The organism is Frateuria edaphi, from assembly GCF_021117405.1.
In the GTDB taxonomy this organism is placed as follows: Bacteria; Pseudomonadota; Gammaproteobacteria; order Xanthomonadales; family Rhodanobacteraceae; genus Frateuria_A; species Frateuria_A edaphi.
Genome location: NZ_CP088251.1, coordinates 1,521,811 through 1,751,151 on the forward strand (window position 1 = coordinate 1,521,811; position 229,341 = coordinate 1,751,151).

Sequence of the window (229,341 nt, forward strand, 5' to 3'; positions counted from 1 at the left end):
TGCTGCAGGCGCTGTGCGCCGGCGAGGTGAGCTGGCGCCAGCTCGAAGAGATCAAGAAGGCCGGTGCGCGCGAGATGTTCGTGCTGCCGGTGGAAAGGATGCTGGCATGAAGCGGCTGGCGTGGAATGCGTTGGACGAACAGGGGCGCGCCGCGGCCCTGGCGCGGCCGGTGCAGGCGCGCAGCGACGAGCTGCGCGACGGTGTCGCAGGGATTATCGAAGCCGTGCGCGGGCAGGGCGATGCGGCGCTGCTGCGCTTCACCGCTCGGTACGACCGCTGCACGCTCCAGCGGTTGGAGGTCGAGCCGTCCGAGTTCGACGAGGCCGAGGCGGCGCTCGATCCGGCGTTGAAGGCGGCGATAGGCGAGGCGGCCGCGCGCATCGAGGCGTTCCATCGCGCCGCCGCACCTCGACCGGTGGCGATGGAAACCGCGCCAGGTGTGCGCGTCGAACGCGTGTTGCGGGCAATCGGCCGCGTCGGGCTTTACGTGCCGGCCGGCACCGCGCCGTTGCCGTCCACGGCGTTGATGCTGGGCGTGCCGGCGCGCATCGCCGGCTGCGCCGAGGTTGTCTTGTGTTCCCCGGCGCGCGCGGATGGTCGTTGCGATCCGGCCGTTCTCCATGTGGCGCGCGTCATCGGTGCGCATCGGGTGTTCAAGCTCGGCGGCGCGCAGGCGATTGCCGCGATGGCGTACGGCACGGCAAGCGTGCCCCGTTGCGACAAGCTGTTCGGGCCGGGCAACGCGTGGGTCACCGAGGCCAAAGTGCAGGTTTCGACCGATCCGCAGGGCGCGGCGATCGACATGCCGGCCGGTCCGTCGGAAGTGCTGGTGGTGGCCGATGCGCAGGCCGAGCCCGCCTTCGTGGCGGCAGATCTGTTGTCCCAGGCCGAACACGGACCGGATTCGCAGGTAGTGCTGGTAAGCCCGTCGGCCGGCTTGCTGGATGCCGTGGCGGCCGAAGTCGAGCGCCAGTGCGCGGCTTTGCCGCGAGCAGATGTCGCGCGCCGGGCGCTGGCGAACAGCCGGTTGATCGAGGTCGACTCGCTGGAGCAGGCGATCGAGGTGAGCAACCGCTACGCGCCGGAACATTTGATCCTGCAGGTCATCGAGCCGCGTGCCTGGCTGGCGCGGGTGGAGAGTGCCGGCTCGGTGTTCCTGGGCGCATGGACGCCCGAATCGGTCGGCGATTATTCGAGCGGCAGCAACCACGTGCTGCCGACCTACGGTTATGCGCGCAGCCACAGTGGCGTGTCGGTGGCCAGTTTCCAGAAGCAGATCAGCGTGCAGGAGCTGAGTCCGGAAGGGCTGCGGGTGATCGGTCCGTGCACCGCCACGCTGGCCGCCGCCGAGCAGTTGGAGGCGCACCGCCGCGCGGTGACGCTGCGGCTGGCGGCGCTCGATGCGGAGGTATCCATCGCATGAGCGTGCTGGAACTCGCGCGCGCGGAGATCCGCGCGCTGGTGCCGTATTCCTCCGCGCGCATGGAGGCAACAGGTGGTGCGTTGATGCTCAACGCGAATGAATCGGCGTGGGCGCCGTTCGGCGATGCCGGACTGGATTGCCATCGCTACCCGGACCCGCAGCCGGCGGCGCTGGTCGAACGGCTGGCCGGACTGTATGGCGCAAGACCCGATCAGGTACTGGTCGGTCGGGGCAGCGACGAGGCAATCGACCTGCTGGTGCGCGCGTTCTGCCGCGCCGGCGAAGACGCGATCCTGGTGCAGCCGCCGACCTTCGGGATGTATGCGGTCTGCGCGCGCGTGCAGGACGCCGCGGTGGTCGAAGTGCCGCTGTCGGCGGATTTCACACTCGATGTCCACGCGCTGCTGGCGGCAGTGACGCCGGCGGTCAAGCTGGTCTTTGTCTGTGCACCGAACAATCCGACCGGGGCGGGTGTGTCCCTGGAGTCGGTCGAAGAACTGGCGCGACGACTGGCCGGGCGTGCGCTGCTGGTGGTGGACGAGGCTTACGTGGAGTTCGCCGGCAGCGCCAGCGCCGCAACGTTGCTCGATCGCTACGAGCACTTGGCCGTGCTGCGCACGCTGTCCAAGGCGTGGGCGCTGGCCGGTGCGCGTATCGGTTGTCTGCTGGCCAATCCCGATGTGGTGGCCTTGTTGCGACGCATCCTGCCGCCCTATCCGCTTCCGCGCCCTTGCGTGGCCGCGGCGCTGGACGCGTTGTCGTCGGCGGGGCAGGCGACGGCGCGTGAACGCATTGGTGTGGTGCGCGCCGAACGTACGCGGATGGCGGCCGCGCTGGCAGCGATGCCGGGTGTGCGCGCCGTGCTTCCGTCGCAGGCGAATTTCCTTGCCGTGCGTTTCGGGGACGCGGGCAGTGCGTACCGGCGGCTGTCAGGTGCCGGGATCGTGGTACGTGACGTGCGGCGTTACCCGGGGCTGGACGATGCCCTGCGCATCACGGTCGGTACGCCGGAGGAAAACAGCCGGGTGCTGGCCGTGCTCGGGGGTGAGGCGTGAGCGCTGCCCGTTGCGAGGGATCCTCTGCACGGCGCCCTGTCGGGCGAGGCATGGCCGTGGTGCCCGGGGCGCGCTCCGGCGGGAGAGCCGTATGAGCCGGAAAATCCTTTTCGTCGATCGCGACGGCTGCCTTATCGTCGAACCACCGGACGAGCAAATCGACAGCTACGCTAAGCTCGATCTGCTGCCGGGCGTGATCGGCGCATTGCAGCGTTGCGTCGCGGCCGGCTACGAGCTGGTGATGGTGACCAACCAGGACGGCCTGGGTACCGCCAGCTTCCCCGAGGAGGCGTTTCGCGGGCCGCAGGAGCTGTTGCTGCGCGTCCTCGCTTCGCAGGGCATCGTGTTCGGCGAGGTTCTCGTCGATCGCAGCTTCCCGCACGAAGGGCTGGATACACGCAAACCCGGGATTGGCCTCCTGCGCCATTACCTCGCCGACGACGCTTGGAGCCGTGCCGCATCCGCGGTGATCGGCGACCGCGAGAGCGACATGCAGCTTGCCGCCAATCTGGGCGTGCGTGGATTGCGGGTCGGTCCGTCAGGCTTTGGCTGGGAGGAAATCGCGCATCGCCTGCTGGACGCGCCGCGTGTCGGGGCGGTGCATCGGCGGACGCGCGAGACGTCCATCGAGGTAGGCGTGGATCTGGATCGCCCGGCTGAACCACAGGTACGCACCGGCCTGGGCTTCTTCGACCACATGCTCGAACAGATCGGCAAGCACGGCGGCTTCGCGCTCACGCTCACCTGCGTGGGCGATACGCAAGTGGACGAGCACCACACGGTGGAGGACTGCGCGCTGGCGCTGGGCCAAGCGCTGCGACAGGCACTCGGCGACAAGCGTGGGATCGGCCGCTACGGTTTCACTTTGCCGATGGATGAATCGCTCGCCAGTGCAGCGCTCGATCTCTCCGGACGGCCCTGTTTCGTGTTCGAGGGCAGCTTCCCGCGCGAACGGGTCGGCGATTTGCCGACCGAACTGGTGGCGCATTTCTTCCGCTCGCTGTGCGAGACGCTGGGCGCCAACCTGCACCTGTCGGTACGGGGCGACAACGCGCACCACATGGTCGAGGCCTGCTTCAAGGTCGTCGCCCGTGCGCTGCGCCAGGCCCTGCGGAGGGAGGGCAGCGAACTGCCCAGTACCAAGGGGGCTCTGTGAGTACCGCAATCGCTACGTCCGCCCGCACCCTGACGGAACAGCCCTTGGGCGCCGCCAGCCCGCCCGTCGTGCTGGTCGACGCCGGCGGCACCAACATCGGCTCCGTGCGTTATGCCCTGCAGCGACTGGGCGTAGAAGCGCCGCTGACCTCCGATCCAGCGACGATCCGCGCAGCCGGCAAGGTGATCCTTCCCGGCGTCGGTGCAGCGGGTCCGGCGATGGCGCGATTGCGTGCGCTGGGTCTGGTCGACGTGCTGCGCGGGCTCAGCCAGCCGGTGCTTGGCGTGTGCCTGGGCATGCAGCTCCTTTGCTCGCGCTCGGAAGAGGGTGAGGTGGATTGCCTGGACGTCATCCCGGTCGCGGTGCGGCGGCTTCGGGCCGCGCCGGGGCTGAGGGTGCCGCACATGGGTTGGAACCGGCTGCATGCGTGCGCCAGTCATCCCTTGCTCGAGGGCGTGCCCGCCGACGCGCAGGCCTATTTCGTGCACAGCTATGCGGTGCCGGCAGGCGATTACACGCTTGCATCAACCCACCACGGCGCGGTGTTCTCGGCCGTGGTGGCGCGCGGCAATTTCTTCGGCATGCAGTTCCATCCGGAACGCTCGGCTGCAGTGGGCGCTCGCCTGTTGCGCAATTTCCTGGACCTATGAAAGCTGAAATCCTCCCCGCCATCGATTTGCGCGAAGGCCGCGTCGTCCGACTCGCGCAAGGCGACTACGCCCGCCAGAAGACTTACCCCGATGACCCCGTTGCGCTGGCTTCCGGTTACGCGGCGGCCGGTGCGCGCTGGCTGCATGTGGTCGACCTCGACGGGGCGAAGTCGGGCGGATTCGCCAACCTGCCTGTGATCGAAGCCTTGGCACGCACCGGTCTGCGAGTACAGGCCGGTGGCGGCGTGCGCGGCATCGCCGACGTGCATCGGCTGCTGGACGCGGGCGTGGAGCGGGTAGTGGTCGGCAGCGTGGCGATCCGTGATCCGGAACGGGTAGTCGACTGGCTGCGGCGTCACGGTGCGGATCGCTTCACGATCGCGCTGGATACACGCTGGCAGGAGGATCGCTGGACGTTGCCGAGCGCCGGCTGGACCCAGGCCGAGGCGCGCACGCTCGATGACCTGGCGCCATGGTTCGCGGCGCGTGGCGCCCGCCACCTGCTGTGCACCGACATCGACCGGGATGGCATGTTGGCGGGCCCCAACCTGACGCTGTACCGCCACCTGTCGGACATTGCCCCGGCGCTTGCCGTGCAGGCGTCCGGTGGCGTGCGTTCGATCGACGACATCCGCGATGCGCGAGTGGCCGGCGCGAGCAGCGTGATTCTTGGGCGAGGACTGCTGGAAGGCTGCTTCGGGTTGGCGGAGGCGATGGCTGCATGAGTCGTTCCTTCGCAAAGGGCGGCAGGGCGCCGCGACGGTCACGCGGGAGGTCTCCGTGCTGAGCCGTCGCATCATTCCCTGCCTGGATGTGCGCGACGGTCAGGTCGTCAAGGGCGTGCGCTTTCGCGACCACGCGGTGGTCGGCGGCATCGTCGAGCTGGCGCTGCGGTATCGCGACGCGGGGGCGGACGAGCTGGTGTTCTACGACATCACTGCCAGCCCGGAGGGGCGCGCCGTCGACAGAGCCTGGGTCGAACGGGTGGCGCGGGAGATCGATATCCCCTTTTGCGTGGCCGGCGGCATCCGCAGCGTCGATGAGGCGCGCGCGGTGCTGCACGCCGGGGCGGACAAGGTATCGATCAATTCGCCGGCGCTGGAGCGGCCATCCCTGATTGCCGACCTGGCCGCGGCGTTCGGTGTGCAGTGCGTCGTCGTCGGCATCGATTCGCTTCGCGATGCCGATGGGCAGTGGCGTGTGCGCCAGTACACCGGCGATCCGTCGCGCACGCAGGCGCTGCCGCGGCGCACGCTGGACTGGATCGTGGAGGCGCAGCGCCTGGGCGCCGGCGAGATCGTGCTCAATTGCATGGGCAGCGACGGCGTGCGTGGTGGCTACGATCTGGCGCAACTGGCCGAGGCGCGCGCGGTCTGTGGGGTGCCGCTCGTCGCCTCCGGCGGTGCCGGCACAGCCGAGCATTTTCGCGAGGTGTTCGCCCAGGCCGATGTAGATGGCGCGCTGGCGGCCAGTGTGTTCCATTCCGGCGCGATCGAGGTGTCGGCATTGAAGCAGTGGCTTTCCGGGCAGGGCATTGCGGTGCGCGTGACGACGGAAACCGGAGGTGTGCGATGACCGAGGCGCTCGACTTCGCCAAGGGCGGCGGCCTGGTGCCCGCGATCGTGCAGCATTGGCTGACCGGCCAAGTGCTGATGCTGGGCTATATGGATGCCGAAGCGCTGGCGGCCACACAAGCGAGCGGCCTGGTGACCTTCCACAGCCGCAGCAAGGGGCGCCTGTGGACCAAGGGCGAGAGTTCGGGGAACGTGCTCCGGATGAGGAGCCTGCATGTCGACTGCGACGCGGATACGCTGCTGGTGCTCGCCGAGCCGGCCGGGCCGACCTGCCATCGCGGCACGTCCAGCTGCTTCGACGGAGCACGGCTCCCCTTGGGCTTTCTCGCCGAACTCGATGCGCTGGTCGCCCGGCGGGCGGTCGAGCGGCCCGCCGGCAGCTACACCACGCAACTGTTCGAGGGCGGCATTCGCCGCATCGCCCAGAAGGTTGGCGAGGAAGGCGTGGAGACAGCACTTGCCGCCGTCGCGCAGGACGATGCGGAGTTTCTAGGCGAAGCTGCCGACCTGCTGTTCCACCTCACGGTGGCCCTGCATGCGCGTGGACTGGGACTCTCGCACGTCGCTGCCCTGCTGGCAGATCGGCATGCGCAGCAGTCGGTGAAGTGATCGGCACCACCTTGCAAGAGCGCACCCTGTGCGCAACCGTCATGCATGCATCTGCCCAGGCGCCCACCGTTATCGGTCGCGCAGGGGTGTGCTCCTACGGGGGCTCAGTGATGGGCAGCCAGCGGAGCGGATTGCCGTGGTTGCTGGAAGGGCACGGCCGGGCCCGGATTCAGGCCCTGGCGCCATCGCGCCAGCTGCTCGGCGATGCCTTTGCCGATCGCCATCTGCGGCTCGGAAGGCAGCAGTCGCTCCTGTCGCTCCCACTTCGTGATCTCGCCTTTTGCCTGCGCGAAGGCGGCGATGAAGTCGGGCGTGTGGTTCAGCGCATCGATCAGCCATGCGCGGCCGAAGTAGGTTGCCGCCGAATCGTTGCCACAGCCGAACGAACTGCGGTCGCTGCGCGCAGCGGTGAGTACCAGGGTGCCCTCGCCCTGCAGCGACGGGATGAAGCCGCCGGAGTAGCAGGCGTTGACCACCACCACCTTCCACTTGAATGGGCGTGCCGCGAGGATCGCGCCAAGGTCCTGCGCGCCGATCTGGTCCAGCGGCAGCGGGTCCATGTCCACGAGCAGGGTATGGTCTTCGCTGCCGTGAGTGGAAAGGTAGAGGAGCAGGACGTCCTGTCGTAGGTCCATGGCGTCGGCCAGTCCATCGAGGGCGCTTTCCAGGTTGCTCCAGGTGGCCAGCGGCCGGGTGGATAGCGTGTCCGGGGAGTTCTCGAGCACGAGCGCGTGCGCCGTGGCGCCGAACCGCCGGGTAAACAGGCGCGCGGCGTACTCTGCTTCGTTGTGGAAGACGTCCTCGCTGCCGTCGCCGGCGAAGGCGAGCAGGTAGAGATTTGGCCTGCCCGGGACGCGTGGACCGAGCCGGGCGAGCGCGGCATCCAGCAGCTGCGGTTGGGTGTAGAGCACCTGCTCGGGCGTCGGTGCCTGTTCCGGCCAGTCATCCTGCGGCAACGCCGGGGCTTCGGCGTCGTCGAGCGGCGGCTGCGTGGCGACCCGGGCGATCGCCGGCACGCGCGATGCCTGGCCGGCCGGGTGGTGAGGGAGCCAGCCCTGGGCCAGCAGCATCGCCAGAATGCCGGCGGCAAATGCGAGCAGGGCGATCAGGCTTGCGCGCATTGCAGGTCTCAGGGTTCGATGGCGTCGAAATCCGCGTAGGCGCGATGGCGCGGCTCGGACGGCATCGCCTGTGGTGCACGGACGAGCCAGCCGGTCTGCATGCCGGCGGTGCCTGCGGCATCCAGTTCCTCGACGATGTCGGACAGGAACAGGATGTGCTCCGGGCGTTCGCCGATCGCTTCGGCGATCTTCGCGTACGAGTCGGATTCGCGCTTGGGGCCGGTTTCGGTGTCGAAATAGCCGGCGAACAGCGGCGTCAGGTCCCCCGCGTCGCTGTAGCGGAAGAACAATCGCTGCGCCGGTACCGAACCGGAGGAATAGACGTACAGGTGCAGGCCGTCGGCGCGCCAGCCATGCAGGCGTGCGGATACTTCGGGATAGACGTGCGCGCGGTATTCGCCAGCCTCGTAGCCTTCCTTCCAGATCATCCCCTGCAGCGCCTTGAGCGCGGTGGATTTGCGGTCCTGGTCGATCCAGCCCAGCAACAGCTCGATGATTTCCTGGCGGCTGGCCTCGATGATGCCCGCTTCCTTGGCCGCCTCGTGCAGCCAGTGCTGCACTTCGGGCCGGTCGGCGTGCGTTTCGACGAAGGCCGGCAGGCGCTTGCGGGCGTACGGAAACAGCACGTCCTTGACGAAATCGATCGAACTGGTGGTGCCTTCGATGTCGGTGACGATGGCGCGGATGGTGGTCATGGGCGGCACGTGTCCGGAAAGACGGCAAGGATAGCCGAGCTCCCGCATGGCGGGCTTCAACCCACGGGAGCCTCGCTGCGAATCCACGGCGGGCTGACGCCCGCTTCGCGAGGCTAGCGCGAGCCCGGATCCATCCGCGGGAAGCGTTCGGCGATGTCGGTGCCGGTGAAGTTGGCGACCCAGCCGTCTTTGTTGGTGAACAGACGGATGGCGACGAAGTAGGGCGATTCGCTCATGTCGAACCAGTGTGGCGTGCCGTCAGGTACGCCGATCAGGTCGCCTGCCTCGCACAGCACGTCGTACACCTTGCCTGCGAGGTGCAGGGTGAACTGGCCGCTGCCGGCGACAAAGAAGCGCACCTCGTCTTCGCTGTGGGTGTGTTCGCTGAGGAATTTCTTTCGCAGCGCCGCGCGGTCCGGGTGATCAGGCGCCAGGCTTATGACGTCGACCGACTGGTAGCCCTCTTCGCGCATCAGGCGGTCGATGTCATCGCGGTAGGCGGCGACGACTTCTTCCTGACTGGCCCCCGGAGCAATGGGCGCATTGGCCTCCCACTGCTCGAAGCGCACGCCGACCTGGCCGAGCTCGCGGGCGATCTCGGCCGGTGCGGTATGCACGGAAACCGGCGTGGACGGCTGGGTGTCCTCGAAGATGCGCAGGCGGCTCATGCGGACAGTCTCCTCAGGTCGAGTTCGCAGCCGAGCAGGAATTCGAGCGCCTCGAGATGACGGCGCGCCTCGGCCATGTCGGCGCCCCAGGTGTAGATACCGTGGCCGTCGATCAGGTAGGCATGCAGCGGCTTGCCGGCATCCAGCCAGGCGTCGATGCGCTCGACCAGCTCGGGCATGTGCTGCGTGTTGGGGAAGACCGGGATCTCCAGCACGCTATCGTGCGTGGTGTAGCCGGTGATCGCCTTCTGCAGTTCCCAGCCTTCCAGCCGCACCGCGCCCTCGCGGGCGAACAGCCGCGAGGCCACGCTCTGCGTGCGCGAATGGGTATGCAGGACTACCTGCGCCTGGGGCAGGCGACGGTAGGCCTGCGTGTGAAGCTCGGTTTCGGCGCTGGGGCGCGCGCGCGTGCCGACCGCATGGCCGGCCATGTCGACCAGCATGATGTCCTCGCGCCCCAGGCGACCCTTGTCGCGGCCGGAGATGGTGATGGCAACCACCTCCTCGTTCACGCGCATGGAGAAATTGCTGCTGGTCGCCGGCGTCCAGCCCAGTGACGCGAGCTCGCGCGCGGCCTCGGCGACGGCGTCCGCGCAAAGCGCGAAACGGGATGGATCGACGGAAGAGGGCAATTCCTGCATGGGTATTTGGACGTCCAAACGGTGCGCGACTATAACACGCCGGCCTGTGCGACCAACGGCAAATGCGAGTCGTTCTCGCAAGTCAGGTGGAATTGACGTTCGCGGCGTACCATCGCGACAGGCTGCCGCGTCCGCGGTGGCGGAAACAACGGAGGTTCAACTATGTCGCAAGAAAAAGACATCGAATCGCGTCGACGCTTCCTGAAGGTCGCGGCCGGCACGGCGGCGGCCGCCGCGGTGGTCGGTGGCATGCCACGCTTCGCGCGCGCCGCTGATCTGCCGCATGTGGCCGAGTCCGATCCGACGGCGAAGGCGCTCGATTATGTCGAGGACGCCAGCAAGTCGAAGAACCCGAAGCATACGGCGGGCGCCGTGTGTTCGAATTGTCAGTTCTTCACTGACCCGACCGCCAAGGCTTACGGCCCTTGCCAGTTGTTCCCCGGCAAGGCGGTGAACGCCAAGGGCTGGTGCGTCTCGCACACTACCAGGAAGGCCTGAGCACGCACACACGCGTTCGATGCGCGAGGCGCACTGAAAGATTTGCGTGTGTGGAGATTGGCCGAATGGCCGGTCTGAAAAATGCTGCCCAGACGCGTCAGGCTGAGGAGCTGACCCGCCTGACGCGCCGGGCGGCGATCCGGGGCCCACTGCCAAGTGATCAACCCTCGGAGCACGGATGATACTCCCGTGAGGGGCGGTTCGGGCGATCGGTGCCGGATTTTTTCTCGGAAAACTTCCGTTAAAGCCTTCTTTATCAAAGACTTAGGAAGAAAAATTGTTTGCGGTCCACAACTCGGGCAGTTGTAATAATTTTGTTAAATGTTGCGTCCGCCTGCGAACGTCGTTCAACGGTCGGGTTCGTGAATCCGTCGGGACGCGCCGCGATCGATGCGACGCGAGTGCAGGACCTCACGCACGGGGGCGCAGGAAGGACAGAAGCCGCCCTTGCGACGGGGGACGGTACTTACCGCCACTTAGTTGGCGGCTGAGCTCGATGCCTTGCGCAACTGACTGTGCCGACGGCCGTAGGCGAAGTAGATGACCATGCCGATCACCGTCCAGATGCCCAGCATCAGCCACTGATACCAGTTCTCCCAGTACAGCAGCATCAGGCAGCTCAGCACGCCCAGCGTGCAGACCACTGGCGCCCACGGCACGCGGAACGTGCGCGGCAGTTCCGGCTGGGTATGGCGCAGGATCAGCACGCCCGCGCAGACCGCAACGAACGCGATCAGCGTGCCCATCGAGACCAGGTCACCCAGGATGTCGAGCGGGAATACCGCGGCCAGCGCGGCGATGCCCAGGCCGGTGATCACCGTGTTGATGTGCGGCGTGCGGTAGCGCGGATGGATCTTCGCGAATACCGGCGGCAACAAGCCGTCGCGGCCCATGATCATGAAGATGCGCGGCTGCGCGATGATCATTACCAGTACCACGGATGACAGGCCGATCAACGCGCCGACCTCGACCAGCCAGCGCAGCCATTCCAGTTCGGCATGCGCCTTGACCGCCGTGACCACCGGCTCGGCCGTGCCCAGCAGCTTGAATGGCAGCAGGCCGGTGATCACCGCTGCCATGCCCACGTAGAGCACGGTGCAGATGGCAAGCGAGGCGATCGTGGCGATCGGGAGGTCGCGCTGCGGGTTTTTCGCTTCCTGTGCCGCGGTCGAGGTGGCCTCGAAGCCGATGTAGGCGAAGAACACCAGGGTGGACGCCCGCATGATGCCTGACCAGCCGTAGGTTTCCGGCCCTTCGTTAGCCGGGATGAACGGGTGCCACAGCTCCGGATTCACGTAGCGCCAGCCGGCGACGATCACCACCACGATCAGGCCGACCTTGAGCAGCACCATGGCGACGTTGGCGCCGCTGGATTCGCGGATGCCCACGTAGCAAAGCCAGGTCAGCGCCAGCACGATCGCGACCGCGGGCAGGTTGAACAAGGCGCCGGTTCTCACCAGATGTCCGCCCGTGTAGGCAAGGGGCGCGGTCGTGAGCGCGGCGGGCAGGTGGATGCCGACATGGTCGAGCAGGCTGACGAAATACCCCGTCCAGCTGACCGCGACCGCCGAGGCCGATACGCCGTACTCGAGCACCATGTTCCAGCCGATAAACCAGGCGACCAGTTCGCCCAGCGTTGCGTAGGCATAGGAATAGGAGCTGCCCGACATCGGGATCAGCGTGGCGAATTCCGCATAGCACAGCGCGGTAAAGCTGCAGCACACTGCAGCGATGACGAAGGCGAGGATCACCGCCGGGCCGGCGTGCTCGGCCGCGGCCTGCCCCGTGATCACGAAGATGCCGCCGCCGATCACCGCGCCGATGCCCAGCGCGGTCAGCCCCCAGGGGCCCAGCGTGCGGCGAAGGCCGGGACCGTGCGAGTCGTCGACGTCGGAGAAATCGGTCTTGCGGGCGAGCAGTTGCTTCAGCATGGGCATTCCGGACATGAAACCGGCACGGTTTTCACCGTGCCGGCAGGGTTTCACTGGAGAGGCGACGCCAACGTCAGACCGGTTCGGTGCCGTTGGCCAAATGGCTCTTGCGGTACCCGTAGAGGTAGTACACGACCAGACCCACAGCCGCCCAGCCGAAGAACACGTACATGGTCACCTTCGACAGATTCAGGAAAAGCAGCAGGCAGCCCAGGACGGCGAGAGGGCAGACGATCCAGGCAAACGGGGTGCGGAACGACCGCGGACGATGAGGCTGCTTGACGCGCAGGATAAGCACGCCCAGCGCCACCATCATGAACGCGAACAGCGTGCCGGAATTGGTCACGTCCGCCAGCGCGCCCACCGGGAACATCGCGCCGAACAGAGACACGAAGACGCCGGTGATCATCGTGATCACGTGAGGCGTGTGGTAGCGCGGGTGGATCTTCGCCAGCGAGCTCGGCAGCAGGCCATCGCGGGCCATGGTGAAGAAGATGCGGGTCTGGCCGTAGGTCATCGTCAGGATGACCGAGGGCAACGCGAGGCTGGCCGCCGCGCCGATGAAGTTGCCCCACCACGGATGGTCGAGCAGCCGCACCGCATGGGCCAGCGCTTCCTTGCTGCAAACAAGCGCCTGGGACGCCTGGCACGCAGCGGCCATGGCGGGGGTGCCCGGCTGGATCGCGGACCCGTCCGGGGCGACCACCGGCTGCGCGCCGACGGAGCCGATAGCGCCATAGCTCACCAGCAGGTAGTAGACCGTACATACGCCGAGTGCGCCGAGCAGGCCGATCGGGATGTTGCGGTTGGGATTCTTGGTTTCCTCGGCCGCCGTGGAGATGGCATCGAATCCGACGTAGGCGAAGAAGATCGAAGCCGCGGCGCCAAGCACGCCGATGCCGCCCATCGGGCTGCCCCAGCCGTTGGGCGTGAAGGGCTGGAAGTTGGCGTCCTGGACGCGCGGCAGCGCAATGATGATGAAGACCGTCAGGGCGATCACTTTGATCAGCACGAGCACGGCATTGACCTTGGCCGATTTGCTGGTGCCCACGACGAGCAGGGCGGTGATGACCAGGCCGATCAGGCAGGCAAAAAGGTTGAAGCCGCCGCCATCCAGCGGACCGACGCGGAGGAACATCGGCAACCCGAGCCCGCGGCTGGCCAGGAGCCCGTTGAAATAGCCGGCCCAGCCCACGCACACGGTGCTGGCGGCAATCGTGTACTCCAGTACGAGCGCCCAGCCCACGACCCAGGCGAGCCCTTCGCCCATCACGCCATAGGTATAGGTGTAGGCCGATCCGGCGACCGGCACCATGGAGGCAAGCTCTGCGTAGGCAAGCGCGGCCAGGCCGCAGACGACGGCGGCGATGATGAAGGAAATCATCATGCCGGGGCCGGCTTTCTGGCCCGCTTCAGCGGTGAGCACGAAAATGCCGGTGCCGATGATCGCGCCAATGCCCAGCATGGTGAGCTGGAACGGACCGAGCTGGCGGACGAGGGATTTCTTTTCGGCGGTAGCGAGAATCTGGTCGAGCGGCTTGACGCGCTTAAACAGCATAGCGTTCCCCATGAAAGACGGCGTGCTCCCCGACCCTTGCGTTAGCCACGCGTTGAGCCGATGTGACGGGCAACCTTAGCCGAGCGTGACTGGGGGTACAAGCGCCACGAGACATGCGTGGACGCCGTTAGAATCGCCGTTTGACCACCGCCCGAACCATCATGCCCGAAACATCGACCTGCCGGCTTGGCGACGCGCTGCACCGACATGGACTGGCCTGTCCGGATGACCCGTGTGTGAGCGGGTTCCTGCAGTTCCTGGCCAGCGCGGATGAGGTATTCGAGCGCTCGCACCCGCCCGGGCATTTCACCGGTTCGGCCTGGCTGGTGAGCGCCGATGGCGAGCGCGTGCTGTTGACGCATCACCGCAAGCTCGGCCGCTGGTTGCAACTGGGCGGCCATGCCGAGGGTGATCGCGACCTCGCGCGTGTCGCATTGCGCGAGGCGGAGGAGGAATCCGGTCTGGGCAACCTCGTCGTGGAACCGGAGATCTTCGATCTGGATCGCCACCTGATTCCCGCTCGTGGCGAGGTACCGGCGCATTGGCACTTCGACGTGCGCTACGTCGTGCGCGCGACAGGCAGCGAAGCGTTTGCCGTCAGTGAGGAGTCTCTGGATCTGGCCTGGCGATCCATCCGGACCATCGCACAGGACCCGCAGGCGGACGCATCGTTGCGGCGCATGGCGCAGCGATGGCTCGCCCGCTAGAAGCCACCATGGAAGATCAGGCCGATTCGTAGCGCGCAGGTGCCGGATTGAGATGTCCGCAGGCGTCGCAGGTGCGGGCATCGCGCGACCCATAGAAGCGATCGAACACCGGCGGGAAGTCCTGCTCGATGCTCTGCAGGGTGAAATATTCCTCGTACAGCTTGTGGTTGCAGCGTTCGCAGAACCACAGCAGGCCATCCTGCTCCCCGGTGACGCGCCGGCGTTCGATCACCAGGCCGACCGACTCGGGCATGCGCTGCGGCGAATGCGGCACGCGCGGCGGCAGGTAAAACACTTCGCCCGCGCGAATGGGGATGTCGCGCGCGACACCTTCGTCCTGCACCTTGAGCACCATCTCGCCCTCGAGCTGGTAGAAGAATTCGGGGCCTTCGTCGTGATGGTAGTCGGTGCGAGCGTTCGGGCCGCCGACGATCATGACGATGAAGTCGCCGTCCACGATGCATTTGTTGCCGACGGGCGGCTTGAGCAGGTGGCGGTGTTCGTCGATCCAGCGTTGCAGGTCGATGGGCGGAAGCAGGGCCATGGCTGAGCTCGGCGTGTGGAAAAGCCTACCTTAGCGCCGGAGAGCGGGGCGCGCGCGATGGCTATCCGGTGACGTTCGGACGGGAGCGAAAAGCTGGCGTCTGAAGCTGCCCTTCGCAATGGCCGCGCCCATGTCGCCGGCGCGGCACAGGACTGGCATGCCTTGCATGCATGCTGGCCGTGGCGCCTGCCAGCGAGCGGTCAGACCTCCAGCGTGGCCAGGTCGCCCTTTTCTTCCAGCCAGCTCTTGCGGTCGCCGGCGCGTTTCTTGGCCAGCAGCATGTCCATCAGCCTGGCCGTGCCTTCGCTGTCGTCCACGGTCAGCTGCACGAGGCGGCGCGTGTCCGGATGGATGGTCGATTCGCGCAGCTGCGCCGGGTTCATCTCACCCAGGCCCTTGAAGCGGGTGACCGAGACCGCGCCCTTCATTTTCTCGCGCTCGATCTTCTGCAGCATCGACTGTTTCTCGGCCTCATCCAGGCAGTAGAAGACCTGCTTGCCCACGTCCACGCGGAACAGCGGAGGCATCGCCACGAACACGTGCCCCTCGCGCACCAGCGAGGGGAAGTGACGCAGGAACAACGCCGAGAGCAAGGTGGCGATGTGCAGGCCGTCGGAGTCGGCATCGGCCAAAACGACCACCTTGCCGTAACGCAACCCGGAGAGGTCGTCCTTGCCTGGGTCGCAGCCGATGGCCACGGCGAGGTTGTGCACCTCCTCGGAGGCGAGCACGGAGGTGGATTCGACCTCCCAGGTGTTCAGGATCTTGCCGCGCAACGGCAGGATTGCCTGGAACTCCTTGTCGCGTGCCTGCTTGGCGCTGCCACCGGCCGAATCGCCCTCCACCAGGAAAAGCTCGGTGCGGGTGAGGTCGGTGGCGGTGCAGTCGGCCAGCTTGCCGGGCAGGGCGGGGCCCTGGGTGATCTTCTTGCGCACCACCTGCTTGGCCGCCTTGAGGCGCGCACTGGCGCGCTCGATCGCCAGTTGGGCGATCCTTTCGCCCAGGTCCACGTGCTGGTTGAGCCACAGGCTGAAGGCATCGTGCACCACGCCCTCGCATAGTGCCGCGGCGTTGCGCGAGGACAGCCGTTCCTTGGTCTGGCCGGCGAACTGCGGATCCTGCAGCTTGGCCGAGAGCACGAAGGCCAGGCGTTCCCACACGTCCTCGGGCGCCAGCTTGACGCCGCGCGGCAGCAGGTTGCGGATGTCGCAGAACTCGCGGATGGCGTTGGTCAGGCCACTGCGCAGGCCGTTGACGTGGGTGCCGCCCTGCGCGGTGGGGATCAGGTTGACGTAGCTCTCCTGCACCAGCTCGCCTTCGGGCAGCCAGGTGAGGGCGACATCCAGGCCTTCGGTGTCGCGGGCGACGTGGTGGACGAACAGGTCGGCCGGGATCGCCTCGGCGCCATCGAGCTCGCCGCGCAGGTAATCGCGCAAGCCATCCTCGTAGTACCACTCACTCGTTTCCCCGCTGGCTTCGTCGACCAGCTTCACGCTCAGGCCGGCGCAGAGCACCGCCTTGGCGCGCAGCAGATGCTTGAGCTTCGGCAGCGAGATTTTCGGCGAATCGAAATACTTCGGATCGGCCCAGAAGCGCACGGTGGTGCCGGTCTTCCGCTTGGGCACCGAACCGATGACTTCCAGTTCGCTGACGCGGTCGCCATGCTCGAAGGCCATGCGGTATTCGTTGCCGTCGCGGCGGATGGTTACCTCGACCCGCTGCGACAGCGCGTTGACTACCGACACGCCCACGCCGTGCAGGCCGCCGGAGAAGTTGTAGTTCTTGCCGCTGAACTTTCCGCCGGCATGCAGGCGGGTGAGGATCAGCTCCACGCCCGGCACGCCTTCCTCCGGATGGATGTCCACCGGCATGCCGCGGCCGTCGTCGCTGACCTCGACGGAACCGTCAGCGCGCAGTACCACTTCGATGGCCTTGGCGTGCCCCGCCAGCGCCTCGTCCACCGAGTTGTCGATGACTTCCTGCGCCAGATGGTTCGGGCGGGAGGTGTCGGTGTACATGCCCGGGCGGCGTTTGACGGGATCGAGGCCGGAAAGGACTTCGATGTCGGCGGCGTTGTAGCGACTGCTCATGCGTGGGGTCGGTCAGGGGACGGAAACGTTGCAGGATGGCGAGAGGCGGGCGGGGTGGTCAAGCGGGCTTGCCGCGAAGTGCGCGGCCATCCGTCTTCTGCGCCCTCCCCCCGTTGCGGGCGAGGGCGCGATAGGAGGCACCGGAGCGGTGGTGTACTTGCCCCATTCATCGGCGACGGAAGCGCTCCTGGCGGAATCACAACGGTGCGCAATGCCGCTCCAGCCACGCCAGGTCCGCATCCTCCAGCAGCGGCGCCAGCGCCGCCCGCACGGTGGCGTGATAGTCATCCAGCCAGGCGCGTTCTTCAGGATTGAGCAGGCCCGGTTCCAGTGCGCGGCGATCGAACGGGCACAGTGTTAGCGTTTCGAAAGCGTAGAACTCGCCGAACTCGGTCTGGTCCGCCTGCACCACCACCGCCAGGTTCTCGTGCCGGATGCCGTGGCGCGCGGGCTTGTAGAGGCCTGGCTCGATCGAGGTGATCATCCCCGGTTCCAGCGGCACCAGCGCGCCGTTGGGCGAGGGCGGTCGGATGGAATGCGGGCCTTCGTGCACGTTGAGGAAGTAGCCCACGCCGTGGCCCGTGCCGTGTCCATAGTCCAGGCCGCTGGCCCACAGCGGTGCACGCGCCAGCGCATCGAGCTGCGGGCCACTGGCGCCCTTGGGAAAGCGCGCGCGGGAAAGCGCGATCAGTCCCTTCATCACCAGCGTGGCGTCGCGGCGCTGCTCCGCGGAGGTTTCGCCCAGCGCCAGCACACGCGTGATGTCGGTGGTGCCGCCCAGGTACTGGCCGCCCGAGTCGACCAGCAGCAGGCCCTTGCGCTGCAAGGTGCTGTGCGCCTCGGGCGTGGCGCGATAGTGCGGCAGGGCGCCATTGGCCTGGTAACCGGCGATGGTGGCGAAACTTTCGCCGACGAAATCGGGTTGTGCCGAGCGCTCTTCGCGCAGAAGCACGTCGACGTCCAGCTCGGTCTGGGTCATGCCCGCGGCCAGGCGCTCTTCCAGCCGACGGAAGGCGCGTACCAACGCGGCGCCATCGCGGCGCATCACCTCGCGGATGTGTTCGAGCTCGGCTTCGGTCTTGCGGGCCTTGAGGGCTGTCGACGGGTTGGGCGCCTCCACGCGGTCGGCCGCCGGTCCGATAGCTTCGGCCACAGTGCAGACGACCCGCGCCGGATCAAGCAGCAGGCGTGCGCCTTTGCCCAGCTCGGCCAGGGCATCGGTGACGGTGGCGTAGTCGGCGATGCGCACATTGTCGGCCTTGAGTGCGGCCACCAGCGCATCGGACAGCTTGCCGCGGTCGACGAACAGCGTGGCCGGTCCGTCCGTTTCGACCAGCAGATGGCCCAGAAATACCGGGTTGCATTCCACATCGCTGCCGCGCAGGTTGGTCAGCCAGGCTATGTCGTCAAGGCTGGAGACCAGGTGGTGCGTAGCCTGCTGGCGGCGCAGGCTGGCGCGCAGGCGCTCCAGCTTTTCCGCGCGGGTGCTGCCAGGGTAGCCGGGCGGGTGCTCGAACACCGGCGCCTTGGGCAGGACGGGGCGGTCGGTCCAGATCTCGCCGGGCAGGTCCAGGTCGGTGCGAACGTGTGCGCCGGCCTCGTCCAGCAGGCCCTCGACCTGCTTGCGGGCGGCGACGGACAGACTGTCCCCGGCCACCGCCAGCATGTCGCCGCCTTTCAGGTGCTGCTGCAGCCACTGCAGGTGTTCGGGGGCGTGCGAGACCTTCTGCTTCTTGAGCGCCACGCCCGTGCCGGCCAGTTGCTGTTCGGCCTGGGAGAAATAGCGCGAATCGGTCCACAGGTCGGCCGTGTCGACGGTGACCACCAGCGTGCCGGCCGAGCCGGTGAAGCCGGAAAGCCACTCCCGCGCGGCCCAGTGGGCGGGCAGGTATTCGGACAGGTGGGGATCGGCGGAAGGGATCAGGCAGGCGGCGACGCCGTGCTTCTGCATGGCCTGGCGCAGGGCGACCAGGCGGGAGGGGATGGGGTTGGTCATTCGCCCATGCTATCGCCTTCCATCCTCGATCGGTCACGCCTACCTAGGCGTGCGGCGCCGGGGTGGAAAACGCTCCCGGGGCTTTTTCGGGGGCGCCTTCGACTTGGGCGCGGCGCGCCTGCGCCGGGCGAACGATGTGGGGTTATGAGGGACCCGCACCGTGGTTCCACGCCGCCGGAGAGGCCCAAGCGTGAACCGCACCACCGGAATGTCTCGCCGCCGGGCCCGTCACCCGCTAAAATGCCGAATTTCCAGCACGGCTGCATTCCATGACCCCCCTGATTTTCGTCACCGGCGGTGTGGTGTCCTCGCTCGGCAAGGGCATCGCGGCGGCGTCGCTTGCGTCCATCCTCGAGGCGCGCGGGCTCTCGGTCACCTTGATGAAGCTCGATCCCTACATCAATGTGGATCCGGGCACCATGAGTCCGTTCCAGCACGGCGAGGTCTACGTCACCGACGACGGCGCCGAGACCGACCTGGACCTGGGTCACTACGAGCGCTACGTCCACACGCGCCTGACCGGCAAGAACTCGATTACCACCGGCAAGATCTACGAGAGCGTGATCCGCAAGGAACGCCGTGGCGACTACCTGGGCGCCACCGTGCAGGTGATCCCGCACATCACCGACGAGATCAAGCACTGCGTGCACGAGGCCACCCGTGGCTTCGACGTGGCGCTGGTGGAGATCGGCGGTACGGTGGGCGACATCGAGTCGCTGCCATTCCTGGAGGCGATCCGCCAGTTGCGCATCGAGCACGGGCCGGAAAAGTGCCTGTTCATGCACCTGACCCTGGTCCCGTTCATCAAGGCCGCCGGCGAGATCAAGACCAAGCCGACCCAGCATTCGGTCAAGGAGCTGCGCTCGATCGGCATCCAGCCTGACATCCTGCTGTGCCGCTGCGAGGAGCCGCTGCCGGATAGCGAACGGCGAAAGATCGCCCTGTTCACCAACGTTCCCGAGAACGCGGTGATCAGCGCGATCGACGTGGACGTGATCTACAAGACCCCGTTGTGGCTGCACAGCCAGGGGCTGGACGACATCGTGGTGCGGCGGCTGGGGCTCGACGCCAAGCCGGCCGACCTTTCCAGCTGGCGCCGCACCGTCGAGGCGGTCGAGCACCCGAAGGACGAGGTCACCATCGCGATCGTCGGCAAGTACGTCGAACATAAGGACGCCTACAAGTCGCTCGGCGAAGCGCTGCGCCATGGCGGCATCAAGCAGCAGACCCGGGTCAACCTGGACTGGATCGATTCGGAACAGGTCGAGGCCGAGGGCGCGCAGAAGGTGCTGGGCAAGGCCGACGCCATCCTGGTGCCGGGCGGCTTCGGCAAACGCGGCTTCGAGGGCAAGGTGCTGTCGGCCAGGTACGCCCGCGAAAACGGCGTGCCGTACTTCGGCATCTGCTACGGCATGCATGCGGCGGTGGTGGACTTCGCTCGCAACGTGGCGGGCCTGAAGGATGCCGATTCGAGCGAGAACGATCGCAACACCGCCAACCCGGTGATCGCGCTGATTACCGAATGGACCACCGCCGCCGGCGAGACCGAGCAGCGCAGCGAACACTCGGACCTGGGCGGCACGATGCGCCTGGGCTCGCAGGAGGCGCGCCTGAAGACCGGCACGCTCGCGCGCGAGACCTACGGCCAGGAAGTGGTGCGCGAGCGCCATCGCCACCGCTACGAATTCAACAACCGCTACCGGCAGGATTTCGAGGATCTGGGCCTGGTGGTGTCCGGCAAGTCCATGGACGACCTGCTGGTCGAGATCGTCGAACTCCCCCAGCAGAAGCACCCGTGGTTCCTGGCCTGCCAGGCGCATCCGGAGTTCACCTCCACGCCGCGCGACGGCCATCCGCTGTTCATCGGCTTCGTCGAGGCGGCGCGCGAGTACAAGGCGATGCGCGAGGGAGAGAAGCTGGCGAGCGCGCAGGCGAGGGCATGATGGCCTTGTCCCACGTGCCTCGTTCCAGATGAACGGTGTGGCGCCCGACAGAGCGCGGGCGTCATTCCCGCGAAAGCGGGAACCCACTTTGCTCTTGGTTATTCCTTTGGAGATGGACTCCCGCTTTCGCGGGAATGACGTCCCGAGGGGTAGCGGCTCGCCGGCCAGGCGATGCACCGACAGGAAATACCTATGAAGCTCTGCGGTTTCGAAATCGGTCTCAACCAGCCCCTGTTCCTAATCGCCGGCCCCTGCGTGGTCGAGTCCGAGCAACTGCAGGTGGACACCGCCGGCAAGCTCAAGGAAATCACCGGCCGGCTGGGCGTGAACTTCATCTTCAAGTCCAGTTTCGACAAGGCCAATCGTTCTTCGGGCCAGAGCTTCCGCGGCCCGGGGCTTGAGGAAGGCCTGCGTGTACTGTCCGAGGTCAAGCGCCAGCTCGGCGTGCCGCTTCTCACCGACGTGCACGAGTACACGCCGATGAACGAAGTGGCCGCGGTGGTCGACGTCCTGCAGACCCCCGCCTTCCTGTGCCGCCAGACCGACTTCATCCAGAACGTGGCGCGCGCCGGCAAGCCGGTGAACATCAAGAAGGGCCAGTTCCTGGCGCCGTGGGACATGAAGCACGTGGTCGCCAAGGCCAAGGCCGTGGGCAACGACGACATCATGGTGTGCGAGCGCGGCGCGAGCTTCGGCTACAACAACCTGGTCTCGGACATGCGTTCGCTGAGCGTGATGCGTGAGACGGATTGCCCGGTGGTCTTCGACGCCACGCATTCGGTGCAGTTGCCCGGCGGCCAGGGCGCGAGCTCGGGTGGCCAGCGCGAGTTCGTGCCGGTACTGGCGCGCGCGGCGGTCGCGGTCGGCGTGGCCGGCCTGTTCGCCGAGACGCATCCGGACCCGAGCAAGGCGCTCTCCGACGGCCCCAATGCCTGGCCGCTGGACAAGATGGAGGCGTTGCTGGAAACCCTTATGGAACTGGACGCCGCGACCAAGCGTCACGGCTTTCTCGAAAACACACTCTGACCGGGGGACGAGCATGTCCACGGAAGACTCGCTGGTCCGGCTGTTGACGGAAATCCGCGACGTCCAGCGCGAGCACCTGGAGCTTTACCGGAAGAACAGCGAGACGGCGATCGCCAAGCAGAACCAGGCACTGGACGTGACCCGGCGCTTCCAGAGGTTCTACCGGTTGGTGGTCGCTGTGCTGTTCGCTGGTATCACGGCTTTGCTGTTTTGGTTTTCCAAGTACATCGATTAGGGACATCACCCAATGACGACTCAGATCACCCGCATCCACGCCCGTGAAATCCTCGACTCGCGCGGCAACCCCACGCTGGAAGCCGAAGTCACCCTGGACGGGGGCGCGTTCGGCCGGGCCGCGGTGCCCAGCGGCGCCTCGACCGGTTCGCGCGAGGCGGTCGAGCTGCGCGACGGCGACAAGGCGCGCTACGGCGGCAAGGGCGTGACCAAGGCGGTCGCCAACGTCAATGGCGCGATCGCCACTGCGCTGAAGGGTTTCGACGCGGCCGACCAGAAGGGCCTCGACGACAAGCTGATCGCACTGGACGGTACGCCGAACAAGGGCAAGCTGGGTGCCAACGCGCTGCTGGGCGTCTCCATGGCTGCGGCGCACGCGGTGGCCGCCTCCCGCGGCGAACCGTTGTGGAAGTACCTCTCGCATGGCAAGCCTGGCAGCCTGCCGGTGCCGATGATGAACATCATCAACGGCGGCGCACATGCGGACAACAATGTCGACGTGCAGGAGTTCATGGTGCTGCCGGTGGGCGTGCCGAACTTCGCCGAGGCGCTGCGCGCCGGCGCGGAAATCTTCCACGCGCTCAAGGCCGTGCTCAAGGGCAAGGGCCTCAACACCGCGGTCGGCGACGAGGGCGGCTTCGCGCCGAACCTGCGCTCCAACATCGAGGCGCTGGACACCATCCTGGAGGCGGTCGGCAAGGCCGGCTACAAGGTCGGCAGCGAGATCCTGCTGGGCCTGGACGTGGCCAGCTCCGAGTTCTTCAAGAACGGCAAGTACGACCTGGAAGGCGAGGGCAAGGCCTACGCGCCGGAGCAGTTCGTCGATCTGCTGGCCGGGTGGGCGAAGCAGTATCCCATCGTCACCATCGAGGACGGCATGGCCGAGGGCGACTGGGACGGCTGGAAGCTGCTCACCGACAGGATCGGCAAGGAAGTGCAGCTGGTCGGCGACGACCTGTTCGTCACCAACCCGTCGATCTTCCGCGAGGGCATCGAGAAGCACATCGCCAATGCGATCCTGATCAAGGTCAACCAGATCGGCACGCTGTCCGAGACGCTCGAAGCCATCGCCATGGCCGACGCGGCGAAGTATGCCGCCGTGGTCTCCCATCGTTCGGGCGAGACCGAGGACACGACCATCTCGGACATCGCCGTCGCGACCACCGCGACCCAGATCAAGACCGGCTCGCTATGCCGCACCGACCGCGTGGCCAAGTACAACCAGCTGCTGCGCATCGAGGAGGCTCTGGGCAGTGCTGCCCGCTACGCCGGTCGCGACGCATTCCCCAACCTCGCCCGCCTGCCGGGCTGACGCGGAGTCTGCAACGTCCATGCTGCGCTGGATCGCCCTGGTCTTGCTCGTGATCCTGATCGGTCTGCAGCTCAAACTGTGGACCGGCAGCGGCGGCATGCACGAAGTACAGACGCTGCGCGCCGCCGTGCAGAAGCAGACCGGCGAGAACGACAAGCTGCTCCAGCGCAACCAGGCGCTGGCGGCCGACGTCAGCGACCTCAAGCATGGCGAGCAGGCGGTCGAGGCGCGCGCCCGCGCGGAGCTGGGCCTGATCAAGCCCGGCGAGACCTTCTACCAGGTGGTCGAACGACCGGCCGGCAGCGCCAGTGCGCCACCGGCCAGCGACGGCGGCGGGCACTGACATGGCCCCGCTGTGGTGCGTGATACCGGCCGCCGGACGCGGCACCCGGGTCGGCGGCGATTGCCCCAAGCAGTACCTGCCGTTGGCGGGGCGCGCACTGATCCTGCACACGCTGGAGCGGTTGGCGGCGCACCCGTGCATCGCCGGTTTGATGATCTCCTTGGCGGCCGACGACGGGCACTGGCCCGGCATCGACAACCTGGGTGGCAAGCCGGTACTCACGACGATCGGTGGTGGCGAGCGCGCCGACTCGGTACTGGCAGGCTTGCGCGCGCTGCCAACCGAAGTCGCCCAGCAGGATTTCGTGCTGGTGCATGACGCGGCGCGTCCCTGCATTCGCGCCGCCGACATCGAACGCTTGGTCGACCACGCCTCCGCGGGCGACGGTGGCCTGCTCGGTGCGCCGCTGAGGGATACCCTCAAGCGCGCGGACGAGAGCCAGCGCAGCATCTCTACCGAGCCACGAGAACAGCGCTGGCGCGCCTTCACGCCGCAGATGTTCCGACGCGGGCAGCTTGTGGCGGCACTGGAAGCGGCCACCCGCGCGGGCGTTGTGGTGAGCGACGAGGCGATGGCGATGGAGCGGGCAGGCTACGCGCCGCGGCTGGTGGAAGGCGCGGAGGACAACATCAAGGTGACCACGGCCGCGGATTTCGCGCTGGCCGAGTTCCTGCTGACGAGGACGGCGCGATGCGGATAGGGCAGGGTTTCGACGTGCACGCATTCGGCGATGGCGATGTCGTCGTGCTCGGCGGCGTGCGCGTCCCGCACCGTCGGGGCGTGGTCGCCCATTCGGATGGGGACGTGGTGATCCACGCTTTGTGCGATGCCATTTTCGGCGCCCTGGCGCTGGGCGACATCGGCAGGCATTTCCCGCCCTCGGACGATCGCTGGCGCGATGCGGACAGTCGCCAGTTCCTGCGGCACGCAGCCCTCCTGATGTCGCAGCACAACTACAGGCTCGGCAATGCCGACATCACGGTGATCTGCGAAACGCCAAAGGTCGGGCCACACGCCGAGGCGATGCGCGCCAACCTTGCCGAAGACCTCGCCTGCGAGGTCGCCCGCATCAGTATCAAGGCCACTACCACTGAAAGGCTCGGTTTCACGGGCCGTGGCGAAGGCATCGCGGCGCAAGCCTGCGTGCTGCTGGAGCGCGCGTGAGCGAGGCCGAAGCCCGCGGCGCCAACCGGCTGCACGAGCAGCTGGAAGCCATCACCGAGCTGCTGGCGCGGCTGGTCGAGGATCCGACGCCCGAGCACCAGGCCGAATTGCAGCAGCGGCTCGATGAACTGCACCCGGCGGACATCGCCTTCGTGCTGGAATCGCTGCCGCTGGATGAGCGCCTGGCCGTCTGGCAGCGGGTGAAAGCCGACCGCGACGGCGAAATCCTGCTGGAAGTCTCCGATGCGGTTCGCGAATCGCTGATCGCGGACATGGACCAACGCGAGATCCTCGCCGCGGTGGAGCCGCTGGATGCGGATGAACTGGCCGACCTGGTCGAGGATCTGCCGACCGAGGTGCTGCCCGAGCTGATGGCCAGCCTCGACGCGCAGCAGCGCGAGCGGGTGCAGTCGGCGCTGTCCTGGGAAGAGGACCAGATCGGCTCGCTGATGGACTTCGAGATGGTCACGATCCGCGAGGATGTGAGCCTGGAGACCGTGCTGCGCTACCTGCGCCGGTTCGACGAGCTGCCCGCGCAGACCGACAAGCTGTTCGTGATCAATCACGACAACCTGCTCACCGGCGTGCTGCCTGTGCATTGGCTGCTGGTCAATCCGCCCGAGAAGATGGTCAGCGAGGTGATGGCGCCGGACGTCAACACCTTCCACCCCGCCGACGACGCTTACGAGGTGGCGCAGGCATTCGAGCGCTACGACCTGGTGACTGCGCCGGTCGTGGACGACGGTGGCCGGCTGATCGGGCGCATCACCGTCGACGCGATGGTCGACGTGATCCGCGAGGAAAGCGAGAGCGACGCCCTGAACCGCGTCGGTCTGCGCGAGGAGGAGGATATCTTCGCCTCGGTGTGGGCCAGCTTGCGCAACCGCTGGTCGTGGCTGGCGATCAATCTGGTCACCGCCTTCATCGCCTCGCGCGTGATCGGGCTGTTCGAAGGCGCGATCGAGAAGCTGGTGGCACTGGCCACGCTGATGCCGATCGTGGCCGGCATCGGCGGCAACTCGGGCAACCAGACCATCACCATGATCGTGCGCGCGCTGGCGCTCAACCAGATCACGCCCGACAGCGCCAAGCGGCTGTGGCGCAAGGAACTGGCCGTGTCGCTTTTCAACGGCCTGGTCTGGGGCGGGGTGATCGGCGTGGTGGCCTGGCTGCTCTACGAGAACATCGCCCTTGGCGTGGTGATGACCGCGGCCATGACGCTCAATCTGCTGCTTGCCGCGTTCTGCGGCGTCGGCATCCCGATGCTGATGATGAAGTTCGGTCGCGACCCGGCGCTGGGATCGAGCGTGCTGATCACGGCGATGACCGACAGCGGTGGCTTTTTCATCTTCCTCGGGCTCGCTTCGCTCTTTCTCATGTAGCGGCCCTTGCAGCAGCCTATCTGCTGTGGACCCGCAAGCATCGCCCACAAGTGACTCCGGCAGAGCCGGAAGAGCCCATCGATCAAAGGACCGCAGTGCACGAACTTCCCTACGCCCACGGCATGCCACCGCTCACCGCCCGCCTGCGTGCGGCGCCGGAGGATTTCCTCGTCGAGGAAATCCTTGGCTATGACGCGGAGGGTTCCGGCGAGCATGCGCTGCTATGGGTGGAGAAACGCGGCGCAAACACCGATTGGGTGGCCAAGGAATTGGCGCGTTTCGCCGGCGTGCCTCCGGTGGCCGTGGGTTTCGCGGGCCTGAAGGACCGTCATGCGGTGACCCGGCAGGCCTTCACCGTGCAGCTCGCGGGCAAGCCTGACCCCGACTGGTCGGCCTTTCCGCACGCAGAAGTCAAAGTGCTGGCCGCCACCCGGCACAATCGCAAACTCAAGCGCGGCGCGTTGCGCGGCAACCGCTTCGTGCTGGTATTGCGTGAGGTGCAGGGCGATCGCACGGCCGCTGAAAAAGTGCTGGCCGCCATCGCCGCCCGCGGCGTGCCCAACTACTTTGGCGAGCAACGCTTCGGTCGCGAGGGCGGCAACGTGGCGCAGGCGCGGGCGATGTTCGCCGGTCGCCGCGTGGACCGGGACAAGCGCAGCTTCCTGCTTTCGGCGGCACGCTCGCACATTTTCAATGGCGTGCTTGCGGCGCGGGTGGAACAGGGCACGTGGGACACGCCTATCGAGGGCGAGATATGGTCGCTCGCCGGCTCGCGCTCGTGGTTCGGGCCGGAGCCCTTTGATGCCGCGCTGGCAGGGCGCCTGGCCAGCGGCGATATCCACCCGTCAGGCCCGCTCTGGGGCCAGGGCGAACCGCCGACCGCCGCTGACGCCGGCGCCCTGGAGCGCGAGGTTGCCGCGCGCGACAGCGACCTGGCGGAAGGCCTGGCGACGGCCCGCATGGACCAGGAACGGCGCCCCTTGCGCCTGATTCCCCGCCAGCTGTCCTGGCGCTGGCTGGGCGAGGATGCTCTGGAACTGGCTTTCGAGTTGCCTGCCGGCGCCTACGCCACCGTCGTGGTGCGCGAACTGGCGCAGGCCTGAGGCGGAGTGATCCCCGGTCGCGATGCAGGTGCGCCCCTGCGCGCGGCACCGCGGTCGCGCACAGGTGCGCCCCTGCGGGGATCAGGCGTTTCTCAGCAGGACGACGACGGCACCGGTGCCGCCTTGGGCAGGTTTGGCCGAAGCGAACGCCACCACGTCGTCGCGCCGGCGCAGCAGGCGGTCGGTGAGCACCTTGAGCACCGGCCCGGCAGCCTTCGAGCGCAGGCCCTTGCCGTGCACGATGCGCACACAGCGCAGGCCATGCTGGCGGGCTTCGGCAAGGAAGCTGGCGATGCTGGCCTGTGCGGCGGCGGCATTCATGTGGTGCAGGTCCAGTTCGTCCTGGATGCTGAACTGCCCTCGCTTGAGCTGGCGCAGCAGGCGCGGCGGATAGCCCTCGCGCAGGTAGCTGAGCTCCTCACCGATTTCCATCAGTGCGGGATCGAAGGCCAGCTCCAGCAATTCGCCAGGCACGGCGGCCTCGTCCGCTTCGAACATGTGCGCGCGCGGCTCTGGCCGGGGCGCGGGCGGCGGAGGCGCATCCACGCGGATCTCGCGCACCGGCCCGATCGCATCGCGGAACAGGCGGATGTCGTCTTCGTCGGGTTCGGCGGGGACACGGCGCTTCTTCATGAGGTCATGCTAGAGACTTGCACGCGATTCCGGCAAACACTCCCTGTCTGTCGCTGGAGCCACGGGGTGTCATATCGCACGGCCGTGAAAGAGGGGGCCCGCTCCGGTAGACTCCAGAGGATTCGGAGCGCGCCTTCGGGGCCGCGTTCGTGCATCTGTCGACGGAACATCATGCGAGTCCTGGTAAGCAACGACGACGGCGTGGACGCCCCCGGCATCCGCGTATTGGCCGACTGTCTGGCAGCGGTGGGGCAGGTTACGGTGGTGGCGCCTGATCGCGACCGTTCCGGCGCCAGCAACTCGCTCACCCTGGATGCGCCGATCCGTGCGTTGAAGATGGATGATGGACGCTACCGCGTGGCCGGCACGCCGACTGATTGCGTACACCTGGCGCTGGCCGGCCTGCTCGATCACGAGCCGGACATCGTGGTGTCAGGCATCAACAACTCCGCCAACCTTGGTGACGACGTCATCTATTCGGGCACCGTGTCGGCGGCGATGGAAGGCCGTTTCCTCGGCCTGCCTGCGATCGCCGTGTCGCTGGCCAGCCGTGATCACAAGGGCGAGCACTACGACTCGGCCGCGCAGGCCGTGCTTATCCTGATGCGGCGCCTACTGGTCGACCCGTTGCCGGCGGACACCATCCTCAACGTCAACGTGCCTGACCGGCCCTGGCACGAAATCCAGGGTTTCGAGGTCACGCGGCTGGGCAAACGGCACCGCTCCGCACCTTGCATCGCGCAGACCGATCCGCGCGGCAAGCCAATCTGGTGGATCGGTCCTTCCGGTGGCGCCGAAGACGATGGTCCCGGAACCGACTTCGATGCGGTGCGCCGCGGCTACGTTTCGGTGACGCCGATCCACGTGGACCTCACCCGTTACCAGGCGTTGGAGAAGATCAGCGGCTGGATGCAGGCGATGACCGAGGCCATGGACGAGAAGGCGGCCTGACGATGACGATGAACATCCATCCGCTGCCGCCGTCAGCGTTCAAAGGCGAGGGAATGACCTCCCAACGCGCGCGCGACCGCCTCGCCGCCACACTCAAGGAAGGCGGCATTCGCGACCCGCGCGTGATCGAGGTGATCCGCAACACGCCGCGCCATCACTTCATCGACCAGGCGCTGCACTCGCGCGCCTACGAGAACACCGCGTTGCCGATCGGCCACGGCCAGACCATCTCGCAGCCGTGGGTGGTCGCGCGCATGACCGAGGCGTTGCTGGAACATTTCAACGGCGGCGTGCCGCAGAAGGTGCTGGAGATCGGAACCGGCTCGGGTTACCAGGCGGTCGTATTGGCGGCGCTGGTTGGGCAGGTGTTCACCGTCGAACGCATCGAGGAATTGCTGCGCCAGGCGCGCCGGCGCTTCCGTCAGCTGGGCCTGGCCAACGTTCGCTCGCGCCACGACGACGGCAAGCTGGGCTGGCCGGACCAGGCGCCCTTCGACGCGATCATCCTCACTGCCGCAGGGGACGCGATCCCCAGCCAGGTGCTCGACCAGCTTTCGCCCGAAGGCGTGCTGGTCGCTCCGGTCGGTTCGCCCAGCAGCCAGATGCTGTTACGCATCCGCGGCAACGGGCAGGGCGACTTCATCCAAGAAGAACTCGGTGCGGTCAGTTTCGTGCCGCTGCTCGGCGGCATCGGCTGATGCCACTCCTCCGGCGACAAGGAATCCACTAGATGCGTCTGTTTGGAGCGCTCTACTCGCGTGCGCTGACCTGGGCACGCGACCCGCGGGCTGTGTACTACCTCTGCGGGCTGAGCTTCGTCGAAGCTTTCATCTTTCCGATCATGCCGGAGGTGATGCTTGCGCCGATGATGCTGGGCAAGCGGCAGAAGGCATTCTTCTACGCCAACGTCAGCCTGCTGTTTTCGCTGCTCGGCTCGCTGGTGGGCTACGCGCTGGGCCATTGGGCGTTCCAGGCGCTGCAGCCGCTGCTGGCCTCGCTGCACTTGCTCGAGCCGATCGAACAGGGTGTGGCCAACCTGCGCGCGCAGATGAACCAGCATTGGCTGGGCCTGCTGCTGGTGCTGGCATTGGCCGCGCTGCAGCCGGTGGTGCCGATGAAGTTCGTCACCTGGGCGTCGGGCATCGTGGGCGTGCCGGTGATTCCGTTCCTGCTTTGCATGGCGGTCGGGCGCGGCAAGCGCGTGTGGCTGCTGGCGCTCTTGATCCGCCTGTTCGGCGAGCGCGCCGAGCGGGTGTTGCACAAGCACATCGAGCGCATCGGCTGGGCGGCGATCGTCGTGTTGGCGCTGCTGCTGGTGTGGTGGATCTGGCTGCATTGAGCGGCGTGGCGCTTTTCGTGAAATCGGTGTGTCGGCTGGGTATGCTGGCGACATGACGAAATGGACGCGCTTCGCGGCGGCATGCTCGGCCGCGCTTCTCCTTGCCGCCTGTGGCCGGTCGGTGGTGGTCCAGCCCAATCGCGGCGCCACGACCCCGCGCACGCCGGTCGCACCGACTCGGGCGGCCTCGGACAGGGACAGCTACCGGGTGATGCGGGGAGACACGCTTTACTCGATCGCCTTCCGCCATGGGGTGGATTTCCGCGACCTGGCCGGTTGGAACGGGATCGCGTCGCCGTACACGATCTGGCCGGGCCAGGTGCTACGGCTTTCGCCCGCCAGGGATCGAGTTGCGGGCACGCGACGCCCGGTCACCTCCGCTCCCACGCGCATGCCGGCGCCGGTGGCCAAGCCGGTTCCCACACCCTCCCATCCGAGCGCGAGCGTAGCCGCGCCGGCTCCGGCGGCCGCCGTTCCTGCGCCGCCGGTCGTGCCGGCCTCCAAGGGAGCGACCCGCACGGCGAGCGGGGTCAACTGGCGCTGGCCGGCCGATGGCATGCTGATCAAGAAGTTCCAGGGCGGGGATGCCATCCCGGGCATCGAGCTGGCCGGCAAGGCAGGCGATCCGGTGCGCGCCGCCGCCGATGGCGTGGTCGTCTACAGCGGCAACGGGCTAGTTGGTTACGGCGAGCTGATCATCATCAAGCACAACGACGACTTCCTGTCGGCATACGGCCACAACCGCAAGCGGCTGGTGAAGGAAGGCCAACGGGTGAGCGCTGGGCAGCTGATCGCGGAAATGGGTTCGACCGGGGCGTCGCGGGACGAGTTGCAGTTCCAGATTCGGCGGGATGGGAATCCGGTCGACCCGCTTGACTATCTGCCGGCGAGGTAACTGTTGGTGGGCTGAAGCCCACCTGCAATGTGCGGCTTCGCAGGGCGGGCTTCAGCCCGCCGATTTGGTCCCTGGCAGGATGAACGCAGCGACCACGCGCCGCCCCTCGCCAGCCAGCAGGTCGTAGGTGCGTGCCGCCGCGGCGTTGTCCATCACCTCGATGCCGATTCCCTTGCGCAGGAATCCGGCCATGAACGCGGCCGACGGAAATCGCTGCCGATTGCCGGTGCCAAGGAGCACTACCTCAGGCTGGAGATCGCGTACGGCTTCGCCGGCGCTTTCGTCCAGTGACATGACATCGTCTATCGGCCAGGTCTCGACCACCCGATCCGGTGCCAGCAGGAAACTCGCATCCAGCTCCCGGTCCATCACCGTGATCGACCGCTCGCTCACGCGGCGAATGAACAGGTAACCCTCGGGGCGCTCGAGCGAAAGGTCCATCAGCGGGGCAGGGCGAGCTTGGGCTCGTCCTCGTTGCGGCGGAACAAAGTGACGGTATGGCCGATCTGCTGCACGCTTTCGGCGCCGGTGCCTTCGGTGAGGAAGACGATCTGCGCCTCGCGCTCTTCCTTGTCCCCGCCGGAGAGCTTCACCTTGACCAGCTCGTGATGGCTGAGCGCCAGATCCAGTTCCTTGACCACGGCCGGTGTCGCCCCCTTGGCCCCGAGCAGGATCACCGGGTGCAGGTCGTGGGCGAGGCTGCGCAGGTAGCGGCGCTGGGAAGGGGAGATCGGCATGCGGGAAGCGTCCACAGTTCGCGGTCGGGGGGCCGTAAAGGGTATCATGCGGGCGTCTTCCCCCATCGGTGCCCCTGCCGCATGTCCCGCAGCAAAAGCAGCTCCCGATGGCTCCGGGAGCACTTCGACGACGTCTACGTGAAGAAGGCGCAAGCCGAAGGGCTGCGCTCGCGCGCGGTATTCAAGCTGGAGGAGCTGATCGACCGCGACCGCCTGCTCAAGCCGGGCATGCGCGTGGTCGACCTGGGCGCGGCGCCGGGAGGCTGGTCCCAGCTCGTGCGCCAGCGCCTGGGCGACAACGGCACGGTGATTGCGCTGGACATCCTGCCGATGCAAGGCATTGCCGGAGTCGATTTCATCGAGGGCGACTTCCGCGAGGAAACGGTGTTGCGCCAACTGGAAGAACGCCTGGGCGGCCAGCCGCTCGATCTTGTACTGTCGGACATGGCCCCCAATATGAGTGGCGTGGCGCTGGCCGACCAGATCCGCGCGATGGACCTGGCCGAACTGGCGCTGGATTTCTCCCGGCAGTGGCTCAAGCCGGGCGGCGCGTTCCTGATCAAGCTGTTCCAGGGCGCCGGCTTCGATGACTACCTGCGCAACTTGCGCGCGCAGTTCGCGCGCGTAACCATGCGTAAACCCAAGGCTTCGCGCGCGCGTTCGCGCGAGGTTTATGCGCTCGCCACCGGCAAGAAGGCCGTCGGCGGGCAAACGGACGAGACCCGCGCATGAACGAAATGGCGAAAAACCTGTTGCTCTGGCTGATCATAGCGGTGGTCCTGCTGACGGTCTTCCAGAGCTTCAATCCGCACGGCGGCTCCTCTTCCGACCTGCCGTACTCGAGCTTCGTGCAGAGCGTGGACAGCGGCAATGTCGCCAGCGCCACGATCAGCGCCGACAACCCCGCCACCATCACCGGCAAGCTGAAAGACGGCAGCGCCTTCCGCACCGTCGCGCCCGTGCTCGGCTTTTCCACCAATGGGGTGGTCAAGCAGATGCAGGACAAGAACGTGGTTGTGACCCAGGAGCCGTCGAACAACGGCTTCTCGCTGCTGGGCCTGCTGGTCAACTGGCTGCCGATCATCCTGATCGTGGGCGTGTTCATCTGGTTCATGCGCCAGATGCAGGCCGGTGCCGGCGGACGCGGGGCGATGAGCTTCGGTCGTTCGCGCGCCAAGTTGCAGGGCGAGGACCAGGTCAAGGTCAATTTCAGCGACGTAGCCGGTTGCGATGAAGCCAAGGAGGAAGTTGGCGAACTGGTCGAGTTCCTGCGCGATCCGGGCAAGTTCCAGAAGCTGGGCGGCAAGATTCCGCGCGGCGTGCTGATGGTCGGTCCGCCGGGCACCGGCAAGACGCTGCTGGCGAAGGCCATTGCCGGCGAGGCCAAGGTGCCGTTCTTCTCGATTTCCGGTTCGGACTTCGTCGAGATGTTCGTCGGCGTGGGCGCCAGCCGCGTGCGCGACATGTTCGAGCAGGCCAAGAAGCATGCGCCGTGCATCATCTTCATCGACGAGATCGATGCGGTCGGCCGTCATCGTGGCGCGGGCCTGGGCGGCGGCCACGACGAGCGCGAGCAGACCCTGAACCAGTTGCTGGTCGAGATGGACGGCTTCGAGGGCACCGAGGGCATCATCGTCATCGCTGCTACCAACCGCCCCGATGTGCTCGATCCGGCGCTGCTACGCCCGGGTCGCTTCGACCGCCAGGTGGTGGTTGGCCTGCCGGACGTGAAGGGCCGCGAGCAGATCCTGAAGGTGCACCTGCGCAAGGTGCCGACCGCCAGCGACGTCAACCCGATGGTGATCGCGCGCGGCACGCCAGGCTTCTCCGGCGCGGACTTGGCAAATCTGGTCAACGAGGCGGCCCTGTTCGCCGCGCGCGAGAACGCGCGCGAAGTGCGCATGAGCCATCTGGACAAGGCTCGCGACAAGATCCTGATGGGCACCGAGCGCCGCTCGATGGCCATGAGCGAGGACGAGAAGCGCCTGACTGCCTTCCACGAGGCCGGCCACGCCATTGTCGGTCGCCTGGTGCCCGAGCATGACCCGGTCTACAAGGTCACCATCATCCCGCGCGGTCGCGCGTTGGGCGTGACCATGTACCTGCCGGAGGCGGACAAGTACTCGATCAATCGGGTGGCGATCGAATCGCAGCTCTGCTCGCTCTACGGTGGTCGCGTGGCAGAAGAGCTGATCTTCGGCGCCGACAAGGTCACCACCGGCGCTTCCAACGACATCGAGCGGGCCACCAAGATGGCGCGCAACATGGTTACCAAATGGGGTCTTTCCGACGAGCTCGGCCCGGTCACCTACGGCGAGGACGAGGACGAAGTGTTCCTCGGGCGCTCGGTCACGCAACACAAGAACGTTTCCAACGAGACCGCGCGGCGCATCGACGAAGTCGTGCGCGATATCCTCGATCGCGCCTACGCACGCAGCAAGCGGCTGCTGACCGACAACCTGGACAAGCTCCATGTGATGGCTGACGCGCTGCTGCAGTACGAGACCATCGACGCACGCCAGATCGACGACATCATGGCCGGCCGCGAGCCGGGTGAGCCCGCCGATTGGTCCAAGCCGACCTCCGGTGGCCCGGTGCCGCCGAACCTGCCGCCGCGCGGCGACGCCGGCTCGCCCAAGCTCGGTGACCCGGCCACGCAGCCACACGGCTGACGGCAATCGCTTCCTGTCCTGCGTGGCAGGGGCGGGGGTGTTTCTGGCGCGCGAGCCCGCTCAGTTTGGACGTCCAAACACTTGCGGGCTGGCGAGAGGCGAGAAATCCTCGCGTCGATGAACGCGAAGATTTTTTGAAAAAGGTGTTGACGCAACCGCGCCGAATCTGAATAATTCCGCTTCTTGCTTCGGCACCCACCGCTTCGGCGGCAGTGCCACGGCGAACCAGTTTTAATGCGCGCCCGTAGCTCAGTTGGATAGAGTACCAGGCTACGAACTTGGTGGTCGGGAGTTCGAATCTCTCCGGGCGCGCCACTTGTACCGCAGGTCATGTTTCGATATGACCTGTCCATCGGCGCCGAAGGCACGGATGGGACCGGAAAGGAATCTCCGGTGCGCTGGATACGGATTGACGAGGTGAAGCGTCGCCCGTAGCATTCGAGGGCTTCGGTACGCGAAAAGCGTTCCACGGATCTGCTACGGGGTATAGCTCAGTCTGGTAGAGCGCCAGCTTTGGGAGCTGGATGTCGGGGGTTCGAATCCCTCTGCCCCGACCAGCAGGCGTTATGCTTTCGACATGCGCCTGTAGCTCAACCGGATAGAGCATCGGCCTTCTAAGCCGACGGTTGCAGGTTCGATTCCTGTCGGGCGCGCCAGCTTCCTTAGAGTTTTATGGTGGGCGTAGCTCAGCTGGTTAGAGTCCCGGATTGTGATTCCGGATGTCGTGGGTTCGAATCCCATCGCTCACCCCAATTTGAAAGTTTCACGGGCCGTTAGCTCAGCTGGTAGAGCAGTTGACTCTTAATCAATTGGTCGTAGGTTCGAATCCTACACGGCCCACCAATACAAGACAGGCGCTCGGGAAACCGGGCGCCTGTTTTCTTTTGAGCGCTGCTTCGTCTCGCCTGGCGAGAGGACCGGTGGGCTCTCTATCGAACGCTTCGCTATGGCAACAGGCCAGGTCTTGACCCTTGCCCCAACCCTCGCGTCCCGGCGGTGAAGACGGCGGATCTTGCCCTATGGGCGGGCGCCATCATCCAAGGCCGCGCTTGTGCTGCCCCGCCGCGCAACCGTAAAATGCCCCGCTTTGGCGCAAGGGAATCATCGACTTAGCGGGGCGGGGCGCTTGGGCCGATTTCCGTTCGGAATCCGCCGCTCCCAGTCCGCGGGGCGCGACGCGAAAGTGGCGGAACTGGTAGACGCACCAGATTTAGGTTCTGGCGGGTAACCCCCGTGAGGGTTCGAGTCCCTCCTTTCGCACCATTCCCTTTCAATTTATGCAAGGCCGGCCCGCACGCCGGCCCATCACGAGAGTCACCAGGAGTCGTCATGCAGTTTTCGGTTGAGAACGTCGGCAAGCTCGAGCGCAAGCTCACGGTGCGGTTCCCGGCGGACCAGTTGGAGTCGCAGGTCAGTGCGCGCATCGCAGAGATGGGCCGCACGGTGCGCCTGAAGGGTTTCCGCCCGGGCAAGGTGCCGGCGACCGTGATCCAGCAGCGTTTCGGCTCGCAGGTACGTGGCGAAGTGCTGTCCGACCTGATCGGCAGCACGCTGCGCGAGGCCTTCGAGAAGGAGAACCTGCGTCCGGTTGCCAACCCTTCGATCGACACCACGGGCAAGCCGGAGAACGGCGAGATCGCCTACACCGCCACCTTCGAGGTGATGCCGGAATTCCCCGAGATCGATGTTGCCGCGCTGGAAGTCAGCCGCCCGGTCGCCGAAGTGACGGACGGCGACATCGAGAAGATGATCGAAACCCTGCGCCTGCAGCGCCGCAGTTTCGACGAGGTCGAACGCGCCTCGGCCGAGGGCGACTTCGTGATGTTCGAGTATGCCGCCACCGCGGGCGACTACCGCTTCCCGGCCGAGGGCCTGGAGCGCGCCGGCAGCGTGCTCGGTTCGGGCACGCTGTTCAAGGCGCTGGATGAGGCGCTCACCGGCCGCACGGCAGGCGATGAGTTCGAGAGCGAAATCGCCTTCCCGGAAGACTTCGGCAATCCCCAGCTCGCCGGCAAGACCACCCAGGTCAGCTTCAAGATCATCAAGGTGCAGGCGCCGCAGCTGCCCGAGGTGAATGAGGAGTTCGCCCAGTTGTTCGGCATTGCCGACGGCAACCTGGACACCTTCCGCAAGGAAGTCCGCGCCAACCTCGAGCGTGAGCTCAAGGCCACCCTTATGGGCCGCCTGAAGGCCGAGGTGGCCGAAAAGCTGGCCGACGCCCATGGGGGCCTCGACGTCCCGCACCTGATGGTGCAGGCCGAGGCGCGCAACCTCGCCGCCGGTAGCGTGCCGCGCGGTCAGCAGCCGCCGCCGCAGCTCGTCGAGGCGGCCGTGCCGATGGCCCGCAAGCGCGTGATCGCCGGTCTCCTGATGGGTGAGATCGCCCGCAAGCAGGAGCTGAAGATCGATCGCAAGCGCGTGGCCGAGCAGTTGGCCGCCATCGCCTCGACCTACGAGGAACCGGAGAAGGTCGTTGAACTCTACAACGCCGACCCCCAATTGATGTCTGGGCTGCAGAACCGCGTGATGGAAGACCAGGTAGCCGAGTGGGTGGCGGAACATGCCAAGACCACCGAAAAGCACCTGGGCTTCGACGAAGTGATGCGCCCGGCCGGCGCCTGAGCGACACTGCCAGGCACCATCATCAGGCCCGCCTGAAGGCGGGCCTCATCCGGAGAACAAGCACGCATGGCCATGGCCCCGATCCAGAACCTCAACTTGGTGCCGATCGTCGTCGAGCAGACCGCTCGCGGTGAGCGGTCCTATGACATTTACTCGCGCCTGCTGAAGGAACGAGTGATCTTCCTGGTCGGCGAGGTCAACGACCAGGTCGCCAACGTGCTGATCGCGCAGATGCTGTTCCTGGAGTCGGAGAATCCGGACAAGGACATCCACCTGTACATCAACAGCCCCGGTGGCGCGGTCACTGCGGGCCTGGCGATCTATGACACCATGCAGTTCATCAAGCCCGACGTCAGCACCATGTGCATCGGCCAAGCGTGCAGCGCTGGCTCGCTGCTGTTGATGGCTGGCGCCAAGGGCAAGCGCTTCTCGCTGCCCAACTCGCGCATCATGATCCACCAGCCCTCCGGCGGTGCCCAGGGCCAGGCGACCGACATCGAGATCCAGGCACGCGAGATCCTGTACATCCGCCAGCGCCTGAACCAGCTCTACGTCGACCACACCGGTCAGCCGTTGGAGAAGATCGAGCGCGACATGGAGCGCGACCGTTTCATGAATCCGGTGGAGGCCAGGGATTACGGCCTGATCGACCAGGTGCTCGACCGCCGCGGCGTCGAAACCGTCAAGTCTGCCTGACTTCAGTCCGCCTTATTCTGGCCGATTAGATCGCCAGGAAGCATGCTCCGCGCAGGCGCAAGCAGGCGCGGAGCCCTGTGCTATTCTGGCGCTGCAACCGAAACACAGCAGGACCTGATATGAGCGACGAGCGGCAGGGCCGTTCCAACGACAGCGGCAAGATTCTCTACTGCTCCTTCTGCGGCAAGAGCCAGCATGAAGTGCGCAAGCTGATCGCGGGTCCATCCGTGTTCATCTGCGACGAGTGCGTGGAGCTCTGCAACGACATCATCCGCGAGGAGTTGGAGGAGAAGGCCGCCTCCGGGCGCAGCCATCTGCCCAAGCCCCGCGAGATCATGGAAACCCTCGACCAGTACGTGGTCGGCCAGACCCGCGCCAAGAAGGCGCTGGCAGTGGCCGTGTACAACCACTACAAGCGCATGGAATCGCGCCAGAAGAGCGACGAGGTCGAGCTCGGCAAGTCCAACATCCTCCTGATCGGCCCGACCGGCTCGGGCAAGACGCTGCTGGCCGAAACGCTGGCGCGCCTGCTCAATGTGCCGTTCACCATCGCCGACGCCACCACGCTGACCGAAGCGGGCTACGTGGGCGAGGATGTCGAGAACATCATCCAGAAGCTCCTGCAGAAGTGCGACTACGACGTCGACAAGGCGCAGTCGGGCATCGTTTACATCGACGAGATCGACAAGATTTCGCGCAAGAGCGAGAACCCGTCGATTACCCGCGACGTTTCCGGTGAAGGCGTGCAGCAGGCGCTGCTCAAGCTGATCGAGGGCACGCTGGCGTCGGTGCCGCCACAGGGTGGACGCAAGCATCCGCAGCAGGAATTCCTGCAGGTGGACACCAAGAACATCCTGTTCATCTGCGGTGGTGCGTTCGCGGGCCTCGAAAAACTGATCCAGCAGCGTTCGGAGACCACCGGCATCGGCTTCTCGGCCGAGGTCCGCTCGAAGGAGCGTACCGAGAACCTGGGCAAAGTGCTGGCCGAAGTCGAGCCGTCCGATCTGGTCAAGTTCGGTCTGATCCCGGAATTCGTCGGCCGCTTGCCGGTCGTGGCGACGTTGGACGAACTGGACGAGCCGGCGCTAGTGAAGATCCTCACCGAGCCGAAGAACGCGGTCACCAAACAGTTCCGCCGCCTGTTCGAAATGGAAGGCGTGGAGCTTGAGTTCCGCCCGGAGGCGTTGCAGGCGATCGCCAAGAAGGCGCTCAAGCGCAAGACCGGCGCGCGCGGCCTGCGCACCATCCTTGAGCAGGTGTTGCTGGACACCATGTACGAGCTGCCGTCGCTGGAGCACGTCAGCAAGGTGGTGGTGGATGACGCTGTGATCGAAGGCCAGGCGGAGCCCTACCTGATCTATCGCGGCAATCTGCAGCAGCAGCGCGTGGCGGGTGAGGGCGGCGACGCCGCCTGACCGACGCGAAGCGTCAAAAAACAGCGGCCCCGGCAATTGCCGGGGCCGTTTGTTTTTTGGCGGCAGGCACACAGGCGCCTGCTCAGGCTGGATTGCGCAGGACGCGTTGAGCCGTGGTTCTCACCGAGTCCGGCGCGTGCTGCGTAGCCTTGGCCTGGAAACTGCAAGATCGCATGACAGCCGCTCCGGAAGGTCGAGTTGACTTGACGGCGGCGCGGGTCGACTCCACTTGACCTGTCGGAGGCCTCGGCGCAGTGTCGAGGTAAACCTTACAAACCCTCGGGGATTTTTCGATGGCAAAACACGCCTCCGTTACCGCTACCGGCGCCACGCTCGACGCACTCCCGGTGCTGCCGCTGCGCGACGTGGTGGTCTACCCCCACATGGTCATCCCGCTTTTCGTCGGACGCGACAAGTCCATGCGCGCGCTCGAGCACGCGATGGAAGGCGAGCGGCAGATCCTGCTGGTGGCGCAGAAGAGCCCCGACATCGACGACCCTGCGTCCGACGACCTGCACGAGGTCGGCACCCTCGCCGGCGTGCTGCAATTGCTCAAGCTGCCCGATGGCACGGTCAAGGTGCTGGTCGAGGGCCAGGCACGCGTTTCCATCGAGGAGTACCGCAACGAGAGCGGCATGTTGATGGCCCGCTCGCGCGTGATCGAGCCGGTCTACAGTGCCAAGGAGCGCGAGCTCGACGTCATCTCGCGCACGCTGGTCTCGCTGTTCGAGCAGTTGGTCAAACAGAGCCGCAAGCTGCCGCCGGAGGTGCTCGCCACGCTATCGGGCATCGACGATCCCTCGCGCCTGGCCGATTCGATCGCAGCGCACCTGACGGTGCGCATGTCCGAAAAGCAGAAAGTGCTGGAAACGGCCGACGTCGGCCAGCGACTGGAGCTTTTGATCGGCCTGGTCGATGGCGAGATGGACCTGCAGCAGGTCGAAAAGCGCATCCGCGGCCGCGTCAAATCGCAGATGGAAAAGAGCCAGCGCGAGTACTACCTCAACGAGCAGATGAAGGCGATCCAGAAGGAACTGGGCGAAGGCGAGGAAGGCGTCAACGAGCTGGAAGAACTCCAGCGGAAGATCGAGGATGCCGGCATGCCCAAGCCGGTGCTGGCCAAGGCCAAGCAGGAGCTGTCAAAGCTCAAGCAGATGTCGCCGATGTCGGCAGAAGCCACGGTGGTGCGCAACTACCTCGACTGGCTGACCGGCGTACCGTGGAAGAAGAAGACCAAGGTGCGCAAGGACCTCGCCGTCGCGCAGGAAGTGCTCGATGCCGATCACTTCGGTCTGGAAAAGGTCAAGGACCGCATCCTCGAATACCTGGCCGTCCAGCAGCGCGTGAACACCATGAAGGGTCCGATCCTGTGCCTGGTCGGCCCGCCCGGTGTGGGCAAGACCTCGCTCGGCCAGTCGATCGCCAAGGCGACCAACCGCAAGTTCGTCCGCATGAGCCTGGGCGGCGTGCGCGACGAGGCCGAGATCCGCGGCCACCGGCGCACCTACATCGGCTCGATGCCGGGGCGCATCGTGCAGAACCTCAACAAGGTCGCCACGCGCAATCCGCTGTTCGTACTGGACGAGATCGACAAGATGTCGATGGACTTCCGCGGCGATCCCTCGTCGGCGCTGCTCGAGGTACTCGACCCGGAACAGAACCACGCTTTCAACGATCACTACCTGGAAGTCGACCTGGACCTCTCCGAGGTGATGTGGATCGCCACCGCCAACTCGCTCAACATTCCCGGCCCGCTGCTGGACCGCATGGAAGTCATCCGCGTGCCCGGCTACACCGAGGATGAGAAGCTTGCGATCGCACAGCGCTACCTGTTGCCCAAGCAGCTGAAGGCCAACGGCCTGAAGCCGGAGGAGCTGAGCATCGTCTCCGAGGCCGTGCGCGACATCGTTCGCTACTACACGCGCGAGTCCGGCGTACGCAATCTGGAGCGCGAGATCGCCAAGATCTGCCGCAAGGTGGTCAAGGAACTCACCCTCGGCCAGGTCAAGCAGGCCAAGGCCAAGCCGGCCGCGAAGGCCGCGACCAAGACGAAGAAGAAGCCGGGTGCAACGCAAGTGACCGTCACGCCCGAGAACATCGAACATTACCTGGGCGTGCGCCGCTTCGACTTCGGTCGTGCCGAGCAGGAGAACGAGGTCGGCCTGGTGACCGGCCTGGCGTGGACATCCGTTGGCGGCGACCTGCTCAGCATCGAAGCCTCAGTGGTCCAGGGCAAGGGTAGGCTGGTGCACACCGGCCAGCTCGGCGACGTCATGAAGGAATCGATCCAGGCGGCCATGTCGGTCGTACGAGCCCGCGCGGACCAGCTTGGCATCGACCCGGACTTCTACCAGAACCTGGACGTGCACATCCATGTGCCCGAGGGCGCGACACCCAAGGACGGCCCGAGCGCAGGCATTGCGATGTGCACCGCGCTGGTCTCGGTATTGACCAAGGTGCCGGTGCGTTCGGAAGTGGCGATGACCGGCGAGATCACGCTGCGCGGCCGCGTCCTGCCGATCGGCGGCCTCAAGGAGAAATTGCTGGCCGCACACCGCGGCGGGATCACCACGGTGATCATTCCCGAGGAGAACAAGAAGGACCTTGCAGACATTCCAGCCAACGTCACCTCTTCGCTGGACATCCACGCGGTGCGCTGGATCGACGAAGTGCTCGGCATCGCGCTCGAGCAACCGCTGCGTCCGGCCAAGCCGGCGGTAGAGAGCGCGGGCGAGGAACATGCGCCGGTCGAGCCGGCGACTGAGGAAACGGCTGAGAACCGTACTCGCGCACACTGATACGCAAGGTTTTTTCCCCAAGGCCGCCCGTCCCCGGGCGGCCTTTTTTTCATGTTCACGGAGCGCCTTTCGGGAGGCTTCCGGCCGTAGCCGTTCCGGCCGCCATTTGCAAGTGGTCCGGGTTGGCGATGAACCGCCGGAACCGTTGGTATTGCTTGTGTTGCGGACCGCCGTGAGGCGCTGGTATAAAGACGACACCGCAGTCAAAGCGCCGTGCATTTGGCGTAGCGATGCGGGGTTGCGGGGGATGCCGGTCATGCCATTTTATGGCGGCGTTCCCCGTCCCAGACCGATCACGCGGGCAGCAAACCGTTTAAGGGAGTGTCTCAATGAATAAAACCGATCTGATCAATGCCGTCGCCGAAAAGGCCGAGCTGACCAAGGCCGACGCCGGCCGTGCCCTCGAAGCGTTCTTCGAGACGGTGCAGAAGGCGCTGAAGAAGGGCGACGATGTGTCGGTCGTCGGCTTCGGCACGTTCACCGTGCGCAAGCGCGCCGCTCGCACCGGTCGCAACCCGCGCACCAACGAGACGATCAAGATCAAGGCTTCCAAGGTGCCGGCGTTCAAGGCTGGCAAGACGCTCAAGGATGCCCTAAACTGAGCGGCTAGTTCGCTCGGTTTCGGGTGCTTAGCTCAGCGGTAGAGCGTCGCCCTTACAAGGCGAGGGTCGTAGGTTCGATCCCTACAGCACCCACCAGAATCGCGGAGTGGTAGTTCAGTCGGTTAGAATGCTGGCCTGTCACGCCGGAGGTCGCGGGTTCGAGTCCCGTCCACTCCGCCAGTAGTTCCAAGGGCGCCCGCGTGGCGCCCTTGTCGTTTATGCTTTGCCGCTTGCAAAGCTTTCGAATCGCGGGAATCCATATGCTGCAGTCGTTGAGAGACAAGATGCACGGCTGGCCGTCCATCGTCGTGCTGGGCGTGGCGGTGTTCGCCATGTCCTTCTTCGGCATCGAGGGCTATTTCACTGCCAACACCGAGACCTTCGTGGCCAAGGTCGGAAAGCAGGAGATCAGCCAGCAGGATTTCCAGAACCGCATGAACCAGCTGCGCCAGCAGGCCAGCGAGCAGATGGGCGACCAGTTCGATCCGAGCGTCTACGAGCAGCCGGAAACGAAGGAGCGCGTGCTCGATGCCATGGTCGACCAGCAGTTGCTGCTCAAGGCCAACGACGATCTGGGACTTCGTGTTTCCGATGGCGCGGTGCGCGATGCCATCGCGGCGATCCCCGCCTTCCAGGTAAACGGGCAGTTCGATGCGGCCACCTACCAGGCCGTGCTTGCCGCCCAGCGGAAGTCGCCGGCGATGTTCGAGGACGAGGTGCGCTCCTCGATGGCGATCAGCCTGGTGCCGGATGCACTTACGGCCAGCACCATCGTCACCGGGGATGAGGTCGACCGTTTCCTGAAGCTGCGCCTGCAGCGCCGCGACGTGCGCTACGCGATGCTGCCGCGCCCGGCGCTTACCGACAGCAAGGTCACCGATGCCCAGGTCCAGGCCTATTACAAGCAGCACCAGGCCGAATTCATGGCGCCCGAACAGGTAGCCATTCGCTACGTCGAGGTGAGTGCAGCTGGCCTCAAGGCGGACAACCCGCCGACCGAGGACGACCTGCGCAAGCGCTACGAGGACGAGAAGCAGCGTTTCGTGCAGCCGGAGCAGCGCCTGGTTTCGCACATCCTGATCGACGTCCCCAAGAACGCCACGCCGCAGCAGCAGAAGGCCGCGCTGGCCAAGGCCGAGCAGATCGCCGCCGAGGCGACCCCGCAGAACTTCGCCAAGCTGGCCGAGAAGGACTCGACCGACCTGGGCTCCAGGCGCCAGGGTGGCGACCTGGGCTGGCTGGAGCAGGGTGTCACGAACAAGGCCTTCGACGAAGCGCTGTTTTCGCTGCAGAAGGGCCAGATTTCCAAGCCGGTGCTGTCGGACGAGGGCTACCACGTGATCTGGCTGCGCGACGTTCGCAGTGGCCAGGCCAAGCCGTTCGAGGAGGTACGCGGCCAACTCGAGCAAGAGGCCGTCGCCGCGGAGCGCGAACGCAAGTACAACGACGTGGCCGGCAAGCTGGCCGACAAGACCTACCAGAACCCGACCTCGCTGGAGCCCGCGGCGCAGGCACTGGACCTGCCGGTCAAGAGCACCGGCCTGTTCACCCGCGAGGGTGACAAAAGCGGCATCGCCGCCGACCCCAAGGTGGCCAAGGCGGCGTTTTCTGACGACGTGCTGGTGCAGGGCAACAACTCCGGCCTGATCGACCTGGGCAATGACCACTCGCTGGTGATTCACGTCGACAAGCACGTTCCCGCGGCGGTGAAGCCGCTGGCCGAAGTGCGCGATGCCATCGAAAAGGACATCCTCGACGAGCGCACCGCCGCGGCGGCCAAGCAGCGTGCCGATGGCCTGTTGGCGCGCCTGCAGAAGGGCGAGCCGATGGACGTCGTGGCCGCTTCGGCAGGGGCCGCCGTCCAGAACGTGCCGGAGGCGCTGCGCGTGCAGGAAGGCCTGCCCGAGCAATTGCGCGACGAGGCCTTCCTGTTGCCGCATCCGAAGGATGGCAAGCCGCAGTTCGCCGCGGTGGCCCTGCCTGAGGGCGCTTACGCGCTGCTCGCGGTGGACAAGGTGCAGGACGGCGACCTGTCGAAGGTGACGCCCGAACAGCGCAAGATGCTGCGCCAGAGCATGATGGCCGCGTACGGCAACGTGGCCACCGAAGGTTTCATCGACGCCCTGAAGGCGAAGACCGAGATCAAGATCGCCAAGGACCGGATGTAGGCGCCGGCCACCGTTGCAAACCAGAGAGGCGGCCTGCGGGCCGCCTCTTTGCTTTTGGCCTTTGCCGCCTGGGAGGGTGCCCACGGCGTGGGAGAGGGCAGATCGCGTTGTCCTGTCGCTGGCGGCATCGCTGCAGGTGCGAGGCGGATTGCCCATGTTCCGATCGAAAAAAAAGGCGGCCCGGGAAGGCCGCCTTGTTCGTTTGCCATCCGGGCCGGTGTCAGATACCGGTCATGCCCAGGATGTTGTAGCCGGCGTCCACGTAGGTGATCTCGCCCGTCACACCCGAAGCCAGGTCCGAGCACAGGAACGCGCCGACGTTGCCGACCTCGTCGATGGTCACACTGCGGCGCAGCGGCGCATTCTCGTCCACATGGTCGAGCATCTTGCGGAAATTGGAGATGCCCGCGGCGGCCAGGGTCTTGATCGGACCCGCCGAAATCGCATTGACGCGCGTGCCCTCCGGGCCCAGGTTGAACGCCAGGTAGCGTACGTTAGCTTCGAGACTTGCCTTCGCCAGACCCATCACGTTGTAGTTGTTGAGCGCGCGTTCGGCGCCGAGGTAGGTCAACGTGAGGATGGCGCCACCGCGGCCGGCCATCATCGGACGCGCGGCCTTGGCCAGCGCGGCCAGGCTGTAGCTGGAGATGTCGTGCGCAATGGTGAAGTTCTCGCGCGTGAGGTTGTCCAGGTACTGGCCCTGCAGCGCCTCGCGCGGCGCGAAGCCGACCGAGTGCACCAGGATGTCGAAGCCGTCCCAGTGCTTGCCCAGCTCCCCAAACATCTGTTCGATCTGGCCGTCCTGGGCGACGTCGCAGGGCAGCACGATGTTGGAGCCGAACGCATTGGCGGCTTCGTCGACGCGGTCCTTCAGCCGCTCGTTCTGATAGGTGAAGGCCAGTTGCGCGCCTTCACGATGCATCGCGTTGGCAATGCCCCAGGCGATCGAGCGCTGGCTGGCGATGCCGACGATCAGGGCACGCTTGCCGTGCAGGAATCCCATGCGTCCTCCAAGAAGTTGATGGCGCGCCAGACGGCGCAGCCGGGTGATTTTAGCAGCGTGCCGGCTCCCATAGGTCCACCGCAGGTGGCGTGATCGGTCGCAACCGGCCGCGGCGGTTCTTGTCTCTTTCCCCACATGGCGTAGACCAGGGCCGGGATAGGGTGGCCGCATGCGCCTGCCGTCCAGCACGCCACCTTCCCCAGGGAAACCCATGAGCGTGTCCGCCTTGCGGCTTTGGAATGCCATTGCAGCGGTCGCTGCCGCACCGCTTTTGCTGGCGATCGTCGAGATTTTCCACCCGCATCCCCACGATCTGTTCGATCTGGACGTGCAACGGTGGATGTTCGTTCACTACGCGCAGATCCCGCTGTTCCCGCTTGCCGCGCTGTCGATGGCGCTGCTGGTGCGCGACCGCACCGATTGGGCGGCGCGATTGTGCAAGGCCGGCATGTTCGTCTTCGCAGTGGCCTTCACCTCGTTCGACACGGCGGCCGGGCTGGCGATCGGCCTGCTGGTCAAGGGAGCGGTGGCGTCCGGTCATCCCGAATCGTGGCGCGACATGATCGATGCGTTGTGGTTCGACCCCGTACTCGGGGGCAAAGGCTTCACCGATGCGCCGCTGATGGGCCTGATCGGCCGACTGTCGCTGTCGTTCGGCGCGGTGGCCGGCGCGATTTCCCTCAAGCGGGCGGGACACGGCTGGCTGCCTGTGCTGCTGCTGGCCGTCGCCAGCTTCGGCATCAACGTGTTCAAGTCGCATTCCTGGCCGGGCGGACCACTTACCTTCGGTGGCATGGCACTGGCGGCCGGTTGGATCCGCTGGGAAAGCCTGCGCTGGCAGGCGCGTGCGGTGGCGTCGGTGCAGGAGGGGGCGGACGCCTCCGTCGGCAGGGTCGCGGGGGCCAGATCCCGCGTCGGCGTGCCCTGAGGGCGACCCTCGCGGCTCTCTCCTCCCAGGCCTTCCCCGGACGTTCCTGACCCGGCGCAGCGTCCGCTGACCTGTATCAATGCAAAGTCCCGCCATCGCGCGCATCGTGACTCCGTTGCGACGCGGTAACACCGGGCCGGCCAACATCATGCGGCCGCCGTCGATGACTGGCGCGCATCCGCCACATCCGCGAGGAGCCCGCCATGAACAAGCCCGTCAAACGCACGCCGTCCACGGACACCACCGGCTTGCGCCAGGTCGCCGAGCGCAGGATCGACGACGAACTGGCGCAGAGCTTCCCGGCCAGCGATCCGCCCAGCTGGACCCTTGGCGCCGCGAATCCGGACGACGCCGGCGACACCGACAGGAGGACACCGTGACGCAACTGCTATACCCCGAATCCACTGCCGCGCTCGCGCGCAAGCGCAGGGAACTCGCACCGGAACCCTCGCAGGCTTTCAAGGCTTTCAGCGCGGCGGTCTTCGCCGAGGGCGCGTTGCCGGCGCAGACCAAGCAGCTGATCGCGGTGGCGGTGGCACACGTCACCCAATGCCCCTATTGCATCAAGGGCCACACCGCCGAGGCGCTCAAGCATGGTGCCAGCGAGCAACAGATCATGGAGGCCATCTGGGTAGCCGCCGAGATGCGCGCCGGCGGCGCCTACGCGCATTCCGCGCTGGCGCTGGACGCCATGCAGCAGCACGCGCATCCGGGCGGGGGTGCCTGACTGCCATGGCGACGCGGTTCGAAGGCGTCTCGGCCAACGTGCTCGATGCGGTGGGCGGCACGCCCCTGATCGAGATCGAAGGCATCTACGCCAAGCTCGAGTTTCTCAATCCGTCCGGCTCGATCAAGGCGCGTATCGCCAAGTACATGATCGAGCGGGCCGAGCAGGAAGGCCTGCTCAAGCCTGGCGACACCATCGTCGAGGCGACCAGCGGCAATACCGGCAACGCCTTGTCGATGGTCGCCGCGGTCAAGGGCTACCGCATGCTGGTGGTGATGCCCGAGGGCCTGTCCAGCGAGCGCGTGGCGATTTCGCGTGCCTATGGTGCCGATGTGTTGTTCTGCGGCAACTTCCACGTGGACCAGGCGCTGCAGCGGGCGCGGGAGTTGGGGCGGCAACCGGGGTTCTTCTTCCCCGGCCAGTTCGAGTCCGAGTGGAACGTGGAGGAGAACCGGCTGATCCTCGGGCCGGAAATCCTTTCCCAATTGCCATCAGGGCGGTTGCCCGACGCGCTGGTGCTGGGCGTAGGTACCGGCGGCACGCTGGTCGGCGTCGGCCAGGCCTTCCGTGAGGCCAACCCGCGGGTGCGTCTGTTCGCGATGGAACCCAGCGAGTCGCGAACCATCCTTTGCGGCGAAATCGCCGCGCACACCATCGAAGGCATCTCCGACGGATTCATTCCCGGCATCTTCCAGCGCAACGCCGGCCTGGTGAACGACGTGCTCAGCGTGTCCAGCGAGGATGCCGTGGCCGCGATGCGCCACCTGGCCCGCCACCACGGCCTGCTGTGTGGTCCCAGCTCGGGCGCGCACCTGCTGGCGGCCAAGCGGGTGCGAGAGCGTTTCCCGGAGGTCACGACGGTGGTGACCGCCTTTTGCGACGAGGGCGAAAAGTACCTGCACGATTACTTCATGCCGGGGCAGGAAGCGGCGTCGACGACACCGCAGTTCGGATGAGTTTCGCAGGCCGCAACGGTTGTAGGCGCCGCGCCGAATAGCGACCGGCGTCGCTGGTAGCGGGGATAAAACAGCGCGCGCGGGGTGCGCTCCTGCGGCCGCGCGAGCCGTTGCACTGGGTGCGGTCAATCCCCATGTTGTGCGGCTGGCCCCAAGGAGCAACCACCGTGCCCGACCTCTCCGCTTTCCCGATCACCGCGCGCTGGCCGGCACGTCATCCGGACCGCATCCAGCTCTATTCGCTCAACACGCCCAACGGCGTGAAGGCGTCGATCATGCTGGAGGAGACCGGGCTGGCGTACGAGCCGCACTTGGTCGACATCATGCGCGACGAGAACAAGACGCCGGAGTTTCTCTCGCTCAACCCGAACGGCAAGATCCCCGCGATCATCGATCCGGACGGGCCGGGCGGCGAGCCGATCGGGCTGTTCGAGTCCGGTGCGATCCTGCTCTATCTTGCGGAGAAGACGGGCATGTTCCTGTCCGCCGATCCGGCGTTGCGCTGGGAGACCATCCAATGGGTGTTTTTCCAGATGGCGGCGATCGGGCCCATGTTCGGACAGGTCGGTTTCTTCCATAAATTCGCCGGGCGCGAGTATGAGGACAAGCGTCCGCTCGAGCGCTACGTCGTCGAATCGCGGCGGCTGCTCGGCGTGCTGGAAGCGCGCCTGGACGAGCGACCGTGGTTGATGGGCGAGGACTACAGCATCGCCGACATCGCCACGCTGGGCTGGGTGCGCAATTTGGTCGGGTTCTACGAGGCGCGCGACCTGGTGCATTTCGACGAATTGTCGAACGTGCCTGCGTGGCTGGAGCGAGGGCTGGCCCGTCCGGCCGTGGAGCGCGGCCTGCAGATCCCCAGCCGCGGCTAGTTTCCGATGTGCGCTTTGGCGTGAGCCGGTTTCGGCACGGCAGTTTCCGTGCGGGCCGGTTCCGTGCGGGCCGGTTCTGCCCGGGCCGGGTTCACTCGGGTCCGGTCCAGTCGCGCATGTTCCAGCAGTGTGGTCGCCGCCGGAGACCACAAGGTCCAGTTGTGGTGTCCCGGCAGCTCGAAGGCGTGGCCCGGCGGCAGCTGCGCGGCCAGCAGGCCGATGCGGTCGCGAAAGCGTTCCTTGTCGCCGTAGGCCACCCATATCGATCCGGCCCGCCCGGGATCGCCGGACCAGCTCTGGATGTAGCGCCACAGTTCGCGCTGGTAGGTTTGCGCCGTGAATCGCTGCGGTGGTCCCGGTTGCCAGCGATCCAGACCGCCCGCGGCGCGGATCTCGCGATAGAGCGGCTTGTCGCCGAGGTAGGGCGAGATCAACAGCATGCCGTCGATCTCGCCCGGATACGCCCGGTCGTACATCAGCGCGCCCAGCCCGCCGAGCGAGATGCCAGCCAGCCAGACCTGGTCGTAGTGCCGCACGCGGGCCGGGAGAAGGACCTCCTCATGCAGGCGCTCGGCCGCGCGCCCCTCGCGATAGAAGGGCATGGTGAGGCCGGTCAGGATGACGTCGGCGTCGGGCCACTGCTCATGGATCGTCTGCGCGATGCCGCGCTTGCCCAGCGACTGGAGGTCGTCGCCGCGTCCGGGCAGCATCACGACCAGCCGGTGCGGCGGTTGCGCAGCAGGTACCCATCGGGTCGGAATCGGACGGGTGATGTCCCCGCCCGCGCTGCAGGCGGCCAGCAACAGGGCGACCAGGGGACCCAACAGGGACGACGGATGCAGGCGCATGGAAGGATGTCCAATGAGCGGCAAGGCACCAGCGTGCGCCGGCGGAGATGAAGGGCGCGCCCTGACGGGAAACGATCCTCCTGGAGTCCTGTACGTGACAGAAGCCTCGGTGGATGCTTTGCCTTGCCTTGGTCGCCGCCGCGAGGTCCGCGCTACCGGCGCCTGATCAGCGGTTCGCGGACGCAGCGATTTCGCGCAACGCCTGTTCGAACACCTCCGGCGGCTGCCCGCCAGGGATCAGGTGCGTGCCGTTGACGATCGTGGCCGGTACCGAGCGGATGCCGCGCTGCTGGAAGAAGCGCTCCTGCGCACGCACCTCGTCGGCATAGGCGCCGCTTTCCAGGATGCCGCGGGCCTCGTCGCGATTCAGACCCGCCTCGCCGGCCAGGCGCACCAGCACCTCGTGCGATGCGACGTCCTCGCCGTCGGTGAAGTAGGCGCGCAGCAGTGCCTTCTTGAGCGCCAGGTGGTGGCCTTGCAGCTCGGCCCAGTGCAACAGGCGATGGGCATCGAAGGTGTTGTGGACGCGGCTGCCCACGCCCATGTTGAACGCGAAACCCACCGCCGCCGCCCGCTCGCGGATCACCGCCCGGTTGGATTCCACCTGCGTCATGTCGATGCCGTACTTGCGCATCAGATGCTCGGTGGCATCTTCGCCCTCCGCCGGCAACTGCGGGTTGAGTTCGAACGGCTGCAGGTGGATGTCCGCCTGCACCGTGCCGTCCAGGCGCTGGAGGGCCTGCTCGAGCGACGCGAGGCCGACGGCGCACCAGGGGCAGGAAACGTCCGAGACGAAGTCGATGCGGAGCGGGGTGGGAGCGGTCATGGCGGTTCCAGCGGTGGCGTGGAAGTTACATGGAGCCCGCCGTGGTCATGTCAACCGCCGCGGGTTCGTACCAATGCCGCGTCAGAGGACGTTCTTGCCCTCGCCCGGGTGGTAGACCTGCTCGGTATGGCCTTTGAGCTGCTCGGGCCAGTAGTACACCTCGCGCAGGTTGCCGGTGGTGTAGCGCTCGGCCTCATCGTTGAAGTGCGGCGACTCGGGATGCCCGCTCTCGCCGCCGGCGGTGATCGCCCGTGCGCTGACCTTGGGGCCGAACTCCACCACGGCCACGAAGCTGTTGCCGCTGGTGCCGTAGTAGCGCTTGGTGCCAGGCCAGCGGTGCGCGCCGAAGGAGGCCAGCGAACCCCAGCGCGAGGAGGTGAAGGGCACCGGAATGCTCGGCTTGCTGTCGTCGAATGGCTGCACGAGGTCGCCGTTGATGCGCTGGAAACGGTTGATCTCGCCCCAGGGAACGCCCCAGTGGCCGAAGTCTTTTTCCAGCCGGTCGACCGCCTCCACCAGCGCGCCAAGGCGCGCCTTCGAGCCGGCCTTCTCGGCCATGGCATCGTAGATCGACAGCCCCTCGGCGGTGTCGGCCTTGCTCACTTCATCCCACAACGTGTCGCCCCATAACACCGCCAGCGAGGTCGGCATCGAGGCAATGCCCCAGCGATAGTCCCAGTGGCGCAGCAGGGCGATCGGGCCTGCCAGCTTCTTCTTCAGCGGATCGCTCGCCGGCAGTGCGTCGTAGTCGGCGACCAGGATCGGGATCTGCCGCGCGAACGCCGGCAGGTAGGAGTCGAACGCGGCCGTGATCAGCGAGGCGCGAGTGAAGTCGTCCTTCCCGGAAAGCACCCGGATGGCGTGCAGGCCTCGCGGGTTCTCGCCGAAGGTGTCCATGTACCGCGGGAAGTCGTCCTTCTTCGGGCTGTCCTTGCCGGCGGCGGAGTAGGGCCAGTTGTTGGTGTTGTAGGCCCAGCCGTTGGCCGGGTTGACCACGCGCGGCGCCTGGTCCAGCGGCGTGAGGCCGTGCCAGTCGGTGGCCGGGTTGGAGCCGTCGACAGGCTTGGTGTAGTCGAAACGGTCGTCGCGCCGGGGAATGAACTGCGGGTGCAGATAGGCGATCTCGCCCTTGTCGTCGGCGAACAGCGTGTTGTTGGACGAGTTGGCCTTGAGCTCGGCCACCTTCATGTAGCTGGCGTAGTCGTGCGCCTTGGTGCGCAACCAGCTCTGCTCCAGCGCGGGAATCGGCCGGTTCATCAGCGCCATGGCGATCCATTTGCCGCCCGCCTCGCGCACGATCGGGCCGTGATGGGTGAAGTATGCGGTGAAGCTGCGTTTGGCCATCGAGCCGTCCGCGGCGCGGTAGGGCACGGTGATCTCGCGCTCGGTGACGGGACGGAGTTCCTTGCCGTAGCGGTAATACCGCTTGCCGTCCTTGCGCACGATGGTTTCGGCGAACTCGTCCACCACGTCGGCGCCGGTGGAGGTGTGCATCCAGCCGATGTGGTGGTTGAAGCCCTGGTAGACGAAGAATTGGCCCCAGGTCACCGCGCCATAGGCGTCCAGTCCCGCATCGGAAGCCATCTGCAATTCGGAGCGGAAGAAGAACGAGGTGTGCGGATTGATCAGCAGCAGCGCGTGATCGTCGGCGGTGAGCTTCGGGGCGATGGCAATGCCGTTGGAGCCGGTCGGTTCGACCCAGCTCGGATGCGCCTGGGTCATGGCCACCGGTGCCGGCGCATCGTCGGGCTTCCCGTAGAACGCCTGCAGTTGCTCGAGGGAAACCCGCTCGATGTCACCGCCGATGCTGCCCTCGGTGAAACTCAGCGCCATCCACGGTTCGTAGTGGGTGATCACCCGCGGGTGCGCGTCCGGATGGGTGGCCAGGTAATAGTTGAGGCCGTCGGCCCACGCGTTCATCAGCTGCTTGAGCCAATCGGGACTTTGCGCGTAGAGCTTCTTCAGCTCGACCGGGTCGATGAAGAGCTTCTGGCGCAAGTCCGACCAGATCGCCTTTTCGCCTTCGGCCTCGGCCAGTCGCCCCATGGAGTTGAGGTAATTGGTCTCGACGCGGTTGAAGTCGTCCTCGGCCTGCGCGTAGACCATGCCGAACACGGCATCGGCGTCGGTCTTGCCGTGTACGTGGGCGATACCCCAGTCGTCGCGGGTGATCGTCACGGCCTGGGCTTCCTGTTTCCAGCGTGTCTGCTCACCCGAATCGGCATGCGCGGTGCCGATCAGGCCAAGCGCAAGCAACGTGGCCAGCGGCAGGGCGCGCAGCGCGTGATGGAGCGTCGGGCGGACCGGCGTGGACGAAATGGTGGCAGGCATCAGGGGCTCCCTTGCGTGGCTGGGCCGGGGGGACCGCGAGCAACCGGGTCCGCCGGACGTCGCCGGCAACCATAGCAGGCACGGTCGCCGTACGAATCCGATGACCGGTCGGCCATCACGAATCGGGGCCCTCCGCTCTTGACGCCTACCAAGCTGCTGCGGCAGGTTCGGGCGATCCTTCCCCACTGGCGACTGCCTTGTCCTTCATCCGCTCCGGGCGCGTGCCCCTGTTTCGCGTGAGCTGTCTCCTCCCGCTGGCCGTGCTGCTGGCCGCCTGCGGCCCCGTACGCAACCCGATGGCGCACTGGGTGCCCTCGCCCAACTACGACCAGCGCCGACCGGTGGCGATCGTCATCCACTTCACCGACCAGGGTTCGGTGCAGGAGAGCCTGCACACCTTGCGCACGGCCAACAGCGGCGGGCCGGTAAGCGCGCACTACCTGATCGGCAGCGATGGCGGGATCTACCAGCTGGTCGCCGACGACAAGCGCGCCTGGCAGGCCGGACCGGGGCGCTGGGGCACCATCACCGACCTCAACTCGGCCTCGATCGGCATCGAACTGGACAACAACGGGCATTCGCCCTTCGCCCCGGCGCAGATCGACAGCCTGCTGCGCCTGCTGGCCGACCTCACCACGCGCTTGCACATCCCGCCCACGCAGATCATCGGTCACGAAGACCTCGCGCCTGGCCGCAAGGACGACCCCGGCCCGCTGTTTCCCTGGCAGCGCCTGGCCGAGGCGGGCTTCGGCCTGTGGCCGCAAGGGCCGCTGATCGACCCGCCGCCTGGCTTCGATCCGTGGATGGCGCTGGCACTGGTGGGCTATCCGCTGGACGATCGTCCGGCGGCGGTGCGCTCGTTCCACCATCATTTCCGGGGCATGGACGGCGATACGCTGGATGCGCAGGACCTGCGCGTGCTTTACGCGCTGTCGTGCCAACTCACCGGGACAAAGGAACGGGTGCCGGTCTCGGCCCGCTAGGCCGCTTGTTCCCTTGAAAGGCTGGCTTGGCGCGGGTGTCGAAATCCGGCCGGCCCGTTCGTCGGAATGACGCAGGCCCACTCATTCCCGACGAGGAAATGCCCATGCAAGTCCAGCCCTACCTGTTTTTCGATGGCCGCTGCGAAGAAGCCGTGGCGTTCTACCGCGATTCGCTCGGCGCGCAGGTGATCGCGCTGATGCACTACGCAGACGCGCCGCCGGGCGACGCTGGCTGCCCCGGCGGCCAGATGCCGCCCGCGGACAAGGTGATGCACGCCGCGCTGCAGATCGGCCAGACCGTGGTCATGGCCTCGGACGGTTTCGCCAACGGACGCCCGGAGTTCAAGGGTGTGTCGCTTTCCATCGCCGCCGACGACGACGCGCAGGCGCGCAAGCTGTTCGACGCGCTGGCCGCCGGCGGCCAGGTGCAGCAGCCACTGGGCCCCAGCTTCTTCGCCTCCAGCTTCGGCATGGTGGTCGACCGGTTCGGCGTGTCCTGGATGGTGGTGGCCGGCGTGCAGGGTTGATCCCGGGGACGGCACCGTCGCCCCCGCTGCAGCGCACTGCCGCGAGGTCCGCGATCGAAACCCGGTGCCGCCGGACAGGGCAGGGCACGGCGCCGGATCGCCTTTTCGCAGACGACACAATCCACGCTTCCGTTCCTGCCGCGTGGTGATGCCGCCGAGCATCAGCGGCGCCGTCCCGACGCGGTCGGCCAGCGGCCTCGGACCAGCTGGCTGATCGCCGGACCGTCGGCAATCAACGGCGCGCCCAGCAGGCCGCCGCGGCCGCCGCGGCCGCCGTCGATGGTGGCGATGGCCGGTATCGCCGGTGTGGTCCAGGGGCGCCAGCGCGTGGGGCCCAGCCAGCACACGCCACGGGGCCCGAGCGCGTCCGAGCCGTTGACGCGCCGTTGGCGGCACAGGTGCCGGAATCGGCCGGCCGCAGGACACGCGGCGGAAATCGCGCCGGGTCGGGCGGGCGCCCGCTCGAGAATGTTTCGTGAGGCGCGCGAGGGTGGACGCCCGCGTAATCCACAGGATCACGGCATGGCCCCATCGAACAGCGACGCGCGCGCCGCCGCGCCGGCAGGCAGGCTGCGCCGGTGGTTGCGCCAGGACATCGAGCGGCCTCTGGACGAGCTGGCAGGCGGCCGCGCGCGGCTGAAAGTGATCGTGTTGCTGGCCTGCGTGTTGTCGCTGGATGCCGCCGACAAGGCGACCGTGGGCGCGGTGGCCGCGCCGATGAAGTCGGCGCTGGATATCGGGAATCTCCAGATCGGCTGGCTGGTGACCGCCTCGACCGCGATCGCCGCCGTGGTGACGCTGCCATTCGGCGCACTGGTCGACCGCGTGCCGCGCGTGCGCCTGTTGGCGATCACGCTGGTGGTGTGGTCGGCGGCCATGCTGTTGAGCGGCCTGGCGGGTTCCTATTCGATGCTGTTGCTGAGCCGCCTGGCGCTGGGCGTGGTCGCCTCGGCCGCCTCGCCTGCAGTGACCTCGCTGACCGGCGATTTCTTCCGGCCCGGGGAGCGCGGGCGCATCTTCGGCTACGTGCTCGCGGGCGAACTTCTGGGCGTGGCGCTCGGCTTCCTCGTCTGCGGCAACGTCGCCGCCTGGTGGTCCTGGCGCGCGGCGTTCTTCGTGCTGGCCGGGCTAGGTTTCGTGCTGGCAGTGGTGCTGTGGCGTTGCCTGCCCGAACCCTCGCGCGGCGGGCAAAGCCGCATCCCCGTCGGCGCCCGCCGCGTGCCCGTCGAGGACGAACCCGGCCAGGCATCGACCGGCAGTGCGGCGGGCAGCGGTTCGCTGCGGCGGGTGATCCGCTGGCGGGGCGTGCGTCCCCGCCATGCGCTGATGACGATGAACCCGGCGTCCGCCTCGCTCTGGCGCGCGGTGCGCTACGTATTGGCGGTGCCGACCTGCCGCACGCTGATCGTCGCCTCGGCGCTGGGCTACTTCTACTTCACCGGGCTGCGCACCTTCGCCATCGTGTTCATGCGCGGGCGTTTCGAACTCGGCCAGTCGGTGGCCAGCAGCCTGGCGGTGCTGCTCGGTCTGGGCGCCATCGTCGGCGTGCTGCTGGCCGGGCGCCTGGGCGACCGGCTGATCGATCGCGGTCGCCTGACCGGGCGGGTACTGGTGGCGGCCGGAGCCTACCTGCTGGCGACGGCCGCCTTCCTGCCTGGCCTGCTGATCGGCTCGTTGTGGCTGGCCGCGCCATTCTTCTTCCTCGCAGCGGCGGGCATTGGTGGCGCCAACCCCGCCGTGGACGCCGCGCGCCTGGACGTGATGCCCTCGGCGCTGTGGGGGCGGGCCGAAGGCGTGCGGGCGACCTTCCGCTTTGCGCTGGAAGCGGTCGCGCCGCCGTTGTTCGGTTACGTGTCGGCCCGGTTTGCCGGCCACGTGCAGGCCGGCAATGCGGCGGGGCTGGACCTCGCCTTCCTGGCGATGCTGGCGCCGCTCGCTGCCGCGGGCCTGCTGCTCCTTGTGCGCACCACCCGTACCTACGCGCGCGACGTGGCCTCGGCGCTTGCCGCCGAGCAGCGCACCCGCCATTGATCCCGGACATCCACCCAAGCACACCGTCTTGACGCAAGCGCCGGCGTTCGGCGCGAAGATCGGGATATGGCAATGTTGATTCCTTCTCGGGCGTGAACGGCCCCACACGGGCGCGTGCGCATTCGCCATTCATGAGACGACCGATTGAAACCATGGATTTCCCCGGCGCGCTGCGAACCGGGGGAGCGGGTGCCCGTGCCTGGGCGACCTGGATCGAACGCTTCGCAGCACACCCCGAGAGGAGCAACGCAATGAATAATCGTTTTGAACGCACCGGTCCCCTGACCGAAATTTCCAGCTATCCGCAGTGGGCGCAGGACATGGTAGGCGCCTGCGAGGAGACCAAGCAGAGCGTCATCCGCCACGAGCTGTGGGACCTGATGCGAGAGGTCAAGCTCGGCCGGCAGGGCACCCGCGACTTCATGGCAGGCATCTGGCCGGTGATCGAGCGCTTCCCCGCCTACATGGCGCGCAACCTGCTCAAGACCCAGTACGGGCGCAGTCCCGGCGACAACATGGCCAGGCGCTGGCTGGTGCGCAACATCCGCGTGGAGCAGAACCACGCCGACCACTGGCTCAACTGGTCCGAGGGTGCCGGCGTGCCGCGCTGGGACGTGCTCTACGGCGAGCGCGCGCAGGGCACCCAGGTCCTGGCCGACTGGTGCGAGGAGGTCAGCGAGCATGACAGCCTGGCCGCCGGCATCGTGGCGACCAACTATGCGGTCGAAGGCGCCACCGGCGAGTGGTCGCAGCTGATCTACGACAGCGCCACCTATGCCCAGAGCATGCCTTCGGACAAGCGCGTGCAGAGCCTGCGCTGGTTGCAGTTGCACGCCGCCTATGACGACACCCACCCCTGGGAGGCGCTGGAGATCGTCTGTACCCTCAAGGGAACGGCCCCGGCTGCCGATGAAGTGGACCACCTGACCGAGTGCGTCAAGCGCAGTTACGTCGGCATGCGGATCCTTGCCGATCGCTGCATCGGCCGGGCGCGCGTTTACGGAACCGTGAACGAGGCAGCGGCTTGATGGCGCATGAAAGTTGAACAATCACCCGTAGAATTGCGCGGGTCAGCCACAGGATAAGGGACCAGATGCCTGCTGCCGTGCCCAGCTTGTCCTCACTGCCCCGGCGTCTGTTGCCGTTGGCATGGGGACTTGCGGCCGTCATCGGCTTGATTCTGGCCTTTACCTGGGGTGCGTTGCAGGTCCAGGTTGCTCTCGCCGGGTTCCTCAACGGCGAGAGCATCTGGTCGAAAGCGCAGAAACAGTCGGTCATCGACCTGCGCAACTATGCCGCCAGTGGCAGTCCGGCGGACCTTGCCGCCTACCGCCGCAACTACGACATCCTGCGCATCGATCGCTGGACGCGCGACGTGGTGGCCACCGGCGACTATGACCGCGCCGCCGTGGCCGACGCGCTGGTGCGGGTCAACACCATGCAGTCCGCCGTGCCCGGCGTGATCTTCATGCTCGACCATTTCGCCTCCGGGCCCTACATGAAGGAGGCGCTCGCGGCGTGGCGGTCGGTCGATCGCCAGGTTGCCGAACTGGACACGATCGCCCACGAATTGCAGGCGGCCCACGCGCGCGGCGCGATGGATCCGGCCAGCATCGCGCGCCAGCAGGCGCGCATCCGCGCGCTGAACGATTACATCGAACCCCGCGCCAAGGTGTTTTCGCAGGAAGTGGCCCACGGTGCGGTGTGGATGGGCCGGGTGCTGTACTCGACCATCTTCGGGGCCACCTGCCTGGCGACGTTGCTGTGGCTGTGGATGGCCAGGCGCGTGCTGGCCAACATGCGCGGCACCGAAGAGCGCTACCGGCTGCTGTTCGATCGGGCACCGGACGCGATCGTCATGGTGGACGAGCAGGGCGGCTGCATCCTGGATGCCAACCACAAGGCGGCCGAATGGACCGGGCGTGGGCAACAGGAACTCCTGGGCATGCCCTTCGCCGCGCTGTTCGAGCGTGGACAGCCGCACGGGGAGGGCATCACCCAGGGCGCGTTGCGCGGCGGCGGAGAATCCTCCCGGCCGGTGGAAACCCAGAGCAGCCTGGTGCGCTGGGGCGAACGCCAGGTGCGCCAGGCGATCGTCCGCGACATTTCCGAACGCATCAGCCTGGAGCAGGAGCGGCGCATTGCCGCCGAGGCGCTGGCCAGCATTGCCGAGGGCGTGATCATCGCCGATGCCGCGCGCCGGGTACTCTCGGTCAACGCGGCGCACGTAGCCATTACGGGGCTGTCGCTGCAGGAGATGCTGGGCCGCCGCTTCGACGAAACCCGCCGTCTGCCCGACGACAGTCCGCTGCCGCCGTCGGTATGGGAAACCCTGGAAGGGGGCGGCAACTGGCTCGGCGAGGTGCACAGCCAGCGTGCCGATGGCAGCGTCTATCCCGAGCTGCTCAGCATCAGCGTGATCCGCGACATGGACGAACGCGTGCAGCACTACGTCGCGGTGTTCACCAATATCAGCACCACCAAGGCCAACCAGCGCCGGCTGGAGCACCTTGCCACCCATGACCCGTTGACCGGGCTGGCCAACCGCGCCGAGTTCGAGCGCCAATGCGCGCTCGCGCTCAACACGGCCGACCGCGAGCACGGCGCGGTGGCGGTGCTGTTCATCGACCTGGACGCCTTCAAGGTCGTCAACGACAGCTACAGCCACGCCATCGGCGACCGCCTGCTGGTGCACGTGGCCGAGCGCATCAGCCGCGACCTGGGCGAACACGACGTCGCCGGGCGCATCGGCGGCGACGAGTTCACCGTGCTGATCGGCAAACTGGTTTCGCGCGAACAGGCCAGCACGCTGGCGCAACGGCTGCTGGCCGTGCTGGGCGAACCGATGAAGGTGGGCGAGTACGAAGTGGCGCTGAGCGCCAGTATCGGCATCGCCGGCTATCCGCTCGACGGCAGCGATCCGGTCACCCTGATCGCCAACGCCGACGCCGCCATGTACGCGGCCAAGACGCAGGAACGCAACACCTACCGTTTCTACTCGCCGATGATGCAGGCCGATGCGCGCAAGCGCCTGGCGCTGGCGGCGGAATTGCGCCAGGCGCTGGCGCGTGGCGAGTTCCGGCTGGTCTACCAGCCGAGCGTGGATCTGCGCAACGGCAAAGTGGTCGCGGTCGAGGCGCTGCTGCGCTGGCGTCATCCGGCACGCGGCGACGTGTCGCCGGCCGAATTCATCCCGATGGCCGAGAAGCTGGGCCTGATCCGCCACGTCGACGATTGGGTGCTGCAGGCCGTGGCCCGGCAGATGCGCCAATGGGATGCGGAGGGCATGCCGCCGATCCGCGTCGCGGTGAATATTTCCGCCGGCTCTTATGGTGCGCCGCATTTCGTCGAGGACGTGCGTCGCTGGCTGGTCGCCGAGCAGGTCGCGCCGCAGCGCCTGCTGCTGGAGATCACCGAGGGCGCGATCCTGCGCCTGGGCGACGAGATGGAGCGCACCATGAACGCGCTGCATGCGTTGGGCGTGGGCGTGGCGATCGACGACTTCGGTACCGGCTATTCCTCGATGGCCTATCTGAAATTGCCGGCGATCGCCTTCCTCAAGATCGACAAGAGCTTCGTCGACGGATTGCCGGGCAGTTCACACGACGCGGCCATCGTCGAGGCGATGCTGGCCCTGTCCAAGCGGCTGGGTCTGTGCGCCATTGCCGAAGGCATCGAGACCGAGGCGCAGCACGAGTTCCTGCTGCGCGCCGGTTGCACCGAAGGCCAGGGCTACCTCTATGCGCGCGCGCTGGAGGTGCAGGAGATCGAGCGTATGCTGCGCCCCGGCCACCGCCCTGGTTCGGCCAAGCTGCGGCTCGTGCCCCCCGCGCACTGATTGTGCGTTCCCGTAGGTGGGCTTCAGCCCACCGGCTCCGATGCACGTAAGAGCGGTGGGCCGAAGCCCACCCTGGGGCATCGGTGAGCGGCGCCATGGCCGCCGGCGATCACCCGTCAGCGCAGGCGCACTTGGACCATCTGCTGCTGCGGCCGGTAGAGCGTCGGCAGCCATTGCTTCAGGTGCGCCACCTTGGGCGCGTCGTTGAAGACGATGTAGGTGTTGTCCGGATGCTGCGCGGCAAAATTCTGGTGGTAGCCCTCGGCCGCGTAGAACGCTTTCAGCGGCACGACCTGGGTGACGATCGGCGCAGCGAAGGCATGCGCCGCGGTGAGCTGGGCGATGTAGGCATCGGCCACCCGTTGCTGCTGGGGCGTGGCGTAGAAAACCACCGAGCGGTACTGGTTGCCCACGTCCGGTCCCTGGCGGTCGAGTTGGGTGGGATCGTGCGCGACCGAGAAGAACACCTTCAGCAGCTGCCCGTAGCTGACCTTGGCCGGGTCGTAGATCACCTTGACCGATTCGGCATGTCCGGTATCGCCGTCGCTGACCTGCTCGTAAGTGGCGGTGTCGGCGGCCCCGCCGCTGTAACCGGACCAGGCCTCGCGCACGCCGCGAACGTGGTCGAACACCGCCTCGACACCCCAGAAACAGCCGCCTGCAAACACCGCGATCTGCTCGCCGGGTCGGGACGGTGCGGGATCCAGGCGTGGATCGGGTAGATGAGCGGCATCGGCCGATGCCGAACCGGGAACGCTGCAGCCGGCCAGCATGGCGCCGGCCAGGGAGATCAGGGCAATCCATCGAGCTGGCATGGCAACACCTCGCAACGGGTCAGGGGAAGCTACGGATGCATGCCGGGAACGGATGCGCGTGGCTTACCGGTTGTTCGCTGGAGGGGGCGCCGTGGTTACAGGTTGTGCCCGTGAAGCGTCGCCCACGAGTGGGCCCCTGCACGGAGGTCCTCAGGACACGTGTATTTCCACGTCGCCCAGGCTCACGGTCTGCCCCGCGTGGATCTTGCAGGTCTTGCGCAGTTCCTGCTGTCCATCTACATGGACCTGACCACTGGCCACCAGCATCTTGCCGGCGCCGCCGCTGTCGCATAGCCCCACGAGTTTCAGCAGCTGGTTGAGCTCGACGTGGTCCCGGTCGAGCTGAAAGGTAAGCGTTTGCATGGATGGCGTGCGACTGGCTGGGGCGGGCAGTGTAATGGGGAGCGCACGCGACGAGGGCGCCGCGATCGCGACGCCCTCGTATGGAGCCAGGCTCGACGCCTCAGTGGTAGTAGCTGCTGATGCGGTTGGTGAACGTGGTATCGGCGAAGTCCGGCCAGTTGTCCTGATCGAAACCCGGTGCGTCCTTCAGGCGTTCCTTGGGAACATCAAGCACCAGGCAATGGTTCTCGGTGTCCAGGCGCATCGCGTTCCACGGCACCGCGAACAACTTGTTGCCCATGCCCAAGACGCCGCCGAAGGTCAGCACGGCGTACTGGATGGTGCCGCTGGCGGTGTCGATCATGAGGTCCTTGATCTCGCCCAGATCCTCGCCGGAGGCGTTGCGAACGTTCTCGCCACTGAGCGTGCTCGAGGCGAGCACGGGGCCGGTGCCCATGCCTGCGCGGGTAGTGTTGGTCGAGTTCATGCCGGTCGATTGAATGGTCATGGGGGACCTCCTGGGCAGTGGGGGAAATCGTCGTCGTTGCGACAGTTTCCAGCCTGCCTCAAGCGCCGTGACGCGAGGGGCAAGCGACTGTAAACATCCTCTCAGGCCACTCTTCAGCGCGCGTCGACACGTGCCTGCAAAGCCATGGCGGCCGCGGGGTTGCGTTCCTTGGCGCTGCTGATGAAGAAGATGAACACTTCCCGCAGTGCAGCGTCTGGTTGCAACGAACCGGCGTGCGGCAGCTCGGTCAGGTCCTTGCCCTGCGCCCAGCCGCGTGCGTGTTCGGCCCATGTGTCCAGCGCCGAGGCAGGATAGCCGTCCGGCTCATCGGCGGCGCTGCGCATCAGCCGCGCGTAGACGAAATCGCCGGTGAGGTCGGCGAACGAGGGGTAGCGCGTCGCATCCGTGAACACGGTGGGCACGCCATGCGCACGGGCGAGCTCGACATAGCGTTCGCAGGCAAAGCTGCGGTGGCGCACCTCCAGCACGTGGCGCAGCGGCCGGCCGTCGAGTTCGCGGGGCAGCGCGTCGAGGAAGCCGGCGATGTCGTCCTCGTCGAACGGCCGCGAGGGGCCAAGCTGCCAGTTGATCGGCCCGAGGCGATCGCCCATTTCCGCGATGCCGCCGTACACGAACGCCTCGATGCCTTTGCCGGCCCCGGCGAGCTTTTTGCTTTCGACCACGTAACGCGGCGCCTTGAGCGCGAACACGAAGCCTTCGGGCGTCTCAGCCGCCCACTTTGCGTAGGTGGCCGGCTTCTGCGCGCCGTAGAACGTGCCGTTGATCTCGATCGCGCGGAGCTGGCGGCTGGCGTATTCCAGCTCGCGCCGCTGCACCAGCCCCGCAGGGTAGAAGTTGTTGCGCCAGGGCGCGAAGGTCCAGCCGCCAATGCCGACGCGGATGGGCCCAGCGGGCGATGCGGTGCGGGACGGTGTCATGGGGTGCTCCTTCGGCGGACGCCCATCCTGGCATGCCACCGTGGCCAGGCATGTGAGCGTCGTGACTTGCGGCACGCGCAGGTGTTCATGGGCCGGCGTATCTGTGCGGGGCTTCCTCCCCCGCGCTACAAGGATCGAGCATGTCCCGTGTGACCGGTAGTGTGCTGGCCGCCTTCCTCGTCTGTGGCCTGGTTCCGTTTCCGCTTCGAGCCGCATCGTCGCAGCCACCCGAAATTTTCGCCCCGGGCATCATTTCCGGTCCGGCCGCCGAAGACTCGGCGGCGTTTGCGCCCGACGGGCAAACCGTTTTCTTCGATCGCATCCGCTGGCCCAACGCCGCGATCCTGGTGTCGCACCGGACCGCGACGGGCTGGTCGACGCCCGAGGTCGCACCGTTTTCCGGCCGCTGGCTGGACCACGATCCGGCGATGTCGCCGGACGGCTCGTTCCTGGTCTTCACCTCCAACCGTCCCGATCGACCGGGCGGCAAGGCGCTGGATGCAGTGATGGCCAACGGCAAGGTCGCGCCGGGTTCCGGCGGGCATCTGTGGCGGGTCGACCGGAAGGGCAATGGCTGGGGCGAGCCGGTGCGCTTGCCCGATGCGGTCAACGCCAGCAGCCGGACCTACGCGCCGAGCGTGGTCGCGGACGGCAGCGTGTATTTCCAGGCGCCGGGCGCGGACGGCGATTTCCGGCTCTATCGGTCGCAGTACCGAGGCGGGAATTACCAGGCCCCGGTGGAGGTGCGGTTGGGTGACGAGGCAGCGCACAAGCTCGACCCGGCCGTCGCGCCGGACGAATCGTTCATCGTGTTCGACGCCAACTACGCCAACTACGCCGACAAGGATCAGCCCGACCGGCTCCAGATCGCCTTCCGCGAAGGCGACCATTGGGGCACGCCGGTCGACCTGGGCAACGAGGTGAACAAGGGCTCGCCCTGGGGTTCGCACCTGGGGCCGGACCACCGCACGCTGTATTTCTCCAGCACGCGCGGCGTACCCGTGCATTACCCGCGCAGCGAGGCACAGGGCCACCGCGACGTGGCGCGCATGGATGCCTGGGACAACGGCCTGGACAACCTCTGGTCGATCTCCCTGGCGCCCTGGATCGAAGCCCATGCCCACGACGTCGAGCGGACGCGGCAGGCTGGCATCGTGCCGGTTTTGCCGCGATAGTGGGGCGTTCTCAAAGCGGAGCCCGTTCGATGACCCAGCCTGTTCTTTCCACCCGCCTGGCGGTCGCCTGCGCCCTGTTGATCGCGACCACCGGAGCGCTGGCGCAGACGCCGGCGCAGCGGCCGCTGCCGCCACCGGTGTCCACCGGCGACACCGCGCGACCGATGCTGCCTGCGCAACTGGCCGACTTCGGTGCCTACGTGGACAGCGCGCGCAAGACCTTCGACGTGCCGGGCATTGCCGTGGCCATCGTCAAGGACGGCCACGTCGTGATGGAGCAGGGCTTTGGCCTGCGCGAGCTGGGCAAGACCGACAAGGTGGATGCGAACACGCTATTCGCGATCGCCTCCAACACCAAGGCCTTCACCGCCGCCGCGCTGCAGCAGCTGGCCGAGCAGGGCAAGCTGGACATGGATGACCGGGTGATCGAACACCTTCCGTGGTTCCGCATGTCCGATGCCTACGTCACGCACGAGATGCGCATCCGTGACCTGCTGGCGCATCGCAGCGGTCTGTCGCTGGGTGCCGGCGACCTGCTGTACTGGCCGCCGACCAACTACACGACGAAGGACGTCGTCGAGCGCCTGGCCAAGGTGCCGATCAAGAACGGCTTCCGCGCCGGCTACGCCTACGACAACATCCTGTTCGCGGTGGCCACGCTGGTGATCGAGCAGGCCTCCGGCCAGAGCTACGCCGACTACGTGCGCGACCACATTTTCAAGCCGGTCGGCATGGACCAGTCGCTGATCGACAAGACCTACCTCATGTCCGGCATGGACGTGGCCACCGGCCATGCCAAGGCCGACTTCAAAGATCTGAAGCCCGTGCCGCCGATGGCCTGGCTCAACGACCCGGGCGCCGGCGGCATCTATTCCAGCGTGCACGACCTGGCCAAGTGGATGAACGTGCAGCTTGCCGGGGGCGAGCTGCCCACGACGGGCGCCGACGGCAAGCCCAAGCGGCTGTTCTCGGAGGACAGCCAGCGCCAGATGTGGTCGATGCTCACGCCGATCGAGATCCACAAGGCGCAGGTGCCCGAGCTCGCCTCGCTGACGCCCAACTTCTTCGGTTACGGCGAGAGCTGGTTCCTGTCCGACTACCAGGGCAGAAAGCTGGTCTGGCACACCGGTGGCTGGCCGGGCATGGTCTCGCGCGTGACGCTGGTGCCTGAGCTCAAGCTGGGCGTGGTGGTGCTGACCAACGCCGAGTCGGGTGCGGCCTTCAATGCGGTGACCTATCGCGTGCTCGACGCTTACCTCAACGCTGGCAAGAAGACCGACTGGGTAGCCGTCTACGACAAGGCGGTGAAAAAAGCACAGGCCAAGGCCGACGACAGCATGGCCAAGCACGAGGCCGCGCGCGACAAGGACAGCAAGCCGTCGTTGCCGTTGGCCGATTACGCCGGCACCTACCGCGATCCGTGGTACGGCGACGTCATCGTCAGTCGCGAGGGCGGCAAGCTGCGCATGCGCTTCAGCCACACGCCGCAGCTGGTCGGCACGATGACGCCCTGGCAGCACGACACCTTCACCGTGCGCTGGGACGACCGCACGCTCAACGCCGATGCCTTCGTGACCTTCGCGCTGGACGAGGACGGTCACGTGCGCGAGGCACGCATGGAACCGATCTCGCCGCTGACCGATTTCAGCTTCGACTTCCAGGACTTGCGCCTGGCGCCGGTGGCGAAGGACGGCAAGGGATCGGACGATTGACCTCCAGGGGCCGGGCAACCGGCCCCTGTCTTTGGTTCACCGCGGACCCGTTTTGCAGGAGCGTCCCTCGGGCGCGACCGCCAAGCCTGGAAGCGCCGTGATGATTTGGCATTCCGGTCGCGACCAAGGGCGCTCCTGCAAGGGGATCGCGCATTTTCCCGTTAACCTGCGACGGATCGCCTTTTCGGAGCGCTTGCCATGTCGAACCCCATCCGCGGCGCACTGGCGCTGCTGTTCACCGGCCTGCTTGCATCCGGCGCCTGCGCGCGCGAGGCGGCACCGGTCACCCACCAGTTCTTCCAGGTCAACCTGCCGGCGTCGGCGGGCAAGCCGACGACCGGGCGGTTGCTGTTGTTCGCCACCGAGGCGAAAGCCGCCAGGGCCGCCGCCAAGGACGGCAAGGTCACCGAAGTGGAGAGCAGCCCGTTCGCGCCAAAGGACACCGCTGTCGCCGCGCGCGAGGTCGAACGCCTGGCGCCCGGTGGCGGAGTGCTGCTGGACGCGGACGACCAGGCCTTTCCGTCGGCGTTTTCGAAGCTGCCGCCGGGCGACTACCTCGTGCAGGCCGTGCTGGATACCCAGCACGACTACAACTACCACGGGCGCAACGGTGGCGATCTGGTGAGTCCGGTGATGGAAGTCCACCTGCCCAGCGCTGCAGCGCCGGCGCTGGCGCTCACCGGAACCCTGCCCGCGCCCGCGCTGTGGGATCTCCCCACGCGCTACATGAGCGAGACGACGAAGAAGCACCTGGCGCAGGCACGCGAGCAGGTGCAGCCGATCGATTTCGTCAGCCCGGCGCTGAGTGCGTTCTGGGGGCGGTCGATCCACATGCGTGGCTGGGTAGTGCTGCCGCCGGGTTACGACACGTCGGGCAAGACCACGTACCCGACCGTGTTCCAGACCCACGGCTACGGCGGCGACCTGCACACGCAGGCCGGTACCGCGGCGATGGTGTTCGGCGCGATGGCCGAGAAGCAGCTGCCGCCGATGATCTGGGTGGTACTGGACGAATCCAGTGCGACGGGCACCCACGAGTTCGCCGACTCGGTCAACAACGGCCCGTGGGGCCAGGCGCTGACCACCGAGCTGATCCCGTCACTGGAAGGCAGATACCGCATGGATGCGCGCCCCTCGGGCCGCTTCCTCACCGGCCATTCCTCCGGCGGCTGGGCCACGTTGTGGCTGCAGACGCGCTATCCGAAGGTGTTCGGCGGCACCTGGTCGACTTCGCCCGATCCGAGCGACTTCCACGACTTCACCGGCGTCGACCTGTACGCCCCGCATGCCAACGTCTACCACCGCGCCGACGGCGCCGCGTACCCGCTGGTGCGCGACGAGGGCAAGGTGCTGGCCACCTACGAGACCTTCGCGAGGCTGGAGCGCGTGCTGGGCCCCTACGGCGGCCAGATGGCCTCGTTCGAATGGGTGTTCTCGCCGCGCGGCACGGATGGCCGCCCGGTGCCGATGTTCGATCGCGACACCGGCGCGGTGGACCCGGCGGTGGTTGACTACTGGAGCGAGCACTACGACATCGCACGTCGCCTGAAGGCGCACTGGCCCGAGCTCAAGGGCGACCTGGACGGCAAGATCCACCTGGTCGTCGGCACCGCGGACACGTTCTACCTCGATGGCGCCGCGCACAGGCTCAAGGCCGTGCTCGACGGCCTGGGCGCGAAGTCGGACTTCCACTTCCTGCCCGGTCGCACGCACATGGACCTTTACACCCAAGGCAAGGACCACCAGGGCCTGCTCAAGCAGATGGCCTGGGAGATGTACGCCGTGGCGCGGCCGCAGTCCGAGCTCAAGCGCGTCGCCGTGAATCCATAGCTGGCGCGATCTGCTCCCTCTCCCGTCCGGGGAGAGGGAGCTGGGATTTATCCCGCCCAGGGGTCGTAGCTGCCGAACCACCACAGGTGGCCTTCCGGGTCTCGGCAGCCATAGCCGGCCCCGCCGTAATTCTTCTCCGCATACTCGTCCACGATCTCGGCACCGGCCGCCACGCCCGCCCAATCGACGCGCGCAAGCCCATGCACCCTGGCCACCACGGCGCGGAAGCGCAGCAGCCGCGCGTACTCCTTCGGACCGTAACCGACCTGCCGACGGAACAGCAGCGCCAGCCGCCGCTCGGATACCCCGACCTCTCGCACCAGCCAGCCGATGCGTACCGCCTGCGGCGTCCGCTCAAGCCAGGCCAGCGCGTGGGCGACGCAGGACTCGAGCCGTGACAGGCGCATGCGCCCCTGCAGCCATCGTTCCAGTATGGCCAAACGGTCACTTGCATCGGCCGTTTCCAGCAGGCGCTGGCGCAGTGCGGTCGCATCGCTACCGAACAGGCCGGCCAGGTCGACGTCGCAACCGGCGATCGCGCCCATGTCCTCGCCGGTAAATGCACCGGCGCCGCCCGGGCGGAACACCACGCCCATCACGCGCACCTGCTCGGCGGTATCGATGATCTGGCTGTACAACTGCGGGCCACCCAGCACGCTGCCCGCGGAAGCCAGACAGCGGCGTTCGGCGTCGTCCGTGTAGACGCGCGTCTGGTCCTCGTGGAGGTTGATGATCAGCTGCGCGCCGGGCTGCGGCAGCACCCGCTCGAATTGGTGTGCGGCGGGCGGCATGTCCCAGTCCCACAGCTTTTCAACCAGGACGTCCAGCGGCGGGGCAGGCAGGCGCTGGTGGAATGCCATGACCGCCGCCCCCGCTCAGCCCGTTTCGCCCGGGTCGGGCAGGCGGTGGATGCGCATGTCTTGCGGTCGGATGAGCGACAAGCCCTCGCTGCGCAGCTGCTCCAGGATCGCCAGCAGCAGCTCGCTGCGCACGCCGCCGACTTCGCGGGGGCTGGGCACGTAGCCGGTGGCGACGAAGTGTATGCCCTGCGCGTCCACGTGCTCCAGCTGCACGCTGGTCGCGGGCGTGTCGAGGATCGTCGGATGGCCGAGGAACGCGTCCAGGATGATCTGGCGCGCGCGCCTGGCATTGGTGTCCAGGGGCATCGGCAACTTGATCTGCACGCGCCCCTGCGCATTGGCGAGGGTCACGTTGCGCACGTTCTGCGTGATCAGCTGCGAGTTGGGCACGATGACCGTCGAGCGGTCCCACATCTGGATCTCGGTGGCGCGCACGTTGATGCGGCGGATGTCGCCCTCGACGTCGGCCAGGCTCACCCAGTCGCCGACCTTCACCGGCCGCTCGGCCAGCAGGATCAGGCCGGAGATGAAGTTCTGCACGATCGCCTGCAGGCCAAAGCCGATACCCACGGACAGCGCGCTGGCGATCCAGGCGATGCTCTGCAGGCTCACGTTGAGCGCGGCCAGCGCCAGCGCGAACACCAGCACGCCGCCAACGTAGCCGAGCAGGGTCACCACCGAGTTCTGCATGCCCGGTTCGAGCGTGGTCTTGGGCAGCAGCTGGTCGCCTAGCCATCGCTTGAGCACGCGCACCGCAATCAACCCCAGGACGAACACCGCCAGTGCCTCGAACACCGTGCTGGGGTCGATGGTGAGCTGGCCCAGGGTGAGGTTGCCGAAGCGCTGGCCCATCCGCGCGGCGAGCTCTTGCGGGTCGGTACCGAAGGGCGCCAGCAGCGCACCGATGGCCAGCAGCAGGATCAGTACGCGGCTGATGCCCGAGAGCACGGTGGCAGCCTGTTCCAGCGTGCGGGGTGGCAGCCCGAAGGCCGCCTGCAGCCGCTGTCCGCTGCGGCCGTTCGGGGCGAGCAGGGTGGCGATCAGGTCGTGCACCAGGTGCAACAGCAGGTAGAGCGAGCCGATCAGCACGCCGATCCACAGCATCTGCGTCGCCAGGAAGAACGCCAGCGCGATGTAGCCCAGCGCCACGGCGATCCAGCTCAGCATCACGCCCAGCGCAGCCGCTCCGGCAAGCAGTCCGACCCACAGCGGTCGCTGCGCCGGTGCAGTGCCGGAGGCGAGCAGGGCGCGCCGGGCCTGGCCCAGCCGCAGCAGGGCGGCGCCGACCAGGCCGCTGACCACCAGCGCGATCACGCCACGCGTGGCCACGGTCGCCGGGAGGCTGGCGCCGATCGTGCTGTTGATCCGTTCGACCACGCTCAGCAGCAGGGTCGCGGCGGCCAGCAGGCCGGGGAACAGGCGCAACCGGCGGGCCGCGGCGTTGGACAGCGTCGGCAGGCGCCAGGATGGATGTCGTACCGCGAGCAGCGCCCGCCCGAGTCCGGCGACAAAGGCCGCGAAGCTCACGCGCCGCACCAGCGAAAGGGCCAGTTCATCCAGACCCGGGTCGAGCGTGTCGTTCCAGTCCAGCCCCAGCCGTACCAGCTGGGCGGCCAGTCCGAACACCAGAACGGCGCCGAGCGCGATGCCGAACGCGGTGGCGCTGCGGCGCAGGTGGCTGTCGGGCATCACGCGAGCGGCAAGAAAGATCAGGAAGCGCTCGAGCAGGAGCCAGCCGGTGACGAGCAACAGCAGTGCTGCGCTCAGGCAGAACAGGAGCGGCAGGCGGTTGGGCGGTTGCCAGGCGTCCTGCCATGCATCGGCGACGTGCGCCCTGAGTCGCTTCAGTCGCGCCAGGTCGTCCGGCAGCGAGCGCGCAGGCTCGGACCAGAACGCGCCGCTCAACGGCGTCGCGGTGCGCGAGGCGAGCTGCGCCTGGAACTGGTCGCGGCGCAGGCCGGACACCTGGGCGGCCAGTTGCATGCCTTCCTCGCCCAGCAGCTGCGCCTGCTTGATCTGCGCATCCAGACTCGTCTTGGACTTGTCCAGCTGCCGGCGCTGCGCGGCCACCTCGGCCGCTTCGGGTGGCGCACCCTTGGCGGGGGTGGGACCGAGCACGGCCAGCCGCGCATCGAGGCTGGCCATCTGCGGCGCCAGCGTCGCGGCCAGTTGCTCGGCCTGGTCCTGCACGGACAGCGCGGTGGTGCGCAGAGCGGCCAACGCGCGGTCGTCCGGCTTCTTCTTGAGTTCGGACTTGATCGAATCGAGCTGGTCGCGCAGGGCATCCAGCGCCTGCGCCGGCGAGACCGCGGGCGTCGTGGCGCTGGCCGGGGTGTCCTGCGCATGGAGCGCGGGAAGGGCGGTCAACAGCAGGCAGAGCAGGAGACGTCGGAGAAGAGGCATCCGGCCATGATCCGGTGGCGTCCGCAGGCGGTCAATCGGAAGCCGCGCGGCCGCGGTTGCGTCGAATGCACATCCAACGAAGCCTTGCCCGTCGTTTCACGCTGCGCTGCGCAGCATGCCCCTCCCAACCAGCACAGGGTGGCATCGCATGGCGGCAAAGGCAGGTTCGAAACGCGCGGGCGATCCGGGCCAAAAGGTGATCGGCATCGGCGGGCGAGCGCGTCGGGGGGCGGACGGCCGGCATCTGCCGCCGGGCGAGGGCGCGCCTCGCGCCACGCTCCCGACGATGCATGCGTCGGCGCGTCGGCGCAGCGTGGCGTCCGATGCCAGGAGACCGCGCAAGAACAAGCAGACGCGCCTGCTTGGCGGGCGCCTGGCCGCGGCGATTCGTACCGCGCGTTTGCGCGCCGGGCGGGCGGCCGAGGAGTTCGGGTTGAGGCGTTAGTTGTTCGCTTCGGCGCGCTTGGGCGAGGCTTCCCCCACCCGCGCGTGACACATTTCCCGGCGAGCGAGGGCTCGATGACCCGCCGCGCGGCTCGATCCGTTCCCCGGAGTGGGGAGAAAGCCCGAAGGGCCCATGGGAAGCGTTGCGCGGAACCGCCGATAACGCCTCAAATCGGCCGCAAGCCGGTATACGAACGACCGCTTCAGGCTCTAGAGTGCGCGCCGCGGCTCCAGGCCGCGCTCCCCGGACCCCACCCGATGCAGACCCGCGCCGAACCCGTCGCCGCCGCCTTGCCCGCGGAGCCGCGCACCGCCTTTGCCGTGCTCGGCGCCATCAGCTTCTCGCACCTGCTCAACGACATGATCCAGTCGCTGATCGTGGCGATCTATCCGATCCTCAAGAGCGGTTTCGCGCTGAGCTTCGGCCAGGTCGGCCTGATCACGCTGACCTACCAGCTCACCGCCTCGCTGCTGCAGCCGCTGGTGGGCGTGGCGAGTGACCGGCGGCCGATGCCGTATTCGCTGCCGGTAGGCATGGGCTTCACCCTGTGCGGCCTGTTGTTGCTCGCCGTGGCGCCCAACTTCCCCATGCTGCTCGCCGCCGCCGCCCTCGTGGGTACCGGCTCGTCCGTGTTTCATCCGGAAGCCTCGCGGGTGGCGCGGATGGCTTCGGGTGGCCGGCACGGGCTGGCACAATCGTTGTTCCAGGTCGGCGGCAACACCGGCTCCTCGCTGGGGCCGTTGCTGGCGGCCTGGGTCATCGTGCCCCACGGGCGCGGCAGCGTGGCCTGGTTCTCGCTGGCGGCACTGCTGGCCATTGTCGTGCTGCTGCGCGTGAGTGGCTGGTACCGCGTCCACCATGCCAGCCGGAATGGCAGTCGCCGGCACCATGCGCTGGTGCTGCCTTCGCGCAATCGCGTGGTGCTCTCGCTGCTGATCCTGGGCTTGCTGATCTTCTCCAAGTACTTCTACCTGGCGAGCCTTTCCAGCTATTACACCTTCTACCTGATCCACCGTTTCGGCGTGTCGGTGCAGAGCGCGCAGACGCACCTGTTCGTGTTCCTTGCTGCGGTAGCCGCCGGCTCGCTGATCGGCGGCCCGGTGGGCGACCGCATCGGGCGCAAGTCGGTGATCTGGATCTCGATCCTGGGCGTGGCGCCGTTCTCGCTGCTGCTGCCGCACGCGAGCCTGTTCTGGACGGGGGTACTCAGCGTGGTGATCGGACTGGTGCTGTCCTCGGCGTTCTCGGCGATCCTGGTCTATGCGCAGGAACTGCTGCCCGGGCGCGTGGGCATGGTTTCGGGACTGTTCTTCGGGTTCGCCTTCGGCATGGGCGGCATCGGCGCGGCGGTGCTGGGCCAGCTGGCCGACGTGCACGGCATCGAGTACGTCTACCGCCTGTGCGCGTTCCTGCCACTGATGGGCCTGATCACCGTGTTCCTGCCGGAGCTGGACCGGCCGAAGCCGCGGGACACGCAGCGCGGAGGTCTTCCGGCGCGCTAGGATGATGGCATCCGCGCACCGCGCGAACATAAGAACGAGGGAATCCATGCGCTCCAGCAACCCGGTACTGCGCGAGAACACCTTCCAGGGCCTGTTCGCCGAAGGCGATCGCATGACGCTGAACGGCACCGTGGCCAAGACCGGCCTGCTGCTCCTGCTGGCGGTGGTCACCGGTGGCTGGACCTGGCACCGCTTCGACACTCTGGTGGCGGCGGGCGACGTCGCCGCGGCCTTCGCGGCCATCGCGCCCTTCATGTGGGGCGGGTTGATCGTCGGCTTCGTGCTGGCACTTGCCAGCACCTTCCTGCGCCAGTGGTCGGGCATCACCGCGCCACTTTACGCGATCGCCGAGGGCTTCGCGCTCGGCGGCATCTCGGCCTTCATGGAGCTGCGCTATCCCGGCATCGTGCTGCAGGCGGTGATGCTGACCGCGGGCGTGCTGGCGGTGATGCTGGTGCTCTACCGCACGCGGGTGATCAAGGTCACCGACCGGTTCCGCACGGGCGTGGTCGCGGCGACCGGTGCGATCGTGCTGCTCTACCTGGTGGACATCGGGCTGCGCGCGTTCACCAGCATCCAGGTGCCTTTCATCCACGAATCGGGCCTGCTGGGCATCGGCTTCAGCCTGCTGGTGGTCGGCCTGGCGGCGCTCAACCTGACGCTGGACTTCGACCTGATCGAGCGCGGCACGCAGGCGGGCGCGCCCAAGTACATGGAGTGGTACGGCGCGTTTGCGCTGATGGTGACCCTGGTGTGGCTGTACCTGGAGATCCTGCGGTTGCTGTCCAAGGCGCGCCGGTAAACGTGCGCCATAGGCAACAAAAAGGCCACGCATTGCGTGGCCTTTTGTTTTCCGTGGAAGACCGCCTCAAACGACGACAGGCTCTGGCTCCAGCCGTACGCCGAATGTCGCCTCGACACCCGCGATGACTTTCTGCGCCAGTGTCCAGAGTTCGGCGCCGCTGGCGTGGCCGTGGTTGACCAGCACCAGGGCGTGGCGGTTGGAGATCCCGGCGTCGCCGTCGCGGCAACCCTTGAAGCCCGCCGCTTCGATCAACCAGGCGGCGGAGAGCTTCCAGCGACCGTCGCTGCCGGGCCAGGCGACCAGTTCCGAATGCTCGTGCTTGAGCGATTCGCCCAGCGCGGCCTCGACGACCGGATTCTTGAAGAAGCTGCCAGCATTTCCGATCACGGCGGGGTCGGGCAGCTTGCGGGTGCGCAGGTGCACCACCGCTTCGGCCACGTGGAACGGCGCGGGCTTGTCCACGCCCATGCGGGCCAACTCCTCGCGGATGCCGGCGTAGTCGAGCCGCAGGGCGTGCGCGCGCCGCAAAGCGAAGCGCACGGCGGTGACGATGTAGCGGCCGGGCTCGCGCTTGAACAGCGAATTGCGGTAGGCGAAGGCACAGGAGGCGTTGTCGAGCGAGACGACACGGCGCTCGTCGAGGTCCCAGGCCTCCACGCTCTCGATGAACTCGGCAACCTCGGTGCCGTAGGCGCCGATGTTCTGGATCGGCGCGGCGCCGACCGTGCCCGGGATCAGGATGAGGTTTTCCAGGCCTGCGAAACCCTGGCCCAGCGTCCACCGCACGAAGTCGTCCCAGCGCTCGCCGGCGGCGACCGCGATGCGCGCGACCTCGCCGTCCTGTTCGACCTGCACGCCGCGGGTGGCCATGGCGATGACCGTGCCGTCGAAATCCTTAGTGAGCAGCAGGTTGCTGCCTTCGCCCAGCACCAGCAGCGGGCCGTTTCGCACGGCCGGGAAATCCAGCAGTTCGGGCAGCTTGGCGGCGTCGCGGACCTCGGCCAGCAGCCGCGCGTGAGCTGCCACGCGCAGCGTGTTGCGCGTGACCAGCGGCGCGTTCTCGATCAGCGTGTAGCCGCCCATGTCGACGCGCTCAGCCGGCATGGAATGCTCCATGCTGGCGACGGATTTCATCGACACACTCGGCGACCAGGCGCGGACCGCGGTAGATCAGTCCCGAGTAGACCTGCACGAGATTTGCGCCGGCCTCGAGCTTCTCCACCGCGTCGCTGCCATCGAGGATGCCGCCGACGCCGACGATCGGCACGCCCGGGCCCAGCCGGGCCCGCATGCCGCGCAGCACTTCGGTCGAGCGGGCAAACAGCGGCTTGCCGGAGAGGCCACCCGCCTCCTGCCCGTGCGGATCGCCCGCCACCGCGCTGTGGTCGATCGTGGTGTTGGTGCAGATCACGCCGTCGATGCCGGCGGTGCGCAGTACTTCGGCCATGCCGTCGAGTTCGGCCTCGGCGAGATCGGGCGCGATCTTCAGGAGCATCGGCTTGCGCGCGCCGGACTGGCTGCCCAATCGCTCCTGCGCCTCGCGCAGCGTCTCGATGAAGCGCCGCAGCGTGGCCTCTTCCTGCAGGTCGCGCAGGCCCTGCGTGTTGGGCGAGGAAATATTGACCGTGATGTAGGTGGCGTGGCGGTACACGCGTTCGAGGCAAAACAGGTAGTCGTCGACCGCGCGTTCGTTGGGCGTGTCCTTGTTCTTGCCGATGTTGATGCCCAGCACGCCCCGGTAGCTGGACGCCTCCACGTTGCGCACCAGCGCATCGACGCCTTCGTTGTTGAACCCCAGCCGGTTGATGATCGCCTCGTGGGCGGGCAGCCGGAACATGCGTGGTTTCGGATTGCCCGGCTGCGGTCGCGGCGTGACCGTGCCGACCTCGAGGAAGCCGAAACCCAGCGCTCCCAGCTCGTCGATATGCGCGGCATTCTTGTCCAGCCCCGCCGCCAGTCCCACCGGATTGGGGAAACGGACGCCGAACGCGGTGACCGGCAGGTCTTCCGGTGCGTTGGCGACGAAGCGGCCAAGGTTGCTGCGGTGGGCCACGCCCAGCGCGTACAGGGTGAGACGGTGCGCGGTCTCGGCATCGAGCGCGAACAGCAGCGGGCGGACGTGGTCGTACATGGCTTATCCGTTGAGGCCCTGGCCACCGTCCACGCACAACGTCTGGCCGGTGATCCAGGAGGCGTAGGGGGAGGCGAGGAACAGGGCGGCGTGGGCGATTTCTTCCGGCGCGCCGAAGCGGCCGAACGGGATCTTCGCGAGCGTGGCCTGGTAGGTCTCGGGTTCTTCGTGGCGTCGACGGTCCCACAAGCCGTCCGGGAACTTGATGGAACCCGGGGCGATGGCGTTGACGCGGATGCGCTTCCCGGCCAGGGCCAGCGCCTGCGAGGTGGTGTACTGGCTGAGCGCCGCCTTCACCGCCGCGTAGGGCGCACCGTTGCGCCGCGGATGGAAGGCGGCGATGGAGCTGGTGTGGAGGATCGAGGCGTGCGGCGAGGCTTCCAGGTGGAGAAGGGCGGCGCGCGAGGTGCGCACGGCGGCCATCAGGTCGACTTCGAAGCCGCGGACCCAGCTGTCGTCGTCGTCGCTGAAACCGTAGCCGCTGGCGTTGTTGACCAGCACGTCGATGCCACCCAGCGTTTCGGCAGCACCGGCGACGTAGGTGGTGATGTCTTGCGCGTCGGAAAGGTCGCAGCGGGCCGCGTGCGTGGCGTGGCCAAAGGCGGCCAGCTCCTGCCGCGTCGCTTCCAGCGCCTGCTCGCCGCGGGCACAGATCGACACCGCCGCGCCGGCCTGGGCAAAACCCAGCGCGATGCTGCGGCCGATGCCCTTGCTGCCGCCGGCGACCAGCACGCGGTAGCCGGTGAAGTCGAAGGCACTGTCGCGCATGTCAGTGGAAGAGCGAGGCGCCGAAGCCGATCGACAGGCCCAGCACGATCGCGGCGATGGCAAACAGCAGCACGATGAAGCCGAAAGCCAACTGCACGTAGCCGAGCACCAGGCCGACGACCGCCAGGCCGTCGCCTTCGATCTGGCCCTGCGAGCGGCGGATCTCGCCACGCGCGAGGTGGCCGCAGACGACCGCCACGATCGCGCCGACCAGCGGCAGCACGCACCAGGAGGCGATGCCGGAAACCAGGCTCACCACGGCCATGGCGCTGGTGGTGCGTTGGACGGGAGGCAGTGCGTTCATGGCGTCGGTCCTCGCTGTTGTGCCGGCTTGACGGTAAGACCGCCGGCGTTTTCCCGCAAAAGCGGGAATCCATTGTGCTCTGGAACCCAAAGTAGCGAAGGTGGATTCCCGCTTTCGCGGGGATGACATCCGTTCCCGGGCCCGGCCCGCTGGTGGGCGAAGGTTGCTGTCAAACCTTTTCCCCCCGGCAGGGCCAGGGGGAAGGTGACCTTTTACACCGTGAACTTGATGCCCTGCGCCAGCGGCAACGCGTCGGAGTAGTTGATGGTGTTGGTCTGGCGACGCATGTAGGCCTTCCATGCATCGGAGCCCGATTCGCGACCGCCGCCGGTTTCCTTCTCGCCGCCGAAGGCGCCGCCGATCTCGGCGCCGGAGGTACCGATGTTGACGTTGGCGATGCCGCAATCCGAGCCGGCCGACGACAGGAACTGTTCGCCCGCGCGCAGGTTGTTGGTGAAGATCGCCGAGGACAGGCCCTGCGGCACGTCGTTCTGCATCTCGATGGCCTCGTCGAGCGTCTTGAACGGCATCACGTAGAGGATCGGCGCGAAGGTCTCGGTCTGCACCACCTCGTCGGAATTCTTCACCCCGGTGATGATGGTCGGCAGCACGAAGTTGCCCTTGCGGTCGGTCAGCGCTGCACCGCCGGTACGCACGGTACCGCCGGCGGCCTTGGCCTTCTCGATCGCGGCCAGGTAACCCTGCACGGCTTCGGGGCTGTTGAGCGGTCCCATCAGCGTGGTGGCTTGGGTCGGGTCGCCGATCTTGCCCTCGACCTGCTTGTACGCGCCGACCAGCGTGTCCAGCACGTTGTCGAAGATCGCCTCGTGCACGAACAGGCGGCGCGTGGTCGTGCAGCGCTGGCCGGCAGTGCCGACGGCGCCGAACACGATGCCCGGGATCGCCAGCTTCAGGTCCGCGCTCTCGTCCAGGATGATCGCGTTGTTGCCGCCGAGCTCAAGCAGCGAACGGCCCAGGCGGCGCGCCACGCGCTCGCCGACCATGCGGCCGACCTTGGTCGAACCGGTGAAGCTGATCAGCGGGATGCGCTTGTCGTCGACGAACGCCTGCGACAGCTCGGTGCCGGCGTCGTTGAACAGGAAGAAGATGTCCGGGAAGCCGCCGGCCTTCAGCGCCTCGTTGCAGATCTTCATCGTGGCGACCGCCGAGAGCGGGGTCTTGGGCGAGGGCTTCCAGATGCAGACGTCGCCGCAGATGGCAGCCAGCATGGCGTTCCAGGCCCACACGGCGACCGGGAAGTTGAACGCGCTGATGATGCCGACCAGGCCCAGCGGCTGGTACTGCTCGTACATGCGGTGGCCGGGGCGCTCCGAATGCATGGTGTAGCCGTGCAGCATGCGGCTCTGGCCGACCGCGAAGTCGGCGATGTCGATCATTTCCTGCACTTCGCCGTCGCCCTCGGGCTTGATCTTGCCCATCTCCAGGGCGACCAGCGAACCCAGCGCATCCTTGTGCTTGCGCAGCGCCTCGCCACACAGGCGAACGGCCTCGCCACGCTGCGGCGCCGGCGTGGTGCGCCAGACCTTGAAGGCATCCTGCGCGCGCTTGACGATGGTCTCGTAGTCGGCCGCGCTGGAGGCGTGCACGCTGGCGATCACCTCGCCCGTGGCCGGATTCAGCGGCTTGAGCGTGCCGGCGTCGGTTGTCTTGGCCCATTCGCCATTGCCGAGGTAGGTGCCGGACTGCGAATCGCCCAGGCCGAGCGCCTTGAGAATATCGTGGGACATGCGTGACTCCTTGTGGTCGGGCGACGTGGGGGCGCCGGACTATTGCGAAACGGCCATTCTAGCAGGGTGGGTCCGGGGGCTCCCTTGGGCGGATTCGCTGTAGCAGCGCGCGCGTGCGCGACTGCCGTGCGTCCCGGTCGCGCCCCGGTTCGCTCCTACAAAAGCGAGGCGGTGTGTCCGGGCCTCCGCGGGTTGGAGTTCCGATCACGGGAATCGCGCCGCACGGCCATCCATGCCAGAATCCGCGCCTCGCCCCCGTAGCTCAGTTGGATAGAGCGTCCCCCTCCTAAGGGGAAGGTCGTACGTTCGAATCGTATCGGGGGCGCCATTCCAAGGCCGGCATCGCCGGCCTTTTTTTTCGCGTCCGAAACGGGCCATGACGCCCGCGCCCAAGTCCCGTAGAAACGCACCTGGTGGGGCGATGCCTTGCTCCGGTGTCGCCAGAAAGGGCATCGCCCGCCGGTTGGCTCCCTCAAACCATCGCTGATGAACTTTTTTCGTGGATGCCCGCACACGGTCGACCCTAATCAACAAAGCCTAGGCGGAGCCGGTGTTATATCGGGACTTCCATTGCGGCTTTTGCCGCGCTCCCGGGAGAAAGCCCTTGGCTCGCCTGTCGCGTTCCGGCCCGCTGCTGTTCGTCACTGGCGTCGTCTTCATGCTCCCGGGCCTGGCGCTCGCCGCCGGTGGCATCTGGTTGATCGCGCTCGGCGGCTCCTGGTATTACCTGCTCGCCGGATTGGCCCTGGTGGCGACCGGCGTGCTGGTGGTGCTGGGGCGCACGCTGGCGTTGTGGCTGTACGCGCTGGTGCTGCTGGCAAGCACGGTATGGGCCGTGATCGAGGTAAGGCTGGACTGGTGGCAACTGCTGCCCCGGCTGGACGTGTGGTTCGCCCTGGCGCTGTGGTTGTGGTTGCCGTTCGTCAACCGTCGATTGGGTCCCGTCGACGCGGCACACCGCGCGGTGCCGGACGGCTCGCTGCGTGGCGGACGCTGGGCGCTAGGCATGACCGTGGCGCTCGCGCTGATGGTCGGGGTGATCTCGCTGTTCCGTTCCCCGCACGACCATCCGGGCGAGATCGCCGCCGCCCGCATGAACGCCACCGGCAGCGCGCCGGCGCCGCTCGCCAAACCGGGCGACTGGACGGCCTATGGGCACTCCGGCTACGGCGACCGCTACTCGCCTGCCTCGCAGGTGACGCCGCAGAACGTCGACAAGCTGCAGGTGGCCTGGACGTTCCACACCGGCGATTTTCCCGGCCCGGGCGATCCGCAGGAGATCGCCAACGAGGTCACGCCCCTCAAAGCCAACGGCATGCTGTACCTGTGCACGCCGCATGACATCGTGATCGCGCTGGATCCCGACACGGGCCACGAGATCTGGCGCTTCGACCCGAAGATCGATCGCCACGCGAAGGGTTACCAGCACATGATCTGCCGGGGCGTGGCCTACTACGACTCCGGCGCCTATGCCGCGCAGGCCGCGGCGATGGGGCTGGCCGCGGACCCGAAAGTGGCGGCCGCGGCATCGGCTCCCACGCCGCCGGGCGCGGTCGCACCCACCGCGATCAAGGTCGATACCTGCCCACGGCGCATCTTCGTCCCCACCGCGGATGCCACCATCGTGGCGGTCAATGCCGACAACGGGCAGCCCTGCCGCGATTTCGGCGTCGAAGGCGTCATCCACCTGTACAACGACCAGCCCGTCAAGAAACCGGGCTTCCTCAACCCGACCTCGCCGCCGACCGTGACGCGGCATGTACTCATTGCCAGCGCCAGCGTCACCGACAACGCATCGACCAACGAGCCTTCCGGCGTGATCCGCGGCTACGACATCGATACCGGCCGCCTGTTGTGGAATTTCGATCCGTCGGAGCCGCGCCAGACCAACCCGTTGCCGCCAGGCCAGACCTACATCCGCAATTCGCCCAATGCGTGGAGCGTGTTCAGCGTCGATGAGAAGCTGGGGCTGGTGTACCTGCCGACGGGCAACCAGACGCCCGATATCTGGGGCGGCCGCCGCGACCCCAATGCCGAGAAATACAGCAGCGCGATCGTGGCGCTGGACATCGCCACCGGGAAGGCGCGCTGGGCCTACCAGACCGTGCACCACGACCTGTGGGACATGGACGTTGGCGGCCAGCCTACGCTGGTCGATCTGGATCTGCCCCAAGGCAAGGTGCCCGCGCTGGTTGCCTCGACCAAGCGCGGCGACATCTACGTGCTGGACCGGCGCGACGGGCACCTGCTGGTGCCCGCGCCCGAGCGCCCGGTGCCGCAGGGGGCCGCCCGGGGCGACCATGTCGCGCCGACCCAGCCGTTCTCGGCGCTCACCTTCATGCCCGAGCGCAAGCTGCGCGAAGCGGACATGTGGGGCACCACGCCCTTCGACCAGCTGGTTTGCCGCATCACCTTCCGCAAATACCGCTACGAGGGCATCTTCACGCCACCGTCGGTGCAGGGATCGCTGATCTATCCCGGCAACTACGGCATCTTCGATTGGGGCGGCATCGCGGTCGACCCGGTGCGCCAGGTGGCGATCCTCAATCCGAGCTACATGGCCTTCGTGTCGAGGCTCGTCCCGCGCGAGAAGGCGCAGGCGGTGCAGGCCGGAGGCAGCGAGCAGGGCCTGCAGCCGATGAAAGGCACGCCCTTCGCGGTCGACCTGCATCCCTTGCTGTCGCCTGTTGGCGTGCCGTGCCAGGCGCCGCCGTGGGGTTACCTGGCGGCGGTGGACCTCACCACCATGAAGAAGGTCTGGATGCACAGGAACGGCACCATCGAAGACCAGGCGCCGTTCGGCATCCCGCTGCCGCTGGGCGTACCGAGCCTGGGCGGGCCGATGGTGACGGCGGGTGGCGTGGCGTTCCTGAGCGGAACGCTGGACTCCTACCTGCGCGCCTACGATGTGCGCACCGGAAAGAAACTATGGCAGGCGCGCCTGCCGGCCGGCGGCCAGGCGACGCCGATGACCTATGTGTCCGAGCGCACGGGACGGCAGTACGTGGTGGTGATGGCCGGCGGTCACCGGTCGCTGGGAACGAAGATCGGCGATTCGCTGATCGCCTACGCGCTGCCGAAGTGAGATTTCCCGCCCAGGCGCGCCTTGTGCGCGACCCCCGCATGGGCGGTCGCGCACGGGGTTTTCGTCAGCCAGGCATGTCCTCCAGCTCCATGCCCTTGGTCTCGCGTACCGCGAACACCACGAACAGCAGCGAGATCAGTGCGAACGCGGCATACAGACCGTAGGCGAAGCTCAGTCCGATCTCGGCCAGAGCAGGGAAGGTCGAGGTGATCAGGAAGTTCGCCAACCACTGCGCCGCGGCCGCCACCGCCAGCGCGACGGCGCGGATGCGGTTGGGGAACATCTCGCCCAGCAGCACCCACACCATCGGGCCCCAGCTCAGGCCGAAGAACACCACGTAGGCGTTGGCCGCGACCAGCGCAACCATGTTCCATGGCGCCGGGAGGGTCAGGTTCGCACCGGCACCGATCGACTGCGAGAAGCACCAGGCCATCAACGCCAGGGTGACCGTCATGCCTGCCGAGCCGATCGCCAGCAGCGGCTTGCGGCCGACCTTGTCGACCAGCGCGATGGCGACCAGCGTCACCAGCACGTTGACGATCGAGGTGATCACCGTGATCGAAAACGAATCGGCCTCGCTGAAGCCGACCGAATGCCACAGCGCCGAGGAGTAATAGAAGATCACGTTGATGCCGACGAACTGCTGGAACACTGACAGCAGGATGCCGACCCACACCACGGGCAGGAGCCCGAAGCTCGCGCCGCGAAGGTCGCGAACGCGCGGGCGGTATTCCATCTTCAGGCTGCGCTCGATCTCGCCCAGCTTGTAGTCCAGCGCAGTGTCGCTGCGCATCGCCAGCACCCGGCGCAGTACTTCGCGCGCTTCGGCGATGCGCCCGCGGGCGACCAGGTGGCGCGGCGACTCGGGCACGCCCAGCACCAGTGCGCCGTAGACCAGCGCCGGCACGACCGCTACCAGGAACATCCAGCGCCAGGCCTCCAGCCCGAACCAGAGTTTCGCCGAGGCGCCGCCGGCGGTGGCGGCAAGCCATGCATCGCTCAGCAACGCGGCGAAGATGCCCAGCACGATCGCCAGCTGCTGCAGCGAACCGAGCCGTCCGCGTACGTGCGCCGGCGACACTTCCGCGATGTACGTCGGCGCGATCACCGAAGCCATGCCCACACCGATGCCGCCGACCACGCGCCACAGGATCAGGTCCCACATCCCGGTGACCAGTCCCGAGCCAATCGCGCTGGCCGCCAGCAGCAGGGCGGCCACCTGCATGGCACGCACGCGGCCCAGGCGGTCGGCCAGCGTGCCGGCATACCATGCACCGGCCGCCGAGCCGAGCAGGGCACAGGACACGGCCAGGCCGATCCGTCCCGCGTCCAGCTGGAAGCCGCCGCGGATCGCCTCCACCGCTCCGTTGATGACGGCTGTGTCGAACCCGAAGAGAAAGCCACCCAGCGCCGCTGCGGCGGCGATCAGGACGATGCGTGCCGTCGCACGTTGTTCCAGTGCCAGGTCGACTGGCGTCTGCTGCGTACTCATCCGTTCTTCCCCCGAAGGTCCCCAGGACGACAATGGTGCGAGTCTGGCTGCTGCCGCGGTCGCCGTCCGGCTGAATACGTATGCATGGCGAGCCGGCACGCCGCGGCCGCCCGATGGTAATGTTGTCCGAGTCGGCCGTACCAGAGGTTTCCGCAGCAGTGAGCAAGGCCAAAGCGACGTCGATCGACATCGCCCACCTGGCGGGGGTTTCCCAGGCGACGGTTTCGCGCGCCCTGCGCGGCAGCCCGCTGGTCAGCGAGGAAACCCGCGAGCGCATTCGCGCCGCCGCCGAACAGTTGCGCTACAAGGTCGACAAGAACGCCTCGAACCTGCGCCTGCAGCATTCGGGCACGTTGGCGTTGCTGTTGTTCGAGGACCCGACCACCGACGGCTCGAACATCAACCCGTTCTTCCTCTCGATGCTGGGGTCGATCACCCGCGCCTGCGCCCAGCAGGGCTACGACCTGCTGATTTCGTTCCAGCAGTTCTCCACCGACTGGCATGCCGACTACGCCGACAGCAAGAAAGCCGACGGCATCATCCTGCTCGGCTACGGCGACTACCTCGCCTACCGCGCGCGGCTGGAAAAGCTGGTGGCGATCGGTACCCGCTTCGTGCGCTGGGGCGCGGTGCAGTCGGACCAGCCGGGCGTTTCGGTCGGCTGCGACAACTTCAGCGGCGGCGAGGCGGTGGCGCGGCACTTCATCGGGCAGGGTTGCCGACGGATTGCGTTCCTGGGCGATGCCTCAAGCCACTATCCCGAATTTTTCGAGCGCTACCGCGGCTATGCCCGGGCCTTGCAGCAGGCGGGGCTGGAGGTCGACGAGAGCTTGCAGGTGGACGCCGAAAGCACGCAGCTGTGCGGGCACACGGCCATGTCCGAACTCATCGCCCGGGGCGTGGCGTTCGACGCGGTGTTCGCCGCCAGCGACCTGATCGCCTTTGGCGCCATGAGCGCCCTGGTCGAGCACGGCTACAAGGTGCCGGCGGACGTGCCCGTGGCCGGCTTCGACGACATCCCGATGGCGCGCTTCGCCAGCCCGCCGCTCACCACCGTGCTGCAGGACACGCGCAGTGCCGGCGAAGTGCTGGTGGAAAACCTGCTGAAGATGATCCGCGGGGAGCCGACCGAAAGCGTGATGCTGCCGGTAAAGCTGATGGTGCGGCAGTCGAGCGTGCGGCCGTAAGCGTGGTTTCTGCCCACTCTCCCTGCCGCGGCGGCGGCTGGTGTGAGGGCCAGGGTCCGCGGGAAATCAGGGCCGCGCCGAAACCGGAAAGGCCCAGCGCAGAAACACCGGCAGCATCTTCGCCCACGAGGCTTGCTGGTGGTGCCCGCCCCGCAGCAGGAAGACGGTCACGTCGGCATCGGCACCCACCGTCGAATAGCCGAGCTGGCGCAGGCCACCGCGCTGCACGCCGTCGCCCTGGTAGCCATCCACCAGGTCGTTGAGGTCGTCGATCACGTCGATCACGCCGTCATGGTCGCGATCGTTGGTCTCCTCGGCCGTTCCCGCGGCGAACCAGAACTTCAACCCTTCGCGCTTCGGTCCCCGATCCACCATCGCCTGCGCCAGCCGGCTGCGCTGCACCGCTGCCGCGTCGCCGCGATCGCCGGCCAGCCAGAACGAGGGCGACATGGCGCCAACCTTGCCGAACACATCCGGATACTCCCAGCCCAGGTTGAACGCGTTGAGTGCGCCGAGCGACCAGCCCATCACCGTGCGCTGCCCGACAGCGGCGCGCGTGCGGTAGTGCGCATCGATGTAGGGCACCAGCGATGTGGCGACCCAGGCCGAGTAGTCCGCGGCCTTCAGGCCGATTGCACCGATCCGCGATCCGCCGACCACGCTCTGGCCGCGCTGGCGGTCGGAAAGCCCGTAGCCACTGGCGCGGTCGTGCAGCATGTCGATGGCGACGACGATGACCGGTTCGATGGCCTTCTCGCGATACAGCGAGGCCAGCGTAGCCTCGAGTCCCACCGCCTGCATGTCCTGGCCGTCGTTGGCGTAGAGCACCGGGTAGCGTGCGGTCGAATGGGCATAGCCCGGCGGGAGATACACCGTGACCTGAATGCGCTCGGGCGCGAAGGCCGGGGCATCCAGTGCGAGCTTCTGCCCCTGCGCATGCACGGCGCAGGGAAGCAGCAGCACGGCCAACCACCAAACCCACCCTACGAAACGCTCAGTCATGCGCGTGGCCCTTGTCGCTCATCAGGCGGGTGAGTTCGGCGACGAGGTCGGCGCGGGTGGCTGGCGCGTCGAGCAGATAGACCGCCACGTCGTGCGGCCCGACGCTCGCATCCAGCGCACCGTCCGACACGTCGATCGCCGCACCGCCCAGCGCCGCCTGCCAGCGACCCGGCTGCAGGTATTTCGTCACGTGGAACCGCGCGGCCTTGTCGCCCTTGTTGAGCAGCACCAGCGCGATCTGGTGCGCGCCTGCCTTCTGGTACACGCGATAGAACGCCGCCTGGTCGCCGCCCATGTGCTCGACCAGCATCAATCCGCGCTGCAATGCCGGCGTGCGCGCGCGCAGGTTGGCAATGCGCTTGAGCTGTCGATAGATCGGGCTCTTGCCGGCAGCATCGATGCGCCCCTGGCCGTAATAGTTGCGGTTGCCCTGGTGCTCGGCGCGGCCGCGCTCGAAGCCGGTCTCCGAGCCGTAGTACACGGCCGGGATGCCGCGCGTGGTGAACAGCCAGTTGTTGGCGTCGATGAAGCCACGGTCGCTGGCGTCCATGCGCGCCATGTCGTGGTTGTCGTAGAAGGTCACCAGCTCGTATGGGTTTTCGTACGGCCCGTTGGTCAGGTAAAGCTTCGACTGCAGCTGCGCGTAATCGCTGCCGGGGTGCTCGAACACGGCCTTGATCGCCGCTTGCTGGGGAAAGTCGAGCAGGCTGATACCACCGTTCTCGGGCCAGGTGTATTTGCCGATGTTGTCCGGGCTGTAGTCGAACGCCTCGCCGTACATGAAGAAGCCAGGATGCTTCGCGCGGATGCGCGCCGAGAACTGTTTCCAGAAGCTGGTCGACATGTGGCTGATGGTGTCGATGCGGAAAGCGTCCGCCCCCTGGCCGATCCACTTCAGATACGCGCCCGTGAAGTAATCCAGCACCGCCGGGTCGGACTCGTCGTTGTTGGACAGCTGCGCCAGGTCTTCGTATGCGTGGTAGAAGCGGTGCAGCGGGTTGTGGCGCGGATCGAGCTGCCACGGCGGCAGGTTCTGCTCGTCGGCAACCAGCTTGCCGTGTTCGTCGAAGATCTGCCCGAACTGCGGCTGGCGCACCGGCATGGTGAACGCGGGCGAGCCGTGGTTGAGCACGATGTCCTGCACCACCTTCAGCCCCGCCTTGTGCATGCCGGCGGTGAACTGCGCGAAGTCCAGGTCCTTGCTCGGCAGGTGTTCGTCGAGCTTGTAGAAGTTGGTGCCCCAGTAGCCGTGGAAGCCGGTCTTGCCGCGGTCGGAGAACTTCGAGCCCCAGTAGACCGGGTCGCCGCCGGTGAAGGCCTGATCGGGATTGTCCACGATTGGCGTGATCCACACGGCGCCGAAGCCCATGCCGCGGATGTAGCCGGCGTTGTCCAGCACACCCCTGAAATCGCCACCGAGGTAGCCAATGTTCGCGCTCTGGCCCCTGGGCGCGCCGGACACCGGGATGTCGAAGGTGGGGTGGACGCCGCCCTGGTCGCGGTAGTCGTTGGTCCGGTCGCCGTCGACGAAACGATCGGTCATCACGAAGTAGATCGCGTCGGATGCGAACGGCGCGGCCGTGCCATAGAACTCCGGCTGCGGCGTGGCGGCCTGGGCCAGGCCGACGACCAGCGTGAGGACCGGACCGATGGATGCGTATATGACTTTCATGTGTCTGAAGCCCTGTGCAAAGGATTCAATCCTGCGGGCGCCCGCTGGCGGGCGATGCACTTGAGGGCATCGCCCGAACGTGGGCACCTACAGCGGCGAGGCGACGGGTTGCGGTGCAGCTTCGGGCTCGCGCACGCGCAGCGTGCAGAGGCCGGCGACGATCAGGCTGGCGCCGCCCAGCGCCAGCGCCCAGATCGGCTGGCCGTGGAAGAAGGTCTTCAGCAGCAGGCCGAGCACGCTGGCGGCCAGCAGCTGCGGGATGACGATGAAGAAATTGAAGATGCCCATGTACACGCCCATCTTCGCCGCAGGCAGGTTGTCCGACAGCAGCGCATAGGGCAGCGACAGGATCGAGGCCCAGGCGAAGCCCACGCCGATCATCGCGACGACGAGCCAGCGTGCGTCATGCAGCACCACGAACGACAGCAGCCCGGCGCCGCCCAGGCACAGGTTCACCAAGTGGCTGATGCGCAAGCCCCAGCGGCGCACCATCCACGGGATCAGCAGGGCCGCCGGGACGGTCACGCCGTTGTAGACGGCAAACAGGACGCCGGCCCAGTTCGCGCCTTCGTTGTAGGCCGCGCTGGTCGTGTCGGTGCTGCCGAAGAAACTCTGCGCGACGCCCTGGGTGGTGTAGATCCACATCGCGAACAGCGCGAACCAGGAGAAAAACTGCACCCACGCCAACCGGCGCATCGGCGCGGGCATCGCATACAGGTCGCTCATCACCTGCTGGGCCATGCCGTGGCCGCGGGTGAAGGCGACCCAGACGAACAGCAGGCCGAACACGGCCAGGCCAGCGCCCAAGAGGTAAAGCTCCTTCTCCAACCCGAAGTGCGCAATGGCCAACAGCAGCGCGACGCCCAGCGCCAGCAACAACGCGCCGAAGCGCCACGCGCCGGAAGTATCGGCCGGCGTTTCGGTGGGGGCCTCGTCGGCCTGCTCACGGAGCTGCTGCGGCGGGTATTCCGGGCTGGTGACGATCGTCCACAGCACCGCGCCGAGCAGCACCACGCCGCCGGCATAGAAGGCGTACTTCACCGTGTCGGGGACGCCGCCGGCGGGGGCGACGTTGGCCACGCCCAGCTTCGCCAGCAGCCAAGGCAGGGCGGAGGCGACCACTGCGCCCACGCCTATGAAGAAGCTCTGCATGGCATAGCCGAGCGGGCGCTGGCGCGGCGGCAGCTGGTCGCCGACGAAGGCGCGGAACGGCTCCATCGACACATTGATCGAGGCATCCATGATCCACAGCAGGCCGGCGGCGATCCAGAGGGAAGGCGCGTTGGGCATCCACAACAGCGCCAGCGTGGTCAGCACCGCGCCGACCAGGAAGTAGGGCCGGCGCCGGCCCAGCCGGTTCCAGGTGTGGTCGGACAGGTGGCCGACGATCGGCTGCACGATCAGGCCGGTCAGCGGCGCGGCCACCCACAAGATCGGGATGTCGGCCACGTCCGCGCCCAGCGTCTGGAAGATGCGGCTGGCGTTGGCGTTCTGCAGGGCGAAGCCGAACTGGATCCCCAGGAAGCCGAAACACATGTTCCAGATCTGCCAGAAGGACAGGGTGGGTTTGTTGCTCATCCGGGGCTTCCGTCAGCAAAGGTTTTCTGCAGGAGCGCACCCCGTGCGCGACCGGCAGCACGGCTACCGCGCACGGGGTGCGCTCCTACGAGGATTCATGGTCAAAGCGGAGCGATCAGCAGGTCGCCGACATCGGCTTCGTTGAGCGGACCTGACGCACCGCCTTCACCGCCGGTGTAGTGCGCGTTGTGGCGCAGGTAGCTCATGTTGAAGCCGCCCTCGAGGCTGAAACGGCAGCTTGCGCCGGCCTTCGCGCTGAACTCGCCCCAGGTGGAATGCTGGCGGCCGTCGCTGTGCGGCATCACCAGCGGCAGGCGCTGCGGCGCGCCGTCGCCGCAATCGACCAACAGCCATTTCACCGCCGCGGTGATGCCGGTGTTGATCGGGCCGTGCGGGTTGGCGTAGTCCAGCAGGGCGCGGTACCGGCCGCTCGCCGGCGCCGTCCAGTGGCGCGGCCACGCGCCGACGACGTGCGCGCGATCGCCAGGGCAGGCCTCGGGGCTGGGCAGCGATTCGATGCCATGGGTGTCCACCCGGGTCACGCGGATGCATTGCAGCGAGGTGTTGCGCGCGAGCGTCGTGCTGCCGTCGATTTCGCCATGGCGGCGGCCGTTGACGTAGAGCACGCCCTTGCCCGGGCTGCGTACCCGCCAGTGGTCGCCATCCGCCTCGACGGTGGGCGCCGCCGGCGTGGCGGGCGCGTACAGCGGTGCGTCGGTACGCAAGGGGCGCTCGGGAACCTTGATCGCCTTGAGCATCACCACGGTGTGGCGACCGTCCTGCTGCGTCGAGCCGGCCACCAGCAGGTTGCCATCAAGCGCAGCCGGCCGGCGCAGGGTGATGCGGCGGTCGTGCAGTTGCAGGTCGATGTGGTCGGCCTCGCCGAACAGCATGGGAACGAGCGACACGGGCAATTTGGGTTCCACGCGACCGTCGTCGGTCAGTCCGAACACCCCCTCGATCGCCACGTCCAGGAAACCGGCCACCGACCACAACTGGCGCGGCGAATTGACGACCGGGCCGCTCAGCGGGCCATCGTCGACGTGGACGCCCTGGGTCGCGAGCTCGTAGTTTTCCATGTTGGAACCGGCGAGCGCCGCGCCACGGATGACCGAGCGGATTTCGTGTGCAATGCGCAGCGGATCGTCGACCGCCCGCGCCGCACGCAGCGCATAGGCGCTGACGAAGGGCCAGATCGCGCGGTTGTGGTAGATCGGCTGGTCGGCGCGCTCGGGCCAGATCACCGGGCTGCCCGAGGGCCAGGTCGGGTAGTTGGCCAGCGCCTGGCGTGCGCGCGCCGGATCGGCCACGCCGCTGGTGATCGCCAGCGACAGGCCGAGCAGGTCGTAGGCCTCCACCGGAAGGCCGTCGCCACCGAGGTAGCTCATGTAGAGGCCGCGGTCGCCGCGCCAGAAATGCGTGTTGATCGCAGTCTTCAGCGCCCCGGCCTGGGCGCGGTAGTCGGCCGCGTGCGGGTCGCCATGCCGATCGGCAAGGTCGGCCGCCAGCTCGAGCGCCTGGTAGTGCAGGACATTGGTGGAAAGCGCGAAAGACTGGGCGATGAACACCACGTTGTCCGCCGTCCAGACGGGATAGGTCTGCTCGCGCCAGTCCAGAAAGGACGTTTCGCCGCGATAGAGCCCGAGCGCCGGGTCGAAGGCGTACTGCCGGTCCTGCGCCAGCGTGTCGCCCAGCGCCTGCCGCACCCGGGTGGCGAAGCCGGCGTCATCCAGCAGGTGTTTCGCGCCAAGGAACCACACGATGCGGTCGGTGCTGATCGGCCAGCTGCCGCCCGAGCCGGTGTCCTGCATCACGTACAGCCCTTGCGGCGCCGACGGCGCGCGCACCTCGGACAGCTTGAACTCCAGTCCGTTGCGCGAGCGTGCGGGATCGAAGCGCCACAACCCCAGGTCGATCGCGTACGAGAGATCGCGCGTCCACACGTAGGGCCATTTCTCGCCCGTCTCGAAGCACACGCAGGGGATCGGCTGGCCGTGGTCGAAGGCACCGTCGCGGATGGCCTCCACCGAGTCCCGCTTGAGGTCGTCCTGGGCCATTGCGTAAAGGCCGTCGAACAGGCTGCTGCCGGTGGCGGCCTCGAGCGGGGGCGCGGGAATCACGCGCTGGCCGGTCGGCCATCCGAGCACGTAGCTACCCTTGTCGCTTTTCTGCATCGACACGTGCACGCCGTGCCAGTCGAAACCGTCGCGCCATGCGGATTCGGGGACGTTCGGGGCGGCTGCCATCGAGGCCATCAGCAAAAGGCTCAGCATGGTGTTCGAGGCTCCCGGCAGGCGTGGGGTTGCTTCGGCGCCACTCCGTTGGAGAGAGCGCCCCGGTGAAAGGGCCGTGTGAACACGGCCCGTCCAGCGATACGTCGCTTACTTCACCACGTCAAGCGTGACGGTCTGGCCCTTGCCGGAAGCCACGCGTACCCAGGTTACCGGGCCGAAGCGGTCTTCGCCCACGGCCCAGCCGTCGTCTGCGGAGGCGCGCAGGGCGTCGGCGCTGGCGAACGCCTCCAGCGCGCGACCGTTGCTGCGCACGGCATGCGCCGGTTTGCCGTGGAACTTCAGCAGCCAGGACTTCAGGACAGGCTGGTAGCTGCCCTGGGGCGATGCGATGGCGAAGGCCACGCTGTCCCCGTGCGCCTCCAGCTGCATCGACTGCAGGAAATATTCGCCCTGCTCGTAGCCGTAGGTCTTGCCGTCGTCGTCGTAGTAGTCGAAGCCGGTCGCATGGTCGGCGGGAAACAATTCCACCGTCAGCTCGGTGAGCGGCTGCTGACCCACGTAATCCATCACCGGGGCGACCGGAATGATGGCGCCTTCGCGGATGTAGAGCGGGATGTCGCTCCAGTGTGTGGCATCGGCCCGGTGCTCGATGGTCTGGCCGCCGGCGTAGTGCCTTCCGCTGAACCAGTCGATCCATTCGCCGGCGGGCAGGTAAACCGGCTTGGTCGTCTGGCCCTGATCGACAACGGGCGATACCAGCAGGCTGTCGCCGAACAGCCAGGCGTCGACGTCGTTGCGCAGGTTGGCGTCGGTCGGCCAGTCGAACATCAGCGGGCGGACCAGGCCGACGCCGGTGGCGCGGCGCTGGTGCTCGTAGCTGTAGATGTAGGGAATCAGCGACTGGCGCAGGCGGATCGCGTCGGTTGCAGCTTTCTCCGCGACCGGGCCGTACACCCACGGCTGGCGTTTCTGGTTGAAATCGCCATGCACGCGGAAGACCGGCGTGAACGCGCCGAACTGGATCCATCGTGCGTAGTTTTCCGGCGACGGCGGACCCTTCTTGAAGCCGCCGCCGTCCATGCCCCACTGCATCGCACCGACGTTGATGGCGCTCAGCATGCGCTGGCGCTGCCCGGCCATGCTTTCGAATCCGGTGAGGATGTCACCCGACCAGAGGCCGTAGGCGTAGCGCTGGGCGCCCAGGTAGAAATTGCGGTTGAGCGACCAGACGCGCAGGTCGGAGATCGCGCGCTGTCCGTCGTAGAGCGCGCGTTGCATGTCCATGTGCTGCAGGTCGACGGCGACGTCATCGGCCTCGTCGTTCCACCAGCCGACCATGCCGGTCTCGAACGAATGCTTGAGCGCCTTGTTGAAGAACCAGGCACGCGCGGCAGGGTCGGCGAAATCGATCTCGCGCACGGTCTGGTGCGAGAAGTAGTCCGGCGCCGGATCGCTCTGTGCCAGCCAGTAGCCGTGCTCGCTGGCTTCGCGGCCCTCTATGGTGTCCACATGAATGCGCGGCTTCATGATGCCGGTCAGGTGCACGCCCTGGGCGTCGAGCAGCGTCTTGAGCTTGCCGCTGTCGCCGTCGGGGAACTTGTGCTCGTTCCAGCGGAACTCGCCGTAGTTGTCCTCGCCCCAGGCCTTCCAGTCGAAGTCGAGGGTGAAGTTGTCCAGCGGGATGTGGCGTTCGCGGTAGCCCTCGACGATGTCGAGCAGTTCCTTCTGGTCGATGCCCCACTGGCTGTTGGTGAAGCCCATCGCCCATTTTGGGAACAACGGGCTGCGGCCGCTGACCTGCGCCAGTGCGCCGAAGATCGCGTGCGGCCCGCCGACGAAAACGTAGTAGTCCAGTCCGCCATCGAACATGCGCGCGTCGATGCGGGTGTCGCCCAACGCGATCTGCCCGCCGACGCCGTCGATCAGCACGCCATAGCCGGCAGTGGTCCACACGAACGGCGCGCCGGCATGGCCCTGCTCGCCGGCGGTGACCGGGCGGTAGCCATCACGCAGCAGGCCTGCGGTGGCAGCCTCGGTGGCATCGAAGCCGCCGATGCCGTACATCGGCTCGCCCTTGGCGTGGATCAGACTCAGGCGTCCGTGGCCCAGCGAGGGCAGGGCGAACTGGCGCAGCAGGGGCGCCTGGCCCGGCACGCCGATGCGCAGCTCGCCGTGTTCCTTGTCCCACACCGCTTCCAGTTGGGCCGACTGCAGCCGCGCGCCAGCGGCATCCTGGGAGATGTCCGCGCTGGGCCGGGCCGAAGCGTGCAGCGCGGGATCGATGACGATCGTCGGCGTCGCCGCGTGGCCGGCCTTGCGCATCTGCACGTGCAGCGTGCCGGGGGCGGTCAGTTCGACGCGAACCGTGTCGGCACCGAGCGGAATATCGAAGCCCGGCGCGGCCGGCGCGATGGAAGCGGGCCTGGCCAGCGCAGCGTGCGCCCGGGCCTGGGAAAGCGATGCAGCAGCGGAAGATGGGGACACCAGCAATACTCCGACAACAAACAACGTGATCGGCCCCATCGACGCGCGCTTGAGCTTTGTGAAAAGCGCGTGCAGGCGACCGGGGCCGGGCCCATAGTAGGGGCCATTACGCACGTCGCGACACCCGGTTGCATACGTATTCATCTGTGACATGGCGCGGTTTTCCGATGGTGCGGTGCACGATCCGGACGTGCGGGCGGCGGGCGTAAAAACGGACTCATCCGTACTGCGGTGCCGGGTGATTTCACACTCCGTGGACGTCGGCCGGCGCGGGCGGACACGGCGCCTCACTGCAGCACCACTGATGCGTAGGCCGGCAATCGCAATTGTCCGGAGTCGATGCGAGCGTCCGGCATGCTGGCCAGGCGCACCCGGCTGAATCGCGCGAGCGTGCCGGCCAGTTTCAGTGTCTGCGGTTCACGGGAAAGGTTGTGTACGACCAGCACGTCAGTGCCGGCGTGAGCGAGTTCCCAGGTCGCGAGGTGGGGATTGGACACGGCCGGGACGCTCAGGACGCCCTCGCGGAGCGCAGGCACCTCCTGGCGCCAGCCGATCAGCATGCGGTAGCGGGCGAGCAGGGAATGCGCATCGTCCTGCTGGGCCTCGACCGATACGCCGGGGCCATCGCCGGCACTGAAGCGCTTCCAGCGGCTCTCGCCGGCAGCGCGCGGGTCACGATGCCAGCGCATCGGTTCGCGCAGGTCAGGGTCGGGCTTGGTGCCGCGCATGCCAAGCTCCTCGCCGTAGTAGACGAAGGGTTCGCCGGGCAGGGTGAGTAGCATCGCGGCGGCCATGCGCATGTGCTGTGGGTTGCCGGCGAGCTGGCTCATCACCCGCTCCTGGTCATGGTTCGACAGGAACGGGGCATCCTGCCCGGCCGGGATGGCGGCCGCCACGCGCTGGAGCAGGGCGGACAACGCTCCGGAGCGCTCGTCCCGCGCGCAGGCGACGAGGCGGCCGGCAAGCGGGAAATCGAACACCGCATCCAGCGGACCGAACCAGGGGCCGAGCTCGCCCGGCTGCTCCCGCGTGACCTCGCCAATCAGGTAGACGTCCGGATCGGCTTCCTTCATCGCCCGGTGGAAAGACGACCACCATTGAAGGTTCTTGCGCAGCACGGCCGGGTCGTCCGCCTGCGTCGCGAAGTCGTAATAGACGTGCTGTGCCGCATCGAGGCGAAAGCCGTCGACGCCCTGCGCCAGCCAGTAACGGCCCACGTCGTCGATTGCCTCGCGCACGGCGGGCGTGTCGAAGTCGAGGTCCGGCATGGCGCCGGTGAAGGTGCCCAGGTAATGCTGCTTGCCCAGCGCATGCCAGGCCGGGCCGCCGGTGGCGCTGGTCGCCTGCAGCGCGGTGCGCGGCCCGGCCCAGGTATACCAGGCGTGGTGCGGATTGGCCGGATCGCGGGCCGCGAGGAACCATGGATGCCGGTCGCTGGTGTGGTTGACCACCAGGTCCATGATGACGCGGATCCCGCGCGCGTGGGCCGCATCGAGCAGCCGATGGAAATCGGCCAGCGTTCCGTATTCGGGATTGATCGCGCGGTAATCGGTCACGTCGTAGCCGTGGTAACTGGGCGACGGGTTGATCGGCATCAGCCAGATACCGTCGACGCCCAGCGACTTGAGGTAGTCAAGCTTGGCGGTGACGCCATTGAGGTCACCCACGCCGTCGCCGTCGGTGTCGTACCAGGCGCGCACGAAAATCTCGTACCACACGCCGCTGCGCGCGGCCGGCTGCGCCACCTTCTCCGGGGGCGCGGCGGCCTGGAGGTCGCCGATACCGCAGAGGAGGGCCAGGCAGGCGGTCGCGAGGCGGATCGGGATTCGATTCGGCTTCATGCAGGCTTCCCGTAGGCAAAAAAAAGGACCCGCCAGGTCGCGCGGGTCCGGGGAGAATGACGCGCCGGGCGGGCGGGGAGGTGCATGCCCGGCGCGAGGCTTACAGCGCGTAGGTGAAGCCGACCAGATACTGCCGGCCGAACCACTGCAGCGTGCCCGTCTGCGCCTCGTTGCCGAAGTAGGTGCGGGTCGGTTCGTCGGTCAGGTTGTTCACCTGGAACAGTACGCTCAGGCCGTTCTTGAACGCATAGGAGGCCTGGTAGTCGACCACCGTCTCCGGCGCGTAGTAGACGATCTGCGTGTCGACGGCCATCTGGTTGGACACGAACGCGCTGCGATGGCGGACCGACAGGCGGGTGTCGAAGCCCTGGTAGCCATAGAACAGCGTGCCGTTGATCACGCGCGGCGAAAGGCCGGGCAGGCCCATCTTCTGCGGTGCGCCGCCGAGGGTCGAGGTCGAGGTGACCTGGCTCTGCGAGTACGAATAGCTGCCCGTGAAGCCCAGGCCCGACCAGGCGCCTGGCAGGAAGTTGAACACGCGCGAGTAGGAAAGCTCCACGCCACGCACGAAGCCGCCCTTGTCGTTGTTCACGGCCGTCTGGTACTGGCCGTTCTCGTACGGCAGGCCCGTCGCCGGGTTGATCGGCACCTGGATGCCGTTGCCCGCGAAGTCGTACGGGTTGATCGTGTAGTCCTCGATGAACGAGTCGATGTGCTTGAAGAACAGCGCCGCGGCGAACGCGCCGCTCGAGTCGGGCGAGTAGTGCTCGAACGAGAGGTCGTACTGCTTGGCGTAGAACGGATCGAGGAACGGGCTGGTGTTGCCCCACATGTTGTAGGTGTTGCCGTCGATCCACGAACCCGAGCCGGTCAGCAGCTTGTTGAGCGGCGGACGGGACATCACCTTGGCCGCCGCGAAACGCAACTGGTTGGACTCGTCGAAATGCCAGTTGAGATTCAGCGAGGGCAGGTAGTCGGTGTAGGACTTGCCGCGGCGCACGTGGATGTAGTCGGTGCTCGTGACGCCCAGTTCGTCGGTGATCGGCTCGCCCTGGCCGCTGCCGATCTGCTGCAGGCCGTTGGAGTACTGCGAGGTGTGCACCACGCGCACGCCGACGTTGCCGGTGAGGTTGTGGTTGGCGACGTTGGTGTCGATGTCGGCCATCACGTAGCCGGAGGAGACGTGCTCGTCGACCTCCGCGCTCTGGATCATCGTCCAGTTCGCATTCCAGTTCTTGGTCGGCGTCGGCGTGATGCCATTGGCGGCAAGCACCGCCAGCGTGTCGATCGACAGGAAGCACGGGAACGAGGAGAGATTGCCCTCGAAGCAGACCTTGTGCGCGTTGGACGGATCGAGCGCCAGCGGCGGCTGCCCGGCCGGGTACTGGCCAAAGTCGTTGCCGTACTCGAACGCGCTGCGGTCGGCGTTGTAGGTACGGCGCGAATAGCGCACGCCCATTTCCAGCGCTGACAGGAAACTGTTGTCCACGAAGTCGTAACGCACGTCGGTGCGGAACGCCTTGCTCTCGTCATCGTAGACGTACGGGTACACGCCCACCTTGCCCAGGCCCATGCGGGACAGGTCGGTGTAGTCGTGGTTGAAGCCGACCGTGCCGGGCTGCATGCCGTTCAATTGGTAGTCGACCACTTCATCGTTGGCCGCCACCGGGTTGGTCGCACTCATGTCGTTGTAGAGCAGGCCCCAGGACACGCCGTTGTTGAAGTCGCTCTTGGCGTGCGAGTAGGAGACGTCCGAACTGATCGTCCAGCCGCCGAGCATCCACTTTGCGTTCAGGCCGCCGGACAGCACGCTGTTCTTGAGCGAGTTGTCGTCGTTGGTGGTCTGCACGACGAAGTAGGGATTGGCCGGATCCTGGGTGATGGTTCCGCCGGTCACCGCGCCGTTGGGCAGGATCACTGGGTTGGTGATGATGCCGTTGTTGAGCGTCTTGACGCGGAAGCCGTGGCCTTCGCTGGTGGTGTCGAACTTCGAATAGAAGCCGTCCGCCTTCAGCTCGAAGCTGTCGCTCGGGCGCCACTGGAGCACGGCCATGTAGCCGTTGCGGCGGAGCATGCCGCCGTTCTGCTGCAGCTCGAAGCCCTCGCTTGTGTACTCGTTGGTGCCGTCGCCGTTGACGTCCTTGGTGCCGTTGAAGGCCAGGCCGTTGAACTGGTCGGCCACGTGCGGCTGGTAGAGCGAGGCGAGGCCGGCGGCCAGGCCCAGCGTGTCGTGCAGGAACTTGCCCTGGAACGAAGCGCTCACGCGATAGCCGCGGGCATTGGCGCCCTCGGTCTCGCTGGCGCGGTCGTTGTAGCTGCCACGCACGTTGAGCACGCCGGAGTATTGCTTGGCGTTGTCCAGCGGGTTGGAGGTCTGCATCTCCACCGTGCCGGCGACGCCGCCTTCGATCAGCGAGGCCTTGGGCGACTTGTAGATCGCCGCCTGGCTGATCAGCTCCGACGGGTACTGGTCGAACTGGGTCACGCGGCTGCCGCTGGTGGCGGCCTGTTCGCGGCCATCGAGCGTGGTCTCGACGAAATCGCCGGACAGGCCGCGGATGTTGATCGCGCTCGATTCGCCGTCGATGCGTTCGGCGGCCACGCCGGGCAGGCGGGTCAGGGCATCGGAAATCGAAACGTCGGGCAAGCCGCCGATGTCCGCGGCAGTCACGACTTCCTTGATGGTATCGGCATCGCGCTTGACGTCGATGGAGGTTTCCACGCTCTTGCGGAAGCCCGTGACGGTGACACCCGTCAGTTCGGTGGCCTGCACTTTGGCTTTCTTCTGCCTGGCCTTCTGCGTGCTGGTGCTATCGGTCGATGGCGTAGCCTGGTCGCCCGTGTCCTGCACGCCAGCCGCATGGGCGGCAGTGGCCGCGCACAGCGCCGATGCCAGCGCAAAGGCAAGCACATTGCGTTTGAGTATCACCGTTTTCTCCCCCGGACTTCGTTTGTTCTGTTGGCATCTGTACCGATGCGTGTGTGGCCTGGGCCGGTGCTTGCCTGGCAAGCCGGCGCGATGGGCATGGTAGGTCGCCCCCTGAAGAGCGCACAGCCGTATGCATACGTATTCATTGTTGTGCTTTGCATCGAAAACCCTGGCGGCGCGGCGTTTCTCGCGGCCTCTGCCAAGCGGCTGCTTTCGTTGGACAGCAATGGTCGAGCCGGCTCATGCAAGCCTCGGCGGAAGCCATTGCTGCGATGCGATGGCAGGCAGGCATGAATACGTATGCACGTTCGCCGGTGGCCGCGCGGGGAGCCGTTAAGCTGCCCGCCACGCTGCGGCGCGCGCCCTTGCGCGGTGCGGGAAAGGAACAGGGACCGGTAATGAGTGATGCACCCTGGTGGCGCGGCGCCGTCACCTACCAGATCTATCCGCGCAGTTTCCTGGATACCAACGGCGACGGCGTAGGCGATCTGCCGGGGATCATCGAAAAGCTCGACTACGTGGCGAGCCTGGGTGTCGACGCGATCTGGATCTCGCCGTTCTTCAAGTCGCCGATGGCCGACTACGGCTACGACATCGCCGACTATTGCGACGTCGATCCGCTGTTCGGGCAACTGGAGGATTTCGACCGGCTGCTGGCCAAGGCGCACGGCCTGGGCATCCGGGTAATGATCGACCAGGTGCTCAGCCACACCTCCGTCGACCACGCCTGGTTCCAGGAAAGCCGGGCCAGCCGCGACAACCCCAAGGCCGACTGGTACGTCTGGGCGGACGCGAAGGACGACGGCTCGCCACCGAACAACTGGCTGTCGATCTTCGGCGGCGTCGCCTGGCAGTGGGAGCCGCGGCGCGGGCAGTATTTTCTGCACAACTTCCTGGCCTCGCAGCCGGACCTCAATTTCCACAACCCGGCGGTGCGTGCGGCGATCCTCGACTGCGTACGTTTCTGGCTGGAGCGTGGCGTCGATGGCCTGCGCCTGGATGCGATCAACTTCTGCTTCCACGACGCGCAACTGCGCGACAACCCGCCCAAGCCGAAGGACCAGCGCGTCGGCCGCGGCTTCAGCCCGGACAACCCCTACGCCTTCCAGTACCACTGGTACAACAACACGCAGCCGGAAAACCTGGCCTTCCTGGCCGAGCTGCGCGCACTGCTCGACCAGTACCCCGGCACGGTGGCGCTGGGCGAGATTTCTTCCGAGGACTCGCTGGCGACAATGGCCGAATACACCGGGGCCGGTCGCCTGCACATGGGCTACAGCTTCGAGTTGCTTACCGACGATTTCAGCGCCGCGCATATCCGCGGCACGGTGCAGCAACTGGAAGCCCAGATGCGGGAAGGCTGGCCGTGCTGGGCCATTTCCAACCACGACGTGGAGCGGGTGCTCAGCCGCTGGGGCAGGGCACAGCCGACCGCGCTGCTGGCCAACCTGTTCACCGCGATCGTCTGCTCGTTGCGCGGGTCGGTGTGCGTCTACCAGGGCGAGGAACTGGGCCTGACCGAGGCGCAGGTTCCGTTCGAATCGCTCAAGGACCCGTACGGCATCGCGTTCTGGCCGCAGTTCAAGGGCCGCGACGGGTGTCGCACGCCGATGCCCTGGAACGACGAAGCGCACGCCGGCTTCAGCGGTGGCGAACCCTGGCTGCCGGTGCCGGACGAACATCGTGCGCTGGCCGTGGCGCGACAGGAAACCGACCTCGCCTCGGCGTTGCACGGCTTCCGTCGCATCCTCCGCTGGCGTCGCGGACAGCCTGCGTTGCGCTGGGGCGACATCGTCTTCCTCGACGCGCCCGAGCCCGTGCTTGCCTTCACGCGCAGCCACGAGGGCGAGACTGTGCTTGTCGCCTTCAACCTCGGCGCGACCGCGCTCGAAGCGGAGCTGGTGCTCGACGGCAGCTGGCAGGCCATCGACGGTCACGGGCTTCCGGAAGGCAGCTTCGCCTCCGGGCGGCTGCGGTTGCCCGCACACGGGGTGGTGTTCGCGCGCGCCGCCTGAGCCGCGCTTGCGGGGGATCACGCGACAGTGAGCGGCCGGTGCGTAGATTCGCGATTGTTTCCTCCAACAGGAGCCACCGCATGCCCAATCCCAAGCCCACCGCCCAGCATCGGCACGGCACCGGCGACCGCAACGACGCCGACGTCGCCCGGATGGACCACAAGCTGCAGGAAAAACGCGACGCCAAGGAAACGCGCGACGCCGCGGAGGCCGACCGGGAAGCCAAACGCGAGGAAGGTTTCGACCGTTCGTAGTTGCCGCCGCAAAAAAGAAAGCCCCGGGGGCCTGCGCCGCCGGGGCTTTCGTCTGGAACGGATTGGTGGAGTGGAGGAGGATCGAACTCCCGACCTTCGCATTGCGAACGCGACGCTCTCCCAGCTGAGCTACCACCCCACGCGAGCCGCGCATGTTAGCAGCGTCGCGTGGCGTTCGCCAAGAGGCTCCGGTGCGTCAGTCCGGCAACAACCCCGTCAGCGGCCCGTGCAGCACCTCGCGGCGCCAGCCTTCGAGGAAATCGGGCCATTCGCGCGTGGCGAGGTATTCCTCGAGCACCTTGCGCGGGCACAGCAGTCCGGCGGGGAGGTCGAGTTCGCCGGCCAGGCGATCGACGGTGTCCTTCATCGCGGCGAGCGACTTCTTGGCCGCGCCCATCACGGGCATGGGAATCGCGGCGGTCGTCGCCAGTTCCTGCGCATCAAGGGCGGGTTTGATCAGTTCGAACAGTTCGGCTCGTTGGGGCGAACGCAGCGCCCGCTGGCCGCGGGCGCGCTGGTCCAGTTCGGCAAGGCTGGACGGCGGGTGCTGAGCGAAACCGAGTGCCAGCGCATCCTCCAGCAGCCACGAGCGTGGACGGTCGAGCGTGCGTGCGCTGCGATCGCGCCATAGCAGGATGCGACGCAACAGTGCCTGCTGTTCGCGCGACCATTCCGCGGCGGCGCGGAAGCTGCGCTGCGGCTGAGGGTCGCCCTCGTGTGCGTTGGCGCGGCGCTTCAGTCGCTCGCAATCTTCCGCGTGCCATTGTGCGCGGCCACGCTCGACGAGCCGTGCCGCGAGGTGTGCATGGACCGGTTCCAGGTAGACCACATCCAGGGTGGCATACAACCGTTGCGACTCGGTGAGCGGGCGTTGCAGCCAGTCCGAGCGGGTTTCGCCCTTGTCCAGCTCCACGCCGACCAGTTCGGCAACCAATGCGCGGTAACTCATCCCCAGCCCCATGCCGACGAAGGCGGCCGCGATCTGGGTGTCGAACAGCGTGCCGGGGCCTTCGGGCAGCAGCGGGGCAAGGGCTTCCAGGTCCTCGCCGGCGCTGTGCATGACCGTTACCGTCGGCCCCGTGACCAGGCGCGGCTGCAGCGCATCGCCGATATCGAAGGCCCGCGGGTCGACCAGCGCGTAGCGGCCGTTCCAACCCAATTGCAGTAATGCAAGCTGGGGGTGGAACGTGTTGCGGCGCATGAACTCGGTGTCGACACCCAATGCCGCGTCGGCCGGCAGTTCGGCCAGCCACGCGTCCAGCGTGTCGCGGCTATCGATCCATGTGGCGGCGGCCGCGATGGGCACGGACATGCGGAAGATTCCTCGGTGTCGGGTTCGGCGGGCGTCCGGGGCGCGCGACGCGCATTGCCCTGTCATCGGCCCTGCCATAAGGTGAGCGGCGCACGATAACAGCCTTGGGACCTTCATGCCGAGCAACGAAACCGTCCGCCTCCAGCGCACTCTCGGTGGCGCACTGGGCGTGCTCGTGCTCGGCGCGGCGCTGGTCTACCACTTCTTTCCGCGGGTCTTCCACGTGGACCCCGCCACGATGACGACCCGCCGGCCGGCCTCGATGGGCGTTGCCCCGCCTGCCGGGCAGCGTGCGTCGCGCACGCCGCTGGACGCAGAAGCCGATGCTGGCCCACCACTTACGCTGGCCCCGGCCGCGGTGATCGCGTCGAGGATGAACAAGGGCAACCAGCATCTTCCCGAACAGCTCAGCGCCGACACGCCGGAGGTGCAGGCATTGCTTGCGCGCGCCGACAAGGCCATGCAGGGCGGGCGGCTGGTCGGCGGCGAGGACAGCGCCGCCGCGTTTTACGCGCAGGCGTTGAAGGACAAGCCCGACAGCCGGGCCGCCGCACAGGGCCTCAACCAGGTGCGGGCGCAGGTGGTTGCACAGATCGGCCAGGACATCGCGGTCGGCGATGCCGACTCGGCCCAGGACCTGCTGGAGGGCCTGCGCGGTCTGCCCAACACGGCTGGCGACGTGGCCCAGTTGGAGCAGGGACTGAAGACGCTGGCCAAGGTTCGGCCCATGCTCGCCCAGGCAGCCTCGCTGCTTCAACAGGGCAAGGTTGACCAGCCACAGGGTGACAGCGCACTGGACGTTTACCGCCAGGTGCAGGCGCTCGATCCGCAGAACGCGATGGCGGAGCAAGGCATCTTCCAGGTGCAGCGGGCCGTGCTTGACCGTGCCCTCGCGGCTGTGGCGCAGAACGATTTCGCTGCTGCCGACCGGGCGCTGGCGGAAGCGGAAACCATCCGCCCCGGAGCGCAGCAACTGAGGGACGTGCGCAACCGCGTCGAGGGCATCCGTCGCCAGCGCGCCAGCGGGCTGTTGGCGCAGGCGCGCTCGGCGCTGGACGCCGGCAATCTTGACCTGGCACAGCGGCTTGCTGGCCAGGCACAGGCCCTGCAGCCGGACCTGAAGGGCATTGACGCGTTCCAGCAACAGCTCACCAACGCCCGGCTGTACGCCAGCTACAAGCCGGGGCAGGTGTTCAGCGATCGGTTCGTGGACCTGCCGGGTCATACGCCGGCGATGGTGGTGGTTCCTACTGGCAGCTTCCGTATGGGCGCGCCGGACGGGGAAGAGGACCATTCGGACGCGGAAACGCCCATGCATCAGGTCGCGCTGGACAAGGGTTTTGCGATGGCGCGTGCCGAGGTCACGGTCGGCCAGTTCCGCGAGTTCGTGCGGGCCAGCGGCTACCAGCCCGACTCGGTCAGGCTGGGGGGCGCCAGCGTGTACGACGAGCGCAGCGGCGTCCTGCGAGACGACTCGCATGCCACCTGGCAGGATGATTACGCCGGCCGCCCGGCCTCGGACGATCTGCCGGTAGTCAACGTGTCCTGGCGCGATGCCAGGGCCTACGCTGCCTGGCTCGGTGAACGCACTGGCAAGCGCTACCGCCTGCCGAGCGAGGCCGAGTTCGAGTACGCGCTGCGTGGCGGTACCCAGACCCGCTTCTGGTGGGGCCGACAGGCGCCTACGCGCAGGGTGGAGAACCTCACCGGCAGCGGCGACCGGTCACCCAGCGGTCGGCGCTGGAGCAACGCCTTTCCCAGCTACCGCGATGGTTACTGGGGCCCGGCGCCGGGGGCGAGCTTCGTGGCGAACCCGTTCGGCCTGTACGACATCGATGGCAACGTTTCCGAATGGGTCGCCGACTGCTGGCACGACAATTACGTGCGCGCGCCCGTCGACGGCAGCGCCTGGCTCAATCCTGGCTGCAGCGTGCACGTCGTGCGGGGCGGTTCGTGGGGCAGTTCGCCCGACCAGGTCCGCTCGGCCTACCGGCAGGGCGCGGACGGCAGCGTGCGCAGCGGACGCGTGGGTTTCCGCGTCGTTCGCGAACTGTAGACACGCGCCTGAAGAGGATGCCCCAACGGCCGGAGCGCGGGCCTGCAAGGGGCGCGCGAAACGACCTACCCAAGCCATGCGACATCTGCAAGACTGCATATCCGGCCAGCGGTTGCGCGCTGCTCGCCGGATGCCCGGCAGGCGGAGCCTTCCGGGGGGAGGGCGCAATGAATCCGGAAACCGTACGCTTGTTCGTGCCGTTCAGCGGTGAGGCTCCCTGGATCGTGAAGGGGGACGCCTCCCGTGTGGGAACCTATCCCACGCGCGCCGAGGCGATCTCGGCGGCCGTGCGGGTGCGTGCCAAGCTGGCGCGCGCCTGGGGTCTCCAGCATCCGCCGGTGCGCGTGCAGGAGAGCGACGGCAGCTGGCATGAACTGGCCGATCCGGACTCCACGACTCTGTTGCAATAGGTAGCCCAATGGAAAAGACGTCCGGCCCCTGGCGGATTCTGCTGGTCGAAGACGAGATGCTGGTGGCCATGTTGCTGGAAGACATGCTTTCCGAGGCCGGCCACACCATCATCGGGCCGATGGCGCGCATCGAACAGGCGGTGGAAGCCGCTCGCAGGGAAGCGATCGATCTGGCGATCCTGGACGTGAACGTCGGGGGCGACGAGGTGTACCCCGTCGCGGAGGCCCTGGCGGCCCGCGAGATCCCCTTCGCCTTCGCCACCGGCTATGGCGCCCATGGCTTGCGCGAACCCTGGCAGGAACGCCCCACCCTGCAGAAGCCATTCCACCGAAACGACCTGTTCCGGATGGTGGCCGAGCTCGCATCGTCCTATTCTTGCTAGGCCTTCGATCTCGTCGCCGCCATACGTGGAAGCAACGGAGCCTTGCTTCGGTTAGGATCGGGACTGGCCGGATTCATCGCGATTTCACGCGGAATTCGGTTGATTTATACGGATGAACGCTCTGAGCAGGTGGGGCTCGGGATGCCGGGGGAAGGGAAGATGCCACGGGAACTATGGAAGCGCGCCTGGATGCGCCAGGTCGCCGTAGCCGCCGCCTACGCGCTTGCATATAGCGCAGCGCATCACCTGTCCTTCTCCCACTGGGCAGTGTTTGCCGGCGTCCGACTCAGCGCGTTGCTGTTCGTTCCGTATCGCTACTGGCCCGCGCTCGCCGTCGGCGAGGGAGCGGCGCTGGTCGGCAACGCCGTGGATTGCGCAAGCGTATACGGCTGGCTGTGGGGCAGCACGTACATGGTGCCGCCGATGCTGTTCGCCATGCCGGTCGCGCGCTGGTGCCGGGAACGCCGGCGTCTTTTCCCCACGCCATCCACGACGAATACCAACGTCCTGCTGCTGACGATCTTCCTGGTCGCCCTTATCGGAACGACCGTGAACATGGCCACGTATTCGATGATGCGCGGCGTGGAGGTCGATCATTTCGAGGTCAAGATGCTGGTGGTCGCCGGCTGGTACTTCGTGGGCAACTACATGGGCATGCTCGCCCTCGTGCCCGTTGTCTTGCTTGTGCGCGAGGCATTGGCCACCAGCGATGGAGCCGGGCTTTGGACACGCTTTTCGGAAAGCCTTCTGGTCATGGACACGGCGTGCTTGCTGCTTCCGTCGCTGGCATTGCTGGTCTGGCTGGCATCGAGTGTCCCAGGCGAGGCCGGGGAAGAAGCCAGGGTCGCGATGTTCCTGCCCGTGGCGTGGCTCTCGCTGCGACATGGTTGGCGCGGAGCTGCCGTAGGTGGGACCGTAGCCAGTATCGCGGTCGTGCTTTCGATGCCGGCAGTCGAAGATAGCGACACGCTGCACGCGCAGGTGTTCGTTGCCTTTACTACCACCACCATGCTGATGCTCGGCGGGCGCATTGCAGCGCTACACGAAAGAGAGGATCGCAAGCTGACAGACGCCCGCATGGCGTTTGCGGTGGCCCAGCGCAACATTTCCCTGGGTGAATTGCAGCTGCGGCAAACCTCCCACGCCCTCGAGCAGATGAGCGGTCTCATCCAGGCTTCCTATGCCCAGCTGCTTGGCAGGCTGCGTTGTCTGCTGCCCGGGACCGACGAGCGCAGCTACTGTCGGCAAGCGGCGATCACGCAGCATCAGATGTACCGGCTCGCTGATTCGCTGTATCCCTTGGCCTGGCAGGAGCGAGGTTTGCGGGCCGCGCTGCGCGAGGGAGCGATGCCGCGCGCGCTGGACGAGGCGGGCATCGCCTATTGGTGCAACATCAGGGGCGCCGAACTCGACGAGTTGTCCAACGGTCTGCGCATCGCGCTTTACCGGCTGGCGTGCGAGGCCGTAACCCTCGCCTGTTCAAAGCGAAACGTCAGCCGCATCAGCTTGCAGCTGCGATGCGGGTCCTTTGGAGGACGTCGCTGGGCGGTACTCTGCGTGGATTCCCTGGTCGACTACGCCCAGCTAGGCAAGGTGCGTTGGGACGATCTGTTTCCCGCACTGGGGGGCAGTGGCCTCGGCTTGGGAGCCATCAAGGACAGGGCGATCATCTTCGAGGGAAGGGCGCGGGAACGAGCGTTGGGGGGCGGCCAGCGCGTCAGCGTCATACTCTACGATCCTGACATTTCATAAAACAAAAAAAACCGCCTTTCGAGGCGGTTTTTTTTTCTGTCAATTCAGGTGGCCATTGCATTCGGCCGGATTATCGCACGGGGACACAAGGCTGGTCGTCGTAAGCGGTGATACCGAGAAACGCGTGGTCCCATCGCTCATCGGTACGGCGTCGAGCTGGATATCGCCATCCTTGTACACGGTTTCGGTGTAGGAGGTCAGCGGTACCGCCGTGGTGTCCGCAGCCAACGATTGCTGTGGCGTGGAAACACGCTGGGCATCGCGCCCCATGGGAAGAACCAGGAACTGGCCGCCGGCGGTGCCGAATGCGACACGAACATTACCGCTGGTGTCGTTGACCTGTATGTAGTGAATTCCGTTATTGGCGAATACATATACATGCCAATGCTCATTTGCGCTTACATCCTGTGCATTGGGCCAAGCCTGTCCCAGACCTTCATTGAGGGGCGCTGCCGACACGGCGGTGCCCGCAATCCCCATGGCGATCAGGCTCGCACAAATGGCGCGACGAAACGAAGATTTGCTCATGACAATTTTCCCCTAGTTGATTGCTCACTGATTGAGCTTCGCCACTCTATCAGCAGCAAAAGTGATCTTTTTGAGAAGTCGCGAGTGCTAATGCAAACCTGTGCGGCGGTTGTCGCGGTGGTGGACCGCGGGTTTCCAATTGCAGCGTCCGGCACGTCGACTGATGGATGACCGTTTTCTCGCAATGCCGGACAAAAAAAAGCCCGCGCGTGGCGGGCTCTTTCGATACGGATCTTGTGGTACCGGTGATAGGACTCGAACCTACACTCTGTCGCCAGAAGCGGATTTTGAGTCCGCCGCGTCTACCATTCCGCCACACCGGCACAAGAAGGGGGATTATGCCCGGCTCAGTGCACCGGGTCGAGTCCCAGTTGGCGCTCGCAGCGCTCGTAGCCGTGATCCTCGGGCAGTGGCCGGAAGATCGCGCAGCGGGTCATGTTGCCCGCATAGATGTGCAGGCTGACCGCGATGGCGTCTTCGCTGGGGTTGCGGATCGTGTGGTATTCGTGCGGCGGGATCAGGCTGCCCGCCGATCCTGGACCAGCCTGGATCGAACCGACAGGCTGGAAGCGGCAATGGCCGTTCTCGTCGGCGAGTCGCTCGTATTGCACCACCTCCAGCGCGCCGCTCCAGACGCCCTCGACGCACCACATGCCGCAGTGGTCGTGGATCGGCGTCCCCTGTCCGGGGCCCCAGGTCATCGCCACGACGCAGTAGCCGTGTTTCTCGCTGCGGTAGAGCTCACGTCGGGCGTAGCGGCCTTCGGCGGTCTCGAACACGCAATCGGGCAGCTTGACTGCACCGGTGCGCATCAGCTTGCACAGGCCGTTGCGCAGGGTGTCGGTGACGGCAAAGGTGGTTTCCATGCCGACGGCATGATCGATCGCATCGATCAGTTCGCGGCAGCCGGGAAATTCCGTAGTGAGCATGGGGATTCTCGCGGTGCGACTTCACGCGGAGTTTAGCGCACGACTGTTAGCCAGCCGAGACGGACTCGTCAGGGATTCACACACGGGCGAGGAAGCCACCGATGGCGCGGCTGTAGTTGGGAATGTCCACGAGGAAGGCGTCGTGGCCCTGCGGCGAGTCCAGCGCCACGAATTCCACCTGGGCGCCGGCGGCCGAAAGCCCGGTGGCGATCTGTTCCTGCTGTTCGAGCGGAAACAGGATGTCGGTGCTGACGCCGATCACAAGCGCGCGCTCGATCCGGATGCGCTTGAGGCCTTCCATGATGTCGCCACCACCGTACTCGCCGATGTCGAACCAGTCGCTGGCGCGCGACAGATAGAGGTAGGAGTTGGGATCGAAGCTGCGCACGAAGCGTTGCGCGTGGCCCTGCAGGTAGGACTCGACCTGGAACTCGAAACCGAACGGCTCCTCCTCGCGCTTTTCCGGATCCAGCCGGATGCGCGCGAATCGGCCGTTCCATTCCATCGCGGATCGGTAGGTGATCACGCCCAGCTTACGCGCGATGCTCATGCCCATCTCGGGATAGCGGCCACCGTCGCTGTCATGGATGTCGTAGTCACCGCCGTTCCACTGCGGATCGAGCCGGATCGCCTCGCGTTGCAGCGAGCGGATGGCGATGGCGAAGGGTTGCGCCTGCGGCGCGGTGTCCACGCTGATGTGCGCGCGCACGCTATCCGGGTGCAGGACCATATAGGCCAGCGCGCCCATCCCGCCCATCGAACAGCCGATGAGGCAGGCCAGCTGTTCGATGCCGAGGCCGTTGCGCACCAGATCGAAGGCGGCGTTGGCGACATCCTCCAGCGCCAGCTCCGGGAAGCGCAGACGGTAGGGCTCGCCGGTGGCCGGGTCGATCGAAGCCGGGCAGGTCGAGCCCTTGTCGCTGCCCAGCGAGTTCACGCAGATCACGAACCATCGATCGGTGTCGATCGCCTTGCCCGGACCGAGCATCTCCTCCCACCAGCCGGGCGTCGGGTCGTCTGCGTTGGAGGCGGCGTGCGCACTGGGCGAGAGACCGGTGAGGATCAGCACGGCGTTGTCGCGGTTCTGCCTCAGCTGACCCCAGGTTTCGTACGCGACCCGCGCCCCCTGCAACTGGCCGCCGCGCTTCATCGCGAATGGCGAGGGCAGGGCATGGTGGCGACGGGCGTCGGGCGCGTGCGTGGTCATGGGTGGACCTTGTCGATGACGATCCGGATCGGCCCGGTCTGATCCACCGCCACCACGCCGGCATCCCCCTCCAGGTCGCCGGCCTGGGCGATGGCCTGGCCGCTGGCGCTGATTCGCGCGCCGACGAGCACCTTGTCCGCCGAGGAGAGCTTCAGCTGCGGCGCCATCGCCATGGCGTCGGTCAGCGTGACCGTGGTTGGCAACTGCGAAGCCTCCAGCCGTGCCACGGCAAGCGGCATCGGTGGTCCCCGTTCGGCGCGCGCGTAGACGAAAAGCGCGGCGCCGGGCTTGAGCTTGTCGCGCAACGCGGGGGCAAGCTGCACCTTCACCGTGAGGCGGGGGCCTTCGACGTTGGTGGCGGAGGCCGGTTTCCCGCCGGCACGCGCTTCGGCCACGGCGATCTGCTCGGTCACCGCCTTGGCCACGTTGGAGCCCGGCTCCAACAATGGTTGCAGGCGGCGCCAGGTGGCGGCCGAGGCGGCGTAATCCTCGTGCTGGAACTGGCTGATGCCGAGCAGCCAAAGACCGCGCTGGTTGGCTGGATCGGACTGCACCGCCTGCTTGAGCAGATCGAGGGCACGGCCCTCGATGCGGTGGTCGTCGCGAACCATCGAATCGGCCTCGGCCCATCCGACCATCGCCGCGCCATTCTTCGGATCCAGGCGCAGCGCCTGGTCGTAGGCTTCGCGCGCTTGCGCGTTCTGGTGAAGGGCCGCCTCGGTCTGTGCCAGCAACATCCAGCCCTGCAGGTCACCCGGCTGCTGCTTGAGATGGTCGCGCAGCTCGGTGACAGCCTGGTCGATGTCCATCGACGGCTGTGCCGCAACGCCGTCGAGTGCCACCGGCGTTCCCACCAGCAGATAGATCCCGCCAGCGGCCAGGGGCACGACGAAGGCGACCGCCAGCACCACTGCGAACAGGCCGCCAGGGCGGCCCTGGCGCCGACCGTGCCGCACCAGTGGCCAGAGCAGCAGCGCGAGCGCCGCCGCGATCATCGCGGCAGCGATCAGGTAGAACGCGAGCTTCACCAATCGTCCCCTTGTTCGATCGTGGCGTTGTCGACCAGCCGGCTGTCGATGCGTGTGGCGCGGCCGCGCTTGCGGATGGTCATCAGTACGACCGCGCCACCCATCAGCAGGAACAACGCGGGACCGAACCAGAGCAGCCAGGTGGACGGCTTGACCGGCGGGTCGTACAGCACGAAGTCGGAGTACCGGTCGACCAGGTATTGCTTGATCTGGTCATCCGTCTTGCCCTGCTGCATCAGGCCGAACACCTCATGGCGCAGATCGCGCGCCAGGTCGGCGTTGGAGTCGGCGAGGTTCTCGTTCTGGCAGACCAGGCAGCGCAGCTGGCGCGTCAGGTTCTGGAATCGGATTTCCTGGGCGTGATCCTTGAAGGGCAGCGGGTCGATCGCCTGGGCGTTGGCCATGCCCGAGAACGCGATGAACAGCGCGAAGAGCAACTGCAGGAGCGCCCCCGGGCGCGGCCCGCATGCCGCGCGCCCGCGCCCAAGGGCACTCCGGCAGGGAAGCAGGACGCTCATGGCGCCTCCTGCTTGAGCTGCGCGATCAGCGGCTTGAGCTCGCGCTCGATCACTTCGGGCGTGAACGGCCCGATGTGCTTGTAGCGGATCGTACCCCTGGCATCGATCAGGAAGCTTTCCGGCGCGCCGTACACGCCAAAGTCGATAGCGGTGCGGCCGGGCTGGTCGGCGATCACCATGTCGTACGGATTGCCGTGCTGGGCAAGCCAGGCCTTGGCATCCTCGGGCGCGTCCTTGTAATCGTAACCGACCAATGGAACCCCCAGAGTGCGGCCTTCGGCCATGAGCACCGGATGCTCCTCGCCGCAGGCGATGCACCAGCTGGCGAACACGTTGACCAGGTAAGGCTTGCCCAGCATCGAGGCCTTGCTGACCGTCCTGGCCGGGTCGTCCAGCAACGGCAGAACGAACTCGGGCGCCGGCTTGCCGATCAGTGGCGATGGCACCTCGCGCGGGTCATGCCGGGTGTTCCACCAGATGCCGAAACCAAACAGACCCACCAGCATCAGGAAGCCGATCAGCGGCAGCGAACGGCTCATGCACGTGATTCCTCGACCGGGAGGACGGGCTCGGCCGGAACCTTGGCGGCCGAGCGTCTGGCCCGGAAGCGCTTGTCCGCGCCGGCCACGAAACCGCCCAGCATCATGAACAGGCCACCTGCCCAGATCCAGCGCACGAACGGCTTGGCGTAGAGCCGCAGCGCCCAGGCGCCTTCGAGCTTGTTCGGATCCATTGGCTCGCCGAGGGCCACATAGAGATCGCGGGTGACGCCCGGGTCGATCGCCGATTCGGTCTGCACCTGACCGCGCGGATAGGTACGCTTCTGCGGGTGCATGACGTCGATCGTCTTGCCGTCACGCATCACCGTGACCGTGCCTTGCTCGGCATGCCAGTTGGGACCGCGGGTGGCGTCCACGCCATCGAAGCGGAACGTGTAGGCGCCCACGGTCTGCGTATCGCCCGGCGCCATGCGCACGTCGCGGGTGACGCTCAGGGACTCGGACAGCAGCACGCCGACAAGGAACACGCCCAGGCCGAAATGCGCCAGCAGCATGCCGGCCATCTCGGCGGGGTAGCGCCGCCCGCGCGGCATCTCGCGCCAGCGCTTGTAGACGTAAAGCAGCGTTCCGACGCCGCACCACACCGCCGCTGCCACGCCGGCGATCGCCTTCGCCTGGCCCTGCACGAAGAACGCGGCCACGATCGCGCACGCGACCGCGGCGATCGTCACCCGCAGCAGCACGCTCTTGAGCGGGCCGGCCTCGCTCTTGCCCCAGCGCAGGAACGGACCGAACGGCAACAACAGGACCACCGGCAGCATCAGCAGCGGGAACAGGAAGCCGAAGTAGGGCGGGCCGACCGATATCTTGCCCAGGTGCAGCGCGTCCCCGATCAGCGGGAACAGCGTGCCCAGCAGCACCATGGCAGCGGCCACGGTGAACATCAGGTTGGCGATCAGGATCACCGTCTCCCGCGAGAGCAACGCGAACGACTTGCCGCCGGCGACTTTCGGCGCACGCACCGCGTACAGCAGCAGCGAACCGCCGATCACGATCGCCAGGAAGGCCAGGATGTACAGGCCGCGGCGCGGGTCGGAGGCGAACGCATGCACGCTGGTCAGCACGCCCGAGCGCACCAGGAAGGTACCCAGCAGCGACAGCGAGAAAGCGAAGATCGAAAGCAGGATCGTCCATGCGCGGAGTGAACCGCGCTTCTCGGTCACCGCCTGCGCATGGATCAGCGCCACGCCCACCAGCCACGGCATGAAACTGGCGTTCTCGACCGGATCCCAGAACCACCAACCACCCCAGCCCAGCTCCGCGTAGGCCCACCAGCTGCCGGCGACGATGCCGCAGGTGAGGAACGCCCAGGCGGCGTTGGTCCACGGTCGGGCCCAACGCACCCAGCCCTGTTCCAGCGAGCCGCCCAGCAGCGCGGCGATGGAGAAGGCGAAGGCCACCGAGAAGCCCACGTAGCCCATGTACAGAACGGGCGGGTGGAAGGTCATGCCTGGGTCCTGCAGCACCGGGTTCAGGTCGCCACCGTCAGGCGGCATGGGCAACAGGCGCGCGAAGGGATTGGAGGTGAAGACGATGAAGGCCAGGAAGCCGACCGCCACGATGCCGAGCACGCCCAGCACGCGCGCCAGGAACTCCTCCGGCAACTGGCGGCTGAAGGCGGCCAGTGCGACCGTCCAGACGTTGAGGATCAGCACCCACAGCAGCATCGAACCTTCGTGCGCGCCCCATACCGCAGCGATGCGGTAGTACCAGGGCAGGGCAAGGTTCGAGTTGTCGGCTACGTACTGGACCGAGAAATCGAACGTCAGAAACGCCCACACCAGCAGGCCGAACGCCAGCGCCACGAATACCGCCTGGCCTGCGGCGGCCGGGCGCGCGGTGGCCATCAGCGCGCGATTGCCGCGCCAGGCGCCGACCAGCGGAAGCACGCCTTGCGCCAGGGCGAGCAGCATGGCGAGGATGAGGGCGAGCTGGCCAAGTTCGGGAGTCATTGCGGGGCCTCGTTGGCAGCCACGGTCTTGCCGTGGTGCGCCTTCTCCATGGCGTCCTTCAGTTCCTTGGGCATGTAGGTTTCATCGTGCTTGGCCAGCACTTCGGTGGCCACGAAATGACCGTCAGCCATGTGTCCCGTGGCGATCACCGACTGGTTGTCGCGGAACAGGTCCGGAAGGATGCCGGTGTACTCGACCGGCATCGCGCCGTCGGCGTCGATGACGGTGAAGCCGACCTTGAGCGACTCGCCCGAGCGCTCGATCGAGCCTGCCTTGACCATGCCCCCAAGGCGGAAGGTCTTGTACGCCTCGGCCTGGCCGGCGCGCACCTGGCTCGGGGTAAACAGGTAGTTCATGTTCTGCTGCAGGGCGAACACGGTCAGCCCCACCGCCACCACGGCGGCGGCGAGCACGAGCAGGACGATGATCAGGCGGCGTTTGCGGGTCGGGTTCATGGATTCACGGCGGGCGAGGCGGCGCGTTGCTGGCGCGCCGTTTGACGCGCCAGTCGGGCGCGAAGTTCACGCAAGTTGCGGCGGCGGCGCAGCAGCGGGGAAATGAAATCGGCCAGCAGCACGATGAAAAACACGGCATAAGCCGGCCACACGTATGCGGCGTAACCGCCCATGGCGAGGAACTGGCTCATGCCTGTTCTCCCGAGGCCTGTCCGCCGGTGGCGATCCTGCGCACCCAGTCCTTGCCGCCTTCGAGCTCCAGCAGGTCCGCGCGCACGCGTCCGAACAGGCTGGCCACGTAGTACAGCTTGGTCGCCAGCATCATGGTCAGCAGCGGCCACAACATGTCCATGCTGATCTTGGAGGGGCCAAGGATGCGTACGGTCGAGCCCTGGTGCAGCGTGTTCCACCAGTTCACCGAGAAGTGCACGATCGGCACGTTGATGATGCCGATGATGGCCAGGAACGCGGCGGCCCGGGCGCCTTGCCGGCGGTCCTCGAAGGCGTGGTACAGCCCGATCACGCCCAGGTACAGGAACAGCAGCACCAGCTCGGAGGTCAGTCGTGCGTCCCAGGTCCACCAGGTGCCCCACATCGGCTTGCCCCACAGCGAACCGGTAACCAGGGTGATGAAGGTGAACGCTGCGCCGATCGGCGCCGATTCCATGGCCACCGCTTCGGCCAGCTTGATGCGCCAGACCAGGGCGATGAACGAAGCCACCGCCATCACGCCATAGATGAACAGCCCCATCCACGCGCTGGGCACGTGGATGAAGATGATCCGGTAGGCGTCGCCCTGCTGGTAATCAGCGGGCGCCAACACCAGTCCGCCGTACAGGCCGATCGCGCCGGCGATCAGCGCCAGCGCCAGGAACCATGGCCGCAGCGTGCCGGCGAAGCGGTAGAAGATCGGCGGCGAGCCGAGCTTGTGCAGCCAGAGGGGAATCCACTTGGACATGGTGTCAGGCGTCCAAAGCAATGCGAAGGGCGGCGGCGCAGGCGAGCGGTGCAAGCACCAGGGCCAGGGCGAGCGCCGCACCGAGCCAGGCGATCGGGGCAACCCAAGGTAACCCCTGTTGGGCGGCCGCGACCGCACCTGCGGCAAAGATGACCACCGGCACGCAGAGTGGCAGCAGCATCAGGGCGAGCAGCATACCAGAGCGCCGCGTTCCGGCCGTCAGCGCGACCAGCACCGCGCCCAGCAGGCTGAGCATCGGCGTGGCCAGCAGCAACGCCAGCATGAGTACGCCCATCACCGGCACGGGCAGGTGCAGCATGCCGGCCAGCAGCGGTGCGATCACGATCAGCGGAAGCGCGGTGGTGAGCCAGTGGGCGAGAATCTTCATCGCCAGCATCATCGCCAGCGGCTGGGGTGCAAGCACCAGTTGCTCCAGCGAACCGTCCTCGATGTCGCTGCGGAACATGGCATCGAGCGCCAGCAGCATGGCCAGCAGCACGGTGACCAGCACTACACCGCCGGCGATGCGCTGAAGCAGGGCATCCTCCGGCCCGAGCGCGAACGGAAAGAGCGTGGCCACGATCAACGCGTACAGCACCGGCATGGCTATGTCGCCACGGCGGCGCCAGGCGAGCGTGAGGTCTCGCCGCAGCACGGCCGCGCAGGCGACCGCAAGCGAGGCCCGGCTCATGCAGGCAGCTCCGGTGTCGGTGACGAACCAACCATCTCAAACATGCATGCGGATCCGCTTCGGTTCGCCGCCGTGGAAGCTCACCGCGCCGTGGCTGGTGACGAGCGCCGCGCCGCCCTCGGCGATGTGCGTTTCCAGCAGCCGGTTGACCAGCGCGATGCCTGCGCGGTCCAGGTTCGCGTACGGCTCGTCCAGCAACCACAGGGCCGCCGGCAGCAGCAACAACCGCGCCAGTGCGGCGCGCTTCTTCTGGCCCGCGGACAAGCGACGTACGGGTTCGTCCTCGTAGCCGGCCAGGCCGACCTCGCCCAGCACGGACGCCGCGCTGCGGCCCTCGCGCGTGCCATGCAGGCCGGCGACGATGTGCAGGTTCTCGCGCGGGCTCATGTCCATCTTCAGGCCGAGCTGATGGCCCAGGAACAGCACCTCGCTCGCGCAGGCGTCGCGGCTCCAGCGCTGTCCGCGCCACTGAAGTTCGCCCTCGCCGATGTGCAGCAGGCCGGCCAGCAGGCGCAGCAGGGTGGTCTTGCCGCTCCCGTTGTCGCCTTCGACCAGCGCCAGTTCGCCTGCGTGCAGGGCGAAATCCAGCGGGCCGAACACCGGCTCGTCGGCGCGCAGAAAGGACAGGCCCCGCGCTTGCAGCAGCGGGATGGCGTGGGCGGAGGTCATCCCGGGGATTGTCCGCAATGCGTGCGTAACTTGTCCATGCGGTGTGGAGGCGCACCCGGGAAGGCTCCGGACGCTGATTGGGCCTTCCCCCGCCTGCGGGGGAAGGCGCCGAAAGACGGATGGGAGCGCCTTGCCGGAAGGTCGCAATCAGCCCAACCGCAACTCCGCAACCCCCGCCCCGTGCCCGAACAGCCAGGCGTTCTGTCCGTACCGGTCGCCCAGGCGCTCCAGCGCCTCCGGGCCGATGCCCACGATCCAGAAGCTCGGTTCGCGCCAGCCATCGGTGCCCATGCCCAGTGCCGGATGGACCTCGAGCGAGGTATCGGCCCGCAGGTCGGCCAGCAGGCGCCGTTCGGCCGCGCGGTTCACCGTCGGCGGCACTGGCCTGGAACGCGGGTTCCAGGCGGTGAAAAAGCCCCAGTCGCGGTTGCCGGCCAGCGGTCGTAATGCGACCGGCAACGGCTCGCCGATCCGGATGGTGGCGGCGCCGCCCGAGCGCAGGCGCACGCGATAGGCGCTGCGGCAGTAGGCTTTCAGCAATTCCTCATCCATGGCGCAGCGGCGGCAGGGGCGGCAGCGTGGCTTTGAGGGTGGCCACGGCGGCGTCCAGGTCGACCGAGGCCACATCGTTGGAATCGCGCAGCAACTGCTCCAGCAGCACATCCTGCGCACCTCCACGCTCGAGCGCGTAGGCGTAGGGCAGGTGGGTGAAGGTAACCATGCGGTAGCGCGCCATGAAGTGCTCCGGCGCCCGCGCAGCCAGGCGCGAGGCAAGTTCGCGCTTGGCCAGATAGCGGGGATCGGCTACCGAATCGCGCATTTCGACGTAGTTTTCCAATGCCATGGCGGCGATCGCGTCGGCGTTGGGCTGGCGGATGCGCTGGAACTCGGCGAAGGCTTCGACCGGACCGTTGCCCTCCAGCAGCTCGGCCAACACCACCGTGTCCTCGAATCCGCAGTTCATGCCCTGGCCGTGGAAAGGCACGATGGCGTGGGCAGCGTCACCCACCAGCAACGCGCGGCCGCCGAGGTGCCAGCGCTCCAGGTAAAGCGTGGCAAGCGTGCCCACCGGATGGGCGTCGTAATCGTCGGCGAAGCTGGGCAGCAGGGGCAGCAGATCCGCGAAATCGTCCTGGAAGAACGCCTCGGCCGCGCGCGCATCCGGCACCGTGGCGAAGCTCGGGTGCGGTCCTTGCGTGGGCAGGAACAAGGTGACGGTGAAACTGCCCTCGGTGTTGGGCAAGGCGATGCACATGTAGCCGCCACGGGGCCAGATGTGCAGCGCGTTGGGTTCGATGGCGTACTGGTCGTGGCCGCCACTGTCGCGCAGCAGCGCGTGCGGCAACCGGGAAGCGGGCGGGATTTCCAGTTCCTTGTAGCCATGCCCCAGCCACTCGGTGCGCTCGCCCAGCGGGTGGTGGGCATTCATCGCCATGCGCAGCGCGGAGCCCGCGCCGTCGGCGCCGATCACTACCGGAGCATCGAGCTCACGTTCGATGCCATCGAGATCGGCCACGCGGATGCGGCCGGCATCGAAATCGGCCGAAACCAGGCCCTGGCCGAAATGGAAACGCACGCCAGCCGCCTCGGCGGCGTCCAGCAGCAGCATGTTGAGCCCGCCACGGGAGACAGACCAGATCACCTCGCTGTCGTCCACGCCGTAGCGCTGCAGGCCGCTGCGGCCGTCCGTGGTGTGCACCATTCGACCGCGCATCATCACGGCGTGCTGCAGTACGTCTTCGGCCAGCCCCGCACTGCGCAACGCCTGCAGGCCGCGTTCGGCCAGGGCCAGGTTGATCGAGCGACCGCCGAGGAAGCCGGCGACGCGCGGGTCGGGGCGCTTCTCGAACACATCCACGGCGAAACCGCGGCGCGCCAGCTGCTGGGCCAGCAGCGCGCCGACCAGGCCGCCGCCAATCAGGGTGATGGAAGGTTTGCTGCTCATGGGCGATCCGTTGCGGGCATCGCCGAACTGTTCCGCAAGCGGCGCGGGGTTGCAATGGCTCGCTTCCCCTCCTCCGAGGAAGGGCTGGGTGCGGCGCGCCTTTTGGCTCCCCCTCCCATCCGGGGAGAGGGTTGGGGTGAGGGGCAAGTCTTGCGAAGAAGGTGGTCAAAACGAGGTTGTCGATCGACAACCCTGGAGCGATGGCTCCCCGCGAGCCCCGGCCCCTCATCCCAACCTTCTCCCCGGAGGGGAGAAGGTGCGAATGTCGTCCCGGCGGACGGCTATTTATCTGATAAAGAGCTGGCTCAGCCCTTGGGGGTCTTGTTCGGCGGTGTCTGCGCGGCGGCGTCCAGGAAGCCGCGCTGCATGGTCTTCCAGGCATCCAGGTTGCGCTCGGTGAGCTCGTTGAGCATCGACCAGGGCGTTTGTCCCATCAGGCTGTTGAGCTGGGCGCGGAACTGCTGTTGCTGGTCGAGGAAGACCTGCAGGCTGCGCTCCAGATAAGGGCCCATGAACCCCTGCAACGAATCACCGTAAAAACGGATGATCTGGCTGAGCAGTTGGGGAGAGAGCATCGGCTGCCCCTTCTCCTCGTGCTCGGAGATGATCTGCAGAAGCACCGAGCGGGTCAGGTCCTCGCCGCTCTTGGCATCGCGGACCTCGAAGGTTTCGCCGTCCAGTACCAGCTGACGGACTTCTTCCAGCGTGATGTAGCTGGAAATCTCCGTGTCGTAGAGCCGGCGGTTCGGATACTTCTTGATGATGCGCAGTTTTTGTGCCATGCGGCACACGCTAGCAGAAGGTATTGCGCTGCACCAGACATCCATGCTGCACCCGCCGGTGCAGCAAAGAAACCCATGCCGCTACGCGTCAATGGCCTACCGCACCGCCCGCGCTGCCGAACGGCGGCCGGGCGAACCACAGGATCGGGATCAGCAGAACGAACAGCACCGCGCAGGCGAGGAATACGTCGTTCACCGCCAAAGTCAGCGATTCGCGGGTGACCAGCTGGTTAAGCAGACCGAGGCCCTGCGTGTGCGACATGCCCATGTGCGTTGCCTGCTGCAGAAAGCCGGTGGCGGCCGTGTGCGTGGTGTCGATGTTTTCGGTCAGCGTGGCGTGGTGGGTTTCGCCGCGGTGCTGCCACAGCGTCACCGTCACCGCGGTGGAGATGCTCGATCCCATCGTGCGGCAGAAGTTGGACAGGCCGGTGGCGCTGGCGATCTGCTCCGGCGGCAGGCCGGAGAGGTAGATCTGGTTGAGGGGGATGAAGAAGCAGGGAATGGCAATGCCCATCACGAAGCGCGGCCATACCAGTGACGAGAACGAGGCCAGGCTGTTGAACGTGGAGAACCAGTAGGACGTGATCGCAAACACGATGAAGGAGAACGTCACCACGCCGCGCAGGTCGAGCCGGTGCATGTTGCGGCCCAATATGGGCGCCATCAGGAAGGCCAGCACGCCCACCGGTGCGGTGGCCAGACCTGCCCAGGTGGCGGTGTAGTTGAGCGTCACCTGCAGCCACAGCGGGAACACCACGTTGATGCCGAAGAAGGCGAACATGCCGAGCGTCAGGGCAATCACGCCCACGGTGAAGTTGCGCTCCTTGAACAGCGCCAGGTCCACGATCGGGTGCTTGGCATGCAGTTCCCACACGATCAGGAAGGTGAGGCAGACCAGCGCGATGATCCCGAGCGTGGTGATCATCGGCGAGGCGAACCAGTCGTGGTCGTTGCCGTTATCCAGCATGAACTGCAGCGCGCCCACGCCGATCACCAGCAGTCCCAGCCCGACCGCGTCGATCGGCGTCTTGGCGGTCTTCGTCTCGCGCTTGTGCAGCAGGCCCCAGGTGATCACCGCCGCGGCCAGGCCCACCGGCAGGTTGATGTAGAAGATCCACGGCCATGAGAAGTTGTCGGTCAACCAGCCGCCCAGGATCGGGCCGAAGATCGGCGCGACCACCACGGTCATCGCCCACAGCGCCAGCGCGATCCCTTGCTTGGCTTTGGGATAGCTGGACAGCAACAGCGTGAGCGAAAGCGCCACCATCGGGCCGGAACCGGCGCCCTGCAGCAGGCGCGCGATCACCAGCAGCGGCATCGAGGTCGCCAGTCCGCACACCATCGAGAAGGTGACGAACAGCAGCACCGACACGACGAAGCTGCGCACCTCGCCGAATCGCCGCGCGATCCAGCCCGTCAACGGCTGCATGATCGCGCTGGCCAGCGCATAGGAGCTAATCGTCCAGGTGCCTTCGCTCGGGCTCACGCCCAGGCTGCCGGCGATGTGCGGCACGGCTACGTTGACGATGGTCATGTCCAGCACTTCCATGAAAGTGCTGAACGCGACGGCGATGGTGAGCAGTACCAGCGCGCTGCCGTGGAGGGGCGGCAGCGGCTTGGTGTCGTTGGGCGTGGCGGCCATGGGGCGGGGCCTTCAGGTTATTTGGCGGCGCGGGGCAGGTTGGCCTGGATGATGTGCCGGGCTTCGTCATCGGCCTTGTCCATCAGGCGGTCGTACACGCTCGTCTCGGCAACAGGCTGTTGCGCCGGCGCCTGCGCCAGCACTGGGCCGCGATCGTCGGAGATGTCCACGGTTACATCGGTCGACAGGCCCACGCGCAGCGGATGCTTGTCCAGCTCCTTGTTGTCCAGCGCGATGCGCACCGGCACGCGCTGCACCACCTTGATCCAGTTGCCGGTGGCGTTTTGCGCCGGCAGCAGCGAGAAGGCGCTGCCGGTGCCGGCGCCCAGGCCGACCACCTTGCCGTGATACTCGACGTCGCCACCATAGATGTCGGCCTCGACGGTCGCGGGCTGGCCGATACGGATATGCTGCAACTGGCCTTCCTTGAAGTTGGCGTCGATCCACAGATCGTGCAGCGGCACCACGGTCATCAACTGCTGGCCAGGCGCGATGCTGTTGCCCAGTTGCACGCTGCGCTGGGCCACATAGCCGGAGACCGGGGCCAGAATCGCGTTGCGCTGCGCGGCGATCCAGGCGGCGCGGAAATTGGCGCGGGCCTGCAACACGGATGGGTTCTCGGCCACATCCGTACCCTCGACTGCGGCGTGCGCGGCTGCGGCCTGCGCCTTGGCCGCATCCAGCCCGGCACGCGCCTGCGCCACGCCATCGCGCAGGTGCTGCACGATCTCGGGCGATTCGGCATGCGCGCCCAGCAGCGGCAAGTGGCGTTTGAGGTCGGCCTCCAGCTTGTCCAGCTCCAGCTTGCGCGCGGTCACCTGCGCATCGGCGCCGCTGGCCGAACTGGTCTGCTGGCGCACGCCGCGCACCGCCTGGGCCAGCGCGCTGCGCGCTTGCGCAAGACGAACCTGGGCATCGGTCGGGTCGAGCTTGACCAATACCTGGCCGGCCTCCACGCGCTGTGTGTCGTCGGCCATGATCGCCACCACGGTGCCGGGCACCTGCGCTGAGATCGTCACCTGGTTGCCGCCGACGTAGGCGTTGTCGGTCTTCTCGCGGTGCGAGAACACGAACAGCCACAGCAGCAACCAGATGAGCGCGACCAGGATGAACACGGCGGCCACGATGATCAGCGCCCGGCGCCGCTTGGCCGGGTTCTTGGCGGCCAGGCCGCTGTCGTTGTCGGCGTGCTTGTCGGCTTCAGTGGCGCTCATGGTCGACTCCGGGGGAAGGGGTGTTGGATGCGGTTTCGGAAGGGGCTTCGCTGCGGTAGCCGCCGCCGAGCGCCTTGATCAGCGCCAAATCGGTGGCCAACGCCTGCGCGTGGAGCTGGGTCTGCGCGTCGCGCTGCTGCAGCAGGACGAGTTCGGCGGCGAGGCTTTCGCGACCATCGCGCACACCCTGGCGCAGGCGCGCCTGGGCGTTGGCGAGCAGGCGCTCGTCCGCGGTCAGTTGCGCGTGTTGCTGCTTACGCTGCGCGGCCAGTTGCTCGGCTCCCAACGCCTGCGTGGCGACGTCGCGCGCGGCCGCCAGCACCGTGCTGCGGTACTGCGCCACGGCGCTGTCGAGCTGGGCGCGGCTGAGGCCATAGTTCGCCTCGAGTGCGCCGCCTTCGAAGATCGGCAGGTGCAGCGCCGGCGTCACCGCAAAGACGCGGCTGCCGGCGGTGAACAGCTTGCCCATGTCGATGCTGGACAGGCCAGCCAGCGCCGTGAGGCTGAGGTCCGGAAAGAACTGCGCGCGCGCCACGTCGGTCTGCTTGAGGGTCGCCTCGACCTGCCAGCGGCTGGCGGCGATGTCCGGACGACGGGCGACGAGATCGAGGCTGGCGTTGCCGGGAAGCCCCGGGGCGACCGCCGGCAGCGGGCGCGCCGTGAGCTCCGGCAACTGCGCCGGCGCCACGCCCAGCAACGAGGCGAGCACCACGCGATTGATCTTGGCCGCGCCCTCGATCGCGGTGCGCATCTGCCTCAGTTGAGCGAGCTGCGCCCGCGCCTGCTCGGCGGTGTCGGCCAGGTCGACGCCCTGGCGCACGCGCAACTGGGCGATGTGCAGCAGTTGTTCACCGGCGGCGATCGACCTGTCGGCGAGCGCAAGCCGGGCCTGGTCGGCCTGCCAGCCAAAGTAGGTGCTGGCAACGGCATATTGCAGTGCCAGTGCGGCCGCGCTGCGCTGTGCCTCGGCGGCGTGCGCCTGGTCCAGCGCCGCTTCCACCGTCGCCCGCTTCTTGCCCCACCAGTCGAATTCGTACTTCAACTGCACGCCGAGGTCGGCCTGGCTGTACCAGGTGAAGCCGAGGAATTGCGCGGGAATGAGGCCGTGCTCGCTCATACGCTGGCGCGAATACTGGACGTTGCCGTTGACCGTCAGCCCCATTTGCGCCGCGGCCAGCCGTGCGGACTCCTCGGCGCTCTGTACACGGCTCTGCGCCAGCGCGAGATCCGGCGCCTGGCGCAGGGCGCGGTCCATCAGGTCGTCGAGCTGCGGATCGTCATAGGCATGCCACCACTGCGCATCGGGCCAGCCGGCGCGAATGGCGGTTTCCAGGCCGGCGAGCGGCACGTCGTCGCGAAGTTGCGGCGAGGACAGCTTCGCCGGCGGCGTGGCGCACGCGACCAGCGCCAGCGCGATTGCCGCGGCCAGCGCGGTGCGAAGGCGGAGCAGGGCAGGTTTCATGGAACGTCCTTCGGGGAGGGGGTCTCGTCCAGCTGATCGAGGTTGTCGGCGAGCTTGCGCAGCAGGCGGCTGAAACTGCGCTTGTCGGCCTCGTTGAAACCAACGAATGCCGCGCTGACGCGCGGAAACAGGGGCGGCAGCAGCTTCTGCACGAAGCGCCGCCCGGCAGGGGTGATACGGATGACCACGCGGCGGCGGTCTTCCTCGCTGGCGCCACGCGTGATCAGCCTGCGCTTGACCAGCGCGTTGGCGATGCGGGTCATGTTGGTCGCGCCCTGCGAGGTGTATTCGCAGAGCTCGCCGGGCGTGGAACTGCCGTCGGGGCGGCTGTACAGGATCATCAGCGTGAGGAAATCGCTGTGGTTGATCTTGTTGGGTTTGAGCGCCTCTTCCACGGCTTCGTCGAAGGCATGGCCGACCATGAGCAGCAGACGGGTCAGACGCGCTTCGGTTGCTGGGATGTCGGGGATGACCTGGCTCACGCGGCCGATCCCCTCGTCCATCATTGCGATGCAGTCGCCCAGACGTGCCATTTCACCAGCTCATATTTCACCAGTGAACAAAAATAGCGCGGGCGCGAAAGACAGGCAAGTGCCGGTAGCGCCGTGGAATGGACCTTTCGCGCGACGCACGGGCGCGCGCGCAAGGTGCGCTTCTACAGCAACGCCGAGGGCGGGAGGCCGAACAGGCGGCAGGCGTTCGCCGTAGTGGCAGCGGCGACGGCCTCGGGGGTCTCGCCGCGCAGCTCGGCAATCGCCTGCAGCGTTTCCAGCATGCGAACCGGCTCGTTGCGCGTGCCCTGGCGCCCTGCGTTCGGCTGGTCGGGCGCGTCCGTTTCCAGTAACAGGCAATCGATCGGCATGTCCGAGACCAGGCGTCGCAGTCGCTTGGCGCGGGGATAGGTGATCGGGCCGCCGATGCCGAGCATGAAACCCATTTCGTAGAGCCGCTCGGCCTGCTGCTCGCTCCCCGCGAAACTGTGCACGACGCCACGAAGGTCGGGGAATCGCCGCAAGGCGAGCACGACCTCCTCGACCGCACGACGGGCGTGCACAATCACCGGCAAGCCGAGCTCCCCGGCCAGTGCCAATTGTTCCTCGAAGTAATGCTGCTGAAGGTCGCGGTCGAGTTCCTCCACGTAGAAGTCCAGCCCGATCTCGCCCAGCGCGACGGCGGTGCCGTGACCGAGGCGCTCGCGCAACAGTCGCAGATGCTCGGGACGGTGCCGCGAGAGGAACAGCGGATGCAGGCCGTAGGCCGGATAGAGTCCCTCGTGGCCTTGGCACAAGGCGTCGATGCGCGGCCAGCTCTCGGCGTCGATGCCCGGCACGATCATCTGCCGCACGCCCGCAGCGGCAGCGCACGCGAGGACCTGCGCGCGGTCGGTGTCGAAACTGGCGTCGTCGATGTGCACGTGGCTGTCGACCAGCCAGGGGCCGGGCCGGGACAGAGGCGGATGTGAGTGTTCCGTCACGCGTTCGTCACCTGGGTTGCGCGTAGGGAGGAATGTCTAGGCCGGATTCAGTATGGCGAAGGTTCAATGGTTCCGCAGGTGAATGGTGGACGCATGGCGCGCCCGCCACGCCGCAATGAAACGAAGGAGATGCAAGTCATGAACAGGTTGATGGTCAATGCGCTTCAGGTGGGAATCGCGGCATCGCTCGCGATGGGCATTTCGGCTTGCAACCGCGACGCCAGTGCCGATGCCGGCCTGGCCAACGCCCAGTCCAGCGCCACGGCCGCGGACAACGGCGTCAAGTACGCGCGCGTGGTGAGCGTGGACCCGGTGCGCAAGACGGTGAACAATCCCCACCAGGTTTGTCACGACGAAGCGGTCACGCACAGCGAACCGCCCAAGGACCAGCATCAGATCGCCGGCACGGCAATCGGTGCGGTCGCCGGTGGCCTGCTCGGCCACCAGGTCGGCGGCGGCAAGGGCAAGACCCTTGCAACGGTGGCTGGCGCGGTCGCGGGTGGCTATGCAGGCAAGAAGATCCAGGAGAAGCGCCAGCAGCCGACCGTCACCACGACGACCGAGCGCAAGTGCGAGACGGTCAACGACAGCAGCACCAAGGTGGTCGGTTACAACGTGCGCTACGAGTACAACGGCGTCACCCGCACGGTGCGGATGGACCACGACCCGGGCGATCGCGTCCAGGTGCAGGAAGGCGTCGTTGCCGTTTCGGACGCGCATTGATGGTCTGACGTTCCCTACGCGGTCCATGGACGGACCGTTCGCGATCATCGACTCAACCCCACATCGAGGAGTCGCGCCATGACGTTCAACCGATCCCGCAATCTCGCTCTCGCCACCGCTCTGGCGGGTAGCCTCGCCCTCGGTGGCTGCGCCACCGGGCCAGGCAACAATGGCGGTTACAACAACGGTGGCTACCAGAGTTCCGGCTACGGCAGCACGCGCTGCCAGAGCTGCGGAGTGGTGCAGGATATCCAGCAGGTCTACGTGGAGGATGGCGGCCATGGCACCCTGGGCGCGGTCATCGGCGCGGTGGCCGGCGGCGTGCTGGGCAACCAGGTGGGCAAGGGCAACGGCCGCAAGGCCGCCACTGTTGCCGGTGCAGTGGCCGGCGGCGTGGTAGGCAACCAGGTCGGCAAGCGCAGTGGTAACGGCGAGGTTCCGGCTTGGCGGGTCACGGTGCGCCTGGATAACGGGCAGTACGCCACGGTGACACAGAAGGAAGATCCTGGCCTTCGCGTGGGCGACTACGCACAGGTTCGGGGTGACCACGTTTACGCCATGTAGCCTGCGGACGTATAAGCGTCCAAAAAGAAAGGCCCTCTCGCGAGGGCCTTTTTGCTGCCGGAAACCTTTCAGTTGACCGCGTAGAAGCGGTGCTCGCCGATCGTGGTGCTGGTGTGGTTGAGCGACCAGGCCGGCGCGATAGCCACAGTGGCGAAGTGATCCGCATGTGGTACGAGCAGCTGGCGCTGGGCCAGCGGCAGGGCCCAGTTGTCCATCGAATAGCCGGCAACCTTCCAGGCCTTGGTGAAGGCTTTGAAGTTCGTGATGTCGTAGGAGCCGGGCGTGGCGGTGATGGCGAACTGGTGGGGCGCGGCTACCACCTTGCAGACGGTGTCGCCCCAGCGGCCGCGTTCGCGGCGGCGCAGAGCGACTTCCGCGACAGCGAGCTGACCGATGGTCGACTCGCTGCGTGCCTCCAGATACACGGTCGTCGCCAGGCAAGCCTGGTCGGCGATCGGCTGGGGCAGTACGGACGTCAGCCACAACAGCATGGAAAGTTTCATTGTCTGCCTCCAGCGTGCTGTACGCGCGGGATGAAACTTCCATCTCGAGCGCCGTTGCGGTGGACGGGCGGGCAGGCCGTTACCACCTGGATTGATCGCCGCGACCGAAACAGGAGTCGCGACGCTTTGCCACGGGAGTGTGGCGTTGGAGCCGGCTGGTCCGGAGCCGGCGTGATCGTTTGCGCGCGCACTGTCAATCGCGACCGTCTGCGGTCTGCGCGATTGCGGCTGCTGCTTGGATTGTTTCCGCCTACAGCGGTGGTTCCATCCGGCAATCTTTCTGCCGGGTCGCGCCGATCCGGACCCCTCCGGTTCGTCGCGTGCAGATGCCCGTGAGCGATGGGCATCATTCTTGATTCGGCGGGAGCGTAGTGGCGGTGATGCCTGCTGGCAAGTGCCGGATCGGAGCAATTTAAAGTTGGCTCACGTTCATCCAGTAAGCATCGCGAGCGGGTGAAGAACGAAAATCATTGTGAGGGTGCATCGCGTGAACGAGGTGTGCATTGCGTTGCACCCGATCGATGCATTGATGCGGATTGGTCGAAGCTATCGCTCATGCATGGAAGTTCACGGCGTAACTCGGAAGGCGGACGCGACACCGCGGACTTGCCGGTTGCGCGAGTGCACGCTACTCGGCTGCATCATGAAAGATGACGCCGAGCGTGTGGCGCGCACCGCCGCGCAGTTTGCTCACGCCGTGCCGCAGGTTCACCCGATATGAGCCGCGGGCGCCCTGCATGGGACGATGGTGGACCGCGAATATCACGGCATCGCCCTGTGCGAGCGGTACCACTTCGGCACGCGACTGCATGCGCGGGCGCTGCTCGGTCAGTACGAACTCGCCTCCGCTGAAATCGATGCCGGGCGCAGACAGGAGCACGGCGACCTGCAGCGGGAAGACGTGTTCGCCATACAGGTCCTGGTGCAGGCAGTTGTAGTCGCCTGACCGGTAGCGCAGCAGCAACGGCGTGGGCCGCACCTGACCGGCCGCGTGGCAGCGCGCCAGATAGTCGGCATGAGCCGGCGGATAGCGCACATCAATCCCCATCGCTTCGTTCCACCGGTTGGCCAGCGGCACCAGCCGGGGATAGATGCCCATGCGCAGCGCCTCGACCTGCGCGGGCAGGGGATAGGCAAAGTACTGGTATTCGCCCTGGCCGAAGCCGTGCCGCGCCATCACGACCCGGCTGCGGAAGTGTTCGCGATGGCAATAAAGCTCAGTCAGTTCGCGGCAGATTTGCGGTGCCAGCAGGCCAGGCAACTCGGCGTGGCCATGCGCGTCGAGCGCGGCGTGGACGGCCGGCCAGTCGATGGCGTGAAACGTGTCGGCGTGAGGGTCGTTGGCGGGCAGGTCGTCGGTCATGCCCTCAGGATTGCCCGTTGCGTGTTCCGGCGCCCTCCGCATCTTGCGCTTCCTCCTCGGCCTCGTCGCCGCGCACCTGGGCGTGGCTGATGAGCGCGAAGATGCAGCTTCCGCCGACGATGTTGCCGGCCAGCGTCGGCAGCGCGAACTGCGTGACGAACTCCTCGATGGACAGTCCACCGGTGAACACCAGGTAGAACGTCTCCACCGATCCCACGATGATGTGAGTGAAGCCGCCCAGCGCGATCAGGTAGGTGGTGAGCACGATCACGGTGATCTTCGCATGCTCCGCCGCCGGCAACAGCCATACCATCGTGGCGATCAGCCAGCCGGCAACGATGCCCTTGGTGAACATCTGCCATGGCGTGTTGCCCATGACCTCGGCACCGATGCCCGACAGGGCCGTCCGGGTACCCTCGTCGAACAACTGCATGTGCACGATGCCGTAAGCGAACAGCGCGGTGCCGATCAGGTTGCCCGCGAACACCACCGACCACAGCCGCAGCAGCGACCCGAGCTTGCGCAGGTTCGGATGCGTCATCAGCGGCAGTACCGCGGTCATCGTGTTCTCGGTGAACAATTGCTGCCGCGCCAGGATCACCACCAGGAAGCCGAACGGGTAACCCAGGCTCTCGACGAGAAAGGCGCCCGGCACACCTTCCAGGTGCCGGTGCAACAGGCCGCGGGCCAGCATCGAGAAGCCCATCGACAGCCCGGCCGCAAGCGCGGAGAGGCTCAGGGCGAGGAGGCCCCGGCTGAGTTCCTCCTCGCCTTCCAGGCGGATCGTTTCGTGCAGCACGGCCACGCGTGGAGGGCGTTTCTGCTCGACTTCGCCCCTCTCTTCGCGCGAGAGCGAGAAACCGTCGCGGGCGTCGACTTCGTTCGGATCTTCCGCGGCGCTGGCGCGCTGGCGTCCGGTTGGTTGGGGCATGCAGTGGTCCTCCGACGGCCACGGCACGCTACGACGGCTTCCGTATGCGAAGCGTCGCTTCAGGCGGGCACGTCGACCAGCACCAGTTCGGCATCCTCGAGTGCGGTCACGCGCAACGACGGTTCGCTTTTGATCGCTGCGCCGTCCCGCGCATCGAGCCGCACGCCGTTGACCTCCACGGCACCCTTCGCCGGCACCAGATAGGCATGCCGGCTGCCGCCCAGCGGATAGTCCGCTTGTTCGCCCGCGCGGAGCGTCGCGCCGAGCACGCGGGCCTGCGCACGCAGCGGCAGCGCGTCGGCGTCCCCGGGGAAGCCGCTGGCCAGCGCCACGAAGCGGCCGGCCCGCTCCCCGGTGGGGAAGGGCCGCGCGCCCCATGCCGGCGCGCCGCCCGGTCGGTCGGGGATGATCCAGATCTGGAAAATGCGGGTGGTTTCGGCCTCCAGGTTGTACTCGGCATGCGTGATGCCGGTGCCCGCGCTCATCACCTGCACGTCGCCGGCAACGGTGCGGCCCTCGTTGCCGAGGTTGTCGCGATGGCTGATCGCACCCTCGCGCACGTAGGTGATGATTTCCATGTCCGCGTGCGGGTGCGGCGGAAAGCCGCTGCGCGGGGCGATGGTGTCGTCGTTCCACACACGCAGCGCGCCCCAGCCCATGCGGGCGGGATCGTGGTAGCCGGCGAAGGAAAAGTGGTGCTTGGCGTCGAGCCAGCCATGGTTGGCGCCACCCAAGGTGTCAAAAGCCCTGCGTTCGATCATGTCGACCTCCTGCCGCGCGTGATGCCGGCCAGGCATGCAAGGTAAGGGTGCGCTTCCGGCTGCCAAATGGGCGTGGATTGAACGGATCGTTCGCGGACCGACACCCATTGACCGGGGCGCGGATGCATGGGTTAGGCTAGCGCCGGGGACATCCAGGAGTGCGCGTCATGCGCGGGCGACTTTTGTTGGCTTGGCTGCTGGCCGGCTGCGCGGGTACGTCGTGGGCCGGCCAACTGGTGGTGCGGGTCAGCGATAGTGGCGGACATGCCGTGGGCGACGCGGTGGTAACCGTGACCCCGGCCAACCCTTCGACCGAACCGCCGCCCTCGCCGGTCACCCGCTACGTCGACCAGCGGGACGAGACCTTCATTCCTTACGTGCAGGTGGTCCACCCCGGCGACCGCGTGGTGTTCCGCAACAGCGACGGCACCCGCCACCACGTCTATTCCTTTTCCGAAGCCAAGGCGTTCGAGTTCCTGCTGCGTCCGGGCGAGAGTTCGCCGCCGGTGACGCTGGACCAGCCCGGCCTGGTCGCGGTCGGCTGCAACATCCACGACCACATGATCGCCTACCTGCTGATTACCTCCGGACAGGCCAAGGTGACGCCCTCGCAGGGCCAGGCAGTGTTCGAACAACTGCCGCCGGGGAGTTACACCGTGACGGTATGGCACCCGCAGCTGCGGCCAGGCCAGATGCAGCCGAGCGAAATGACCGTGGTAGGCGAGGGGACGGAGGCGCAGCACGCCGACTTCACCCTCTCGCTTATTCCCGACCCGCGCGGGTTCACCGATCGCGAGCACCTGGACTACTGACCCCATGCGCGCCGTCGTCGGCTTCCGCCTCCGCTTGGCACTGTTCTTCGTCGCCACCCTGGTGACCGTGCAGCTGCTGACGGCCGCGCTGGTCTACGGCGTGACCCGGCGTGCGATGGTCAGCGAGGGCGAACGCCAGCTCGCGGTCAACGCGCAGGCTTTCGTGGCGCAGATGGACGATCTTTCCGCACGCGTGGCCGGCAACGTCGAAGTGATGACGCTGGACTACGCCTTGCGCTCGGCGATCGCCGAACGTGACCACGGCACGGTGTTTTCCGTGCTGCGCAACCACGGCCGCCGGGTAGGCGCCTCGCGCATGCAACTGGTCGGCCTGGACGGGGTGGTCGAGGTGGATACGGCCGACGCGCATGCGAACGGCAAGCGCTTCGCCTTTCCTGATCTTGTCGAGCATGCCTTCGACCGGCGCGTCGCGGCCGTGGTGGCGCTGCAGTCCAAGGCGTACTGGGTGGTGGTGGTGCCCATCTACGCGCCCCAGCCGGTCGGGCTGGTGGTGGTTTACGTACCGCTGGACGACGCGCTGCTGGCGCACCTGCGTGAACTGTCCGCGCTGCCTGGCGATATCGAGCTCGCGGTGCGGCCGGACACTTCGGGCTGGATCGCTGCCGCGCAGGGGCTCAGGCATACCGGACTGGTCGCCAGCCTGGCCGGCCAGGATCTGCCGACGAGCCCGGCGGTGCGCCGCATCCAGGGACACGAATACCTCGTGTTGGCGCAGCCGCTGAGCCAGGCGCGCAGCAGCGCCCCGGTGGTGGCGGTGCTCGGTTACTCGTTGGGCGACGCCTTGCGGCCATTCCGCGCAGTGGTGATCGCCTGGGGCTTCCTGCTTGGCCTGGGACTGGTGGTCGGCCTGATCGGCGCGTGGCTGACCGCGCGCAGCGTGTCGCGCCCGGTGGAATCCCTCGCCGGCGCGGCGCGGCGCATCGAGGCGGGCGACTACCGTGCGCTGCCCAGCCTCGGCCGTCGCGACGAACTGGGCGAACTCGCCGCGGCCTTCGGCACCATGGCCGAAGCGGTCCGCCAGCGCGAGGAGCGCATCCGCCAGCAGGCATTGCACGACCAGGTCACCGACCTGCCCAACCGCGTGGCCGCCGAGGCCGCGATCGATCGTGCGCGGGACGCCGGCACGACCCACGGCGCGCTGCTGATGGTCGGTCTCACGCGTGTGCCCGACATCATCAAGACCATGGGCCATGGCCTTTACGACCGCCTGATGCGCGAAGTCGGCATACGCCTGGGGCGCGTGGCCGCCAGGGCCTACCTGGCGCGCGCCACCGATACCCAGTTCGTCGCCTGGCTGCCTGACGCGGACCGCACCGAGGCGGTCGCCGCGGCGCTGCGCATCCTCGATGCGTTGAACGCCTCCTACGTCGAGGCGGACGTGAGCGTCGACACCCTGCCGGCGATCGGCATCGCCATGTACCCGGAGGACGGAGCGCTGGCGTCGGTGCTGCTGCGCCACGGCGAAGTGGCCCAGTTCGCGGCCACCGGCTCGACCCGTCCGCTGGCCTTCTACGACGCGGCAACCGACCCCCATCGCACCGAACGGTTGTCGCTGATGGGCGAGCTGCGCGAGGCGCTCGATCACGATCACCTGCTGCTGCACTACCAGCCCAAGCTCGCGCTGGACACGCGTCGCGTGGACGGCGTCGAGGCGTTGGTGCGCTGGCACCATCCGCGCCGCGGGATCGTGCCGCCGCAGGACTTCATCGGCATGGCCGAAGACACGGGCAACATCCAGCGGCTGACCCGCTGGGCGCTGGCCTCCGGCATTGCCCAGGCGAGCCGCTGGCACGCGCGCGGGCTCGACCTGAATGTGGCGGTGAATCTCTCGGCACGCGACCTGGGGGAACCGGAACTGCCGCTGCGCATCGGGCGTTTGCTCTCCATCCACGGACTTCCGCCCGGCAAGCTGACTGTCGAGATCACCGAGCGCGCCGTGATCGGCGAGCCGGAAACGGCGATCCGCGTGCTGCGGGGGTTGGCCGACCTCGGTGTCGGCATCGCGGTGGACGATTTCGGCGTAGGCCAGTCCGCCTTCGCCTATCTGCGCCACTTGCCGGTGAGCGAGCTGAAGATCGACCAGACCTTCGTCCGTCATCTGGCTCGCGACGCCAGCGACCAGACCATCGTGCGCTCGATCGTCGAACTCGGGCATCGCCTCGGCTTCCAGGTCACCGCCGAGGGAGTGGAAGACGAGGGGGCGCTGGAACAACTCGCGGCGATCGGCTGCGACCATGCGCAGGGCTTCTTCATCGCGCGCCCGCTGCCGGCGACGGAACTGGCGGGCTTCGCCTTTGAGCGGGCCGGGGTGGCATGAGTCTCGGCCGCGGCCTTCGCCGGCTTGCCCTGGCCTGCCTGGCTGCGCTGCCGCTGGCGGGCTACGCGCAAGATTTCAGCCTGCACGGCTACGTCGATGGCCGCCTGGTGGCCGCGCCATCCGAGCGCAGCTGGGTCGAGGGCGGGCTCGGCAAGACGCGTTACGGCGGCGGTGGCGTCGAGGCACGCTTCGGCGGCGCCGCGCTGGCCGGCACCGCGCAACTCACGCCCTCGCTGCTCGCCTTCGCCGGCCTACAACTGCAGGATGGCGACCGCGCCGGCATCGACATGCTGGAGGCCTACCTGCGTTGGCGACCCGTATCGACCACGCGCTGGCGCGGGTCGGTGCAGGCTGGCGCGTTCTTTCCGCCGGTCTCGCTGGAGAACGACGCGATCGGCTGGACCAGTCCGTGGACGCTCACGCCTTCGGCGATCAACAGCTGGGTCGGCGAGGAGCTGCGCGCGGTCGGTGCCGAGGGCCGCATCGAGCGGCGCGGCGAGATCGCCAGCTGGGAACTGCGCGGCGCGCTGTTCCAGCGCAACGACCCGGCCGGCAACCTGCTGGCGGTCCGCGGCTGGTCGCTCAGCGACCTGACCTATGGCATCGGCAGCCGTCTGCGCGAACCCGATGCCTACGTGCGCGACGACGGCGAGGAGCCGCCAATGCGCTACGACCCGTTCCGCCGCATCGGCCACCAATGGGGCAACTACGCCCAGTTGACGTGGCGCGCGCGCGGCTGGGGCCGCCTCAGCCTGATGCACTACGACAACCACGCCGACCCCCAAGCCTGGCAACCCTACGAAGGCGGCGAGCGCCTGTACGCCTGGCGCACCCGCTTCTGGAGCCTGGGCGCCACCGCCGACACCGGGCCGATCACCTGGCTGGCCCAGGCGATGGACGGCGATACCGTGATCGAGCCGGTGCCGAACCTGGTGTTCACTACCCGCTATCGGGCCGCGTACCTGCTGGCCGGCTGGAATCGCGGTGCGTGGCGACCCGCACTACGGCTGGACCACTTCAGTACGCGCGAACTGCCCGAAACCCCGGGGCTGCACGAAGGGGAGCACGGCAATGCGGTCACTGCCGCCCTCAACTGGCGTCCCCACGACTGGCTGCGCCTGACGTTCGAGGTGCTGCACATCGACAGCACGCGCACCGCCCGTGCCGATTACGGGTTGCAGCCCCGCATCCGCGGCACCCAGACGCAGCTGAGCGCACGCCTGTTCTACTGAAGGGTGGATTCGCAAGAATCACGCAGCCGCCGCGTATCCGACCGCCGCGGCGCTTTGCTATCCTTCGCCGTTCTCGCCAGCGCCCGTCCGGGCGCCACAACCACGGCCATACGTTTTCATGATCGAGACCAATCCGATCCATGCGCAGATCGCGGACCTCACCGGCCGCGTCGAGTCGCTTAGGGGGTATCTTTGACTACGCCACCAAGCGCGAGCGCCTCGAAGAAGTAAGCCGCGAGCTGGAAAGTCCCACCGTCTGGGACGATCCGCCACGCGCGCAGGAGCTTGGCCGCGAACGCGCCCGCCTGGATACCGTCGTCACCGGCATCGACGAGCTCACCGCCGGCCTGTCCGACGCGAAGGAACTGCTCGACATGGCTGCCTCCGACGGCGACGAGGACACTGTCCAGTCCGTCGCTGACGACGTGCAGAAACTCGAGGCCCGGGTGGGCAAGCTCGAGTTCCAGCGCATGTTCTCCGGCAAGATGGATTCGAACAACGCCTTCGTCGACATCCAGGCCGGCGCCGGCGGCACCGAGGCGCAGGACTGGGCCGAGATGCTGCTGCGCATGTACCTGCGCTGGGCCGAATCGCGCGGGTGGAAGGTCGAGCTGATGGAAGTGTCCGGCGGCGAAGTGGCGGGCATCAAATCCGCGACTTTCCGCGTCGAGGGCGACTACGCCTATGGCTGGCTCAAGACCGAAATCGGCGTGCACCGCCTCGTGCGCAAAAGCCCGTTCGACTCGGACAACCGCCGCCATACCAGCTTCACCTCCGTGTTCGTCTCACCCGAAGTCGACGACGACATCGACATCGAGATCAATCCGGCGGACCTGAAGACCGACGTCTACCGCTCTTCCGGCGCTGGCGGCCAGCACGTCAACAAGACCGAGTCGGCCGTGCGCATTACCCACGTGCCCTCAGGCGTGGTGGTGGCCTGCCAGACCGAGCGCAGCCAGCACGCCAACCGCGACCGCGCCATGAAGATGCTGGCGGCCAAGCTGTACGAACTGGAAGTACAGAAGCGCAACGCCGAGAAGGACGCGCTGGAAGCGAGCAAGTCCGACATCGGCTGGGGCAGCCAGATCCGCAACTACGTGCTCGACCAGAGCCGCATCAAGGACCTGCGCACCGGCGTGGAACGCTCCGACACGCAAAAGGTCCTCGACGGCGACCTGGACGAGTTCATCGAGGCGAGCCTCAAGTCCGGCCTGGATGCGGGCGCCAAGCGCATCGACGCCTGATCCGGACCCCGAGGAGGTGACCGAATGAACGGCAAGACCATCGGCGTGTTCCTGTTTGCCTGCGCCGCGCTGGCCACGTTTGGCGCGGCCGCGCAGGACAGCGGCGCCGGCCAGTCGATCAAGCAGGATGCCAAGGCCGTCGGCCATGGCGTGGCTGATGGCGCACGCGACGTCGGCCATGCCACGCGCGACGTCGCCAGGAAGGTGGGCCACGGCGCGAAAGAGGCGGGCCTGGGCATCGGCCATGGCGCGAAGAAGGCCGGCATCGCCGTCGGCCATGGCGCGAAGAAGGCCGGCATCGCCGTCGGCCATGGCGCGCGTGATGGCTGGAACGCCACCAAACATGCGGTCAAGCAGGTGTTCGACTAGCAGAACCGACGCCCGCGACACGTTTCATCGAACCTCACCCATCACGAGACACCCGCTGCCGGCACCGGCCCGCGGCCACGGAACCATCCATGAGCGAAGCCACCGAAAACCTGCCCGTCGACGAGAACAAGCTGATCGCCGAGCGCCGCGAGAAACTCAAGGCGCTGCGCGGGCAGGGCGTGGCCTTTCCGAACGACTTCAAGGTGGACGCCTTCGCCGGCGACCTGCGCAACGAATTCGTCGACCACGACGCCGAGGCTGTCGAAGCGGCCGCACGTCGCGTGAAGATGGCCGGTCGCATCGTGCTAAAGCGCGTGCAGGGCAAGGTCAGCTTCGTGCAGATGCAGGACTTCACCGGCCGCATCCAGCTGTTCATCCACCAGGGCACGGTGGGCGAGGAAACCTACGAGGCGTTCAAGGGCTGGGACGTCGGCGACATCGTCGGCGCCGAAGGGCAAGTAATGCGCACCAAGACCGGCGAGTTGTCGGTCAAGGTGGAAAGCCTGCGCCTGCTGACCAAGAGCCTGCGCCCGCTGCCGGACAAATTCCACGGCCTGGCCGACGTCGAGCAGCGCTACCGCCAACGCTATGTCGACCTGATCGTGACCGAGGAGGCGCGCCGCACTTTCGCGCTGCGCTCGAGGATCATCGGCTTCATGCGCAAGTGGCTGGAAGCCGAACCGCGCCGCTTCATGGAAGTGGAAACGCCGATGATGCACGTCATCCCCGGCGGCGCCACGGCGCGCCCCTTCGTCACCCACCACAACGCGCTCGACATGAGCCTGTACCTGCGCGTGGCGCCGGAGCTGTACCTCAAGCGCCTGGTCGTAGGCGGGTTCGACCGCGTCTACGAGATCAACCGGAATTTCCGCAACGAGGGCGTGTCGACGCGGCACAACCCCGAGTTCACCATGCTTGAGCTCTACCAGGCCTACGCCACCTACCACGAGATCATGGACCTCACCGAGGCGGTGATCCGCGAGACGGCGCAGAACGTGCTCGGTTCCACCGAGGTGACCTGGGAAGGCGCGCAGATCGACGTCGGTCCGGCGTTCCGCCGCTGGCGCATGGAAGACGCCGTGCTGGAGCACAACCCCGGGATCAAACGCGAGGAACTGCGCGATCGCGAGGCCATGGTGGCGCATGCGAAGCGCCTGGGCGTCCACGTCAAGCCGGGCTACGGCTGGGGCAAGCTGCTGCTGGAAATCTTCGAGAAAACCGTCGAGCACACGCTGATCCAGCCGACCTTCATCACCGACCATCCGGTGGAGGTTTCCCCGCTGGCGCGCGAGAGCGATACGGACCCGGGCATCACCGACCGTTTCGAGCTCTTCATCAACGGCAAGGAGATCGCCAACGGGTTCTCCGAGCTCAACGACCCCGAGGACCAGGCCGCGCGCTTCAAGGCGCAGGTCGAGGCCAAGGAATCGGGCGACGACGAGGCCATGCACTTCGACGCCGACTACATCCGCGCGCTGGAAGTCGGCCTGCCGCCGACCGGTGGCCTGGGGATCGGCATCGATCGCCTGGTGATGCTGCTGACCGGCTCGGCCTCGATCCGCGACGTGCTGCTGTTTCCATACATGCGTCCGGAAGCCTGACCGCCGATCCTTCGCCGTCACGCGGGTAAAGTGTCCGACGGATGGTGCAACGCTACGCAAAGTAGGGCGGCTTCAACCCACAGTTCCCTCGATGATCGGGCATGGTGGGCTGAAGCCCACCTCGGTTATCGCCGCGCACGGTGGCGTACGCGCCGCCGCAGCAGCGCCACCTGCAGCAGGTTCACGCCGCTCGATCCAGCCCAGTACAGTCCCAGTCCCGCGGCCAGGTGCCAGACCACGAGGAACGACACCACCACCGGCAACCAGTGCAGCAGCGTGCGCGCCTGCTCGGACATCGCCGGATTGAGCAACAGCGCCGCGAAACTCAACAGGCCCACCACCAGCGCCAGCATCACATCCGGCCGCGCCAGCTTCGGTATCCACAGGAACGATCCGGCCCCCGCGACACCCTGGCGGATCGCCGCATAGATGCCAGCGCCAAGCGGCGCCTGCACCAGCGCAACCAGCAGGCTGCTGCCCAATCCGCCACTGACGCCATACTCGCGATATAGCGCCTGCATGGCCTTTGCCTTTGCCGCCGGATCGCCGGCGTGGCGCTCATTGAGCCGCGCCAGCTTCGGCTTGAGCGCAAGCAACTGCTGCTGCCGCCACCAGCCCTGCTCGGCGGTCTTCAGCGTCATTGGCAACAGGGCCAGACGCACCAGCAGCGCCAGCACGATCACCGCCAGGCCATAGCTCCCGTCAAGCCACGTGGCCAGCTGCGCCAGCAGTGATGAAAGTCCGTCCACGAACATCGACCACATACCCCTTGCTCCTTGCTTCATGGCGAACCAGCAAGTGGGCGCAGCGTGCCCGGTTTTCAAGCACCCGCGTGCAAGGCAGCGCGCCAGGGGACCGCCAGCCCCGCGACGATCCCGGTGGCAGTCACGCCAACGGACAACGGTGCGGGTCGGCTAAACTTGGCGGTTTCCCGGTTGGAGCATCACGCCATGTGGTTTGCCATCGTCGGCACCGACGTCCCCGAGTCGCTGGACAAGCGCAAGAGCGCCCGGCCGGAACATCTGGCGCGGCTTGAGAAGCTTCAGGCCGAAGCCCGCTTGCTGCTGGCCGGTCCGTTCCCCGCCATCGCCTCCGACGACCCGGGCCCGGCCGGCTTCACCGGCAGCCTGATCATTGCCGAATTCCCCTCGCAGGCCGACGCCCAGCGCTGGGCGGATGCCGACCCGTATGTCGCTGCGGGCGTCTACGCCAGTGTCGAGGTCAAACCGTTCCGCAAGACCCTGCCATGAGCGCGATGGTCGAGCAGATCCGCCAGCGCCTTGCCGATGCCTTGGCGCCGGTGGAGCTGGAAGTGCTCGACGAGGGCCACAAGCACGCCGGCCACGCCAACGCCGGCAAGGGCCATTTCCACGTACGCATCGTCAGTCCGGCCTTTGCCGGCGTGCTGCCGATCAAGCGCCACCGCATGGTGTACGCGGCGCTGGAAGGGCTGATGGACCAGGGCATCCATGCACTCTCGATAGATGCCAAGGACTCATAATTAGCAATTTCAATTAGTTGTATTGTTTCGTTCCAGTCACTTGTCACGCCAGGTTCGCATTGCGACGACGCCCGGCGTTTGGCACAGTGACCTGTCGCCCGATCCACCGCGGGCCGTCCCTACTGTTGAGCCCGCATGCGCCTTACCACGATCAAACTCGCCGGATTCAAGTCCTTCGTCGACCCGACCACGCTGCACCTGCCGACCAACATGACCGGCGTGGTCGGACCGAACGGTTGCGGCAAGTCCAACATCATCGACGCGATCCGCTGGGTGATGGGCGAGAGCGCGGCCAGCCGCCTGCGCGGCGACTCGCTGACCGACGTGATCTTCTCCGGCTCCAACGCGCGCAAGCCGGTGGGGCAGGCGACCGTCGAGCTGATCTTCGACAATGCGGACGGCACCATCCAGGGCGAGTACGCGCAGTACGCGGAGATCTCGGTCAAGCGCCAGGTCACCCGCGACGGACAGTCGTCGTACTTCCTCAATGGCGGTCGATGCCGCCGCCGTGACATCACCGACCTGTTCCTCGGAACCGGCCTGGGGCCGCGCAGCTACTCGATCATCGAGCAGGGCATGATCAGCCAGATCATCGAGGCGCACCCGGAAGAACTGCGTACACATCTGGAGGAAGCCGCCGGCATTTCCAAGTACAAGGAGCGCCGCAAGGAAACCGAGAGCCGCATCAAGTCCACGCGCGAGAACCTAGACCGCGTCAAGGACGTGCGCGACGAGGTCGACAAACAGCTCGAACACCTCAACCGCCAGGCCCGCGCCGCCGAGCGCTGGAAGGCGCTGAAGGAAGAACAGACCCGCAAGGAAGCCGAGCTGCGCGCCCTCGAATACCGCGCTTTCAAGGGCCAGCACGAAGGCGAGGGGCAGGGCCTGTCCGCCGCCGAGATCGAGATCGAGAAGCAGCTTGCCGGGCAGCGTCAGATCGAGGCGCAGCTCGAGTCCGTGCGCGAGCGCCACACCGGCGCCACCGAACACCTCAACGAAGTGCAGGCGGAGGTCTACAAGGTCGGCGCCGAGATAGCCCGCGTCGAACAGCAGGTGCGCTTCAACCGCGAGACCGCCGACCGCCTGCAGCGGACCCAGGCCGAGGCCGAGCGCGAACATGGGGAGCTGTCCGCCCATATCGCCAACGACCGCGAGCAGATCGAAACGCTGCGCATGGCGCTGGCCGAAGGCGAGCCCAGGCTCGAAGCCCTGCAGCAAATGCAGGACGACACCGCTGACGCCGCGCGCAGCACCGAATCCAAACTGGCCGACTGGCAGCAGCGCTGGGACGTCTATACGCGCACCGCCGGCGAGTCCAGCCGCGCCGCCGAAGTCGAGCGCACCAAGCTCAATTATCTCGACCGCCAGGCAATCGATCTTTCCAAGCGCCGCGAAGCGTTGGAAGCCGAACAGAAGGCCACCGATGTGGCCGCGCTGGACGCGGCGGCCGAACAACTGCACGTCGAGCACGACACCCAGCGCGAGCGCGTGGAGTCGCTGGGCAGCCTGCTCGACCAGCACAAGCTCACCCACGAAAAGGTGCTCGACGAGGAGCGCCAGGTGCAGTCCGCGCTCAACGAAGCACGCCAGCAGCTGCAGAGCGCGCGTGGACGCCTGTCATCGCTCGAAGCCCTGCAGCACGCCGCGCTGGGCCAGGAGGAAAGCACCGCCAGTGGTTGGCTGGCCAGCCTGGGACTGGACAAGGCGCGTCGCCTCGGCGAAGCGTTGCAGGTCGATGGCGGCTGGGAATCGGCCGTGGAAACGGTGCTGGCTGGCTTGCTCGACGGCGTGCTGGTCGACAACCCCTTGGGCCTTGCGGGTGACTTCGGCACGCTGGGCGAAGCCGACCTGGCCTTGTTGGCGTCCGCCGACGGCGCGCAAGGCGGTGAAGGCACGCTCGCCGCCAGGGTGCGCGGTCCGGCCGCGGCCATGCAACTGCTCGCACAGGTACGTACCGCCGAGACGCTGGACGAGGCACGCAACCGCGTCGGCTCGCTGGCCGAAGGCCAGTCCATCATCACCCGCAGTGGCGAATGGCTGGCCCCGCAGTGGGCGCGCGTCCGTCGCGCCCAGGGCAACCAGGTCGGCGTGCTGGCGCGCGAGCGCGACATCCGCCTGCTGACCGAACAGATCGAAACGCTCGAAGCGCAGCTGGAGGAATCGGCTGCCCGCCTGGACGAACTGCGCACCGCCAAGTTCGAAGCCGAGCGCGCCCGCGATGACGCCCAGCGCGAGCTGTACAACGCGCACCGTCGCCAGTCCGAACTGGCCGGCCAGCTGCAGAGTCACCGCGGCAAGGTGGAGACTGCCCGCGCCCGCGCCGAGAAGGTGGCCGGCGAGCTGTCCACGCTGATCGAGCAGCTGGACGATCTGCAGGTGCAGACCCGCGAGGCCCGCGCGCGCCTGGACGAGTCGGTCAACCACATGGGCGACCTGGAAGACCAGCGCCGCGAGCTGGAGAACGAACGCCGCGCGCTGCTCGAAGCGCGAGAGGAAGCCCGCATGAACGCCCGCGAGGCTGCCGACCAGGCCCACGCGCTGGCGCTGTCGATGGAATCGAAGCGCTCCTCGCTGGCCTCGCTCGAACAGGCGCTCGCACGCCTCGACACGCAGCTGCGCCAGGTCGAGGCGCGCCGCAACGAGGTCGCCGAACAGCTGGCCGCCGGTTCCGATCCCATCGCGGAACTGGAGGCCGAGCGCCAGACCTACCTCGACCAGCGCCTGCTGGTCGACAAACAACTGGTCGAGGCGCGCCGCGCGCTGGAAGACTGCGACATCGAATTCCGCAAGCTGGAACAGCAGCGCCACCTGGCCGAGCAGGGTCTGGCCACGCTGCGCGAAAGCGTCTCGGAAAAGCGCCTTGCCGCGCAGGCCCTGCAGATGCGCGCCGACCAGCTCGCCGAGGCCATCACCGCCTCGGGGCTGGAACTCGAACCGCTGCTGGCCGAGCTGCCCGAGGCCGCCGACGCCAACCAGTGGCGCACGCAGCTGGGCGACCTGGCGCAGAAGATCGTGCGACTGGAACCGGTCAACCTGGCCGCGATCCAGGAACACGCCGAGCAGAGCGAGCGCAAGACCTACCTCGACAACCAGCTCGCCGATCTGGCCAGCGCCATGGAAACGCTGGAAGGCGCGATCAAGAAGATCGACCGCGAGACCCGCCAGCGTTTCAAGGAAACCTTCGACAAGGTCAACGCCGGCGTGCAGGAGCTCTTCCCGCGTCTGTTCGGCGGCGGCCACGCCTACCTGGAACTGACCGGCGACGACCTGCTCAACACCGGCGTGTCGATCATGGCGCGCCCGCCGGGCAAGCGTCCGTCCAACATCTCGCTGCTCTCCGGCGGCGAGAAGGCGCTCACCGCGGTCTCGCTGGTGTTCGCCATCTTCAATCTCAACCCCGCGCCGTTCTGCCTGCTGGACGAGGTGGACGCGCCGCTGGACGAAGCCAACGTCGGCCGCTTCTCCAACATGGTCCGCGAGATGAGCGAGAAGGTGCAGTTCATCTTCGTCAGCCACAACAAGGCCACGATGGAAGCAGCCAGCCAACTCTGCGGCGTGACCATGCGCGAGCCGGGCGTTTCGCGCCTGGTGCAGGTGGACCTGGCCGAAGCGGCTAAACTTGCCGGAGCTGCGTGAGGATCCATCGATGACCGTGCTTGCCTTTGCCTGGAACCCTGCCGTCGGCATACCGCTGGCGATCGTCGGCGCCATTGCGCTGGCGTTGCTCTGGCTGTTCGGCCAGCCCAGGAAAGAGCAGGGCAGGCGACGCATGCCGACCGGGCAGGGCAGTGGCGAACGCCGCGAGCCCACGCTGGGCGAGGGTGACGCGGACGACATGCTGCTGGACGATACCGATCCCCACATGCATCGCGACGAGCCCATGCCGCACCAGGGCGAGCTGGAAATCGGCCTGCGGCAGGAACTGGAAAAGCTCGGCGCCACCCTGGCCGGCGAACGGACCACGCCGACAAAGCCCTCCGGTCGCGCGGCTTCGATCATCGACGCGCTGCGCGCGCCTTCCGGCGCACCCGAAGCGGTTGAGCCGGCGCCTGTTCCCGTGGTCACGCCTGCAGCCGCTCCCGCACCCGCGGCTGCCGCGAAGGCTCCGCCACCCTCGGACCTTGGCCGCCGCCCATCCCAGTTGCCGATGGAGCGCATCGTCACGGTGTTCGTCATGGCCCGCGACGGCGGGGTATTCAACGGTGCCGACCTGATCGTCGCGGCCGAAAAGGCCGGCCTCGAGTACGGCCACCTGGGCATCTACCACCGGCTGGTCGATGGCAAGCGCGAACAAGGCCCGATCTTCAGCGTCGCCAACATGCTCAAGCCCGGCAACTTCGACCTGACCCGGCTCGATGCCTTGCGCACCCCCGGCCTGAGCTTCTTCATGACCCTGCCGGGCCCGCTGTCCGCGCTGGACGCCTGGGATGCCATGCTGCCTACGGCCCAGCGTCTTGCCGAGCTGCTCGACGGCCAGGTCCTGGACGAGGAACGCAACGCCCTGGGCCGCCAGCGCATCGCGCACATCCGGGACGAACTGCGCGGCTGGGATCGCGACCACGAAGGCCAGGAAATCATCTTCGGTCGTTGACGCCCGCCCACGGTCGCGGGAAACACCCTTGCAGGAGCGCGCCGTGCGCGACCGCCATGCGTCCGGTCGCGCACAGGTACTCACCTACAGCCCATCCGCCCGGATCAGCGCGCCATGTACACGCCCTCCGCCTTCCGCGAAACGCGCCTGCCCGAACTGCACGCGGCGATCGATGCGCATGCCTTCGCCAGCCTGATCAGCACCACCGCCGGCGGCCTCCAGGTCAGCCACATCCCGCTGCTGCTGGCGCCGGAAGAGGGCACGTACGGCACCCTCTACGGCCACGTCGCCCGCGCCAACGCCCACGCGCTTTGCAACGGCACGACGTCGCTGGCGATCTTCCTTGGACCGCACGCCTACATCTCCGCGGGCTGGTACCCCGGCAAGCAGAGCCACGGCAAGGAAGTGCCCACCTGGAACTACATCGCCGTGCACGCCCATGGCACCCTGGAAACATTCGAAGACCCGGCCGCTTTGCGCGAACTCCTGCGCAAACTCACCGATCGCCACGAACGTCCCATGCCCAGGCCCTGGCGCCTGGACGACGCCCCGGCCGAATACATCGACCGCAACCTCAAAGCCATCACCGGCCTGCGCCTGCCGATCGGGCGCATCGAAGGCAAATGGAAACTGAGCCAGAACCGCACCGACGCCGACCGCGACGGCGTACTGGCCGGGCTGGACAGTCTGCAGGATGAGCACAGCCGCCGGATGGCCGAGGCAATCCGCACGGTCACCGCCCGCCCGAAGGATGCGCGCTGATCCATCACGGCGCAGCCCGCAGAAGCTGCACCTGCGCCAGACACTTTCGGCCACGAGCATCTCCAGCGCCGCCACCCAGCGGCGCCCGGCAGCGGCTAATCCGCCTTCAACGACGCTTGCAAGGCCGTGGCCAGTGCGGCATCACCGCTGACCAGATCCTGCCAACGCAACTCCACGCCGCGACGGCGGCCTTTCCGGGTCAACTTCAATCCCTCCGCATCGATGGTCAGCGTGTAGGGGACGGCGTCGACCTCGATTTCCCGCTTGAGTGGTTTGTCCAGCGGAGTCATGGGTTCTCCTCTACCGCCTGGTTTTCATCTGCGGCGCGCGAGCTTCGTTTCGTGGCGCATGAGAACGGCGTGAAAGCCCCGTGAGGCACGGTGCGCACCCGCAAATCCTCCCGGTTCCGCCGCCGGCCGATCATGAACACAATCGCTTTTTTTTGGCCCATCGCGGGAATAGAGTGTGCGCGATTCGACGGGCAACGCGGGGAACGCACGATGCCGGTCATGCTCGGTCAATCCAGTGCGCTGATGGCGGTGCGCGCGCAATTGCAGCGATATGCCGGCTGCGATGTCCAAGTGCTGATCGAAGGGGAGACCGGCACCGGCAAGGAGCTGGCTGCCCGCGAGATCCACTATGCAAGCCGCCGGCGCGACCGCCCGTTCGTGCCCGTCAATTGCGGTGCGATCCCCGATGGCCTGGTCGAAAACGAATTGTTCGGCCACGAGCGTGGCGCCTATACCGACGCGAGGTGTGCACAGATCGGCCTCGTCGATCGCGCGCGCGGCGGCACCCTTTTCCTGGATGAGGTGGACGCGCTGTCCAGCAAGGCGCAGGTGATCCTGCTTCGCTTCCTGGAGGACAACGAATACCGCCCCGTCGGAGGCGGTGCGACACGTCTTGCCGATGTGCGCATCATCGCCGCCACCAACAGTCCGCTGGAGCAGCAGGTGACAGCGGGGCTTTTCCGGCGCGACCTGCACTACCGGCTCAACGCGCTTGCGGTGCGGCTGCCGCCGTTGCGCGAACGTTCCGGCGACGTGCTGTTGCTGGCTGAGCATTTCCTCGGCATCGCAGCCGAACGCGTGGACGGTCCGGTCAAGCGCTGGAGCGGCGTCGCGCTGCAAGCGCTGGTCGCCCACGCATGGCCGGGCAACGTGCGTGAACTCGAGCATGTGGTGCTGCGCGCCTACATGCGCGCGGACGACATGGTCATCGGCCTGGCTGACCTCGCCGCGGCCGAGTCGGCCTTTGCCGCCATCGATGGTGCGCTGGCCCCCAGCCCGGGACACGACGAGGCCGGTTTCAGCGTGGCGAAGAGCCACGCCATTCGCGTCTTCGAGCACAGCTATCTGTTGCAGTTGATGCACCGGGCCGGCGGCAACGTCAGCATCGCCGCGCGTCTGTCCGGTACCGAACGCCGCCAGTTGGGCAAGCTGCTCAAGAAGCACGGCATCGAAACCAAGCAGTTCCGTTGCCAGTAGCGGCTCGCCGGCGCGCCCTCCGTCCGGGTTGAAGCCGACCCGCGCCGCGGGCGAACCCGGGTCACCGTTGCCCCGGCATCCTCCGTAGCCCTCCCCGAAACCGCACCGCGCGGGTGTTTTCCAACGCCGGCGATGGCATGGGTGTTGCCTCGTTCCTGCGCAGGCGCGGAGGTGCCGCGTGACCGATCGGCTATCTGATGACGAGGCAAGCCGACGCGAGGTCGAGTCGGCGGTGCTTGCGTACCTGCACCAACACCCCGAAGCGGCGGACACGCTGGACGGCATCGTGCTGTGGTGGTTGCCGCGGCAGCGCTACGAAACGTCGCGTGCGCGTATCGGGCGCGTGCTGGATGACCTGGTCGCACGGGGGCAACTGCGATGCGACCGATTGCCTGGGGGCGCCGTTCTTTACGGACTGCGCCGGGGCGCCGAACCGCCTTTGCACTGACCGCCACGATCGAGGAATACAGACATGCCTTCCACCCTCACTTATCCGGGCGTCTATATCGAAGAGATCTCCAGCGGCGTGCATACCATCGCCGGCGTGGCGACCTCGATCGCGGCCTTCGCCGGCTGGGCACCCTTCGGCCCGGTGGACCGGGCCGGGCTGGTGCTGGGATTCGCGGATTTCGCGCGCAAGTACGGCGGCCTCGACAGCCGCAGCGTGCTGGGCCACGCCGTGAACCAGTTCTTCGCCAACGGCGGGCAACGCGCCTATATCGTGCGGCTGGCCGATGGCGAGGCCGACCTGGCTACGGTCACGCTCGACGGGAAACTGGTGGTGACTGCCAGCAATCCCGGCCAGTGGGCCAACGACTGCGCGATCGTCATCAAGAAGTCCACCTTCGATGCGACCCGGTTCCGGCTGACGGTCGTCAACTGGAAAGTCGATCCGGCAGGCAAGGTGATGGAGTCGTTCGACAACCTGTCCATGGACCCTGCCGACGCGCGCTACGTCGTCAGCGTGCTGGCCAGCCAGTCCAGCTACGTCACCGCCGCGCTCCAGGGCACCCCCGCCACGCCGCCGGCGGACACCTTCCCCGGCGCACCCGGCAACATTCCCGATACGGCCAAGCTTGGCGGGGGCGGTGACGGCGCCGTTCTTGAACCGAACAAGGCGCCTTTCGAGACCGCGTTGTTGCCGGTGTCGGGCACGGGAGGCCTGTACAACCTCGACCGCATCGACCTGTTCAACCTGCTCTGCGTGCCCGGACAGACCAACCCCGGCACGATCGCCAGCCTGCAGAAATTCTGTCGTGACCGGCGCGCCTTCCTGATCGCCGACAGCGCGGAAACGGCTTCGCTCGATACGCTCGAAGACGGTCCCGGCGACATCACCGCCGCCGACGCGATCAACGCGGCGTTCTACTTCCCCTGGGTGATCGCCGCCGACCCGCTGCAGCAGAATCGTCCCCGCGCGTTCCCGCCCTGCGGCTTCGTGGCGGGGATCTACGCCCGCACCGACGCCACCCGTGGCGTATGGAAGGCGCCGGCCGGAAGCGAGGCCAGCCTCAGCGGCGCACTCGGCGTCAGCACCACGCTGACCAACGACGAAAACGGCGTGCTCAACCCGCTGGCGATCAACTGCATCCGCCACTTCCCCGTGTACGGCACGGTGGTGTGGGGCGCGCGCACCTTGCAAGGCAATGACGAGCGCGGGTCGGAATGGAAGTACATCCCGGTACGGCGCACCGCGCTGTTCATCGAGGAGAGCCTGTACCGCGGCACGCAGTGGGTGGTGTTCGAGCCGAACGATGAGCCGCTGTGGTCGCAGATCCGCCTCAACGTGGGCGCGTTCATGCAGGACCTGTTCCGCCAGGGCGCATTCCAGGGCAGCACCCCGCAGGAGGCGTACTTCGTCAAGTGCGACAAGGAAACCACCACGCAGAACGACATCAACCTGGGCGTGGTGAACATCGTGGTCGGCTTCGCGCCGCTCAAACCCGCCGAGTTCGTGGTCATCCAGCTGCAGCAGATGGCCGGCCAGCTCCAGACCTGAGGAGAAAGTCATGGCTGAGTTCAGCGTCAATGCGCAGCGCTTCGATCCGTACAAGAACTTCAAGTTCCGGGTGAAGTGGGACGGGCGCTACGTGGCCGGGGTCAGCAAGGTTTCCGGCCTCAAGCGCACCACCGAGGTGGTCAAGCACCGCGAGGGCGGCGATCCCAGCAGCAGCCGCAAGTCGCCGGGCCGCAGCGAGTACGAGGCGATCACCATCGAGCGTGGCGTCACCCATGACCTGGAGTTCGAGCGCTGGGCGAACAAGGTGTGGAACTTCGGCGCCGGCCTGGGCGCGGAGGTGTCGCTGAAGGACTTCCGCAAGAACCTCATCCTGGAGGTCTACAACGAGGCCGGCCAGCTCGCCATCGCCTACAAGCTCTATCGCTGCTGGGTGTCCGAATACCAGGCGCTGCCGGACCTGGACGCCAACGCCAACGCGGTGGCGATCCAGCACATCAAGCTCGAGAACGAGGGCTGGGAGCGCGACGTCGGCGTGGTCGAGCCAACCGAACCCAGCTTTGCCGTGCCGCCCGGCTAGCGATCATGCGCACGCCCACGCCCGCGCAACTGCTGCACGTCTGGGAGCGCGGTGGCGATGCGCCCGCGGCCGCCTGCTGCCTGGCATTGCTGGCTGTCAGTTGTGATGACTGCACGGACGACTCGCTCGCGCACCTGCCACTGGGCCGGCGCGATGCGCTGTTGCTGGAACTGCGCGAGCGCCTGTTCGGTGCGCAGGTCTGCGGCGTGGCGATCTGCCCGGCCTGCGCGACCACGGTGGAAGCGAATTTCCGCTGCGACGACCTGCTGACCGTCCAGCCGATCCTCCCCGAAGCGGTGCTCGAACACTTCTCGCCGGCGCACGGCCTGCGGGTGCGCTTCCGGCTGCCCGACAGCAACGACCTGATCGCGTTGCAGGCCTGCGGCGATGCCGGTGCGGCGCGGCGGATGCTGCTCGACCGCTGCGTCATCGCGGTGCAGGGCAGGCGAGGGCAATCGCATGGCTTGCCGGCCGATCTGCAGGCGGAAATCGGGGGGGCCATGGCGGCCGCCGATCCGCAGGCCGATCTGCAGCTCGCGCTGGCCTGCCCGCAGTGCGCGCATCGCTGGCAGCCGGTGTTCGATATCGCCCGTTTCCTATGGCAGGAACTGCATGCCTGGGCGCTGCGCACGCTGCGCGACGTCGACACGCTGGCGCACGCCTATCACTGGGCCGAGGCCGACATCCTGGCGTTGAGCCCGCGCCGCCGACAGGCGTATCTGGAGTTGTGCCAGCCATGACCGACTTCCTCGACCGGCTGGCCACCCGCGCGCTCGGCGGCGAAGGACTGCTGCTGCCGCGGTTGCCGTCGTTGTTCGAGCCGCAGGGCGTGGCGGTCATGCCGCCCATGGGCCAGATGCACGGGGAGCCGGGGCGGCGCGACGTGGTCCCGGCAGGTATCGAGGCCGCCCCGGTCGCCCGCGAACGCAGATCCGCGCCTTCCCATCCGGTGTCCGGGAGCGCCATCGCGGCCGCGCCCATACCCGCAGTGGGGGCTCCGGCGCTGGAACCGTCGCCTCGACCGTCTTCCATCGAACCACCGCCGGCAACCGTTGCCGTCATTGAGCGACGCCCTTACCCGGCCGAGGAGCAGCCGAAGGAACCCACGCCACACCGGAATGCTCCCGCAGCGCCGCCGCAGGCACGCGCTCGCGAAGCGCACGCCGTTTCCGTCGACCCCATTGCCCCACCGCGACCGCAGCCGCGGCGAGGCAGCTTGCTTCCGCCCACATCGCCGGTCTTCGCCGCGCCGCGTGCCGGAGCGCCGGTGCAACCACGCGGCTCCCGTTTCGACGCCGCGCGTTCGCGCCCGGAGCTGGCTGACAGCGGGCGCGGCGGTGCAAGCGAGCCGGTCATCCACGTCAGCATCGGCCGGCTGGAAGTACGCGCCTCGCCCGCTGCGCCCGCATCCCGGCCTCGCCGCGACGAGCCGCGACCGGGCAGCCTCGACGACTACCTGCGCCAGCGCGGCAAGGCCTCGCCATGAGCAGCGTGCTGGCCATCGCCGCGACCACCCGCACGCTGCGCAACCTGCTGCTGGCGCAGATGCCGATGCTGGACGCGGACCTCGGCGACCTGGAAGTCACGCTGCAGCCACCGGACACGGCGCGCAAGGGCATCAGCAAGGCGCAGCTCAACCTGTTCCTTTACCAGGTGGTCCACAACGCCGCGTGGCGCAACCTCGACATGCCCGGGCAGGTGCGTCCCGGCGAAAGCGCGCCGCCGGCGCTGCCGCTGACCCTGCATTACCTGCTCACTGCCTGGGGCCGGGGCGAGAACGACAATGATGCGACCAGCCATCGGGTGCTTGCCGCCGCCATGAGCACGTTGCACGACCGCCCCGTGCTGGACGGCAACGACATCCGCAATGCGCTGCCTGACAACGACCTGGCCGACCAGGTCGAGCGCGTGCGCATCACGCCGCTCCCGCAGAGCATCGAGGAGCTGTCCAAGCTATGGACCGCCTTCCAGACCAACTATCGCGTGTCGTCGGCGTACGAGGCCACCGTGGTGCTGATCGACAGCCACGCCACGGCGCGTGCGCCGCTGCCGGTGCTCAAGCGTGGGCCGCAGGACCAGGGCGTCACCGCGATCGCTTCGGCCGCGCCCGTGCTGGAAACGCTCGCCTACCCGCGCCCGCAGGTGGCGGCGCGGCTGGGCGAGGCCATCGTGCTGGGCGGCCGCCAGCTCACCACCGACCATGCGACCGCCCGCTTCAGCAGCCTGCGGCTGGATGCGCCGGTCGATGTCGCACCGCTCGCGGGCGAGGCCGCCGGAAGCTTGCGCGTGCCACTGGCCAACGATGCCGATGCCGCGGCGCGCTGGGCTCCGGGCATCTACACGGTCGCGCTGCTCGTGCAACCGACCGGACTGCCCGCACTGCTCAGCAACGAGCTGCCGCTGGTGCTGGCGCCGATCATCACGGTCAGCCCGCTCGCCGCGCCCGCGGGCGACCTCGCGCTGACGCTGACCTGCCTGCCGCGCATCCGCGACGGCCAGCGCGTGCTGTTGCTGTTCGGCGATCGCGCCGTCGCGCCGCAGGCCATCAGCAATCCGGCCGACCTGCACCAGCCGACCGCACTGACCTTCCAGGTGCCCGCGGTCGGCACCGGACGCTACACGGTGCGCTTGCGCGTGGACGGCGCCGACAGCATCCCGGTCGATTTCAGCGGTGCCGTGCCGGCCTTCGCGGCCAGCCAGCAGGTGGTGGTGTCATGAGCGACTACGCGCAATGGCTGAGCGCCAACGACCAGTACCTCGCCGATGCGCTGGCGGATATCCGCGCACGGCTGCAACACGCCGCCGAACGGCAGGGCGAGCTGGTCGCGACGAGCGCCGCGCCGGACACGCCCGTGCGGCTGCCGGCTGCCACCGCCGAACCGGTGGCACGCATGCCCGCGATCGTGCCCGTCGCGCCGAAGCACGCTTCCTGGTTGTCGCGCATGTTCGGTCATCGGTCGCCGGCGACCGCGCCGCCACCCCAGCCGTCCGCCGGTGCGGCGGAACCACCGGTCACGGACGACGTGGCGCCGCAGGCGAGGACGCCAGGTGCCGAGGGCGCGCATACGCCGGCCTTGATGCTGCTCGCCCAGCGCCTCGGCCTGAGCCCGTTCGAGCGCGACCTGCTCCTGCTGTGCGTCGGCATGGAACTGGACACGCGGTTGCCCGCGTTGTGCGCGCAGGCCCAACGCGATCCGACCAAACCCTGGCCGACCTTCGCGCTGGCCTTCGCGGTGCTCGACCAGCCGAGCTGGGATGCGCTCTCGCCGGAGCGGCCGCTGCGCTATTGGCGCCTGATCGACATCCACCAGCCCGGCCCGCAGCCACTGATCGGCGCCGCACTAAGCGCCGACGAGCGCGTGGTCAACTTCGTCAAGGGCATGAATTACCTGGACGACCGCCTGACGCCGTTGCTCACCGCCCTGGTGTCCTGGCCGCTACCGCCGTCACAGCAGGCCGTGGTCGAGGGCGTCGTCGACGAACTGCGAAAGCCCCCGACGGGCGCGCCATTGCCCGCGGTGCAACTGTTGGGCAGCGACAGCGCCAGCAAGCAGGCCATCGCCCAGACCATCGCCGCCGCATTCGGCGCGCAGGCGTATCGCTTGCCCGCCGATCTGCTGCCGGCGGCCATTGCCGAACAGGAGACGCTGATCCGGCTCTGGCAGCGCGAAAGCCAACTGCTGCCCCTTGCGCTCTACGTCGACGCAGCCGACACCGGGCGAGGCGATGCATCGACCACGCAGATCCAGCGCGCGCTCGGGCGCCTGGGCGGGCTGGTCTTCATCGACACCCGCGAGCCATGGCCGGCCACCGCCAACCTGCTCAGCGTGGACGTCGCCAAACCCACGGCGGTCGAGCAACGCACGCTCTGGCAGCAGACCCTGGGCGAGGCAGCCGGCGATCTCCCGCAGCATCTGGCCGGCCATTTCGACTTCGGTCCCGGCAAGATCGAACAGGTCGCGCATGCCGCCCGCACCACGGTGGAGAGCGGCCCGGGCGCGATGGCCCACGCGCTGTGGCACGGCGCGCTGTCGCGCACGCGGCCGGCGCTGGACCAGCTTGCGCAGCGGATCGAACCGAAGGCCGGCTGGGACGACCTGAAACTGCCCGGCAACGAGCGTGCCCTGCTGCGCCAGATCGCCGACCAGGTCGCCCTGCGCAGCACCGTCTACGACGACTGGGGCTTCCGCGAGCGCATGAACCGCGGCCTGTCGATCAGCGCGCTGTTCACCGGTGAGAGCGGAACAGGCAAGACCATGGCGGCCGAGGTGATAGCGCAGGAACTCGGGCTCTCGCTCTATCGCATCGACCTGTCGGCGGTGGTCAGCAAGTACATCGGCGAGACCGAAAAGAACCTGCGCAAGCTTTTCGACGCGGCAGAGGAGGGCGGTTCGATCCTGTTCTTCGATGAGGCCGACGCCCTGTTCGGCCGCCGCAGCGAGGTCAAGGACAGCCACGACCGCTACGCCAACATCGAAGTGAACTATCTGCTGCAGCGGCTCGAATCCTTCCGCGGCCTGGCCATCCTGGCCACCAACATGAAAGGCGCGCTGGACAGCGCCTTCCTCCGCCGCATCCGCTTCGTGGTCAATTTCCCGTTCCCCGGCATGGCCGAGCGCGAGGCGATCTGGGCTTCGGTGTTCCCGGCGCAGGCCGCCACCTCGACGCTGGACGTCGCACGCCTGGCGCGGCTCGCGCTCACCGGCGGCAGCATCCAGGGCATTGCCTTGAACGCGGCATTCATGGCCGCCAGCGCCGGTGTCCAGATCACCATGCCGATCGTGCTGGAAGCCGCCCGCGCCGAATTCCGCAAGCTGGACAAGCCGGTCAACGAAGCCGACTTCCGCTGGCTGGAAAGCGCCGGAGGCCGGCCATGAACATCCGGTTGCACATCGAGCGGCTGGTACTGGACGAGTCACTCGTGGCTGGCGAGCGCCCGGCCGCCGTGAGCGAGGCGATCACGCAGGAGCTGTCCCGACGGCTGGCCGATCCGGACACTGCGCAGGCGTTGCTCGGCCTTGGCAACGCGGCCTCGCGGCAACCGATCGCGCTGCCGCCGCCGTCGCATCCGGGTGATCGCCTGGGCCGGCGCATCGCCGACGCCGTCCATCAGTCGCTTGTGCCGGCCGGCCCTGGCGATGCCGGAGGACGGCGGCCATGAAAACGGCTTTCAAACCAGCCGCCGGAAGTCCCTCGACGCGCAGTGGCATGACCCTGCAGCGCAAGTGCGCATGCGGTGCCCACCGTCCAGGCGGCGGGGCGTGCCCCGAGTGCAGCAGGAAGCGCCAGCTTGCTCAGCGCAAAACCTCCAGTCAGGACGGCGGGCGCGACGCGCCCGCGAGCGTGCACGACATCATCGGCTCGCCCGGACAACCTCTCGGCAGCTCGGCGCGCGCATTCATGGAACCCCGCTTCGGGCACGACCTGAGCCAGGTACGCGTCAACCATCCGGCACCCAACGCGACGTCGGCGCTCACGGTGGGTTCGGCGCACGATCCGCTCGAGCGCGAGGCCGATGCCGTGGCCGGCCGCGTCGTCGGGATGTCATCGCCGGATCGCGCAACACGCCTCGACTTTTCCGGGGTGCGCATCCACACCGACGAGGCGGCGGCGGCATCGGCCCGGGAACTGCATGCTCGCGCCTACACGGTCGGCAATCACATCGCCTTCGACAGCCAGGCCTATGCGCCCGACACCCGGGATGGACGGTTGCTGCTGGCCCACGAGCTCGCCCATACCGTCCAGCAGGCGCAGACCGGCGTGGCGCTGCAGCGTTTCGTTCCCTGCACGCGCGCCCGGCTGTCCACCGAGGACTGTCCGAAACGGGATCCGGACGAGGACCGCACCACGCGCGCCCAGCCGATGATCCTCGAATACGTCACCGCGCCCGAGGCGGGCTTCCTGGTGGCGAACTTCGATATCGACAAGACCACGGTCAAGAGCGACCTCAAGCGCCATCCTCTATGGCCTACGCTGGTCAAGGCGATTTCCGAGCCCAAGAGTCAGTGGGAAATCATCGGCCTTTCGGATTGCCACGGCGACGAGCCGCTCAACACCGGCTTGCGCAAGCAGCGCGCCGATGCCGTGCGTGCGTTCCTGCCGGCCAGCCTTGCACCGGGCATCACCGCTACCTCGGGCGCGGCGCTCAACGACTGCATGACCGACAACGGCAACGCGGTCGCCCGGCAATGGAACCGTGCCGCCCTGATCACGCCGGTCAGCCGAGAGGTGCAGTTCGAGGAGGAAGATCCCATCCAGGGCAAGCGGCCGGTGCCAAAGCCGATCGACCCGGACGTGGTCGATTGCAGCGACGCGCAGAAGAAGGCCGTCGCGCAAGCACAGCCCATCGCCAAGGACATGCTGCAGGTGGCGCTGTTCCGCCTTCGCGACCAGAGCGACCCGGAGATCAAGTCGCTGCTGCGCGCGTACTTCGGGGACGACAGCAAGACCACCTTCGAGCACGTCCACGATGGCCTCCTGGCCACGCTGATGGGCCTGTCCTCGGACCTCACGGTCGAATGCGAGCGCAAGGGGTCCTGGTTCTACGGCCACTTCTGCAAGGACGGGGACGTCGTCACGCAGGGATACACCAGGAACAGCCTGTTCGCCCTGCACATCCACCTTTGCGAAGCGGTGTTCACTCATCCGGACATCGATATCGCCGAAACCATCATTCACGAATCCAGCCATCTCTACGACGGCACGGCCGACAAGGGCTATTGCTGGCAGGGCGGCGGTGGCGCCTGCGCAACGATGGGACCTGCCAACGCCTACAACAATGCCGATTCCTACTCCAACTTCGCCAAAGAGGCGTGGCTGCGCAAATAGACGGTAATCGCGATGTCCTGCCTACCCGACAAGAGACAGTGCTTCAGTGCGGCATCGCTCGTCCCGGGACGCCGTGCCAAGGGAGCCGTGCGCCGCATCGATCCCGGGATCAGGATCCATCCCAAGGTGCATCGCGCGGCTCGCACCCGCGCAGCGCCGGGAATCCAGCCATGAACGATGCACTGCGCAAGGGCGATCACGGCCCGCCGGTTCGCCAGCTGCAACAGCGGCTCGCGCAGCGCGGCTACGCGGTGGCCGACAGCGGCAGCTTCGATGCGGCGACCTGGCGCGCCGTGCGCGCCTTCCAGGCGCAGAACCTCGACCAGCACGGCCAGCCGCTGGTGGTCGATGGCGCGGTCGGGCCGTTGACGCAGTGGAGCCTCGAGCATCCGAAGCCGCTGATCGACACGCCCTCGGCCGTCGACTACGCGGCCATGCCCGCGGACGGGGGCAGCGCCCGTGGCCGCGCCGCGCTGGCGGCGGCCATCGGCGAACTGAAGTCGGGCGCCTGCGAATCCGGCGGCAACAACTGCGGCGCCTTCATCCGCAAATACCTGGCGCCGGCGGGCGTGGCGGAAGGCAACTCGTGGTGCGCCTCGTTCGTGAGTTGGTGCTTCCTGCAGGCCGCCGGCGGCGACACGGCGGCGATGCCGTTCGCCTACGTACCGGGCGCACGCGCGATGCTCGCGGAATTCAAGGCGCAGGACTGGGCGCGTGCGCCCGGCAGCGGCTACCCGCCGCAACCAGGCGACATCGTGGTGTGGTGGCGGGTGAACCTGCGGGGCTGGCTTGGCCACGTCGGACTGGTCCACTCGGTGCGCGACGGCATGCTCTACACCATCGAGGGCAACCGCAGCCCGCGCGTGCAGGGCTTCTCGTATGTGCTCAGCCGCATGGACCGGTTGCTCGGCTTCGGACACGTGCCATGAATGCATTGGCGCCACGCCGGCTTTCCTTGCCGCACGTTCCCGCGCCGATCGTCGGCCTGAAGCGATCGTGCGGCTGCGGCCCGCATGGCAGCGGCTGCCCGCGGTGCCGCGCGAATCTGCAGCGCTCGCGTGCCATCGCGCCCTACGCTGGCGACCATCAGTCCGCGCAGGCGCACGCGCGGGCGAGGAGCGATCCCCGATCACCACTCGCCCAGGACTTCACGCGCATGCCGCTGCGCGTGTCACACGAATCCCTGGACGGCACCGCCGATGACGAAGGCATGGAGTCGGTCGATGCGCCCGGACCCGGCACCGATGGCGGTACGCAGCCAACGCCGACCGTGCGACCGGCCAGCACCCGGGTCGACACCACCACCAGCTACACCCAGGTGGCGCTGCAGGCCGGCTACCTCTCGGGCCTGGGAATCATCGCGCGCATGCAGGTCCTGCCCGACAGTACGACCTGGGACGGCAAGGAGGTCGTCGAGTCGTTGCAGCAGACCTCCTCGACCTGTCCGGACACGCTCACCCAGCCGGGCCCCTGCAACGGGCACTCGCATTTCCCGATCGGCAGCGCGATGCGCGGCCGCGGCGTGCGGCCGGAGCAGCCGGCAATGCGCAACCGCTTCTACGACATCCATACCTCGCAGTCGCAGAGTCTGAGCTTCCTGCACGATGCCGCGCGCAATCCCAAGGGCATCGACGCCTGTGAATCGGTGTGCCGGCAGGAGTACGCCTTTGACGGCGTGGTGATTGGAACGCACAGCATCCGGCGGCAGTTCCGCAAGGGCAAAGTCGATGGGCACGACGTCACCATCATCGACGTGACCAAGTCCGATCTCGCTCCCGCGACGAGCGGCGGAAGCGGGCAGCCGCCTTCGGGCGGGCAGGGCGACGCAGGCGCTCCGCCACGGCCCGACGGAGGTGGCCCATGAGCGGGTTCCCCGGCTCACCGCGCATCCTCAAGGGCGGCATCGTGCTGATCGATCCCGACAGCTCGGCGGTGCTGCGCGTGATCGCACTGCAGTACAACCCCGACTCGCTCACCCGCTCGCTGCAGGTGCAGCCCGTGGGCGCCGACGGTGGTGACCGCTCCGAGCTGCTGCGGTTGAAGGGGCCGCCCGTGGAAACGCTGAAGCTGGAAGCGGAAATCGACGCGACCGATCAACTCGAGTCGCCGGACCAGAACGCCGCCACGGCCCAGTCCGGCCTGTTCGCCCAGCTCGCGGCGCTGGAAACGATGGTCTACCCGACCAGTGCACAGCTGCACGCCAACGACGCGCTGGCGCGGATTGGCACGCTGGAGATCGTGCCGATGGAAACACCGCTGGCGCTGTTCGTGTGGAGCGCCACGCGCATCCTGCCGGTGCGCATCACCGAGTTCAGCATTACCGAGGAGGCGTTCGACACGGCGCTGCACCCGATCCGCGCCAAGGTGAGCCTGGGGCTGCGCGTGCTGTCGGTGAACGACGTGCCCACCGGCCACAAGGCGGCCGCCCTGTTCATGAACTACCTGCAGCAGAAGGAGCGCCTGGCCGGCACCGCGGCCAGCCAGCCGCTGTCCGCACTGGGGGTTGCCGGAGTGCCGTAATGAACACGATCTTCCCGCCCACCAGCCGCTACGCGTTGACGCCGACCGCCACCTGGACACGCGCCGACGGCACGCCGGTGGTCTACCTCACGCGGCGCTTCGTGCCGGCGCCCGAGAACTACGCCACGCTGCAATGGCACCGGGTACTGCAGAACGAGCGGCTGGACACCATCGCCGCGCAATACCTGGGCGATCCGGAACAGTTCTGGCGCCTGTGCGACGCCAACCGGGCGCTGCGTCCGCAAGACCTGACCGGCACGATCGGACGGGCGTTGCGCATCACCTTGCCCGAAGGCATCCCGGGGGTACCGCATGCTTAAGGGCGTGCACCTGACGTTGCTGGTCGGCCCGGTGGTGCCGGCGCCGGTGCCGCAGATCGTGCTCGACGCGCTGACCCAGGTCGAGGTGGTCGCGCCGGACGAAGCGGCCGGGGCGTTCACCCTGCAATTTTCCCTGAGCGTGCGCTCGCCGCTGCACACGCTGTTCCTGCTGAGCGGCGGCGGTGTGGTGCCGCTGTTGCGGGTGATCTTGGTAGTCACCTTGAATGGCATGCCACAGGTGCTGATCGACGGCGTGGTGACCCGCACCCAGATCGTGCCGGGCGCCGATCAGCGCCACGCGACGCTGCAGGTCACCGGCGATGACCTGACCACGGTGATGCAGAAACTGGAATTCTCCGGTCTCCCGGGCATGCCGTATCCGGCGATGCCGGCCGAGGCGATCGTGCTGGCGATCCTGGCCAAGTACGCCTTCCTGGGCATCGTGCCGATGATCGTGCCGAGCGTGGCGATCGACGTGCCGATCCCGACCCATCGCATACCGACCCAGCAGGGCAACGACCTGGACTACGTGCGTCTGCTGGCGCAGCGCGTGGGCTACGTTTTCTACCTGGACCCCGGCCCGGCACCCGGCATGAGCGTGGCGTATTGGGGGCCGAAGGTGAAGATCGGCATCCCGCAGCCGGCGTTGAACGGGGACATGGACGCGGCCGGCAACGTGGAAAGCCTCAATTTCACCTACGACGGAAACGCGCGCAGCCTGCCGGTGGTCTACATCCAGAACGAGCAGACCAAGGTGCCGCTGCCGCTGCCGATCCCCGATGTCGGCCCGCTCAATCCGCCGCTGGGCCTGCTCGATCCGCCACCCCAAAAGTTCAATCCGCTTGCCGAGACGGCGAAGTACTCGCCGTTGCGGGCGATGCTGCTGGGCATGGCCGAGGCGGCGAGGTCCGCCGATACCGTGACCGGCACCGGCACGCTCGATGTCACCCGCTACGGTCGCGTGCTCAGGTCGCGGCAGCTGGTAGGGGTGCGCGGCGTCGGCCCCGCGTTCGATGGCCTGCACTACGTCAGCGAGGTGCGCCACACGATCAAGCGCGGCGAGTACAAGCAGAGCTTCAGCCTGTCGCGCAAGGGATTGCTCTCGACGCTGCCGGTGGTGCCGGCATGAAAACCTACTTCGGCAAATACCGCGGCACGGTGCTCCAGAACGTGGATCCCGAACAGCGCGGCCGCATCCAGGCGATGGTGCCGGACGTGGCCGGCCTGCTTCCCTCGAGCTGGGCGATGCCCTGCGTGCCGATCGCCGGCAAGCAGAGCGGCAGCTGGGTGGTGCCGCAGATCGGCGCCGGGGTGTGGATCGAGTTCGAGCAGGGCGATCCGGATTACCCCGTCTGGACCGGCGGCTTCTGGGGGCTCGCCGCCGAAGTGCCGGCGCTGGCGCTGGCCGGCAACCCGGCCAGCCCGAGCATCGTGCTGCAGAGCGGACTGCAGAACGCACTGGTGATCAGCGACGTGCCCGGACCCACCGGCGGCATCCTGCTCAAGAGCACGACCGGGGCGATGATCCTGGTCAACGACATCGGCATCACCATCTCCAACGGCAAGGGCGCAACCATCGTGCTCGCCGGGCCGACGGTGACCATCAACAACGGCGCGCTGGTCGTGACGTAGGGAGATGCACGATGCCCGGCTTCGTCCTCCATGTCGGCGCCAGCGTGCTCTGTTCGCACGCCGGGCAGGCGCAGCCGACGACGCCGAACCCGCGCGTGATGGTCAGCGGCCAGCCGACGGTGACGATCGCCGCGCCGTGGTTGATCGTCGGCTGCGCGCTGCCGCCACCACCGGGTGCGAACGGACCCTGCGTGAGCGCGCAGTTCGTCACCGCGGCCACCCGGGTCACCTCCAACGGGCAGCCGTTGCTGTTGTTCGATAGCCAGGCGATCTGCGTGCCCACCGGCACGCCGTTGCTCGTCGTCGCCAGCCAGATGCGCGCCACCGCGATGTGAGGCGAAGTCATGAACATCGACTATCCGTTCCAGTTCGACAACCGTGGCCGGAGCGCGGAAACAGGCGACGACGAGCATGTGCGCGACATGATCGAGCAACTGCTTTTCACCAGCCCGGGTGAGCGCGTGAACCGCCCGGACTTCGGCAGCGGCCTGCTGCAACTGGTGTTCGCACCGAACAGCCCGGAGCTGGCTGCCGCGTTGCAGTTCACGGTGCAGGCGGCGCTGCAGCGCTGGCTGGGCGATGTCATCGACGTCGGCACGCTGCAGGTGAGCACCGACGACGCCACCTTGCGCGTGGAGCTCAGCTACACCGTTCGCGCCAGCGGCGCGGCGCGCAGCGACAGTTTCGAGCGGAGCCTGCCATGAACACGCTCCCGTCCGCCCGCATCGGTTGCACGCTGCCGCCGTCCTGCAGCGTTCCCGCGCGGCGCGAACGGCTGCGCCTGTCAGGCACGTTGAACGGCATCGACTACATCGAAGCGGGCGAGGATGGCGTCACCCTCTGCGTGCATCTGTTCGGCGATATCCCCGGCGACATCGGGGTGGCCAACGTGCGGGTCAGTGGTGGCGATCGCATCACCGGCCTGCGCGTGCTGAGCGTGCAGGAAGAGCACGAGCCGGACATGCACGACGATGCCTGCCTGCGCGTGCGGCTGGACCGCGAAGGCGACCACACCGTGTATTGCCTGTGCCTGGTCGAGGCATCCTCCGGCAGCGACCCGTCGGACTGGCGCGCGTACCGCGGCTTCGACCCGCGGTATGCGTGCGCCTCGCTCCGCTTCAGGCTCGATTGCGCGAAAGACCTCGATTGCGCCACGCCCACGCCGTGCGTGCAGCCGCCGATGCCCGTGCCCGAGATCAACTACCTGGCCAAGGACTACGCCAGCTTCCGGCAGTTGTTCCTCGATCGCATGGCGCTGGACATGCCGGCCTGGCAGGAAAGCCACGTGCCGGACATCGGCATCGCGCTGGTCGAGGTGCTTGCCTACACCGCCGACTATCTGAGCTACTACCAGGACGCCGTCGCTACCGAGGCCTACCTCGCCACGGCGCGCCGGCGCATCTCGGTGCGGCGGCATGCGCGACTGGTCGATTACCGCATGCACGAGGGCTGCAACGCGCGCGCACTGGTGACGCTGGGGCTGGCCGAAGGCGAAGTCGAGCTGCAACTGGATCAGCTGCTCCTGCTGGTGCCACCGCCGGGGCAGGGCAACGTCGCACCCGGCGCGATCGACGCGCGGCAGCTGGAGACGGCTCGCGGGCAAGGCGCGCTGGTGTTCGAATCCATGCCCCGCGACGGTGCGGCCACGCAGCTCGTGGTCGCGGCGCACAGCGCGATCCGCCTGCATACGTGGGGAGACGAACTGTGCTGCCTGCCGCGGGGCAGCATCCGCGCCACACTGGTCGATGCACCACTCGATGCGAAGCCCGAGTCCGGTTCCGAGGCGTCGTCACCCGATGCATCCGGGCGCGGCGCCGATGCGCGGTCGTCCGATGGACGGCCGTCCGATGCGCGACCGGACTCCGCCGCCCACGCCCCGCCGCCCGACCCGCGCCACGCCGTTGCCGCTGCATCCGGGCAGCCGCAACGCGCACTCAAGCTCGTCGTCGGTGACTTTCTGATCTTCGAGGAGGTGCTGGGACCGGGGACCGGCAACCCGGCCGACGCCGATCCCACGCACCGGCACGCGGTGCGCCTGACCCAGGTGCAGCCCGGCGTCGATCCGCTGGATGGCCGCCTGCTGCTGGAGGTTGCCTGGGACGCCTGCGACGCGCTGCCGTTCGACCTGTGCCTGTCGGTACGCAAGCCGGCGCCCGACTGCGCATGGCTGCACGATGTCAGTCTCGCGCGTGGCAACGTGCTGCTGGTCGACCACGGCGAACACGTGGCCGGGCAATGCCGTTGCGATCCTTTGTGCGCACCCTCCGCCAACGACGGCGACTATCCCGGACTGGCCGGCGAACTGGCCGCCATGCCCGATGCCTGCCAACGCTGCCAGGCGCTGGTCGAGGATTGCTGGCTGGTTCCCGGCACTGCGCAGTACGCGTGCTGCCGTTGCGAAGGGGCAGTGCAGGACACCACACGCGTGCCGGCCGACACCGGCCACGTGGTGCCTGGCGCGCCGCTGACGTGGGCCGAACCCTTGCCTCCGCAGGCGCCTGTCCGTCGCCTGTTCGAGCGCGACCCACGGTCGGCGCTGCCGCAGCTGCGCGTCCATGGCGGCACGCTGGCCGGCGTGCTGGTGGGTGGCACTCCTCCGGCGCAGTGGCGCTGGGAAGCTCGGCACGACCTGCTGCAAAGCGGCCCGGACGATCGTCATTTCGTGGTCGAGATCGACGACGACGGCGCCGCGCACCTGCGCTTCGGCGATGGCGTGCTGGGGCGCCAGCCGCAGGCGGGCGAGTTCTTCCGCGCCGCCGTGCGCGTGGGCAACGGGCCGGCAGGCAATGTTGGCCGGGACAGCATCGTGTGGCTCGCGTTCAAGTCGGACGAGGCGCCGGCCGACCTGCATCCGCGCAACCCGCTGCCGGCCAGCGGCGGCATGGCAGCGGAAAGCCTGGCCGAGGTGAAGCTGTATGCACCTGGCGCGTTCCGCGCCAACCCGTTGCGGGCCATCGTCGCCGACGACTACGCGATGTTCGCCCGGCGCGCGCCGGAACTGCAGGGCGCCGCAGCCAGCCTGGACTGGAATGGCAGCTGGTACGAAGCCGATGTGGTGGTCGACCCGCGAGGCCGCGAGAGCCTGCCCGATGGACTGGGCGCGCGCATCGCCGGCGAACTCGAGCGCTATCGGCGCATCGGCCACGACCTGGCCGTTCGCGCGGCCTGTTACGTGCCGCTTCGCGTAGAGCTGTTCGTCTGCGTGCTGCCGGATTTCCTCGTCGCGCACGTCAAGGCGGAACTTGCCGACCGCTTCGGTGCGGGCTTGCGCCGCGATGGTGCGCCCGGCTTTTTCCATCCCGACCGATTGCAACTGGGAGCACCGGTTTTCGCCAGCGTGCTGATGGCCGAAGCGCAGGCGATCACCGGCGTGGCGCACGTGGAGCTCCGGACGCTGGCGCGCATGCAGGGTGGACGGTCGGGCGAGGTGCCCGCCGATGGCGTGCTTCACCTGGGCGGCCGCGAGATCGCCCAGCTGGACAACGACCCCGACCATCCGGACCGCGGAACCCTCGTCTTCACTCTTGGAGGTGGCCGATGAGTTGCTGCAGTGCCTGCGGTTCGCATGCCTGCGCCTGCGGTTGCGGCGCCGGCACCCGCACGCCGCGTTCCCTCTACAACCGTCCCGGCCTCGCCAGCCTCGCCTATCGCGTGGGCAGCTGGGCCGACTTCCACGCCACCATGCAGATGGACCTGAGCGACGGCGCGCGGCCGGCGTTGGCCAGACTGCGTACCCGCGAGCCGGACGATCCGGCGCTGGCGTTGCTGGACGCCTGGGCGATCGGCGCCGACGTGCTGAGCTTCTACCAGGAGCGCATCGCCAACGAGGGCTACCTGCGCACGGCCACCGAACGGCGCTCGGTGCTGGAGCTTGGCCGCCTGGTGGACTACCGCCTGCGTCCTGGCGTGGCCGCCAGCGTGTACCTTGCCTACACCATCGAGAAGGACTCGCCGCCGGTAACCATCCCGGCTGGCGCCCGCGCGCAGTCGATCCCCGCGCCCGGCGAGCAGATGCAGACCTTCGAGACCGCCGAGCCGCTGGAATCACGCTACGAATGGAACGCCATGTGTCCGCGTCTGACGCGGCCGCAAGAGATCTCGCTCGAAACCGTTGCCGACCTGTCCGAGCTGTGGATCGCCACACTCGCCAGCCAGCTCAAGCCCAACGACCTGCTGCTGTTCCTGTTCGGCGATCTTCCCGCCGGCGTGCCGGCCATCCGGCGGGTGCAGTCGCTGGAAGTGGAACAGGCCAGCGCGCGCAGCCGCGTGCTGCTGCAGCCGCTGGACAAGCTGGCGCATGCGGTCGTCGCCGCGGCGCATGTCGCCGTCGCGACCATCGAGAGCGTCGCCTACGAGGGCGACGTGGCCACCCAGGCCACCGCGTTGCGCGACGAGCTGGTCGCCTACCGCAACCAGGCCCTGCTGGGCCTGCCGGAGAGCTGGTACACCGCCCACAAGCGGGAAGGGCCGCTGTCGGTGGCGCATCTCGATCCGGCCCTGCAACCGGTCGGCATGCGGTTCTGGGACGACCTTGCGCACGCCCAGGGCGACGATGCACCGGCACCTTCGCGGGGCGGCGGAAGTTTCAGGTCCTTGATCGAAGCGCTGGCGCGGCAGCCCGCGCCACAGCCGGCAAGCAGCCTCCACCTGCACCGCTCGATCGCCGGCGCACTGGGGCCATCCAGCGACGCCCGCCCGCAGCTGCTGGTCAACCTTCGCACGCATCTGGCCGACAGCTTCTATCGCGCCTGGACCAGCGTGCCGCGCGGCATGCCGTCGCCTGCGCTCACTGGCGTCCATGCACTGCGCCTGGCCGCGCCGTTGTTCGGCTACAACGCGCCGCGCATCATGGGGCTGGGCCTCAACACCGACGATGCCACCAGGGACAGCGTGCCTTACATATCCCGTCCGGACGGCGACTGGGCCGCGCATGAGCAATCCGGGCACGTACAACTGGACAATGCCTACGACGGCGTTCTGGCCGACAGCTACCTGGTGATCCAGTCCGCGGGCGAGGTGCCGCTGGTCGCGAAGGCGCGAAGCGTGCAGATCCATCCGCGCAGCGATTACGGCATCAGCGGCAAGACCACCGACATCGCGCTCTATCCCGCCGCCGGCGACGAGGACAGCTGGCCGGCACCATCGATGACGGCGGTGCGCAGCGTCCAGGTCCATGCGCAGAGCGAGCCGCTGCGGCTGGCGGAGCAGGTGATCGACGAGCCGGTTGGCAAGGTCGGCGCTGACGAAGCCGGCCCACGCAGCAGCGCGGACACGGCCACGCGGCTGACCCTCGATACCGCCGTGGACGGGCTCAAGCCGGGTCGCTGGATCCTCGTCGAAGGTCAGCGTACCGATGTCCCCGGCACCGACGCGGTCCGCGCCGCCGAGGCGGTGATGCTGACTGCGGTGGAGCAGGGCGTGGACACCCGGCTCCCTGGCGATACCGTGCACAGCACGCTGGTGTTCGCCAACCAGGGCCTGGCCTATCGCTATCGCCGCGACAGCGTCCTGGTGTACGCCAACGTGGTGCGTGCCACCCATGGCGAGACGCGCAACGAGGTGCTCGGCAGCGGCAATGGAGCGGCGGCGATGCAGGCATTCGCGCTGAAGCAGCCACCCCTGACCTACGTCTCCGCGCCTACCGTCGATGGCGTGCAGAGCACGCTGGTGGTGCGCGTCAACGCGCTTCAGTGGCACGAAATCGACAACCTGGCCTTTGCCGACGCACGCGCGCGAAGTTTCGTTACCGCAACCGACGACGAGGGCAAGACCCGAGTGCTGTTCGGCGACGGCATCCACGGTGCGCGACTGCCCACCGGCATCGAGAACATCGTGGCGAGCTATCGCAACGGCATCGGCCTGCCGGGCAATGTGCAAGCGCGACAGATCAGCCTGCTCGGCACCCGGCCGCTGGGCGTGAAGGAGGTCATCAACCCGTTGCACGCCTCCGGCGGTGCCGACGCGGAGACGCGCGACCAGGCGCGCGGCAACGTGCCGCTGGCGGTGCGGGCGCTGGACCGGCTGGTCTCGGTACCGGACTACGCGGATTTCGCGCGCATGTTCGGCGGTGTGGGGAAGGCGGTCGCCAACCGGCTTGGCGCGCACGTGCTGGTGACCATCGCCGGCGCCGCCGACGCGCCCGTCGAAACCACCTCCGACCTCTACCGCAACCTGTTGCAGGCGTTACAGCGCTACGGCGACCCGTCATTGCCGGTAAGCCTCGCAGTGCGCGAGCGCTTGGCGCTGACCATGAGCGCGCGGGTCGGGCTGGTGGAGGACTACGCCTGGGTGGACGTGGAGCCGCGACTGCGTGGCGCGTTGCTCGACCGCTTCGGCTTCGAACGGCGCGCGCTCGCCCAGGATGCGTACCTGAGCGAAGTGGTGGGGTGCCTGCAGGCCATTCCCGGCGTCGCCTGGATCGACGTGGATGCCTTCGACAGCCTGAGCGCCGCCGCGCTCGAAGCGGCGTTCGAACAGGACGAAGACAAATCAGCGCCCGACGCGCCGCGGCTGATGCAACGCATCCAGGCCTTGCCTGCGCGCTACGGCGCCGATGGGCTGGCCTTGCCGGCACAACTTGCCTGCTTCCTGCCCGCCGTGCCGGACACGTTGCTGCTGCAGGAGGCCACGCCATGAGCGCACCGGACCGGCTTTACGACCTGCTGCCCGCCATCTATCGCATGCGCGACGCGGACGCGGGCTATCCGCTGCGTGACCTGCTGCGCGTGCTCGGCGCCCAGGCGGACGTGCTGGAACAGGACATCGCCCGGCTCTACGACAACTGGTTCATCGAGACCTGCGATGACTGGGTCGTGCCGTACATCGGCGACCTGCTGGGCTACGCGCTGTTGCCCGAAGCGGCGACGCTGGACCCGCAGGGCACGACGTGCGCCGGGACCCTGGGCCGGGTGCTGGCGCCGCGCGCCGACGTGGCCGGCACGATCGACGCGCGCCGGCGCAAGGGCACGCTGTCGCTGCTGGAGGACTTGCTGCGCAACGCCGCCGGCTGGCCTGCGCGCGCGGTCGAATTCCAGCGATTGCTCGGCCGGATGCAGCACCTGGATCACCCTCACCCCTCGCGCGGCGGCACCGCCGATCTGCGCAGCCCGGGTGCCTTGCAGTTGCTTGGCTGGGAGCAGGGCGCCTTCGACACCTGCGCGCACAGTCCCGATCTGCGCCGCCTGGCCAGTCCGCGCCGACGCGGCCGCCACCACATTCCCAACGTCGGCGTGTTCACCTTCCGCCTGCGCAGCTACCCCGTCACCACCACGCCGGCCTATTGCGTGGAAGAGCGCGGACCGCATTGTTTCAGCTTCAGCGTGCTGGGCAACGACACGCCGCTGTTCCAGCGCCCCGTGGCCGAGCCCGTGCCGACGCATATCGCCGAGGAAGACAACCTGCCGGTACCGCTGCGTCGCTACCGGTTCGCCGAGCGCGGTCCATCGGCGCGGTGGGACGAGGTCTCCGACGCGCTCTACGGCGACGGTCGCAGCGTGCAGATTTTCGCGCCCGACTGGCCGGCGAAAGGGCAGGGCGTGCCGGTGCCGCGCGAGACGCTGATCCCGGCCGATCTGTCAGGCTGGCGCTACCCGATCCCGCGCGGTCGCGTGGCGGTCGATCCCGAGCGCGGCCGGATGATGTTCCCCGCCGGCCACCGTCCCAAGCGTGGGGTGTGGGTGTCCTATCAATACGGCTTTGCGGCCAACCTGGGCGGCGGCGAGTACGCGCGGGTGACGCCCGAACCGGATGGCGCGACGCGCTACATCGTGCATGTCGCCTTGCCCGCCCGCGACCCGGCCACGGTCGTCTGGCCGCCCGGCCATTTCGCCAGCATCGCCGCCGCACTCGATGCGTGGAAACAGGCGCGGACCGCCACGCCCGGCCTGCGCGCGCTGGTCATCGAGCTGGCCGAGAGCGGCGTCTACGAGGGCCGCCTCGACCTGCAGCTCGACGCGGGCGAGGCGATCCAGCTGCGCGCCGCCGAGCGCACGCGACCGGTGCTGCGTCTGCTCGACGTGCGCGCCAGCCAGCCGGATGCGCTTTCCGTCGGCGGCGGCGCCGGCAGCCGCCTGGTGCTGGACGGCCTGCTGATCGTCGGCCGCGGCATCGAGGTGCATGGGCCCGAGGAAGACGAGGAGCGATCCGGACACGAGGACCTGTGCGAGCTGTTGATCCGCCACTGCACGCTGGTACCGGGCTGGGCGCTGCATTGCGACTGCGACCCCAAGCGCCCGGGCGAGCCAAGCATCACGCTGGATGGCACGCGCGCCTCGCTGCGCGTCGAGCACAGCATCCTTGGCGCCATCGCGGTGACGAGTCCCGTGCATCGCGGCGAGACGCCGGCCGTGCAGTTGTGCGACAGCATCCTCGATGCCACTGGTCCGGAGCGCGTCGCCCTGGGCGCACCGGACGAGGCGGTGGCCTACGTCGAGGCGAGCTTCCTGCGCTGCACGGTGATCGGCGAGGTGCAGGCGCACGGCCTCGCACTCGCCGAGGACTCGATCTTCGCCAGTCCGCTGCGCGTGTTGCGCCGACAGGCTGGTTGCGTGCGCTTCTGCTTCGTTCCGCGCGGATCGCGTACGCCGCAGCGCTTCCATTGCCAGCCGGACCTGGCCTGGGCGGCGGCCGGGGTGTCGCAACGCGAGCGCGAGGTGCTGCGCGTGCTCCCCCGGTTCCGCAGCACGCGCTACCCCTCGCCGAACTACCTGCGCCTGGCCGATACGTGCTGCGACGAGATCGGGCGCGGCGCGTCCGACGGCTCGGCGATGGGCGTCTACCACGATCTGTTCGAACCGCAGCGGGAAGCAAATGCGGCGGCACGCCTGCAGGAGTGCGTGCCCGCCGGCAGCGACGCCGGCGTCATCCACGCCAATTAGGAGATCGACCATGAAAGGCGACTTCGCCCGCGTCACCTTCGACCCCGCGCTGCACTACAGCCAGGTTTTCCAGCAGCAGGGAAGGGTGCTGCTGGAGGCGGACTGGAATGAACAGGCAAGCATCCAGCTCGATCTGCTGCGCACGCTGGCGAGGGACCTTGTCGGACCGTGCTGGGCAGCGGGTTCCGGCTTCGTGGTCACCCTGCAGGCGCATGCCGGGGACTGGCAACTGGGCGCCGGCCATTTCTACGTGGACGGTATCCTCTGCGTGAACGAAAGCACCTGCACCCTGGCGACCCAACCCCACGCGCCGATACCCGATGCCGGGCTGATCGACGACCCGCCGGCAAGCGTCGCGCTGTACCTGGATGTATGGGAGCGGCACCTGTCTTCGCTCGAAGCTCCCGGCGTCAACGACATCGCGTTGAACGGTGTCGACACGGCCTCGCGTTCCCAGGTGATCTGGCAGGCGCGCCTGCTCGATACCGATGCCGAACACGTCGGTGCGCCGCTGGACGACACCCGCGCCGCCATCGAGCTGCGCTTGCAGGCTGCCGCGACCGACGCCGAAAAGGCGATCTGCAAGCAGCAGCTCGCCGACCTCGACAAGCTGCGCGATCGACTTGGCGGACAGCGGGCAGGGGATGACCCGTGCGTGCTGCTCGGTCAGGTGCTCGGTGCCCGCGAGTCCTACGCCTGGCCTCGCATGCGTGCGCAACTGGGGCCGGTCGAAGCGGACAGCGACCCGTGCGTGATTGCCGCCGACGCCCGCTATCGCGGTTGCGAGAACCAGCTTTACCGGGTCGAGGTGCACCAGGGCGGGCTCGCCGGCAGCGAGGACGCACCCGGCGGCGCCAGCTTCAAGTGGTCGCGCGAGAATGGTTCGGTGATTTTCCCGGTGCTTGGCGCAGCTTCCAGCCAGAACGCCGACGGCAGCGCACAACTCACGGTCACGCTAGGCCACCTGGGCCGCGACCAGCGCCTGGGGCTTGCGGTCAACGACTGGGTCGAACTGATCGACGACAGCTACACGCTGGCCCAGCGCGCACTGCCGCTGTTGCAGGTGGGCGCGATCGACGCGACCAACCGCATCCTCACCCTCGCCGTGCCGAAGAACCTCGCCCCGTATCTCCCGGGCGCCGATGCCCATCCGCTGCTGCGCCGGTGGGACCAGCGCAACGATCTGACAGAGCAGGGCACCGTGGCGCTGGCCGAAGGCGAAGCGATCGACCTGGAGGACGGCATCCAGATCACCTTCGAGCCGGGCGGCCAGTACGCCACGGGCGATTACTGGCTGATTCCCGCCCGCGTCGGTGGCAACGGCACGCTCGACTGGCCGCAGACCGCCGGTACGGCCGCCGCGATGAGATCCCGCGGCATGCACCACCGGGCGGTACTGGGCACGACCGGCGACGACGGCGCGTACCACGAATGCTGCTGCCGCTTCGACTCGCTCTGCGCACTGCTCAAGGGCAACACCAGGCGTCTTGCCCCCAACCGTGCGGGAAGACCGCGCAGAGAACCCTGAAGGCCGCGCTGCGGAGCACACCCATGCCCAACCCATCGCAAGACCCGGAAAAGGCCCGCTACCCGATCATCTACGTTCGCGGATACGCGATGACCGACGGCGAAAAGGACGAAACCGCCGCCGACCCGTTCTGCGGATTCAATGCAGGGTCCACCGTCTACCGTGCGGTTTCCGATCGCACCAAGCCGGCGCAGCGATTCGTGTTCGAATCACCGGTGGTGCGGCTGATGAAGGACTTCGGCTACAGCAACGTCTATGAGAATGGCCTGGATATCCTCGATGACGGATACGAAGGCCAGATTCCTCCCACCTCGATCATCATCTACCGCTATTACGACGACACCGCGCCGCTGCTGGGCGGCAAGCAGGCGCCCTCGCTGGAGCGCTTCGCCAAGGGCCTGTCCGACCTCATCCTGCGCCTGCGCGACCAGGTCTGTGCCAACGCGCTCAACTGCATGCCCCCGGAAAACTTCCGCTGCTACCTGGTGGCGCACTCGATGGGCGGCCTGGTCTGCCGCGCCTTCCTGCAGAACCCCGACCTCGGCGACGGCAAGGCACGCGCGACGGTGGACAAGTTCTTCACCTACGCCACGCCGCACAACGGCATCGACATGGCCGGCATGAACGTGCCCAGCTGGCTCAGCGCCTGGGACATGAACACCTTCAACCGCTACAAGCTGATGGGCCTGTTCGGCTACGACGAGGCGTTGCGGAAGAGGGGACGCTCGGACTATCTGCGGAACGGACAGGACTTCGATGCAAGGCGGTGCTTCTGCATGGTCGGCAGCAACCGCAGCGACTACCACACCGCCATGGGCCTGTCGCGCACGTTCGCCGGACATGGCAGCGACGGCCTGGTGCGCATCGAGAACGCCTGCCTGTGCGACATCGACCGGACCGGCATGGAAACGCCGGTGGCGACCGCCTACACCTACCGCTCCCACTCGGGATTCTTCGGCATCGTCAACAGCGAAGAGGCCTACCAGAACCTAACGCGCTTCCTCTTCGGCGACGTGCGGGTCGACATCTTCGCCCGGGTAGACCGGGTGACGCTTCCGCCGGCCATCCAGGGCAAGGACGTCGACGCCCTTTACCAGTTCGAAGTGCTGGCCTCCCCACGGGGCAAACCCTGGTTCCTGACCCGGCGCGTGGCCGAAGAAGACTCCGTCGCCTGCCGCAGCCACGCGGAACTCACCGGTGCGCCGGGCGACGCGCGCCGGACCGTGTACCTCTCCAGCGTCTTCCTCGCCAACCGCTCGCGCGTGGACAAGAACCGCGCATCGCTTTCCTACAGCATCACCTTCGGCGCGCGCGTCCCAGACTACAAAGTAGACCGCATCCTCTGGCTCGACCAGCACTACGAAGGCAGCTACCTCTACCGCGACACACTGATCGTCGAACTGCTGCCGCCCGCGACACCCGACGACAGCTGGAAAGTGCGTTACCGCTGGCAAAGCCAGGCAGCCGCACCCATCGAAGACGACTACAAGCCGATGCCGCTGGTCGACGGCAAGGCCGTCCTGGAAGTCGGCTTCGCCAGCGCAAGCAATCCCGGCATCGCGGGCACGCTGGTGTTCAACGTAAGCGCCTGGAACGATTGGGGCGCTCCAGCGCCAGGAAGGGTGGTGGCGATGGGGCATGATGGATAACCCCGGTAGGGATCCGTAGGTGGCTCTTTAATTTCGCATAATGTCTATTATGTCAAATCTCACGCGGTGGGCGCGGAGCCTTCACGCGGCGGCTGTTGCCCTGTTGGCCCGCCTGCATGGAGGCGCGCAGCATGGGCCGTCGCCGGCAGCGGCTTGACTGGGACTGGAATGATCAGCGGCAGGAATTCACCACGCCATCCGGCCGCGTGGTCTCGCTCCAAGAGATCGCGCAACTTCTTCACGACCAGGCGGAATGCCGCTTTGATTTCGCCGGACCATGGGCCGGCTGGCGCATGCGCGGCGCGGCGCTCTTTCCGCCTCACGCAGTGCGCGGTGGCCCATGCCTAAAGCCAGATACGGGAAAGCACCTGTGTCGCTGGATCGCAGAGGCTAGCGCCGGTACTGGCCCGAACACGCAACCGGCCGGCCGTCAGGCCCTAAGGCTTGTGTATAGCTCGCGCCTTCGACCCTGATGACGGTCCCGCCAACGCAGCGCTCACTTGCAGCAAGCCGCCGAGCATCCAGCGCCCGCTGTCGCGCCTCCGCCCGCTGCCTCGCGTCCAAGGCACTCTGACGCTGGCCCTCCTGCAACGCCTGCTGAGCATAGCCCGTGAGGCTTTGGATAAGTTCTTGTGCCTCGGCAATGTCGCGCCGGCGTTCGAATTCCCGATAGCTGACGAACCCGACCACCAGCAGCAAAGCGGCTGCGACGATTCCTAGCGCGATTTTTCCTGCTCCGTCCATGTTCCACGCCCCTGTTGCTTGCCGGCATCGTAGCAGCGCGCGAGGCGCTCAAATTGATGCGGCGTGTTTGACCTCGCAGCCGCGAACGATGGAGCATCCAGAAATATCAAATGAAAGGGGGCATGAGAATGATCGAAGGTATCGATCCACGCGAGGCGAGTTGGGTAGCCGAAAAACTGTTCCATTCGGCGATAGCAGACGGCCACCTAACCTCAGATGACCTAAAGGATCCCCATCGCGCGATCAAAAAGCTTCAAACGCTCGTCAAGGTAGGAGACTTCGAACTGACTTTTGTCATCGATCATAGGGGTTCGCTTTTAGACCTTGCGCTTGAATATATGAAAGCCACCAAGTACGAACTTAGCGTCCTTTTCTTCGCCACATTTTTCGAGCATTCGATAAACCATGTAATTGACGCATCGCTTAAGCGGAAAAATTTCGGGAATGACGTAGCGAAAGGCCTGATTCGGGCTTGCGCCATCCGTGACAAATTCGGCTGGGTGCTGGAACTTCTCTCCCTTCCCTCTTTCAATGCGGCGCATAGAAAAACCATCGAGCGTGTGGCCGAGGAACGTAACCAGTTCGCTCATTACAAATGGACTGGTTTCAAGGAGCCGAAGGCGGCAGATTTGAGCTTGCTAGCTAGCGCTAAGAAGGCGGCTACGTACGCAAGAACTTATGAGTCCAGGTTGATTTATAACGGGAACAAGACACGCATCAATAAGCTGTTCCCGGCAAAGTCACCTAAGTCCCGCAAACCCGTCTAACCGAAGATGGGAGTAGTAGAAGCGGGTCGGCGGGGAGGCGTGAGGGGTCAAGATGAAGACTTGCCATGCAGCCCCCGGGAGGGGGCTGTGGGTGCGTCTGCGGCTTCACCGAAAGCAGAAGGGCGTATCCGCAGGGGTTCCCCCTGCACCCCACCCGGCTACGATCAACCGTTATCGCCGGCGATGGCATCCGGGTTCCATGACCCAGGTTCACCCGGCGCAACGTAGGTCTGTGCACCAACGCCGTTTTGCCAGCGGCCGGACGCCTGGGGCTGAGCGGGTGCAGACCAGCCCACCGGCTGGCGCGCCTGCGGCGTGCCCGCCGCCGCTTGGCTGGTCTGTCCCCTTCCCGCCTCGGCGCGGTCGGCCGACTGGAACGGGTTGTACAGCCCATCGTGCACGATCTGCCGGCACATCTTCACCGACATTTCGTAACGCGTGCCCTGCTCCGTCATGCAATGGCAGTCGCCCGTTTCTATCGCTGCGCAGAACACGCGGGGCTGCGCCTGAACCTGCAACCCGTCGAACATAGGAGCGGACCAGGGGATGCCTTCAATACGCGGACGTTGCCACTTGGCGTAGTCCTGCGTTCGCAGCGTTTCAGACTCGGTTGCCGAGCTATGGCCCATGCGGTCCAGAGCATCCACGCCCTGGTCAACATGCGTAGCAGCTTGCACCTTGGCAGGGTCTTTGAGGCCAAAGACGAAGTACAACGCGGTAGGGATAAGCACCGCCGCGCCGACGACCATGGCCACGAAGAAATACAGCTTGCGCGGAATCTTCCGCTTCATGTTGTGCAACTGGGCGGACTTGTAGTCATCGAACACCGCAGCAGGCAACGTGCCGATTTCTTCGGTCGCGCTTTTTTGCTGGCTTGGGCGTTCGGGCTGGTCCATGCACCGGCCCCAGGTGTAGCGAATCACAAGGTTCGTGTTCCACTTCCGCACGCAATGCACGTGCTCGTCGACCAGCTTGCGGACGTAGGCGCTCATCAACGAGGGGTGCTGCGTGGTCAGCAGGAAGTGGCAGCCATCGTGCCGCACCTTGGAGATGGATTTCACCCAGGACTTCGGCAGGCCCTTGTCCAACGGCATCAAGTGATCTTCCTGGCACTCGTCCAGGCAGATAATCGAACCGGGCGGAAGCTCCTCGCGCCAGTTCTGTAGCTGCTCCATCGTCAGCGTATGCGCCAAGCCTTCGCGCAGCCCGTTGATGCCCATTTGAAAAATGGGCCGGTCGGGCGAACTCTCGCGCAACTTCTGGATTTCGTGCACGAGGCACGCCGTCTTGCCCGCACCCGGCAGGCCCGTGAAAAGCTTAACCGGCATTGCCGCCTGCCCCCTTCGCCCGACGCGACACCAACATGGCGTGCGCGCTGTCCGTGATCGCCCTGCCCATCCAGGCGCTGCAAATGATCGTGATCGCTTGATCGATCCCAAACCAGCCGACGTAATCGACCATCGGCCCCGCGGTGCCGAGCATGGCTTTAATCTGCGCCTCGCCCGGGACCACGCTCGAGCCGGCGATCGCGCTCGTGGCGAAGCCGATACCAAGGCTGACCAAGCCGCTTATCACCATCTGCCCGACCGTGCTGAGCAGCATTTCACCGATCCACGCAACCAGAACTGGCATCAGCCGATCCCCTTCATGCCGGCGCCCTTGGTGATTTGCCAAGCCGCATAGAGCGCCATTGCGAGGATCAGGCCCCGCACCCAATCGCCCACGACGCACGCGTTGGAGAACGGGACAACGAACTGCCCGAGCTTGCCAGCGTCAACCGTCAGATCAACGAGCGGGCACGTGGTGCCGTAGCCGAACCCGCTCATGTCGTAATTGCCGGCGTTGGCCGCGTCGCCTGCGCCGCCGTCGCCGGTGGGCGGCGTATCGCTCCATACATCGCTCTGCGCATACTTCGTCTTGAGCGAGTCGAAGTCGCTCGGCGGACCATCCCCGGTCAGGTCTTTGTGCAGCTGCGCGGAATCCTTCTTGGCCTGACACATCGCAGTCCACTCCTGGCGCGCAACGCCGCACATCACGGCATCGCCAGCACAAACGGGAGGACTGCCGCAGTCGCCGCCGCCGCTGTAGCTCCCTGGCGGGCTCGCCGTGCTGCTACCGGGTGCAGGGTCGCCCCCAGTCGCAGGCGGGCCGCTGTCGCCCGCAGATTGGCCGCTGGTGGACTGCGTGCCGCCTTGGTTCGTGTAGCTGATGACGGTGACGTTCTGGTTGGTGCCGGTGGACGGGTCCGCCTGCGTGTAACTGTCGTTGTTCGTCACCGCCGTAGGCGGGTCAGGCACCTGCGCGGCTGGCGGAGTGGGTGCGGAAGGCGAGCCCGCGCAGATCGTGGAATCACCGGAACTAGCACAGCCGCCGCCAGGCTGGCGCGCGGTGTTGCCGGGGATGCAGATTTGCACGCCGTCACTGACCGCGCAGAAGTTGTCGTTGTTCGGGTCGTAGCAGCTTCCGCCGCCGCACGCCTTCGGAGGCGGGTTCGTCGGCGGTGTCGTGGTGGGATCGGGAGGCGTGGGGACCGGCGTGCTTCCGTTCGGCGCTTTCCAGCCGCCGTTACCGGGAGAGCCGTCGCACGTGGAACCGCTGGAGGTCGATGACCCTGGGGTGTGCCAGCTTCCCCACTGGTTCATAGTCGGAGGGCCGCTAACGCTGACGTTCATACGGCACATAACGGTCGCGCCGCCGCTGGTGACCGGCGTGCAGAACGAGTAGCCCTGCAACACCTTGCCCGCGAGCGACCCGCTCACGGTAGGCGCGCTATCGCACGGGTTGATCGGCGTGGTGTAGATATAGTCCTGGCGCTTGGCCCAGGGGGAATACACCTGCGAAGTCCGAACGCCACCGGAAATGTAGTAGATGATTTCCCAGCCCTGCACCTCCGGCCTGCCATCGGTGTAAGTGCCCTCACGGCACTCCGCATCCTTGGCGACGTTCGTTTCTTCGTTGGCGGCCCACGCCTGACACGCGGCCATCGCTTGAGTGTGCGTGGTGTAGGTGGTGGCCGCGTGCGACGCCACGGGAGCGCCCAGCAGCACCAGGAGCAGCAGCGCCCTCAGTCGCCCCGCGAGGGCGAGAACATGATCCAACCGGCACCGAGCCACGCGACGATACATAGCCATCCTTCCATCACTCGCCTCCACAGGAAAAAGGCCCCGGAGCTTGCTCGCGGGGCCTTGCTTGCCGATCAGTTCGGCTTGAGCCACTGGTACGCCTTCTTGCCGTACAGCACGGCCAGGATGGCGAGCATCAGCGTACCGACCGCGATGCCGGCGTCGGTCATGTTGGTGGTCAGGCTGGTGACGTCGATGGCAGCGGCCTGGGACGAGGCAGCGGCCAGGAACGCACCGAGGCCGATGCCGTAGGCAACGGGCTTGCTGTTGTTGAACTTGCGCATGGTTAATCATCTCCTGACGGTTTGAGGGTTCGAAGGCTGTAGGCGATGGCCCAAACCGCCAGAATGCTCAGGCCTACAGTGTTTCCTTCCGCAATGGTCATCGGCGGAAGAAGGGACGGCGGTTGACCCCAGTACGGCTGATCGCAGACGCCCGTTTGGACGTCCAAATGATCGACCGGGCACATCTGCACATAGTCAGCGGGCATGGGGTATCCAAGGCACCAATTCCCCCGGGAAAAGATGAAGCTATTTCCCGGTGAAATCGGTCGTAGAGCCTTGTCCTAGCCGGACCGGCCGAAGCCGAGAGCGGAAAGGTACGAAGGCGGAAAGGCGGAAAAGCGGAAGATCGAAAGGGGGTCTGAAAACCCCCTTTCATCCCCCGTTATCAGGCTGCTTTCGCAGCCTGGGTCTGAGGCTTGACGGGTTCGAACTCGCGGCCGATCTGCAAACGGCCGTCGCGGTCCAGGTACATGCCGGTCGCCTTGACTTCGTAGTCACCGGGCGGCAGGAAGTGCGGATTCTTGGCGGCGTCGAAATACTGTTCGAACTCCTCCACCCGGCCCTCACCCTTGACGATGCCGCAGACCTGGAAGCCGTGAACCTGCCCCGGCTTCTTGCCCTCGCGGGTCTTGATTTCGTTGTAAGCGCGCAGTCGCGTGTAGTTGACTTGATTGGACATGACGATGCCTCCGTTTGGCCGTCTATATGGCGAGTTGATGGGTTGCGAACGCGACCCCGAGTGATTCCCCCGACAGGGGGTTTTCTTGCACCCAGCGCGGCACAACGGCACGCGCGATGCGTTGGCGGACGAACGCGCCCAGCGCGTAGTCGTCCATGCTCAGCTTCGCGACCAGATGCAGCAGCCCGCCGTACTGGCGCTTGCAATGCCTGACCGCGCTCGCGAAGTTGCCCTTCGCGGTTTCGACCGCCGTGCGCATCAGCGACATGACGGCGCTCATCCAGTCCATGCAGGGGAACTCCCCCACCACGTATTCCCAGGGCGCGACGAGCACAGCGGTGGGAATCTCGCGGTTGCGTGCGTAGAAGCGCGCTTCCCAGCGCACCCAATCCACGCCCTCGTCCCCGTCCCGCAGCCCCTGTTCCCTGCCCTTCTCGTAGACGACCATCTGCCGCGTCGCGGTCTTCTTGCCGATGTACAGGGTTTGGCCGCTGCCATCGTTCCAGCCGACGCGTTGCATGGCCGGGCGCTTGAACGCGCCGTCAAAGGCTCCCGCCTCGTACATCTCCCGGGCGGTGTCCAGGTTGCGCATGCCGCTGTAGTCGTCGTGAGCGGCGTGATACTCCGTGATCCTGGCCCCCACCGTGTCCAGGCAATCGCGCACGTGACCCCACGCGTCCGCGAAGGGTCGCGAGCGCGCAACGAGGGCGCATGCTGCGCCCGTCAATTCCACGGACACGGTTCCCCGCTGGCGGTCGCCGCCATAAGCCACGTCGCCGCAGGAAACGCCGTCCGGCGTCAGCAGTTGGAAGTGGTGCGTGTAGCCACGACGCCCGCCCTTGGCTTCGCCTTCCAGCACGAGGCCCGACGCCGGGAAGAACCAGTCGAGGAAGGCCAGGACCTTGCGCACCCGCGCGGCATCATCGAACGCGTCTTCGAACACGACCGCTTCGCGGGTCGTGAAGCGCAGGAAGTCCGCGACGCACGGGAGTTGTTCGTTCAGGTTGGTAGGTCCCCTGTTAGCCGACGGGACCTTCGGTTCGCGGCGGGTCACGGGAACATCTCAAGCTGTTCGCCCGCAAGCTGCGCATGCAGGGCTTCGTTAGCGAGGCGCAGCCACACGGCAGCGCGGTCGGGCTGGCCACGGTCGCAGGCCGCGAGACACTCGGCCAAGGCGATGCTCTCGGCTTCGACGGCGCTCACAGGCGCACGCCTTCCAGCGTCTGGCGCTGGCGGCGGTTGAGGGTCACGAGGACAGTCGCGACGCGGTACGCGATCAGCGGCAAGGCGAGGTAGATCAGCCCGGCAAGAATTTCCATTTGAGGCCCCTTTGTCATCAGGCCGATGACATGGGCGCTTGTATACTCCCCGATGACAACTGCTGTCAACAAGGTGATGACATGTCGCACACGACCGATTTGCTAGACGCCTACAAGCAAGCGCTTGGGCTGCGCACGGACATGGCTGCGGCTGAAGCCCTAGGAATAACGCGCGGCGCAGTGAGTGCTTGGCGCAGCGATACGAACCGCCGACACGCCGAGCCTGAGAGCGTCGAGACGATGGCGAAGGCATGCGGACTGGACCCGGAGGAGTGGGTTCTCCGAGTCCAGGCGGACCGGGAGGCACAGGTGAACCCGCGCCGCGCACAGGTGTGGGTTCGATGTGCTGACCGGCTGGCAAAGACTGCGGCAGCCGTCGTCCTCATGCTCGCGTTTGGACGTCTAGGCGTCTACGCGTCACCTGCCCCGGGCGTGCATTCTTTCGCTCATAACCCGGGCACACTGTCTATTATGTAAAAATCCGGAAGTCCCAAGAGTGTCGCGTTTGTTCCGCTACCCAGCTGGCAGCCGCACGGCCTCGTGCTTGGACCGCAGCCAGCCTACGAAATCTAAAAAAGGCACTGGCGTGGGTCTCGTCAGTGCGACCGAATCGACGACCGGTATCAACAGGCGGACACGTGCACGTGGTGCTGCGCGTGTTGCAGCCAGACTTGGACCGGGCACATTGCCTCCGAACCCGGCGGAGTACCGCTCTGTTGGCAGCGTAAAGAAAGCCGGGCTATGCCCGGCCTTCCCTTTACGAGCGACGTTTACTGCCCTTGTTCGGGGCTTGCGTGAGTGCCGACGCTGCAACGCGCTTCACCGGCGCCGGGGTTTTGGGGTTGGACAGGAGCTTACCGGCGGTCGAAGCGACTGATTTGCTAGTTTGTTCGTTACGCTTAGTCATGGGGCGGGTCTCTTGCAGTGCGGGTCCGAGGCGGCTTTCGCCAACCTGTTCGAGCCACCTGCCGCCACCCCCTGAAGACGGCAACGTGCTCAACCGCAACATATGCCTGTGTTCACGCGACGTCAACACAACAAATGGTAAGCGCACATCGCTCTGGCCCCAAGCGATGGGTCGTATCCGGTCGGACCCGGCATTGCTACCGGCCTCAGGGGTCTTAGTAACCTCGAAAAGTCGAAGGGGCGCGATTTCGCCAGCTATCGCGGTCGGGACCGAGCCGTGACCAGGCCTTCTACGCGAACGATCTCACCCGCGCCACCTAGCGAGCCGTCCAAGCGGCAAGGATTGCCGACGACATCTGACCGTCGCTGCCCTGAAGTGCAGGAAGTACGTGCGGAGGTAGCCGTTGAGGATCGAGCAGTCCCAAAACGCGGTCGCGACTCAAATAGAAAGCCACAAGCCTCGCAGCCCTTGGCAGCGCCGCTATTGGTTCTCGCCTCGGACTCATTGTCATCGACAAGGCCTCATGATCTCGCGGCGCCCGGCGCCAGCAGTGCGATAAGTTGATCCGCCCGCCCTTCCGGTCGAGCTGGCAACTTTAGTCAAATGTATTGCCGCGAGCCGCCTTCATTGCATCGAACTGCTCCCGCGAAATGTTTTTGGTCAGAACCCAGCCTGACAGGTAATAAATCAGGGCCCTGGTGGCTTCTCGAGCACAGTCCATGATCTCGATCCAGCTCGATTCTGGATAGTGCTCATCGAACTCGCTAAGCTCCACAGCAATGCGTCCACCGGAATCCACTTCTTTGATGGCACCGGTAACGTGACTACCTGAGAAGTGCACGAAGCTTGACAGAGTGTCGTAGACCTTCGGGAGCCATGGGAGCATCGGTGTAAGCAGCTCCACCAGGCGAGCGTCTAGGAGAAGCCTCCCTTCCCTATCCTTAATCTTCCGAATGTGCTCGCCACTGTGTACTCGAGTTGCGAAAACATGGGGGTCATCGACGAACCAGGCAGCAGCGTATCGAAGTGCAGTATCGATGTGTACCCGAAGCATCGACCTAACTCCAAGCATATTGGAGGCTTCGGTTAATGTAATAAGTGCTGCGCTGGTGCTCAGGTTCCGCTTGACCGCGCCATACGTATAGAGGTCCATCGGGAAGATGGCGCCACCTCCTGCCTCCGCCATCTGTTTAGCGAGAGCGAGGATTCTTTTCCTATCTTCGCGCAATCCCTTAATGCGGCTCTCGATTTCAGTTTGCGTTACGGTGTTATACCTTTTCTAACCAGCGCGAACGGCATCACGCCGTTCCACCAAGATAATCCCTCATAAGGTATGAGCCTCGCCTACGTCAAACTGATCGCCCGCAGCTCTAAGATACATGAACGAGGTCTCGATCGTCTAAGTCAAGGTTGGAACTAAGGCCCTTCTCCTCGATGCGAGCGCGCCACCATTCGACGTTGCCCGGATGCTTGTTCTTTACAATTTGATAGACGAACACGACAGAAACTGCGGTCTGAATCATTGACTGCGGCCAACTTCTAATTTGGTTGGCAAGCAGGGTGCATCGCTCTTGACCCATTGCGAGCAGAACCTGTTCGATTATAGGTGCTTTAACGCGCAGCGCTTTCCCAACGGTCATGCCGACATATCGAACATCCTTGGTTCCGGCTCGGACAGCCGCCCAGGTTGCGACGACGATGATGGTCGCGCCAACTCCCCACCACATACAATGGCTCCTAGTCCTGTTGGTTGGTGTCGGCCAAAACGATGGCGATTTGACGCTCAGCAGCGGAGTCTAGTTGACATGTAAAGATTGCGATTGGCGTCATGCTAGTAGCCCAGACGAAGTAGCCGTCACTTGCGGCCTTGATTCCCGTCCTGAGGTAGGTGTTCCAACAGCAACCGATTGGCTGGTTCGGTCACGTTTTCAATGGCAGGTAGCTGTCCAATTGTCGTAATTATCAAAGCGGTAGATGAAACATCAACTTCGATTGTGCTTTTCCGGCGAGCCGTTGCCGCTTGCTTTTGCTTGCCTCGCTCAGCGGCAAGCTGGGTGGCTTCCATCAAAGCTAGCCCGGGAATCCTTTTCGCAGCTTTTTTGCTAAGAGAGTCCAACTTCTTGGCCAACGGTACAAGCAACATATCCCGCCGCCTGTTTTCCATACTTTCCGTCAGATGCGCCATGCGTTCCAGAATCTCGTGATCCGCTAAAGTCGGAGGAACGGCCCCGGCTACAATCTTAAAGAAGTCTGACTTCACTGCGGCCACGACATCTTCGTATTTTAGGCCGGCATGCTTGATGGCTGGTTCGTTCAATTTGCAGACCCGCATCAATTCGGTGCCCTTGCCGTTCTTTGCCGTATAGATCTGGTAGTTGACGTGAGACAAACAACTGGCCCAGCTGTCCAGGCGCGGATGGGGTATGGCGTAATTTACCGGGTCGGTGGGTAGGTCAGGTAACATATGGCCCAGCGTGGGCTTGGGCAGGAGCACGTCTTGGTTTCCCTTGGCGCCGTTGCATCGCTTGCAAGCAATGGCAAGGTTGCCTTCCTTTGCGAAGAACTGGGGGTAATGGTCTTCGCTGAGTACGTGTTCTAGATCCCAGTAGTTACTGTGAGTCGAGTCTCCGTATTTTTGGCAATAACAGCACCTCAACTGCTGAGCATACATGCATGCCTTCTTGAAGCGCGCCTTTGCTTCCGACTGATCAAACCAAGCGTTGAGGTCCTCTTGACTGCAGGCGTTCCCTACTTCGTCAATCTCAGTTTGTTCGCAAGCCAGGAATGTGGCGTTCATTAGTGAAGTATGGCTAAGCAGACGTTCCGGACGAGGTCTGCAAGCGGCTCGCTGCTTGGGATGCTGTCCTGGAAGCTGGCTAAGAATTCGGCGATCTGCTGAGCGCGATCTTCATCTTGAAGCCCCTGCTCGATGAGCGTGAGTGCTTCCAGAACTAGCTGTTTGAGATAGTTGTTATCAGGCGTAAGGACATTGAACGCACTAACCAAAGTCGCATCAGGCGAGGTGTTCGCCACCACATCGTCCTTGACCCGAACGGGTTCCTGGTCAAGCCGCAGAATGGCGCACCCCCTCCCCGCGAATCCGCTAACAATCAACGGAGAATGGGTCGCCAGCACGTAATGGCAGCCGCTGCGGCTCTTCAGCACGGCGTCTAGCATTTCCACGTAGCTCAGCTGCCACTCGGGGTGAAGGCTGTTTTCCGGTTCATCGATGAGGACAACACACCCGTCCTCAAGATTGGCCGCTAGCCCCAAGAAGCCCGAGAGTAGGTTCAACTCCCCTGACGATAGGTCGAGAAGTTCGACTTCATCGCCGTTTTGACGCTCAAGAGTTGCGGATATCATTCGCAGCACATTGGCGCGAACCAACTGGCGAAGCGTGTCGTACTCTATCTTGTTGGATGCAAAATTCGCCGCGTGCCCCTTCGCAAAATCGAAACGATATGGGATGGTGGAGGCCGTTCTCCCTGGGCCCGCTTGCAGTAGTGGTTGCAGGTCCGCCATCTGCGCCTCAACCCGTTCGCGATTGATGTGCTCGGATGCAAGAACGTTGTGCAAACGATTCAATTGGTAGTTAATCGTCAGGACAGGCCGATATCCGATCGCGGCCAGCACACCAGCGACGCGTTGATCTGGTATAGGGCTAGAGGCCGCGAGGGCCAATTGGTCAATAGACTGGCGTAGCAAGGCTCGCGGAGAGTTCCGCACACTGCCCTTGAATCCGAGATACACGTACGCATTCGCGGATTCGTTTGGGGAGCCTTTCCGGTTGCCAGGCACATTGATAGGAAACTTATCAAACGGCGTGAACGATAGGGCGATGATCTTGCTCGGCCCCTTACCCCTGCCCCGGGCCAAGCTGCGCTCATTGAAGAGTCTGCCGTTGGGCTCGCTTCGATCGAGCACATCAAGATGGCCGTCACTTTCGATCTTCAGTCCGACTACTCTTCCGCTACCTCGACGACTACGTGGTCGCCCGGAAAAGTACTCGCGCATAGCGTTCGTTAAGTCACGAAGCACGGTGGATTTCCCACTGCCGTTCCGCCCGATGAGGATGGTCACGCACGATGGCTGTGAGTGAGCTGGCGCGAACGATAGCCGTTGCCTGCCAAGGATAGGCAGGTCTGCAACGACTTCCTTGATCAAAACTTTAGACACTCGATCATTCCCTGTATCCCCCTCACGGACATTCGGGATTCAGCGGAGCATTGTCAATAGAGATCGTGCGCAAGCTCGGACCGTCGCTTCGCGGAGCCGGAACGTTTCGGGACGAGGCTGTCTTTGGGTTAGTACCGCCTGCTCTTTTTTTGCCGGCGTACACGCTGGCTTTGTGGCTATCGATATGCCTAGATTCAAGCTTCTACCACTAGCAACTGGTCCCAGTTGGTGGTGTACGCAGGAGAAAGCCGTCCTCGGCGCATAGTCCAGTCCTTGGTGGCTTTCACCCCGGCGTGGCCCATGCCAAATTGCTCGCGCCCGAAACGGGCCTGGATTTGATCGACCGTATGAGTGATTGGCGCCGCGTGCTCATCTGGGCTACGTCGAACAGTGCCCCCTGCGCGTGGGTTCGCTCCTCTAAGTCCTCGAGCATGACGCCTGCCTGGTGTAGCGATAACCATCCTTGAAAGTTCGGGCCAGTATCCGCTCCGCTGCGCACGTCAGGACGGCTGGATCATGGATGCGGATCCATCACCACGGTGTTGAGGTCGATCGGGCTCTCTTCATAGTCCTCGGCGGGGGGGGACGCAAATCCACATGGCACTTCGGTAAAGTGCCTCAGCAGCCAGGCTGAGTACCACCGGCACATGGGGTTCGGGGACGCGAATGCGCTGGGTGGGAGCGCCGGACACAGAGTCGCGCGAATTGAAGATGGTTGCCCATTCTATTAGACATCTACAAAATGCGGAGCTCTTTAGAGCCGGCGTTTCGGACGCCATTATTATAAAACGCTTCGGTCGTCGGAGTATTGCGCAGAGCCATTGTTACGATCATCGTAGCCTTGCTGAGGACCTAGCGCATATTGACCTACCGGAGGCCGCGAACGTTCTTGGTGATCGGACAAAGGAGCTAGCGAAGCTAATCCAAGCCCGAAGGGTCAGCGGTCCGATTATTGAGGAGTTTCTTTCTATTCAGGCGCCGGGAGGGTGACCAAGCGGCATTCGCATATCTCGAAGCAGAAGCTGATGGATTGCACGTGACCCCCTAAGGTTTGTGCGTCAACAGCTTCGTCGTGGACCCGTGCCCGAAGCATCTGGAGTGCTTCAACGGCTGCAGACACCTTACCCGTACCGAAGTAAGCTCGGAGAGGGAAAATCTACAGAAGCTTCTTGACGCTACAAAGCGTATAGAGACGGCTATTAAGGCCGTTCCTGAAACCGAGAGAAACATTGGCTGGGAAAACCAGTTGCAATCGGCGGCTTTGAGAATAGCCAATATTCAGATCGCTTTGAATACTGAGCCAAACAGTAAGCCATTTCCGGATGGCCGGGATCTCTTCACTTCGGTTGACAGCCAGTCAGGAACCTCCGTTCTGGACGCTCGACCTCCTAGAGAGCGAGTTTGATGAAAGCCTCTGGCGACATTGACAGGCTTCGAGAGGTGTTGGAGCGCATGCTCTCGTCCAATGACACCATCTCAGCAAGGGCCGTTGCGCGAGATCCGCGTGTGCCGTTCAAGAATGCATCCGACATCACGCGCCATGTGGCGCGACGTGCGCTACTGGAGGACTCAAGGAGCGGCAGAACGAAGCCAGGCGCTTAGCGGCAGATGTCGATAAAAATTCGGTGAAAAGCTTGCGGCTGAGGGTTGCGCAATTGGAGGAAAAGTGTGAAGCGCTTCAGCGATCTCGAGACCTGTTGGCTGCGTCGCACAAAGCTATGCTTCTTGCCATAGGTGAAATAGGAGGGATGCGCGCTTGGGAGAAGTTCTTCCCGCAATGGGACCAGGTGCGGCGCTCATTGATCGAAGTAGGAGCTTTCCCAGCTGATAATCCTGGTACAGGTTGGTGCCCTCGGGGTGGCAAGGGTCCCCCTGCAATGTAGCTTGCCCCTCCTGCTCGAGTGCTGATCGCACCTCAGCTGTTGCTGCTCCTCAGCTGACAATTCCGGCGAATGCAACACCAATGCTGCCCCTCGGCGCAACAGACTGCAGGATGCGTAGTGCAGGCGCGCACCCTCAAGTTATTGATGTTTCGGCCGATTACTGTCTTTGTGTGTCTGCAACATAAGTAAGAACGTCTCACTCTGTCAAATTCGATGGCAGGCCTTGATTGCAAGGAGTCAGGCTTTTGTGTCGCAACCCAGTTAACCGTGACAGTCGACCGGTTAACCTTGTCATCCCACGTAAATGTGTCGTGTTCAGACAGAACTGGTACTCCTGTCGCGCCCATTTCGGCTCTCGTCTCGAGGATCGTGTCGCGGGAGAGAACAATGTTCTTTCCGGGAGGATCCTCGCGGGCAACCTAACGACGCACCGCAGCGCCGGCAGGCCCCCCCTAATCCTCAAATTGAGTGGTTTTTGCTACACCCCAGGCAGCGCCGATACGCGCCCCAGCGCCCCTGACGTTCACGGCTTAACAGGCAACCCACAGACATAGCACGAGTCCGTGTGGCCCCGTCGCCACTGCAGCAGCCGTGCGAATTGAACGAGGTAATACAACGCGCTGGCACCTACCCCCAACGCCACGAGTGCGTCCGGAAGTTCGGGCCACATTGGCAAGCCCCCCCCATAGAGGCTGGTAGATCCGACAATGTCTTGGCCACTATTGCGACGAGTAGCGAGGCCAGCAACGGCACCACACTTGGTATCAATAGCCGAGCGCACATTCGAGAGACATACGACATCGGAGCTTCCCTCCCTGCAATCTCGCCGGCATTGTCCTAGATGGCGATCTCATAATCTCCCTTCCCTGCGCCGAAAACTATGAGCGGGCGCGCCATCTATCACAGGCACTGATTAAATGCCAAAAGCTAACGGGCTGCGTGAATGGTCTCCGCCATCAAGGCTTTTGGAAATATCTGGGGCATTTACTTATCGCCCTGTAGCAACCTTGGCGGAGGCACCTCAGAATAGCCCCAAGGGTGATCAGCCTTTGATACCCACTTGATATCGGTTATTGTTCCGGCCGTCTCAAAACCATGGTAATCGCTCGTATCACTTCCTCGCGCATTGAATCGACCAACCAGTTCGACATAAGAATGGTTTAACCCATATAAGCTTGAAACTTGCTTTACGCTCGCGGGAAGTACTACCGCAATGCCGTCCGAAACGCTGCTTGCCTCGAACATGTCCCGGCTCGTGAATAATATGGGAATCTCGCCGTAAGCGAAAAAGCCGGTCACCGCAACGACCTTATTATCGTAGTCGGCTCCTTTTGTAATCAGCGAGTAGAGGCTCACCGGGCATACACCCTCGTCGACTCCGGCAACCCTTCTTTTGCACTCACTCGCTTGAACCAAGGGCGCTAGAACTAAAAGGAATGTCGAAAAGAGTATTTTCTTGATCACTTTGATCTCCGCACTTGATAGATCGGCTCACTCAGGAAATGATAACCCCCTGAATAGTCAACGTTTGTTCTGAAGGGCTGAACACGCCAACCATAGACCGCTCCGTTCGGTAGCGCTACGTAGCCATTGATGTTGTTATTAAAGTATCTGACGAGGTCACCGGTCCCATTCGATCCAGAGACGTGGGCGTTTCGGTCGCCGGGAAACGCGTAAGCCGTAGTCCCAGAAAAGCCATGGTTGTCCGGGTGTGTATGGATTTCCGCAACTGTCGTTGGAAAATATACTCCAGCGACCTCCATGTCGATCGTGTTTCGATCGCCCGAGCTATAGGTGGCCGTGCAAGTAAAGCCTGAGTCTTTTAGATACATTATGCTCGAGCCAATCTCCACGTTTAGTTTTATAGTGACAGGGACCACTGCATCCGCCCAGGCCATTGCTAATTGGTCGGACGTTGTATAGGCATGACCCAAGACCCCCGCGTTCGTTAGCGCACTATCTGCCAATCTAGTCGCGCGCGCAGCCATTTGCGCCCTGGAAGTATCTCCGCTGCCGGATGTCTCACATCGATAGACCTCACAAGTTATTTGTGACGCGCTCATGTGCTCCGGGAACGCACCGCTAGGATCCACAGCAACTATTGGATTGTTCAATACATATGCGTATCTGTTGAACTCAAATCCAGCTTTCGCGCCCATTCCGACCAAGTCTACGCTTAAAAAGCGACCCAAGCTTGAATCATAGTACCGAGCCTCCATATAGACGAGTCCGGAATCAGGGTCGTTCACGTGCCCCGTGAACCCAGGTCCATTATCTACGCCTCCAAGTATCTGTTTACCGTATGGGCGGTACTCGTAAGTTGATGTGACGGCTCCACTGCTATCCGCTTCGGCAAGGGGAGTGCCTTGAGGATCAGTGTAGATGTACGTGACAGTGCCCGCGTGAGCGACACCAAATGCGTCGGGCACGAGTAACAAACAAATGAATTTCGAAAAGTTCCGCGTCATATCGCATCCTTGCCCTAAAGACTTGGAGCCACAGTGCCGGAGCCGTACGCGCTCCAACCCGAACAGCCCACCGAATTACAAGCGCGGACCCTGAACTTCCAGGTACCACCGTCGAACGCCAGCATGCTGAAAGTCGTGGAAGACCCGTTGTCGTTGATGTCGCCAGTCGTAGCGCCTGGTTCCACCACATTGACTTGGTAGCTTGTGGCCCGCGATACGGCAGTCCAGCTGACGGTAAGAGTTTGCTTCCAATCCACGCCGCTGACGGAGACATGCGGCGCGGCGGGAGTGGCTGGTACAACTCCTACGGTCACTGACTTTGCTGCGCTGACCGGGCCACAGCCGTTGGCGTTACATGCCATGACGCGGTATCCATACGTGCCGTTGGCCTTTCCGCTCAAGGCGAAACTGGTCCCGGTGGTGTTTGTGATGCTCGTCCAGGTGGTGCTGCCATTAACCTGCTCCTGCAGCTTGTAGCTGCTGGCCGCGCTAACGGCGGTCCAGCTCACGGTGTAGCTACCAGTACTACTTGAGGTCGGAACACTGATCGTCGGCGCGCTGGTCGGCGCAGAACCACCATGGGTCGTATAGGGGCTCCAGGGCGAGCATCCGTAGTTGCTGCACGCTTTCACATGGAACTGGACCATGCCCTCATCCAGCACCATGATGGAGGCGGAGGTGTTCGGGCCGTCATAGATGACCACGGTGTCTTCCCCGACCATTTCAGCGACGTATCGGGTCGCCCACGGAACGGAGCCCCACGAGACCGCGAACACCGGCTTCCAGTCGTTTCCGCTGATACTGATGTGGGGTGCCGCAGGGGCGACGGGGATGCGCCCCACCACGGTCTCGGCAATGGTGCTCCACGGCCCCGGACCGCCTTTGTTCTCGCCGCGGACGCGGTAATGATAGGTGCCGTTACCGGCATCGCTCACGGCAAGGCTGAGAGCGCTCCCATCCTGGGCCCTCATCCATGTGCCACCGTTCAACTGCTTATCGACGGCGTAGCTAGTCGCTGCAGCTACTGCGTTCCAGGTCACCGTGTAATTGCCAGTGCTGTTGGTTGGCGGAGCTGTCACGGTTGGTGCGGCTGTGGGAGGTAAAGTAACTTCCACTACGCCGCTTACCGCATAGGCGCTGTACCCTTTAACGTTGGACGCCTTCACGCGGTACTGGTAGCTGCCATTGGCCGTCGGATAGAACGTCAAGCCAGTTGTTGAACCCTTGTAAATGAACGACCACGTGACTCCGCCGTCCTTGCTTTGTTCCAGTACGTACGCCGCTGCGTTGGCGGACTCCGACCAGCTCACGCGATAGCTCGTACCTGCGCTCGCTGGTGCAGAGATCGAAGCGGGTGGGTCAGGAATGGTGAGCAAAATGGTGTCCTTAGCAATGAGCTTGTTGCCAAGGTAGATGTAGCTTGTGGCTTGATTGCTAGCAGCGTCGTACTGATGCAGGAGTTGGCCGGCTTGGCTGTAGAAATAGAAGGTGCTCGTCCCTCCCGCAGTGGTCTTCATCACCCGCCGGCCTGCGGCTTCATAGGCGTAGCTCGCTATGCCGTCGATTTGAAGTAGCTGATTCTTCTGGTCGAACTGGAGCGTCGTGCCGTTCTTGCTTGCGACGTTGCCGCGATTGTCGTAGCCAAAACTGCTGTTGATGGCGCCCGTGATACTGACCAGACGATTGGTCGAGTCGTAGTTGTAGGTCGCAGTACCGGTACCGACCTTGCTCCTGATGTTGTTGAGCGGGTCGTAGCTATACGTCTCAGTCCCCCACAGGTTCGAGGCTGTCGCACTGTCGAGCCGGTTCAGGTCGTCATAGTGGAAGTCCTTCGTTCGCCGTCCGTCGACGAAATCTTCCACATGAGTGATATTTCCATTCGGGTCGTAGGTCAGCTCCTGACTTATGTCCCAGGTGCTGGCGTTGCGCTCATAGGTGAAATTGCTCAGTAACTGGCGTGCGTTCTGGTCGGCTGAGTAAAGCGTGTTGTTACCTAAGGTGAACGCTTGCACTTCGCCGTTAGGGTAGTAGTGCACGCCTGTGGCATAGGCATCTACCTGGGTCGCGCGCCCTAATGCGTCGGGTGCATAGTTGACCACCGTCCCATCAGGGTAGGTCAGGCTCTGTAGATTGCCGTAAGCATCATGGGCGTACCCGATCTTCCAGGCATCCTGGCCAGTGACTTGCAACGTTTCGCTAACCAGCTGCCCCAGCTTGTTGCGCTTCGCGCTCCACGTGCTGATGCCGGAGATCGCACTGTCAGGATTGCCCAGAGGGTCATAGTGGTAGGTCGTGTCCTGTGTGCCCTCTGGGGCATCTACAACGAGCACTCGGTTCATTTCGTCGTAATGACGCACCGTCTTGCCGGCATCGGCGACCTGCTCCAAGCCGCAGCCGCTACCGGTCAAGCTCAGACCCGCCGCGCTCCACCACAGGTTGTTGGCCCCGTCGTAAGCCATCACCTCACTGCCGCTTTCCGGTTCGGTGGTGCGGCACAACCGGTGATAGCTGTCGTAGGTCAGCGTCTTGGTGAGGCTCACCGTGCCGGTGCCATAAGGTCCGGCCTGGTTGATCCACAGCGGATTGCCATACTGGTCACGCGCGATAGTCTGGACTAGCCCGGTCGGAGCCTCGACTTTGATCGGGCGCTCATTCGAGGGTTCGTCGAAGACCTGGAAGGTGGTCGTGGTGACCTTGTTTCGCGGATCGGTAACCGCGGTGCTCGCTCCTGGTTCATAAGCGCTCAGTGTCTTCAAGAGGCCGCCTTGGGCCGTCTGGTCGGTTTCGGTCACTCTGCCCAAGACGTCGTAGTACGACCTGAAGCCCGCCGTGATACTGGCAAGATCGGGAGTACCCGGGACCGAATAGGACGAGAAAACCGTCCTTCCACGATAGTCATAGTCCTTACGCTGGCTTATGTGTGAATCGTCGGCACCGGCGATAGAGGTATCCACCAATACCGGCTGAAGCATGGCGTTGAAGTGCGTGACCTGAAGCTGGTTGCCCTTTGAAACCGTGCGCTTCCAATGCAGGCTGCTTAGGACATCGCCGCTGACAGGGGCATAACTGAATGTCTTCGGATACCAAGCGCGCTCGTCGCCGCCCGGATAGTCGATGCGGGTCAACCGGCCGACATCGTCGTACCGATAGGAGGTCGTTGCCTCGGCCTGGTCTGTGATGCTCGTGATCTGGCCAAACTCGTCCACCACCAAGCTCTGGGAACGTAGGTCCGGGTAGCTGATCGCCTGCGGTACGCCCCGCATGTAGCCGCTGAGCGTCGTAGTGTGGGAATTCCCGTCGGTGAAACTCTTGAGCTGCCCTCTCAGCTGGGCGTTTGGATCTGCGCTGGAATAGAAGGCATAGCTCATTACTAGCTGGCCGAAGTGCCAGCGCTCGGCCAGAGTGTCGTCGGGAGTGCTGTAGCGATACTCGTCGACCACCTCTGAGGTAGTACCGCATGAAGGCATGCCGGCAACCTGCGCAGGCAATCGGGACACCTTAGCGGGCAGACCTAAAACCCAGTTGGTGGTGTCATTGAGGTAGGTGGTCTGTTCCGCGATGGCGCACCGACCCGCGGTCGCGCTATAGCGCTGCACTTTTGTCGCTTGCGCCAACGCGTCGAACGCATCGGCTTCCCAAGTGTATGTGTCCTGATCCTGGGCGATGATCCGTTTAGTGAGGGGGGTCAGTCGGGTGGTCTGGGCCTGATTGATGTATGCCTGCGGATTTCTTCCAAGACGCGCCGGCCAGGGCCCGGCATCGGAGGGCGAGTATGTGTTGATCACCGACTGCACAAGGAAGCCGTCCTTGTCATAGCGGTCGGTCCGGATTAGCCGGCTCTCAGTTTCGTCATAGCGATTGCTGAAGGTCTGACGTGTGCGCGTCCGATCGGGCGCCGTTTCGTCCGTCCAGACAGTGGTAGTGCATGTGCCAGCGGCAGCGCAGCTGTCCTGCGTCCAGCTTTCGTTTGACGAAGAGTAGCTGTAGGACCATGTACGGCCCGACGGGATTCCCGCGCCGGTGTACTGGCGGGCCGTAATCGACATCGAGTTCCACGCGTTGGGCGTCAACGCAAACGTGCTGGGACTGGTCGGCGTTATGGGAATACCCGCCTCGCCGATCCAGCACTCGCGATAAACGTACGAGCGCCCCCGCTTTACAGGAGTTACCGTGAACGAACCCGTCAGGCCAGACGGATGAGTGATGGTGCCCGTGTAGCTGGTTCCGAGGTTATGCGGGGTAGCAATCGAATCACAGTTTGAATAGGTTTCCTCGGTATCGACCCACGCCTTGTTGGTAAGGTCGGAAAGGTTGAACGTCCAGTGACCTTTGCCGTCAGGCAAGTCGACCGAAGTCAATTCGACCGCGCTCGCACGGTCATCGGGTAGATGGGCGTAGCTGTACACCCACGTTCGCGGGCGATCGCCTTTGGGCTGCAGCGTCACCGAACGGATTAGCGGGGTCTCATCGGTGTACTGCACGGAGAGCTCTCGACCATCGCTCGCCGTTATGGAGGTCAGTCGGTCATACCGGTCGTAGCTATAGGTGATCGAGTTGTGGAACCGGTCTTCAATTCGGGTCACCAGCATCGAAGCTTCGCGCCGCAACAGGAAATCCGACGGCGCAAGCATCGGATGCATCTCGCCGGCGACCAACGCGTCCGGCATCAGGACCGAATCGAGTTGGCGGTCCATGTTCGGCGCCCAGCGATAGGCCAGGTGAGCGAATGTGTACTTGGTTCCATCCGGTGCAACCGCGAGGAAGGCCTCACGCGTGCTGTCATTCTCCGCGGGCCCGGGGCAACCGATGGCCCAGTTCTGCTTGGTGACGATGGGAAAGCTCAAGCCGCCGATCTGCGGCGCCACCGGGTTCTCGGCTGTTCGCTCGAGCAGGTCTTGGCTACCCTGCCCTGGGATCACGAGCTGATAGCCGTGCCACCATTGCGAGGGGCTCCACGGCCGGCGCGCGCTGTCGCCAATGGGCGGATCAACCGTCGGCGGTGCGTCGAACTGGCTGCAGATTGCAAGCGGGTTGGGGCTGGCCACCATCCAACCCGTCACGTTTTGCTGGTTGGCCGTCATCGTGGTGATGCGCGGCAGGTCAATGTCCCAATTGCCGAACGCGCTGTCCAGAAGGTTCGTGTGGTCCTTCTGGGCAGGCAGGTCGAACCGACGACTGAGGGACAACGTAGGGCCGTTGCCGGACAGGCTTACGTCAGTCTGCTCGAATGAGAGACTGCCACTGTAGAGGCTGATGTTCTCGCCGAACGGGTTCTCCCCCAGCGGCTGGAGGTCCTCGCTGACGCGAATGAGCTTCTTGTACTCGCCTTCCGGCGTCACCGACTGCGCGTGCAACACGCAGCCAAACGAGCACAAACCAAGCACGACAAGACGGGCCCACCGTCCCTGTGGCGACAAATTCATTCCTGGATTCCCTGACGGGCCGTACGGCCCTGCGGCATTGATCCAAAACAGGCCGTTCCCGTCAACCCCTATAATGGAAGGCGTTTTGGGTGTACGGCCTCACGCAGCCTACGAACGTTAGCTCGACGGAGATGTCCGCTTCGGGTCGAGAGCGGACGCGCGCCCTACCCCCGATAACCGGCCCTTATCGCCTAATAGGGCGGCGCCTTGCGTTGGCGCTGTGCCTTCGCCGCCTCTGTCCACCAGGTTAGGTCGTCCGCGAAGCGGGAGAAGGACCGCTCCAGGAACTTTCCGGCCTCGCCCATGGGCTCGCCGGCCGGGTCCAGCGTCTGTGAGATGGGCCCCACGGTCACCGTGCTGGAGATGACGATCATGCCCATCTCCGAGAGCGTGCCATGCCAGAGCAGGTTGGAGCGGGCACCGCCGATGCGGCCGGCCGAGTAGCTGACGATGCCGGCCGGGCGCCAGAACCACTCTTCGAGGAAGTGATCGGTCAGGTTCTTCAGGCCCGGCTGTACGCCCCAGTTGTACTCGCCGGCGACGAACACGAACCCGTCGGCTGACCGGATCTGTCGTGCAAGCGACTCCATGGCCGCAGGCGCTTCGCCCGGTGGGTACTCCTTGTACATGCGGTCCAGCATCGGCAGGCCGATGCGCTGGGCGTCGATCAGTTGCGCATCTGCCCCTCGAGCGGCCAGGCGACGGGTGACGTAGTCCGCGAGCCGGATGCCTGCACGGTCGGCGCGATAGGAACCATAGAAGACGAGGATGCGATCGGGCATGGCGTATGGCTCCCGGGACCGGTGCGCCTCGGCAGGCAGGCGGGCGCCCATGATGGGCACCACCACATACGAAGGCGTTCCGGCGACCGATGGTTGATTGGGCATCAGGCCGCTGACGAGCATGTTACGACCGCTGTTTCTTCCTGTATGCGCTGGGGGATAAGAAGATCGCCTGAAGCCCGGGGCAAGCGCTGCAAGGCACCCGTCCACCCTTCAGCTGAACCCCAAAACCATTTCTTCGCTCGTCGTTTGTCATTCCTGCGAACGGACCCTGATTGCTCTCTAGCGAGCTACAGAGGATTCCGCTTCGCGGGAACGACCCGGTGGAAGGCATCCTTCGAGGTTGTCCTTCAGGGCCCGAGACGCGGAGGGGTGGCTTCCGCCAATACGACGCTGAAGAGGCGCTGCGGGTCGGTCCACTCCGCGACCGGTGTCCAGCCGCCGGCACGCAGCAGGACGCGAACGTCGCGCGTGCCGTACTTGATGCTGTTCTCGGTATGGATCGTTTCGCCCGCACGCATGTGGAAAATGCGGTCCGCGACCTCGAAGGTCACGTCGTGAACTGCCAGCAGATGCATTTCGATGCGCGCTTCGTGGTCGTTCCAGATAGCGCGATGGCGAAATGAGTCGACCGGAATCGTCCCGCCAAGCTCACGGTTGATCCGGGTGAGCAGGTTCAGGTTGAACCGTGCCGTCACGCCAGCGGCATCGTCATAGGCGGGAACGAGAACCTGCGGCTCTTTTATCCGGTCCACCCCGATCAGCAACTGTGCGGCATCGCCAAGTGTGGTGGCCATCGTCCGCAGCAGATCCACCGCATCGGGAGCCACGAAGTTGCCAATGGTCGAGCCGGGAAAGAACCCCAGCCGCAGCGAGCGCCCCAACCGGGGAAGTTGCAACGGCTTGGTGAAGTCACCGACGACCGGGTGTACCGGCAGCGCCGGAAACGAGCGCGCAAGTACCTGCACGGATTCGTGGAGAAATTCGCCGGAGACGTCGATGGGCACATAGGCTTCCGGCTCGATGGCCGAGAGCAGCAAGGGTGTCTTCGTGGACGCGCCCGATCCGAACTCGATCACCACCCGGCCGCGCCCTACCCTTTGGGCCATGTCCTTGGCGTGCCGTTCCAGGATGGATCGTTCCGTGCGCGTCGGGTAGTACTCCGGCAACGCCGTGATGGCTTCGAAGAGCTCGGAGCCCCGATGGTCGTACAACCATCTCGCCGGCACGGTTTTCTGCCGGGCGGACAGGCCGGCGAGCACGTCCGCGAGAAAGGCCGGATCGGCCTTGGCAGCAGTATTCAATTCCAGGTTGCGTTCGGTGCAGGCAAGATTCATATCGGTCACAAGACCCGGCGTTGGTCGACCGCCGGTATAGCGAGGGGCAGACGTCTTGCCTGCCGGTGGTAGAGCGCAAGCGGATGCGCAGCGGTGGACTTCGACGATGTGGTCAGTCGATCCGTCTTCCCGGGTCACCGAAGCGATGGAGGATTCCGCAAAGACCGCAGTGCCCCGTAGTTGAGTGCAGCTAAACCCCCATGACCGAGAGCAGCGCCTCCTTGATCCTGGCGATCGCGTAGTGGTCGATCTGCTCGAAGTCCAGATGGGGCAGATTGGGGATCTCGTCGGCCGCCACGACAGCGTCCACGATGACGGGGCCCTCGGTCGCGAATGCCTCGCGCAGTGTCGACTCCAGGCGAGCCGGATCACGAACGGTGAAGCCCACGCCGCCGCAGGCACGGGCAAGCATGGCGTAGTCGGGGTTGGGGTACTCGATGGCTTCCCGGAACGCGGCGATGCCGATGCTTTCGGCTTCGAGGGAAATCAGGCCCAGCGAGCCGTTGTTGTACACGACCACCTTGACCGGCAGCTTGTGGTGCACCGCGGTCAGGAACTCGCTCATCAGCATGTTGAAGCCGCCGTCGCCCGTCAGCACGATCACCTGCCTCGACCGGTCGAGCGCCTGGATGCCATTGCCCTGCCCCAGCGCGGTTCCGACGGCCGCATTGTTGAACGAGCCGATGATCCGCTGGCGCCCGTGCTGGCGAATCCAGTTGGCCGACCACAACGTGTTGAGTCCCGTATCCAGGACGAAGACCGCATCGTTGTCGGCCAGTTCGCCGGCGAGGCGGGCAACCGCCTGGGGATGGATGCGATCGTCGCTTCGGGCAACGTCCGCCTGCCTGTCGAGCATCTCGTTCCAGCGCATGCGGCCATGCGCGATCTCGTCGAAGAAGTCGGTATCTTTCTTCGCCGACACGCGCTCCAGGATGGCCTTCAGGCTCGGCCTGACCGAGCCCAGCAAGCCCAGCGCGGTCGGCGTACGACGGCCGAGCGCTTCGGAGCGATGGTCGATCTGGATGACGTTTCCGTCGACCGGAAGATAGTCGGCATAGGGGTAGTCGGTGCCGACCATGACCAGGAGGTCGCATTGCTGGACGGCGTCGTAGCTGGCGCGCGTCCCGATCATGCCCAGGCCGCCCATCCACCGGGGATCGTCGAACGGCATCAGCTCCTTGCCGCGCACGGTATGGATCAGTGGAGCGGCCAGCCGATCCGACAAGGCCGCCAGAAGATCACTGCTGTCGCGACAGCCAGCGCCGCACAGGAACACGATGTTCGACGCCGCATCGATGCGGCGCACCGCTTCTTCGACATCCCACTCCTGCGGCGATACCTCGAAGCGCGGCTGTAGCGTCGCCAGGCTTGGCGTCGCGTGGCCTGCGGAATCGGACAGCACGTCCTGCGGCAAGGTCAGGTGGGCGACGCCCGGACCCGCGTACGCCGCGGCGATGGCCTGGTGGATGAGTCCCGGCGCCTGCTCGCCCACCGAAACCGTCTCGGTATAAAGCGCCACGTCGCGAAAGAGCAGATCAGGCGACGTCGACTGGATGTAGTCCATGCCTCTGAGCTTCCGTGGCATGTCTCCCGACAACGCCAGGACGGGCGCGTGATCGCGGGCCGCCTCGTACAGACCGGCAACCAGATGGGTGCTGCCCGGGCCGGTCGTGCCACAGCACACGGCCAGCCGGCCGGTGAGCTTGGCTTGGCCGGCGGCGGCCAGCGCGGCGCCTTCTTCGTGGCGCACGCCGACCCATTCGATCGAGCTGTGGCGCACGATGTCCGCCAGTGGATTGAGGGAATCGCCGATCAACCCGAAGATCTGCCGTACGCCCAATTGCTCGAGTGTTTCCACCAGCACGCCCGCAACTGTCTTTCCCATAGGTACGTTCCTCGTTTTTGCCTGGGATGCCCGGCATCCATCACGTCGGAATGCCGCCCATCGAACGGCGCACGCGAGGCCACCGTGTTCGGGTAACGCACGGCGGCCTAAAGAGAGCTGGGCGAACCGCGCAGGGATCCCGCATCGCCATTTGCCGATCGCAACCATCCGAGCCTGCGGAACCGCCAGTAAAGCGACACGCAAAGCAGCCCCATGACACCGAGGGCTGCGAGATAGCCCCAACCGGCGCGCGTTCCGGGCATGTTGATGAAGTTCATCCCGTAGATGCCCGCGATCGCGGTGGGCACGCCAAGAATGCCCGCCCATGCCGCCAGTTGCCGGGTAATGGCGGACTGTCGCTGCTGCTCGAGGAGGCTGCTCGCTTCCAGCGCCGTGCGGATGACGTCGATGAGGCCCGTACTCATGGCCTCGATGCGCATGAGGTTGTCCAGGACATCCCGGAAATAGGGCCGGGACGCGCTGGAGACGCAAGGCACCTCGAGCGTCGACAACTTGTTGCACACCTCCATCATCCGGGTGATGGCGTGCTGGAAATGGATCACCTCGCGCCTGAGCTGGAAGATGCGCGCGATGTCCGCGCTGCCGAGCGAGTCGCACAGGAGCCGTTTCTCCATGAGCAGGATTTCGTCGGCGATCATCTGCACGACGGGGAAGTAGTTGTCCACGATGCGATCGAGCACCTCGTGGACAACGAACTCGGGCCCTCTCACGTGGCGCAGCGCGATCCGGTGGATGCCTTCCCTCAGCCGATGACCGAACGTGGTTTCCATCCGGCACACCGTGATGACCCGCCGTTCGGTGAGGAAGATGCCCACGTCGGCATACTGGATTTCGCTGGGGCCGAGCTCCGCCGCCTTCGCGATGATGAAGATGTGATCCGCATAGAGGTCGACCTTGGCCACCTGCGCGTCGCTCATCGAATCCTCGACGGCAAGCTCATGCAGCCCGAACACGCGCTGGATCGACCCGATTTCCTCGCCTCCCGCATCGACCACGTCGATCCAGGCAAAAGTCCTTCCGGGCAGGCAAAGCGCCGTGCCATCCCATGGGATCCACGTTGGCGCGTCTTGCCTGCCCAGAATCGCCGCGACGATGCTCATGTTCGATGCTCCCCCGGGCACATGCGCCCCCTTCGCTCCCATGCGACCGGAAAATCGGAAGCGCAGCGACGGCTCAGCCCGTCGCTCTCTTGCGGCGAGGCAGCACCCAGCCCGGGCGCACGAAATGGCAGGTGTAGCCGTGCGGGATCCGTTCCAGGTAGTCCTGGTGCTCGGCTTCCGCTTTCCAGAAATCGCCGGCCGGGGCGACCTCGGTCACCACTTTTCCAGGCCACAGGCCCGAGGCCTCGACATCGGCGATCGTGTCCAGGGCCACGGCCTTTTTCTCGTGGCTTGTGTAGAAAATGGCCGAACGATAGCTGGTGCCACGGTCGTTTCCCTGCCGGTTGAGCGTGGTCGGATCGTGGATCTGGAAAAAGAACTCGAGCAGGTGCCGATAGGTGGTCTGGGCAGGATCGAAAATGATCTCGATGGCCTCCGCGTGGGTACCGTGGTTGCGATAGGTGGCATGCGGCACGTCGCCCCCGGTGTAGCCGACACGGGTCGAGACAACCCCGGGAAGCTTGCGGATCAGGTCCTGCATGCCCCAGAAGCAGCCGCCTGCGAGAACAGCGCGTTCGGTCGTCACTGGATATCCTCCACTTGATCGAGATAGTCGCCGTAGCCCTGGGCCTCCATCTCCGCGCGAGGCACGAAACGGAGCGAGGCCGAATTGATGCAGTAGCGCAAACCGCCCCTGTCGGGCGGACCGTCCGGAAAGACATGACCGAGGTGGCTGTCGCCATGGGCCGAACGCACTTCGGTGCGGATCATGCCGTAGGTGGTATCGCGCAGTTCGCTGACGTGCGCGGGCTCGATCGGCTTGGTGAAGCTCGGCCAGCCGCAGCCGGACTCGAACTTATCGGACGACGCGAACAACGGTTCACCCGACACGACATCCACGTAGATGCCCGCTTCCTTGTTGTGGAGGTAAGCGCCGGTTCCCGGGCGCTCCGTCGCACTTTGCTGGGTGACACGGAATTGCTCGGGCGACAGCTTGGCGATCGCGTCGGGGTTCTTGTGATAGTTGGCCATCGGTCCTCCTTCGATCCGTGGGGATCGGCATCGGGTTCATCCTTACGCCACCGGACGGGCATCCGGCGTTTTCTCCAAAGTGGTTCGTTCCGACATCGGTGTTCGTTACCTCGTGCACACGCCGACCGGGACGATCACCGTTGTCGCATCACACCCGTTCGAGCAAGGTCACGGTCCCCTGCCCGCCGTCCGCGCAGATGCTGACGACGGCCAGCGAGCCCACGGGGTGCGACCACAGTTCCTTCACTGCCTGACTCAGGTCTCGGGCGCCGGTCGCGCCGAACGGATGACCGATCGCGACGGACCCGCCATTGGGATTGACCCGCTCCCAAGGAAAAGCCCCGAGGTCGGCCTGGACACCCGTCTTGGTTCGCACCCAGTCCGGTCGCTCGATGGCGGCGACGTTGGCCAGAACCTGGGCCGCAAACGCCTCGTGGATTTCCCACAGGTCGATGTCTCCGTAACCGAGGCCATGGCGCGCAAGCAGTCGCGGGATCGCATAGGACGGCGCCATCAGCAGGCCTTCCGTGTGGTGGTCGACGGCCGCCATCTCGAAGTCCACCAGGCGCAAATGCGGCGTGCCGTCCGGCAGCCGGGCAAGCCCTGCCTCGTTCGCGATCCAGCAGCCGGCGGCCCCGTCGGTAATCGGCGAGGAGTTGCCGGCGGTCAGGCTGCCCTGCCCGCTCGTCCTGTCGAACGCGGGCTTGAGCGCCGCAAGCTTTTCGGACGAAGTATCGGCGCGCGGATTGGCGTCGCGCTCGAGCTCGGGGAGCTTGATGACCAGATCGTCGAAGAAGCCGCTGTCCCAGCCCGCCACCGCACGCCGGTGGCTCTGCAGCGCCCAGTCGTCCTGCGCCTGGCGACTGATGTGCCACGCCTTCGCCGTCTCCTCCATGTGGTCGCCCATGGTGCGCCCCGTGATGCGGTTGGCCCAGCCCTTGACCGGGAGCACGTAGTCCCGTGGCGTCAGCGCCTGCAGCGCGGCCAGGGCGGCCGAGGGATCGACGCCGAACAGGGCGGTGAGCCGCTTCGACGCTTCCGCCGTCAGTGCGATCGGCGGGCGGCTCATGACTTCGCCACCACCGACCATCGCCAGATCGATGCCGCCGCCGAGCATGCCGGCCGCTGCGAACGCGGCGGTCATGCTGGTCGAGCAGGCCAGCACGACCGAGAATGCGGGCACGTTCGGATTGAGCCCGGCATCGAGCCAGATTTCCCGTGCGATGTTGCTCCAGCCGAGGTTCGGGATCACCGTCCCCCAGACCACCAGATCCGGCTCGGCGTGCGCGGCCATCGCTTTGACCACCGGTACCGAGAGGCTGATCGCGTCATCGTTGGCGAGCGCGCCGCCGCCGCGCCCGAATGGCGTACGGAGTCCGGCGGCAACGAAAACGGTTTGCGGGAAATGCTGCATGGGGAATGCCCGGTGGTCGATTGATCTGTTTTGAATCAGGGAAGCGTCGGCATCTGCATTCGCCGCTCTTCCGGTGCAGCCTGACCATCGGTGGGCGATCACAACGGCTCAGGCTGCCGCCCGGGGGAAGGTCGACAGCCAGGATGCCCGGATGTCCGCGGAGGACTGATCGGCAGTAGCCGGAAAATCGATGCGCTTCAGTGCTGCTTTCTCAGTGCCTCGACTGGCTGGCCGTGCGCGAGTCTCCTGACGCGGCCGGCAGGGAAACCGATTGCAGATAGGTGATGATCAATCGGCGCGCGGTGGCATCGTCCAACGCCAGATACATCCTGCTTCCGGGCGCCATCTTCTGCGTGCCGCTCAGCCACTGGTCGAGCCTGGCGGGAGTCCAGGTGCCACCGAGTTTCTTCAAGGCCGGCGAGTAGTCGTATCCCGGGACACTGGCCACCACCCTGCCGACCACGTTGCGATGGCGCGGGCCGATGCGGTCGGTGTCGACCGAGTGGCAACCGCCGCACGTGTTGACGTACAGCGTCTGCCCGGCAGCGACATCGTCCGGCGGCGTCTGCGCCCGAGCGGCCACGGCCAGCAAACCGGCAAACAGCAGGCCACCCAGTCGGATCGAAGCGCGGAACAGCGTCATGCCCTGCCCGCTCAGCCGAATACGTAAGCCGAGGTGGGGATCGGCGTTCCTGCTGCGTTGTTGAGCGTGGTCCAATGAATGGCCTCGTCGGCGGAAATCGAGGCGAACAGCTTCGCGAGGCCAGGATCCTTGAGTGCCTGGATCTGGCCGATGTACGCGCTGGCTGCACCGCGCTCGAGCATGGTTGCCAGCGCGACGACATCACCCTCGGACTTGAGCGATCCAAGCTTGAGCTCGGCGATGTACTGGGAGTCCGTCTTGGGCTCGACGGGCTTGCCACCGGCCGTTGCGACGAGTCTCGCCAACGAATCGCGATGCGCCTGGTGGTGGCCCATGAAGACGAGCGCGAGCTTGAGCGTTCCAGGGGAAAGCAACCCGCTTTTGCCCGCGATGCGGTAGGCGGCGATCCCTTCATGCTCGAGCGCCAGTGCGGTCTGGATGACCCCGACGTCGCCCGGACGAACCGTCGTGGCCGCCACTGCCTTGCCGGTGAAAAGCCCCGCGGTAGCGACGCCGAGCGTCGCGACGCCTGCCTGGGTCAGGAAGTTCCGCCGGCCACCCTTCAACTGATTCATGCGCTTGCCCTCCTCGCGTTTTCGATCTCGAACCTGCCACGCGTGACGCTCATCGAGCACCACTGGTTATCGAGGAACGTCGACAGTGTGAGCGCGCCGGATGGCCGGTTGCCAGCGTTCCTGGACGTCCCGGCGCAATCTCGGACGGGCAGGCACGGCAATTGGACGAAGCCGCACGCGCATGCGGCGAAGCCGGGTTGTCTGGCCTCTGGCGCCGCGACAGACTAGCCAGGTCGAAGATCCCTGCCCGCTCGATGAACGCCGGACGTGCGCCATCCATGCGCAGCACTCCGCTTCGAGCGCGCAACATTCCGTTCGCGCACCGCAAACCCGACGATCGCTCCAGGCTCCTTCCCCGGGAAGCATCTGCGACGATGGCGTGGCTGCACGCCCGGGCTACCCAACCCCTGCAACATTCCCCAATAGAGAACGGCCGAGGAGGCAATGCTCATGAAGGCGATAGTGGTGACGGACCAGGCCGCCGGAACGGCGGGGATGACACTCGTGGAGCGGCCGGAACCGCAGCCGGCGATCAACGACGTGGTCGTCGAGGTTCACGCCTCGGGATTCGTCCCGACCGAGTTGGCGTGGCCCTCGACATGGACCGATCGCCACGGCCGGGGGCGGACACCGTCGATCCCAGGGCACGAGCTGGCCGGCGTGGTCACGGCCCTGGGTTATGGCACCACCGGCCTGTCGGTGGGACAGCGCGTCTTCGGACTCGCAGACTGGTATCGCGACGGCACCCTGGCCGAGTACGTCGCCATGGAAGCACGCAACCTTGCGCCACTGCCGGGCGATGTCGACTTCACGTTGGGCGCGAGTCTGCCGATCTCGGGCCTGACCGCGTGGCAGGGACTGTTCCAGCACGGCCGCCTCCAGGCGGGCCAGAGCGTTCTTGTACACGGTGCGGCCGGCGCCGTCGGGTCGATGGTGGCGCAACTCGCGCGGGAGGCCGGCGCCTACGTCATCGGCACCGGGCGCGCCGCCGACCGCCAGACGGCGCTCGACTTCGGCGCGAAGGAATTCGTCGATCTCGAAAACGACAAGCTCGAAGACGTCGGCAAGGTCGACCTGGTGTTCGATCTCATCGGCGGCGACATCGGGAAGCGATCCGCGGGCCTGGTTCGCGCGGGCGGAACACTGGTCTCGATCGTCGGACCGGTGGAAGCCATGCCCAGCGAGGGCCTGGCCATCGACTTCGTCGTCGAGTCCGATCGCTCCCAGCTGATCGAAATCGTCCAGCGGGTGCGGAGCGGACGGCTGCGGACGAACATCGGTACCGTCTCGACCCTCGGCAACGCCGTCTCTGCCTTCAACCCGACCGTGCGACACACGGGGAAGACGATCATCCGCATGCGCCCGTGAGGGCGCCGAACGTTCCTGGCGAGAGATCGCGGGATGACGTCCGTCGCGTCCGGGAGCATCCTGCTCGAGCGCGGCGGAGGGTGGCCGGGCCAGCCTCATCTGTACCGGTCCAGCCCCGCTCGATGAGCACCCATGCGTCGAGCGCGTCGAAGCAGCACCTCGACGACGGCGCGGTCCAACGCCCGGCTCGCCCTGCCCGCGCGTCGGCTGCGGGCTAAACCCGAAAGGGTCCGATCAATCCAAACGCACGATTGCGCTCTTATGAGAAGCACCGATTTCGACAAATTGTTCAGGCGCGATCCGGCCGCGTCGCTTCCGCCGTACCCGCCCGCATCGTTGGCGGAACGGCTCCTCGATTCGATGGATGTGCGCATCGAGGCCTTCGCCATATGCCGGATCGCGCGGGATGCGGCGCTCGTCATCCCGGCGATTTCCGACCTGAAGATCATGTATGTGCTCAAGGGCACGTTGCACCTGTCCGTCGACGGCAGCGAACCCCTGGTATCGCCACCGGGGAGCATCGTCCTGCTGCCCAAGAACCTGTCGCGCACGCTGACAGGCAAGGAACCGGTCATCCGCACGTACAGCGCCCAGGAGACCATCCGCATGGGGATCCACAACCTCATGTATCTGGATGCCTTCGCCGGCGACGAGTACGAGATCCGCGTGTTGTGCGGTCGGATCCAGATCGGCTTCGCCAACGGTTTCGACGCGTTCGACGGGCTGGTCCGCCCCATCAGCGCCAGGCCGGACAACGACGTGTTCATCAGGAGCGCGTTCGAAACCATGCTCGACGAGAGCAGGTTCCGCACCGCCGGCTCCCAGACGCTCGCCAACACCCTGATGAAGGCCTGCCTGGTCGAGCTGCTGCGGCACGATCTGGATCAACTGCACCGCCCGGGCAGCTCGCCGGCGATCCTCGTCAAGCCCGGCGTCGGCCGGGCGGTCATCGCGATCTTCTCGCAGCCGGCGGCGATGCACACGGTGGCATCGCTGGCGAAGGCCGCCTGCATGAGCCGATCCGCGTTCGCCAAGGCATTCGTTGAAACCACCGGCACGACACCGATCGAGTTCGTGACGCGCGCTCGCCTTGCCAAGGCACGCGACCTGATCGCCACCACCGAGGCTTCCATCGCATCGATCACAACGGCCGTGGGCTTTGCCAGCCGCAGCCATTTCAGTTCGCGATTCCGGCAGCGCTATGGCGTGGACCCCACGGCATACCGCCGGCGAACCCGGCAGGAAGCGGCGCCGATGCCCGATGGCGATCCCGCGACGCTCGCGACCGGCGATCAGCCATGACCACGTCCGGGCACGCGACCGGGCATCTGTCTCACAAACCATCGAGGTCGTCCGCATGACTAGGCATCCCGTGATCATCGAAGACACCGGGCTGGGACTGTTCCAGGTAGAAGTACGCGCGCAGGGGGCCTCATTTCTTTCCGACGAGCCGATCGCGTCGGGTGGCATGGCTTCCGGCCCGGGACCGTTCGATCTGCTCGGCGCCGCACTTGGAGCGTGCACGGTCATGACCATCAAGCTCTACGCCCGGCGGAAGTCGATCGGCGTGTCACACGTGCAGGTCATGGTCACGCACCATCGCGACGGTGCCTCGCAACGCGACGTGTTCGAGCGCTCGATTTTCATCGACGGAGCGATAACCGAGGACCAGAGGAAACTACTGCTGATCGCGGCGGATCGCTGCCCGGTGAGCCGGACGCTGTGCAAGGGCTCGGACATTGTCACGAATCGCAGCGAGACCGCGATCGCCACCGCCCGGCGGGTCGATGACGCCACCCACATCCGCGCCATGGAGAAGGCCTGCGACGAACTCGAAACCGGCTGATCCATGCTCGTCGTCCACCACCTCAGCAATTCGCGCTCCCAACGCATCCTCTGGCTGCTGGAAGAACTGGACGTGCCCTACGAGATCAGGTTCTACGAACGCGAAGGGCGAAGCCACCTCGCCCCGGAGGAACTGAAGTCGGTCCATCCGCTTGGGAAATCTCCCGTGATAACCGACGAGGACCGCCCGGTGGCCGAGTCCGGCGCGATCGTCGACTACATCGTCCGCCGCCATGGCCGGGGCAGGCTCGCGCCCCCACCGGACAGCTGGCTCTACGACCAGTACGTGCAATGGCTGCACTACGCCGAAGGATCGGCGGCACTGCCCCTGATCATGAAAGGGTTGACCTCGTACCTGGGAGGCATGTGGCGCCCGCTCAAGGAGCGCGTCGATACCGAGCTGGACACCCACTTGAATTACATCGACCGGAGTCTCGCGGAGCGCGACTACCTGGTGGGAAACGCATTCTCCGCCGCGGACGTGCAGATGAGCTTCATCGGCGAACTGGCGGCGGTCCGGACCGACAGGAGCCGGTTCCCGAACCTCGATGCATGGGTACGCCGGCTCCAGAGCCGCCCGGCCTACCGAGCCGCCATCCGGCGGGGAGGACCCTATGCGCTCGAAGGCGGATGATGAAAAACCGCTGTCTCCGTTCCCGGCAGCGTTTGAAAGTCCACGGCCGTCAACCGGGTGTTCCGGCCATCCAATCGAGAGACTTCCGATGTCCAGCAACATGTATGACGACACGGTCCCCGCGCTGTTGCGGGGGCTTGGCGTCCTTCAGTCGTATCTGCACAAGATGCAGGCGGCCGTGGACGCCGGCCAGTTCAGCGCCGAAGAACTGCTTCAGGCACGCCTGGCGGACGACATGCTTCCCCTCGGCCGCCAGTTCCAGATCGCCAGCGACAACGCGAAGAACGGTCCCGCCCGCCTGGTCGGCCAGGACGCGCCCTGGTTTGCCGACGACGAACGGACGATCGGGGAATACAGCCACCGGATCGAAAAGACGATCGCGTACCTGCGCACATTGACGCCGGAGCTGTTCGAAGGCAGCCAGGCGCGGATGATCGACCAGTCATACCGGCACGCGGGCTCCGCCATGTCCGGAGGGGACTACCTGCGCGCCCTGCTGCTGCCCAACTTCTATTTCCATGTCGCGGTGGCCCACTCGATCCTGCGCCACGAGGGCCTGCGGCTGGGCAAGAGCGACTATCTCGGCGCACTGCCCGGACAGACCACGACTCCGGCCGGCGATGCCCTCGCGATACGGTTCCTGACCCGCCCCGAAAGCATCCAGTGGCTCGCTGACAACGGCCTGCCGGAGGTGCCATCGACTGAAGAGCTTGGAAAGAGCCACTTCCAGTTCGACCTGCAGCCGCTTCCGGTGAGGCTGTCAGACCTGGTCGGCTCGCTGATGGAAGACCTCGGCGCATTCGAGGGCGGATTGCTGCTGCTGGATGACTGGATCTGGGACGACGAGTACGAGGGCGACCCATCTGAACCGTATCGGCAGGCGCACAACGAAGCCCGCCCTCTGAACGAAGTGCCGGGGCTGCTGCTGGGCAAGTCGGCTCGCCAGGACACCGTGGCACTTTTGACCTTGCTCGTGGAGCGCAAGTGGTCCGGCCAGCTCTATTTCGCGCCCGGCGCCACGATCCTGAGGATCGTCGGGGGTGACCGTGCGCATGTATCCACCGCCAATCCGGAAGCAGAACGACTCGTGCGATATCGGCTCGCCGTTTCGGGTGGCGACATTGTGCCGATCTGACGAGCTTTACCCATGCCTACAGGAGGCGACCATGAACAAGCACGAGAACCTCGACGAAGCCTTTATTGCGCGCCAGCGCGAGCGCCTGCTCCAGCTGCGCGCACAGCTCATTGCCGGTGGCGACGCAGCCGGTGAGGAGGAAGACACCTTGCAGATGGCCGCGGGCAGCGAACCCCGGGATTCCGTCGACGACGGCGACCGACTCGAACAGCAGGCCAACGACGAAGCGATACTGGCCCACGACCTGCAGCGGATCGCCTCCATCGACCGGGCGCTGCAAAAAATACGGGAACACACCTATGGCGTATCCGATGGCAATGGCGAACCCATCGATCGCGCGCATCTGGAGGCCGTGCCCGAGGCGGTGTTTACGGTGGAGGAACTGAACGCACGAGCGCGCCAACAATGAAACGCCCGGACGAGCATTCGGGCGTGACCCAGGCCGACGTTGCCGAGGCGGCAGACATGCTCCTGGTCGCCGGGGAACGCCCGAGCCCCGACCGTGTGCGAGCGTTGATCGGCACGGGGTCGCATGACGTTGTCGCGGGGCTCCTGGACGCCTGGTGGGAAGACCTGGGGCGACGCATCATCGGCCCATCGACTGACCCGTGGGCGCCGCCGCCGGAGATCCAGCAGATTGCCGCGACGCTTTGGGTACGGGCCATCGCGCGCTCACGCGCCATGCTGGCCGCTTCTCATGAGGAAGAGCGCGATCGTTTGCTCGGAACGATCGCCCAACTGGAAGCGAGGCTGATGGATGGCGCTTCCGGAAGCTAACGTCGGGACCTCCACCGGAACCTTAGGCATCGCTAGGAAACGCCTCGCGGTGACGGCCGAAATAGCCGACCCGTTGATCCGGCTTCACGGGGGAGCAGAGGTGATTTTCGAGGAGGATTTTTCCGATCGCCTCGAAGGCATGTCCAAGCGCCGCCGCAAGAAATGGCTCGCACGCCGATCGATCCTGTTGCTGGATGAATACGACGACGGCGCGTTCGATACCAACGGCGAACTCGACCCTTGGGAACCCGACTAGGGACGTGCGCCACCGTGGCGGGACGCCACGAAAGGCTGGTGTCCCGGCAAGGACAGGGCGGCCACTGTGGGCCACGCGGTAGTCATCCACCCGCACATGAGGGAACTGTGCGCTTCCAGCATTCTCACGCAGTGTCCAGGAGCCCAAGGTGGTCGTGCCTGGGGTTCTGCCGACCTGATGAAATCCGCGGTCAATCCGGGCGGGCCGACGCCTTCGATGGGGCGAGCGCGCAACCTGATGGAGATGGCGTTTGTGCTTGACTTGAGTGCGGCAAAAGGACTGCTTGAGCAGTTCGCCAGCGTGCGTTCGAAGACGGAGCAACTGGCCGAAGGGCTTTCGGATGCCGATGCCAGCGTACAGTCGATGCCCGATGCCTCGCCCACGAAGTGGCATCTTGCGCACACGACCTGGTTCTTCGAGACCTTTGTGCTGCGTACAGGGGTTGCCGGATACGTGCCGTTTGACCACCGGTATCACTATCTCTTCAACAGCTATTACGAAGCGGAGGGACCACGCCTGGCGCGGCATCTGCGCGGTCTGCTGACGCGGCCGTCCCTTGCCGAGATCATGCAGTACCGGTCCCACGTGACCCAGGCGATCAAGGTCCATTTCGCTTGCCTTCCGCCAAGTCTGCTCGAGCTCATCGAGCTGGGTTGCCACCATGAGCAGCAGCACCAGGAACTGTTGCAAACGGACATCCTCCACCTCTTTGGCAGCAACCCGCTGCTTCCGGCCTGGCATCCCGGGGACATGAGTGCGTCCGGCAACAGCAGCGAGCCTCATGAGCTGCGCTGGGTAACCGGGCGATGTGGCCCGGTGGAAATCGGCCACGATGGTCCAGGCTTCGCCTTCGACTGCGAAACTCCCAGACACACGACATGGCTCTCGCCGCACGCACTCTCCAGCCGGCTGGTGACCAATGCCCAATGGCGCGCGTTCGTGGACGCGGGTGGCTACCGGGATCCGGATCTGTGGTTGTCCGATGGTTGGGCCTGGGTGAAGCAGGATCACATCGAAGCGCCCCTGTACTGGCAGCGCGCCGCCGATGGGCACTGGGGCAGCCAGTTCGGGCCACGAGGTACCGTGGGGCTCGCCGAGCACGCGCCGGTGCGGCATGTCAGCTATTACGAGGCAGATGCCTTTGCACGTTGGGCCGGGGCACGCCTGCCGACCGAGGCGGAATGGGAAGCCGCGGCTGCGCTTCTTGATCCCTTGAAGGGGCCTTTTCTCGAATCCGTGGCACCGGGCATTCCAGAGGACGATACCTCCGACGCGCCCCTTCGCCAGATGTATGGCGAGCTATGGCAGTGGACAGCCTCTGCCTACCTGCCCTATCCGGGATTTCGCCCGGCTGCGGGAGCGGTTGGCGAGTACAACGGCAAGTTCATGTCCGGGCAGTTCGTCCTTCGTGGAGGAAGTTGCGCCACGCCTCGCGGCCACGTAAGGCCGAGCTATCGCAATTTCTTCTACCCCCACCAGCGATGGCAATTCACCGGCGTGCGCCTGGCCAGGAATCTATAGCTGCGCCTGAAGCCAGCTGCCCTCGAGAACACCACCTTATCGAGGGCGGCTGCCTTCCCCGCCCCTGCGCATCGCTCGGGAACGCGCGTGCCCCGGCCCTGCGACAAATCGCCCACTCCCCCGCGCCCTTCCCGCCTGACCTGAATCAAGAGCGCTCCCTGCCCTGCCCCTGACCATGCGCGCGTCCTCAAGGAGACGCGCAATGAGCACCACCCGAAAACTCTGGCTGGGGCTGGCGGCTTTGCTGCTGGCCTCGTTCGCTGTCCTGCTATGGGTCGGCAAGGAAGTCCATCAGCAGGCGCCGCCGCTGCCTTCGGCGGTCGTCACCGCGGACGGCCATACGCTCTACACGCGGGCCGACATCGAGCTTGGCCGGCAGGTGTGGCAGAGCATCGGCGGCCAGCAGCTGGGTTCGATCTGGGGCCACGGCGCGCTGGTCGCGCCGGACTGGAGCGCGGACTGGCTGCACCGCGAAGCGACCACCATGCTCGAGCTGCTTGCCCGTGACGAAGGCGCCGCCTCGTTCGCCTCGCTCGATGCCGGCCGCCAGGCCGCGCTGAAGGCCCGCGTGCAACAGGAAGAGCGCACCAACACCTACGACGCGGCGCACGGCACGATCACCGTGTCGCCGCTGCGCGCGCAGGCGATGGAAGTGGTCGCGCGGCACTACGACAGCCTGTTCAGTAACGACCCGGCCACGCACAAGCTGCGCGAGGGCTACGCGATGCGCGAGAACACCATCGCCGAGATGGAGCATCGCCGCGTCGTCACCGCGTTCTTCTTTTGGACCAGCTGGGCCGCCGCGGCCGAGCGTCCCGGGCACAGCGTGAGCTACACGCAGAACTGGCCATTCGATCCGCTGGTGGGCAACCAGCCCAGCGGCACCACCTTCATCTGGTCGATCTTCAGCATCCTGTTCCTGATCCTCGGCATCGGCCTGCTCGGCTGGCACCATGCGGTGCAGAGCCACAAGGAAAGCCCGGCGGTGCCGCCGGCGCGCGATCCGCTGGCCGACTTCAAGCCCACGCCCTCGATGAAGGCGACCGCCAAGTATTTCTGGACGGTGATGGGCCTTTTCCTCACGCAGATCCTGCTTGGCGCGACCACCGCGCACTACCAGGTGGAAGGCCAGCAGGCCTACGGCTTCGCGCTGGCCAACATCCTGCCCTATGCGCTCACGCGCACCTGGCACACCGAGCTGGCCGTGCTGTGGATCGCCACCGCGTGGCTCGCCACGGGCCTGTACATCGCGCCGGTGATCGGCGGACATGAACCGAAGTTCCAGCGCCTGGGCGTCAATTTCCTGTGGGTGTGCCTGATCCTGATCGTGGTCGGCTCCTTCGCCGGCCAATGGTTCGCGGTGATGGACAAGATGGGCCTGAAGTACAACTTCTGGTTCGGCCACCAGGGCTGGGAATACACCGACATCGGCCGCTTCTGGCAGATCTTCCTGTTCATCGGGCTGATGCTGTGGCTGTTCCTGGTCGGCCGTGCACTGTGGCCGGCGATCAAGCGCCGCGACGAGACCTCCAACATCGTGGGCCTGTTGTTCCTCTCCACCATCGCGATCGGCCTGCTCTATGGCGCCGGCCTGATGTGGGGCGAGCACACCCACATCGCGATGGTCGAGTACTGGCGCTGGTGGGTGGTGCACTTGTGGGTGGAAGGCTTCTTCGAGGTGTTCGCCACCGCGGTGATCAGCTACCTGTTCGTGCGCCTTGGCTTGCTGCGCGTGCACAGCGCGACGGTGAACGTGCTCTTCGCCACCATCGTGTTCATGGCGGGTGGCGTGCTCGGCACCCTGCACCACCTGTACTTCACCGGCACGACCACGGCGGTCATCGCGCTGGGTGCGAGCTTCTCCGCGCTGGAAGTGGTGCCGCTGGCGCTCATTGGACTTGAGGCCTACGACAACTGGAAGAAGCAGCACGCCGCGCCGTGGATGGCGCGCTATCGCTGGCCGATCATCTTCTTCGTGGCGGTGAGTTTCTGGAACCTGATCGGTGCCGGCCTGTTCGGCTTCCTGGTCAACACGCCGATCGCGCTGTACTACATGCAGGGCCTGAACCTGACGGCCACGCACGGCCACACCGCACTGATGGGCGTGTACGGCATGCTCGGACTGGGCCTGATGCTGTTCTGCCTGCGCGGCATCAAGCCGGAGGCGCACTGGCGCGAAGGCTGGCTGAAAGGTGCGTTCTGGTCGCTCAACATCGGCCTGTCGATGATGGCCCTGCTGACCTTGTTGCCGCTGGGCATCCTGCAGCTCGACGCGGTGCTCGACCACGGCTACTGGTTCGCCCGCTCGGAGCACTTCATGGACCGCCCGCTGATCCACCTTCTGGTGTGGATGCGCGTGCCGGGCGACACGCTGTTCGCGGTGGGTGCACTGCTGACCTCCGTGTTCGTGGCCTCGCTGTGGCTCCGTGGGAAACGCGAGCCCAGGGTGGTGCCGCTGCCGCAGGCGGCGAGCGAGAACGCTTGACCGATATCAGGGCGCGCCGCGAGGCGCGCCCTGATCCTTTGGTCGAAGAAAAAAATCCGATCCTGCCGAGCGTCATCCCCGCGAAAGCGGGAACCACTTCGATCTACCTGCAAGCGATTCCGGCTTTCGCGGGAATGACACCCGAAAGACCGGCAGGCCCCGCCCTTACCGAGCCCTGGTTCCGGTTTCCCATGTTCGAGTTCTATCCCCAGATCAAGGCCGTCCACATCGCCTGCGTCCTGCTCAGCGGCGCGCTGTTCGCGATGCGCGGGCTGCTGGTGCAAGCCGGCCGCGCCGGTGCGGCGCACTGGGCGCCGCTGCGCTATCTCAGCTACACGATCGACACCACGCTGCTTACCGCCGCGCTGATGCTGCTGACCATCCTTCCGCGGGGCTACTTCGCCAACGGCTGGTTGACGGTGAAGCTGGTGCTGGTGGTGGCCTACGTCGTGCTCGGCAGTCTCGCGCTCAAACGCGCGCGCACGCCGCGGGCGCGGCGCTTGTTCCTGCTCGCCGCGGTAGCGGCCTACGTATTCGTCCTGGGGATCGCGCGCATGCATCATCCGCTCGGCTGGCTGCACGGTTGGATCGCGTGAACGCCGCCTTCGACCTGCCCCCTGAAGCGCCGCGCGACCACACGCTGGACGCCTGCTTCCTCGGCCCCTACGGCGAGAACGACACGCTGCTGGAGAAGCTGCTGGTCGAGTTTCTGCGCGACCACGTGTACTGGCGACGAAACTTCCACCCGGAAGACCCGCCGGCGATCGCCACGTCGGCCGCCAGCCATCCGGACTACCTCGCCTTCGAATCGCGCATGCGCCGCGAGCTGCACCAGCTTTCGGCGGCGCTGAAGAAGTCGGTGCCGTTCCACAGCCCGCGCTACATCGGCCACATGGCCTCGGACCTGCTGCTGCCCGGACTGGCCGCGCAGATGCTCACCCTGCCCTACAACCCCAACAACGTCAGCGAGGATGCCGCGCCGGTCACCGTCGACCTGGAAGTGCAGGCCGGCTTGCAGCTGGCGCGCATGCTCGGCTACCCGCACGACCCCGCGCGGCCGGACTGCGCGTTCGGCCACCTCACCTCCGGCGGCACCGTCGCCAACTACCAGGCGCTGCGCCTGGCGCTGGCCCTGAAGGCGTTCCCGGTCGCGCTGCGCGCGGCACGGGTGCCGGACCTGGTCCTGCCCGAAGACGACTGGACCGCCTTCAATCTCTCGCCGGCCGCGGCGATCGGCCTGCTTGAGCAGTGGCAGCGCTGGCTGGCCACGCTGGCGTCGCCGGTACGCGCGCAATGGCGTGCATGGGTGGAGGCCGAACGCGTCGAACACCGCGGGCTGGCCGGCTTCTTTGCCGCGCACCCGCAGTTGCGCGTGCCGCGCGTGCTGGCGCCGATCACCGCGCACTACTCCTGGAGCAAGGGCGTCAAGCTGCTGGGACTGGGCCGCGAGAACCTCGAACTGCTGCCCACGCGCGACATGCGGCTGGACGCCGATGCCCTGGGCGAGCGGCTCCAGCGGCTGGTCCGGGCGCGCGAGCCGGTGCTGCTGTGCGTGGCAGTGTTGGGCGGCACCGAATACGGCACCATCGATCCCGTACACGAGGTGTTGGAGGCACGCGAGGCGAGCCGCGCGAGCGGGCTGGATTTCGCCGTGCACGTCGATGCCGCCTGGGGCGGCTACCTCGCCACGGTGTTTCGCCACGAGGACGGCAGCCTGAGGCCACGCGAGGAAGTCGCCGCCGACTACGTGCATTTCCCGGCGCGCGACGTGCATGCCGCGTTCGCCGCGCTGGGCGGTACCGACTCGGTCACCGTCGATCCGCACAAGCTCGGCTACCTGCCCTACGGCGCCGGCGCCTTCGTCTGCCGCGACCACCGCGCCATGGCGTTGCTCGCCGAGCGTGCCGACTACGTCTTCCACGGCGCCACGCCGGCCGACTACCTCGCCCGCTACCGCAACCTCGGCCAGTACATCCCCGAAGGCTCCAAGCCGGGCGCGACCGCCGCCGCGGTCTACGTCACGCACAAGGTGCTGCCGCTGGACCACGCCCACTTCGGCCGCCTGCCGCGCGCCACCCTGCAGGCGGCCGAGGCCTTCCACGCGCGGGCAAAGCGCTGCGCGGACGAGTTGGCCGGCTGCGTGCATGTGCTGGTGCCCTTTGCACCCGACAGCAACCTGGTGTGCCTGGCGCTCAACCCCCACGGCAACCGCGACGCGGCGGCCGCCAACGCCTTCGTGCGCGCGCTGCACGACGAACTGCGCTGCGACGTGCACCAGCCGCTGCAGGTGAAGGAGTTCTTCGGTTCGGTCACCAGCCTGCGCCCGGACGTGCTCGGCCAGGCGCAGACCCGGCGCATCCTGGACGCGCTGGGGCTGGAGCCCTTCGCGCTCGATGGCAACGAAGACTCCCTGCTGATCCTTCGCCACACGTTGATGAACCCGTACCTGATCGATCACGAAAACGGCATCAGCTACATCGACCGCTATTTCGATTACCTCGGACGGCGCCTGCGTGCGCTGGCCGCAGCACGGTGATATCCGCCATGAACCATCCCATCGCCTTGCAGCCGCACCACACCAGCCACGACCGCGCATGGGTGCACGACGCCCTCGCCTCGCTTGCGCAGGAAGCGGCGCGCTCGGCCGATACACACCTGCTCAAGCTTGCCCTGCCCGGCTTTCCCGGGATCGACTTCTACTTCAAGGACGAAGCCGCCCATCCCAGCGGCAGCCTGAAGCACCGCCTGGCCCGCTCGCTCTACCTCTACGCGTTGTGCAACGGCCGGCTGCACGAAGGCCAGCCGGTGGTCGACGCCTCCTCGGGCAGCACCGCAATCTCCGAAGCCTGGTTCGCGCGACTGCTCGGCCTGTCGTTCACCGCGGTGATGCCCGCCTGCACCGCGCCGCGCAAGATCCGCGACGTGCAGGCGCTCGGCGGCCGCTGCGACCTGGTCGAGGATCCCGCGCAAGTGCACGCCCGCGCCGCCGAACACGCGGCGCGCGGCGCCTGCCACCTGGACCAGTTCGGACTGGCCGAGCGCGCCACCGACTGGCGCGGCAACAACAACATCGCCGAGTCGATCATCCAGCAGATGGCGCGCGAGCCGCAGCCGATGCCGGCCTGGATCGTCTGCGGCGCAGGTACCGGCGGCACCTCCGCGACCATCGGCCGCTATCTGCGCTACCGACGCCTCGATACCCGCCTGTGCGTGGCCGAGCCGTCCGGCAGCGGCTTCGTGCAGGGCTGGCGCACGCTCGATCGCGGCGCCGTCGCCAGGCGGCCCACGGTGATCGAGGGAATTGGTCGCCCGCGGGTCGAAGCGGGCTTCCTTTTCGAGGTGGTCGACCACGTGGTCGAGGTGCCGGACACCGCCTCGGTGGCCGCGGCGTGGATGCTCGAGGACCTGCTCGGGCGTCGCTACGGCGGCTCGTCGGGCACCAACCTTGTCGCCTGCCTGCAGTTGGCCGCAGCCATGCGTGCGCGAGGCGAACGCGGCAGCATCGTCAGCCTGCTGTGCGATCCGGGCGAACGCTACACTGAAACCCTGTTCGACCCGGGCTGGCTCGCTGCCCGTTCGATCGACATCGCCCCTGCGCGCGCCGCGCTGGAACGCTGCCTGGCCACCGGTACGTGGACGCACCCACTCGCCTGATCACGGTTCGCGGACTCCCCGCCACACTCGCGGCCAGTGGCCGCATACCACCCGAATGCCGGACCCACGTCGAAGCACTGGTGCGCCTGCGCACCACGACCTTCGCACGGTGGCTGGCGCCGCTCACGCTGGCATGGATACCGCTGGACGTGTTGGCGCTCGGCGCTGCCGACGCTTTGCCCGCACTGGTCTTGCGCCTGGCGCTCGCCGGCGGGTTGCTCGCCTTGTCGCAACATGCCCGGCGACTGCCACGCTTCACCGCCATGTGGCTGCTGCTCGCGCTGCAGGCGGTCGGCTTTGGACTGCTGCAGTGGCGGGTACCGCCGCACGAGGACTCGCTGCGGATCGGTTATGGCCTGTTTCCTTACCTGATGGCCGCACAGCTCGCGCTGTTCCCGCTGCCGTGGTGGCGCAATCTGCTCGCGGCACTGCTCGCAGCCAGCCAGCTCGCCTTGCTGCTTGCCCTGGAAGGTGCGCCTGCCGATGCGTTGCTGTGGAACCGGGTCTGGCTGTTCGGCCTGATCGTGGCCGTCGGCACGTGGACCGGCCAGGCCCAGTTGCGCCTGCTGGTGCGCCTGCTCGCCGCCCGTCGCGACGCCGCGCACGATCCGCTCACTGGCCTGGCCAACCGGCGCCACGCCACCGCCCGCCTGCAGGCGGCCTGTGCGGATGCCGATCGCCGCAACGAGCCGCTGTCGGTGCTGATGCTCGACCTGGATCACTTCAAGCGCGTCAACGACCGTCATGGCCATGCCGGCGGCGACAGCGTGCTGGTGGCGCTCGCCCAGGTGCTCCGGCGGGAGCTGCGCGCCTCCGACCTGGCCGCGCGCCACGGCGGCGAGGAATTTCTCGCCGTGCTGCCTGCCTGTGACCCGACCGATGCGCTGGCGACCGCCGAACGCATCCGCCTGGCTGTCGCAACGATGCACGTGCCGGTGCCCGATGGCGCGGCGCAGGTCACGGTGAGCATCGGGCTGGCGACCCGCGATGCAGGCGAAGGCCCGGAGGCGTTGGTCGCCCGCGCCGATGCGGCGCTGTATCGCGCCAAGGCGTCGGGCCGCAACCGGTGCGTGGTCGGCTAGCCGGCGCGCACCGGTTGCGGCCCGACCGTGTCCCTCCAGGCGGCGCTTCAACGCTCCGACTGACGCGCGTCAAGGCGCCAGGCTCCCATGCCGGCGAGCCTCGCACCACCACACGCCACCGACGCCGCCATGAGCCACCACGACCTGCGCTCCTTCCTCGCCCAGCTCGAACGCCAGCACCAGCTCGCCCGCGTGCAGGCGCCGGTCGATCCGCACCTGGAAACCACCGCGCTCTGCCACCGCGCCCTGCGCGAAGGCGGACCGGCGCTGCTGATGGAACACCCCGTCGGCTCGGACCACGCCTTCCTCGGCAACCTGTTCGGCCACCGCCGCCGCATCGAACTGGCCCTCGCCGGCCGGCCGATCGCCAGCCTGCGCGAGCTGGGCCAGTTGCTCGCCTCGATCAAGGAACCGCGCTGGCCGGCCAACCTGCGCCAGGCGCTCGCCAACTGGCCCGAACTGGCGCAACTGGCGCACGTCGCGCCGCGCCACGTCGACGAGGCGGCCTTCCTGCACGAAACGGTCGAGGCCGAGGACGTCGATCTCGCCCGACTGCCCATCCAGCACTGCTGGCCGGGCGACGCGGGACGGCTGGTCACGCTGGGGCTGGTGGTCACCCGCGGCACCACCAAGCGCCGGCAGAACGTGGCGATCTACCGCCAGCAGGTGATCGGCCGCAACCGCGTGATCATGCGCTGGCTGCCGCACCGCGGCGGTGCGCTGGACTATGCCGACTGGCGCATCGATCGCCCGGGCCAGCCCTTCCCCGTGCTGGTCGCGATCGGCGCTGATCCCGCCACGCTGCTTGCCGCCGTGGCGCCGGTGCCGGACACGCTTTCCGAATATGAATTCGCTGGCCTGCTGCGCGCCGAACGCACGCGCCTGTGGCGCAGCGACCTGACCGGGCTGGATGCGCCCGCCGGCGCCGAGATCCTGCTCGAAGGCTTCATCCACCCGGACGACACCGCGCTGGAAGGTCCGTTCGGCGACCACACCGGCTACTACAACGCACAGGACCACTTCCCCGTGCTCACCATCGAGCGCATGCACCTGCGCCAGGACGCGATCTACCACGGCAGCTACATGGGCCGCGCGCCGTTCGACGAGCCTTCGGTGCTGGCGATGGCGTTGAACGAGATCTTCGTGCCGATCCTGCAGAAGGTGTTCCCCGAGATCGTCGACTTCCATCTGCCGCCGGAAGCCTGCTCCTACCGCGTCGCGGTGGTCGCCATCGGCAAGCAGTACGCCGGCCACGCACGGCGCGTGATGATGGGCGTGTGGTCGTACCTGCGCCAGTTCACCTACACCAAGTTCGTGATCGTGGTCGATGCCGACGTCGACGTCCGCGACTGGTCGCAGGTGATCTGGGCCATCGCCACGCGGGTGGATCCGGCGCGCGACACGATGCTGGTGGAGAACACCCCGATCGACTACCTCGATTTCGCCAGCCCGGTCGCGGGCATGGGCTCCAAACTCGGCATCGACGCGACCAACAAGTGGCCGGGCGAGACCAGCCGCGCGTGGGGCATGCCGATTGCGCCGGATGCGGCGGTGGAGGAGCGCGTGGATGCGTTGTGGCGCGCACTCGGCGCCCATGCCGGGAATCGCTAGAGCGGCTGCGGGACAGGTTGCCCAAGGCACCGCGCAGCGAATTCCGCGATCGTGGACGCGGCTTCAAGCGGCTTGTGCGGGGCGCCGGCCGACAATACCGGTGGCATGAAGGTGGACTGCGCTATCGACCTTGTCAGGCGCGTACTGCCGCCGGTTCCCCGGACGCCCTGGCTGGCGCCTGCGGCTACGTGGCCGCCAGCACCGCGAGCGCTTCGCGCAGTTGCGGCTGCAGGGCGTTCCAGGCGCTTTCCCATTGCCCCTCGCGTGGCCTGGCCTGCCCGAACCGCAGCAGCATGGCGTGGGCGTTTTCCAGCCGGTCGCGCAAGGCATGGTTCTCGGCCAGCACGCGTTCGTGCTCGTCCTTGCCGACCATGAAGACCTTGCGGTCCTTGCACACGCCGATGCACGGCTGCGGGGCTTCGATCCTGCCGCAGCCGATGCATTGCCATACCTGGGTGTAATCGGTCATCGGTCTTCGCACCTTTCATTCGCGGGTGCGATGCTCGCGCCGGACGGGTGCGCCGGTCCTGATGCAGGTCAGGCGCGCCCGTGGCGTTTGTTCGGCCCCGCCGTGGCAGGGGCTGAAGGCCGTCCTGCGACGCGGCGCGGCCAGGGTGGGCGTCAACCCGCCATCCCTCTTCCGCACTGGCGTTTCGCAACCCGCGCTTACGCTCAGTGCGCGTGCCCGCCGGCCACCGCCCAGCCCGGGTCGTCGAAGTACCGCGGATAGTCCGCCACCGCGTTGCGCATGGCCTGCACCTGCGCCATGTCCCGCGGATCGGTCTTTAGCTTCTGCGCGGCGCCGAGCAGGGGCACCAGCATGCCGTGCAGCACGGCGTCCTGTTCCGGCGCGAGCTTGCACTTGGCGAAGATGTCGGTAGTCGCCTGTTCGATCAGGCCGACGCGATCCAGCGCCATGGTCGCGTCCATGTGGCCCATTTCGTAGTGGCGCAGCTCCTCCAGCGCGGTGTGGATGCGCCCCATGCCATCGCGCAGCGCCGCATCGGCGGCCCACCGCTGCACCGGCGGCGCCACCGCCTGGGTGACGTGCGCGTGCGCGGCGTGGTCGTGCTGGGCTCGGACGGCACCCGGGGCCACCGCGAGGGCGCCGAGCAGGACGATGGACAGCTTCGTCAAGGACATGAGGCAAGCTCCTGCATGCGGCGGATGCCGCTTCAGGAGCGATGGTAGCGATCGGCTACGGGCGTGCCTTGATCCGCGACAAACTGATCCACGTCAACGCCGCGTCCGCTTCCGGCGACCACGATGCGCGCACTTCCACGGATACCGAGGTGCGCATGCAACTGGTCTGTCCCGCCGGCAACCTGCCGGCCCTGCAGGCGGCGATCGCCGCGGGCGCCGATGCGGTCTACGTGGGCTTGCGCGACGAAACCAACGCCCGCGCCTTTCCCGGCCTCAACTTCTCCGATGCGGAGCTGCAGCAAGGCATCGCCCATGCCCACGCCCACGGCCGCAAGGTCTACCTGGCGCTCAACACCTACCCCGACAGCGCGAGGCTGGCGCAATGGCACGCAGCGGTCGACAAGGCCGCGGTGCTGGGCTGCGATGCGATCATCGCGGCCGAACTGGCGGTACTGGATTACGCCTCGCGCACGCACCCGGCGATGGCGCGGCACCTTTCCGTGCAGAGTTCGGCCACCACTGCGCCCGCGCTGCGCTACATGCACGAGCGCTTCGGCATCAGCCGCGCGGTGCTGCCGCGTGTGCTCTCCATCCAGCAGGTCGAGCGGCTGTGCGAGACCAGCCCGGTGCCGCTGGAGGTGTTTGCCTTCGGCAGCCTGTGCATCATGGTCGAGGGGCGCTGCCAGCTCTCCAGCTATGTCACCGGCGCTTCGCCCAACCGCCACGGCGTGTGCTCCCCGGCGAAGTACGTGCGCTGGGACGAACACGACGACGGGCGCCGCAGCGTGCGCCTCAACGATGTGCTGATCGACAGGTTCGAGCCGTCCGAACCGGCCGGTTACCCGACCGTGTGCAAGGGCCGCTTCGACGTCGGCGGCGAAACCTTCCACGCGCTGGAGGAGCCGACCAGCCTCAACACGCTCGAACTGCTCCCGCGCCTGGCCAAGGCCGGCGTCGCCGCCCTGAAGATCGAGGGCCGCCAGCGCGGCGTGGCCTATGTCACCGCCGTCACCCACACCTGGCGCGATGCGCTGGATCGCTACCGCGCCGCTCCCGATGCCTGGTCGGCGCAGCCTGCATGGCAAACGGCACTGACCCGCCATGCCGAAGGCCACCAGACCACCCTCGGTCCCTACCACCGCCGCTGGCACTGACGCAGGAGCAGCGCATGAAACTCAGCCTCGGGCCGCTGCAGTATTTCTGGCCGCGCGAACGCACGCTGGCCTTCTACCGGGAAGCCGCGCATTGGCCGGTCGACGTGATCTACCTGGGCGAGACGGTGTGCAGCAAACGCCGGGAACTGGCTACCCGCGACTGGATCGACCTGGCCACGGAACTGGCCCGAAGCGGCAAACAGGTCGTGCTTTCCTCGCTCGCGCTGATCGAGGCCGAATCGGAGGTGGGCGTGGTCAAGCGACTGGTGGCCGAAGGCTACGGCTGGATCGAAGCCAACGACCTGTCCGCCGTGCAGGTCTGCCGCGAACGCGGGGTGCCGTTCGTCGCCGGTCCCACGCTCAACGTCTACAACCACCGCGCACTCGCGCTCCTGATGGACGACGGGCTGCGCCGCTGGGTGCCTGGCGTCGAACAGGGCCATGCGCTGATCAGCGAACTGCGCAACGCGATGCTGGCCGAAGGCGGCGCGATGCCGGAGGTGGAAGTGATCGCCTTCGGTCGCCTGCCGCTGTCGTTCTCCGCGCGCTGTTTCACCGCCCGCGCGCTGGACGTGCCCAAGGACCAGTGCGGCTTCCGCTGCATCGACTACCCCGACGGCCTGCCCCTGGCCACCCGCGAAGGCAAGCCCTTCCTGCGCATCAACGGGATCCAGATCCAAGGCGAGGAGATCACCGACCTGGGGCCGGAGCTGCCGATGCTGCGCGAACTGGACGTGGACGTGCTGCGGCTCTATCCGCAGGCGGAGGGGATGGCCGAGGTCGTGGCGCACTTCCATCTGGCCCGGCGCTCGCCGCAACCGCCCCCGCGAATCGGGGCGCGCAACGGGTACTGGTTCGGAGAGCCGGGGATGCAGGTGGCTGGAGCCTGACTGCCTGCGCCCCGCGCCCGATCAGTGGGCGTAACGCCACACCGCGAAGTAGTGGCAGCCGGTGCCGGCGAGCACGAACAGGTGCCAGGCGAAATGGCTGTAGCGCAGCTTCTCGTGCAGCAGGTAGAACACCACGCCCACGGTGTAGGCCAGGCCACCGGCAAGCAGCCAGGCCAGCCCGCCGGGGGCCATGTGCTGCCACAGCGGGCGGATGGCGGCCAGTGCAAGCCACCCCATCGCCACGTACAGGCCGGTGGAGAGGCGATGGAAGCGTGCGCCGACCAGCAGCTTGAAGATCACGCCAGCCACCGCGAGCGTCCAGATCACGGCGAGCAGCGCCCAGCCGACGCCGCCGCGCAGAACGCCCAGCGCGATCGGCGTGTAGGTTCCGGCGATCAGCAGGTAGATGGCTGCGTGGTCGAACCGTCGCAGCATCGACTTGGCGCGTGCATGCGGGATGGCGTGGTACAGGGTTGACGCCAGGTACAGCACGATGGCGCTGCCGCCGAACACCGCCGCGCCGAGCACCGGCAGCGCACCGCCGCGCCGCAGCGCGTCCAGGATGAGCAGCGGCAGGCCCGCGATCGCCAGCAGCAGGCCCAGCCCATGGCTGATGCTGTTGGCGATCTCCTCGCCGGTGGTCGATGCGCGGGCGAGCTTGCGGATGCGCCGCGGGAGGTTCATACCCGCGCGAACACCAGGCTGGCGTTGGTGCCGCCGAATCCGAAGCTGTTGGACATCACCGTCGCCAACCGCGCCGGGCGGCTTTCGCGCAGGATCGGGAAACCCTGGGCGCGCTCATCGAGCGTGTCGATGTTCGCCGAGCCGGCGACGAAGCCGCCGCGCATCATCAGCAGGCTGTAGATCGCCTCGTGCACGCTGGCAGCACCGAGCGAATGGCCGGTCAACGCCTTGGTCGAGGACAGCGGGGGCATCGCCTCGCCGAACACTTCGCGCATCGCGTTGAGCTCGATGATGTCGCCCAGCGGCGTGGCGGTGCCGTGGGTGTTGACGTAGTCGACCGGCCGCTGGAGGTCGGCCAGCGCCATCTGCATGCAGCGCACCGCGCCCTCCCCGCTCGGCGCCACCATGTCGGCGCCGTCGGAGGTTACGCCGTAACCGACCAGCTCGGCGTGGATGTGCGCGCCGCGTGCCCTGGCGTGCTCGTAGTCCTCCAGCACCAGCATGCCGCCACCACCGGCGATGACGAAGCCGTCTCGGCCCGCGTCGTACGGGCGCGAGGCGGCGGTGGGCGTGTCGTTGCGGCCACTGGCGAGCGCGCCCATCGCGTCGAACTGCGCGGTCATGCCCCAATGCTCCTCTTCGCCGCCGCCAGCGAAGACCACATCCTGCGCGCCGTGGCGGATCAGGTCGGCGGCCGCGCCGATGCAATGCGCCGAGGTGGCGCACGCCGCCGCGATCGAATAGCTCAGCCCCAGGATGCCGAACGTGGTAGCGAGTGTCGCCGACACCGTGGAACACATCGTGCGCGGCACCATGTACGGGCCGACGCGACGCACGCCCCTCTCGCGCAGCAGGTCCGCGGTCTCGATCTGCCAGTGCGCCGAGCCGCCGCCCGAGCCGGCCACCACGCCTGTGCGCGGATGGCTGACCTGCTCGTGCGTCAGACCGGCATCGGCGATGGCCGAGCGCATCGATACGTAGGCGTAGGCTGCCGCGTCGCCCATGAAGCGGCGCAGCTTGCGGTCGATCGCCGCCTCCAGGTCGATGTGCGGCACCCCGGCGACCTGGCTGCGCAGGCCGCGGGTGGCGTAGTCAGGCATCGCGCGGATGCCGCTCTTCATGTCGCGCAAGGCGCGCGCGACGGTGTCCGCCACGTTCCCCAGGCAGGAGACGATGCCCATTCCGGTGACCACTACGCGACGCATCAGAGGTTCTCCGTCGACTGGAACAGGCCTACCCGCATGTCGGTCGCCACGTAGATCAGGCGGTCGTCGACGAAGGTCTTGCCGTCGCTCACCACCAGGTTGAGCTTGCCGCGGACCACGCGGCGCACGTCGATCTCGTAGCGCACCAGCTTCGCGCTCGGCAGCACCTGGCCGGTGAACTTCACCTGCCCCACGCCCAGCGCACGGCCACGGCCGGGTTCGCCCAGCCACGGCAGGAAGAAGCCGGAGAGCTGCCACATCGCGTCGAGTCCGAGGCAGCCGGGCATCACCGGGTCGCCGGCGAAATGGCAGCCGAAGAACCAGAGCTCCGGATGGATGTCCAGCTCCGCGCGCAGCACGCCCTTGCCATGCGCGCCGCCGTGGTCGTCGACGTGCGTGATGCGGTCGAACATGAGCATCGGCGGCGACGGCAGGCGCGCGTTGCCGGGGCCGAACAGTTCGCCGCGGGCGCAGGCAAGCAGTTGTTCGCGATCGAACGAGGAAGGACGTGTCATGGAGAGTTCTTCGGTGGAGGTGGAGAGAGTCTGGGCAGCGACCTGCGCGGCGGCCTTGATTCGGGTCAAGGGGGCGTCGGGTGTGCGGTTTGGTCGCATGGGGGTGTGAGGCGGGGCGTCCCTTCCCCTTCGGGCACCTTCCCCGCGGAACGGGAGAAGGCCCGGATTCGGAATGTTCCGCTTTACCGCTCCTCCCGGAGCATCGCGATGCCGCGCTATCGATCCTTCCCCGCTTGCGCGGGAATGTTCCCGAAGGACGAAACGGCAATACCTTGCCGGAGCGCTACGCCGCCAGCGCATCCCTCCGGCAATGCGCACCAAGGCTCTCGGTCCGCCGCAGGGCTGCCAGCAACAACGCCTCGGCCAACCTCGCCTGCCAGCCATGCCAGAGTCCGCACAGGCGTAGCGCGTCACGCAACGCGGCGGCATCGCGCTGTGGGCCGGCGGCGGTCCACATGCGCTGGCGCAGCGCCGTCAGCGTGTCGGCATCGAGCGACGGACCCCGCTCGATCCAGCGCATCGCGCCCTGCCCGCGCTTTGCCCATGGCAGCGTCGCCAATCGCGTGCCCAGCCGCCGTCCGCAGGCCACGCCTTCGAGCAGCGAGTTGCTGGCGAGCCGGTTGGCGCCGTGCACGCCGTTGCACGCCACCTCGCCCACCGCGTGCAGGCCCGGCACGCCGGTGCCGCCGTCGAGGTCGGTGGCCAGGCCGCCCATGTGGAAGTGGACGGCGGGCGTCACCGGGATCGGCGCGGTGCGCGGATCGATGCCGTGCTCCAGACAGGCGGCTAGCACGGTCGGAAAGCGACCGGGCCAGTCGGTGACGGCGGTGGCATCGAGCCAGGCGCCTCCCTCCTGGCAGGCCATCCACACGCGCCGGGCAACCACGTCGCGCGGCGCGAGGTCGCCGAGCGGGTGCACGCCGTCCATCAGCGGACGGCCATGCGCGTCGCGCAGCCGCGCGCCGGCGCCGCGCAGCGCTTCGGTGACCAGCGGCAGGCTCTGCAGCTGCGGCAGGTCGAGCGCGGTCGGGTGGAACTGCACGAACTCCAGGTCGCGCGCCGCGGCCCCGGCGGCCAGGCCGAGGGCGAGACCGGCGCCATCGGCGCCGGCCGGATTGCTGGTGCGTGCGAACAGGCTGCCGATGCCGCCGGTGGCAAGCACCACGTGGGCGGCGTGATGGGTTTCCTCGCGGCCGCGCTCGTCGCGCGTGCGCAGGCCGGCCACGCGGTCGTCCCGCCACAACAGGGCTTCGACGTCGACACCGCCGCGCCACTGGATGTGCGAGGTGCGTTGCGCCTGCGTGCGCAGCGCGCGAACCAGCGCCGCGCCGGTGGCATCGCCGCCGGCATGCACGATGCGCGGCAGGCCGTGGCCGCCTTCGCGACCGAGCCGCAGCGTACCGTCCTGATGGCGATCGAATGCCACGCCCTGCGCGGCAAGCCAGTCGACGGTGAGTGGCGCCATGTCGGTGAGCCAGCGCACCGCGGCCGCATCGTTATGGTGGGCGCCGGCCGCCAGCGTGTCGCGTGCATGCGCGGCGGGACTGTCTGCCGCATCCATCGCCGCGGCGATGCCGCCCTGGGCCAGTGCGCTGGCGCTGCCCGTGCCCTCGTGCGCCCGGCACAACAGGCGCACCGGCCGCGGCGCGGCGGCGAGCGCGGTGGAAAGGCCGGCGACGCCCGCTCCGACGATCAGCAACGGCGCGTCGGCGCGCATCACACGGTCTCGCGCCGGCCCACTGCCAGCATGCGTTCCAGCGCGCGACGGGCACGCGCGGCGATGTCGGCGGGCACCTCGACCGCATGTTTCATGTCGCGCAGCGCGGCGTGGATGTTGGGCAGCGTGATGCGCTGCATGTGCGGGCACAGGTTGCACGGCTTGATGAACTGCGTCGCCGGGAACCGCGTGCGCAGATTGTCGGCCATCGAGCATTCGGTGATCAGCGCCACGCGCTCGGGCTTCTCGCGCTCCAGCCAGCGACCCATGGCGCTGGTCGATCCGACGAAGTCCGCCTCGGCCAGCACCTCGGGCGGGCATTCGGGATGCGCCACCAGCTTCGCGTCGTAGCGCTCGCGCGCATGGCGCGCCTCCTGCGCGGTGAACTTCTCGTGCACCTCGCACTGGCCGTGCCAGAGAATCAGCTCGACCTCGGTCTGCGTGGCGACGTGGCGGCCGAGGTAGCGGTCGGGCAGGAAGATCACCCGCCCGCAGTCCATCGCCTCGACCACCTGCACCGCGTTGGCGGAGGTGCAGCAGGCGTCGGACTCCGCCTTCACCGCGGCGGACGTGTTGACGTAGCTGACCACCGGCACCCCGGGGTATTGCTTACGCAGCGCGCGCACGTCGGCGGCGGTGATCGACGAGGCGAGCGAGCAGCCGGCTTCGAGGTCCGGGATCAGCACGGTCTTGCGTGGCGCCAGGATCTTCGCGCTCTCGGCCATGAAGTGGACGCCGCACAGCACGATCAGGTCGGCCTCGCAGTCCGCCGCCGCCTGCGCCAGGGCCAGCGAATCGCCGGTGACGTCGGCCACGCCGTGGAAGATCTCCGGCGACTGGTAGCTGTGCGCCATGATCACCGCGCCGCGCTCGCGCTTGAGCGCGTTGATCGCGTCGATCCACGGCAGGTGGAGCGGCAGCTCCAGGCAGGGCAGCAGCGGTTCGAGCCGCTGCACCAGTTCGGCGTACTCGTGTTCCAGGCCGTCGCGCCAGGCAGGCGCGGTGGCGGCGGTTCGCGGGGACATGGCGATCCTCGTGGAGTCAGGCGTGGCGATGCGCCTCGCGTGCCGCGCGGGCCAGTCGCGCGCCGCGGTTGAGTGCGATGCGCAGGCCCAGCGGCACGGACTCCCATGGCAGGCGATCGAGCAGGTTGCGCGCGGTGAGGCCGAGTTCCGTGTCGCCGGTGAGTACCAGCGTGCGCTGGAAGAACAGCGTGTCGGCATCGTCCAGGCGGCTGGCGAGCAACAGCAGGTCGGTGGCGCTGCCGCGCACGCTGGCCTCGGGTGCGTCGTCGATCACGACCAGGCGGCCCTTGCGCAGCGTCAGCACCCAGCGCAGTTTGAGGTCGGTGACCTCGATGCCCAGACGCCGGCCGTCCATGAAATCGAGTGCGTGGTCGGCCAGCGGCGCAGCCAGCACGCGTGCCATGGCGCGCTCCAGCAGCGCGTGCTGCCAGCGCGCGGGAACCACGCGCAGCAAGGGGGCGAGGTGCCGTGGGGGCGGCAACAGGCGCAGCATCGGCGCGGCGTGGGCGAAGTCGGGATTCATGCCATCGAGCATGACCGGCGTACCCTCGGGCTCGCCCTGATCCAGGTCAACCGCCAGGCCCTGCTGCGTGCAGGCATCGCCGATGGCCACGTCGAGCAGCCGTGTCGCGGTGGCCGTTGGCACGCCAAGGCGTCGGGCCATGGCTTGGGCGCGTTGGCGCACCACCCGTTCGCGTTGCGGATCGCGCGATGGGATGCCGGCGCTCCGCTTGAGGCGCGCCACCATGCCGACCAGTCGACGACGCGCCGCGAGCAGCGCGAGCAGGCCGTCGTCCACCGCATCGATGGCCGCACGCGTGCTCGCCAGCGCGAAGGATGTGGGGATCGCCTCTTTCCGGTCCGGCTCACTACTCACGCGGGTTGCCCGACGCGTCGGAGGAAAGCGCGACCAGCAAGCAACGCTCGCCCCAGCGCGTGCCCGTGGACGCTCCACGCGACCAGTTGCCCCAGCGCGGCCATTCGCGCGAGCCATGGCGTCGGCCACAACAGGGCCGCCACCAGCAAAGGGGCGGCGACGCCCTGCGCGAGCAAGGCGCGGTGCCTGGAAGGGTCCGGCAGCAGGCGTTGCACGCCGGGCAACTGCGCGCCGCGCGGCACGCGACGGCGCAGCGCGATCCAGCCGACGAACGGCACGATCTCCTGCGCCATGCCCCCGACCAGCAGCGGCAGGCCGATGCCCAGCGCCAGCGCACCGGCGACCATCCCCTGCCCCGCGGCAAGCGCCAGCGCGGCGAGCACCAGCGCCAGGAGTCCGGCGCGCCAGTGCAGGAACAGCGCGTTATGGCGCGCGCGTGGCACCCGACGCTGCAGCCACAGCGCGCCGAGGGCGAAGCTGGCGCCGCCGGCGGCCACCGCCAGCGACAACGTGCGATCGCCCGCATCGCGCAGATGCACGACCGTGGCCGCGAGCAAGGCGATCGCGACGGCCGCGAGCCAGCCGGACTGCAGGCGCGCGGGCACGCGGCCGGTGCCCTGGAACATCGGCATGACCACCCGCGCCACGGTCGCCAACAGGAGCACCATCCAGCCCAGTACGCCGAGGCCTGCGTGGACATCCACCGCCACCAGCGGCCATGCGATGCGCCGCGCCAGCAACAGGGCCAGCCCGCCGCCGGCCGGCGCGGCGAGCATGCCGAAGCCGAGCGCGAGGCCGATGCCGGTGCGCAGCAGTCGCTCACCCACGGCGGCCGCCAGGCCGGGAAGCGTCATCGCGCCGAGCCAGAGGAAACTTGCCGGCAACGCGACGCCGGCGGCCAGCAGTGGCCAGCGCGCCTGCATATGAAGTCCGGCCACCAGCAGCAACACGCCAAGGTTGAACGTGGCATGCAGCGCAGGCACGCCCCGCCAGCCACGCAGGTCTGCGCCGACGGCGGCGGGCAGGAACTGCAGCAGGCTGCCGAACAGCGCGTTGCCCAGCACGCCAAGCGTCCACACGTGCACCAGCGCGAGCGTGGCCGGATGCCAGCGTGTCAGCAACGCGGTATCGCCGTCGAGCAGCAGTAGCGCGCCGCCCGCCACGCCCCAGCACGGCATGGCGAGCAGGAAGCGCAGCGGCAACGTGGCCGGTGGCGCCTGGTCAAGCCGCAGCTTCGGCATCGTCCGGACGGCGGATCTGCACGCGCACGCTGCCGTCGGCTTGCGGCTCGCCCGGCTCGGCCTCGAAGCCGAGCTGGGCCAGTTCCATCAGCAACGGACGCGGGAACATCGGGGCGACGATAGTGAGTTGCTCGCCGGGCGGCAGGGCATCGGCCGCCTCGAGCGCACGCAGCAGGGGCTGCGGCGAAGGGAGATGGCGCAGGTCGAGTTCGATGGGTTGGGTCATGGGAGCATTGGACCGCCCGCCCTCCTGGGATGCGCTGACGCAGGTCAACGCGAGGCCGGGCCGGCGGCTGGCGTGCATCGGGCTCCCTCTCTTTCCGGCTAGGGGCTACGGAGAGGGTCGCCCTTGCGCCCCATCTTCGAGCCCGGGCAACTACCAGCCTCCCCGCGAGCCCACGTGCCATTGGCCTTCCCGCGAGCCCCAACGCCCCCAACCCTCCGCCGCGGGAGCAGATGCTTCGGAACCGACGCGTCTCCAA

The 229,341-nt window shown here is 66.7% G+C and carries 205 protein-coding genes, 11 tRNA genes and 2 pseudogenes (1 of these 218 only partly in view); 117 read left to right on the forward strand and 101 right to left on the reverse strand.

The features are described 5' to 3' along the window. From hisG to hisIE, 8 genes are all read left to right on the forward strand, one after another. Positions 1–110 carry the end of an ATP phosphoribosyltransferase gene (gene hisG / locus LQ772_RS07250; RefSeq protein WP_231325353.1) on the forward strand. Its footprint begins 787 nt before the window's first position, so the window shows 110 of its 897 coding nt (coding positions 788–897); its start codon lies beyond the left edge, outside the window; its stop codon occupies positions 108–110. Further along, a complete protein-coding gene (gene hisD / locus LQ772_RS07255) occupies positions 107–1,423 on the forward strand; it encodes a histidinol dehydrogenase (protein WP_231325355.1) in 1,317 nt (438 codons plus the stop codon). Before hisG ends, hisD begins: the two co-directional genes overlap by 4 nt. Further along, a complete protein-coding gene (gene hisC / locus LQ772_RS07260) occupies positions 1,420–2,478 on the forward strand; it encodes a histidinol-phosphate transaminase (RefSeq protein WP_231325357.1) in 1,059 nt (352 codons plus the stop codon). Before hisD ends, hisC begins: the two co-directional genes overlap by 4 nt. Positions 2,479–2,569: 91 nt before the next feature. Then, positions 2,570–3,634 (forward strand): bifunctional histidinol-phosphatase/imidazoleglycerol-phosphate dehydratase HisB, encoded by a 1,065-nt coding sequence (gene hisB / locus LQ772_RS07265; RefSeq protein WP_231325359.1) that lies wholly within the window; start codon positions 2,570–2,572, stop codon positions 3,632–3,634. A 44-nt stretch (positions 3,635–3,678) separates the two neighbouring features. Then, positions 3,679–4,284 (forward strand): imidazole glycerol phosphate synthase subunit HisH, encoded by a 606-nt coding sequence (gene hisH / locus LQ772_RS07270; RefSeq protein WP_231325360.1) that lies wholly within the window; start codon positions 3,679–3,681, stop codon positions 4,282–4,284. Next, complete coding sequence (locus LQ772_RS07275) at positions 4,281–5,009, forward strand: 1-(5-phosphoribosyl)-5-[(5-phosphoribosylamino)methylideneamino]imidazole-4-carboxamide isomerase (RefSeq protein ID WP_231325363.1); 729 nt, start codon at positions 4,281–4,283, stop codon at positions 5,007–5,009. Before hisH ends, LQ772_RS07275 begins: the two co-directional genes overlap by 4 nt. A gap of 55 nt (positions 5,010–5,064) precedes the next feature. Continuing rightward, positions 5,065–5,859, forward strand: coding sequence for an imidazole glycerol phosphate synthase subunit HisF (hisF, locus tag LQ772_RS07280; RefSeq protein WP_231325365.1), 795 nt, complete (start codon positions 5,065–5,067; stop codon positions 5,857–5,859). Further along, positions 5,856–6,467: a bifunctional phosphoribosyl-AMP cyclohydrolase/phosphoribosyl-ATP diphosphatase HisIE gene (gene hisIE / locus LQ772_RS07285; protein WP_231325367.1), complete on the forward strand. Its 612-nt coding sequence runs from the start codon at positions 5,856–5,858 to the stop codon at positions 6,465–6,467. The genes hisF and hisIE overlap by 4 nt, the downstream gene beginning before the upstream one ends. A gap of 104 nt (positions 6,468–6,571) precedes the next feature. Here hisIE and LQ772_RS07290 read toward each other — a convergent pair whose 3' ends face one another. From LQ772_RS07290 to LQ772_RS07305, 4 genes are all read right to left on the reverse strand, one after another. Further along, the gene (locus LQ772_RS07290) at positions 6,572–7,588 is read right to left on the reverse strand and encodes a C13 family peptidase (RefSeq protein ID WP_231325369.1); all 1,017 of its coding nucleotides are present in this window, start codon (positions 7,586–7,588) and stop codon (positions 6,572–6,574) included. Between the two features lie 8 nt (positions 7,589–7,596). Continuing rightward, positions 7,597–8,283, reverse strand: coding sequence for an acireductone synthase (gene mtnC / locus LQ772_RS07295; protein ID WP_231325372.1), 687 nt, complete (start codon positions 8,281–8,283; stop codon positions 7,597–7,599). Positions 8,284–8,396: 113 nt separating this feature from the next. Then, complete coding sequence (locus LQ772_RS07300) at positions 8,397–8,951, reverse strand: 1,2-dihydroxy-3-keto-5-methylthiopentene dioxygenase (RefSeq protein WP_231325374.1); 555 nt, start codon at positions 8,949–8,951, stop codon at positions 8,397–8,399. Further along, complete coding sequence (locus LQ772_RS07305) at positions 8,948–9,592, reverse strand: methylthioribulose 1-phosphate dehydratase (protein WP_231325376.1); 645 nt, start codon at positions 9,590–9,592, stop codon at positions 8,948–8,950. Before LQ772_RS07305 ends, LQ772_RS07300 begins: the two co-directional genes overlap by 4 nt. Positions 9,593–9,754: 162 nt before the next feature. Here LQ772_RS07305 and LQ772_RS07310 point away from each other — a divergent pair, with 162 nt between their 5' ends. Beyond that, a complete protein-coding gene (locus LQ772_RS07310) occupies positions 9,755–10,090 on the forward strand; it encodes a high-potential iron-sulfur protein (protein ID WP_231325378.1) in 336 nt (111 codons plus the stop codon). Positions 10,091–10,566: 476 nt separating this feature from the next. Here the strand turns inward: LQ772_RS07310 and LQ772_RS07315 are convergent, their stop codons facing one another. Beyond that, complete coding sequence (locus LQ772_RS07315) at positions 10,567–12,021, reverse strand: amino acid permease (RefSeq protein WP_231325380.1); 1,455 nt, start codon at positions 12,019–12,021, stop codon at positions 10,567–10,569. Between the two features lie 73 nt (positions 12,022–12,094). Further along, a complete protein-coding gene (locus LQ772_RS07320; RefSeq protein WP_231325382.1) occupies positions 12,095–13,579 on the reverse strand; it encodes an amino acid permease in 1,485 nt (494 codons plus the stop codon). A 161-nt stretch (positions 13,580–13,740) separates the two neighbouring features. Between LQ772_RS07320 and LQ772_RS07325 the strand changes: the two genes are divergently transcribed. Next, positions 13,741–14,286 (forward strand): NUDIX hydrolase, encoded by a 546-nt coding sequence (locus LQ772_RS07325; RefSeq protein ID WP_231325383.1) that lies wholly within the window; start codon positions 13,741–13,743, stop codon positions 14,284–14,286. A 16-nt stretch (positions 14,287–14,302) separates the two neighbouring features. On the opposite strand, the gene LQ772_RS07330 is transcribed toward LQ772_RS07325, so the two are convergent. The 3 genes from LQ772_RS07330 to LQ772_RS07340 form a co-directional block, all read right to left on the reverse strand. Further along, positions 14,303–14,830 (reverse strand): 3-hydroxyanthranilate 3,4-dioxygenase, encoded by a 528-nt coding sequence (locus LQ772_RS07330; protein ID WP_231325384.1) that lies wholly within the window; start codon positions 14,828–14,830, stop codon positions 14,303–14,305. A 200-nt stretch (positions 14,831–15,030) separates the two neighbouring features. Further along, positions 15,031–16,920 carry a DNA topoisomerase IV subunit B gene (parE, locus tag LQ772_RS07335; protein WP_231325385.1) on the reverse strand — a complete coding sequence of 630 codons (1,890 nt, stop codon included), beginning with the start codon at positions 16,918–16,920 and terminating at the stop codon, positions 15,031–15,033. Positions 16,921–17,116: 196 nt separating this feature from the next. Next, complete coding sequence (locus LQ772_RS07340; protein ID WP_231325386.1) at positions 17,117–18,916, reverse strand: aminopeptidase P family protein; 1,800 nt, start codon at positions 18,914–18,916, stop codon at positions 17,117–17,119. Positions 18,917–19,185: 269 nt separating this feature from the next. Here LQ772_RS07340 and pyrG point away from each other — a divergent pair, with 269 nt between their 5' ends. The 9 genes from pyrG (at position 19,186) to truD (ending at position 27,423) form a co-directional block, all read left to right on the forward strand. Further along, positions 19,186–20,859, forward strand: a complete 1,674-nt coding sequence (pyrG, locus tag LQ772_RS07345) for a CTP synthase (protein WP_231325387.1) — start codon at positions 19,186–19,188, stop codon at positions 20,857–20,859. Positions 20,860–21,051: 192 nt separating this feature from the next. After that, on the forward strand, positions 21,052–21,885 hold the full coding sequence (gene kdsA / locus LQ772_RS07350; protein WP_231325388.1) for a 3-deoxy-8-phosphooctulonate synthase: 834 nt from the start codon (positions 21,052–21,054) through the stop codon (positions 21,883–21,885). 13 nt (positions 21,886–21,898) lie between these two features. After that, entirely contained in the window at positions 21,899–22,120 is a 222-nt protein-coding gene (locus tag LQ772_RS07355; protein WP_231325389.1) for a hypothetical protein, read from the forward strand. A 12-nt stretch (positions 22,121–22,132) separates the two neighbouring features. Further along, complete coding sequence (gene eno / locus LQ772_RS07360; protein ID WP_231325390.1) at positions 22,133–23,431, forward strand: phosphopyruvate hydratase; 1,299 nt, start codon at positions 22,133–22,135, stop codon at positions 23,429–23,431. A gap of 19 nt (positions 23,432–23,450) precedes the next feature. Next, positions 23,451–23,774, forward strand: a complete 324-nt coding sequence (gene ftsB / locus LQ772_RS07365) for a cell division protein FtsB (protein ID WP_231325391.1) — start codon at positions 23,451–23,453, stop codon at positions 23,772–23,774. 1 nt (position 23,775) lies between these two features. Continuing rightward, positions 23,776–24,474, forward strand: coding sequence for a 2-C-methyl-D-erythritol 4-phosphate cytidylyltransferase (gene ispD / locus LQ772_RS07370; protein WP_231325392.1), 699 nt, complete (start codon positions 23,776–23,778; stop codon positions 24,472–24,474). After that, entirely contained in the window at positions 24,465–24,938 is a 474-nt protein-coding gene (gene ispF / locus LQ772_RS07375) for a 2-C-methyl-D-erythritol 2,4-cyclodiphosphate synthase (protein WP_231325393.1), read from the forward strand. Before ispD ends, ispF begins: the two co-directional genes overlap by 10 nt. Further along, positions 24,935–26,320 (forward strand): magnesium transporter, encoded by a 1,386-nt coding sequence (mgtE, locus tag LQ772_RS07380; RefSeq protein WP_231325394.1) that lies wholly within the window; start codon positions 24,935–24,937, stop codon positions 26,318–26,320. The genes ispF and mgtE overlap by 4 nt, the downstream gene beginning before the upstream one ends. Before the next feature lie 122 nt (positions 26,321–26,442). Beyond that, complete coding sequence (gene truD / locus LQ772_RS07385; protein ID WP_231325953.1) at positions 26,443–27,423, forward strand: tRNA pseudouridine(13) synthase TruD; 981 nt, start codon at positions 26,443–26,445, stop codon at positions 27,421–27,423. A gap of 81 nt (positions 27,424–27,504) precedes the next feature. On the opposite strand, the gene LQ772_RS07390 is transcribed toward truD, so the two are convergent. Then, entirely contained in the window at positions 27,505–28,056 is a 552-nt protein-coding gene (locus LQ772_RS07390) for a Smr/MutS family protein (protein ID WP_231325395.1), read from the reverse strand. A gap of 171 nt (positions 28,057–28,227) precedes the next feature. On the opposite strand from LQ772_RS07390, the gene surE reads away from it, so the two are divergent. The 4 genes from surE to LQ772_RS07410 are packed head-to-tail and all read left to right on the forward strand — an operon-like array spanning position 28,228 to position 31,241. Further along, positions 28,228–29,007 carry a 5'/3'-nucleotidase SurE gene (gene surE / locus LQ772_RS07395; RefSeq protein WP_231325396.1) on the forward strand — a complete coding sequence of 260 codons (780 nt, stop codon included), beginning with the start codon at positions 28,228–28,230 and terminating at the stop codon, positions 29,005–29,007. 8 nt (positions 29,008–29,015) lie between these two features. Beyond that, positions 29,016–29,705, forward strand: coding sequence for a protein-L-isoaspartate(D-aspartate) O-methyltransferase (locus tag LQ772_RS07400; RefSeq protein WP_231325961.1), 690 nt, complete (start codon positions 29,016–29,018; stop codon positions 29,703–29,705). A 32-nt stretch (positions 29,706–29,737) separates the two neighbouring features. After that, positions 29,738–30,346, forward strand: a complete 609-nt coding sequence (locus LQ772_RS07405; RefSeq protein WP_231325397.1) for a YqaA family protein — start codon at positions 29,738–29,740, stop codon at positions 30,344–30,346. 52 nt (positions 30,347–30,398) lie between these two features. After that, entirely contained in the window at positions 30,399–31,241 is an 843-nt protein-coding gene (locus tag LQ772_RS07410) for a peptidoglycan DD-metalloendopeptidase family protein (protein WP_231325398.1), read from the forward strand. A gap of 51 nt (positions 31,242–31,292) precedes the next feature. Here LQ772_RS07410 and LQ772_RS07415 read toward each other — a convergent pair whose 3' ends face one another. Beyond that, the gene (locus LQ772_RS07415) at positions 31,293–31,682 is read right to left on the reverse strand and encodes an Mth938-like domain-containing protein (RefSeq protein WP_231325399.1); all 390 of its coding nucleotides are present in this window, start codon (positions 31,680–31,682) and stop codon (positions 31,293–31,295) included. After that, entirely contained in the window at positions 31,682–31,978 is a 297-nt protein-coding gene (gene yhbY, locus LQ772_RS07420) for a ribosome assembly RNA-binding protein YhbY (RefSeq protein ID WP_231325401.1), read from the reverse strand. Before yhbY ends, LQ772_RS07415 begins: the two co-directional genes overlap by 1 nt. 81 nt (positions 31,979–32,059) lie before the next feature. Between yhbY and rlmE the strand changes: the two genes are divergently transcribed. The 16 genes from rlmE to LQ772_RS07500 all read left to right on the forward strand — a co-directional run bounded on the left by rlmE (position 32,060) and on the right by LQ772_RS07500 (position 44,951). Beyond that, a complete protein-coding gene (gene rlmE, locus LQ772_RS07425; RefSeq protein ID WP_231325403.1) occupies positions 32,060–32,710 on the forward strand; it encodes a 23S rRNA (uridine(2552)-2'-O)-methyltransferase RlmE in 651 nt (216 codons plus the stop codon). Next, a complete protein-coding gene (gene ftsH / locus LQ772_RS07430) occupies positions 32,707–34,650 on the forward strand; it encodes an ATP-dependent zinc metalloprotease FtsH (RefSeq protein WP_231325405.1) in 1,944 nt (647 codons plus the stop codon). The genes rlmE and ftsH overlap by 4 nt, the downstream gene beginning before the upstream one ends. A gap of 238 nt (positions 34,651–34,888) precedes the next feature. Continuing rightward, a tRNA-Arg gene (locus LQ772_RS07435) sits at positions 34,889–34,965 on the forward strand. Positions 34,966–35,130: 165 nt separating this feature from the next. After that, positions 35,131–35,207, forward strand: a tRNA-Pro gene (locus LQ772_RS07440). 22 nt (positions 35,208–35,229) lie between these two features. Then, positions 35,230–35,306: transfer RNA gene (locus LQ772_RS07445), tRNA-Arg, on the forward strand. A 19-nt stretch (positions 35,307–35,325) separates the two neighbouring features. After that, positions 35,326–35,402 (forward strand) — tRNA-His (locus LQ772_RS07450). 15 nt (positions 35,403–35,417) lie between these two features. Further along, a tRNA-Lys gene (locus LQ772_RS07455) sits at positions 35,418–35,493 on the forward strand. Between the two features lie 334 nt (positions 35,494–35,827). After that, positions 35,828–35,913 (forward strand) — tRNA-Leu (locus LQ772_RS07460). Positions 35,914–35,979: 66 nt separating this feature from the next. After that, positions 35,980–37,272 carry a trigger factor gene (tig, locus tag LQ772_RS07465; RefSeq protein WP_231325407.1) on the forward strand — a complete coding sequence of 431 codons (1,293 nt, stop codon included), beginning with the start codon at positions 35,980–35,982 and terminating at the stop codon, positions 37,270–37,272. Between the two features lie 66 nt (positions 37,273–37,338). Beyond that, positions 37,339–37,968, forward strand: a complete 630-nt coding sequence (gene clpP, locus LQ772_RS07470) for an ATP-dependent Clp endopeptidase proteolytic subunit ClpP (RefSeq protein WP_231325409.1) — start codon at positions 37,339–37,341, stop codon at positions 37,966–37,968. 119 nt (positions 37,969–38,087) lie between these two features. Then, the gene (gene clpX / locus LQ772_RS07475; RefSeq protein WP_209623092.1) at positions 38,088–39,383 is read left to right on the forward strand and encodes an ATP-dependent Clp protease ATP-binding subunit ClpX; all 1,296 of its coding nucleotides are present in this window, start codon (positions 38,088–38,090) and stop codon (positions 39,381–39,383) included. A 293-nt stretch (positions 39,384–39,676) separates the two neighbouring features. Continuing rightward, positions 39,677–42,181 (forward strand): endopeptidase La, encoded by a 2,505-nt coding sequence (gene lon, locus LQ772_RS07480; RefSeq protein WP_231325411.1) that lies wholly within the window; start codon positions 39,677–39,679, stop codon positions 42,179–42,181. 329 nt (positions 42,182–42,510) lie between these two features. After that, a complete protein-coding gene (locus LQ772_RS07485) occupies positions 42,511–42,783 on the forward strand; it encodes an HU family DNA-binding protein (protein ID WP_209623098.1) in 273 nt (90 codons plus the stop codon). 21 nt (positions 42,784–42,804) lie between these two features. After that, positions 42,805–42,879 (forward strand) — tRNA-Val (locus LQ772_RS07490). A 7-nt stretch (positions 42,880–42,886) separates the two neighbouring features. Next, positions 42,887–42,963, forward strand: a tRNA-Asp gene (locus LQ772_RS07495). 80 nt (positions 42,964–43,043) lie between these two features. Then, positions 43,044–44,951 (forward strand): SurA N-terminal domain-containing protein, encoded by a 1,908-nt coding sequence (locus LQ772_RS07500; RefSeq protein ID WP_231325413.1) that lies wholly within the window; start codon positions 43,044–43,046, stop codon positions 44,949–44,951. A 220-nt stretch (positions 44,952–45,171) separates the two neighbouring features. Here LQ772_RS07500 and LQ772_RS07505 read toward each other — a convergent pair whose 3' ends face one another. Next, positions 45,172–45,954 (reverse strand): enoyl-ACP reductase FabI, encoded by a 783-nt coding sequence (locus tag LQ772_RS07505; protein WP_231325415.1) that lies wholly within the window; start codon positions 45,952–45,954, stop codon positions 45,172–45,174. A gap of 211 nt (positions 45,955–46,165) precedes the next feature. On the opposite strand from LQ772_RS07505, the gene LQ772_RS07510 reads away from it, so the two are divergent. From LQ772_RS07510 to LQ772_RS07530, 5 genes are all read left to right on the forward strand, one after another. After that, the gene (locus tag LQ772_RS07510; RefSeq protein ID WP_231325417.1) at positions 46,166–46,882 is read left to right on the forward strand and encodes a hypothetical protein; all 717 of its coding nucleotides are present in this window, start codon (positions 46,166–46,168) and stop codon (positions 46,880–46,882) included. Between the two features lie 203 nt (positions 46,883–47,085). Further along, positions 47,086–47,262 (forward strand): hypothetical protein, encoded by a 177-nt coding sequence (locus tag LQ772_RS07515; RefSeq protein ID WP_231325419.1) that lies wholly within the window; start codon positions 47,086–47,088, stop codon positions 47,260–47,262. Next, positions 47,259–47,609: a carboxymuconolactone decarboxylase family protein gene (locus tag LQ772_RS07520; RefSeq protein ID WP_231325421.1), complete on the forward strand. Its 351-nt coding sequence runs from the start codon at positions 47,259–47,261 to the stop codon at positions 47,607–47,609. The genes LQ772_RS07515 and LQ772_RS07520 overlap by 4 nt, the downstream gene beginning before the upstream one ends. Positions 47,610–47,614: 5 nt before the next feature. Continuing rightward, positions 47,615–48,565: a PLP-dependent cysteine synthase family protein gene (locus LQ772_RS07525; protein WP_231325422.1), complete on the forward strand. Its 951-nt coding sequence runs from the start codon at positions 47,615–47,617 to the stop codon at positions 48,563–48,565. A 167-nt stretch (positions 48,566–48,732) separates the two neighbouring features. Further along, positions 48,733–49,437 carry a glutathione S-transferase N-terminal domain-containing protein gene (locus tag LQ772_RS07530; RefSeq protein WP_231325424.1) on the forward strand — a complete coding sequence of 235 codons (705 nt, stop codon included), beginning with the start codon at positions 48,733–48,735 and terminating at the stop codon, positions 49,435–49,437. Here LQ772_RS07530 and LQ772_RS07535 read toward each other — a convergent pair. From LQ772_RS07535 to LQ772_RS07545, 3 genes are all read right to left on the reverse strand, one after another. After that, complete coding sequence (locus LQ772_RS07535) at positions 49,434–50,285, reverse strand: esterase family protein (protein ID WP_231325426.1); 852 nt, start codon at positions 50,283–50,285, stop codon at positions 49,434–49,436. The genes LQ772_RS07530 and LQ772_RS07535 overlap by 4 nt on opposite strands. A gap of 166 nt (positions 50,286–50,451) precedes the next feature. Further along, a complete protein-coding gene (locus tag LQ772_RS07540; RefSeq protein ID WP_231325428.1) occupies positions 50,452–51,111 on the reverse strand; it encodes a DsbA family oxidoreductase in 660 nt (219 codons plus the stop codon). Positions 51,112–51,192: 81 nt separating this feature from the next. Continuing rightward, the gene (locus tag LQ772_RS07545; RefSeq protein WP_231325430.1) at positions 51,193–53,442 is read right to left on the reverse strand and encodes a penicillin acylase family protein; all 2,250 of its coding nucleotides are present in this window, start codon (positions 53,440–53,442) and stop codon (positions 51,193–51,195) included. Between the two features lie 296 nt (positions 53,443–53,738). On the opposite strand from LQ772_RS07545, the gene LQ772_RS07550 reads away from it, so the two are divergent. Both LQ772_RS07550 and LQ772_RS07555 read left to right on the forward strand, forming a co-directional pair. Then, entirely contained in the window at positions 53,739–54,425 is a 687-nt protein-coding gene (locus LQ772_RS07550; RefSeq protein WP_231325963.1) for an N-acetylmuramoyl-L-alanine amidase, read from the forward strand. A 104-nt stretch (positions 54,426–54,529) separates the two neighbouring features. Continuing rightward, a complete protein-coding gene (locus LQ772_RS07555) occupies positions 54,530–54,952 on the forward strand; it encodes a VOC family protein (RefSeq protein WP_231325432.1) in 423 nt (140 codons plus the stop codon). A 161-nt stretch (positions 54,953–55,113) separates the two neighbouring features. On the opposite strand, the gene LQ772_RS07560 is transcribed toward LQ772_RS07555, so the two are convergent. Continuing rightward, positions 55,114–55,299: a hypothetical protein gene (locus LQ772_RS07560; RefSeq protein ID WP_231325433.1), complete on the reverse strand. Its 186-nt coding sequence runs from the start codon at positions 55,297–55,299 to the stop codon at positions 55,114–55,116. Positions 55,300–55,474: 175 nt separating this feature from the next. Between LQ772_RS07560 and LQ772_RS07565 the strand changes: the two genes are divergently transcribed. The 3 genes from LQ772_RS07565 (at position 55,475) to LQ772_RS07575 (ending at position 60,821) form a co-directional block, all read left to right on the forward strand. Continuing rightward, positions 55,475–56,983, forward strand: coding sequence for an MFS transporter (locus LQ772_RS07565; RefSeq protein WP_231325435.1), 1,509 nt, complete (start codon positions 55,475–55,477; stop codon positions 56,981–56,983). 251 nt (positions 56,984–57,234) lie between these two features. Beyond that, positions 57,235–58,011: an iron-containing redox enzyme family protein gene (locus tag LQ772_RS07570; RefSeq protein WP_231325437.1), complete on the forward strand. Its 777-nt coding sequence runs from the start codon at positions 57,235–57,237 to the stop codon at positions 58,009–58,011. Between the two features lie 77 nt (positions 58,012–58,088). Continuing rightward, a complete protein-coding gene (locus tag LQ772_RS07575; protein ID WP_338029243.1) occupies positions 58,089–60,821 on the forward strand; it encodes a putative bifunctional diguanylate cyclase/phosphodiesterase in 2,733 nt (910 codons plus the stop codon). A gap of 116 nt (positions 60,822–60,937) precedes the next feature. On the opposite strand, the gene msrA (LQ772_RS07580) is transcribed toward LQ772_RS07575, so the two are convergent. The 4 genes from msrA (LQ772_RS07580) to LQ772_RS07595 form a co-directional block, all read right to left on the reverse strand. Continuing rightward, positions 60,938–61,636: a peptide-methionine (S)-S-oxide reductase MsrA gene (gene msrA, locus LQ772_RS07580; protein WP_231325441.1), complete on the reverse strand. Its 699-nt coding sequence runs from the start codon at positions 61,634–61,636 to the stop codon at positions 60,938–60,940. 150 nt (positions 61,637–61,786) lie between these two features. Beyond that, the gene (locus LQ772_RS07585) at positions 61,787–61,999 is read right to left on the reverse strand and encodes an RNA-binding S4 domain-containing protein (RefSeq protein WP_231325443.1); all 213 of its coding nucleotides are present in this window, start codon (positions 61,997–61,999) and stop codon (positions 61,787–61,789) included. 100 nt (positions 62,000–62,099) lie between these two features. Continuing rightward, positions 62,100–62,486 carry a PRC-barrel domain-containing protein gene (locus LQ772_RS07590; protein ID WP_231325445.1) on the reverse strand — a complete coding sequence of 129 codons (387 nt, stop codon included), beginning with the start codon at positions 62,484–62,486 and terminating at the stop codon, positions 62,100–62,102. Between the two features lie 113 nt (positions 62,487–62,599). Beyond that, positions 62,600–63,424, reverse strand: coding sequence for a DUF72 domain-containing protein (locus LQ772_RS07595; RefSeq protein ID WP_231325447.1), 825 nt, complete (start codon positions 63,422–63,424; stop codon positions 62,600–62,602). Between the two features lie 140 nt (positions 63,425–63,564). Between LQ772_RS07595 and LQ772_RS07600 the strand changes: the two genes are divergently transcribed. The 3 genes from LQ772_RS07600 to LQ772_RS07610 all read left to right on the forward strand — a co-directional run bounded on the left by LQ772_RS07600 (position 63,565) and on the right by LQ772_RS07610 (position 68,141). Then, on the forward strand, positions 63,565–64,599 hold the full coding sequence (locus LQ772_RS07600) for a TolB-like translocation protein (RefSeq protein WP_231325449.1): 1,035 nt from the start codon (positions 63,565–63,567) through the stop codon (positions 64,597–64,599). Positions 64,600–64,628: 29 nt separating this feature from the next. Further along, entirely contained in the window at positions 64,629–66,311 is a 1,683-nt protein-coding gene (locus tag LQ772_RS07605) for a serine hydrolase (RefSeq protein WP_231325451.1), read from the forward strand. Positions 66,312–66,509: 198 nt separating this feature from the next. Beyond that, positions 66,510–68,141, forward strand: coding sequence for an alpha/beta hydrolase (locus LQ772_RS07610; RefSeq protein WP_231325453.1), 1,632 nt, complete (start codon positions 66,510–66,512; stop codon positions 68,139–68,141). Positions 68,142–68,188: 47 nt separating this feature from the next. Here the strand turns inward: LQ772_RS07610 and LQ772_RS07615 are convergent. From LQ772_RS07615 to LQ772_RS07620, 3 genes and pseudogenes are all read right to left on the reverse strand, one after another. Continuing rightward, positions 68,189–68,311 (reverse strand): annotated as a pseudogene (locus LQ772_RS07615) (VOC family protein); the annotation flags it as partial. A gap of 417 nt (positions 68,312–68,728) precedes the next feature. Next, positions 68,729–69,001: pseudogene (locus LQ772_RS17380) on the reverse strand (helix-turn-helix domain-containing protein); the annotation flags it as partial. A gap of 15 nt (positions 69,002–69,016) precedes the next feature. Continuing rightward, positions 69,017–71,404 carry a DUF3772 domain-containing protein gene (locus tag LQ772_RS07620; protein WP_231325455.1) on the reverse strand — a complete coding sequence of 796 codons (2,388 nt, stop codon included), beginning with the start codon at positions 71,402–71,404 and terminating at the stop codon, positions 69,017–69,019. Between the two features lie 702 nt (positions 71,405–72,106). On the opposite strand from LQ772_RS07620, the gene LQ772_RS07625 reads away from it, so the two are divergent. After that, entirely contained in the window at positions 72,107–73,351 is a 1,245-nt protein-coding gene (locus LQ772_RS07625) for an MFS transporter (protein ID WP_231325457.1), read from the forward strand. Between the two features lie 46 nt (positions 73,352–73,397). Further along, positions 73,398–74,153 carry a Bax inhibitor-1/YccA family protein gene (locus LQ772_RS07630; RefSeq protein WP_231325459.1) on the forward strand — a complete coding sequence of 252 codons (756 nt, stop codon included), beginning with the start codon at positions 73,398–73,400 and terminating at the stop codon, positions 74,151–74,153. A 66-nt stretch (positions 74,154–74,219) separates the two neighbouring features. Here the strand turns inward: LQ772_RS07630 and murB are convergent, their stop codons facing one another. From murB to amaB, 5 genes are all read right to left on the reverse strand, one after another. Beyond that, positions 74,220–75,239 (reverse strand): UDP-N-acetylmuramate dehydrogenase, encoded by a 1,020-nt coding sequence (gene murB, locus LQ772_RS07635; protein ID WP_231325965.1) that lies wholly within the window; start codon positions 75,237–75,239, stop codon positions 74,220–74,222. 10 nt (positions 75,240–75,249) lie between these two features. Beyond that, on the reverse strand, positions 75,250–76,287 hold the full coding sequence (locus tag LQ772_RS07640; RefSeq protein ID WP_231325460.1) for a quinone-dependent dihydroorotate dehydrogenase: 1,038 nt from the start codon (positions 76,285–76,287) through the stop codon (positions 75,250–75,252). Positions 76,288–76,290: 3 nt separating this feature from the next. Beyond that, complete coding sequence (locus LQ772_RS07645; protein ID WP_231325462.1) at positions 76,291–77,055, reverse strand: SDR family NAD(P)-dependent oxidoreductase; 765 nt, start codon at positions 77,053–77,055, stop codon at positions 76,291–76,293. A gap of 1 nt (position 77,056) precedes the next feature. After that, on the reverse strand, positions 77,057–77,359 hold the full coding sequence (locus LQ772_RS07650) for a DUF4190 domain-containing protein (protein ID WP_231325463.1): 303 nt from the start codon (positions 77,357–77,359) through the stop codon (positions 77,057–77,059). Between the two features lie 212 nt (positions 77,360–77,571). Further along, positions 77,572–79,107 carry an L-piperidine-6-carboxylate dehydrogenase gene (gene amaB / locus LQ772_RS07655; protein WP_231325465.1) on the reverse strand — a complete coding sequence of 512 codons (1,536 nt, stop codon included), beginning with the start codon at positions 79,105–79,107 and terminating at the stop codon, positions 77,572–77,574. A gap of 251 nt (positions 79,108–79,358) precedes the next feature. On the opposite strand from amaB, the gene LQ772_RS07660 reads away from it, so the two are divergent. Both LQ772_RS07660 and LQ772_RS07665 read left to right on the forward strand, forming a co-directional pair. After that, positions 79,359–79,435 (forward strand) — tRNA-Arg (locus LQ772_RS07660). Between the two features lie 276 nt (positions 79,436–79,711). Next, a complete protein-coding gene (locus tag LQ772_RS07665; RefSeq protein ID WP_231325467.1) occupies positions 79,712–82,192 on the forward strand; it encodes a glucose/quinate/shikimate family membrane-bound PQQ-dependent dehydrogenase in 2,481 nt (826 codons plus the stop codon). Positions 82,193–82,256: 64 nt separating this feature from the next. Here LQ772_RS07665 and LQ772_RS07670 read toward each other — a convergent pair whose 3' ends face one another. After that, positions 82,257–83,684 carry a sugar porter family MFS transporter gene (locus LQ772_RS07670; RefSeq protein WP_231325469.1) on the reverse strand — a complete coding sequence of 476 codons (1,428 nt, stop codon included), beginning with the start codon at positions 83,682–83,684 and terminating at the stop codon, positions 82,257–82,259. A gap of 119 nt (positions 83,685–83,803) precedes the next feature. Here LQ772_RS07670 and LQ772_RS07675 point away from each other — a divergent pair, with 119 nt between their 5' ends. Continuing rightward, complete coding sequence (locus LQ772_RS07675) at positions 83,804–84,871, forward strand: LacI family DNA-binding transcriptional regulator (protein WP_231325471.1); 1,068 nt, start codon at positions 83,804–83,806, stop codon at positions 84,869–84,871. Between the two features lie 66 nt (positions 84,872–84,937). On the opposite strand, the gene LQ772_RS07680 is transcribed toward LQ772_RS07675, so the two are convergent. The 7 genes from LQ772_RS07680 to LQ772_RS07710 form a co-directional block, all read right to left on the reverse strand. Then, positions 84,938–85,873, reverse strand: a complete 936-nt coding sequence (locus LQ772_RS07680) for an alpha/beta hydrolase (protein ID WP_231325473.1) — start codon at positions 85,871–85,873, stop codon at positions 84,938–84,940. Next, on the reverse strand, positions 85,866–87,545 hold the full coding sequence (locus tag LQ772_RS07685) for an alpha-amylase family glycosyl hydrolase (protein ID WP_231325475.1): 1,680 nt from the start codon (positions 87,543–87,545) through the stop codon (positions 85,866–85,868). The genes LQ772_RS07680 and LQ772_RS07685 overlap by 8 nt, the downstream gene beginning before the upstream one ends. Before the next feature lie 87 nt (positions 87,546–87,632). Then, entirely contained in the window at positions 87,633–89,123 is a 1,491-nt protein-coding gene (locus tag LQ772_RS07690; protein WP_231325477.1) for an MFS transporter, read from the reverse strand. Between the two features lie 101 nt (positions 89,124–89,224). After that, positions 89,225–91,396: a glucosidase family protein gene (locus LQ772_RS07695; RefSeq protein WP_231325479.1), complete on the reverse strand. Its 2,172-nt coding sequence runs from the start codon at positions 91,394–91,396 to the stop codon at positions 89,225–89,227. Between the two features lie 108 nt (positions 91,397–91,504). Next, on the reverse strand, positions 91,505–93,841 hold the full coding sequence (locus LQ772_RS07700) for a glycoside hydrolase family 31 protein (protein WP_231325480.1): 2,337 nt from the start codon (positions 93,839–93,841) through the stop codon (positions 91,505–91,507). Positions 93,842–94,128: 287 nt separating this feature from the next. Then, positions 94,129–95,682, reverse strand: coding sequence for an alpha-amylase family glycosyl hydrolase (locus LQ772_RS07705; RefSeq protein ID WP_231325482.1), 1,554 nt, complete (start codon positions 95,680–95,682; stop codon positions 94,129–94,131). A gap of 100 nt (positions 95,683–95,782) precedes the next feature. Continuing rightward, entirely contained in the window at positions 95,783–98,611 is a 2,829-nt protein-coding gene (locus LQ772_RS07710; protein ID WP_231325484.1) for a TonB-dependent receptor, read from the reverse strand. 398 nt (positions 98,612–99,009) lie between these two features. Between LQ772_RS07710 and LQ772_RS07715 the strand changes: the two genes are divergently transcribed. Further along, positions 99,010–100,626: an alpha-glucosidase family protein gene (locus LQ772_RS07715; RefSeq protein ID WP_231325486.1), complete on the forward strand. Its 1,617-nt coding sequence runs from the start codon at positions 99,010–99,012 to the stop codon at positions 100,624–100,626. Positions 100,627–100,706: 80 nt separating this feature from the next. After that, on the forward strand, positions 100,707–100,880 hold the full coding sequence (locus tag LQ772_RS07720) for a hypothetical protein (protein WP_231325488.1): 174 nt from the start codon (positions 100,707–100,709) through the stop codon (positions 100,878–100,880). A gap of 63 nt (positions 100,881–100,943) precedes the next feature. Here LQ772_RS07720 and LQ772_RS07725 read toward each other — a convergent pair. Both LQ772_RS07725 and LQ772_RS07730 read right to left on the reverse strand, forming a co-directional pair. Beyond that, a tRNA-Ala gene (locus tag LQ772_RS07725) sits at positions 100,944–101,019 on the reverse strand. Between the two features lie 57 nt (positions 101,020–101,076). Continuing rightward, positions 101,077–102,192, reverse strand: a complete 1,116-nt coding sequence (locus LQ772_RS07730; RefSeq protein WP_231325490.1) for a ribonuclease D — start codon at positions 102,190–102,192, stop codon at positions 101,077–101,079. Positions 102,193–102,307: 115 nt separating this feature from the next. Between LQ772_RS07730 and LQ772_RS07735 the strand changes: the two genes are divergently transcribed. From LQ772_RS07735 to LQ772_RS07750, 4 genes are all read left to right on the forward strand, one after another. After that, entirely contained in the window at positions 102,308–104,248 is a 1,941-nt protein-coding gene (locus tag LQ772_RS07735; protein WP_231325492.1) for a formylglycine-generating enzyme family protein, read from the forward strand. A 167-nt stretch (positions 104,249–104,415) separates the two neighbouring features. Beyond that, on the forward strand, positions 104,416–104,658 hold the full coding sequence (locus tag LQ772_RS07740) for a DUF2188 domain-containing protein (protein WP_231325494.1): 243 nt from the start codon (positions 104,416–104,418) through the stop codon (positions 104,656–104,658). An 8-nt stretch (positions 104,659–104,666) separates the two neighbouring features. Next, positions 104,667–105,041: a response regulator gene (locus LQ772_RS07745; protein ID WP_231325496.1), complete on the forward strand. Its 375-nt coding sequence runs from the start codon at positions 104,667–104,669 to the stop codon at positions 105,039–105,041. A gap of 189 nt (positions 105,042–105,230) precedes the next feature. Further along, complete coding sequence (locus LQ772_RS07750; RefSeq protein WP_231325498.1) at positions 105,231–106,793, forward strand: MASE1 domain-containing protein; 1,563 nt, start codon at positions 105,231–105,233, stop codon at positions 106,791–106,793. 39 nt (positions 106,794–106,832) lie between these two features. Here the strand turns inward: LQ772_RS07750 and LQ772_RS07755 are convergent, their stop codons facing one another. The 21 genes from LQ772_RS07755 to LQ772_RS07855 form a co-directional block, all read right to left on the reverse strand. Next, positions 106,833–107,321: a hypothetical protein gene (locus LQ772_RS07755; RefSeq protein ID WP_231325500.1), complete on the reverse strand. Its 489-nt coding sequence runs from the start codon at positions 107,319–107,321 to the stop codon at positions 106,833–106,835. Positions 107,322–107,558: 237 nt separating this feature from the next. After that, positions 107,559–107,644, reverse strand: a tRNA-Leu gene (locus tag LQ772_RS07760). A gap of 24 nt (positions 107,645–107,668) precedes the next feature. Further along, complete coding sequence (locus LQ772_RS07765) at positions 107,669–108,250, reverse strand: cysteine dioxygenase family protein (protein WP_231325502.1); 582 nt, start codon at positions 108,248–108,250, stop codon at positions 107,669–107,671. Between the two features lie 76 nt (positions 108,251–108,326). Next, positions 108,327–109,457: a homoserine O-acetyltransferase MetX gene (gene metX, locus LQ772_RS07770; RefSeq protein ID WP_231325504.1), complete on the reverse strand. Its 1,131-nt coding sequence runs from the start codon at positions 109,455–109,457 to the stop codon at positions 108,327–108,329. Next, complete coding sequence (locus LQ772_RS07775; RefSeq protein ID WP_231325506.1) at positions 109,454–110,485, reverse strand: tetratricopeptide repeat protein; 1,032 nt, start codon at positions 110,483–110,485, stop codon at positions 109,454–109,456. Before LQ772_RS07775 ends, metX begins: the two co-directional genes overlap by 4 nt. After that, entirely contained in the window at positions 110,482–111,003 is a 522-nt protein-coding gene (locus LQ772_RS07780; protein ID WP_425600828.1) for a cytochrome c-type biogenesis protein, read from the reverse strand. The genes LQ772_RS07775 and LQ772_RS07780 overlap by 4 nt, the downstream gene beginning before the upstream one ends. Next, positions 111,000–111,542, reverse strand: coding sequence for a DsbE family thiol:disulfide interchange protein (locus LQ772_RS07785; protein WP_231325507.1), 543 nt, complete (start codon positions 111,540–111,542; stop codon positions 111,000–111,002). Before LQ772_RS07785 ends, LQ772_RS07780 begins: the two co-directional genes overlap by 4 nt. Beyond that, the gene (locus tag LQ772_RS07790) at positions 111,539–113,515 is read right to left on the reverse strand and encodes a heme lyase CcmF/NrfE family subunit (RefSeq protein WP_231325509.1); all 1,977 of its coding nucleotides are present in this window, start codon (positions 113,513–113,515) and stop codon (positions 111,539–111,541) included. The genes LQ772_RS07785 and LQ772_RS07790 overlap by 4 nt, the downstream gene beginning before the upstream one ends. Next, positions 113,512–113,970: a cytochrome c maturation protein CcmE gene (gene ccmE / locus LQ772_RS07795; protein ID WP_231325511.1), complete on the reverse strand. Its 459-nt coding sequence runs from the start codon at positions 113,968–113,970 to the stop codon at positions 113,512–113,514. Before ccmE ends, LQ772_RS07790 begins: the two co-directional genes overlap by 4 nt. Beyond that, the gene (gene ccmD, locus LQ772_RS07800) at positions 113,967–114,161 is read right to left on the reverse strand and encodes a heme exporter protein CcmD (RefSeq protein ID WP_231325512.1); all 195 of its coding nucleotides are present in this window, start codon (positions 114,159–114,161) and stop codon (positions 113,967–113,969) included. Before ccmD ends, ccmE begins: the two co-directional genes overlap by 4 nt. Then, the gene (locus LQ772_RS07805; protein WP_231325514.1) at positions 114,158–114,928 is read right to left on the reverse strand and encodes a heme ABC transporter permease; all 771 of its coding nucleotides are present in this window, start codon (positions 114,926–114,928) and stop codon (positions 114,158–114,160) included. The genes ccmD and LQ772_RS07805 overlap by 4 nt, the downstream gene beginning before the upstream one ends. A gap of 4 nt (positions 114,929–114,932) precedes the next feature. Continuing rightward, positions 114,933–115,619, reverse strand: coding sequence for a heme exporter protein CcmB (gene ccmB, locus LQ772_RS07810; protein ID WP_231325516.1), 687 nt, complete (start codon positions 115,617–115,619; stop codon positions 114,933–114,935). Positions 115,620–115,655: 36 nt separating this feature from the next. Beyond that, complete coding sequence (ccmA, locus tag LQ772_RS07815) at positions 115,656–116,288, reverse strand: cytochrome c biogenesis heme-transporting ATPase CcmA (RefSeq protein WP_231325518.1); 633 nt, start codon at positions 116,286–116,288, stop codon at positions 115,656–115,658. 147 nt (positions 116,289–116,435) lie between these two features. Then, entirely contained in the window at positions 116,436–116,840 is a 405-nt protein-coding gene (locus tag LQ772_RS07820) for a DUF3293 domain-containing protein (RefSeq protein ID WP_231325519.1), read from the reverse strand. Continuing rightward, positions 116,833–118,233 carry an FAD-dependent oxidoreductase gene (locus tag LQ772_RS07825; protein ID WP_231325521.1) on the reverse strand — a complete coding sequence of 467 codons (1,401 nt, stop codon included), beginning with the start codon at positions 118,231–118,233 and terminating at the stop codon, positions 116,833–116,835. The genes LQ772_RS07820 and LQ772_RS07825 overlap by 8 nt, the downstream gene beginning before the upstream one ends. Before the next feature lie 305 nt (positions 118,234–118,538). Then, positions 118,539–119,015 carry a polyhydroxyalkanoate synthesis repressor PhaR gene (phaR, locus tag LQ772_RS07830; RefSeq protein WP_231325523.1) on the reverse strand — a complete coding sequence of 159 codons (477 nt, stop codon included), beginning with the start codon at positions 119,013–119,015 and terminating at the stop codon, positions 118,539–118,541. A gap of 88 nt (positions 119,016–119,103) precedes the next feature. After that, on the reverse strand, positions 119,104–120,657 hold the full coding sequence (locus LQ772_RS07835) for a DHA2 family efflux MFS transporter permease subunit (protein WP_231325525.1): 1,554 nt from the start codon (positions 120,655–120,657) through the stop codon (positions 119,104–119,106). A 17-nt stretch (positions 120,658–120,674) separates the two neighbouring features. Then, the gene (locus tag LQ772_RS07840; protein ID WP_231325526.1) at positions 120,675–121,871 is read right to left on the reverse strand and encodes an HlyD/EmrA/EmrK family protein; all 1,197 of its coding nucleotides are present in this window, start codon (positions 121,869–121,871) and stop codon (positions 120,675–120,677) included. Then, a complete protein-coding gene (locus LQ772_RS07845; RefSeq protein ID WP_231325528.1) occupies positions 121,858–123,333 on the reverse strand; it encodes an efflux transporter outer membrane subunit in 1,476 nt (491 codons plus the stop codon). Before LQ772_RS07845 ends, LQ772_RS07840 begins: the two co-directional genes overlap by 14 nt. Beyond that, positions 123,330–123,866 (reverse strand): MarR family winged helix-turn-helix transcriptional regulator, encoded by a 537-nt coding sequence (locus LQ772_RS07850; protein WP_231325530.1) that lies wholly within the window; start codon positions 123,864–123,866, stop codon positions 123,330–123,332. Before LQ772_RS07850 ends, LQ772_RS07845 begins: the two co-directional genes overlap by 4 nt. Positions 123,867–123,988: 122 nt before the next feature. Continuing rightward, the gene (locus LQ772_RS07855) at positions 123,989–124,807 is read right to left on the reverse strand and encodes a TatD family hydrolase (RefSeq protein ID WP_231325532.1); all 819 of its coding nucleotides are present in this window, start codon (positions 124,805–124,807) and stop codon (positions 123,989–123,991) included. 138 nt (positions 124,808–124,945) lie between these two features. Between LQ772_RS07855 and LQ772_RS07860 the strand changes: the two genes are divergently transcribed. Continuing rightward, on the forward strand, positions 124,946–125,530 hold the full coding sequence (locus LQ772_RS07860; RefSeq protein WP_231325534.1) for a glycine zipper 2TM domain-containing protein: 585 nt from the start codon (positions 124,946–124,948) through the stop codon (positions 125,528–125,530). A 78-nt stretch (positions 125,531–125,608) separates the two neighbouring features. Beyond that, on the forward strand, positions 125,609–126,094 hold the full coding sequence (locus LQ772_RS07865; protein ID WP_231325536.1) for an outer membrane lipoprotein: 486 nt from the start codon (positions 125,609–125,611) through the stop codon (positions 126,092–126,094). A gap of 68 nt (positions 126,095–126,162) precedes the next feature. On the opposite strand, the gene LQ772_RS07870 is transcribed toward LQ772_RS07865, so the two are convergent. The 4 genes from LQ772_RS07870 to LQ772_RS07885 form a co-directional block, all read right to left on the reverse strand. Beyond that, on the reverse strand, positions 126,163–126,597 hold the full coding sequence (locus LQ772_RS07870; protein WP_231325538.1) for a cell wall hydrolase: 435 nt from the start codon (positions 126,595–126,597) through the stop codon (positions 126,163–126,165). A gap of 628 nt (positions 126,598–127,225) precedes the next feature. Beyond that, complete coding sequence (locus LQ772_RS07875) at positions 127,226–127,960, reverse strand: 2OG-Fe(II) oxygenase (RefSeq protein WP_231325539.1); 735 nt, start codon at positions 127,958–127,960, stop codon at positions 127,226–127,228. Positions 127,961–127,964: 4 nt separating this feature from the next. Then, positions 127,965–128,891 (reverse strand): formate/nitrite transporter family protein, encoded by a 927-nt coding sequence (locus LQ772_RS07880; protein ID WP_231325541.1) that lies wholly within the window; start codon positions 128,889–128,891, stop codon positions 127,965–127,967. A gap of 59 nt (positions 128,892–128,950) precedes the next feature. After that, a complete protein-coding gene (locus tag LQ772_RS07885; protein ID WP_231325543.1) occupies positions 128,951–129,652 on the reverse strand; it encodes a pirin family protein in 702 nt (233 codons plus the stop codon). A gap of 167 nt (positions 129,653–129,819) precedes the next feature. Between LQ772_RS07885 and LQ772_RS07890 the strand changes: the two genes are divergently transcribed. From LQ772_RS07890 to lysS, 6 genes are all read left to right on the forward strand, one after another. After that, a complete protein-coding gene (locus LQ772_RS07890; protein WP_231325545.1) occupies positions 129,820–130,464 on the forward strand; it encodes a cupredoxin domain-containing protein in 645 nt (214 codons plus the stop codon). Between the two features lie 4 nt (positions 130,465–130,468). Beyond that, positions 130,469–132,802, forward strand: coding sequence for a putative bifunctional diguanylate cyclase/phosphodiesterase (locus LQ772_RS07895; protein ID WP_231325546.1), 2,334 nt, complete (start codon positions 130,469–130,471; stop codon positions 132,800–132,802). Next, the gene (locus LQ772_RS07900) at positions 132,799–134,034 is read left to right on the forward strand and encodes an OprO/OprP family phosphate-selective porin (protein ID WP_231325548.1); all 1,236 of its coding nucleotides are present in this window, start codon (positions 132,799–132,801) and stop codon (positions 134,032–134,034) included. The genes LQ772_RS07895 and LQ772_RS07900 overlap by 4 nt, the downstream gene beginning before the upstream one ends. A 118-nt stretch (positions 134,035–134,152) precedes the next feature. Then, positions 134,153–135,278, forward strand: a protein-coding gene (gene prfB, locus LQ772_RS07905) for a peptide chain release factor 2 (protein ID WP_231325550.1) whose coding sequence is annotated in 2 segments (ribosomal slippage) — positions 134,153–134,227 and positions 134,229–135,278 — 1,125 coding nt in all. Because the reading frame shifts where the segments join, the coding sequence is not laid out codon by codon here. 24 nt (positions 135,279–135,302) lie between these two features. Beyond that, positions 135,303–135,647: a hypothetical protein gene (locus LQ772_RS07910; protein WP_231325552.1), complete on the forward strand. Its 345-nt coding sequence runs from the start codon at positions 135,303–135,305 to the stop codon at positions 135,645–135,647. Positions 135,648–135,736: 89 nt separating this feature from the next. Continuing rightward, the gene (gene lysS / locus LQ772_RS07915) at positions 135,737–137,248 is read left to right on the forward strand and encodes a lysine--tRNA ligase (RefSeq protein WP_231325554.1); all 1,512 of its coding nucleotides are present in this window, start codon (positions 135,737–135,739) and stop codon (positions 137,246–137,248) included. Between the two features lie 125 nt (positions 137,249–137,373). Here the strand turns inward: lysS and LQ772_RS07920 are convergent, their stop codons facing one another. After that, positions 137,374–138,012: a YidC/Oxa1 family membrane protein insertase gene (locus tag LQ772_RS07920; RefSeq protein WP_231325555.1), complete on the reverse strand. Its 639-nt coding sequence runs from the start codon at positions 138,010–138,012 to the stop codon at positions 137,374–137,376. A gap of 186 nt (positions 138,013–138,198) precedes the next feature. Between LQ772_RS07920 and LQ772_RS07925 the strand changes: the two genes are divergently transcribed. The 5 genes from LQ772_RS07925 (at position 138,199) to LQ772_RS07945 (ending at position 144,102) form a co-directional block, all read left to right on the forward strand. After that, the gene (locus LQ772_RS07925; protein ID WP_231325557.1) at positions 138,199–138,498 is read left to right on the forward strand and encodes a YciI family protein; all 300 of its coding nucleotides are present in this window, start codon (positions 138,199–138,201) and stop codon (positions 138,496–138,498) included. 5 nt (positions 138,499–138,503) lie between these two features. Beyond that, positions 138,504–138,749 (forward strand): BolA family protein, encoded by a 246-nt coding sequence (locus tag LQ772_RS07930; RefSeq protein WP_231325968.1) that lies wholly within the window; start codon positions 138,504–138,506, stop codon positions 138,747–138,749. A 135-nt stretch (positions 138,750–138,884) separates the two neighbouring features. Beyond that, positions 138,885–142,385 (forward strand): chromosome segregation protein SMC, encoded by a 3,501-nt coding sequence (gene smc / locus LQ772_RS07935; RefSeq protein ID WP_231325559.1) that lies wholly within the window; start codon positions 138,885–138,887, stop codon positions 142,383–142,385. 10 nt (positions 142,386–142,395) lie between these two features. Further along, positions 142,396–143,340 (forward strand): cell division protein ZipA, encoded by a 945-nt coding sequence (gene zipA / locus LQ772_RS07940; RefSeq protein ID WP_231325561.1) that lies wholly within the window; start codon positions 142,396–142,398, stop codon positions 143,338–143,340. A gap of 114 nt (positions 143,341–143,454) precedes the next feature. Further along, complete coding sequence (locus LQ772_RS07945; protein WP_231325563.1) at positions 143,455–144,102, forward strand: FMN-binding negative transcriptional regulator; 648 nt, start codon at positions 143,455–143,457, stop codon at positions 144,100–144,102. A gap of 95 nt (positions 144,103–144,197) precedes the next feature. Here LQ772_RS07945 and LQ772_RS07950 read toward each other — a convergent pair whose 3' ends face one another. Then, on the reverse strand, positions 144,198–144,392 hold the full coding sequence (locus LQ772_RS07950; protein ID WP_231325565.1) for a hypothetical protein: 195 nt from the start codon (positions 144,390–144,392) through the stop codon (positions 144,198–144,200). 90 nt (positions 144,393–144,482) lie between these two features. Here LQ772_RS07950 and LQ772_RS07955 point away from each other — a divergent pair, with 90 nt between their 5' ends. From LQ772_RS07955 to LQ772_RS08065, 23 genes are all read left to right on the forward strand, one after another. Beyond that, on the forward strand, positions 144,483–145,589 hold the full coding sequence (locus LQ772_RS07955) for a sigma 54-interacting transcriptional regulator (protein WP_231325567.1): 1,107 nt from the start codon (positions 144,483–144,485) through the stop codon (positions 145,587–145,589). Between the two features lie 178 nt (positions 145,590–145,767). Next, a complete protein-coding gene (locus LQ772_RS07960; RefSeq protein WP_231325568.1) occupies positions 145,768–146,037 on the forward strand; it encodes a hypothetical protein in 270 nt (89 codons plus the stop codon). A gap of 24 nt (positions 146,038–146,061) precedes the next feature. Further along, a complete protein-coding gene (locus LQ772_RS07965; protein WP_231325570.1) occupies positions 146,062–147,588 on the forward strand; it encodes a phage tail sheath family protein in 1,527 nt (508 codons plus the stop codon). A 10-nt stretch (positions 147,589–147,598) separates the two neighbouring features. Next, positions 147,599–148,126: a phage tail protein gene (locus LQ772_RS07970; RefSeq protein WP_231325572.1), complete on the forward strand. Its 528-nt coding sequence runs from the start codon at positions 147,599–147,601 to the stop codon at positions 148,124–148,126. A gap of 5 nt (positions 148,127–148,131) precedes the next feature. Next, entirely contained in the window at positions 148,132–148,866 is a 735-nt protein-coding gene (locus LQ772_RS07975; RefSeq protein ID WP_231325573.1) for a T4 family baseplate hub assembly chaperone, read from the forward strand. Then, positions 148,863–149,612, forward strand: coding sequence for a hypothetical protein (locus LQ772_RS07980; protein WP_231325575.1), 750 nt, complete (start codon positions 148,863–148,865; stop codon positions 149,610–149,612). Before LQ772_RS07975 ends, LQ772_RS07980 begins: the two co-directional genes overlap by 4 nt. After that, positions 149,609–150,844 carry a Pvc16 family protein gene (locus LQ772_RS07985; protein WP_231325577.1) on the forward strand — a complete coding sequence of 412 codons (1,236 nt, stop codon included), beginning with the start codon at positions 149,609–149,611 and terminating at the stop codon, positions 150,842–150,844. The genes LQ772_RS07980 and LQ772_RS07985 overlap by 4 nt, the downstream gene beginning before the upstream one ends. Beyond that, a complete protein-coding gene (locus tag LQ772_RS07990) occupies positions 150,841–153,003 on the forward strand; it encodes an ATP-binding protein (protein WP_231325579.1) in 2,163 nt (720 codons plus the stop codon). Before LQ772_RS07985 ends, LQ772_RS07990 begins: the two co-directional genes overlap by 4 nt. After that, positions 153,000–153,287 carry a hypothetical protein gene (locus LQ772_RS07995; protein WP_231325581.1) on the forward strand — a complete coding sequence of 96 codons (288 nt, stop codon included), beginning with the start codon at positions 153,000–153,002 and terminating at the stop codon, positions 153,285–153,287. The genes LQ772_RS07990 and LQ772_RS07995 overlap by 4 nt, the downstream gene beginning before the upstream one ends. Positions 153,288–153,526: 239 nt before the next feature. After that, complete coding sequence (locus LQ772_RS08000; protein WP_231325583.1) at positions 153,527–154,954, forward strand: eCIS core domain-containing protein; 1,428 nt, start codon at positions 153,527–153,529, stop codon at positions 154,952–154,954. Positions 154,955–155,124: 170 nt separating this feature from the next. Continuing rightward, positions 155,125–155,883: a CHAP domain-containing protein gene (locus LQ772_RS08005; protein WP_231325584.1), complete on the forward strand. Its 759-nt coding sequence runs from the start codon at positions 155,125–155,127 to the stop codon at positions 155,881–155,883. A 239-nt stretch (positions 155,884–156,122) separates the two neighbouring features. Beyond that, a complete protein-coding gene (locus LQ772_RS08010) occupies positions 156,123–156,818 on the forward strand; it encodes a hypothetical protein (RefSeq protein WP_231325586.1) in 696 nt (231 codons plus the stop codon). Then, the gene (locus LQ772_RS08015; protein WP_231325588.1) at positions 156,815–157,474 is read left to right on the forward strand and encodes a hypothetical protein; all 660 of its coding nucleotides are present in this window, start codon (positions 156,815–156,817) and stop codon (positions 157,472–157,474) included. Before LQ772_RS08010 ends, LQ772_RS08015 begins: the two co-directional genes overlap by 4 nt. Further along, a complete protein-coding gene (locus LQ772_RS08020; protein WP_231325590.1) occupies positions 157,474–157,794 on the forward strand; it encodes a LysM domain-containing protein in 321 nt (106 codons plus the stop codon). The genes LQ772_RS08015 and LQ772_RS08020 overlap by 1 nt, the downstream gene beginning before the upstream one ends. Next, positions 157,787–158,923 (forward strand): hypothetical protein, encoded by a 1,137-nt coding sequence (locus LQ772_RS08025; RefSeq protein ID WP_231325592.1) that lies wholly within the window; start codon positions 157,787–157,789, stop codon positions 158,921–158,923. Before LQ772_RS08020 ends, LQ772_RS08025 begins: the two co-directional genes overlap by 8 nt. Beyond that, on the forward strand, positions 158,920–159,426 hold the full coding sequence (locus LQ772_RS08030; RefSeq protein ID WP_231325594.1) for a phage baseplate assembly protein V: 507 nt from the start codon (positions 158,920–158,922) through the stop codon (positions 159,424–159,426). The genes LQ772_RS08025 and LQ772_RS08030 overlap by 4 nt, the downstream gene beginning before the upstream one ends. 11 nt (positions 159,427–159,437) lie before the next feature. Further along, positions 159,438–159,761: a hypothetical protein gene (locus LQ772_RS08035; RefSeq protein WP_231325596.1), complete on the forward strand. Its 324-nt coding sequence runs from the start codon at positions 159,438–159,440 to the stop codon at positions 159,759–159,761. A 9-nt stretch (positions 159,762–159,770) separates the two neighbouring features. After that, positions 159,771–160,130, forward strand: a complete 360-nt coding sequence (locus tag LQ772_RS08040) for a GPW/gp25 family protein (RefSeq protein ID WP_231325598.1) — start codon at positions 159,771–159,773, stop codon at positions 160,128–160,130. Further along, entirely contained in the window at positions 160,127–162,967 is a 2,841-nt protein-coding gene (locus LQ772_RS08045) for a putative baseplate assembly protein (protein ID WP_231325600.1), read from the forward strand. The genes LQ772_RS08040 and LQ772_RS08045 overlap by 4 nt, the downstream gene beginning before the upstream one ends. Then, positions 162,964–166,062: a putative baseplate assembly protein gene (locus LQ772_RS08050; RefSeq protein ID WP_231325602.1), complete on the forward strand. Its 3,099-nt coding sequence runs from the start codon at positions 162,964–162,966 to the stop codon at positions 166,060–166,062. Before LQ772_RS08045 ends, LQ772_RS08050 begins: the two co-directional genes overlap by 4 nt. Continuing rightward, entirely contained in the window at positions 166,059–168,302 is a 2,244-nt protein-coding gene (locus LQ772_RS08055; RefSeq protein WP_231325603.1) for a hypothetical protein, read from the forward strand. The genes LQ772_RS08050 and LQ772_RS08055 overlap by 4 nt, the downstream gene beginning before the upstream one ends. Positions 168,303–168,312: 10 nt before the next feature. After that, the gene (locus tag LQ772_RS08060) at positions 168,313–169,830 is read left to right on the forward strand and encodes a DUF6519 domain-containing protein (RefSeq protein WP_231325605.1); all 1,518 of its coding nucleotides are present in this window, start codon (positions 168,313–168,315) and stop codon (positions 169,828–169,830) included. Positions 169,831–169,853: 23 nt separating this feature from the next. Beyond that, positions 169,854–171,479 (forward strand): esterase/lipase family protein, encoded by a 1,626-nt coding sequence (locus LQ772_RS08065; RefSeq protein ID WP_231325607.1) that lies wholly within the window; start codon positions 169,854–169,856, stop codon positions 171,477–171,479. 390 nt (positions 171,480–171,869) lie between these two features. On the opposite strand, the gene LQ772_RS08070 is transcribed toward LQ772_RS08065, so the two are convergent. Next, a complete protein-coding gene (locus tag LQ772_RS08070; RefSeq protein ID WP_231325609.1) occupies positions 171,870–172,223 on the reverse strand; it encodes a hypothetical protein in 354 nt (117 codons plus the stop codon). A 128-nt stretch (positions 172,224–172,351) separates the two neighbouring features. On the opposite strand from LQ772_RS08070, the gene LQ772_RS08075 reads away from it, so the two are divergent. Next, complete coding sequence (locus LQ772_RS08075; protein WP_231325611.1) at positions 172,352–172,990, forward strand: hypothetical protein; 639 nt, start codon at positions 172,352–172,354, stop codon at positions 172,988–172,990. 164 nt (positions 172,991–173,154) lie between these two features. Here LQ772_RS08075 and LQ772_RS08080 read toward each other — a convergent pair whose 3' ends face one another. The 24 genes from LQ772_RS08080 to LQ772_RS08185 all read right to left on the reverse strand — a co-directional run bounded on the left by LQ772_RS08080 (position 173,155) and on the right by LQ772_RS08185 (position 202,040). Beyond that, positions 173,155–174,318 carry a zonular occludens toxin domain-containing protein gene (locus LQ772_RS08080; RefSeq protein WP_231325612.1) on the reverse strand — a complete coding sequence of 388 codons (1,164 nt, stop codon included), beginning with the start codon at positions 174,316–174,318 and terminating at the stop codon, positions 173,155–173,157. Beyond that, positions 174,308–174,622 carry a DUF2523 family protein gene (locus LQ772_RS08085; protein WP_231325614.1) on the reverse strand — a complete coding sequence of 105 codons (315 nt, stop codon included), beginning with the start codon at positions 174,620–174,622 and terminating at the stop codon, positions 174,308–174,310. The genes LQ772_RS08080 and LQ772_RS08085 overlap by 11 nt, the downstream gene beginning before the upstream one ends. Next, positions 174,622–176,115, reverse strand: coding sequence for a hypothetical protein (locus LQ772_RS08090; protein WP_231325615.1), 1,494 nt, complete (start codon positions 176,113–176,115; stop codon positions 174,622–174,624). The genes LQ772_RS08085 and LQ772_RS08090 overlap by 1 nt, the downstream gene beginning before the upstream one ends. Before the next feature lie 71 nt (positions 176,116–176,186). Continuing rightward, complete coding sequence (locus tag LQ772_RS08095; RefSeq protein WP_231325616.1) at positions 176,187–176,396, reverse strand: major capsid protein; 210 nt, start codon at positions 176,394–176,396, stop codon at positions 176,187–176,189. Positions 176,397–176,781: 385 nt separating this feature from the next. Beyond that, the gene (locus LQ772_RS08100) at positions 176,782–177,075 is read right to left on the reverse strand and encodes a hypothetical protein (RefSeq protein ID WP_231325618.1); all 294 of its coding nucleotides are present in this window, start codon (positions 177,073–177,075) and stop codon (positions 176,782–176,784) included. A gap of 22 nt (positions 177,076–177,097) precedes the next feature. Beyond that, the gene (locus LQ772_RS08105) at positions 177,098–178,129 is read right to left on the reverse strand and encodes a replication initiation factor domain-containing protein (RefSeq protein WP_231325620.1); all 1,032 of its coding nucleotides are present in this window, start codon (positions 178,127–178,129) and stop codon (positions 177,098–177,100) included. Further along, on the reverse strand, positions 178,126–178,278 hold the full coding sequence (locus tag LQ772_RS08110; protein WP_231325622.1) for a hypothetical protein: 153 nt from the start codon (positions 178,276–178,278) through the stop codon (positions 178,126–178,128). The genes LQ772_RS08105 and LQ772_RS08110 overlap by 4 nt, the downstream gene beginning before the upstream one ends. Before the next feature lie 1,618 nt (positions 178,279–179,896). After that, positions 179,897–180,529: a hypothetical protein gene (locus LQ772_RS08115; protein WP_231325623.1), complete on the reverse strand. Its 633-nt coding sequence runs from the start codon at positions 180,527–180,529 to the stop codon at positions 179,897–179,899. A gap of 142 nt (positions 180,530–180,671) precedes the next feature. Further along, on the reverse strand, positions 180,672–181,028 hold the full coding sequence (locus LQ772_RS08120) for a DUF1198 family protein (protein ID WP_231325625.1): 357 nt from the start codon (positions 181,026–181,028) through the stop codon (positions 180,672–180,674). A 128-nt stretch (positions 181,029–181,156) separates the two neighbouring features. Next, positions 181,157–182,098: an HNH endonuclease gene (locus LQ772_RS08125; RefSeq protein WP_231325627.1), complete on the reverse strand. Its 942-nt coding sequence runs from the start codon at positions 182,096–182,098 to the stop codon at positions 181,157–181,159. Then, positions 182,098–183,381, reverse strand: coding sequence for an ATP-binding protein (locus LQ772_RS08130; RefSeq protein WP_231325628.1), 1,284 nt, complete (start codon positions 183,379–183,381; stop codon positions 182,098–182,100). The genes LQ772_RS08125 and LQ772_RS08130 overlap by 1 nt, the downstream gene beginning before the upstream one ends. Before the next feature lie 290 nt (positions 183,382–183,671). Further along, positions 183,672–183,938: a DUF4113 domain-containing protein gene (locus tag LQ772_RS17405; RefSeq protein WP_425600829.1), complete on the reverse strand. Its 267-nt coding sequence runs from the start codon at positions 183,936–183,938 to the stop codon at positions 183,672–183,674. A gap of 2,406 nt (positions 183,939–186,344) precedes the next feature. Further along, entirely contained in the window at positions 186,345–186,716 is a 372-nt protein-coding gene (locus LQ772_RS08135) for a hypothetical protein (protein ID WP_231325630.1), read from the reverse strand. A gap of 104 nt (positions 186,717–186,820) precedes the next feature. Continuing rightward, entirely contained in the window at positions 186,821–187,828 is a 1,008-nt protein-coding gene (locus tag LQ772_RS17410; protein WP_425600830.1) for an RHS repeat-associated core domain-containing protein, read from the reverse strand. Between the two features lie 14 nt (positions 187,829–187,842). After that, the gene (locus LQ772_RS08140; protein ID WP_231325632.1) at positions 187,843–193,251 is read right to left on the reverse strand and encodes a hypothetical protein; all 5,409 of its coding nucleotides are present in this window, start codon (positions 193,249–193,251) and stop codon (positions 187,843–187,845) included. Positions 193,252–193,442: 191 nt separating this feature from the next. After that, positions 193,443–194,156 (reverse strand): NADPH-dependent FMN reductase, encoded by a 714-nt coding sequence (locus tag LQ772_RS08145; RefSeq protein WP_231325633.1) that lies wholly within the window; start codon positions 194,154–194,156, stop codon positions 193,443–193,445. Between the two features lie 227 nt (positions 194,157–194,383). Then, entirely contained in the window at positions 194,384–195,370 is a 987-nt protein-coding gene (gene egtD, locus LQ772_RS08150; protein WP_231325970.1) for an L-histidine N(alpha)-methyltransferase, read from the reverse strand. A gap of 190 nt (positions 195,371–195,560) precedes the next feature. Further along, on the reverse strand, positions 195,561–197,423 hold the full coding sequence (locus tag LQ772_RS08155; protein ID WP_231325635.1) for a thiamine pyrophosphate-binding protein: 1,863 nt from the start codon (positions 197,421–197,423) through the stop codon (positions 195,561–195,563). Then, on the reverse strand, positions 197,363–198,376 hold the full coding sequence (locus tag LQ772_RS08160) for a magnesium and cobalt transport protein CorA (RefSeq protein WP_231325637.1): 1,014 nt from the start codon (positions 198,374–198,376) through the stop codon (positions 197,363–197,365). Before LQ772_RS08160 ends, LQ772_RS08155 begins: the two co-directional genes overlap by 61 nt. Positions 198,377–198,449: 73 nt before the next feature. After that, the gene (gene msrA / locus LQ772_RS08165) at positions 198,450–198,962 is read right to left on the reverse strand and encodes a peptide-methionine (S)-S-oxide reductase MsrA (RefSeq protein WP_345778314.1); all 513 of its coding nucleotides are present in this window, start codon (positions 198,960–198,962) and stop codon (positions 198,450–198,452) included. Continuing rightward, complete coding sequence (msrB, locus tag LQ772_RS08170; RefSeq protein ID WP_231325639.1) at positions 198,959–199,408, reverse strand: peptide-methionine (R)-S-oxide reductase MsrB; 450 nt, start codon at positions 199,406–199,408, stop codon at positions 198,959–198,961. The genes msrA (LQ772_RS08165) and msrB overlap by 4 nt, the downstream gene beginning before the upstream one ends. A gap of 148 nt (positions 199,409–199,556) precedes the next feature. Next, on the reverse strand, positions 199,557–200,924 hold the full coding sequence (locus tag LQ772_RS08175; RefSeq protein WP_231325641.1) for a thiolase family protein: 1,368 nt from the start codon (positions 200,922–200,924) through the stop codon (positions 199,557–199,559). A gap of 109 nt (positions 200,925–201,033) precedes the next feature. Further along, a complete protein-coding gene (locus tag LQ772_RS08180; protein ID WP_231325643.1) occupies positions 201,034–201,465 on the reverse strand; it encodes a c-type cytochrome in 432 nt (143 codons plus the stop codon). An 11-nt stretch (positions 201,466–201,476) separates the two neighbouring features. After that, positions 201,477–202,040 (reverse strand): ferritin-like domain-containing protein, encoded by a 564-nt coding sequence (locus LQ772_RS08185; RefSeq protein ID WP_231325645.1) that lies wholly within the window; start codon positions 202,038–202,040, stop codon positions 201,477–201,479. Between the two features lie 450 nt (positions 202,041–202,490). Between LQ772_RS08185 and LQ772_RS08190 the strand changes: the two genes are divergently transcribed. The 15 genes from LQ772_RS08190 to LQ772_RS08260 all read left to right on the forward strand — a co-directional run bounded on the left by LQ772_RS08190 (position 202,491) and on the right by LQ772_RS08260 (position 218,408). After that, positions 202,491–203,408, forward strand: coding sequence for an NADP-dependent oxidoreductase (locus LQ772_RS08190; protein WP_231325647.1), 918 nt, complete (start codon positions 202,491–202,493; stop codon positions 203,406–203,408). 261 nt (positions 203,409–203,669) lie between these two features. Further along, on the forward strand, positions 203,670–204,710 hold the full coding sequence (locus LQ772_RS08195) for a helix-turn-helix domain-containing protein (RefSeq protein WP_231325649.1): 1,041 nt from the start codon (positions 203,670–203,672) through the stop codon (positions 204,708–204,710). A 70-nt stretch (positions 204,711–204,780) separates the two neighbouring features. After that, positions 204,781–205,254 carry an OsmC family protein gene (locus LQ772_RS08200; RefSeq protein WP_231325650.1) on the forward strand — a complete coding sequence of 158 codons (474 nt, stop codon included), beginning with the start codon at positions 204,781–204,783 and terminating at the stop codon, positions 205,252–205,254. Positions 205,255–205,257: 3 nt separating this feature from the next. Beyond that, positions 205,258–205,887, forward strand: a complete 630-nt coding sequence (locus tag LQ772_RS08205; RefSeq protein ID WP_231325652.1) for a glutathione S-transferase family protein — start codon at positions 205,258–205,260, stop codon at positions 205,885–205,887. Between the two features lie 88 nt (positions 205,888–205,975). Then, a complete protein-coding gene (locus LQ772_RS08210; protein WP_231325653.1) occupies positions 205,976–207,022 on the forward strand; it encodes a DUF1993 domain-containing protein in 1,047 nt (348 codons plus the stop codon). A 31-nt stretch (positions 207,023–207,053) separates the two neighbouring features. Continuing rightward, positions 207,054–207,431, forward strand: coding sequence for a TraR/DksA family transcriptional regulator (locus tag LQ772_RS08215; RefSeq protein ID WP_231325654.1), 378 nt, complete (start codon positions 207,054–207,056; stop codon positions 207,429–207,431). Further along, positions 207,428–207,799: a DNA-binding protein gene (locus LQ772_RS08220; RefSeq protein ID WP_231325655.1), complete on the forward strand. Its 372-nt coding sequence runs from the start codon at positions 207,428–207,430 to the stop codon at positions 207,797–207,799. Before LQ772_RS08215 ends, LQ772_RS08220 begins: the two co-directional genes overlap by 4 nt. Then, entirely contained in the window at positions 207,780–208,055 is a 276-nt protein-coding gene (locus tag LQ772_RS08225) for a hypothetical protein (RefSeq protein ID WP_231325656.1), read from the forward strand. The genes LQ772_RS08220 and LQ772_RS08225 overlap by 20 nt, the downstream gene beginning before the upstream one ends. Before the next feature lie 237 nt (positions 208,056–208,292). Continuing rightward, a complete protein-coding gene (gene egtB, locus LQ772_RS08230) occupies positions 208,293–209,576 on the forward strand; it encodes an ergothioneine biosynthesis protein EgtB (RefSeq protein WP_231325973.1) in 1,284 nt (427 codons plus the stop codon). 202 nt (positions 209,577–209,778) lie between these two features. After that, the gene (locus LQ772_RS08235) at positions 209,779–212,061 is read left to right on the forward strand and encodes a nitric-oxide reductase large subunit (protein WP_231325657.1); all 2,283 of its coding nucleotides are present in this window, start codon (positions 209,779–209,781) and stop codon (positions 212,059–212,061) included. A gap of 191 nt (positions 212,062–212,252) precedes the next feature. Then, positions 212,253–212,657 (forward strand): SirB2 family protein, encoded by a 405-nt coding sequence (locus LQ772_RS08240; protein WP_231325975.1) that lies wholly within the window; start codon positions 212,253–212,255, stop codon positions 212,655–212,657. Beyond that, a complete protein-coding gene (locus LQ772_RS08245; protein ID WP_231325658.1) occupies positions 212,654–214,597 on the forward strand; it encodes a pyridoxal phosphate-dependent decarboxylase family protein in 1,944 nt (647 codons plus the stop codon). Before LQ772_RS08240 ends, LQ772_RS08245 begins: the two co-directional genes overlap by 4 nt. 8 nt (positions 214,598–214,605) lie before the next feature. Beyond that, complete coding sequence (locus tag LQ772_RS08250; RefSeq protein ID WP_231325659.1) at positions 214,606–215,715, forward strand: PLP-dependent cysteine synthase family protein; 1,110 nt, start codon at positions 214,606–214,608, stop codon at positions 215,713–215,715. Beyond that, positions 215,694–216,797, forward strand: a complete 1,104-nt coding sequence (locus tag LQ772_RS08255) for a GGDEF domain-containing protein (protein ID WP_231325660.1) — start codon at positions 215,694–215,696, stop codon at positions 216,795–216,797. The genes LQ772_RS08250 and LQ772_RS08255 overlap by 22 nt, the downstream gene beginning before the upstream one ends. 129 nt (positions 216,798–216,926) lie before the next feature. Then, a complete protein-coding gene (locus LQ772_RS08260) occupies positions 216,927–218,408 on the forward strand; it encodes a UbiD family decarboxylase (RefSeq protein WP_231325661.1) in 1,482 nt (493 codons plus the stop codon). A 184-nt stretch (positions 218,409–218,592) separates the two neighbouring features. On the opposite strand, the gene LQ772_RS08265 is transcribed toward LQ772_RS08260, so the two are convergent. Both LQ772_RS08265 and LQ772_RS08270 read right to left on the reverse strand, forming a co-directional pair. Further along, positions 218,593–218,877 carry a hypothetical protein gene (locus tag LQ772_RS08265; RefSeq protein ID WP_231325663.1) on the reverse strand — a complete coding sequence of 95 codons (285 nt, stop codon included), beginning with the start codon at positions 218,875–218,877 and terminating at the stop codon, positions 218,593–218,595. A gap of 203 nt (positions 218,878–219,080) precedes the next feature. Further along, the gene (locus LQ772_RS08270) at positions 219,081–219,551 is read right to left on the reverse strand and encodes a DnrO protein (RefSeq protein ID WP_231325665.1); all 471 of its coding nucleotides are present in this window, start codon (positions 219,549–219,551) and stop codon (positions 219,081–219,083) included. A gap of 41 nt (positions 219,552–219,592) precedes the next feature. Here LQ772_RS08270 and ubiU point away from each other — a divergent pair, with 41 nt between their 5' ends. After that, complete coding sequence (ubiU, locus tag LQ772_RS08275; RefSeq protein ID WP_231325666.1) at positions 219,593–220,705, forward strand: ubiquinone anaerobic biosynthesis protein UbiU; 1,113 nt, start codon at positions 219,593–219,595, stop codon at positions 220,703–220,705. 14 nt (positions 220,706–220,719) lie between these two features. Further along, positions 220,720–221,595: a U32 family peptidase gene (locus LQ772_RS08280; protein ID WP_231325668.1), complete on the forward strand. Its 876-nt coding sequence runs from the start codon at positions 220,720–220,722 to the stop codon at positions 221,593–221,595. Between the two features lie 21 nt (positions 221,596–221,616). On the opposite strand, the gene trhA is transcribed toward LQ772_RS08280, so the two are convergent. The 8 genes from trhA to LQ772_RS08320 form a co-directional block, all read right to left on the reverse strand. Continuing rightward, a complete protein-coding gene (gene trhA, locus LQ772_RS08285; RefSeq protein WP_231325670.1) occupies positions 221,617–222,279 on the reverse strand; it encodes a PAQR family membrane homeostasis protein TrhA in 663 nt (220 codons plus the stop codon). Beyond that, positions 222,276–223,484, reverse strand: coding sequence for a beta-ketoacyl-ACP synthase I (gene fabB / locus LQ772_RS08290; protein ID WP_231325672.1), 1,209 nt, complete (start codon positions 223,482–223,484; stop codon positions 222,276–222,278). Before fabB ends, trhA begins: the two co-directional genes overlap by 4 nt. Further along, entirely contained in the window at positions 223,484–223,999 is a 516-nt protein-coding gene (fabA, locus tag LQ772_RS08295) for a 3-hydroxyacyl-[acyl-carrier-protein] dehydratase FabA (protein ID WP_231325674.1), read from the reverse strand. The genes fabB and fabA overlap by 1 nt, the downstream gene beginning before the upstream one ends. Positions 224,000–224,282: 283 nt before the next feature. Next, entirely contained in the window at positions 224,283–225,716 is a 1,434-nt protein-coding gene (locus LQ772_RS08300) for an L-aspartate oxidase (RefSeq protein WP_231325675.1), read from the reverse strand. Continuing rightward, positions 225,716–226,741 carry a quinolinate synthase NadA gene (gene nadA / locus LQ772_RS08305; RefSeq protein WP_231325677.1) on the reverse strand — a complete coding sequence of 342 codons (1,026 nt, stop codon included), beginning with the start codon at positions 226,739–226,741 and terminating at the stop codon, positions 225,716–225,718. The genes LQ772_RS08300 and nadA overlap by 1 nt, the downstream gene beginning before the upstream one ends. 16 nt (positions 226,742–226,757) lie before the next feature. Then, the gene (gene ubiT, locus LQ772_RS08310) at positions 226,758–227,618 is read right to left on the reverse strand and encodes a ubiquinone anaerobic biosynthesis accessory factor UbiT (protein WP_231325679.1); all 861 of its coding nucleotides are present in this window, start codon (positions 227,616–227,618) and stop codon (positions 226,758–226,760) included. Continuing rightward, complete coding sequence (locus tag LQ772_RS08315) at positions 227,615–228,859, reverse strand: hypothetical protein (RefSeq protein WP_231325681.1); 1,245 nt, start codon at positions 228,857–228,859, stop codon at positions 227,615–227,617. The genes ubiT and LQ772_RS08315 overlap by 4 nt, the downstream gene beginning before the upstream one ends. Then, positions 228,840–229,085 (reverse strand): DUF2249 domain-containing protein, encoded by a 246-nt coding sequence (locus LQ772_RS08320; RefSeq protein WP_231325683.1) that lies wholly within the window; start codon positions 229,083–229,085, stop codon positions 228,840–228,842. Before LQ772_RS08320 ends, LQ772_RS08315 begins: the two co-directional genes overlap by 20 nt. Between the last annotated feature and the right edge of the window lie 256 nt (positions 229,086–229,341).

Coding starts and splice junctions, on each gene's coding strand:
- hisD (WP_231325355.1), top strand. CDS start 107: ATGAAGCGGCTGGCGTGGAATGCGTTGGACGAACAGGGGCGCGCCGCG.
- hisC (WP_231325357.1), top strand. CDS start 1,420: ATGAGCGTGCTGGAACTCGCGCGCGCGGAGATCCGCGCGCTGGTGCCG.
- hisB (WP_231325359.1), top strand. CDS start 2,570: ATGAGCCGGAAAATCCTTTTCGTCGATCGCGACGGCTGCCTTATCGTC.
- LQ772_RS07275 (WP_231325363.1), top strand. CDS start 4,281: ATGAAAGCTGAAATCCTCCCCGCCATCGATTTGCGCGAAGGCCGCGTC.
- hisIE (WP_231325367.1), top strand. CDS start 5,856: ATGACCGAGGCGCTCGACTTCGCCAAGGGCGGCGGCCTGGTGCCCGCG.
- LQ772_RS07290 (WP_231325369.1), bottom strand. CDS start 7,588: ATGCGCGCAAGCCTGATCGCCCTGCTCGCATTTGCCGCCGGCATTCTG.
- mtnC (WP_231325372.1), bottom strand. CDS start 8,283: ATGACCACCATCCGCGCCATCGTCACCGACATCGAAGGCACCACCAGT.
- LQ772_RS07300 (WP_231325374.1), bottom strand. CDS start 8,951: ATGAGCCGCCTGCGCATCTTCGAGGACACCCAGCCGTCCACGCCGGTT.
- LQ772_RS07305 (WP_231325376.1), bottom strand. CDS start 9,592: ATGCAGGAATTGCCCTCTTCCGTCGATCCATCCCGTTTCGCGCTTTGC.
- LQ772_RS07310 (WP_231325378.1), top strand. CDS start 9,755: ATGTCGCAAGAAAAAGACATCGAATCGCGTCGACGCTTCCTGAAGGTC.
- LQ772_RS07315 (WP_231325380.1), bottom strand. CDS start 12,021: ATGCTGAAGCAACTGCTCGCCCGCAAGACCGATTTCTCCGACGTCGAC.
- LQ772_RS07320 (WP_231325382.1), bottom strand. CDS start 13,579: ATGCTGTTTAAGCGCGTCAAGCCGCTCGACCAGATTCTCGCTACCGCC.
- LQ772_RS07325 (WP_231325383.1), top strand. CDS start 13,741: ATGCCCGAAACATCGACCTGCCGGCTTGGCGACGCGCTGCACCGACAT.
- LQ772_RS07330 (WP_231325384.1), bottom strand. CDS start 14,830: ATGGCCCTGCTTCCGCCCATCGACCTGCAACGCTGGATCGACGAACAC.
- parE (WP_231325385.1), bottom strand. CDS start 16,920: ATGAGCAGTCGCTACAACGCCGCCGACATCGAAGTCCTTTCCGGCCTC.
- LQ772_RS07340 (WP_231325386.1), bottom strand. CDS start 18,916: ATGACCAACCCCATCCCCTCCCGCCTGGTCGCCCTGCGCCAGGCCATG.
- pyrG (WP_231325387.1), top strand. CDS start 19,186: ATGACCCCCCTGATTTTCGTCACCGGCGGTGTGGTGTCCTCGCTCGGC.
- kdsA (WP_231325388.1), top strand. CDS start 21,052: ATGAAGCTCTGCGGTTTCGAAATCGGTCTCAACCAGCCCCTGTTCCTA.
- LQ772_RS07355 (WP_231325389.1), top strand. CDS start 21,899: ATGTCCACGGAAGACTCGCTGGTCCGGCTGTTGACGGAAATCCGCGAC.
- eno (WP_231325390.1), top strand. CDS start 22,133: ATGACGACTCAGATCACCCGCATCCACGCCCGTGAAATCCTCGACTCG.
- ftsB (WP_231325391.1), top strand. CDS start 23,451: ATGCTGCGCTGGATCGCCCTGGTCTTGCTCGTGATCCTGATCGGTCTG.
- ispD (WP_231325392.1), top strand. CDS start 23,776: ATGGCCCCGCTGTGGTGCGTGATACCGGCCGCCGGACGCGGCACCCGG.
- ispF (WP_231325393.1), top strand. CDS start 24,465: ATGCGGATAGGGCAGGGTTTCGACGTGCACGCATTCGGCGATGGCGAT.
- truD (WP_231325953.1), top strand. CDS start 26,443: ATGCCACCGCTCACCGCCCGCCTGCGTGCGGCGCCGGAGGATTTCCTC.
- LQ772_RS07390 (WP_231325395.1), bottom strand. CDS start 28,056: ATGAAGAAGCGCCGTGTCCCCGCCGAACCCGACGAAGACGACATCCGC.
- surE (WP_231325396.1), top strand. CDS start 28,228: ATGCGAGTCCTGGTAAGCAACGACGACGGCGTGGACGCCCCCGGCATC.
- LQ772_RS07400 (WP_231325961.1), top strand. CDS start 29,016: ATGAACATCCATCCGCTGCCGCCGTCAGCGTTCAAAGGCGAGGGAATG.
- LQ772_RS07405 (WP_231325397.1), top strand. CDS start 29,738: ATGCGTCTGTTTGGAGCGCTCTACTCGCGTGCGCTGACCTGGGCACGC.
- LQ772_RS07410 (WP_231325398.1), top strand. CDS start 30,399: ATGACGAAATGGACGCGCTTCGCGGCGGCATGCTCGGCCGCGCTTCTC.
- LQ772_RS07415 (WP_231325399.1), bottom strand. CDS start 31,682: ATGGACCTTTCGCTCGAGCGCCCCGAGGGTTACCTGTTCATTCGCCGC.
- yhbY (WP_231325401.1), bottom strand. CDS start 31,978: ATGCCGATCTCCCCTTCCCAGCGCCGCTACCTGCGCAGCCTCGCCCAC.
- rlmE (WP_231325403.1), top strand. CDS start 32,060: ATGTCCCGCAGCAAAAGCAGCTCCCGATGGCTCCGGGAGCACTTCGAC.
- ftsH (WP_231325405.1), top strand. CDS start 32,707: ATGAACGAAATGGCGAAAAACCTGTTGCTCTGGCTGATCATAGCGGTG.
- tig (WP_231325407.1), top strand. CDS start 35,980: ATGCAGTTTTCGGTTGAGAACGTCGGCAAGCTCGAGCGCAAGCTCACG.
- clpP (WP_231325409.1), top strand. CDS start 37,339: ATGGCCATGGCCCCGATCCAGAACCTCAACTTGGTGCCGATCGTCGTC.
- clpX (WP_209623092.1), top strand. CDS start 38,088: ATGAGCGACGAGCGGCAGGGCCGTTCCAACGACAGCGGCAAGATTCTC.
- lon (WP_231325411.1), top strand. CDS start 39,677: ATGGCAAAACACGCCTCCGTTACCGCTACCGGCGCCACGCTCGACGCA.
- LQ772_RS07485 (WP_209623098.1), top strand. CDS start 42,511: ATGAATAAAACCGATCTGATCAATGCCGTCGCCGAAAAGGCCGAGCTG.
- LQ772_RS07500 (WP_231325413.1), top strand. CDS start 43,044: ATGCTGCAGTCGTTGAGAGACAAGATGCACGGCTGGCCGTCCATCGTC.
- LQ772_RS07505 (WP_231325415.1), bottom strand. CDS start 45,954: ATGGGATTCCTGCACGGCAAGCGTGCCCTGATCGTCGGCATCGCCAGC.
- LQ772_RS07510 (WP_231325417.1), top strand. CDS start 46,166: ATGAGCGTGTCCGCCTTGCGGCTTTGGAATGCCATTGCAGCGGTCGCT.
- LQ772_RS07515 (WP_231325419.1), top strand. CDS start 47,086: ATGAACAAGCCCGTCAAACGCACGCCGTCCACGGACACCACCGGCTTG.
- LQ772_RS07525 (WP_231325422.1), top strand. CDS start 47,615: ATGGCGACGCGGTTCGAAGGCGTCTCGGCCAACGTGCTCGATGCGGTG.
- LQ772_RS07535 (WP_231325426.1), bottom strand. CDS start 50,285: ATGCGCCTGCATCCGTCGTCCCTGTTGGGTCCCCTGGTCGCCCTGTTG.
- LQ772_RS07540 (WP_231325428.1), bottom strand. CDS start 51,111: ATGACCGCTCCCACCCCGCTCCGCATCGACTTCGTCTCGGACGTTTCC.
- LQ772_RS07545 (WP_231325430.1), bottom strand. CDS start 53,442: ATGCCTGCCACCATTTCGTCCACGCCGGTCCGCCCGACGCTCCATCAC.
- LQ772_RS07550 (WP_231325963.1), top strand. CDS start 53,739: ATGGCGCACTGGGTGCCCTCGCCCAACTACGACCAGCGCCGACCGGTG.
- LQ772_RS07555 (WP_231325432.1), top strand. CDS start 54,530: ATGCAAGTCCAGCCCTACCTGTTTTTCGATGGCCGCTGCGAAGAAGCC.
- LQ772_RS07565 (WP_231325435.1), top strand. CDS start 55,475: ATGGCCCCATCGAACAGCGACGCGCGCGCCGCCGCGCCGGCAGGCAGG.
- LQ772_RS07570 (WP_231325437.1), top strand. CDS start 57,235: ATGAATAATCGTTTTGAACGCACCGGTCCCCTGACCGAAATTTCCAGC.
- msrA (WP_231325441.1), bottom strand. CDS start 61,636: ATGCCAGCTCGATGGATTGCCCTGATCTCCCTGGCCGGCGCCATGCTG.
- LQ772_RS07585 (WP_231325443.1), bottom strand. CDS start 61,999: ATGCAAACGCTTACCTTTCAGCTCGACCGGGACCACGTCGAGCTCAAC.
- LQ772_RS07590 (WP_231325445.1), bottom strand. CDS start 62,486: ATGACCATTCAATCGACCGGCATGAACTCGACCAACACTACCCGCGCA.
- LQ772_RS07595 (WP_231325447.1), bottom strand. CDS start 63,424: ATGACACCGTCCCGCACCGCATCGCCCGCTGGGCCCATCCGCGTCGGC.
- LQ772_RS07600 (WP_231325449.1), top strand. CDS start 63,565: ATGTCCCGTGTGACCGGTAGTGTGCTGGCCGCCTTCCTCGTCTGTGGC.
- LQ772_RS07605 (WP_231325451.1), top strand. CDS start 64,629: ATGACCCAGCCTGTTCTTTCCACCCGCCTGGCGGTCGCCTGCGCCCTG.
- LQ772_RS07610 (WP_231325453.1), top strand. CDS start 66,510: ATGTCGAACCCCATCCGCGGCGCACTGGCGCTGCTGTTCACCGGCCTG.
- LQ772_RS07620 (WP_231325455.1), bottom strand. CDS start 71,404: ATGCCTCTTCTCCGACGTCTCCTGCTCTGCCTGCTGTTGACCGCCCTT.
- LQ772_RS07625 (WP_231325457.1), top strand. CDS start 72,107: ATGCAGACCCGCGCCGAACCCGTCGCCGCCGCCTTGCCCGCGGAGCCG.
- LQ772_RS07630 (WP_231325459.1), top strand. CDS start 73,398: ATGCGCTCCAGCAACCCGGTACTGCGCGAGAACACCTTCCAGGGCCTG.
- murB (WP_231325965.1), bottom strand. CDS start 75,239: ATGGGCGGCTACACGCTGATCGAGAACGCGCCGCTGGTCACGCGCAAC.
- LQ772_RS07640 (WP_231325460.1), bottom strand. CDS start 76,287: ATGTACGACCACGTCCGCCCGCTGCTGTTCGCGCTCGATGCCGAGACC.
- LQ772_RS07645 (WP_231325462.1), bottom strand. CDS start 77,055: ATGCGCGACAGTGCCTTCGACTTCACCGGCTACCGCGTGCTGGTCGCC.
- LQ772_RS07650 (WP_231325463.1), bottom strand. CDS start 77,359: ATGAACGCACTGCCTCCCGTCCAACGCACCACCAGCGCCATGGCCGTG.
- amaB (WP_231325465.1), bottom strand. CDS start 79,107: ATGTCCCACGATATTCTCAAGGCGCTCGGCCTGGGCGATTCGCAGTCC.
- LQ772_RS07670 (WP_231325469.1), bottom strand. CDS start 83,684: ATGAGTACGCAGCAGACGCCAGTCGACCTGGCACTGGAACAACGTGCG.
- LQ772_RS07675 (WP_231325471.1), top strand. CDS start 83,804: ATGTTGTCCGAGTCGGCCGTACCAGAGGTTTCCGCAGCAGTGAGCAAG.
- LQ772_RS07680 (WP_231325473.1), bottom strand. CDS start 85,873: ATGACTGAGCGTTTCGTAGGGTGGGTTTGGTGGTTGGCCGTGCTGCTG.
- LQ772_RS07685 (WP_231325475.1), bottom strand. CDS start 87,545: ATGAAAGTCATATACGCATCCATCGGTCCGGTCCTCACGCTGGTCGTC.
- LQ772_RS07690 (WP_231325477.1), bottom strand. CDS start 89,123: ATGAGCAACAAACCCACCCTGTCCTTCTGGCAGATCTGGAACATGTGT.
- LQ772_RS07695 (WP_231325479.1), bottom strand. CDS start 91,396: ATGCTGAGCCTTTTGCTGATGGCCTCGATGGCAGCCGCCCCGAACGTC.
- LQ772_RS07705 (WP_231325482.1), bottom strand. CDS start 95,682: ATGAAGCCGAATCGAATCCCGATCCGCCTCGCGACCGCCTGCCTGGCC.
- LQ772_RS07715 (WP_231325486.1), top strand. CDS start 99,010: ATGAGTGATGCACCCTGGTGGCGCGGCGCCGTCACCTACCAGATCTAT.
- LQ772_RS07720 (WP_231325488.1), top strand. CDS start 100,707: ATGCCCAATCCCAAGCCCACCGCCCAGCATCGGCACGGCACCGGCGAC.
- LQ772_RS07730 (WP_231325490.1), bottom strand. CDS start 102,192: ATGTCCGTGCCCATCGCGGCCGCCGCCACATGGATCGATAGCCGCGAC.
- LQ772_RS07735 (WP_231325492.1), top strand. CDS start 102,308: ATGCCGAGCAACGAAACCGTCCGCCTCCAGCGCACTCTCGGTGGCGCA.
- LQ772_RS07740 (WP_231325494.1), top strand. CDS start 104,416: ATGAATCCGGAAACCGTACGCTTGTTCGTGCCGTTCAGCGGTGAGGCT.
- LQ772_RS07745 (WP_231325496.1), top strand. CDS start 104,667: ATGGAAAAGACGTCCGGCCCCTGGCGGATTCTGCTGGTCGAAGACGAG.
- LQ772_RS07750 (WP_231325498.1), top strand. CDS start 105,231: ATGCGCCAGGTCGCCGTAGCCGCCGCCTACGCGCTTGCATATAGCGCA.
- LQ772_RS07755 (WP_231325500.1), bottom strand. CDS start 107,321: ATGAGCAAATCTTCGTTTCGTCGCGCCATTTGTGCGAGCCTGATCGCC.
- LQ772_RS07765 (WP_231325502.1), bottom strand. CDS start 108,250: ATGCTCACTACGGAATTTCCCGGCTGCCGCGAACTGATCGATGCGATC.
- metX (WP_231325504.1), bottom strand. CDS start 109,457: ATGACCACGCACGCGCCCGACGCCCGTCGCCACCATGCCCTGCCCTCG.
- LQ772_RS07780 (WP_425600828.1), bottom strand. CDS start 111,003: ATGAGCGTCCTGCTTCCCTGCCGGAGTGCCCTTGGGCGCGGGCGCGCG.
- LQ772_RS07785 (WP_231325507.1), bottom strand. CDS start 111,542: ATGAGCCGTTCGCTGCCGCTGATCGGCTTCCTGATGCTGGTGGGTCTG.
- LQ772_RS07790 (WP_231325509.1), bottom strand. CDS start 113,515: ATGACTCCCGAACTTGGCCAGCTCGCCCTCATCCTCGCCATGCTGCTC.
- ccmE (WP_231325511.1), bottom strand. CDS start 113,970: ATGAACCCGACCCGCAAACGCCGCCTGATCATCGTCCTGCTCGTGCTC.
- ccmD (WP_231325512.1), bottom strand. CDS start 114,161: ATGAGCCAGTTCCTCGCCATGGGCGGTTACGCCGCATACGTGTGGCCG.
- LQ772_RS07805 (WP_231325514.1), bottom strand. CDS start 114,928: ATGTCCAAGTGGATTCCCCTCTGGCTGCACAAGCTCGGCTCGCCGCCG.
- ccmB (WP_231325516.1), bottom strand. CDS start 115,619: ATGAGCCGGGCCTCGCTTGCGGTCGCCTGCGCGGCCGTGCTGCGGCGA.
- ccmA (WP_231325518.1), bottom strand. CDS start 116,288: ATGACCTCCGCCCACGCCATCCCGCTGCTGCAAGCGCGGGGCCTGTCC.
- LQ772_RS07820 (WP_231325519.1), bottom strand. CDS start 116,840: ATGGATGAGGAATTGCTGAAAGCCTACTGCCGCAGCGCCTATCGCGTG.
- LQ772_RS07825 (WP_231325521.1), bottom strand. CDS start 118,233: ATGAGCAGCAAACCTTCCATCACCCTGATTGGCGGCGGCCTGGTCGGC.
- phaR (WP_231325523.1), bottom strand. CDS start 119,015: ATGGCACAAAAACTGCGCATCATCAAGAAGTATCCGAACCGCCGGCTC.
- LQ772_RS07835 (WP_231325525.1), bottom strand. CDS start 120,657: ATGGCCGCCACGCCCAACGACACCAAGCCGCTGCCGCCCCTCCACGGC.
- LQ772_RS07840 (WP_231325526.1), bottom strand. CDS start 121,871: ATGAGCGCCACTGAAGCCGACAAGCACGCCGACAACGACAGCGGCCTG.
- LQ772_RS07845 (WP_231325528.1), bottom strand. CDS start 123,333: ATGAAACCTGCCCTGCTCCGCCTTCGCACCGCGCTGGCCGCGGCAATC.
- LQ772_RS07850 (WP_231325530.1), bottom strand. CDS start 123,866: ATGGCACGTCTGGGCGACTGCATCGCAATGATGGACGAGGGGATCGGC.
- LQ772_RS07860 (WP_231325534.1), top strand. CDS start 124,946: ATGAACAGGTTGATGGTCAATGCGCTTCAGGTGGGAATCGCGGCATCG.
- LQ772_RS07865 (WP_231325536.1), top strand. CDS start 125,609: ATGACGTTCAACCGATCCCGCAATCTCGCTCTCGCCACCGCTCTGGCG.
- LQ772_RS07870 (WP_231325538.1), bottom strand. CDS start 126,597: ATGAAACTTTCCATGCTGTTGTGGCTGACGTCCGTACTGCCCCAGCCG.
- LQ772_RS07875 (WP_231325539.1), bottom strand. CDS start 127,960: ATGACCGACGACCTGCCCGCCAACGACCCTCACGCCGACACGTTTCAC.
- LQ772_RS07880 (WP_231325541.1), bottom strand. CDS start 128,891: ATGCCCCAACCAACCGGACGCCAGCGCGCCAGCGCCGCGGAAGATCCG.
- LQ772_RS07885 (WP_231325543.1), bottom strand. CDS start 129,652: ATGATCGAACGCAGGGCTTTTGACACCTTGGGTGGCGCCAACCATGGC.
- LQ772_RS07890 (WP_231325545.1), top strand. CDS start 129,820: ATGCGCGGGCGACTTTTGTTGGCTTGGCTGCTGGCCGGCTGCGCGGGT.
- LQ772_RS07895 (WP_231325546.1), top strand. CDS start 130,469: ATGCGCGCCGTCGTCGGCTTCCGCCTCCGCTTGGCACTGTTCTTCGTC.
- LQ772_RS07900 (WP_231325548.1), top strand. CDS start 132,799: ATGAGTCTCGGCCGCGGCCTTCGCCGGCTTGCCCTGGCCTGCCTGGCT.
- LQ772_RS07910 (WP_231325552.1), top strand. CDS start 135,303: ATGAACGGCAAGACCATCGGCGTGTTCCTGTTTGCCTGCGCCGCGCTG.
- lysS (WP_231325554.1), top strand. CDS start 135,737: ATGAGCGAAGCCACCGAAAACCTGCCCGTCGACGAGAACAAGCTGATC.
- LQ772_RS07920 (WP_231325555.1), bottom strand. CDS start 138,012: ATGTGGTCGATGTTCGTGGACGGACTTTCATCACTGCTGGCGCAGCTG.
- LQ772_RS07925 (WP_231325557.1), top strand. CDS start 138,199: ATGTGGTTTGCCATCGTCGGCACCGACGTCCCCGAGTCGCTGGACAAG.
- LQ772_RS07930 (WP_231325968.1), top strand. CDS start 138,504: ATGGTCGAGCAGATCCGCCAGCGCCTTGCCGATGCCTTGGCGCCGGTG.
- smc (WP_231325559.1), top strand. CDS start 138,885: ATGCGCCTTACCACGATCAAACTCGCCGGATTCAAGTCCTTCGTCGAC.
- zipA (WP_231325561.1), top strand. CDS start 142,396: ATGACCGTGCTTGCCTTTGCCTGGAACCCTGCCGTCGGCATACCGCTG.
- LQ772_RS07945 (WP_231325563.1), top strand. CDS start 143,455: ATGTACACGCCCTCCGCCTTCCGCGAAACGCGCCTGCCCGAACTGCAC.
- LQ772_RS07950 (WP_231325565.1), bottom strand. CDS start 144,392: ATGACTCCGCTGGACAAACCACTCAAGCGGGAAATCGAGGTCGACGCC.
- LQ772_RS07965 (WP_231325570.1), top strand. CDS start 146,062: ATGCCTTCCACCCTCACTTATCCGGGCGTCTATATCGAAGAGATCTCC.
- LQ772_RS07970 (WP_231325572.1), top strand. CDS start 147,599: ATGGCTGAGTTCAGCGTCAATGCGCAGCGCTTCGATCCGTACAAGAAC.
- LQ772_RS07975 (WP_231325573.1), top strand. CDS start 148,132: ATGCGCACGCCCACGCCCGCGCAACTGCTGCACGTCTGGGAGCGCGGT.
- LQ772_RS07980 (WP_231325575.1), top strand. CDS start 148,863: ATGACCGACTTCCTCGACCGGCTGGCCACCCGCGCGCTCGGCGGCGAA.
- LQ772_RS07985 (WP_231325577.1), top strand. CDS start 149,609: ATGAGCAGCGTGCTGGCCATCGCCGCGACCACCCGCACGCTGCGCAAC.
- LQ772_RS07990 (WP_231325579.1), top strand. CDS start 150,841: ATGAGCGACTACGCGCAATGGCTGAGCGCCAACGACCAGTACCTCGCC.
- LQ772_RS07995 (WP_231325581.1), top strand. CDS start 153,000: ATGAACATCCGGTTGCACATCGAGCGGCTGGTACTGGACGAGTCACTC.
- LQ772_RS08000 (WP_231325583.1), top strand. CDS start 153,527: ATGGAACCCCGCTTCGGGCACGACCTGAGCCAGGTACGCGTCAACCAT.
- LQ772_RS08005 (WP_231325584.1), top strand. CDS start 155,125: ATGAACGATGCACTGCGCAAGGGCGATCACGGCCCGCCGGTTCGCCAG.
- LQ772_RS08015 (WP_231325588.1), top strand. CDS start 156,815: ATGAGCGGGTTCCCCGGCTCACCGCGCATCCTCAAGGGCGGCATCGTG.
- LQ772_RS08020 (WP_231325590.1), top strand. CDS start 157,474: ATGAACACGATCTTCCCGCCCACCAGCCGCTACGCGTTGACGCCGACC.
- LQ772_RS08025 (WP_231325592.1), top strand. CDS start 157,787: ATGCTTAAGGGCGTGCACCTGACGTTGCTGGTCGGCCCGGTGGTGCCG.
- LQ772_RS08030 (WP_231325594.1), top strand. CDS start 158,920: ATGAAAACCTACTTCGGCAAATACCGCGGCACGGTGCTCCAGAACGTG.
- LQ772_RS08035 (WP_231325596.1), top strand. CDS start 159,438: ATGCCCGGCTTCGTCCTCCATGTCGGCGCCAGCGTGCTCTGTTCGCAC.
- LQ772_RS08040 (WP_231325598.1), top strand. CDS start 159,771: ATGAACATCGACTATCCGTTCCAGTTCGACAACCGTGGCCGGAGCGCG.
- LQ772_RS08045 (WP_231325600.1), top strand. CDS start 160,127: ATGAACACGCTCCCGTCCGCCCGCATCGGTTGCACGCTGCCGCCGTCC.
- LQ772_RS08050 (WP_231325602.1), top strand. CDS start 162,964: ATGAGTTGCTGCAGTGCCTGCGGTTCGCATGCCTGCGCCTGCGGTTGC.
- LQ772_RS08055 (WP_231325603.1), top strand. CDS start 166,059: ATGAGCGCACCGGACCGGCTTTACGACCTGCTGCCCGCCATCTATCGC.
- LQ772_RS08060 (WP_231325605.1), top strand. CDS start 168,313: ATGAAAGGCGACTTCGCCCGCGTCACCTTCGACCCCGCGCTGCACTAC.
- LQ772_RS08065 (WP_231325607.1), top strand. CDS start 169,854: ATGCCCAACCCATCGCAAGACCCGGAAAAGGCCCGCTACCCGATCATC.
- LQ772_RS08070 (WP_231325609.1), bottom strand. CDS start 172,223: ATGGACGGAGCAGGAAAAATCGCGCTAGGAATCGTCGCAGCCGCTTTG.
- LQ772_RS08075 (WP_231325611.1), top strand. CDS start 172,352: ATGATCGAAGGTATCGATCCACGCGAGGCGAGTTGGGTAGCCGAAAAA.
- LQ772_RS08080 (WP_231325612.1), bottom strand. CDS start 174,318: ATGCCGGTTAAGCTTTTCACGGGCCTGCCGGGTGCGGGCAAGACGGCG.
- LQ772_RS08085 (WP_231325614.1), bottom strand. CDS start 174,622: ATGCCAGTTCTGGTTGCGTGGATCGGTGAAATGCTGCTCAGCACGGTC.
- LQ772_RS08090 (WP_231325615.1), bottom strand. CDS start 176,115: ATGTATCGTCGCGTGGCTCGGTGCCGGTTGGATCATGTTCTCGCCCTC.
- LQ772_RS08095 (WP_231325616.1), bottom strand. CDS start 176,396: ATGCGCAAGTTCAACAACAGCAAGCCCGTTGCCTACGGCATCGGCCTC.
- LQ772_RS08100 (WP_231325618.1), bottom strand. CDS start 177,075: ATGTCCAATCAAGTCAACTACACGCGACTGCGCGCTTACAACGAAATC.
- LQ772_RS08120 (WP_231325625.1), bottom strand. CDS start 181,028: ATGTGGTGGGGAGTTGGCGCGACCATCATCGTCGTCGCAACCTGGGCG.
- LQ772_RS08125 (WP_231325627.1), bottom strand. CDS start 182,098: ATGAACGCCACATTCCTGGCTTGCGAACAAACTGAGATTGACGAAGTA.
- LQ772_RS17405 (WP_425600829.1), bottom strand. CDS start 183,938: ATGGTTATCGCTACACCAGGCAGGCGTCATGCTCGAGGACTTAGAGGA.
- LQ772_RS17410 (WP_425600830.1), bottom strand. CDS start 187,828: ATGACGCGGAACTTTTCGAAATTCATTTGTTTGTTACTCGTGCCCGAC.
- LQ772_RS08140 (WP_231325632.1), bottom strand. CDS start 193,251: ATGAATTTGTCGCCACAGGGACGGTGGGCCCGTCTTGTCGTGCTTGGT.
- LQ772_RS08145 (WP_231325633.1), bottom strand. CDS start 194,156: ATGCTCGTCAGCGGCCTGATGCCCAATCAACCATCGGTCGCCGGAACG.
- egtD (WP_231325970.1), bottom strand. CDS start 195,370: ATGAATCTTGCCTGCACCGAACGCAACCTGGAATTGAATACTGCTGCC.
- LQ772_RS08155 (WP_231325635.1), bottom strand. CDS start 197,423: ATGGTTGCGATCGGCAAATGGCGATGCGGGATCCCTGCGCGGTTCGCC.
- LQ772_RS08160 (WP_231325637.1), bottom strand. CDS start 198,376: ATGAGCATCGTCGCGGCGATTCTGGGCAGGCAAGACGCGCCAACGTGG.
- msrB (WP_231325639.1), bottom strand. CDS start 199,408: ATGGCCAACTATCACAAGAACCCCGACGCGATCGCCAAGCTGTCGCCC.
- LQ772_RS08180 (WP_231325643.1), bottom strand. CDS start 201,465: ATGACGCTGTTCCGCGCTTCGATCCGACTGGGTGGCCTGCTGTTTGCC.
- LQ772_RS08185 (WP_231325645.1), bottom strand. CDS start 202,040: ATGAATCAGTTGAAGGGTGGCCGGCGGAACTTCCTGACCCAGGCAGGC.
- LQ772_RS08190 (WP_231325647.1), top strand. CDS start 202,491: ATGAAGGCGATAGTGGTGACGGACCAGGCCGCCGGAACGGCGGGGATG.
- LQ772_RS08195 (WP_231325649.1), top strand. CDS start 203,670: ATGAGAAGCACCGATTTCGACAAATTGTTCAGGCGCGATCCGGCCGCG.
- LQ772_RS08205 (WP_231325652.1), top strand. CDS start 205,258: ATGCTCGTCGTCCACCACCTCAGCAATTCGCGCTCCCAACGCATCCTC.
- LQ772_RS08210 (WP_231325653.1), top strand. CDS start 205,976: ATGTCCAGCAACATGTATGACGACACGGTCCCCGCGCTGTTGCGGGGG.
- LQ772_RS08215 (WP_231325654.1), top strand. CDS start 207,054: ATGAACAAGCACGAGAACCTCGACGAAGCCTTTATTGCGCGCCAGCGC.
- LQ772_RS08220 (WP_231325655.1), top strand. CDS start 207,428: ATGAAACGCCCGGACGAGCATTCGGGCGTGACCCAGGCCGACGTTGCC.
- LQ772_RS08225 (WP_231325656.1), top strand. CDS start 207,780: ATGGCGCTTCCGGAAGCTAACGTCGGGACCTCCACCGGAACCTTAGGC.
- egtB (WP_231325973.1), top strand. CDS start 208,293: ATGGAGATGGCGTTTGTGCTTGACTTGAGTGCGGCAAAAGGACTGCTT.
- LQ772_RS08235 (WP_231325657.1), top strand. CDS start 209,779: ATGAGCACCACCCGAAAACTCTGGCTGGGGCTGGCGGCTTTGCTGCTG.
- LQ772_RS08240 (WP_231325975.1), top strand. CDS start 212,253: ATGTTCGAGTTCTATCCCCAGATCAAGGCCGTCCACATCGCCTGCGTC.
- LQ772_RS08250 (WP_231325659.1), top strand. CDS start 214,606: ATGAACCATCCCATCGCCTTGCAGCCGCACCACACCAGCCACGACCGC.
- LQ772_RS08260 (WP_231325661.1), top strand. CDS start 216,927: ATGAGCCACCACGACCTGCGCTCCTTCCTCGCCCAGCTCGAACGCCAG.
- LQ772_RS08265 (WP_231325663.1), bottom strand. CDS start 218,877: ATGACCGATTACACCCAGGTATGGCAATGCATCGGCTGCGGCAGGATC.
- LQ772_RS08270 (WP_231325665.1), bottom strand. CDS start 219,551: ATGTCCTTGACGAAGCTGTCCATCGTCCTGCTCGGCGCCCTCGCGGTG.
- ubiU (WP_231325666.1), top strand. CDS start 219,593: ATGGTAGCGATCGGCTACGGGCGTGCCTTGATCCGCGACAAACTGATC.
- LQ772_RS08280 (WP_231325668.1), top strand. CDS start 220,720: ATGAAACTCAGCCTCGGGCCGCTGCAGTATTTCTGGCCGCGCGAACGC.
- trhA (WP_231325670.1), bottom strand. CDS start 222,279: ATGAACCTCCCGCGGCGCATCCGCAAGCTCGCCCGCGCATCGACCACC.
- fabB (WP_231325672.1), bottom strand. CDS start 223,484: ATGCGTCGCGTAGTGGTCACCGGAATGGGCATCGTCTCCTGCCTGGGG.
- fabA (WP_231325674.1), bottom strand. CDS start 223,999: ATGACACGTCCTTCCTCGTTCGATCGCGAACAACTGCTTGCCTGCGCC.
- LQ772_RS08300 (WP_231325675.1), bottom strand. CDS start 225,716: ATGCGCGCCGACGCGCCGTTGCTGATCGTCGGAGCGGGCGTCGCCGGC.
- nadA (WP_231325677.1), bottom strand. CDS start 226,741: ATGTCCCCGCGAACCGCCGCCACCGCGCCTGCCTGGCGCGACGGCCTG.
- LQ772_RS08315 (WP_231325681.1), bottom strand. CDS start 228,859: ATGCCGAAGCTGCGGCTTGACCAGGCGCCACCGGCCACGTTGCCGCTG.
- LQ772_RS08320 (WP_231325683.1), bottom strand. CDS start 229,085: ATGACCCAACCCATCGAACTCGACCTGCGCCATCTCCCTTCGCCGCAG.